This is a genomic window from Cytobacillus kochii (assembly GCF_020171845.1).
Lineage (GTDB): Bacteria > Bacillota > Bacilli > Bacillales > Cytobacillaceae > Cytobacillus > Cytobacillus kochii.
In genome coordinates this window covers 57,024-220,629 of record NZ_JAIVAM010000011.1, presented here as the reverse complement: position 1 = coordinate 220,629, position 163,606 = coordinate 57,024, and the positions used below count along the sequence as shown (strand labels likewise).

Genomic DNA, 163,606 nt, shown 5'->3' with positions numbered 1-163,606 from the left:
CTATAATCATAATCGATACCAAAAACGACTAAACGGCTATAGCCCTATGGAATATAGAGCTATAGCCGCTTAGGTAACTTTTTATTATTTCCACTGTCTACTTGACAGGGGGCTGTTCATGTATAATCGTTCGGATTTCTGTTTGGTTATTCGCCTTTTTTTACAAGTAATTTTTCCCGCGACAGTTTGGCAGCTTGCACCATGACTTTTAGGGCTGCGACGGTTTCGTCAATGCCTCTTGTTTTGAGACCGCAGTCAGGGTTAATCCAGAAAAGTTGTGGGTCTAGTACTTGTAAGGCACGGTCGATGTTTTTCGTTAGTTCGTCGAGTTGTGGCACTCGAGGGCTGTGAATGTCATATACGCCTAGGCCGATACCTTGTTCGTAGGTGCTTTCTTCAAATGAGTGAATCAGCTCGCCATGACTTCTTGATGTTTCAATGGAGATGACATCAGCGTCGAGTGCTTGAATGCTTGAGATAATGTCTTCGAAATCGGAGTAGCACATATGCGTATGAATTTGTGTTTCATTTTTGACAGAAGTGGTGGCTAGTCTAAAAGCATAAACAGCAGCGTTCAGATAATCTTCCCACTTCTCTTGTTTGAGTGGTAATCCTTCACGAATGGCTGGTTCGTCTACTTGAATCATCCGGATACCATTTGCTTCTAGTGCTTCTACTTCTTCTCGAAGGGCAAGGGCAATTTGGTTTGCGACTTCGTAACGAGGGATATCGTCGCGGACAAATGACCAGTTTAAAATCGTAATCGGACCAGTGAGCATACCTTTTACCGGGTGATCTGTTAAGGACTGGGCATAGACTGTTTCTGCAACTGTCATTGGCTGTTCGAATGAGACATCTCCATAAATAATTGGTGGTTTGACACAACGAGAGCCATAAGACTGCACCCAACCGAATTTTGTGAATTGGAATCCGGCTAATTTTTCACCGAAGTATTCGACCATATCTGTGCGTTCGAATTCGCCATGAACAAACACATCAAGGCCTAGCTCTTCTTGAATATCAATCCACTTTTTAATTTCCGTTTTGATATATGTTTGATAGTCAGTAGCAGTTAACTCTCCTTTACGCCATTTTAAACGATTTCTTCTCACTTTCTGTGTTTGTGGGAAGCTTCCAATCGTTGTTGTAGGTAGGAGTGGTAGTTGGAAGGCTGTTTTTTGTGCTGCTTGACGAACAGAATAAGGTGCTTCGCGCTCTGCTAGTGATGATGGTAAGTTTTGAATGGCTGTTTGTACTTGTTGATTGTTTCTAATAGAAGATTGATTTAGCGCCTCGATAGCAGTTCGTCTCTCGTTTACCTCATCTTGGATTTGCTCTTTTCCTTCTCTTATTCCTTTTGTTAGCACTACGATTTCTTGTAATTTTTCATCAGCAAAGGCGAGTGTGGTCTTTAATGTATGATCAAGTGTTTCTTCAATTTTGACTGTAACGGGTACATGCAATAAGCTGGATGAAGGCTGGATGATTAAGCGATCCTTCGGAACAATTGCTGTAATTTCTTCTAGAAGAGAGAGCTTATTATCAAGTTTGGCGCCCCAGATATTACGGCCATCGATGACACCTGCAGCTAATACTTTATCACTTGGGAAGCCGAATTTTTGTAAGGAAGCGAGGTTTTGACCTGCATCATGGACAAAATCAAGGCCGATCGCTTGCACAGGTAAAGAGGTAACAGCTTCATAATGAGTGATGCTTTCAAAATACGTTTGTAAAATGATATTTATCTGTGGTGATGCCTCGTGTAATGTTTGATAAACTGCTTGATAGAGTGAGATGTCTTCTTCTGTGAGGGTAGTGGCTAAAATAGGTTCATCGATTTGCACCCACCAGGCACCTTCTTGCTGTAATTCTTTTAAAATTTGTGCATAAAGAGGAACGAATTGATTGACGATTGATTTGAATTCACTTTCTTTATAGCCTTTTGATAATTTCACAAAAGTAATCGGGCCCAAGATAACCGGTTTTCCGTCGATTTCAAGCTTCTCTTTTCCTTCTTTATAAAAGGCAAGTGGCCGGTTTTCAGCAAGTGTTGGCGTGAGGTTGGTGAGTTCTGGCACGATGTAGTGATAGTTTGTGTTAAACCATTTGGTCATTTCAGCTGCCACGGCATCTTTGTTCCCTCTGGCAATATCAAAATACGTTTCAATATCAACCTTCCCACCTCTGTATGTAAAACGCTCAGGAACAAGTCCAAACATCACAGCTGTATCGAGGACATGATCATACAGTGTGAAATCACCAACCGGGATGAGATCAACGCCAAGTTGTTTTTGTTTCTCGAGAGAGGATAAACGAATGACTTCCATTTGTTGCAGAAAAGTCTCTTTATTCAACTTACCACTCCAAAATTGTTCTAGAGCTTTCTTCCACTCCCGCTTCTCGCCAATTCTTGGATAACCTACATTTGAGCTTTTTACTTCAGTCATTTTAAACACTCCTTTTATGATTGTATTTTCTCAACAAAAAATCTCTCTATCTATTATTAAATGAGAGATTCATACGCAATATTAACTAGAGTTGAGACCATTTGATTTGCTCAACACGTATTCATCACTCCTCTCTATGCATCCGTAGAGTCTAAGTGCAAACAACAGACAGGTCTCCTGACTTCAGATCATCGCTCGTTATCCCTTCCCATTTCTATTATGAAATAGTGGTTAATGATAAGTCGCTCTCCTTCACAGTGGCGGGACCGTGCCGGCATTCCACCGGGCTTCCCTTTTAAGCAATCATGCATCTGTTGCCTTTGTTATTAAGTTTTGAAAATACAAAAGACCTCTCTAATCAAAAATAGAGAGGTCTTTATCCTCTCTTATTTGCCAAAGCTATTACACTTTGCAGGAATTAGCACCTTTTTAACAAATAATTGTTAAAGGTTGCTGGGTTTCATCGGGCCAGTCCCTCCACCTCTCTGAATAAGAGAATTACATATTTATAATATTGTGAATTTTACAGATAGATTAGCATAATAAATGGAAGCTGTCAAAATAAATTCTTCATGAGTGATATATATCATCAGATTCAAGCCACTTACGAAATTTATGTAGATGGTAATAATGCTTGCCATTAAGAATGACTTTTGGTGCGTGAGGATGCTTCTGTAGTAGATCCTTCATGTCTGCTTCACTTAAATAAAAGTAAAGATGAAGGTGGCTTTGCTCCACGAGTAAATGATTCATATTACCTTCATTTTTACTACTAAATTGCTTCAACCCATTGCCTATGAAATAGCCAAGTAATGCTAAACCGACGGCAATCCAAATAAAATTCAACTCGAATTCCAATTTGTAATCCCCCTTAAATACATATATATCTACTTTAACATCTCCTAACGAATAGTAATAATATATTTTTTAGTGCCGAATCCGATCAATGCCCCCATAATTAAACCAATCTACCCTGTCTATCGCACCATCTTTCATAGATTGTATACTTGTCCGAGAACAAAATTGGCCAAGCTGTATATATTGATATTACTTAGTGTTTTTCTCGGGTTTGTGATGGAAAAGGCTATAGTTAGCACAAAGGAGACTATTAATTTTGCTGAAGGAGAGAAGTGAAGTGTTATGAATCTATCTGTTATTATTCCCATTCAGAATGAAGAATCTACGTTGTCAGCCGTTTTAGAAGAGTTAGTGAAGATTGAGCCATATGAAATCATCGCTGTTTTGAATGGTTCAACAGATGGATCGGAGAAAATAGCGGAAGCATTTGAATGTAGAAAGCTTGTTTATAAAGAACCTCTAGGGGTGGATATTGGACGAGCAATTGGTGCAAGGGAGGCAAAAGGAGATACGCTTCTTTTTATTGATGGTGATATTGTCGTTAGAGCACAGGAGCTACAAGCACTGCTTGATGGCATTCGGGATGGGGCTGATATTGCCCTAAATGATTTAAGCTGGACAATGAAGCGCCCCATTAGACCACATCCGACAGCAGTATCAAAGTTCTCTCTTAATCATTTTTTAGGTAAAGGTGAGTTATCCGTTAATTCCTTAGTCGCTGTTCCTCATGTGATGAAAAAATCAGCGCTTGATACAATTGGTTGGGAGAATTTAGCTTGTCCGCCATTAGCTCATAGTATAGCTGTGATGAAAGAATTAAAGATGAGTGCACCAGTCGCCATTGACGTGATTGCTACAAATAAGATTCGACCGAAACATCAACAGAAGATTACGGGCTCCTCTTTTTCATTTTCAACAAGTTTAATTATTGGTGACCATTTACGTGCAGTGGCGCAACTGATTGAAGAGAGAGGATATCGCGGTGGTTTAAACGATGGCAGGCGAAATCGGCAATCTTTTAAGGAATATGTACAAGCCTTTTCGGTAAAGGAAGAGAAACGAGCGAAGTATAGTGCGATTATTCCTGTAGGGAAGGAGCCGGATACGATTGCTGAAGTGATTGCTGAGGTAAAGAAGGCAGGCATTGATGAAATCATTGTTGTGTTAAATGGAGCAGATGAACGAACAAAGGAAAAGGTAGAAAAGTCAGGTGTGAAAGTGATTGCGTTTGACCAGGCACTCGGACATAACATTCCAAGAGCGATTGGTGCGCTTCACAGTACAGGAGATATCTGTTTGTTCTTAGATAGTGATTTTGTTATCAAAGCAGAAAATTTAACCCCTTTTATACATGCTGTAGAAGAAGGGGCAGATATTGCTTTAAATGATTTAGAGATATTGCTCGACCGTGCCCATCCGTTGCATTCTGTGAGTGCTGCTAAGTACCTTCTGAATATGGCGCTGAAAAGAGAGGATCTCACCGTTAATTCTCTCACTGCTATTCCACATGCAATGAGCAGGAAAGTGATTGACGAGATTGGTATCCTCACATTAATGTCTCCACCGTTATTTCAAGCAAAGGCAATTCTAAAAGGATTTAAAGTCGAATCCATTCATTATGTCGATGTCGTCAAGCCAAATAAAATTAGAAAACAGCATCACAGGCAAGCCGATGGTCGGGTCGAATCAACTGACCGGATTCTAGGTGACCACATTGAAGCATTTTCATATTTACTATCGTTCAATCAGAGATGCGGTTATACAGATGGCAATCGAAAATGGGACATGCTCCAAGGTCAAATAGATAGAGTTGCTGTTATTGGTCTCGGCTATGTTGGTCTCCCACTGGCTCTCCACTTAGCAAAAAAGGGCTGTCATGTAACGGGCATCGATCAAGATACTCATAAGATTGAGTTATTACAGCAAGGGAGCAGTTATATTCCTGATGTAAAAGATGAAGAGCTGCAAGCGGTTCTAAATTTCATTCCAAAACATACGGATGCAGCTGTAGCTTTGCTTAAAGCCGCTGAGTATATCATCGTCACAGTTCCAACCCCAATTGACGAACATCATGAACCGGATTTAAGAGCGATGATTGCCGTTACTAACTATCTTTGCCAATATTTACAGACGGGACAAACGATTATTTATGAAAGCTCTACTTATCCGGGAACAGTAGAAGAGGTGATTGAGCCTATATTCAAACGCCAACACTTTAAAGCTGGGAAAGACTACTACTTATGTTATTCACCCGAGAGAATTGATCCAGCAAATAAGCAATATACGTTAGCCTCTATCCCAAAAGTAATTAGTGGTCAAACAGAGAGCTCTCTTGCGAAAATTGATCAGTTTTATGCAAAGTATTTTGCTGAAGTTGTGCCAGTAAGCTCGCCGAAAGTTGCAGAGTTAGCTAAGTTATTTGAAAATACACAGCGATTAGTCAATATTTCACTAGTGAATGAGTTGGACGAGCTATGTGAACGATTAGACATTGATTTTTATGAAGCCCTGCAGGCAGCTGCGACAAAGCCATTTGGATTTACTCCTTATTGGCCTGGTCCTGGAATAGGTGGACATTGTATCCCTGTTGATCCGATATATTTACAATGGAAGCTCAATCAATACGGCTTAAGCAGTCAGCTCGTAGCAGCAGCAAGAGAAATTAATGATACGATGCCTCAAAAAATCGTCAAAAAAGTAGAAGCTGAATTAGCAGGGGAGACCGGGGCAATCCTTGTTGTTGGCCTAGCGTATAAAAGGGATGTGAACGATGTCCGTGAATCCCCAGCTTTAACAATTTTTAACGAACTCTTGCAAAAAGGTTATCAGGTAGACTATCACGATCCTTATGTACCAACAGTTGTTCTTGAAAATAAAAGCTATCAATCTGTTCCGTTAACAAACGAGACATTATCAAAGTATCAATTAACCCTGCTTCTTACGGACCATAGTAATTTGGATTATAAACTTTTATCGAAAGTAGAAAATATCATTGATACGAGGCATGTATTAAAAACAGGGAAATGAACAAGCGATACTATATTCCTTGTAAGGGGGTGATGCCACTTAAGGATGAAAGGAGACGATGCTTTTTGGATGGTTCGTGTTTATCTTTGATTGTTCCTATTAGTCGGGATGCGAGTAATCAGTATGTGAGTAAGTTAATCCAGACCTATCAATCTATCACAAATGTTGAGCTAATCTTTGTTGCCCATAAATTACTAAATGTTGATCCGTTTCGTCTCGTAGTAAATGATGCTTGGCAACATGTCTACGAAGCACATGTCATCGGGGCAAAAAAGGCAACAAGATCATGTATGTTATTTTTAGATCTCAACCAACATATTACAGTACCAACGCTCCAGCAATTTTTACAACCGCTGATGGACAATAGCGCGGACGCTGTTCTCAATAATATGGACTATGAATTTCAAAAAAAACACCGCCACATTCCTTCTACTATTTTCCCGCAAATAACCAATGCTTTTATCCATCGTTCAGATTTAAAAATAGACCAAATCATGTTCGTCCCTTATGGACTCTCAAGAAAAGCAGTAGATACTATTGGTATCGATACGCTTAGCAATCCTGTTGAAGCACATGTGAAATTAGTTCAACAAGGCTATGTATTGTCACATCAGCTTCCTATTCGAAATATCTTTCAGCTGCAAAATCAAGTGTGGGATAGGAAAGATGACAGGAGAAGAATAGACGATTATTTACAAGCTTACACACAAAGATTCCCGCCTAATAGCCGATCAAAGTTTTCTGATGGTGAAAGAAGATTAGATGTACTAGATTCTGTTATCCAGGGCCATCAGCCAACTATTAGAAAAAATGACCATGCCAACAACCCCTTATCCCAGTTATCAGTTATCATCCCAGCTCAAAATGAACAAGCGCGAATTAAGGCAGTAATTGAGGAGTGTATGCGATTAGGTCCGTTAGAAATCATTGTTGTTGTGAATGGGTCAAATGATCAGACAGCGGTTCATGCATATGATGCAGGGGCAACGGTTATTCAGTTTGCTGAAAAACTAGGTTTAGATACTGGTAGGGCGATAGGTGCACACTTTGCCACCGGCGAGATTTTGTTATTTGTTGATGGCGATTTTGTCATCGCGATGGAAGACTTACAGCCATTTGTACAGGCTGTAGAGAGGGGCGTTGATGTTGCAGTAAATGACCTCAATGCTAGCATAAAACAGCACTGGCCGCTTCATTTAGTTACTGCCTGTAAATACGCAATAAATGTAGCTTGTAATCGAGCTGATTTAGGTGTGGGCTCCATTGTTGCTGTCCCCCATGCCTTGAGAAGGAAAAGTATTGAAAAAGTCGGTGTTGGGTCACTAGCTAATCCTGTATTAGCTTACGTAAAGTTAATTGTTAATCATTGTGTTGTCGAAAATGTACACCATGTAGAAGTGGATAAAATCAATCGCTTTCGCCCGCATACTCATTATGCTAATCGAAAAGGATGTCTAGCCCCGACTACTTCAGTCATCGTAGGTGATCATTTGGAGGCGATGATATATTTAGGGAATTTACAAAAAAAAGGAGAGAAAAAGAATGGCTTGTAAAAATGAAAGTTGTTTTGATGTATGTCTAAAATTGGTGGTAAATACGAATAGCAGACGGGCAGAAACGTCCGTTGAGTGCGATGAAACTTGCGGTGGTATCGAGTTCGAATTTGAAAATGGCGTCATTCAAATCACTTTACCACTTGTAGCTTGTGTGGAGACGACATTAAAAGATGATTTAAGTGCGAGTGCAGAGCTAACAAGCTTATCTTTACCAGGCTATCAATAAACACAAGGAGTGAATGGAAATGGCATGTAGTCATAAAAGTTGTTTTGATATTTGTCTGAAAATCATGGTAAATACGAGAACAGGAAGAGCAGAAACGGAAGTGCAATGCGATGAGGTCTGCCCAGGTCTTGAGTTTGAATTCGAAGATGGCATCATAATCATCACGATTCCACTAGTTGCCTGTGTGGAAACAACCTTAAGAGACTCCTTGCGTGCAGATGCACAACTCGTCAGTTTATCTTTGCCAGGTTATTCTTGAACAAATAAGGAGTACGGAACCTGATACCATTTTGGTGTGAGGTTCTTTTTATCATAAAAGATGGATGGTAGATGCGTTTAAGAGTGAGGAGGAATAGAGAGAAACTCTTGTCTAGTCGGTCAAAGTCAACTTAAGAACTGCGGGAAAGAAAACAGTCGCTCTTGGGATGCTAATATATGTTGATAACGGGAAAAAAGAGACACCGTCGAATAGGAGGGGATATCTCACTTTTAAGCCCTGCTCGATTGGAGAGAAATAGAAAAGAGAAAAATCAATTATGTGCACCATCCTCAGAGATGTTGAATTTTTGCTCTTCATTCAGGCTGAAATGGGCTAACGAGAGCCAAGTATGAATAAATTGCGAATCACTCAAACGGAAATGAGTTATCGAGAGGATAGCATACTGGAGTTGCGAGTCACACAAGCGGGAATCTGTAAAGGAGAGGATAGCAAACTGGAGTTGTGAGTCCCTCAAGTGGAACCCTTGTTCACGAGAGGTAAGCAAACTGGAATTGCAAGTCTCTCAAGAGGGAATCTGTAAAAGAGAGGTGAGCAAACTGGAATTGCAAGTCTCTCAAGAGGGAATCTGTAAAGGAGAGGTGAGCAAACTGTGATTGCAAGTCCCTCAAGTGGAGTCCTTGTTAATGAGAGGTGAGTAAACGGGAATTGCGAGTCCCTCAAGAGGGAATCTGTAAAGGAGAGGTGAGCAAACTGTGATTGCAAGTCCCTCAAGTGGAGTCCTTGTTAATGAGAGGTGAGTAAACGGGAATTGCGAGTCCCTCAAGAGGGAAAGAGTTAACGAGAGGTTAGCAAACTGGAATTGCGAGCTCCTCAAGTGGGAATCTGTAAAGGAGAGGTTAGCAAACGGGAATTGCGAGTCCCTCAAGAGGGAAACCTGTAAAGGAGAGGATAGCAAACTGTGATTGCAAGTCCCTCAAGTGGAACCCCTGTTCACGAGAGGTAAGCAAACTGGAATTGCGAGTCTCTCAAGAGGGAATCTGTAAAGGAGAGGTCAGCAAACTGGAGTTGCGAGTCTCTCAAGTGGAACCCTGGTAATGAGAGGTAAGCAAACTGGAATTGCAAGTCTCTCAAGAGGGAATCTGTTAAGGAGAGGTGAGCAAACTGGAATTGCGAGTCCCTCAAGTGGAACCCCTGTTAAGGAGAGGTGAGCAAACTGGAATTGTGAGTCCCTCAAGAGGGAATCTGTTCACGAGAGGTAAGTAAACCGGAATTGCGAGTCCCTCAAGTAGGAATCTGTTCACGAGAGGTTAACAAACTGATTTGCGAGTAACTCAAACAGAAAATTCCCAACGAGAGGTTAACAAACTGGAATTGCGAGTCACTCAAACAAAAACCCCTCAATGAAAGCTGAGCAAACTGGATTTGCACGTCACTTAAAGGAAAACCACCCACGAAAGCCGAACAAACGGAATTTACTATTATTTATAAGAAAATCAAACCAATTGGTCTAGGGATGAGAGACGCAGTGATCAAAATATAGCTACACACTTATTTCCTTTCGATATCTAAGTACTAAATAAAAAAGACAGTGCATAATCGACTGTCTTTACTTCCTCAAACTCACACCAGTAAGGATTTCCTTCCATATTTGTTTATCATAATGATGGTTAATGGGTATTTTAACGAAGCAGATTCCTTCATGTGGCCATTCCGCATCAATGAGTGGTCGTTCTAATGGTATATTTACTTGTTGGATGATAAGGAGGTTGAAGGGGCCGCGGGTAATTTTGGAGAGGGTCGTATGCAATTCAATAATGTCATCGTATTTTGCAATTTCCCATTCATATCGGATGAATAACGTTTTTTTGCTAGTTTGTATTTTTTTGAGAAAGTTTTGAATGCGTTTGTTGAGCTTTTGCTTGAATGCTGGGTACTGATCGGTCCACTGTTGGTTGGCGATCATAGGGAAATCGTGGACAGAATCAATTTGATATAGACGGTCATGAACAAAATGTGCTCTTGCAGGGGTGGTTCCTCCTTCTTCATAAATGACTTGTCCTTCATGGACGAAATGTGCGGTAATATTCTTTTCCTCCATGTGATCTTTTTCCATGTAATTTTTAAACCTGTTTCTAAGTAGCTGATTGACCATGTTAAGATATGGCGACTGTACCCAATCAAAAGGGAATGAATTTTTTCTTAAGTGATGCTCTTTTGTGAAGATGGCAGGACCACACCAACAGCCTAAACTTACAACGAGATCATATACGCCTTTTGTTTCTGATAGCTTCAAGTTATCACTCCTTTACTTATAATTATTTTATTAATAAAGAAGAGGAAGTGATTGGACAAACAGTTAAATGCAGTAGAAAAGGCTCCTCCTTTTTTAAAAAAAGAAGAAGCCCTACTTTTATAATATTTCCGTTAAGATCTCTTTGTTCTCTGTATCCCAAATCATGAGCCCAAGTTCTTCATCTACATTGATGATACGAATGGAGACGGGGACATGGTCGCCTGCTATAGAATTAATTTTCGTACCGCAAAAGTTAAGGATGCTCGTTAACTCTGCCTTTGAAATACCTGGTGCATAGATTTTTAATTCTATATTTGTTAAATTATCATGCTCATAATTAATATCGCCGTTTAATCTCAAATCTAAATTTGTGAAGTAGGTAAGAAGGTCATCTGATAGATAATTGAGACTATCATGAAGACTTTTATCCACTTCATTTAATTCATCTGAAGGATAGACATATTGGTCTTTTTCAACCTCTTCCCAGCTGCCAATACCTTGTTTGCCTTTATCAATATAAGTATGAGCAAGAAATTGGCCAGGTGTAATTTCATTTTGGCCTGCCTCTTCATAGATAGATAAGATAATTGGTACGTTAGGTACATTTTCAATCCCTCTAACGGCAGAAATAACATTTTTGGCGATGTTTTTCGCATATTTTTCGTTGTAACTCTTGTCTTTATAAACATCATTCACTCTTACTTCACCTGTGTGAACTAATCCGGCATCATCCATTACCCGAATATGGTAGTAATCATTGATAGAAATAGCTAATGAAATCCCAACAACTTTACCTTTTTCATTTAAGTAATTTTGTTCGTGAATATGAGAGATAATTTTAGGGGTTTTTTCCTCATCTTCCAGTCGATCTTTTGTTGCTTTCATTTTGGGGTTCAGCCCATTAGGCGTATCATTAGACTCTCTAGCAAGTAATTCATTGAGCAAGTCACTATCTATGTATTGCCCTGATTGATAAAGGTGGTCTTCTGGTGAAAAATATTCAGAAGTGATATCCATCAACCCCAGTTCAATCTCAGTGATATCGTAGTTATTAGACACATTTGCTGTAATTGCACCTCGTGCCTTAGCTGGCTCAAACGGTTGCTTGACTTTGAATATATTATTCTCAATTTGCGTTGGAATGACGATATCTTCGGGTTGATCCGTGGTTTCTTCCTCATCCTTATTCATACATGCTGTTAGTGTAATAAGTAGTAATGGTGTAAGTGTAAGTAGTAGAAGCCTTCTCATGGTTAACTCCTTGTTTGTATGTTTTTGAACCAATCATCTTGCAAATAAAAGGTACCATATAATGACATTATGTACAAATGATATTTTCATAGCTTGCTTGAAAAAGGAGGATTATGAAAGGTGGAATAGAAAGGGTTAGAAAAGAAAGATGGATGTGAATAATAATGAGAGCAACCGAAAGTATTCAACGTGTTTGGGAACAATTTAATACGTTCCCGATGGAAAATCTAACGAAAATATGGCATTACCAAAAGGGGAGTGAGAGAAAGCAAAGAGAGCTATCCTTAATGAAGGAACATAGAGATCAATATGGCCTGGCGGGTAATTGTTTTGATTTAGCCATTTGGTTGTTGGATGCTTTTCGACAAGCAAAGATTCAAGCATTTCCAATCGGTCATCATCTAGGGACAGTAAATGCCCATGTAGCAGTGATTGCACTGGACGATGATGGTGGCCGCTACTTATGTGATTTGGGGGATCAGTGGTTAAATCCGGTGTTAATAGATAAGAAACGAGAAAATTTCACAAGTGAGAAACTTGGCGGTTTTTTCCCAGGTGCTAATATACAAATGATACCGAATGAATATATGGTTGAGGTGCGCTATCATAGACCAAATGGGAAAGAATCAAAACAAATATATGATACACGCCCGATTCATTGTGATGTTTTTCTCCATGCAGCTGAACATTCGCAAAATCTCATTAAGCCCACTCCCTTACTCGAATGTAGAGTTCCCTATCAAACAGAAGTAGCACACTGGGAATTTACAAATTGGATTAGCTTTTTGAGCACGAATCATGGACTAATAAAAGACAGTCCATTAGTTGGTATCGATGAGTGGGTAATGAAAATTCATGAAAAAACGGGTTATAATAAAGAAATTTTGTTGGAGATGTTAAAGCTATATCACGCTTTTCAAAATAAATAATACGACATGAGCCGTGGTTTAAGGTTTCAAAAGTAGATTGGTATTTTTGAATTGAATCATTTTGACTCTGCATTAAATAAATAGGCAACCTAGCTACGTTCTAATATATATCTTAATCAACCAAGCAATAAAAATGATATCATCCTAAAACAAAATGTTTTAAATCAGAACGCTGTTTGTTGGTAAGAAGAGTGGTGAGGAATGTCCCGGTACACCCGTTGTCGTGCTTTGGTTCAAATATACGACTGTAAATAGGTTTTTTATCTTCCCCCTTCTTTCGAGCTATATATAATTAGGTGATTTTGGATTGTAGTAAATTTTATTAGTCCGTATTTTGAAATGGAAGGCGCGGTTTTTCCTCTTCATAGATGGAATAACTCAAACCTCCATTTTCCATACTCGAACATTGCTTATCGCTACAATAAAATAGGTACGTTTGTTGCTCAGTTCTAACGCTGACTTCCATATAATACGGGAAGACGCCACCTTTAAACTTGTTAATATCTGATTCGATGGCAATGATTTTTTCTCTTTCCCTTAAAGCTAAGTAATCCTCACTTTCAACCGTTTTTAGTATCATTTCACTTAAAATGATAGCTTCTTCTCTTGACGCTTCAGACCATTGTTCAAATATGAACCATTTGCAGAAGTAATATATGTTCAGTAGTAGACTAACGGTTAATAAGAAAACGAACAGCTTGTGTTTCAATTTAAACCACCTTCAGATTTTTAGTGTAATTTTACACTAAAAATATCTTATTTACAATCGTTCATTTTTGTTGTCTACGACGGAATTTAAAAATGATCTCTTATAATAAGAGGTTAGAACATATTGTAAAATAGTAAGATTTTAATTCAATTAGATCGGCAACTCTCTGATGAATAGGTAGAAAATCATTAGAAATTGGTATTTTTTATAACTTATAAAATTCTTCTAAAATATATAGTCAAAAGGCAACTTGACAGTATTATTACTATCGTATAATTTACAAAGTGGTTAACCAAATTAGTCGACGAATGAAGCTATTATAATTGAATATTATTAAACTAGTCATCCTAGGTAATAGTTGGTAATATACGAGGAATAACGGAGGCCAACATACGTATAATGAAGAAAAAACTAGCAATTACTTTATCTACCCTTGTTTTTTTAAGTCCAATGACCACATTTGCTGATAAATATACAGTCAAGCAAGGTGATAATTTATGGGACATTTCAGAGGAACAGCGTGTTGATTTTTATGAATTATTAGACGTTAATAGTCAAATTCCTAATAAAGATCTCATTTTCCCTGAGCAAATCATTCAATTACCTAAAACGAGCTCTATTTATTATACTGTTTTACCGGGTGACTCCTTGTGGAGAATTGCCATTAAGTTAAATATTAATTTTGAAAAACTACTAAATGCGAACCCAGAAATTACGAATAAAAACCTCATCTATCCAGGGCAAAAAATTAAAATACCTGAGAGAAGAGACGGAGAACTTTTGGAACAAGATGATTCTAACATTATAAAACCACAAGCCAATACGGACAAAGTATCAAAGCCAAAAGTTGAGGAACAAGATAGATCTAAGCCAAAGAAAGAAAAACCAGAGGCGACTGAACCAGAAGAAGAGAAACCGGAAGTAACTGAGCCAAAGGAAGAAAAACCAGAGGCGACTGAACCGGAAGAAGAGAAACCGGAAGTAACTGAGCCAAAGGAAGAAAAACCAGAGGCGACTGAACCGGAAGAAGAGAAGCCGGAAGTAACTGAGCCAAAGGAAGAAAAACCAGAGGCGACTGAACCAGAAGAAGAGAAGCCGGAAGTAACTGAGCCAAAGGAAGAAAAACCAGAGGCGACTGAACCGGAAGAAGAGAAACCGGAAGTGACTGAGCCAGAGGAAGAAAAACCAGAGGCGACTGAACCGGAAGAAGAGAAGCCCGGAGTAACAGACCCAGAGGAAGAAAATGACGGAAATGCGTCTGCAGGAAATCATGAGCAATACATGAATGAAGTCGTATCATTGGTAAATGTAGAGCGTGCTAATAACGGGTTGCCTGCATTAAAACTTAATGGAGACGTTTCCAAAGTTGCGTATTTGAAGGCGAAGGATATGGCCGATAACAACTACTTTAGTCATACTTCTCCCACATATGGAACACCATTTGAAATGTTAACGGCAAATGGGGTTACCTATCTTACTGCGGGTGAAAATATTGCTAAAGGCTATACATCACCTAAAGCGGTTGTCCAAGGCTGGATGAACTCTGAAGGTCATAGAGCAAATATATTAAACGGTAATTTTACAGAAATCGGCATAGGTTATGAGAGTAATGGTCATAATTGGGTGCAGATGTTTATAGGGAAATAAAGACTAAAAAGGCTGAACCTAACGCGAGGGGTTCAGCCTTCTTATAATCTTTCACGAAATCAGTACTCGTTGTTTAAATTTCTAAATATTTAGTAATATAGTATAATTTGTTAAATGACTAAATGAGAGGGGGATGCGGTTGATAATAACACTTTGTGGTTCAACCAAATTTAAACAACAATTTATACATACAGAAGCGACATTGACTTACCATGGTCATATCGTTTTAAGTCTTGGTTTCTTTGAACATAGTGATGACATTTATTTATCGAATGAGAAGCTAAATATGCTACAAGAGTTACATTTAAGAAAGATTGATTTGAGTGACGCCATTTATGTAATTAATGAGGATGAATACATTGGAGAGAGTACACGAAAGGAAATACAATACGCAAAGAGTAAAGGTAAAGACATTTATTATTATTCATCTAGTAAAAATAAATTAGACATGCTCCTTTAGGAAGGATGTGAGAGTCATTGTTAAGTTATTATAGTAAACTTTCTGCTGAAGTATATGATTTAGATAAAAATATAGGTTCAACATTTGGAGACATTGCCTTTTACCGAGATAGATTAGCTACTTGTAAAGGTAAGATTCTTGAACCTGGAGTGGGTACGGGGAGGACGCTTATTCCCCTTTTAGAAGCGGGTTTTACGGTTGAAGGGTTTGATGTATCAGATGAGATGCTCCGTATATGTCGGCGTCATTGTGCAGAAAGGGGGCTTGAGACCAATGTATTTAGCGGGGAAATGGAGTCGTTTAGTTTACCAACAAAATATGAAGCGATAATTATTCCAACAGGTACTTTTCTGTTGCTGCATGAACGAGAGGACTCTATAAAGGCATTAAAGAATTTCCAACACCATCTCTCGACAGGTGGAAAGTTGATGGTAGATATTTTTTTACAACCGGACGTTACTCTAAATCAAGCATCGACTAAGACATGGAGAACAGAAAATGGCGATGTAATTACGCTGGAGAAAAAGGTGATTGAAGTCGATTATATAAAACAGTACACAGTTTCTCACCATCGTTATGAAAAATGGAGAGATGGGCAGCTGATACAAACAGAATTGGAACATTTTCCTCTCCGTTGGTATGGAGTCGAAGAGTTTAAGACCATTCTTGAGGCAACGGGTTTCCACAGCATCATTATTTCAGCCGATTATGAACAAGGGCTATATCCTACTAATGCTCATCAATCGATTACATTTGAGGCAGTAGCGAAATAGAGCAAGCATGCTAAAAAAAGCCAGTGACCACACCACTGACTTTACTCACTTTATTTCATATATTGAGAAGCATTTTGTAAAAACAAAAACGTATACACAATTGGAGGTTAGGTGGTGGCTAGATGAATAAGGAATTCTATATCATGACTGAAGCCTGTCCTGCGTTAAATTTTTTTATCTATATTCAAAATATATATGGTAATCAGACGAAAAAGAATGAGCGCAGATTTCCTTATATGATTAGAGAGTATGCTTTTAGTCAAAACTTTGAAGATAGCTATAAAGAGAAGTGGGCAGAAACGGTTCAGCTTGTGGCGGAGAATCGATTTAATGGTGAAAAATTATTTTATAATCATAAAAACTTCTTTTTTGAAGGCTTGTTTATGGATTATATAAGCTTTAATGAAGTTTATCAATCTTTTAAAGTATGGTGGCAGAGTCTAACGGGAAAACTGGCCGTCACAAGGACAGTAGATGAAGAGATAAGTAATATCTATCGTGATTTAGCTGAGTCTTCCCCAAGGAAAACCTTGTTTGTGCAGGTTATATATGATGATTGCTTCTTAGGGGACTTGATGTGTCAACCATATTTTTGTATTGTAACGATGGAGCAATGCTTACATGGAAAAGAAAAACTACTACAATTCGTACGAAAAAGTATGAGATAAAGGAAGGTTAAAAAGAATGACTAAAAAGTTATCAACAGAAAACCAAGAAGAGTTATTATCCATTTTAAAATTACGTTTTGAGAAAAACTTGGAAAGACATGAAGGTATTGAATGGGAGAACGTGCAAGAAAAACTAGTAGCACAGCCGGACAAGCTGTGGTCCCTTCATGAAATGGAGAGAACAGAAGGTGAACCTGATGTGGTGGGCTATGATGAATCCACAGGCGAGTACCTCTTTTTCGATTGTTCAAAAGAAAGTCCAAAGGGGCGCCGCAGTGTTTGTTATGACAGAGAGGCACTTGAGGCTAGAAAAAAACATAAGCCAGAAACGAGCGCGATGGATTTAGCAAATGAGATGGGCATTACAATTCTTACTGAAGAACAGTATGAATCATTGCAGCAGCTAGGAAATTTTGACCTTAAAACATCTAGCTGGATACAGACTCCAGAGAATATTAGAAACCTCGGAGGTGCATTATTTTGTGACCGCCGCTATGATCATGTATTTGTCTACCATAACGGCGCCGATTCATACTACGGGGCTAGAGGTTTCCGTGGTGAGTTAAGGGTTTGATGTTGTTAATGATTGATGGTTCGAGAAAAGCTAATATGACTCCAAACCCACGTTTGAAAAATGGCATCTACTCTGTTCTCTAGCTCTTCGGTTGACATCTGTTTATGTAGAGATAGTTCTTTAAGCGTAAAGGTTTCGGTAAGTGGTGAAGACATTCCTTTTACTTGCATGGAGAATGTAACAGTCTGATTCATAGAAAACCTCCTCAAAATGGATTATTATTACCATTATATACAAATAGGTGGTGCTGTACTTGAAAGATCCACAAAGGCTTTTTTCCATTAATGACCCGAGGGATTTTATCACCGTGTTGATGAATGAGTTGAGAATGGATGCGCAAACATTAGAGAAAATATCTGGCATTAATCAGATGGCTATAGAGAAGTATAGAAAAAAAGATAGTACTTGTGATTGGGGAGAGCTTCATGGTGTAGATAGACGTATGGACTTCAATCACCTTTTAGCTTTATTAACTTCTGGCATGTTTGCTTGTGATGTGGATAGTCGTTTGCAAGCGGTCATTGACGTTTTGCAAACAAATTATGGTATTAGTGTCAAAACGATTTCTATTTATACAGGAGTGAGCGAAGAAGCCATCAAGAATTTTCTTGCTGATCGCAACTCGGTGTCTGTTGAAACGAAATATAAACTAGCTGTGCCTGTACTATTATTACATTATATTTGTAAATAATATCTCATTTATTGGAGGTCAATCATGCAGGAGTTACCATCAACATATTATGCTGTGATCTTTACTTCCAAAAGGACAATTGGCGATAACGGGTATGAAAAAATGGCATTGGCCATGGAGGAATTAGCGCAAAAGGAAGAAGGCTTCCTCGGGATCGAAAGTGCCAGAGACTCACAATTAGGAATTACTGTTTCATATTGGGCAACATTTGAGGATATTAAAAGGTGGAAAGACCATGCGGCCCATAAAGTCGCACAGGAAAAAGGAAAATCGGACTGGTATGAGAACTATCAGGTGCGTATTTGCAAGGTGGAAGAGAGTTATGATTTTGAACGATGAAGTCTACTTTAGAAGTAGGCTTTTTTATTTAGAATTGAAACTATTTACCATTTTTATCGTATGTAAACGAAGGGGTGTTTGGTTGGTTAAGTTAAATTTATTATTTGTTTTGATATCGTTCATTTTGTTTGTACGCTTCATGCTGTTTAATGCATTTAACCTGTGGCATTGGGCTGCGATATTTTTATTCCCAACAACCGCGCTTATTATTTATTTAGTAAGTAAACGGATGGCTGGAAAAGAAGATAACTATCAACCTCCTGATAAAGACGGGTGGTCGTTTTATCATCTGCAACGAACATTGATGAATAAAAAGCCACTTTTTAAGGGTGAGGAAAAACGCGGTTTCATTCAGCAATATTTTACGCAGAGATGGCAATATGTTGTGAGTGATATCTTTGATTTACGCTGGTATTTATCTTTGCGCATATATATAGAAGAGGATTCCTTTGATGTACGTTGGAAAAGAAGTAGGGGGTTTTCTCAACAGGAGCAATGGCTGATTTACAAAAATGGTATCGTAATTGGCAAAGCTAACACAGTAATGAATGTGAAAAATATGTCTAAGCTGAAGGAAGTGATTTTTTTTGAAGTAGAAGAGGAAACCTGGACCACAAATGCATTGACGGTTACTTCATCGATCTCGCTAATGAGAGATAACAAGAAAGAAGGCTTACTGCGGCGTAATCATTTGATAAGTAATGTACAATCGATAAATGTAACCGACGATCGATCAGAGTATATCATGTCTCTCATCCTTCACTCTTATTATTTTAAGTAAGATGCTATGACAAATGAGGCAAATTGAAACTAATAGAGAGCCTGAATAAGAAATGAGTCGGGCAAAAGGGGAAATCAGTACTAGTCGAGAGTCTCAGCAGGAAATGAGTCGGGCAAAAGGAGAAATCGGAACTAATCGAGAGTCTCAGCAGGAAATGAGTCGGGCAAAAGAAGAAATCGGGACTAATCGAGAGTCTCAGCAAAAAATGAGTCGGGCAAAAGAGGAAATCAGGACTAATCGAGAGTCTCAGTAGGAAATGAGTCGGGCAAAAGAGGAAATCAGGACTAATCGAGAGTCTCAGCAGGAAATGAGTCGGGCAAAAGAGGAAATCAGGACTAATCGAGAGTCTCAGCAGGAAATGAGTCGGGCAAAAGAAGAAATCGGAACTAATCGAGAGTCTCAGCAGGAAATGAGTCGGGCAAAAGAAGAAATCGGGACTAATTGAGAGTCTCCACAAAATATGAGCAAAACAAAAAGAAAATCAAAGCCAACAGGAAAGAGCAAAGTGAAAGGCATACATCGCAGAAAAATCGCAGCATGATATGAGAGTAAAATGTACATAATCTAGTAATCTTAAATCATTATCAAAGGAAAAGGGGGGCCACATGTGGACAGTCCTAAATTCAAAGAGTTTTTAAGAATAACAGAAGCGCTGAATCAAGTGAATATCATTCCTTTGTTAATGGGTTCGGTGGGGCTTGAGCATTTGACAGGAGTGGATTGGCAAGCAAGAGATTTAGATATTCATGTGCCAGGTGATGAGCGAGGGTGGGCCGTACCTCCGGATCAGAATGTTTTTGAGTGGCCAAAGATTGTTGATGTGATGGTATCGCTGGGATATCAATTAGTCGATTTGCATGAACATGAATTTATGAAAGAGGGTTTGTCGGTTGAGTTTGGAATTATCGATACGTTACCTAACTTTGCTGGAATTCCCTTAGCAGAATTAATGCTACAACAAGTTGAAAATAGTAAGTATTATTTATTAAATCACGAGCAATATTTAAAGGTTTATCAAGCTTCTTCTAAAGATAGTTATCGTGCTGAGCAAAATAATGATAAAGATAGGGAGAAAATAACTTATTTACATAAGGGGGGATATCATGCTAAAGAGTAGCCTTTCTTTTGCGGTGATCTTCTTTTTAACGGGAACGATATGGCAATTAATAAGTAGTCAGCCCATTTCTTGGTTTGAGAATATAATGGTAAGTTTGTTGGTGTTTCTTGGGTATCTATTTTTTGAATGGACCAACATTCCTTTTGATTGGAATAAAAAAAAGCATAAGAACAGAGAAGAATGATATCTAAGACAGATATCATTCTTTTTTGTTTAAATATAAGAATTTTGATAATATACAAAAAACATTTGAAGTTAACGTTAACGTCAATTGTATACTAAGAAAAAGGAGGTGCTGATGACTGAAGACAATACGTGAAGTAGCTGCAAAATTTGATGTTTCTACAAGGACGATTCGTTATTATGAAGAGCTAGGGTTAATTCGCTCGACTCGTTCTGAAGGCAATCATCGTTTGTATACAAAAAAAGAGTGTGCCAAGTTAAAGTTGATTTTTCGTGGAAAGCGGTATGGTTTTTCATTGGAAGAAATTAAAGAAATGGTGCTGCTATTTGATTATGACAGAACCGGTATGGCCCAGTTAGAACGTACGATTACTTATGGTAATCAGCGCATCAAGCAAATTGATCAAGCCATTGAAGAACTGTTGGAAATGAAAGAAGAGTTGCTGTCTTTGAAGAAGAGCTTTAGTGAAAGGCTCGAAAAACTAGTAGAAGAGAGGGATCGTCATGAATAGTTCGCAATTAGTCGCAAGAAATGCCAGGAAGTATCCTCAAGCACAGGCAGTAATCGGTTTTGAAGGAAGTCTTACTTTTCAAGAGTTAAACGATAAAGTAAATGCTCTTTCAAACGGTTTATTGGAAAGAGGAATTGATAAAGGAGACAATGTCTGTTTGTTTATGCCTAATACATTTGAATTTATCATTACCTATTTTGCTGTGCAAAGAGTGGGTGCTGTTGTTATACCGATTAATGCCAAGTTCACATTGGATGAGGTGCAGTACATTGTCGATCATTGTGAAGCGAAAGCTATTTTCGCACATGAGATTATTTTTTCAGCAGTTGAGAGTATTGAAAAAGTACCATTGAAGATTAAAACGGGAGAGCATGCGCAGAATTGGGAAAGCTTTGAGCAGTTATTGGCCCTTTCTCCTGGAAAAGAAGTTGAGTGTAATCTAACGGAAGATGATTACAGTACCATTCTTTATACATCTGGAACGACAGGTGATCCTAAGGGTGTTCTTTTTAGCTACCGCAATATTTTAACAGTGGCGCAAATGATTGCGGTTGAAATGGAAGTAAAACCAGATAGTAAAATGCTTTTAATGATGCCGTTAACGCATTCAGCCCCCCTACATTTATTCCTCATGTCAGCAACGGTTGTCGGAGCAGCAGTTGTCATTACTCCTACCTTTACACCAGACCTACTTTTGAAAGCGGTTGCAACTTATCGAACAACACACTTTTTTGGTGCACCGGTCGCTTATTTACTGACCGCACAACACCCAGAAATAAAAAACTACGACCTATCAACGATGAAATGGTGGGTTTACGGAGGAGCGCCGCTTGCCAAGGAACAAATTGATCTTATTGCTGAAAGATTTCACACGGATCGACTAACAAGCGTGTATGGCTTAACGGAAGCAGGACCAAGTGGCGCCATCATGTTACCTGAAGAGCATGGAGAAAAGACAGGTAGCATTGGTATGCGAGCACCCCTTCATACCGAGTTAAGAATTGTTGATGAACACGGTCAAGTGATCCCGGCAGGTGAAGTTGGAGAAATTGTCTTGCGTGGAGAAGGCAACATGGTGGGTTACTACAAAAATATGGCATTAACAAAAGAAACATTTAACGGTGACTGGTTAAAGACTGGGGATTTAGCAAGACGGGATGAAGAGGGCTATATATGGATAGTCGATCGTAAAAAGGATGTTATTATCTCAGGTGGTGTAAATATTTATCCTAAAGAAATCGAGGACGTTATGATGAAGTATCCCACTATTCAAGAAGTTGCGATTATCGGTCTCCCACACAGAGAATGGGGAGAAACCGTAACAGCTTTCTTCTCAGCAACAGAAGAGGTAAAAAGTGAGGAGCTCAATCGATTCCTCGTTGACCATCTAGCAAAATATAAAATCCCACGTTCCTACCATCAAGTTGACATGTTGTCAAGAAATGCGTCAGGAAAAATATTAAAAAGAGTGTTAAAAGAAGGGGTGGAGCAAGTATGAAAGTATTGAAGGAACCGGAAAAGAAAAGTGACTATGCGACTAATTTTTTCAAAGAAGACGAGACGTTACTTCATATTTTAAGAGAAAAGCTTCCTCCTGCGTTTTTTGATTACGCAGTTGAAAAATTAACAGCGTACGGCGCGCAATGTGCTGGTCCGATTGATGAACGTGCTAAATACACTGATCGAGAAGGACAACCAGTGCTAAAACAGTATGACCGCTATGGTGAAGAAGTTTCTGAAGTGTGGGTGAATAGCGGCTACAAACAAACAGTAAAAGAATCATACGGTACGGGTATGGTGGGCTATGTGCATAAGGAAATCCCTGAGCTTGGTAGAAAAGGCAACTATATTTACAGTTATGCGCAAGGGTATCTCCTTTCACAAACAGAGCCAGGATTTTATTGTCCAGTTACTTTATCAATGGCGACCGCCTATCTATTGGATCATTATGGGAATGAAGAAGTGAAGAAACGCTTTTTACCACATCTGTGTGCAACAAATGCTGATGAGGAATTATACGAGGGAGCGACTTTTTTAACTGAACGGCAAGGAGGGTCAGATGTAGGTGCAAATGTCGTGAGAGCAGTAAAAGAAGAGGGACAATACCGGTTGTTTGGTGAGAAATACTTTGCTTCCAATGCTGGCCAATGTGGTGTAGCAATGGTGTTAGCAAGAAAGGAAGGCGCCAAAGAAGGAACGCGGGGCTTAACATTGTTCGCTGTTCCGTGGAAAAAAGACAATGGCGAGCTAAATCATCTTCGCATTAGAAGATTAAAAGATAAATTGGGTGTGCGTGCTGTCCCATCTGGAGAAGTAGAATTTGATGGTAGTGTTGCCTATGTAGTTGGCGATGAATCAAAAGGTTTTTACTATATGATGGAAGCATTAAACCTTTCTCGGATATGTAATGCTGTCGCATCGATCGGCATCATGAAGCGAGCGTATGAGGAAGCAAAGCAGTATGCCATAGCTAGGGAAGCGTTCGGTCAAAAGTTGATTGATTTGCCAATGATTCAACAAACACTTTCTCAACTTAAGGCAAAGCTTGAGGTAGAGGTCGTCGCAATTTTTGATTTAGTAGAACTATACGACAAGGTTGTAGCGGGTGAGGCAAGCGATTCGGAGGTTATTCTACATCGACTCTATATTGCCCTTTTGAAAAAAGAATCAGCAGAAAATGCGATTCATTTTGCCCATGAAGCAATAGAGATGCATGGAGGAAACGGTTATATAGAGGATTTTATCACCCCAAGGCTTTTACGAGATGCCCAAGTGCTAACGGTATGGGAGGGCACGGCGAACATACTCGGTCAGGAATTAATCCGTCTCGTTAATAAATTTTCTGCAGACGAACTATTTATCAATCAAACGTTTGATCGAATTGCTTTACTAGCTAAAGGTGAACAGACCGCACTCGTTGAAGTAAAGTTTGCTGAAGTGAAACAACAGCTGGAACAATTCGCTAAAGCCGATCCCCTCGTGCAGCAACTTCAAGCGAAACCATTAATGAAAATAATGGCTCATCTTTATGAAAGTGTCATCGCATTAGAATATGCGCAGAAATTTAAGGGTAAATATGAAGCGATCGCCGAACTCTACTTAAAGCAAACTTGGGGGAGTGTTGATGGAGAAGAAACACGGGTTTTGGAGTTAAGTAAGATCGTTATATAATCAGTTGCATCCCTAGAGTGCTAGGGGTGTTTTTTTATATTTGGGTAGGGGGATGAGATCTGAATCAGGTAGGGTTATATATTGAGGGAAAGGATTAAAGGGTTAAATAATTCGCCAGTAAGTTTGCTCAAAAGGGAATGTCCACTCAAATGGGTGGAAGGAGAGCAAGAAGTGTTGTGAAATGGGGAATAAGAACACAAGAGTAATGAAAACCACAAGGATGCGTTTGTAAATCAGAAATAAGAACACAAGAGTAAAGAAAAAGGCGAAGAAGTGTTGTGAAATGGGGAATAAGAACACAAGAGTAATGAAAACCACAAGGATGTGTTTGTAAATCAGAAATAAGAACACAAGAGTAAAGAAAAATGCGAAGAAGTGTTGCCAAATCAGAAATACGAGCACAAGAGTAATGAAAACTACATGGATGTGTTTGTAATTCAGAAATAAGAACACAAGAGTAGAGAAAAATGCGAAGAAGTGTTGTGAAATGGGGAATAAGAACACAAGAGTAATGAAAACCACAAGGATGTGTGTGTAATTCAGAAATAAGAACACAGAGTAGAGAAAAATGCGAAGAAGTGTTGCCAAATCAGAAATACGAGCACAAGAGTAATGCAAACCACAAGGATGTGTTGTCAAATAAAAAATGCGAACATAGCAAGATGGATAACACCAAGCCACCAGTGAAAATTAAAATAATAGCTTGATTTAACAAAAACCCTAATGCAACTCATGCTAATGCCGTAACCCTGACTCAGACTTAAGACTAATTTTTACTTTTTGAAACTAAATGTCTCACAAAATCGTATAGAATAGTAGAGAAGAATCTAAAAAAATCCTGGGGGGGATAAAAGATGTCTACAGGAATGCTATCAATTATTGCAATCGCATCTATCGTTATTTGGCTTGCGGTATCGAATGAAGTTTTAAAAACGGAGAATAGTCGCTCGAAGTTAATTACTTTGATGACTGCCGGCACTTTAACAACAGTGATATTGACGATTTCGCTTTTTCAAAGCGTGTCTTTTAAATGGTAGGTGAAACTTCATGGAATTTGAATTTGTAAAAGTCGAAGTTTTAATACCAGGCGAATATATTGTGAGATTAAGAGATGAATTGAATACAATAGGAACATTAATAGTAGGGAATTATGATCATGTTATATCCTACTCAGCGGTAAAAGGTTACTATAGACCTTTAGAAGACGCAAATCCTTACTTCGGCCAAATTGGCAACATCACGTTTGGGACAGAATGTAAGATGGAATTTCGTTGCCTATATAGCCAGATGGAAGAAGTGAAAACGATCATCAAACGCATCCATCCATATGAAGAGCCAGTGATCTATTTTCATCCGGTGTTCGTTTAATATAAGGTGGAGGCCAATATGGAAGGTTTATGATTTAAACAAAGCTTGATTATAACCAATTCGGGCCGATTGATGATGAATAGGTTCGTGAAGTTTTTACCTTGTGTAATTCCGATCCCAAAAAATGTATCAAAAACCTCTTAGAATGAACCTCACTTATCATTTGAGCCATTTTTCCGTATATAAATATTTATCGTGTAATAAGATGAACCTATAAGCTTACTTTTGAAAAGAGGCGTACATGTGTCAAAAGTTCATCTCTCTCTTATTTTAGGAATACTTTCTATCATCACACCGTATATTGGACTTGTTATAGGTATCTTTGGCAGCATCTATGCATCAAAGTTATTGTGCAATATTAATGGACCTGAAGGAAGAAAGTTAATTTCTGCTGGAAAAGTATGCAGTGGGATTGGTATTTTCCTTCATACTATTCTGCTCATTTTATTAAGTTTTTCTCTTATTATTTTTTTCTTAACCAGTGTGTAAGCAGAAAAAATCTTTGTGGCTCCCCGCCTTTATAAAAGAATTAGACTGTGCTATTATTTAGGAGGTATATCGTCTTAAAGCAAGATGATATATCTATAGTTAAATGATGAAAATAGGCGAGGCGAAAATAAAAATGTCAAATGATAAAGTAAGGATTGAAAACGATTTCTTAGGTTCGAAAGAAGTGCCAATAGATGCATATTATGGTGTTCAAACCTTACGTGCAGTTGAAAACTTTCCAATTACCGGATATCGCATTCATGAAGAGCTGATCATCGCAATTGCTATGGTTAAAAAGGCAGCCGCGTTAGCAAATATGGACACAAAAAGATTATATGAAGGGCTTGGCAATGTTATTGTTCAGGCTGCTGATGAAATTATTGAAGGTAAATGGCATGATCACTTTATTGTTGACCCGATTCAAGGTGGCGCTGGGACATCCATTAATATGAATGCCAATGAAGTGATTGCCAATCGTGCGCTAGAGTTACTAGGGAAGAATAAAGGAGACTATGCACTTCACTTAAGTCCGAATAGTCATGTTAACATGTCACAATCAACAAATGATGCTTTCCCAACAGCGATTCATATTGCTACATTGAATGCATTGGAAAAACTGACACAAACGATGGAGCATATGCTTGCGACATTTAAGGAGAAAGCGAAGCAGTTTGATCATGTGATTAAAATGGGTAGAACACATCTGCAAGATGCGGTTCCGATTCGTCTTGGACAAGAGTTTGAAGCATACAGTCGTGTAGTCACAAGAGATATTAAACGGATCCAGCAATCTCGTCAGCATTTATATGAAATCAATATGGGGGCAACGGCTGTAGGAACGGGACTAAATGCAGACCCTATTTATATTGAAAGTGTTGTTAAACATATGGCTGAGATTACGGGCTTACCACTTGTTGGAGCTGATCATCTTGTCGATGCGACTCAAAATACAGATGCTTATACAGAAGTTTCTGCAGCGTTAAAAGTCTGTATGATGAATATGTCTAAGATTGCTAATGACATTCGTTTAATGGCATCAGGCCCACGCGCTGGTCTAGGCGAAATTTCATTGCCTGCGCGTCAACCAGGTTCTTCTATCATGCCAGGTAAAGTGAATCCAGTTATGCCTGAAATGATTAACCAAGTGGCATTCCAAGTCATCGGTAATGACCATACCATTTGCCTTGCATCTGAGGCAGGACAGCTAGAATTAAACGTAATGGAGCCGGTACTTGTTTTTAACTTATTACAATCAATCAGTATTATGAACAACGCTTTCCGTGCTTTTACAGATTACTGTTTATCAGGCATTGAAGCGAATGAAACGCGTTTGAAAGAATATGTAGAAAACAGTGCAGGAATCATTACAGCAGTGAATCCACATATCGGATACGAAGTCGCAGCACGCATCGCGAGAGAAGCAATCATCAATGGCAAATCCGTTCGTGAACTGTGCTTAAAATACGATGTGCTTACTGAAGAAGAATTGGATCTTATCTTGAACCCATACGAAATGACGAACCCAGGTATCGCGGGTGTGTCTTTGTTAAATAGAGATTAATTTTAATGCTTAGAGTTGATAATGACTCTAAGCATTTTTGTATTTCAGACATTAGCGTGTGATGCCCTAATAATAAACTAAGAAGTATTTTACATTTTTGGAGGTATTAGTATAATATATGTAAAATACTTTTTACATTTTGGAGGAGTAATCATTTTGGACGGAGTCGTTATTGCGTTTTTAACAATACTAGTGTTAAGTATTATACTGATTTTGTTTACATTGAGTACATTGCCCCTAATTGGTGATGAAAGGAAAAACTTTATTAAAATGAAAGCACAATCGTATTCTTTTGCAGCTGTTATCTTATACTTAGTTTTTGAAATGGGGAAGAAGGTTTATTCAGCTTTTTGGGGAAGCAACACTTATGAAGGAATCTCACCATTCTCCTTTCTACTAAGTATTTGCATTATCTACTTGATTACTTTACTTTTTTATAAGAGAAAATACGGTAATTAAGATGAAAAACCGAATTCGTGAGTTAAGGAAGTCAATGAAACTATCGCAGGAGGATGTAGCGAAACATTGCAAAGTAACGAGGCAAACGATTAATGCTATTGAAAATAACAAATATGATCCAACACTGCAGTTGGCGTTTAATTTAGCCAAAGTATTGGATACCACAGTAGATGAATTGTTTGTGAGTGAAGAGTAGAAAATTGGATAACAAAATAATAAAGGGAGTTGAGGATACTGGAAGAAAATCAAAGGTCAAAACTAGAGCTGTATCAGGCGAATTATGCATCACTCGTCACTGCGTTACTTTGTCTCTACTGTGCCTATGTCAGTTGGGGAGAGAATTGGTTTTTAGTATTTTTTTTTAGTGCTGGTATCATTATTTGTGGGACATTTGCTTGCTATGATATTAAAAGAATGATACAGCAGCGGAGGCTTAAGCGTTAGAATTAGGGTTAGGAATTTGCCCAATCCTTATTCTGAATAGATTTAAGGTACTCCGCAAAAAAAGCTGTCGAGAAGTCGACAGCCAACAAATATATATAACCTCTTGTTTACTCCACATACACCGCCGTACCATAAGCCAATATTTCACTGGCGTTTGCCATTATAGCTGACGTTTGTAAACGTACACCGATAATCGCATTTGCCCCTTTTTCTTTGGCATGCTCTACCATCCGACCGATTGCTTTCTGGCGAGATTCCGTCATCATATCTGTATATTCCGAGACTTCTCCACCGACAATCGTACGTAATCCGGCCACGATATCTTTTCCAATATGTTTCGATTGGACTGAATTTCCCCTAACAAAACCCTTTAACTCTTTTATTTCTTTACCTGGTATTGTTTCAGTAGTCACGATAATCATTTAATTCATCCTCCTCTTTTCTACGAACGTTTCTTACGATGATATAGAATATTAGTGGTACCGGTGCTTGAATTAAGGCGATAATACCCCAGAACCAATGATTCATCCCATTTTTCTTTGCATTAGTAAATAAAAAGATACTTTGTGATAATAAAATAATAGCTACTAAGAATAGTAAAAAGAAATCAATATTCGTCATGTCGCACCTTCTCTCTATGTTTTTGGATTTGCAGCAAGGTATAACAGATGACTAGAAGGACTGTAAGACCTTGTAATGTGATAAAGACAACTGGTATTTGGGTTAATGTTGTAAAAAATAAAACGAGAATAAGTGTTGCTATTCCGCTGAATAAGAGTAATTCTCTTCGCCATTTTCTGCTAGCTGCATCCTTTTTAGCGATGACCATTTTTTCAAACCAATCTTCACTAGGAGTAGAGATGGGGTTATTTTCCTCAAACTGTGCAAAAGAACGTGTCATTTCTTTTGAAAAATCTTCTTCATCCTTGTTTGATAGGGTTTTCCATTGTTCCTGGGCCTTTCTCATCTTCACCCATCTCCTTTCGAATGGTTTTAATTCCGCGGTGAACTCTAGATTTTACTGTTCCTTCAGCAATTCCAAGCATTTTGCCAATCTCATCATACGCATAGCCATAATAATGTTTTAAAATAATCGGCACTCTTAATTCATCTTCTAATTCACCGAGAGAAGCTAATAAGAAATCCCAATCTTCATTTTGTGACTGTGCCTGCCATTTTAATTTCCGCATATGCTGTGCTTTAAAAGCATCAGCTCGCTTTTGGCGCCTTTTTTGATCGATATATAATTTTGTGCCAATGGATATGAGCCAAGTGGAGAATTTCGATTTCACCTGAAATTGATTTAATTTTTCAATCGCTTTTGTCATCGTCTCTTGTGCCAAATCCTCAGCTTCTTCTCGATTAAGGGTGAGCTTCATTAAATAATGAACGAGAAGGGGATAACTCTCTTTAAATAAGTGAGCTAACGCCTGGTTATCGCCTTGTTTCGCTGCTTTAATCCATTTTTTCTCTTCCAAACCTTGCCCCCCTTTTCTTTGGATTTACTATTATGACGATTAGTGTTCTCCTTTCGTTCACGAAAAATAAAATTTTTTGAATGGAGATAGAGATTATCTCTTGTTATCGCATAGAAGTTATGTGTGCATGGGTAAAAATGTAAATGATTTTCTACCATTTGCCTTTATAAAAAAGATGTACCAGAATTAGCTACACTTCGATATTTCACTAACTGGGACAGTATAATTCAACAAGAAGGAGATATTTAATACATGACGAATTAAACCTATATAGCTAAATTTGGAGGTAATCTATGAACCCTATTTTAAATCAAGTTGGTACTGTGTTTATTCCCGTAAGCAACATTGAAGAAGCTTGTAAATGGTATTGTGACATATTAGGTTTATCAGCAGATGGTGAAATATTATTTGGTCATTTGTATATAGTACCTATGAACGGAACAGGAATTGTATTAGATAGCAAGATTTATTCAGAGGATAATATTTTCAAAACTCCACCTCTTCATTTGAATACTAATAATATAGAACAAGCATATGAGTATATGAAGGGTAAGAATGTCGAATTGACAACAGAAATTGAGCATAACCAATGGTTTAATTTCAAAGACCCTGATGGGAACCATTTAATGGTTTGCAAATGTTAAAACTGTTGCGGTTAGCATTCGCGGCATAAGGCACATTGAAATGATCAATCTTTTTTATAAAAAATTCATATAAATTTAAAAGTATTACGCCATTTTGATTCAATCTTTTTTCAAAATGGCGTTTTTGTATTTGTTAGTAACGGCGTTTAGGAATAAAATTAGTCAAATAATGGGGGGATGTCTGTGCAAACAAAACAAAGTGAAAAAGTAATCAATTCAATTGAAAAATCATTTAAAAAACAAGTCCAAAAAAACAAAAATTTAAAGAGTGCATTTTTACTTGTTCATTCTGAAAAGAAAGGTATCCATTTAAATATCGCAGAAGGGTCAATGAATCCAAAACAGCCAGCATATATGGCAAGCGTAGGAAAAATATTCACGTCAGTTTTGGTTAGTATTTTATATGAAAACGGTCAATTATCATTCGAAGACGGTATTACCAAATATTTAGATCGAGAATTATGCAAACACCTTCATGTTTATCAAGGTAAAGATTATACGAATGACATTAAAATTAAACATCTACTAAATCAAACGTCTGGTTTGTATGATAATTTCCGTCCATTACTTGAAAGGCTTCTGGATGATCCAAACTTTACCATAACCCCACAAGAGGCAATTACTTGGGCAAAAACACATCAAAAACCTCATTTCCCTCCAGGTAACGGCTTTAAATATACTGATACAAACTATCATCTATTAGGCTTAATCATAGAAAAAATAACAGGAATATCTTTTCATGTAGCTATGAAACAATATATTTATCAGCCCCTCAATATGATGAATTCATCTGTGTTACACTATTCTAATCCATTAGACAAAGATACCCAACATTTAGCAGACTTTTATATTAATAAAAACAACCTAACTAATCACAAAGGATACGCAGGTCTCGACTATGCAGGCGGTGGAGTAGTATCTACTGGAGAAGATATGTTGAAATTTATGAAAGCGTTAGTATCCTATCAATTATTGAAAAAGGAAACGCTTGAGAAAATGATGAATGATAAAGCAAAGTATGGGGTAGGAATTGAGTATGGGTATGGAATTATGCAGTTTAAATCAGTTCCACTACTCATGCCGAAAATATTTAATGTCTGGGGACATGCAGGTGCCACAGGAGCCTATTTATTTTATCACCCTAAGATGGATACCTATTTAATTGGTACTTTTAATGACTTTTCTTATGAAAGAAAAGGTGTCAAATTTATGTTAATGAAAGTAATAAACCAATTGAGTAAAATTAAATGAAAGAAATGCGACTTCTTATATTCAGTTAAAGGGCACGTTTGTGGAGTAACACAGGCAGAAAATGATCAAACTCTTTTATAAAAAACAACCTTAAAATTGGTATAGAAGAATCCATTTTGATTAATCTTTCTTCAAAATGAATTCTTCTTTTTTACCGTAAAATAAGGATTTACGAAGTGTTTTTGCTCAAGCTCTATTTCAAACTACACATACAATATTCCGTTTTGTGTAAAAATAACACATTAAATGAGAGAGATTTGCGAGGATTTTATACATATTTTCATTCATTTTTTATAAAGAACAATTCGTGCTTTATCACTGTTTGTTGGCATGTATATTTCATGGCTAACAAAAGCGCAAACGAAAAGCCAGTTCCCACAAGGGTTCTAGCTTTTTGGAATTCCCGATAAATGAGACGTTATGTTTACTAGAATGTATGGGCGCTGTATATTTCTTTGTCAAGAAGGGTTTGTATTGCAAGGTGTATTCATGAGGTTCGCTTTACTTCTCTTTTTTAACTTCTTCTTCTGAGGCTTTTCCTTTTTTAAATGAACAAAAGTATAATAATGAAGATAATTGAATGTTCGAAAATGAGATACCTTCTAATTTGTTGAACGATTTATAAATCCAATAGTTTTAAGTTAAAGCATTTCTTTGTAATAAGGAATGCTTTTTTATATTTGTCTAAAATTCAAAGATTATAACAACAAATTAATAATGATTAGGAACAAAAAAATATTGTTAAACGATAAATTTTATATTAAAATCAAATAGAAATAAATAAGTGAGGTGCTTTTTATGAAACGTGGTTCAACACTCTTTTTAAAAATAGCCGTTTTCTTTATTGGTACTCCCGTTTTTTCCTTGGGTATAATTGGGTTGATTTGGTTACCTAATAATCCGGCAAATCCAGATTATGCCTATATGTTATATCCCATTGTAATCGGAATGTATTTATCGGCAATTCCCTTTTACATTGCACTTTATAAAGCTTTTAAGCTTTTAAGTTATATTGACAAGAACCAAGCTTTTTCGCAAATTTCCGTAAAAGCTTTGAAGCATATAAAACTCTGTGCAACCATATTCAGTATCTTATATGTGGCAATTTTGCCATTCGTTTTTATGTTAGCTCAAGTAGACGATGCCCCAGGTGGTGCAATAATCGGAATGGTCCCTATCTTTGCTTCGATGGTAATTGCAGTATTCGCTGCAGTTCTGGAAAGGCTTTTACAAGAAGCGATAAATATAAAATCAGAAAATGATTTAACGGTCTGAGGTGAAGGAATTGGCGATTATAATTAATATCGATGTGATGTTGGCGAAAAGGAAAATGAGCGTCACAGAACTTTCGGAGAGGGTTGGAATCACGATGGCTAATCTTTCTATTTTGAAAAATGGAAAGGCAAAAGCGATTCGGTTATCCACTTTAGAATCCATTTGTAAGGCTTTGAAATGTCAGCCAGGCGACATATTGGAGTACAAAAGCGACGAAGAACTCAAGAATAATAAAGTATAGAAAATAGCGTCAGGAAAATGCGATTTTACAACGTTAAGAAATTACAATATTAAAAAGCCCAATTTCTACAGCATTAAAATTTCTGTTATTTCGATTGAGAGGAATCATGAAGAGGCACTCTTATATCGGCATAAAGGGGAATTCAAATGAGCTAACTATAATCCAATGAGCTAATGATGTGTATCATTAGCTCATTTCGTTTGCGTTTCCTTTATATTCGATATTAATAAAATTTCTCCTATCACACTCAATCTTCTTCGTGATATAAACTATCGAGTCGGTTGCCAACTTCCTGCAGATTCGGCGTTGTATAAATCATGGTCTTCTTCGGATCATCATGGCCGGCCAGAAAATAGAAGAGATGATTGAGGTTTGCCTAGCTGCTTTTGACGCTTTCATTTTGGAAGTATTGTGAAGAATCGATTGCATGGTTATCTTATGGATATCACGCCGATGTACATGCCACCCTGATTCCTCAGTTCCATCATCGTGCGAAAATCTCCCAAAAAGATATCTTAAAAAAAAGGCCCTGAGTTTCCCCCAGAGCCTTTAGTTGATTAATATGCTTTTTTCAGAAGGACCTTATTGGCTGTTGTGTAAAGCATGACAACGACTAAGGCACATACGATAAAGGTAGGTAGCATATATGTTCCGTTATATACGAGTGAGTAAAGTGCGACAGGTTGATCTGCCGGAGCATAGGCACCAAATAGGACTATGCCTGATAAATAATGGCATAAGAAGCGTAAGAAACTTCCTAAGAAAACGCCACTAATAACATACATGTTTGCTTTGGCAAATTGGCCGTCTTGATAATTTTGTACAACTTTCTTCATATAGATGCCTGCGAGTCCGACAACAGCAAAGGCTACGAAATAGTCAATAATCCATGAGGCGAAATGAAAAGGAACAGCTCCTGTTAAGATTTGTAGTCCTCCTAATAATAAGCCCGTTAAGACGCCACCTTTAATACCCCAACGAAAGGCCATTAAGAAAACCGGTACCATAGCAAGTGAGATGGATCCACCTTGTGGCCAAAATCTCCCCATCAGTAAGCCCGATAAGAAATCAAGTAATAATGCCAAGGCTGCAAATATAGCAATTTCCACCATAAAAAGTGTTTTATTTTGTTTCATGTTTTTCCTCCTTCTCCGAAAAGAGAAGCGAACGAGTAAACCTGTATTACTTTTTTGTCATGAAAAAAAGCAATACATAGGCGGTGATGGATGCCTAGTATTGCTCATATCCAAAACCACGATCCCTACGCTAGCATTATCTAACAGGTTCTTAGGGTCAGAACGAACTCGCTCACTCTCAGCCATATTAGGCTCCCCTTGTGGAAGTATTAAATTTATCCTCGGTTAGAATATACTATGACTTTCATCATAATTCAAGAATCTTTTTTTTGGTAAGAGAAAAACAGATTATTTGTGAAACTTATTCCCGAGTTAGTCGTAAAAATAAACGAGGAGTGATTTACATGAAGAAGGTTTTTGAAGTGAACCATCAGGGAAATCATATACACTGGATTAATGGTGAAAAGCTATATGTAAATGGCGAATTACAGGATGAAAATTTAGGACTTGCTATAAGAGGAGATTTGGAAGGAAAGTTAGAAGATTCAAGTCGAATTAAAGTAACTATTGGTGGTTTTTTAACTATTAACTGCAAAATATTTCTTGAGAATCGTTTGATTTTCTCTTCTATATAAAGAATAGAAACCTAGGGGGTAGATGGAATGGTCGGGTCAATAGATCCTGATAGGTTTATAGATCATTGGTTAAAAGAAGATTTTAAGGAAATTTATGATGCAACCTCAAAAGTGTTTCAAGGGATGGTATCAAGGGCCGATTTTGTCCAGATGGGTTCATCTTTTAATGCAGGTGTACAAAGTTATCAATTAGTCTCACAGACGAATGTCTTAAATGTCGATCAATTCGTATGGGTGGATCATACAAAAGCAAAAGCGGTCGTCGTTGGATTCGACGAAAAGCATACGATTGCAAGCCTCTACTTAAAACCATATTTTGTCTTTCCTGAAACAGATAAGATCTATACGAAGAATGAATATATTATGCCAGTAATGGATGAATGGTTTGTATTTTGGGGTGGCACAAATGAATTCATTAATTATCATTACGCTTATGAACATCAAAGATATGCCTATGACCTTTTAAAGGTGAAGGATGGCTCTACATATAATGGTAGACCGGAAAAAAATGAAAGTTATTATGCTTTTGGGGCGGAAGTCATTGCTCCGCAAGATGGAACGGTCATTCAGGTAGTCGATGGCCTCGATGACAATATACCTGGGCAGATGGATGAAGAACACCCGCCAGGCAACTATATTGTGATTGAGCATGCACATAAAGAATATAGTATGATTGCTCATTTTAAAAAAGATACGATTATTGTGAAAGAAGGAGAACAAGTTCGCCAAAAACAATTACTTGGCAAATGTGGGAACTCAGGTAACTCTTCTGAAGCGCATATTCATTTTCAAATCAGTAACTCTGGCGATTGGCAGAAGGGAAAATCGATTCGCATTCGTTTTAAAAATCGCCTGGAACCCATTCAAGGAGAGGTTGTCACAAATAACCTTACTAAATATCAGGATCGATTCGAAGAGAGATTTGACAAAGTTGAAAATACCTTGACGTTTGCAGATTACATCTTCGCCGTTCCTCGTGCTATTCTCCAGTTGTTTAAATAACAATCTGGAGAAAAGTAGAACCTGTAACTTGTTTATTCCTCCCATTTAATCAAACGTTTGTTTAAATACTAAGCTTCAGTACCATATTTCAACGTATCGACTAATAATTGCGTATTGCGATTAAGGTTTGTTCCTTTGGTCAGGATATAAGAAAAGGCTCGTTTTGCATAAAGGCCTTCTATCGGTACAATCTTCAATAGACCGTATGTTAATTCCTCTTGTATGGTTGCCTCGGATAGTAAGGCGAGTCCTAGTCCACTTTTTACGCTACTTTTTATTCCTTGGGTAGAGCTGATGATGAAGGTGGATTTGACTCTCATTTGATGAGATTCGATCAGGTGGTCAAATGATTGCCTTGTCCCCGAACCTTCTTCACGGATAATCCATTCCTGATCATGCAAATCATCTATCGAATGAAAATTTCCTTCATAGGCAGGTGAACAGACAATCACTAAACGATCTTCTGCAAAGGGTGTTTGGACCACCTCTCTTGCATAGGTTTGCCCTTCCACTAAACCGATATCTACTTCTAACCGCCTCACACTATTAATCACCTGATCTGTATTACCAATCGTCACATGGAAGGATAATTGCTCATGTGTTGCTTGTAATTGTGCGATAACGCTCGGCAAAATGTATTCACCAATTGTAAAGCTAGCTCCGATTCGTATGAGCCCTGATGCGACTTTTTTTTTCTCATATAATGTTTCTTTAAGCTGCTGATACACATCCCATATTTTTAAGCCTTGATTGTAAAAAAGTTCCCCTTCTGCTGTTAAGTGGACTTTTTTTGTTGTGCGCTGAATGAGTGAGGTCGCAAATTCTTCTTCCAGGTTTTTTATATGGACACTAACGGTTGGTTGAGATAACGCCCTTTGTTTAGCTGTTTTTGTAAAATTTTTCTCGCGTGCGAGGACAAGAAACGTCTCAAGTTCCTCCATATGCATTATAAAACCACCCCATTTATTAATAAAATGAATAAGTATTATTATATATATTTATTTCCAAAATAAAAAGGACAAAACTATACTGTAATAGAGAAAGGGGAGGCAGTAATGGATTTAAAGTCATCTTTGAGAACAGGCTCCTTTTATTTTGGAATAGGAACGACATTGATTATTGCAATTATGGCTGGGCTTCTCGCCAAACTACCTTACCTGACGATTATCGGTCAGCTCGTTTTAGCCATTTTGCTAGGTATAATTTGGTCTCATACGATTGGTTGGAACCGTTCATATAAAGTCGGTGTTGATTTTTCTAGTAAAAAATTATTAAGACTAGGCATTATCTTGTTAGGTTTGCGCCTTAATTTATCCGATTTAGCTCATGCAGGTGTAAGTACTTTTCTTTATGCGGCATTCTTATTATGTGTCACCCTCCTAGCAGTTTATAGCTTCGCTAGGATGCTTCGTGTGGATAAGACATTAAGTTTATTAACGGCATGTGGTACGGCGATTTGTGGTGCGGCTGCGATTGTGGCGATTGCATCTGTTGTCAGAGCGAAGGAAAGTGTGACTGCTGTCAGTGTCGGTGTGATTGCTGTGCTTGGTACGCTATTCACGTTACTTTATACATTTCTTTATCCGATTTTACCAATAACCGATTACCAATATGGTATGTTAACTGGAGGCACCCTGCATGAGATTGCGCACGTTGTTGCTGCTTCTTCTGTTGGTGGTGTGGAGGCAGAGAATATCGCCATTATCGTTAAACTAACAAGAGTCATTTTACTTGTACCAGTGGCTATTCTTATCGGCTATTATATGAAGAAGCGGGAAAGTCAAGAGAGCGCAACAAAGAACAAGTTACCGATTCCTTGGTTTATTTTCGGTTTTCTCGCGATGAGTGCCATCAATACGTTGGGGTGGTTGCCGACTGAACTTGTTCAATGGCTTATTAGTGGATCATATTTATTATTAGCAATGGCAATGGCGGGCTTAGGGTTAAATGTAGAACTCTCCGCTTTTAAGAAAATGGGCCTGCAGATTTTTTATGCGGCATTACTTGGTACGATACTGCTTGTTTTATTAGGATTTATCATTATTTTTATTATGTAAAGGGTCACATGAAGTGTGGCTCTTTTTTTTGTTCCATTGTATGATAATAAGCATATATTTCCATTTATGTGTATGAAGGAGTAAGTATGAAAATCATATACCTCGCTATCGTTTTAAGCGTATTCGTTCTCATCGGTTGTGCAAAGGGAGAGCCGATGGTGTTATTGGACGAGCCAATTAAAGCTATTCATTTTTCACCATCAAAAGGCGTGGGTGAAATAAATGAAACCATCCTTTTTTCTATCAAAGAAGATGCAGACATAAAAACAGTGGAAAAAGTCATTTTAACAGCTGTAAAAGAGCCAACAGTATTAAATGAAAGACTGCCAGATTATGATGTAATGGTTGAGTATAAAAAGGGTTTGCCTACTCATGCCATTCATTTATGGGTAGGAGAACAAGATGATCCTAGTATTCTCATGTATATGGTTAATGATGGGGAGACGTATTTGACCACAGGCGACATGACAAATGTGTTAAGGGAGATGGTTAAGAAATGATTATAAACGAACAAGAACAAAAAATAATAGAATGGACCAGATTAAAGTTCGGCTTAGCTCATTATGATTTATGTCGTAGTAGTTACAGTCGCCGCGTAACACTGTTCAATGAAACAGTTTACCAATTTTGTATGGAGTGGTTTCCTAAAGAGGCAGATATTGTTGAGGAAAATTTAAATCCTGAGGGAACGGCAGTAATTACGATCGATTTGCAAACAAATAAGGTAGAATCCGCGATTTTTGTGGAAGGGGCAACATATGCAGAGCATGGTGTTGTCTTTCAACAGCGGGATGTAGAAAGCATTATCAAATGGATAGAAGCGGAAACGAATTTGATATATGGTAGGCATTTTCAACTGGATTCACATAATGAGGAGGAGTATTCTTTTAAAGGATCTTATAAAGGGATGGACGTTTCCCCGTCTGGTTATATTGAACTGAAAGTAAATAGAGATGGGGATTTGATTTTTTATAGCATTCATGGTTATTTTCCAACAGATGAATGGGTGAAAGAAGAGGAATATACATTGACCGTTGAGCAAGTGGAAAAAAACGCACAGGCGCAAATCAGGTTGATACATAATCCTTCCTTAGAAGAGGAAAAAATCCACGCTATTTATGGCATAGAGGAAATTTATGTAACCAATGATCTTTCTAAAACGATTCCTTATGAAGGTTTTGCGACTTGGATTGGGCAGGTAGAAGTGCAGGAAGTATTGAATTGGACAGAGCCGTTACAAACACCCTTTGCTAGAAAAGAAATGGAATGGATAGAAGATATCTCAGCAAAACAGGCATTCACGAATGAACCTAGTGCTGATACTGAACCGATTAATGAAAGTGAAGTAACTGCTTATATTGACGTCGTTCAAACGTTTTTAAGACAAGTATACCCAGAGTATTCAGGGGAATGGTTATTAACTTCTTTCAATCGCGATATTGGTTATATTCACGCAAATTTAATAGGAAGTAAGAAAAACTCGTTTGTTTTCCAGCGGAAACTGAAAGTCTTTATCGATCCCCGTTCACTCGAGGTGATTAATTATATAGACAACCAGTTATTGATTGATCAATTTAAATCGTATGATGGCCCGGAAGAGGTTGTCCTATCAAAAGAAGAAGCCTATGAAAAAATCAAGGAATTCATTGTGTTAAAACCTTGTTATGTGTATGACTTTGATACACGAAAATATATTTTAAGTGCAATGATTGATAGTTTGTATGGGGTTGATGCCAATACCGGTGAGGTTTTCTTGTTGGCGGATAGGAAGTGATGGAGTGGAGGATTTAGTAACAAGATTGCGAGATCGGGGAGTAAAAGTAACCGAGATACCGAAATGGGGTCCTTATTTACAATATCGCTGTGGGCAGTCATTTGCTAGTCACTTGAATGAGCGTGAAAAAGAAGAGATCTATTTATATGAAAGAGGAAAAATTTGTGGATATTTATGGCATGTTTTTAGTTATGAGACAGTCACTTGTCTTAAAGGAGAACAGGCTAGAGGTAAGTTAGAACAAATGAAAAATATGTCTTGTTATATTTTTTACGAGATGGAGGATAGTGCGTATATCATTGATCGGGTAACATCACTCAAGGCGCTTGATTTCGAGAGAGAAAGTGATATCTATGTGGTAGATGTTGATTTTACTTGGACATATATAAGAACGCATGAAAACCCGTGGTATGGACCCTATTTTTATCATCATAAAGAGGTTGAGAGAAGATGACTTATAAACTGGTCTTCTTTGATGTGGATGGTACGATAACGAGTGAAAAAGATGGGAGTATACCACCAACAACCAAGGTAGTGATTAGAAAACTGATGGAGAAAGGTATACACGTTGTTGCGGCTACTGGTAGGCCATTATCCATGTGTGAAGAGTTGCGGGAAATAGGGATAGAGACATTTATAACTGCTAACGGAGGATATGCCAAGCATCAACAGACGGTCATACATAAGATTCCATTTAATAAAGAGAGATTAATAGACGTGATGAACTTTGCAGAAAAAATGAAACATGGTTTATCTTTTTATACTGAATCCCTTTATATGAATGGTGTCAAAGAAGAAGCTATTCTTACAGCACTTAATGAGACTTTATCTCTTGCTGATTATCCGAGTATAGTGCCTGCTATTCTTGAGGAAGAGGTCTATCTATTATGTTTATTTGCGAATGATAGAGTAGTAGATATTTATCGGCAAACGTTTCCTTATTTAATCTTTAAGAGGTGGCACCCTTATATCTTAAATGTAGTTGAAAAAGAGGTATCTAAGTATGTAGCAATAAAAGAAGTATTAGCCTATTTCAATGTGTACCCTCATGAAGCAATTGCTTTTGGCGATGGTGACAATGACATTGATATGGTGAAACTTGTTGGGCTAGGAATTGCGATGGGTAATGGTAGCCAAGGCGTAAAGACTGCTGCCGATTATGTGACCTCCAGGGCAAGTGAAGGAGGGATAAGTGAGGCGTTAAAGAAGTTCAATATTAAATAAGGAGGTTCGTTATGAAGGAGAATATATATGATCAAGCATCCTTTTTTGAAAAATATAGTCAAATGACACGATCGGTAAAAGGCTTAGAAGGAGCTGGAGAATGGCAAACATTAAAAGGTATGCTGCCAACCTTTCAGGATAAAACCGTCTTAGATTTAGGTTGTGGTTTCGGTTGGCATTGCCGATTCGCGGCAGAGCATGGAGCTAAATCAGTTGTGGGAGTAGACATTTCTGAAAAAATGATCTCGAAAGCAAAAACAATGTCACAAGACTATGAAAATGTTACATATATTCGATCCACGATAGAGGATATGCAAATAAAAGAGAGGCATTATGATTTGATAGTAAGTTCACTTGCCCTACACTATGTACCTAACTTTGAAGAAGTGGCTAATAATGTTCATAAGGGATTGGTAAAAGGAGGACAATTTATTTTTTCTGTAGAACATCCTATTTTTACAGCACAAGGTAGTCAAGATTGGTTCTATGATGCACAGCAAGAGGTTTCTCATTTTCCTGTTGACCATTATTTCTTTGAAGGAGAAAGACAAACAACCTTTTTGGGAGAAAAAGTAACGAAATATCATAAAACTTTGACTACTTATCTTGATGGCTTACTAAAGCAAGGTTTTCAAATCACAAGAGTAGTGGAACCAAAGCCACCAGAACATATGATGCATACAGAGGAAATGAAGAATGAAATGAGAAGACCCATGATGATCATCATTTCGGCGACTAAATACGAGTAGTAAATATCAATGATGGTTGGTTGTTGAAGAAAGGAGTAGATGATTTGGTCGTTTCAAGAAATTATTCTCTTAACCAGTTTTATGAAATTCGGCCATATACGTACAGGAGCTTTATGTATGGGGTTGAAATTATGACGGAGTTCCAACTTTGTCATAGAATAAAGGAACTCATGTCGGGATTTGATAAACCGTGGTTTATTGCGGGTGGTTGGGCGATTGATTTGCATATCGGTCAAAAGACTAGAGAACATAAAGATATTGAAATCGCTGTATTTCGTCAGGATCAACGCATGTAAAAAATCACCTTAAACAATGGAGGCTTCAGAAAGTGGTGAATGGTGAACTAGTTACTTGGGAAGGGGAAAACTTACAGCGACCGATTCATGAAATTCATTGCCAGAATGTGATAGATGGTACTTCTTTAGAAGTATTGTTAAATGAAATCCAACATAACGATTGGATCTTTAGAAGAGATGAGCGTATTCGTTATTCATTTGAAAAAATGAAGTCCGTACACATAGAAGATATTCCATATTTGAGCCCCGAAGTGGTGTTGTTATATAAAGCGAAAGATACGAGAGCGAAAGATCAAGAGGACTTTCTTCGAGTCGTCGATTTCCTATCTTCTGAAGAAAAGAAATGGCTACAAACGGCGATTCAATTACATATGCCACATCATAAGTGGTTAGAATTACTTGTAAGATACTGAAAACACTTACTTAAATGGATCAGGAGGATACCTAGTGATGGATATAATGAATATGACAGTAACCTTAGCATTATTAGGCGGGCTATTGGCATTTTTCTCTCCGTGTACGCTACCGTTATATCCGACTTTTATCTCTTATATTACCGGGGTATCGGTAAATGACCTGAAACAAAAGCGTGGTGCACAGTCGAAGGTAATCCTTCATGCGGTTGCGTTTTGTTTCGGATTAGCATCTTTAAACTATGTATTGGGCTTTTCTGCGAGCTTTCTTGGGGAGTTTTTTAGAGAATATAATGATCTCATTCGCATGTTTGGCGGGATTTTCCTTGTTATGATGGGGATATTTTTAATGGGACTTTTTCAGCCGAAACTTTTTATGAAGGAGATACGCCTCTTCAAATATAAACAAGCAGGAACTTGTTTGAATTCATACTTAGTAGGCGTCATTTTTGCTGCAGCTTGGACCCCATGTATTGGCCCCATCTTAGGTGCTATTATTTACGCTAGTTTGGCTCAACCACCAGAACAAACTTTTATCCATATTACGGCTTATTCGTTAGGATTTTCTATACCGTTTATCTTACTAGGTTTTGCTATTGAGAAGGTGCGATTCTTTCATAAATATTCGAGCCATTTGATGAAAATTGGTGGTTTCATTTTGATTATTATTGGTGTAATGGTCTATTTTGATCAAGTGTATGTCATCAACATTTGGGGAGCGAAGGCGGAATTCTTTTTGAAAGGGTTGTGGGGGGATGGTTACTAGCTAGCACAAAGGGGGGACAGTTAGTTGAATCAGTTTAATATAAAGTGGCAAAATCCAATCATCCGTCTGTATATTTTAGGCATGATACCTTTAATCGTGCTGTCTATCATATTATTTAGTACTTTACCGAGTGAATTGTATTGGATCCCAAACGGTTTATTAATGATTGGTACAGTCGTTATGATTCTTACTAGTGCTATACTTTACAGAAAAAGTAACTAGGAAGAGCTGAGTACAACTCCATAAAAAAGACATGAACAAAAGTTTCTGGGAATTTGCTCATGTCATTTAAATTGGGTTATCTCCTTTTATTTACCAATTAAAGACGGTTTTAAGAGTAAAGAGAATCAATGAGTACAAAAGGGAAGCCAATAAGAAAGTGGGCAGATGGGCATAGTCTTCCTCCGGTAACTCTTTACTGATGACATTAAAGATCATTGCGCCTGAACTGAAAGCGATGATGGAGTGGACGAATAACCCTGAAGTAGGGCCCATTGATCCGGCAAGTGCCCCTATAAGCGTAGCTATCGCAAATAGAAAGCGTCCGTACTGATGGTGAACATCTTCGTTACCTTTTCCAATATGATAGGATATGCCGATAAAGTGAAGACCGATGGCTAATCCATAAAATAAAGCTTCACCAGAGTGAACATCAGATGAGAATACAATATAAGAAACCATAAATGTATAGATAGCGAAAAAAGTTGCTTGCACAAAATAGGCGGCGTTTTGGTTCATTTTTTGCGCTTTTGTAGATTTTGCGAATTTATACACACTATAGTAAACAATTAATCCAATCAACCCCAAGAAGTATAGTTCGGAATCGATCGCTAGTGTGCCACCTAACTTGTCTTGTTCTTCATGCATGGAAGGGAGAATATATACAAATACATAAGCGATCGCGACACCGCCGGATAGCGACAGTATTTTTTGTTCTCTCATTGGTAGCCACTTAACAATCTTTAGTGCAAAAAGTTGAATGAATATAAGAATAACGCCAATGATGATGGATTCAATGGTCATGGTGATTCCCCTCCTATTTCTTTACCCTTCTATATACCCGAAAATCATAAATGAGTCATCCTCCGCCAATTTTTATTTGCCTGGTTATTTAACCTGACGAGACGAGATAAAAGGCCAATAGTAGTAATAAGTAAGCTATGAGAGGGAAAAGAATAATCCATGGTGAGTGGTAGATGAAGCCGCGTGCCTGCCCAATGAGCCCAGGCCTTTCATTGGTAATCAAGAGATAAATCGTCGGCAAATATTGTTTTTCCGTGCCACCGAGAAATAGATAAAGACCCGTGATTGGGCCGAAATACACAACCAGCAATTGTAAAAGTAAAACAAGGAAGCATTAGCGAGTCAGTCAGTCAGAAAACCCGTCATGAAAGCCGAGTAAATAGCATTAGCGAGTCAGTCAGTCAGAAAACCCGTCACGAAAACCGAGCAAAAAGCATTAGCAAGTCATTCAGTCAGAAAATCCGTCACGAAGGCCGAGCAAAAAGCATTAGCAAGTCATTCAACTAGAAAATCCCCCACGAGAGCCGAGCAAAAAGCATTAGCAAGTCATTCAACTAGAAAATCCCCCACGAGAGCCGAGCAAAAAGCATTAGCAAGTCATTCAGTCAGAAAATCCGTCACGAAAGCCGAGTAAATAGCATTAGCGAGTCATTCAACTAGAAAATCCGCCACGAAAGCCGAGCAAAAAGCATTAGCGAGTCATTCAACTAGAAAATCCGCCACGAAAGCCGAGCAAAAAGCATTAGCTAGTCATTCAACTAGAAAATCTGCCGCGAAAGCGGAGCAAAAAGCATTAGCAAGTCATTCAGTCAGAAAATCCGCCACGAAAGCCGAGCAAAAAGCATTAGCGAGTCATTCAACTAGAAAATCCGCCACGAAAGCGGAGCAAAAAGCATTAGCGAGTCATTCAACTAGAAAATCCGCCACGAAAGCGGAGCAAAAAGCATTAGCAAGTCATTCAGTCAGAAAATCCGTCACGAAAGCCGAGTAAATAGCATTAGCGAGTCATTCAACTAGAAAATTCCCCACGAAAGCTGAACAAATAGCATTAGCAAGTCATTCAGTCAGAAATTCCGTCACGAAGGCCGAGCAAAACACATTTGCCTTTCACTTCTCCCATTGACTTTCAAAACCCAGTTGATTAAAATTACCCTTATATATTTTTACTTCAAAAGCAATGAAGAGAAAAAGTAGAATGTGTCGTTTTTTAAGCAGAGAGCTTCGGTAGCTGAGAAGAAGCAAAAAGCAATCATTCGAAAAATGGTCTCTGAGCTGTGTACTGAACATACTTGTTTATTAGTATAAGTAGGCTACGCCGAGTTTTGGCACTCGTTATCAATGTCACAGTATAAAGGCCGATTGGGACTGGCGTACTTGATGAGGCAAGTAGGGTAACCTATTTGTAAAATAAGGTGGTAACGCGTGGTGTAAACCTCGCCCTTAGCTAGCAATAGCTATGGGGCGAGGTTTTTTGTTTGCAGTCGTGTCTCAATCAATCAGGCTAAAATTTAGGGGGAATAGAAGATGAGTATTTTTATTGGTGGGGCGTGGGCTTATGCAAATGGATCTTTGCATCTCGGTCACGTTTCAAGTTTGCTACCTGGAGACATTTTGGCAAGATATTATCGTTTAAAAGGAGAAAAAGTGCTATATGCTTCAGGCAGTGATTGTAATGGTACACCGATTACTGTGAAAGCAAGACAGGCGGGGGTAGAGCCGCAGGCGATAGCAGATCACTATCACCGGGAGTTTGTTGATTGCTTTACACAATTAGGTTTTTCTTATGATATTTATACAAGAACAGATACAGCTCATCACCATCATGTAGTACAAGAAATATTTTTAGCGCTTTTAGAAAAAGGCTTGATCTACAAGCGAAAGGTAGAGCAAACCTATTGTGAGCATTGTCAGCAGTTCTTGCCAGACCGCTATGTGGAAGGATTATGTCCAGTTTGCAATGAACCTGCCAGAGGTGATCAATGTGATCATTGTGCAACCATCTTAGAACCCCTTGAACTTCATGAACGCAGCTGTAAAATTTGTGGTCACACACCGACGACAAGGGAGACAGAACATTTTTATTTTGCACTAAGTGACCTACAAGCTGATTTGGAGAAATATACACAACGGGCTGAAGTGCAACATTTATGGAGAGAGAATGCATTGCATTTAACGAAGAGGTATTTAGGTGAAGGCTTGCACGACAGAGCCATTTCTCGAGATTTACCAATCGGTGTCAGTGTCCCTGTTTCTGGTTATGAAGATAAAAAGGTGTATGTATGGATTGAGGCGGTTTCAGGCTATTATTCGGCAAGTAAAAAGTGGGCCGAAGAAAACAATCAGGATGATCATGATTTTTGGTCAGGTGAAACAACCTCGTATTATGTGCACGGAAAAGATAATATCCCGTTCCACACGGTCATTTGGCCCGCCATTTTACAAGGAATAGGAATTGCGGCATTGCCGACAAGGGTGATTTCCAACGAATATGTTACTTTAGAAAAAAAGAAGTTATCGACGAGTAAAAATTGGGCTGTTTGGGTGCCTGATTTCTTAGAAAGATATGAACCAGATTCGATTCGCTACTTTCTTACGATTAATGCACCGGAAAATCGCGATGCCGATTTTTCTTGGAAAGAGTTTATCTATAGCCATAATAGCGAATTGCTCGGTGCATATGGGAATTTTGTGAATCATACGTTGAAATTTATTGAAAAATCATTTGCCGGTGTCATTACAACGTCGGATATTGATGAGAAGATAAAAGGAGAAATAAACTGCTTATATCAAGAAGTTGGAAACCTCATCGAACAAGGAAGCATGAAGCAAGCCCTAGAAAATATATTCGCCTATGTGCGAAAATCTAATAAATATTTTGATGAGCAAAAGCCATGGCAACAATGGCATGAGGATCAAGGGACTTGTGAAAAAACGTTAGCTAATTGTGTTTATCTTCTTGCCAACCTCGCGCAATTACTTTCTCCTTTTTTACCGTTTTCAAGTGAAAAGGTATTTGAATTACTCAATGTCCAAGAGCGGAGATGGCAAGAGGTTGTTTTGAATGGTGTGACACTCACTGCACCAGTTGAACCATTGTTTGCGCGCATTGATGTAGAGAACATTGAAAAAGAATTAACGAGATTACAAGCACAATCACTTACCGAATAATCGCCGGAAGCAGGACTTTACTTAGCAAACAAAGAACCAATACTTGGGTGGTGAAGTGATGAGGTCTGAACCAGAAATGATGGCGACGATTATAGACTTTGCAAAAAACGAAGAGAGGATTTTTGCTGTCTATATGAACGGTTCCAGAACAAATATAAATGTCCCAAGAGACCAGTTTCAAGATTATGATATTGTTTATGTCGTTGAAGATACCGAGCCTTTTATTAAAAATCAAAATTGGATCGCATCATTCGGCGAGTTGATTATGAAGCAAGAACCAGATAAAAATGATTTTGGTAAAGAAATAGTGCAAGACTTCAAGAGTTATGGTTTTCTGATGCTATTTACAGACGGCAATCGCATCGATCTTCGCTTTCAAACGAAGGAAGTAATGCGAAAAGAATATGGGGAAGATCAACTGACTGTTCCTTTATTAGATAAAGGTGAGTACTTGCCCATTATTCCTCCTCCGACAGATGTCGATTACCACGTGCAAACACCGAGTGAAGGTGAATATGATGCTTATACAAATAACTTCTGGTGGTGTCTACAAAATGTGGCGAAAGGTATTTGGCGAGATGAATGGCCATATGCTCAAGCAATGTTTAACTCTGACATAAGAGACGCATTAAACAAAATGGTCGATTGGTGGATCGGTATTCAATATGATTTTCGTATTTCTACTGGTAAGTTAGGAAAATATTATAAGTGTTATCTCCCTCCTTCCTATTGGGAGATGTACAGAAAAACTTATAGTGATGGAGATGAGGAAAATATGTGGGAAGCAGTTATGACCACATGCGAATTGTTTCGTGCGTTAGCTCAAGAAGTGGCTAATCACCTTCGATTCTCTTATCCTATCAATGATGATCGCCGTATGTTGGCGTATTTGGAGGGGGTTAGGCAATTACCGAAAGCGTGAAGGAGATAGGCTACTTAAAGAATGAGAGGAAAAAGCGGAAAAAGGGATTGAAGACCTTTCGTATAAGGGTAAAGAATTGTACGACTTAAAAGCAAAGGGATGGATTAACACAATGAATATTCTTTCCTATTCTTATAAAAAACGGGGAGCGATTGAATTTACTTTCGATGCTTTTCCCCATTCAAAAGTAGTCTTTCACCCAATTAAAACGTATTATTTCATTCGCACTGTGCGCTGGAATGCGGAGGATCCTGTTGTGACAAGAAGAGATTTAGAGAGAATGGAAATGGTAGCTAACTTAGAGATGGGTACACTTGAACATTATAAAAAAAGAAAAGGTTATAAACCACTAACACTATAAATGTAAGCCAGTAAGGAGGAAGCTGATGCCATCTTATCAACCTAAATGACCTTTAACAGCAGATGAAAGGTCTAGAATACGAGAGGCAAGATTGAAGATCTGCCAAATACATATACTTGGGATAAAAGAAATTAGTCAGCATTTAAATATATCAGATGAAAGGGCACGGAAGATTAAGGGATGGGCAGACTTCCAATTGTGCCCTCAATTGGTTTTGAATTAGCGGATAAACTTGTTCGATATCTGCAAATCTATCGTTTAGAAGATATAAAGAATGAAAACCCGGGACAACTATTTGATCTGCTGGAAAAGGAAATGGGTGTGAGAACGGATGGCTGTGTGGAAGATCAAATTCGCTGTGTCATTCATTTTGCTAACAATAAGAAAATACCTAAAAAATGGTTTGACTTCACGGATGAGAGGAAGGCGTACCGCATAACAAATGGCTTTCCATCAGATCGCCCAGAGAAATCGTGGAGGGACTAGGAGGGGTTCATGAAGTAGCCTTGAAGGCAACAAGTCAAGCAGGTTCAATCATTATAAGCGATTAATGAGATTAAAAGCACCATCGATTTCGGTGGGTGATGTTAGCGGGAGGATAGGTGGATACGATCATCTTAAACCAACCTGAGAAAGGTGATTTAGATGCCGGTTTGTTAATTGAGGAAGCCAGAATTTTCAAGGGTGCCCAGTGGAAATAGTGGACGATCTCTCCTATTTTTATCATAATGTATCCGAAATAATAGAACTTGTTCAAGAAAGTAACCTATTGCAAAGTCCGCTCTCCATCAAAAGTCGTAAGGAAGATACAGCTTTTATCGGTCGTGATGAGTTCTCTTTTGTATAAAAATATAATTAGATAAAGGAGGACTGATGATGCAATGATAGAAGGCTTATATGAAGCTCATTTACCAGTCAAAAATTTAGATGACGCGATTGAATTTTATACGAATCTAGGGTTACAGGTGGCATTAAGGGATGAAGAGACAGTATTTCTCTGGATTGAAAAGGATAAAAGTTGGTTAGGTCTATGGCAAGGAGAAGAGTACAAGTTGCCTTATCATCCTTCTGTTAGACATGTTGCCTTTCGCGTTTCCTATGAAAATTTAAAGCGGTCATTAAACTGGTTAGAAACAAAGGGAATTGAAGCAGTGCCATTTGGCAGCAGAAAGTCGGTGGCTCCATTTATTCGATCACATCAAAGTAATGCTTCAGTTTATTTTAAAGACCCAGACGGCAATAGTTTAGAGTTGATGTGTACGGTGGATACACCAGAGGAGTTGCAGAAAGTTTGCAAAAAGTGGTCTATCACTGAATGGGAAAAATCTTTGAAGGGACTTTAGCTACAAGATTTCTAAAATAAAAGTAATGGAGTAAACGAAAAAATGTTGTTTCATTGATCATTTTTTCGTTTTTTTTTTTTGCCTTGTAAGAGGCGAGCGGTAAGACGGTTATACCTTTATTAAATGTCAAAGAGATGAAGTGATAAGATTAGGCAACTTGTCCACACGAAAATGATCTCCTTTTAATAAACTATCAGGATAAAGATTTAAATTTTTTTGTGGAAAGGAGTGCTACATTTGGCTGATTGTAATAGAAATGCTTTAGGGACATGTTCCGATGCAGGTGGCTATAATACTACTGCAAGTGGTGTGGCTTCGCATGCGGAAGGTAGTACAACAGAAGCTGTTGGCACAGCGTCTCATGCGGAGGGCTATAATAGTATAGCGACTGGTGAGACATCACATGCCGAGGGTTATGCATCAACAGCAACAGGTGCAGCTTCTCACGTGGAAGGCTCAAGTACTAATGCGACGGAGGTCGCCGCACATAGTGAAGGGTTTAATACACTAGCGAGTGGGCAAGCCTCCCATGCGGAGGGGAATTCGACGGAAGCTTTAGGCACAGCATCCCATGTGGAAGGCTTTGGGAATATGGCGATTGCTGATAGTTCACATGCAGAAGGTTATGGAACAACAACAGATGGAATTGGTTCACATGCAGAAGGGGCTCAATCGAATGCAGGTGGAGTCGCTGCGCATGCAGAAGGTTTTAGTACAACTGCAAACGGCGATGGGTCTCATGCGGAGGGGAATTCGACGAATGCATTAGGGACAGCATCCCATGCGGAGGGATTTGAAAGTTTGGCAATCGGTGGTGTATCACACGCTGAGGGACATGGGACTCAAGCAAGTGGATATGCCTCTCATGCCGAGGGAATTAATACTTCAGCAGTTGGAAATGAGGCACATGCGGAAGGAACAAATACATCGGCGATTGGAGATAATAGTCATTCAGAAGGTTATGCCACAACGGCTAGTGGGGAAACCTCTCATGCAGAAGGTTCAGAAACAAATGCAAGCGGAGATGTTTCGCATGCAGAAGGTTCAGAATCTACAGCAAGTGGAGATGCTGCACATGCCGAGGGATTAAGTACAACCGCGAGTGGGGATGCCTCTCATGCGGAAGGGGATGGTACGTTAGCTTCTGGTAGTGCTGCGCATGCCGAGGGTTTATCTACTACTGCTACTGCTACCGCCTCCCATGCCGAAGGTGGTTCAACAAATGCAACAGCTTATGGTGCACATGCAGAGGGCATTCAAACAACTGCATCCAATTCTGGGGCACATGCCGAGGGTTTTCTAAGTGTAGCAAGTAACTTTGGCACTCATGCCGAAGGGTACAATACTCAAGCAATTGGAGCCTACTCTCATGCTGAAGGAGGGAGTACACAGGCACAAGGTGTGTATACTCATGCGGAAGGATATTTAACCGTTGCAAGTGGAGATGCGGCTCATGCGGAAGGTACTTCAACAGTTGCTTCTGGTACTTGGTCCCATGCGGAGGGTGATGGGTCAGCAGCATCTGGTTACAATTCGCATGCGGAAGGGGCACAAACAATTGCCTCAGGCAGTTTTGCACATGCACAGGGCTTTAGGACAGTGGCAGCGGGCACTGCATCCCATGCCGAGGGCTACTTATCTAGTACAGCATCTGACGCACCTTATGCCCATGCCGAAGGGTTAGGAACAACCGCCAGTGGAAATGCGTCCCATGCGGAAGGAACTGAAAATACGGCAAGTGGTTTCTCAGCACACGCAGAAGGGGGATCAGATGGAGCAAACTTACCAGCGCCTAACACTGCAAGTGGTAATAGTTCCCATGTTGAAGGTTTTAACAATGTGGCGAGTGGATTAGCAAGTCATGCGGAAGGCACAGGTACGATCGCTTCAGGTGATTACTCTCATGCGGAGGGACTTGGTACAAGTACAAATGATCAAGCGGGCGCGCATATTATGGGTAGATACGGTGATGCTGAAGAACCTTACTCCTGGTTTATTGGCAACGGTACAGCTGTAGACACAAGAAGCCTCGGTGCTAAATGGTTAGCTAGTAATGGTGAAATGTATATTGATGGAGCGACATACAATACTGGTGGGGCAGATATAGCAGAGATGTTTGAAAGTATAGATGGCTCGGCAATTGATCCAGGATACTTTGTTACATTAGAAGGAGATAAGATGCGAAAGGCAACTGCATCTGATAGTTATATTCTTGGTGTAACAAGTGCTACTCCAAGTTTATTAGGTAATAGTGCAAGCTTGAATTGGCAGGGGAAATATGAATTAGATGAATGGGGACGTAGAATGTACACCCATATTGAAGTACCTTTGCCAGCTTCAAAAAATGGAGAACCTCGCTCATCGGTTACAGAAACCAAACCGATCATTAGTACGAAATGGGATCCATTGCAATCTTATGTTTCAAGGCAAGATAGACAAGAGTGGTCTGCAGTAGGGTTATTGGGGCAATTAAGAGTAAGAGATGATGGTAGTTGTCAAGTGAATGGCTATTGTTTACCAAATGATGAAGGAATAGCAACTACTTCACAGCAAGGGTATCGCGTGATAAAAAGAACGGCTGCTAATCAAGTCATTATTATGATAAAAGGCAATGAAAGTGAAATAATCGAGCTTTCTAACCGATATCAACTAGAACAACAAGAAATGAAACAAATGCTTTCCCAATTGGCAAATACAATCAATAATAACTATAATTAAATTCTAAGAATGTAGGGTTTCTATACAAAGGAATCCTATGTTTACATAATATTCATCAAACTAAAAATCTGAGGGGGATAAGGATTGGAATCTAGAATTACATTTGATACAGAGGCGAAAGCTGGCTATATCTATTTACTGCCTGATTCAGAAACGTATACTATTCAAGCAACAGAAGATGTGGGTGATTCTCCATTACTAGTCGATATTGATGAGCATGATCGAATCGTTGGTATAGAATGTTTTGGAGAGATTGCGCAAAGATTATCCCCGATAGCAGGGTCAGAAAAAATATATCACGAAAATGGAGAAACCCTATCCTTCCGGCTATCTGGACAAGCTGTTAAGAAACATTATCTACTGAAAGGCATCCAATTTTATTTTGCTGATGAGAAGTGTAAATATTTTATCGGCTTCGACATTATTGATTTTCATAAATATAAGAAACAGACTTTAAAAAGCATAGTAAAATAATTTTTAGTTTTTTAGCCTTATCAAGAAATAAATCTCTTCAATTCAGCCATTACTGTTTTTAACGCTTGAAGGGATTGTTCCGTATGATAGTTGATGTCGAGTGAGTGATTTGCGCCATCGATTATTTTTATTTGAATAGAACATTCCTTCATTTCTTCGATTGTTTCATGATGGAAATATGGATCTTGATTACCAATGACGAGTAACACCTCTTGCTTTATAAGTACTGTTGCCTTAGCGATTGATGGGAATTTTAATAACGGTGTTAAAAGAATGATCTGTGCCTCACGGAAAAATTCTTCTTTCGCAAGGTGTAAACTGATCGGTATCGTACCAAGAGATTTGCCCAACAGGATGGTTTTTTGATAGATATGTTTTTGAGATAGATCCGTAATAACTAGGTGAATATCTGCCATCATTAAGGATGAAATGTCTTCTACACTATGTGTTTTTAATAAATTTGCTTCATATTGATAATGGATATGAACAACATCAATGCCCTGTTCAATCATCATCGTAGCGTAGTAAAACAATGGATGATTATAGTTGTATCCTGCTCCTGAAAACATAATACATACGGACGGAGCACCTGAATTTATATGAGTATATCTAACTACTTTTTCCTCTTTTTGTAAGTTTCTTTCTTGAATTTCCATCGATTTCCCCTTGTTATTTTTTATAAGTAGTGTAACATATTTCCTGTACTGTATTTTCTGAATCTTGTATTTTTTTAAGGGGTGATACCTATCGGTTGGAGAAATCCTGCGCTGCTTATATTGGGTATAGGCGTTTCTTATTTAGGAAATTGGATTTATTTGATTGCGTTGAATGTATATATTATTGACTTAACCGGTTCTGCAGCTGCAGTTGCGGGTCTTTATATTATTAGACCTCTAGCAATGCTTATGACCAACCTTTGGTCAGGTAGCGTAATTGATAGAGTAAATAAGAGAAGGTTAATGATTTTTATTGATATTGTACGTGGTCTTTTAGTTGTCTGTTTACCATTTTTACATTCATTGTGGTTGATTTACTTTTTATTGTTACTTATTAATTTGGCTGGTAGTTTTTTTGGACCAAGCTCACAGGTATACATAACCAAATTAATTCCAGAGTCAGAACGTAAGCGAGTTAATGCTCTTATCGGAATGGCAGGTAATGGGGCAATTATGATTGGTCCAGCTATTGCAGGTGTATTAATGACGACAGTTAGTTTGGCGGTCTGCTTCTATATTAATGCGGCTACTTTTATTATTTGTGCTTTCTTTATTTTCTTACTTCCGAATGTGGATGAGCAGAATAATCATGTTAGAGAGCGAATTCGTTTAAAAACATTAGTAGAAGATTGGCGAACAATTATCCGGTTCTCAAAAGGAGCCAAATATTTTATATCTGTCTATTTGTTGTTCCAAACGACGATGCTCATATGTGTCGCCCTGGATTCTCAAGAAGTTACCTTTTTAACGAGAGATCTTGGCCTATCTAATGAAGCGTATGGCTATATTGTGGCCATGACAGGTATCGGTGCTATATTTGGCGGTTTATGTTCGAGTTTATTAGCGAAAAAATTATCATTAAAACTATATATTGGTGCGGGGATGTTATTGACATCAATCGGTTACATAGTCTTCTATGCATCTTCACATTATTTAACTGCAACCATAGCCTTTGTCATATTAGGGTTCTTCTTTACGTTTGCAAATGCAGGTTACGTCACTTTTTTCCAAAAACAAGTACCTGTTGACATTATGGGAAGGTTTGCAAGTGTGGCTGATCTATTGCAAGGAATCGTCCAAATTGGTTTGACATTACTACTGGGTCTCCTAGCTGAGTGGTTTACCTTACAAGAAGTAAGTGTTGCTTTTGCAGTGATTAGTGGAATTGTTTCTATTGCGTTAGTCGCAACTATCTATCGCCCATCAAAAGCAAGTTATTTTGAAGATAAGGCTGTCTCTAGCTAATGATTTGCTCCTAGCTTCTTATTGAAGTATGATGAATGGAAATGAGAGATAAAGGAGATTAGAGATGAAAAGTGTCATGCCATTTCTTATGTTTCAAGATGGTCAAGCAGAGCAAGCGATGAATTATTATACGTCGATTATTGAAGACTCAAGCATTATAAATATTGCCCGCTATGGTGAAAATGAAGCGGGTGATGAAGGGACAGTAATGCATGCCATATTCAAGCTAAAGGACCAAGAAGTGATGTGCATTGATAGTAATATCGCCCATCAGTTCAATTTCACCCCGAGCTTTTCCTTTTATTTGAATTGTGATACTGCGGAAGAACTTCGTGTTGTCTACGAAAAGCTAGTAGACGGTGGTACGGAATTAATGCCTTTAGGTGATTATGGTTTTAGTCAACAATTTGCTTGGATTAATGATCGCTTCGGTGTATCTTGGCAAATCAATCTACCTTAATTAAAAAGATGGCGAGGGTTATGTATTCCCTTCTGCCATCTTTTTTAATGCTAACGCTCTTTTGGTTATGAATCGTTGCATATAAGCTTTTAAAAAGAGGAAGTCTGCTATCTTCCCAATCAATCCTAATGGTGAGATATAAGAAAATGAATCTATCATTTCAGTTCCTTCCTCATGCTCACGGAACTCATGAACATGAATAAATGATTGAAAAGCACCCTTTACCAATACATCTGTAAATTGGTAGGGGCGTTCCATCTCCGTTACTTTTGCTGTTAGTCTTTGCTTTACACCAAAATGTATAGCTTCCCAGGTTACTGTGTCCCCACTCCTGAGTAAACCTGAAGTCACTCCGGCAACAGCTCGCTCCTGTGATTGCTTTGTTGTCTCCGTATGTACTTCCACATTTCTTGCTAAATCAAAACATAAGTGAATATCGGCATGAATCAACAAACGATGTTTAATGACAGGCATGTGTACCCCCCCTTATTTTAGTGATAACAAAAGCATTCGATGAAATCAACCACCATAAACAAGATCATTGCGGTAACAGTTGATTAATTATTTAGATAGTCTAAATAATTAATATTTCAGAAAAATTAGTTTTGTAAAATTTGTGTATATTTTTCTTTAATTTTTATTTAAAAAAAGAGGAATAATCGGAAGAATTAAACTGAAGGTTATTGTAGTAAACAGGAGAAATGATAAGTATTTGAGAGAATTATAAAGGTTTTACTAGATAGGTGCGCTATAGTGAACGCACAGCTTTAAATATCCTCGGTAATTCTTGCTATTTACAATTTCAATGTATTAATAATATAATAGAAAAGTATTTTGTAATATATTGCTTAATCTTTTTTCTAAGAACGGGGGACCCAATTTTTACAGCGGACATGTCCGTTTGGGGTGAATCTATGTATGTTAGAGGGGCTTACTGTTTCCCTTAGTCCTAACCCGAAAGCTAACCTCGTCAGCATTAAAGGAGACAAAAGGAGTTTATATGATTGCGGGAAAATGACTGAAAAGGCTTTTTTTTTTGGTTTATTTTCACCTTAAATTAATTAACCTTGTTTCCCTTGCCTAAGCACTAGATCAAATTTATAGAAGGTGAGGTTTTTTTATGAAAAAAATATTTAAAATGAGTCTAGCTACTCAAATTTTGATTGGTCTTATTTTAGGTATTGTCATTGGTGGTATTTTCTACGGAAATGAAACCGCTCAAAGTTTTTTACAGCCTTTTGGTGATTTATTTATCCGTTTAATTAAGATGATCGTCGTACCGATCGTCCTTTCAACAATCATCGTTGCTATTGCTGGTGTTGGTGACATTAAATCAGTCGGTAAGCTCGGCGGAAAATCACTGTTTTATTTCATTGGAATGACAATGGTAGCGATTGCAGTGGGACTTATTTCTGCTAATATATTCCAACCTGGAGCAGGTTTGGATATGGAGAGCTTAGAACAGAATGATATTTCTGGATATGTTCAAACGAATGAAGAGCAAGAAGGAAAATCAATAGCCGACACGTTATTGCATATTGTACCGACAAATCCGGTTCAAGCAATGGTGGAAGGTGACATGCTTGCAATTATTTTCTTTGCCGTTGTATTTGGACTAGGAGTCGCTGCAATAGGTGAAAAAGGGAAACCAGTATTAAGATTTTTTGAAGGCACAGCTAAGGCGATGTTTTATGTAACAAACTTATTTATGAAGTATGCACCAATAGGGGTGTTTGCGTTAATTGGTGTGACGATTTCAAAATATGGTTTTGCTTCATTGATTCCTTTAGGGAAATTAGCGTTAACTGTGTATGGAACAATGGCATTCTTCGTTATCGTTATTTTAGGAATTATGGCTAAAATTATCGGTGTGAATATCTTTAAATTACTTGGATCCATTAAAGAAGAATTACTTCTAGCTTTCTCAACAGCGAGTTCAGAAACGGTTCTTCCACGAATTATGGACAAGATGGAACAAGCAGGAAGCCCGAAACATATCGCTTCTTTTGTTATTCCAACTGGTTACTCATTTAACCTCGATGGTTCCGTTTTATACCAAGCCATTGCAGCATTATTTATTGCACAAATGTTTGGTATTGAGTTAAGTATTGTTGAACAAATCACATTAATGCTTGTACTAATGATTACTTCTAAAGGTATGGCAGGTGTACCAGGCGTTTCGTTTGTTGTTCTACTAGCTACTTTCAGTACAATTGGACTGCCTGCAGCAGGACTTGCTTTTATCGCAGGTATCGACCGTATCCTAGATATGGGTCGTACAGCAGTAAACGTAGTTGGTAATTCCCTTGCAGCACTTGTTATCGCAAAGTGGGAAGGCCAATTTAACCCGCCAGCTGATAATAAAGTTCAAAAAGCTTCTTAAAAGTTATCATAGATGATAGAATTCGCATGCCACAGAATTTAATTCTGTGGTATTTTTTTGTTTGCGATCAATAGTCTATCTTGGCTGCATAACCTACAATGCGAGGGAAGAGATTAAGAAACTATGTTGGCAAGAATCAAATACGCGCACAAGTTATGAGAAAGAGAAGAAGAGTTGCGCGCAAATGCCGGATACGCGCAAAAGAGTCATAGAGGAGGGGGAGGAAATGCGCGAAGAGTCAAAAACGCGCACAAGTTATGAGAGAGAGAAGAAGAATTGCGCGCAAAAGCCAGATACGCGCAAAAGTGGTATAGAGGAAGCCGAGGAAATGCGCGAAAGAGCCAAAAACGCGATCAAGTTATGAGAAAGAGAAGAAGAATTGCGCGCAAAAGCCAGATACGCGCAAAAGAGTCATAGAGAAGGCAGAGGAAATGCGCGAAAGAGCAAAATATGCGCACAAGTTATGAGAAAGAGAAGAAGAAATGCGCGCAAATGCGGGATACGCGCAAAAGTGGTATAGAGGAAGGCGAGGAAATGCGTGAAAGAGCTAAATACGCGCACAAGATAAGGGAGAGAGAAGAAGAATTGCGCGCAAAAGCCAGATACGCGCAAAAGAGGTATAGAGGAAGCCGAGAAATTACGCACAAGAGTCAAATAGGCTTACAAGTCTGAAAAAAAGCAGGAAACACTTTACTCCACAAGTATCGCTCTCAATGCGGACTTCGCTGCCAAGAGCAGGGACCTGCATATTAAATGGCTAGTTATGGCCTTTTAATAGATGCTGATATATAGGTTGAAATAGCATCTTGTTTAAAAAATGCCCATTCTCAAATGATCATTAAATGTTTGTTAAAATGGCGTTTTGTATAGGGAGGAAGTGGTATAATTTTCTAAAATAAGGAGGAGTCTATAAAGCCGTATTCATTTAATATCATGTCGCAACAGGAAGCTGAGGAAATTGCTTTAACTTGGCAGTATGATGCCCCCTATGATTTTTATAATATGGAGGAAGATGAGGAGGATTTAGCTGCATTTTTAGATGAAAAAGAACGGGGAGAGTTTGTGTTTTCTGTCAGAGATGAAGAAGAGCTTATCGGTTTTTTGATGATTGAGCAAAAAGGTGACACATTGGATATAGGTCTTGGAATGCGACCGGACTTAACTGGTCAAAGAAAAGGTGTAACTTTCTTAAAGGCTGCGATGAGCTTTTTAAGAAAGACTTATGAACCTAAACAGTTGACATTATCTGTAGCTACTTTCAATAAAAGGGCCATTAAACTGTATAAACGAATGGGGTTTCGCACGAGCCACATATATATGCAAGAAACGAACGGAAGTACATATGAGTTTATGAGCATGGTTTTTGATTGTTATAAAAGTGAATAGGGAGAGTGTTTGCCTTTGCAGATTAAACGGCAAGTAGATAAATTATCGGATCATGAAGCAAGATCCTTACTGTTACAAATGTTATTACGTACTGAAATGCTTCATTCGGGAAACTACCCTGAAGAGGATTATATGACTAGCATGAATGACATTTATCAAGCAGTGTTAACCTTTGATAAGGCTATTCCTCCTCTGCAAGGAGGTAATATCCATATTGTTTTCAGCGATTCGAGTGCGGGGAGTTTAAAACAAGCAATAAAGAAATTAAAGATAAATGATATAGTCATTACGATTCCGATTAATTTTTCGATAGGGCCATTATGGCAATTGCATCAATTAGGTGGTCTTGAGAAGCGTAGGGACTGGTTGTTTGAACATATTAATTTAGAAGATGAATGTATCTTTGACTATATTCCACGGATAGAAGAAAGTTGGATGAAGTTACAGGCATTACCCGAACAATGTAAAATTTTTATTTGGGGATGCGAAAATGCGCATGAACAGACAGGAATAGCCTATGCCGTCTACCTATTACGGGAGAAAAACAATCAAATATATATAGGTTTAGATCAGGAGCACCAGCAAAGTTTAACACGTCAAGATATTCTACATACGGGTGAGCTTGCGCCCGAGCAGTGGATGGAATATATAAAAAATCTGGAAAATTATCTCTTCTTATCAATAGATGAACGTCAAAAATGGATAGAACTTTGGGTTACGCTTGCTCAATCGAAGGACGTCTTTTTAAGGACATGGGAAGAAGGAAGGTTGACTCCTGTCAGTGAAAATTATTTAGATGAGATGATTATTGTTAAAGCAAGGGAGCTTCAAAAGGGAAAAGAATTTATGAAGTCTGCCCGCCTAATTGGTGAGGTCATTGGACATTTAGACCAACCCATTGGGGATTTGTTTATTGAGTACCGTTTAAGAACGCTAGCGTTCTTAGGTGTTTTTGAATTGAAGGGTGTGCCGAGGGCAATGAGATTTTATAGTGTACGCCTCAAGTCGAACGGGTAATTAATATGGTGAGACCTCCTCCCCAAAAGGGAGGTTTATTTAATGAAAATTTTAATTTGTTTTTAATGTTCTTTTGGTAAGTTAATAATAACTGTAAAAGGAGGCGTGGTGGATGGCAGAGGAGATTTTGATTGTTGAGGATGAGGAAAAAATTGCGCGCTTATTAGAGCTTGAATTAACGTATGAAGGTTATCAAGTGACAAAGGTGTATGATGGCATGGAGGCGATGAATCATTACCGAGAAAAAGAGTGGGATCTTATCCTCTTAGATGTGATGCTACCAGGTTTAAGTGGGATGGAAATTCTACGTAGAATAAGAGGGAATGATACGGTTACACCGGTTATATTACTAACGGCTAAAGGTGCAGTAGAAGATAAAGTAACTGGACTTGATTTTGGGGCGAATGACTATGTCACCAAGCCTTTTCAAATAGAAGAATTGCTAGCACGAGTGAGAGCAGCTTTGCGATTGAAACAAAAAGGCGGTAAGGAAGAAGGAGGAAAATGGTTAACTTGTAGCGATTTAAAAATGAATGAGCAGACGAGAGAAGTCATGCGAGGGGAACAATCCATTGAGTTGACTGCTAAGGAATTCGATTTATTGCTCTATTTAGCTGAGAATGAACGCCAAGTGCTGACACGAGACCAAATATTGTCTAAAGTGTGGGGGTACGATTACAGCGGTGATACAAATGTGGTTGATGTGTATATTCGTTATTTAAGAAGGAAGTTAGAAGTATCTGATGATGTCAAACCGCTTATTCAAACAGTAAGAGGTGTGGGCTATACCCTCAGGCAACCAACATGAAGATCAAAAATAGAATTCATTTATATACTGCGGTCTTATTTATTGTTTTACTCATTGTAATGAACTTTACAATATACTTTATTTTTCAATCCATTACGCTAGAGGGTGAGAAGGAGCAGGCAAAAGAAGAATTAAATAGGGTTTTAACTGAGTTCCATCAATCCCTAGGCACTCTTCCTCAAGGAAGCTTATTAAGGGCGTATGTACCGGTTGATGGGTTTATAAGAATTATTCATGAAAATGGAGAAGCAACAACAACCACTTCGATGGATAATGAAAAGGTAGATAAGCTGCCTTATCAGTTTGGAGCAAGTGATAAGACAGAAATTATTAAAAACGAACATATAGTTATTAGTTCAACACCAATGATTTTGCCCAGTGGAGAAGTGGCAAACTTACAAATAGGAAAAGATATTGAAGCAAGTTATCGAAACTTAAATATATTAAAGACCGTTCTCTTTATCGTAACACTAGTTGCAACGATACCTGTATTCCTTTCAAGTAGGTTTGTCGGCAACGTGATTATTACGCCGATTCTTTCTTTAACTGCAACAATGAAGGAAATTAGAAATAGTGGCCAATTTAAACAACTGCAGCTCCATCGAAATGCAGACATCGAATTGAGGGAAATGGGTGAAACCTTCAATCATATGATTACGCTGCTTGAGGAGAATGATGAGAAACAAAAGCAATTTATTGCTAATGCTTCTCATGAATTAAAAACACCATTAACAATCATAGAAAGTTATGCTAATTTGCTTAAAAGACGAGGGTACCAAGATAAAGATTTAGTCGATGAATCTGTTGAAGCTATTCACTCAGAGGCAATAAGGATGCGAGAACTAACTGAACAATTGCTTCTTTTGGCGAAGAATAACGAAGAATGGAATGTACAAAAACAAGAGATTTCACTCTCCCCGTTCCTTTTTGAAGTTAGTCGTTCATTTGAGAGAGCGTATCAGCGCCACATTACAATAACTGGCTTAAAAGAAACGACGGTCACTTCTGATGAGCAAAAGCTTAAGCAGCTATTGTTTATCCTATTAGATAACGCTAGGAAATATAGTGAAAATGAGATTGAAATTATTATCGGGAAGGCAAATGAGCAAACATTTATTGAAGTAATTGATACAGGAGTTGGTATTTCTAAAGCTGATCAGGCGAGAGTGTTTGATCGCTTTTACCAAGTAGATCCCGCAAGGAAGCGGGGGAAAAATGGTAGCGGACTCGGTTTATCTTTGGCAAAAGAAATCTCAGAAGCGATTGATGTTGAGTTAACGCTTCAAAGCGAATTAGGAATAGGAACGAAAGTGAAAATACTTTTTGATAAAGGGCAAAGTCAGGAGTGATGAGAAAATGAAGAAAAAGGTAATTAGTAGTTTAGGATTCATTCTGTTGTTTTTCATCATGATCATTATTGTCTGGCTCTTGCTCAAACCGTTTGTGTTGCCATCGGATGAATTAGCTGAGAGCGAGGTAAAGCAGATAGTTGAGGAACGATATGGAGGCGTTATCCAAGAAACAGAGGATAAAGGTAAAGAGTTTATCGTTTCTTTCGATCGCGCAGGGCAAATGTATCAACTACACATTAATCGTGCAAGTGGTGAAATAGAAGAAATGTCAAGAACAGGAGAAGAAAAGCAACGTTTAACGGAGCAAGAAGTCAAGGAATTAGTGCAAACTGCTTCTTTAGGGGAAATTGATTCAGTAAATCTAAAAGAAAAGTCAGGCGAAGAAGTATTTGTCGCTCAAGTAGTTAAAGACGGAGAAGCGCGTGAAATTACCTTACATGCAGTAACTGGGAAAGTCCTTTCAAATGAGCTAGCCAATGAACAGCCTCCGAAAAATACGATTCTGACAGAAGAAGAAGCGATTGAAATCGCTCTCCAAGCTGTTCAAGGCGAAGTAGATGATGTTGACTTGGAAAATGAAGAGGATCATGTCTTCTATCTTATCGAAATTGAAACGGGTGATGAAAAAGAGGCTATAGTTGAAGTGAATGCCATTACAGGTGAATCAACTGTGACTTGGGATTAATGAAAAAGAAGTGAATTCTAATCTTATTTTAATCTTCCTCACAATTTTATCTCATGATAGCTGTTTAATATAACAGTATAGACATAACAAACAGGAGGAAATTAAAATGAAAAAAGTAGGAGTAGGTTTATTAGCAGGAGCTATTATATTAGGAGGCGTTTTTGCTGCAACCACATTTGCCAATGATGATGCCCCAAAAGCAACGGTATCAAATGGTGAAGAAGTGAAACAAAAACAAACAAGCAATACAAATGAAGGAACCCTTTCAATTGAAGAAGCAATCAAGACAGCACAAGAGGAAGGGGAAGGAAAAGTAACTGATGTTGAATTAGAGTGGGAAAGAGGAAATCTCGTATATAATGTAGAGCTACAAGGGAATGGTACTGAAACAGATGTAGAGTTAAATGCAAATACTGGTGAAGTGCTTAAAGTGAAATCAGAGAAAGAAGATGAGCAGGACGAAGAAATTACACTGGATCAAAAGCTTTTCTCTGCAAGTGATGCCATTCAATTAGCTGAAAAAGAAGCAGACGGAGAGTTCAGTGAACTGCAACTTGATCACGATAATGGGACACTTATTTACGATATTGAATTAGAAGGCAAACAAGAAGCAGAAATAAAAATTGATGCTTTAACTGGTAAAGTACTAAAAGTTGAATTAGATGATTAATAAAAATAATAAGAGAGTGCTCATCTTCTGGTGAGCACTTTTTATTATGAACATAAGTGTACATATAATGAGAGTATATCGCCAACAAATGCTATTAATTTTTATCTACTAAAAAGTCTTTACTCTAAAGTGTGAGTTGTTTTCCTTGTTTTTAATCGGTATACTCCCTATTATAGATATTAAAGGTCTATAATATATTTATATAGGAGAGTGAGTAATACAATGTTAGATTGTGTGATTATTGGTGGCGGTCCAGCAGGTATGAATGCGGCACTTGTATTAGGGAGAGCAAGAAAAAATATCGTGCTTTTTGATGAAGATAAACCGAGAAATAGTGTTACACATGAATCACATGGTTTTATTACACGAGATGGAATTGCACCAGCTGAATTTAAACGTTTAGCAAAAGAAGATCTTCAGAAATATCCAAGCATTTCATTAAAGACAGAAAAGGTGACGGGGCTTAAAAAAGAAAACAATATATTCCTCATTAAGACAAGCTCAGGCAATCTGATACAATCGAGAAAAGTGATTTTAGCAACAGGAGTGAAGGATCAGTTACCTCCTATTAAAGGGTTAAAAGAGTTATATGGCAAAAGTGTCTTTCATTGTCCTTTTTGTGATGGTTGGGAGTTAAGGGAGAGAAAACTCGTGGTTGTTTCTGAGATGGAAGGTATTACCCATATGGTTAAATTACTAACGAATTGGAGTGATGATATTATTGTATGCTCTAATGGGAAGAAGATTTTAACAGGAGAAGAAAAGGAATTGTTAGCCTCGAAAGGGATCCGTGTATTGGAGGATGAAATTGCTTATTTACATGGTGAAGAGGGACAATTACAAGAAGTTGTCTTTACAAATGGGGAAAGATTAGAAAGGAATGGTGGATTTGTTGGGATGATGTCAAAGCAAGCTTCTCCTTTAGCTGATATAATAGGTTGTAAAGTGAATGAAAATGGTGGCATTATCACAGACGAATTTGGTAGAACAAATATAGAAGGTGTTTATGCTAGTGGTGACACATCAACAATGCCAATGGCTCAACTTATATTTGCGGCTAGTGACGGAAGTAGGGCGGGCATTGCTGTTGTGAGTGATTTATTAGCCGAAGATTTTTAGAAAAAAGGAGTAGTAAAAATGAAATATTCAAGTGCGACGAATTATGGTTTACACACAATGGCTTTCTTATACTTGGCTCCAAAAGGTGAATCTGTCGGAGTGGACGTGTTAGCAAAAGTGCAAGATCTATCGCCGACTTATTTATCGAAAATATTAACAAAGCTGGTAAAAGCGGGGTTAATTGAATCCACCCCCGGAGCAAAAGGTGGTTACCGTATAGTGAAGCGTAATGGAGATATTTCATTTTTACAAGTGATTCAAGCGATAGAAGGAAGTAATCAACTGTTTCACTGTTCACTTGATCACGACCACCCACATAATGAAGGCTGTTTAATTGAGCAGGCAATGCTTAGAGCAGAAGAGCAAATGGTGAAACAGCTGGAGCAAACCTTCATTAGTGACATTGCTGAACAAATGAAAGCTTCTCAAAAAGCAGTTGATTTAAATTAAGTAAATGAAAATGGAATGAAAAGGCTCGAGACTCTATATGATTATTGGCTTGAGCCTTTTTTTATATTTTAAAACCTATGTAAAAAATGACATTTAGGGTATTCCTACACATTGGATAATAATGTTAAGATATGAGGGATGTAGTTATGTTAAAAAGAGAGGTGACCCTTCCTGAATTTGGTTTTATGGGTTCTTTTTGCGTATGCTTGTGGTTGTTTAAATGGGGCCTATTATATTGGTCAATTTTTATATGGTGAGGATATAAGAGTAAAGGGAAGTGGTAATGCAGGTGCACGTAATGCCGGTAGAGTGATGGGTAGGAGAGCTTTTGTGTATACCGTGATTATTGATGCACTCAAAACGATTTTCCCTTTGTTAGTAGTCATTTATTTGGGGGAAGCTAGTAATCTAGTACTCGCTTGCGTTGTGGTAGCCATCTTATGTGGTCATATCTGGCCAGTGCAATTACATTTCCATGGGGGAAAGGGAATCGTTGTCTATCTAGCTGTCTCATTGGTTTTGTTGCCAATGGGTTTACTGATCGTCGGTGGACTCATTCTCCTGCTATATATCATTACAAAGAAGTTGACTATACCTACACTAACTAGTTTTTTTATCATGCCTATTCTACTTATGATAAAAAGTAGTTGGATGTTAGCGGCGGCATACTTTTTTATGCTATTCATTATTGTAAGGCTGCATAGAAGTGGAGGAGTGGAATGATGACAGCAATTGTTTATAAGCGTGCAGATCAAAGTTCTGAACTGGAGCAGATTCATCAATTAAACTATGAAACATTTGTAGAGGAAATACCGCAACATAGAGTGAATGAACAAAGAAAATTAGTTGATCGCTTTCATGATGCCAATACATATATTATCGCTAAAAAAGAAGATGAAGTCGTGGGTATGATTGCTGTAAAAGGGACGAGACCATTTTCATTAGACGAAAAGCTTGATCAATTAGACGCGTACCTGCCACCGAACGAAACCTTATGTGAGATACGGTTATTATCTATCAAAACACCTTATCGTGGGAGTCGCGTATTTTACGAGTTAAGCAAAGCGTTAGTTGATTTCTGTCTTGAAGAGCATTATACAATGGCAATCATTTCTGGAACATTAAGACAGACAAAGTTATATAGACATCTTGGATTCCGCCCCTTTGGTCCTTTGGTAGGTACAAAGGAAGCGCCATACCAACCAATGTATTTAACAAAAGAAAGTTTCGAGGCAGCATCTAAGCTTTTTCAAAAAATGCTGAAGCGGAACGCGAAAGAGAATGGACATTTTTTCCTCCCCGGTCCAGTTTCGATCGCAGATAAGGTAAAGGAGGCGTGGGGGAGAGAGCCAGTGTCCCACCGTTCTCATGAAGTAAGCTCCATGTTGAGCAAGCTAAAAAAGAAGCTTTGCGCATTAACTAATGCTAATGAAGTCGAAATAGCTGTTGGTACAGGAACAATGGCAAATGATATGGTTGCTGCCCATTTATCAATAGTAAATGAGAAGGGGCTCATTTTAGCAAACGGTGAATTTGGTTACCGGCTCATTGAGCATGGTAAGCGTTTCAAATTACCTTTTGCGACAGTTGAGAAACCATGGAACGCACCTATAGATATAAGCGAAGTAGAGAACATGTTACGGGACAATCGAGATATTGGCTGGATTTGGACTGTACACTGTGAAACATCTACAGGTTATCTTTTTCCATTAGAAGAATTGGAACAGCTTTGTCTGCAGTATAATGTGAAGCTATGTGTAGATGCTTGCAGTTCGCTAGGAATTGTTCCAGTTCATCTAAAGAATGTATATATCACGAGTGCGGTTAGTGGGAAAGGCTTAGGTTCCTATCCTGGTTTAGCGCTGGTTTTTCATCAAACACAAATCAAGCCTCATCATCAATTACCGAAATATCTCGATATTGGTGTGTATCAGGCCAAGGCGAGTATTCCGTTTACACATTCATCAAATGGACTGTATGCACTTTCTATAGCGATAGAGAATCATCATTTTGCAAGTCATGCTTTATATGAATTAGTACGTCAAAAGTTAGTAGAGGCAGGCTTAAGAGTGTTTTATGGGGAAAATTATTCTCCGGGTATTTTGACTGTTCAATTAGAGACAGAAATTAATTCAAGAGATTTTGGCGATCAATTGAAGCTGGTAGGGGTTTATGTCAGTTATGAAAGCAACTATTTGCTTGAGAGAAACTGGTTTCAGATTGCGCTAATGGGGGAACAGAAAAAGGCAGATGTTGAGGATGCGATGATTCGCTTGCTTAAAGTCTATGACAGCTTTCATAGTAGGAAGGTAATGGGATGAAAAACTTTATAAATTGGGTTGGTAAGCATTATCTAGCTGCACTCTTTGTCATGTTATGGGTAAAGGTAGTGGTTGTTACATGGGTAGGCTTCAATTTAACCGTCGAGACATGGCTAGACTTTCTCGTCCTTCTCGTTAATCCAATGGGTATTAGCCTGCTACTTATGGGCCTTGCTTTTATATTCAAAAAAAGATTTTCCATGATAGGCGTGTTAATTGCCTATGTGTTGCTTATTGGTTTATTATATGCGAACTTACTATATTATCGTTTCTATATTGATTTTGTAACAGTATCTGTACTTATGCAGCTAAATAATGTTGGTGGACTTGGACCAAGTACGTTAGAGTTAATTTCGCCTTTAGATTTGCTATTATTCTTAGATATTATCTTTTTTGTTTATGTATGGCGAAAAACAAAACAAACAAAGTGGCAACCAGCTATGCCTCATAAAAAGAAGTATGTTGGCTTGACTATGGTCTTAATCATGATGACCGTTTCCCTCGCATTATTGAGAAATCCTTACGTGCTTCAAGCGAACTATGACAGGGAACAGCTTGTTGAGTCATTAGGGCTATATAATTATCAAGTGTTCAACATTATTAATAGTTTGCAATCACCAATGATGAAAGTATTAGCTAGTGATAAAAGTGTTGAGCCTGTAACTAACTATTTACAGGGGATGCCTGATGCTAAATCGGACTATTTTGGTCTTGCTGAGGGAAAGAATTTAGTATTGATTAGCTTAGAGTCTACGCAGAATTTCGTCATTAACCGTAAAGTCAATGGGGAAGAAATTACCCCATTCCTTAACTCCTTAATAGAAGATAGTTATTATTTTTCAAATATATATGAGCAAGCAGCACAAGGAAAAACGTCAGATGCAGAATTCATGGTTCATACGGGCTTATACCCTTTATCCAGTGGTTCTGTCTTTGTTAGACGACCTGAGAATGAGTTTATTTCTCTACCTAAATTATTGAAAGCACAAAATAATTATAGCGCTGCCACTTTCCATGGTAACAGCATTAATTTTTGGAATCGAAAGCAAATGTATCCGAGCTTAGGTTATAATCAATTTTTTTCTCAAGAGGACTATCATATTACAGAAGAGAATTCCGTAAACTATGGTATTAAAGATATTCCTTTTTTTGAACAATCAATCACACATCTTTCAACGCTGACGGAACCTTATATGGCTAGTTTCCTTACATTAACAAATCATTTTCCTTTTTTATTAGAAAATGAGGACCAACGAATACCTCCTGCTGACACGTCGGTTGACGTTGTTAATCGTTATGTGACAACGGTTAATTATGAAGATGCAGCGATTGAAAGATTCTTTGATTTGTTAAAAAAAGAAGGGATGTATGAAGACACCATTTTCGTTATCTATGGTGATCATTATGGGATTTCTCAAGAATTTGAAGAAGGCGTGCATGAGTTATTAGATCAACCGGAAACGCCGATTAATCATCTTCAATTGCAGCAAATTCCTCTTATTATTCATATACCTGGCCAAGAAGGTGCGATATTTGAAACCATCGGTGGCGAAATTGATATTCATGCGACTATCCTCGAAATAATGGGTATTGATGAGGAGAAAAGAACAAATTTTAGTGAAAACCTCTTTACGAGAGATCCAAATAAACCTGTTGTCTTTCGTGATGGCAGTATGGTAGCTAGTGAATACGCTTATCTTAACAATGCTTGTTACAGCATGAATACTGAATCACTAACTGAAGAAGAAAACTGTGAAACTTATCTAGAAACGGTACGTAAAGAACTTAAGTTATCTGATGAAATTATTTTAGGCGATTTATTTAGGTTTATGGAATAGGAGGGAAAGAATGGAACAACAAAAAACAAATACGAAAGCAGTGGTTTCTCTGACCCTAGGGATTCTCTCATTGCTCGTTCCATTTATCGGCTTCTTATTAGGGATTATTAGTATTGTTTTTGGAAGGTTGTCAGCAAAAGAAATCCTGCAAACTGGAGAAAAAGGGAAATCGCTAGCAACGGCCGGTCTTATATGCGGTATTATAGGTATCATTCTTACGGTCATATGGATATTATTTGCGTTACTTGGTATCTTTGCTTTTTCAACATTTGAAACAGAGATACAGGAAATGCCTTAACAGAAATGCGCTGCTTCTAATGGAAGGAGCGTTTTTCTTATGCCCAAATACAAAAGGAAAAGGATGGTATTTATTATTGTTAATTTATCCCACTTGATTTATAATTGCTTTTAATATAAAAAGCTGGAGTGAACAAGTTAATGGCAGAATTGATCACAGCAAAATTACTTTTGATCGCATGTTTTCTATTAATCGTTACATTAGTAGAGACTTTAGCTTACTCGACTAGGATTGCTGGAACAAGAGTAAGGTTGATTGCTACAGCAATCTCATTGTTTAGTACATTAGTGATTGTCTCGCGATTTTCGACGATGATTCAGCAACCGATGACGGCAAAGTTGATTAATGCAGCACCTGAAGGGAATGTCATGAAGTTCATTGAAGAACAGTATCGCCTGTTAATAGGTGTTACTTCAATAGGTGTATTGCTAGGCATGTTGCTCTTCCCTACATTTATTTTGATATTTTCAAAGGCAATCGTGCAAATGTCAGAACAGCGGGGCTCAATCCCCGCATTAGTAAAGAAAAATATGAACTTACGAGGAATCAAGCGTATGCTTTCATGTATTAGAATCCCTCGTTTCTATTATTTAAAAGGAATTACGTTACAAACCATTCCTAAGCGCTTATTTTGCTTGAATGTAATTGTCACAGCGGTGTTTACGACAGGGGTGCTATCATCTATCTATGCTTCCATTATTGCACCAGAGTATGCGCAAGCAGCGTTAATGTCGTCGGGTATCATAAACGGTGTAGCAACAATTATTCTGACATTATTTATTGACCCAAAAGCTTCAGTATTAGCTGATAGGGTGGTAACTAACCCAAGCAAATATATTTATTTGAAAAGTTATTCATTAACAATGGTCAGTTCTAAGTTTGTTGGCACGTTGGCAGCGCAAATCATATTCCTGCCTGCTGCTTACTATGTAGCTTGGTTTGCACGTTGGATATAACAGATGGGGGGATATATATGTTAAAAAAACCACAAAGATTGCAAAGAGGTGACCGAGTAGCAACGGTGAGTCCTTCATGGGGAGGTGCAGGTGAAGAAGAAATTAGGTGGCGTTATGAACAAGGGGTAAGGCGGCTTGAAGAAGTATTTGGACTAGAAGTCGTCGCAATGCCGCACAGCCTGAAGGGGGCAGATTATTTATATCAACATCCCGAAGCGCGAGCCGAAGACTTAATGGCAGCTTTTTCTGATCATAGTATTAAAGCCATTATTGCCAATATTGGTGGAGAAGACAGTATTCGCTTGCTGCCCTATATTGATTTTGATGTGATAAAAGAAAATCCTAAAATTTTTATGGGCTATTCAGATGTCACGATTACTCATTTATTCTGTCATAAAGCAGGGCTATCGTCGTTCTATGGACCTGCGATTTTAACAGATTTTGCCGAGAATGTTGAGATGGATCCGTACACCGTTGAAAGCATCGAACGTACGCTATTTTCCTCTTCTACAATTGGTGAACTGACGCCTGCTCCACATTGGACGAGTGAGAGGCTCGAGTGGATAGAAGTCAATAAAGAGAAGCGGCGAAAAATGAATAAGAATAACGGCTATGAGGTCCTGCAAGGAAGCGGTAAGGTACAAGGCTCGTTAATCGGTGGCTGTATTGAAGTGCTGGAGTTTGCTAAGCAAACCAGTCTTTGGCCAGAGAAAGAGTATTGGCAAGGTAGTATTTTGTTTTTTGAAACGTCCGAAGATAAGACGGCCCCTGATTATGTGAAGTATTGGCTCAGGAATTATGCAGCGCAAGGGATATTAAAAGCCGTAAATGGAATCGTATTTGCTAAGCCTTATGATGAAGCATTCTATGAAGAATACAAGATGGTGATATTAACCGTTTTACAAGAATACGGTTTAACTGATGTACCGGTCCTTTATAACTTGAATTTCGGACATACGGAACCAAAATTTATTTTGCCTTATGGGGCAACTGCTCAGATTGATGCTGACCTTGGCTCCTTTGCCATCTTAGAAAATGGTGTAGAGTAGTGTTAGTTTATAATTATTGGATGAGTTCAATCATTGGTTTTATATTATTGCAATGTATTGTAGGAATTTGGTTGTTAGCAAAAAGGGCAAATAAGACTATGAGAGGTTTGGTTTTTTCTATCCTTTTTACATTTTGGATGTTAGTGAATGCGGTGTTTTTCTATTTTTTTGCTAGTTTATCAAGGGGGGTTTGGGGCTCACTATTCTTTGTTTTTACTGGTAGTCTGCTTATTCCTTTTTATTTTAAACGGCGAAGTAGGGAGAAAATCTTTGAAAGTAGATGAAAAAATGGGTTTGTTTTTTGAAAACAGTAATGTAAAGCCAATTAAAATTTTTACTATACTACGGTTCGTATTCATTTTCATGCTATTACTCTATTTAATTTTGGGTCTGCAAAACACTGACTTGTTATTACCGGGTAGATTATATCTCATTTTGGCCCTGATGTTTCTAATGGATGCGGTAGAGTCATGGATGCAAAAAAGTAAATATTTATTTCGATATTTGATGTTAAGCCTTCTCTTTTTGTTTTTATTGTTCATCTATTAATAAATGATCTAGAGGATGGTGATAGAGGTGGAGCAGTACAAAGCACAGAAAATGCTTATTCCTTTATTGTTGTTGCTAGTAAATATCGTTCTTACTTCTTTAATTATTCAAGAGCTTTTAGACACAACGGGTAAGGTCTATGGCATCTTTGGATTACTCACCCCCATTTTAGCTATCATTTCTTTCTTTTATATTAGAAACAAAAATAGCATGAGCCCGCTCATTATTTTTTTACAAGGGTTAAATGGGTTTTTTGTTCTTTTTCCTATTATAGTTTTGCTTGTTTCTTTCCTTTGATTGTAAATATGCTATTTGATATATGGTCTCCTTGATATTAGAGACCGGAGCTGTGAGCGTTGTGAAAGGAAGAATTACAAGAGGGCGCAGAAAAGAAAAACCGTCTGCCTCAGAAGTGGAGTTTGCACACAAAACTAATAGGAAAAGAAAGAGAACTGCACGCAAGTTGAGTTTACGAGCAAAAGCCATCCAGAAACACAAAGATAAGTAGAGAAAAAGAGGAAATCGCGACTGATCTGAGCGGAAAATCAAAGATAAGTAGAGAAAAAGAGAAAATCGCGACTAAACAGGGCGGAAAATCAAAGATAAGTAGAGAAAAAGAGAAAATCGCGACTAAACAGGGCGGAAACACAAAGATAAGTAGGTTAAAAAAGGAAATCGCGACTGATCTGAGCCAAAACACAAAGATAAGTAGCATAAAAGAGGAAATCGCGACTAATCAGAGCGGAAACACAAAGATAAGTAGGGTAAAAGAGGAAATCGCGACTGATCTGAGCCAAAACACAAAGATAAGTAGGATAAAAGAGGAAATCACGACTGATCGGAGCAAAAACACAAAGATAAGTAGAGAAAAAGGGGAAATCGCGACTAATCCGAGCGGAAACACAAAGATAAGTAGAGAAAAAGGGGAAATCGCGACTGATCTGAGCCAAAACACAAAGATAAGTAGGTTAAAAGAGGAAATCGGGACTAATCCGAGCGGAAACACAAAGATAAGTAGGATAAAAGAGGAAATCGCGACTAATCAGAGCGGAAACACAAAGATAAGTAGAGAAAAAGAGGGAATCGCGACTAATCTGAACAAAAACACAAAGATAAGTAGCATAAAAGGGAGAATCGCGACTGATCAGGATGTAAAAGGTAAAGAACTGCGTGCAAGACGTGTTTACGCGCAAAATGGTACAAGAAAAACAAGTAAAGTTGTGAGTTAAAATGTATATAGCAGATATTTGTTTTTGTACATTCATCGAGGCTGCCAGGAAAGATTCCAGAGTCGAGAGCATCACAAAAAAGAATCCTCTACTATGGTGCTCAATGGAAATTAATAGTTGATTTTCACAGCAACTCCTCTCTGTATGATTAGACGATATTTTCATAAAATCACAAAAAAGAAGCGTTCTTCATTTGAACGCTTCTTTTTCATTTTACGCCAGTTATTTTGTGAAAAAGTTTTCCGACATGAACAAATAAAGACGAAAAAATCAAAAATCATGAACAGTTTTTGTTCTAGTTTGAATTTTCATTTTTCACTACACTAACAGTAGAAACTTAATTAAAAGAAAATTTCGAATCAACAATGTAAGCGATATCAAATTAATTGTTTTTATATTCTATAAACGGGGTGAGTAACAATGAATGTTAATACGGTGGATAATATAACGGAAGAAGCGCTATTACAGGGAGCCGAGAAGATTGGTATGCTCGCTGAAGAAGAAGCGCATGAGGCTGATAAGAATGCCACGGTTTCAGCAAATGTCGTGAATTTGATAAAAGAAACACAAATCTCAAGGATGATGTTACCGAGGGAATATGTTGGGCCACAAGCGAGTTTATCTACCTTTGCAAAAGTGATTCAAAAGGTGGCAAATTATAATCTTTCTGCTGCTTGGTTAACCTTCCTTTACCCTTTACACAATTCTTTACCATCTTATTTACCGAAAGCAGGAAGAGATGAAGTAGTCGATCAAGGTGGATTGATTGCAGATATCTTTGCAGCATTAGGTACAGCGGAACCTGATGGAGATGGATTAAGAATTAGTGGGAAATGGAATTTTGTCAGTGGCATTCTTCATAGTGATTGGGTTGGCGTAGGGGTGAAAGTTCAATTACCAGGACGTGATAAACCAGTAGTCTGCCTACCCATTTTGAAAACATCTGAGGTTGAAATCGTTAAAAATTGGGATACTTTTGGATTAAGAGGGACGGGAAGTAACCAAATCATTGCAGATAATGTGTACGTACCGAAAGAGCGTATTCTCGATTTAGAAAAAGCGGAATCAACAAGAAGGCCACCAGAAGAAGATTATGATAAAAGTTATCCGTTTTATCATGTGCCATTTTATCCGGCATTTTATATTGGATTCCCAGCGATTGCTATCGGTGGTGCGGAAAGAGTGATTGAAGAGTTTAAAGTGTTAACTGAAAAGCGTGTTCGTTTGATGGATGGGATGAGAGAAAGTGAGTCCCCTCGAAGTCAACGTGTAATAGCAGAAATTTCTACCGATTTGCATGCAGCAAAAGGGTTGATGGCTCAATACATTTATTTATTAGAAAATTACGAAAAGGATGGCGAAATGACACCGCTCGGGGAGTTTTTTGCCATTAGAACTAAAATTATAAAGCTTTGTACAGATATCGCTGTTCGTGCCATGTTAACACTTGGTGGTGCTGCACTGTATAAAGGTGGGACTTTAGAAATGTTTATCCGCGATATTTTATCCGTGGCTACACATAAAACATCACTTTATGAAGATTCTGTTGCTGCTTACGGGCAAGACTTATTTGGATTTGAGAGTGGCGTCAGAGGTTAATGAAAGGAGAGGTAAAGATGGATGATCGTTTATTTAGACATGCAATGAGTAAATTTGCCACCGGCGTAACGGTGATTGCAACCGAAACAAATGGAGATGTTCATGGGATGACGGCTAATGCTTTTATGTCGGTATCACTTGATCCTAAATTAATCGTTATCTCTATTGGGGAGCGAGCGAATATCCTTTCGAAAATTAAAGATAGTGGGATATTCACCGTCAATATTTTGGCTGATGATCAAAAAGAGCTGTCTATGAATTTTGCTGGACAGTTAAAAGAAACAAAGGAAGTGTCATTCGCGAGATTAAATGACATGCCGGTCATTGACGGGGCAGTGGCACAAATGGCATGTGAAGTATCGGCCACACATGTAGAAGGTGACCATACGTTATTTATTGGTCGCGTGAAGGATGTGTATTTAGAAGAAAAAGATCCATTATTATTCTTTAACGGCAAATACCGTTCAATGATAGCAGTAGAAGAGCCAATTTCTTAACAATAAAGGAGGGAAGTCAGATGAAAACCATCGTCTTAAATGAGGAAGAGCTCCATGGCGTATTAGGTAAAAACATAGAATCATGTGTGATGGCGCTCGGATTTTTCGATGGCCTTCACCTTGGTCATCAAGAAGTCATTCGCCAAGCAAAGGTGGAAGCAAATAAACGCAACTTGCCACTAGCAATCATGAGCTTCTTTCCTCACCCGAAAACGGTGTTAATGAAGCGATCTGACTTTCCTTATTTAATGCCATTAGAGGAAAAGAAAAAGAGAATGAGTTCTCTTGGTGTCGATCTTTTCTATGTCGTTCCTTTTAATCATGCATTTGCTAGCCTCTCCCCAGAAGCATTTGTTAAGCAATATTTACTCACACTCGGCGTGAAACATGCAGTTGCTGGTTTCGACTTTCATTATGGTAACAAGGGAGTCGGACATATGGCCAGATTAGCAACTGATTCAGGCTATCAAATAACGACAACATCTGTTTCAAAATTGAGCAGAAATGGGTTGAAAATTAGTTCCTCTTATATCCGCAGCTGTTTACAGCAGGGGGAAGTAGATTTAGCACATGCGCTTCTAGGTAGACCGTATCAAGTGAAGTTGCAAAGGAACGGTAGCACGTACTGGGTTAAACCTTTTTATACTTTACCTGCACTTGGTGAATATGAAGTGAATTGCCAAGGGGATATGCATACAGTCAAAGTCCTTAGCAAAGAAGAAGTAGAATGGCAATCGAACAAGACCTTACCAAAAGAATTAAGCATTCATTGGTTGAAAAAAACAGATGCAAAAGAACAAATCAGTTAAATCAATATATTGATAAATAGGAGAGTGAAGAGCAATGATTCTTCGTTTAGGGCAAATCGAGCTGTTTGTAACAGATTTAAATAAGTCTAAAGATTTTTATGTAGATGTACTAGGGTTTATTGAAGTGGAAAGAACAGAGTCAAGTCTATATTTGCGTGCCATTGATGAATTTGATCGATATTCTTTAATTTTAACGCAAAAGCCAAAAGCAGCTCTTGGTAGTTTTAGTCTACGTGTATCTAGTCCTGAGTATTTAAGAGAGTTAGAGAAGCAACATCAAGAAATGGGAGTTGCCACTCAATATGTCGAGAATAGTATCCACCCAGGAAAAGGGCCGGTACTTAAAGTAGCTGAGCCGAATGGTCATCCGGTTGAATTCTATCATGCAATGGAAGAGATGAATGTAGGGAATAAAAGTGGCGGAGTAGATGCCTTGCCAATGAGATACTCCCATTTACATCGTGGTATACCGCCAGTAGCAATCGATCATATGAACCTGCGTGTAACAAATGTAGATAAAGCGTTAGAATACTGGCAAGCAATAGGCTTTAGCATTTCCGAATATGTTCAAGGAGATGAGGGGAAATTTGCTGCATGGACAAGAGCGAAAACATCTACACATGACGTGGCCCTTGTCCAACATAAAGAAACATCTCTGCATCATATTGCTTATATTGTAGACGGTATTTCTTCCGTTGTGAAAACGGCTGACTTACTTGCAGATGCAGGCTACCGTGCAAATATCGATTATGGACCAGGTCGTCATGGGGTAACAAATGCCTTCTTCTTATATGTAAGAGACCCTGACGGTCATCGTATTGAGATTTATTCTGGTGATTATAAACGTGATACTGATTTACCACCAATCGGCTGGACCAAGGAAGAATATGATACAAAGGGTCGTTTATGGTGGGGACCATCAGTGCCAGATTCTTTCTTTGAAACAACACCAGTGAATGATGAGTGGATGAAAGAGAAAGTGACAAAATAAAGAGAATAGGAGAGGATTTTATATGTCTATTTGGAACGATTTAGCAGATATCGAATTTAAACTTCATTTTGTCGATGCAGATGGGGTGAAAACGAGAGTACTAGAATCGGGAACTGGAGAGCCTCTTTTGCTTTTACATGGTACAGGGGGGCACATCGAGGCTTACGCAAGAAATATCAAAGGATTGGCTGAGCATTTCCGCGTGATATGTATCGATATGTTAGGTCATGGATATACAGAAAAGCCAGACTATCCGTACGGTATTGATAGTTACAGTGACCATTTATTAGCTGTAATCAAAGCGCTTGATTTAGAGAAAGTATATTTATCTGGCGAGTCTCTTGGTGGATGGGTGGCTGCCTGGTTTGCTGCTCACCATCCGACCTATGTGGAATCCATGGTGCTCAATACTCCTGGTAATGTGAATAACAAACCTGAAGTTATGGCAGGACTAAAAGCGTCAACATTAAAAGCTGTACTTGAAGCAAACTATGAAAATGTGAAAACGAGATTAGAGTGGTTAATGTATGATAAATCGCAAGTAACAGATGAGTTAATTGAATCTCGTTACAATATTTATACTCAACCTGCTTATCAGGAAGCTGTCCATCATATTGTCCATTTGCAAAACATCGAAGCAAGAAAACAATTTAGTTGGGACCCATCATGGTGTGGCAAAATCAATGTACCAACATTACTTGCTTGGACTGACCATGATCCAACTTCAACAGTAGAAGAAGCACAACCGATCAAAGAGATGATTCCAGGGAGTGAACTGACAGTAATCAATGAAGCTGGTCACTGGCCACAATGGGAGAAACCGGAAGAATTCAATCAGGTGACCATTGATTTTTTAAAAAAACAAGTGGTATCTAAATAAATATTTATACACCCGTCTCTTAACAAAGTGGCGGGGTCTTTCCATATAGAAGGAGGTTCAATGATGACACTACAGTTAAATGATCAACTAAAAGAAGCTGCTCAAGCGCTTTTAGAAGCGGAGGAAACAAAGAAATCCCTCCAGCCATTAACAGATAACATCCAACAGCTATCAGTTGATGAGGCGTATCAGATTCAGATGGAAAATATTGATGTGAAGTTGGCTCAAGGAGAAAAGATAGTTGGAAAGAAAATCGGTCTAACCTCTCTAGCTATGCAAAAGGCCTTAGGGGTTGATCAGCCAGACTATGGCCATTTATTAAGTAGCATGGATGTCACAATGCAAAAATCGGCCATTCCTATGGATAAATTATTTGAGCCGAAAATTGAGGGAGAAATTGCGTTTGTATTGAAGCATGATTTGCGGGGACCGAACGTAACAGAGGCAGATGTTGTAGCAGCCACTGATTATATTATCCCTGCTTTAGAAATTGTGGATAGTCGAATCGAAAATTGGCGGATTAAACTGGAAGATACTATTGCTGACAATGCCTCAAGTGCCCAATTTGTTTTAGGTGAAGAACGATATGCTGTCGATAGTGTGAAGCTAAAAGAAATGGAAATGAAGTTATACAAAAATAACAAATTGATTAATAAAGGCTATGGTGCGGATGTATTAGGTAATCCGATAACTTGTGTTGCTTGGTTAGCTAATAAGCTGTCTGACTATGGTGTTCACTTGAAGGCAGGAGAAGTCATTTTATCAGGTGCGTTATCTGCAGCGATTCCTGTGGAGAAAGGCGATTCATTTAAAGCAGAATTTAGTGGGCTTGAGAGTGTAGAAGTGAGTTTTCAAAAACATAGCGGAGCGTAGTCCTTCGCTTCTTTTTCTTAAAAATCTTGAGAGTGAGGTCATCTAAATGGCGAAAAATCCTCGTACGAAAGAAGGTAAAATCTCGCGTCGGGCTATTCTAATTATTATTTTATTATTTTTACTGACAGTGATTAGTAATGCAGATAAAGCGATTATTGGATTTGCATCTGTTCCTCTGATGGAAGAATTAGGGTTGAATGCTGAACAGTGGGGTATCATTGGAAGTGCATTTTTCTTTTTATATTCTATTTTTGCTATTATCGGGGGAACGTTAGCTGACAGATTCGGTGCAAAAATTGTTATTGCTGTTATGGCAATTGTTTGGGCGACTGTGCAGTTTTCTACCCTATTTGTATCAAGCTTTACCTTTTTATTGATAACACGCATTATACTAGGCGCAGGGGAGGGACCATCTTATTCACTCGCTATGACTGCTGCAACAAAATATCTACCAAAAGAGAAGCTTGGGATAGGTTTAACACTTGTTTCTGTAGGTGGTCCTTTAGGGGTAGCTATGTCGGCACCTATACTTATTTCATTAATCACTCAATTTGGTTGGCGTTCGGCATTTCTAGCAACTTGTATTGTCGGTTTGATTTGGGTTGTATTTTGGCTAATGATTGCAGAAAATGATCGCAAAGAAGCAATAGCAAAATACAAGGCTAATCGCCAACAAGGCCAACAAACAGCAATAAGTAAATTTGGACCAGTGCTAAGGTCAAAAAACTTTATTCTTATTGCCATTTGTGGTTTTGCAACGTATTGGTCTTTTACCATTGGTTTAAATTGGCTTCCTAATTACTTGGAAAATGTCCGTCAATTGAGTGCAGAAACCTTATCTATAGTAGCAGCACTCCCATGGATAATGATTACCATTTCTCAAATCACCTTCTCTACTGTCTCAGATCGATTATTTAAGAAAACGAAAAGTATCGTGAAGGGTCGAGTGTTTGTACTGGGTCCGGTGATGCTAGCGGGAGCAGTTAGTTACTTTATAGGAACATTACTAAATGCGAATATGTTGGTGATTGCCTTTCTTTCTTTAGGGCTTACTTTCGGTTGTATCACACTTGTGCTTGGTCCGACTATTCTTTCGAGTATGGTCTCAAAAGAGCATATAGGTAAAGTGCAAGGGTGGTTTATGGCGTTTACCTCTTTAGGAGGAATCGTTGGTCCTTATATTACTGGTCTTCTTATTGAAAGATCTGCAACACAAGCAGCGGGCTTTCATATGGCATTTCAATTATGCGGTATAATCCTCCTTATTTGCGGTGGACTTGTCTGGTTATTTGTCCGGCCAAATAAAGATGAGAATATTCAATCAAACGTAGCATAAAGAAAATGAATGCGGTTACAAGTAATTTTTGAAAAAAATAAAAAATCAGAATAATTATATTGACAAACAAAAGGAAAACATCCTACAATTTTAATATGATATTAACGAATACTATTCGACATTATCGAACGTTGGAGGATGTATGACGATACAATCAGTTTTGCGTGCAACAGACATTTTAGAATTATTTCTTAATGGTCAAAAAGAGTTAAGTGTAAAAGAAATAGCGGAAGCCATGGAACTCTCTAAAAGCACGGTACATGGTTTAATAAAAACTTTGGCCTCGAAAGGTTATCTTTATCAAAATGAGGAAAGTGGTAAGTATCGTTTAGGTATGAAGCTTTTTCAACTAGGTCATATCGTTGAGAACCAATTCGATTTTGCTGAAGTTTCGAGGCCAATCATCAATAAGCTTGTTACTACTCTAAAAGAAACGGTGCATTTAGTAACTTTTGAGCAAGGTGAAGCGATTTACATTGAAAAGAAGGAAGGTCCTCATTCTTTGCGAATCTACTCGCAGATTGGTAGGAGGGCACCCTTTCACTGTACGGGAGTAGGGAAAGCGATATTGGCTTTTTTACCAAAAAAAGAACAAGAAGAAATCATCGAACCCCTTACTTTAAAGTCGTTCACTGAGAATACCATTGTCACTAAGCAAGCATTAGTAAAGGAATTAGCTGTAGTGAAAGAGCAGGGATTCGCTGTTGATAACGAGGAGATTGAAATCGGTCTTATATGTACAGCAAGCCCGATCTTTAATTATCAAGGAAGGGTAGTTGGTTCCATTAGTTGTGCGGTACCAACAGTGCGATTAAATGAGGCACATCAACAAGAGGTTACTACTGGAATTAAAACTTCTGCCAATGAAATTTCAACTGCACTTGGATATTAGAAGGAAATTAAGGAGGGAACTGAGGTTTGAGTAAAGTAAAAGTAGCGATTTTAGGATCAGGTAATATTGGAACAGATTTGATGATTAAATTAGGTCGTTCAGACATTTTAGAACTTACAACGGTGATTGGTATTGATGCAAATTCTGATGGCTTAAGACGTGCGAAGGAATTAGGGTATGTCGCCATTGATACTGGGATTGATGGGTTTTTAGAACAGCCGGAACTTGCAGAGATTGTTTTTGATGCGACATCAGCAAAAGCGCATATTCGTCATGCAAAAGCTTTAAAAGCAGCAGGAAAGAAGGTCATTGATATGACACCAGCAGCTGTAGGTAAGTTGATTGTTCCCCCAGTTAATTCAAAGGAACATTTAGATGCTGAGAATATCAATTTAATTACATGTGGCGGTCAGGCAACTATACCAATGGTACATGCGGTGAACCGAGTGAGTCCAGTTGCCTATGCTGAAATCGTTGCGACAATCTCAAGTAAAAGTGCCGGACCTGGTACGAGGGCTAATATCGACGAATTTACTGAAACCACTTCAAGGGCGATTCAAGAAGTGGGCGGCGCGAAAAAAGGGAAAGCTATTATTATATTAAACCCAGCAGAACCGCCAATACTCATGAGAGACACCGTCTACACGTTAGTGGAAGAGGGGACGATGAAGGAAGAAGAGATAAAAGCATCAATTGCTGATATGGAAAAAACCGTGCAGAGCTATGTGCCAGGCTACCGATTACGGACGGAGCCAATGATCGACGGTAATCAAGTAACTATCCTTATAGAAGTGGAAGGAGCCGGCGATTATTTACCTAAATATTCAGGAAATCTAGATATTATGACAGCGGCTGGTGTAAAGGTAGCTGAAGAGTTTGCAAAGAATTTAATTACACAGTAAAAGGAGAGAGATTCATATGACCGAACGTCAAAAGGTATTATTAACGGAAGTGGCATTGCGAGATGGGAGTCATGCCCTTTCACATCAATATACTGTTCAGCAAGTAGAGAGGATTGCCAAAGGCTTGAATGAGGCTAAGGTGCCTTATATTGAAGTAGCTCATGGAGACGGCCTAGCGGGATCTTCTTTGCAATATGGCAGGTCAAAAACAAATGAGTTTGAATTAATAGAAGCAGCTGTTGCTGTAACTGATTTTTCAAAGGTTGCTGTGTTGTTAATTCCTGGTATCGGGACAGTTAAAGAATTGAAACAAGCCCAGCAATTAGGGGCGAAGATGGCGCGTATCGCTACACATGTGACAGAAGCAGATGTGTCTGCCCAACATATTTACGCTGCCAAAGAGCTTGGAATGGAAACGGTTGGATTCTTAATGATGTCTCATATGGCAGAACCGGAGAAAATCGTGGAACAAGCAAAACTAATGGAAAGTTACGGTGCCGATATTGTTTATGTCGTTGATTCTGCTGGAGCTTTATTACCAAATCAAGTAACAACAAGAATCAAAGCAATGAAAGAAACCATTGGTGTGGAAATTGGTTTCCATGCTCATAATAATCTTTCATTAGCAATGGCAAATACGTTAGCTGCCATTGAAGCAGGCGCAACAAGAATCGATGGAAGTGTTCGTTGTCTTGGAGCAGGTGCGGGTAATACGCAAACAGAAGTGTTAGTAGGGGTATTAGATCGAATGGGCATTGAAACAGGTGTGGATTTTTATAAAATGATGGATCTAGCAGAAGAGGTTGTGGCACCGATCTTACCTGTTCCTCAAGAAATTACTAAAAATAGTTTAGTTCTTGGATATGCAGGCGTTTATTCTAGTTTTGCTTTACATGCCCAGCGTGCAGCAGAAAAGTTCAATTTAGATGCGCGAGATATTTTAATTGAACTAGGTAACCGAAAAGTTGTCGGCGGGCAAGAAGATATGATTGTTGATGTGGCGGCAGAGTTAGCAAAAGTAAAAACATTCGTCTAAAGTTCAAAGCAGCCGAACTTCGTTTCAAAACTCGCGAATGATTCAATTTTCTAATAAAATAGACTGGAAGGGGCGAAATTTCCCCTTTTTTATAAAAATAGAAATGTTTGCGCTTTCAATCTTGCGCTTTAGGAGGTTATCTATGCATATTGTTGTTGATGAAGTTTCAATCAATCCTATTACAAAAGGACATGAAAGAGTCGTTTCGACACCATCGGCATCACTAGGTATTTTGCGTCATCAACTCGTTAAGCATATAGGTTTTGAACGCCTAAAAAGTTTCTTATTTTCCTTTGGATGGGAGAATGGTGTAAAGGATGCTAAAAAGGCATTGAAAGAGCATACATCAATTCCTTATTTAATCAAGCACGGTCCCCTGTATCATAAGGAAAATGGGCAAATTACAGGTGTGAAGCATATTTGCCATTTAACAATGTGTGAAGACAATCAGCATGTGAAATCTCTCTATTCAGAGGGGATTTGGTATGGTTCTTATGAGGCTGAAGAACATATAAGACTACATGGCTATAGTGATACACCTCAATGTCATACATTAGTAGGTTATGCTAGCGGCTATATGACTACTATCACAGGTGTGTCGCTGCTAGTAAAAGAAACGTGTTGTGTGGCGAAGGGTGATGCTGAATGCAAATGGACAATCCAATCGCAAGAACAATGGGAGATGGAGGGTGAAGATGCTCATTCACCATATGAAGAAACCCCCATCGTTAAAGAATTAGCTTATACATATGAACAATTATTAGAACAGCGTAACTTTGTAACAAAACTGGCTGAATTTCAAAGTAAATTAACTGAAGAGATTTCCGGGGGCAGTAGTTTAGAAGAAATTACTGAACTTGTCTACGATCATATGCAAATACCAATTGTGATAGAGTCTATTGATTTTTATCAAATGTCTAGTGCAGGCTTATCTCCAGATGAATGCGGTGAACTGACGGATGATATGAAGCAATATTTTTCATTTCCTATGAATGATAAGGAAGAAAAGCACTCTACCTATCCATTGTTTTTTCAAAAGAGAATTGTCCATACTGAAAAGCAAACAAGGCTGATGGCCCCAATTTTAGTGCAAAAGAAAATTCAAGGGTACTGCTCATTTGTTTATGAACCAACGATAGATAACAGTCATGAATCTGACTATTTATTACTGGAACGATTTGCTAATGCTGCTTCCCTTATATTATTAAATGAAAAAACACGCTTTGATTCGTTAGAGAGAATGAAGGGTAGTTTCCTTGAACGTATATTAGAAGGAGAAACGTCTAAAGCAGAGATTATTAAAAGGGGTAAATATACGGGTATTGATTTAACACAGTCCTATTTCTTAGTCATGATTGATTTTAGTATTGGTACAGAATCCTTTGAGGAAGAATTTCAGTTGCAGGAAGATATATATGAATGGATGATTCAATACTTTAGTGAAAAAAAGAAAAGTGTATTAATCAATATGCGTGATCATCATCTAATCATTCTGATCCCAGATGCGGCACTTTCATATGAGCATCATGAAACATTCTTCCGCCCATTAATGAAGACCTTACGTGCGGACTTTCCTAATGGTGAATTTACAATTGGTCTTAGCAATCAAGGAAATGAGATTACAAGTGCCCATCAACACTATGAAGAAGCCCTTGTTTCTTTAAGACTATCTTCAAAGGAAAATATGATGTCCTTTAAACAATTAGGAATCGTTGGTGTTCTGATTAATTCTAAAAATACAGCTGGGGTGAAAACAATTGCCAAACAGGAATTAGGCTCACTATATGATTTATCGGATAGCAAGATGGTGGACTTATTGCAAACCTTATATGTGTTTTTACTAAATGGAGGAAAATTGGAACAAACGACAGCAGATCTGAATTTATCTATGAGCGGTCTTCGCCATCGCATTCGAAAGATTGAACATACATTAGATAAGGATTTGCGTAATCCTCAAGAAACACATCAACTATTCTTAATTATGCAATCTTTAATTGCTTTAGGAGAATTGAAAATGAACTAAATAGATGATTATATTACCCCACCAGAGTTGGTTCTGGTGGTTTTTTAATATAATTGACTACCTTCAATTCCTATTAAATGGATAATAGTGAGGTTCAAACTTTTTAATAAGTCATATCGAAGGCACTCCCTCCACTTTTTTTATTAAACTACTCCTATCTATTAAATCTTTGTTGTAATGAGCAGCTTGAATGCTTCGATAGAATTCTAAGTGAAAGTTGTTATAGAAAGAAACATAAAACGTAGTTGTCCTTCATATCTAATTAACAGGAAGACATAGAAGAATATGGAGGGAAATATGGACGAAAACAACGAAAAACATCAGCGACAAGCAAAGATTCATTTCAATAGTCGAGGAAGTCAAGCGCAAGAAGAAGTGGAAGAGAGGGATATAAATAAATGGAAAGGGGACGAACCTGCAAAGCTTCATTCACAAACTGTTGGCAAAAGAGGACCTATCTTAAAACAGGATAGTGTAGAACATGAAACACTGCAAGAATTTATCCATGAGAAAATCATTGAACGACCTGTTCATGTCAAAGGATTCGGTGCTTTTGGCTATTTTCAAACGGTGCATTCAATGAAAGAACATACACAGCTTAGTTTCCTACAGCGTCCTGGTCAACAAGTACCTGTTATGGTGCGATTTTCATTAGCAGTGAGTACGAAAGGAACGCCTGATACGTCAAGGAATGTAAGAGGGTTTGCAACTAAGTTTTATACAGAAGAGGGGATATTTGATTTAATTTGTAATCATATACCTGTTTTCTCTGTGCGTGATACGATTCGTTTCCCTGAGGCGATTAAAGCGTTTTTACCATCTCCAGTCAATAATCTAATGGATCCCAATCGCTTTTGGAGCTTTGTAGCACGTGCACCAGAGTCGTTAAATTTTGTTGTCCATCTATATTCAGATGCTGGAACAGTGAAAAGTTTGCGTCATATCCCAGGACATAGTGTGAATACATATGTCTGGCGGAATGCGCAGGGAGAAAGGAAATATGTGAAATATCATTGGTATCCGTTTGCAGGTATTGAATATATTACGAGGCAGGAAGCGGGCAAACTAGCCGGTGAGAATCCAGATTATGCTGGGAAAGATCTTTTTGATACCATTGCATCTGGCAAAACAGTAGAGTACGGACTATACGTTCAATTAATGAATCCCATGGATGAGGAAAAATTATCGTATGATCCGCTTGATGATACGAAAGTGTGGGATGAAAGACAGTATCCATTGGTACCAGTTGGTCGAATGGTTTTAAATAGAAACCCCAAAAATTATATGGAAGAAGTAGAGAAGGTCTCTTTTTCACCTGTCAACCTGCTAGAGGGAGCAGAGTTATCCGATGATAAGATGCTTCAAGGTCGAGCGAATATTTATAGCGATTCACAAAGAAGACGAATCGGACCGGGGTTTAGGAAGTTGCCAGTAAATGACCAAGCAGATTGGACACCTGCCAACCAGGTGACAAGTGGAGATGGCCGATTTGTGGAAGGGAAATTACAAAGAAGTGATTTAATAAAGCAAAATGATTATGCGCAGGCTGGAGAATTTTATCACGCTTTAAGTCCACAAGAGAAGGAACATTTAGTCGGTAATATTGCTGCAGATTTAAAAGGGATTGATCAAGATATAAAAGAAGTGGTATTGTCATATTTTCACCAAGCTTCTTCAGAACTTGGGGAAGCGATTGCCAAGCATGTTTAAAATTCTCAGTATAACCTCCGTTTAAAATAATCTGTTACGAGGTAATGAATAGTTAAGAGATGGAGGCGATATAAAATGGCAGAATTAACAGCTGTGAAAGTCGTATTACAGGATGAAATGGAAGAATATTTTACTGACGATAATGATCAGAAGGAAGCAGCGGACGCTTTATTAAGAGTAGATACCGTTTTGTTTTACGGGAAAAATATGGAGCTTCTAAATGATTACGAGCCAGCGAAAGAATGGGACCACTTTTATGATTTTGAATTCAATTCAGCTGATGATATTAAGAAAGAAATTGCTGAGAGGTTAGAAATCAGTCCTGATATAGTGGAAGTCGAATAAACCAGCTATCAGCTGGTTTTTTTATGGAGTGGAAAAGATAGATGCATACCTATTTGGAGTCGATTATTCAAGCAACTCCGTTTGAAGTTGATCAACAGACTGGTATACTTTCTTTATTAAAACAAGCGTTTAGAAAGGGTATGGACCATGCATCTAGGAATTCTTGATCAAATGCCGAGACCACGTCACTTGTCAGTTGAGGAAACGGTAGAAGAAACCATTCATAAAGTACAAATGGCAGAAGAATGGGGATATGAGCGTTATTGGTTTGCTGAGCATCATGGGACAAAAGGGATGACTTCTAGTGCACCTGAAATCCTAATGGCAACGGCAGCGGCAAAAACAAAGACCATTCATGTTGGCAGTGGCGGGATTTTATTGTCTCAGTATAGTCCGTATAAAGTGGCTACACAAATGCTGCAACTTCAATCAATTTTTCCAGGTAGGATTGAGGCAGGTGTAGGACGTTCACCAGGGGGACCGGAACGAATACGTAAGGCCTTAGCTAATGGTGTGAAGAATGAAACGGGGATTTATCCTGAAAAGATAAAACAAATGCTGCATTATTTCGCAGGGGATCAGTCGGTGCAAGCGACACCTAGGCCGAGGGTATCGCCGCGGCTTTATAGTCTGGGACTTGGGGAGAATAGTGCCCAGCTAGCAGCAGAGCTTGGCATTGGTTATGTATTTGGTCACTTTATTCAACCTGGAAGAGGCGTGCAGGCCCACAAACAATATCGGGAGTATTTTCAGCCGGGCTTTTTTGTAAATCCGAAAGCGATTACTGCTGTCTTTGTCATTTGTGGTGCGACAGATGAACATGCAGAGGATATGGCCGTTACACAAGATATATGGTTATTAAGGACGGAAAAAGGAATTGATAGTCGGATTCCGACACTTGAGGAAGCAAAAGCAATGCGGTTAACAACAGAAGATAAAAAAAGAATCGCATTGAATAGAAAAAGGATGATTATCGGTGGGCCAGCAAAAGTAAAAGAAGAGCTCAGAAAGTGGAGCGAACTTTATGAATGTGACCACTGGTTATTATTGAATAACACCTATCATTTTGCTGATCAACGCCAATCTTATGAACGCATAGCAGAAATGTTTTTCTAAAAGATGTTGATAACTCCCAAGTAGTACACGCATCAATAGTATTTAACTAACAAAAAATGTGTTGGCAAGTGTAAAGGTGGAGAAGAAGAGGAAGGGTTTTCCCGCAAATCCGAAATACCAACTCAACTGGGATTAATAGTGACGAGTTGTGCCTGCAAATAGTAAATACGAATACAAGCGGGGTGAAAAGCGAGAAGAAGTGTTGGTAAATGAGAAATGCGAACCCAAGTGGGAAGAAAAGTGCCGAGAAGTGTTGGTAAAGCGGGTATGCGAACCCGAGTGGGAAGAAAAGTGCCGAGAAGTGTTGGTAAAGCGGGTATGCGAACCCAAGTGGGATGAAAAGCGCCGAGAAGTGTTGGTAAAGCGGGTATGCGAACCCAAGTGGGATGAAAAGCGCCGAGAAGTGTTGGCAAAGCGGAAATGCGAACCCAAGTGGGGTGAAAAGCACCGAGAAGTGTCGGTAAATGAGAAATGCGAACACAAGTGGGATGAAGAGCACCGAGAAGTGTTGGTAAATTGGAAATGCGAACCCAAGTGGGGTGAAAAGCACCAGGAAGTGTTGGTAAATGAGAAATGCGAACCCAAGTGGGATGAAAAGTGCCGAGAAGTGTTGGTAAAGCGGATATGCGACCACAAGTTCCACCAAATATACCAAGTGGGCAAAACATTTACAATAGTAAGGGCATCCAGAAAGTCTCATTGCCGACTTTTTAGACGCCCTAAAATATACTAAGGTTCTAAGGATATCAATTTTTCAATTGCGCCCCCGTTACCTTTTCAGAAACTCAGGATCAGCAAAACTTGGATTCGGATATTTATAGAAGCCTTCTCCTGTTTCTCGTCCGAGTTTACCTTTATCAATATATTCCGTTTTTAAAAGGTGAGCTAATTTTTTAAAGGCTTCATTACCGGTTGCATCGGCTTTTGCTTGTGAGATATTGTAAGCTGTGCGGATTCCAACGACATCAAGAATAGCGAACGGACCTAGTGGAGCACCAGTGCCAATCATCCATGTTTTATCAATGGTTTCTGGGTCAGCTACTTCATTCACTAATAACATTTGGCCTGCCTCTAATAATGGAACGAGTAAGGAATTTAAGATATACCCTGGTTGTTCTTTTTGCAATTGAAGAGGGACCATCCCGATTTCTCTTGCAAATTCAACGATTTGGTTAAAAACATTCATGTCTGTACCGGGGTGTTTCATTACTTCAGCCGTATTGTTTTTCCAAATTTCATTTGCAAAATGCAATGCTAGAAATTGTGACGGTCTCCCTGTAAAAGCTACAAATTGGCTAGGAAGTAATGTGGATGAATTCGTTGCAAAGATGGTTTCTTTCGGTGCGACTGCACTTAACTTTGTATAAAAGTCTTCTTTAATGCCTACCACTTCTGGAACAGCCTCAATCACTAAATCAGCTTGCTCGACAGCTTTAGATAAATCAGTATAGAAAGACATCCGTTCGAATGCCGCATCGACTTGTTCATCGGTTGCCTGTAAATCATTTTTATAGCTTTCCTTCAGCTTCAATATTCTACCTTTTGCTGTTTCTAGTGCTTCCCTCAGAAATGTCATACACACTTACTTGAAAACCACTATACGCTGTTTGGTAAGCAATCTGACTGCCAAGTACCCCACTACCTGCAACTGTGATATGTTTGAATCCCATTGTAATCCCCTCTTTATTAGAAATTTCATAGTGCATTTTTATTATGTCATAGTATGGTAGACAATGACTTTCGTCTTACAAAAGGATTGTTAAGTAAAACTGAAACATCTTTATTCGTTATCATGGCTCCTCTTCATTAATGTAGGTAAATGGATGGTTTTGTAAACATTTTTTATTTTATCTTTACAGATAACAAAAAGGGGAGTAATATAACTTCATCAATTAAATATCATCTCAATCGCTGAATCCTTAATTGGAGCGGAGGAACCACTTTTGTAGAGGTAATCTACTTGGGGTGAATCCTTTAAAGAATGTAAAAAGGAAGGGTTATTCTTGACCCTAATCCGACAGCTAACTTCGTAAGCGTTAAGAAAAGATGGTAACTTGTGATCAAATAACATGACCACGGGGGGTCCCTCTGTGGTCTTTTTGCTGTTCCTTTTTTCTCATTGAAGAACTCACAAGTCGATAGTAAGGATGGGATATGGTTTGGGGCACTTTGGGGCAACGATGCTACCAGAATTGAAAGAAATGAATGTGGAATTTTTAGCGGTCGATAAGGATCTACACATGGTGCTGTTTTCTGTCACTAGATGAGCACATGTCATGGCAAATCGGGATGAATAATGTAGATCATACTTTTATTTTGTTTGGAGAAGATGTGCAGGGAAGTATTTTACCGCCTTTCTTCTGAAGGGTATGGGGGCAAAGCGCATCACAATTTTCATGCGAAAGTGTTAGAAAAGATAGGTGTTGAGGAGTGATTGATCCAGAGAAATATGGCGATAAGAGTTGCAGAAAATATTGTCTCAAATTCAATGGTTGATTTTCTTGATTAGCTCGTGATTATACCATCGCTGAAATCCTTGTAGGAAAGAAATTTTGGGGGGTGTAAATTGAAAGATTTACGAATTGCTAAGCGGTTTGATTGTCATATTGTCGGTCTTCAGGCGAGAACAGAACTTTACTGTTTCTCCAAGTGAAAAGGAACCCATTCAGTTGAATGATATGTTAATAGTATTGGGTAAAAAAAGAGATATTATACGCTTTGAAAAAGAAGGAGCATAGAAAGATGAACAACGCAATCGTTCGGTTAAACCCATCTCAGTTGTTATTGTTAGTGTTCTTGTTTTTCATTATATTAGGGACGATTTTTTTAAAACTTCCATTTGCAACGACAACACAGATTACGTGGACAGATGCATTATTTACAGCGACTTCGTCCATGACAGTAACGGGGCTAGCTGTTGTAGATACTGGTACGGTCTATACACTGTTTGGGCAATTAGTCATCCTTGCGTTAATACAAATTGGTGGATTAGGGATTATGTCATTTGCAGTGTTAATTTTTATGCTCCTTGGTAAAAGGATAGGGTTTAGGGAGCGGTTATTAGTTCAACAGTCATTAAATCATACATCTATTGGTGGAATCATTAAATTAGTAAAAAGTTTGTTTGTTTATTCCTTCACGATTGAATTAATTGCTATGTGTTTTTTAGCCATTACTTGGGTTCCTGAATTTGGTTGGGAAAGGGGCATGTACCTCAGCTTCTTTCACTCCATTTCCGCTTTTAATAATGCCGGATTTTCGCTGTTTCCTGATAATTTAATGGGATATGTGGGGGACCCGATTGTTAATCTTGTTATTTCATTCTTGTTCATTATTGGCGGTATTGGTTTTACGGTTTTAGCGGATATTTGGTATAAACGTAAATTTAAGAAACTGAGTTTACATTCAAAACTGATGATTGTAGGAACGGTAGTTATCAATGCTTTTGCGATGTTAGTTATATTTGTGATGGAGTTTCATAATCCACATACATTAGGCGCTATGTCTGAAATGAGTGATAAATTTTGGGCAGCTTACTTTCAAGCGACATCGCCGAGGACGGCAGGGTTCAATACAATCGATATAGGTAATATGCATGAAGCAACCATTACTTTTATGCTCCTTCTCATGTTTGTTGGTGCGGGTAGCGGCTCTACTGGTGGTGGAATTAAGTTAACGACTTTTTTAGTCATCGTATTATCAGTTAGGAGTTTTTTAAAGCAAAAGCAGCAAATTACCATTGCTAATAGAGCAATTAAAGAAACCATCATATTTAGATCATTGGCCATTTCTATGATTAGTTTCTTATTTATCTTCTTAGCTGTATTTATTCTCAATATTACAGAACCAGAGCCGTTTTTAGAATTATTATTTGAAACGGTCTCAGCTTTTGGGACTGTTGGGCTTTCTATGGGGATTACGGCTGATCTATCGAACATCGGTAAGATTATTATAGTATTTATTATGTTTCTCGGAAAAATTGGACCATTAACATTTGCCTTTTCTCTAGCCAAACCAAGACAAGAGAAGATCAGATATCCGAGTGAAGATATCATGACAGGTTAAACATAATTGTGTCAGCTTTTATTCTTCATATAGGTAAGGGCTGACTCGAGAAACTCGATCACTTCTTGATTAATGGGATATAAGTTTAATTCTTCTGACTGCTCTTTTGATCTTCGTGCTTCCCAAAATTGTTCAGATAGTGCTTGATTACCGTTGAACATTTCCATTGAGTAGATTTCCACATCACTCGCAATTAATTGGGCAACGTCAGAAGAAGGCGCTTCTCCGTTTTTTAAACAAAGTTCTATGCGCTTAATAATATTCATCCATTTCTTAATTTGACCATCATCATTCTCTAATTTGGGAAGTGATGTCTCCCATTCTTTTGTTGGCTGTGTATGATCTTCACTCTCTTTTAACGTTAAGGGAAGAAGTTGTTCCCAACCAATCTCTCCTTCTAAATCTACACTGTTCCTTAAAGTTTGTGTATATTTTTGCGCTTGTACGATATCGTCAATTGACGCTTTCAATGTTTGAAGATGGATATCTAGCACTGATGATACAGTCGTTTCGTCAATGAGCTTTTGTATATCTTCTAACGACATATTCGCTTTCTTTAATAGCAATACCTTTTGCAGACGAAGTAAGTCCAGTTGTGTATAGAAACGTTTACCATAATCATCTTTATAAGTAGGGGTGACTAATTGAATTTCATCATAATATCGTAAAGTTCTAACAGAAATGGACCAATCTTTAGCAATTTTACCCGTCGAAAAATAATTCATCTTTTTCTCTCCTTTGAACTTGAAGATGACGTAACGTAACCAGGTACTTTTAATATATCAAATAAATTGGGGGTAAATGGAGTGAATACCTTATTTTCAAAAGAATCACGCTGGTCAATACAAACGTTTTTACTTATTCTGATGTTTGTCTTCATCATAGTGCCGATATTCATTGAAAATTGGGCACAGGACCTATTGCAGTGGTTATTTCAAAATGATTTATATGCGGGGACTTTGACAGGGTTAATCATGGCAATTGCCTTTACAGTGGCTCTTTATTATATTACGATTAAACCATATGGATTGAATTGGCAGTCGCTTGGCTTGAGGTCGTTTGCTAAGAGCTATTGGCTACCGATTATCGGATGGACGATTTTTCTAATAGTGGGCAATGTATTGCTTGTTATTCTCATGGATTTATTCGGTGTTGGCGTAGAAAATAAGAAAACGGCTTCATTAACAGCAGAACTGAATGGATTTACGATTCTCATTGCATTTATATCTGCGGCCATTGTGTCACCCATTTATGAAGAAATTTTGTATCGTGGCTTTATATACAAATGGTTAAGGGCTAAATGTAATATTGGACTGAGTATGCTCATTAGTTCCGCGATTTTTACGGTGGTACATTTACCGACTTATAACACATTACCAGTTAATTTTTTCAGTGGACTTATCTTTGCTTGGACTTATGAGAAAACAGGCTCCATCTATCCTGCGATGATTATCCATAGCGTTTTTAACGGACTGGCGATTCTACTAACTGCCTTTACTTAATTATCTTAATTTTTAGTTTCCAAGGAAGCTATGAAGCGAATAATCATAAATAAAAGAGGGGGTGAATAGAATGAAATGGTTATTTGCTATTTTACTGCTTATGTTATTACTTTTTTATTATTATCGTTTATTTAATGTTTTCTTTAAGATTAAGAAAAATAGGGTATTCCCACTGCCAGATGAAGTATTAGAGGACATACGTATTGAGCCGCAAAGGCCGATAGCAGAACCAAAGGTAGCTAGTCAGAAGGGCAGTATCTTTACTTATATTTTTATCACATGTATGGTGTTTATCGCGATCATGTTTATTGTTTTTTCCGATCAGTTAGTTGTTACGAATTATCTGCTGTTACTTGTACCTCTTTTTCAAATGGAGTTTCTGTTTAACCAATTAGTTTTTCTCCAAAAAGGGATTGTTAAAGGGCTAAAGTATATCCCTTGGCATAAAATTGATTCTTATGAAGTTCAGTCTATTGATATTCATAACCGTCATTTTGGTTTTGATAAAAAAGTAAATGATGGTTTTGAGGTGAAGCTTCATTCAGGTCGTTCGATTCAGGTTAGTTTACTAGTTACTTCAATAGAGGCTTATGAACAGTTGCAAATCCTGTTAGAATCTCATGGTATTAAACAAAAAGCCTAAATAAATGGGAGGGACGAGATGAGTAATCACGAACAATTTTTAACAGAGGCAGTACATCTAGCAGTAGAAAACGTAGTAAATGCAGGAGGACCTTTCGGAGCAGTCATTGTAAAGGACGGAAAGGTGATTGCCAAAGGTGTGAATAGGGTAACAGATCTTCATGACCCAACGGCGCATGCGGAAGTAATGGCCATTAGGGAAGCATGTACAAAGTTACAATCTTTCACATTAACAGGCTGTACTCTTTACACAAGTTGTGAGCCTTGTCCCATGTGTTTAGGTGCGATTTACTGGGCGCGCTTGGAAAATGTGTATTATGCAGCCGATCGAAAAGATGCGGCAAAAGCGCTTTTTGATGATGATTTTATTTACCAAGAGATTGGCATAGACCCGAAAGATAGAGGTCTTCCGTTTATACAATTGACACTAAATCAATCACAGCTCCCTTTTGATGCTTGGAGTAAGCAAGTCAATCGAACTTCATATTGACTTCACGGAAATTCCTTACTTTCTGCATAAGGATATATTATTCTTAAAAGTGATACCTCTACATAAAGGAGAGCAGAATGGGCACAAATAAAAATCAATTCCAACCGATGAAGTTATTATTTTTTATTACGATTATTGTCGTTATCGCAGTTGTTATCATGGTGTTCATAAACAATCAAGGAAATGAAAAGGATGAGTATACATCTTTTGAAAATGCACCCCCTATTGAAGGACAGCCCGTTTTAGGCAAGGTGGAATCACCTGTACAAATCGTAGAATTTGGCGACTTTAAATGTCCAGCGTGTAAACAATGGGGTGAGACCATTTATCCGCAATTAGTGGAAGATTATGTAGACACGAATCAAGTGAATTTCTCTTATATCAATGTGCTCTTCCATGGGGATGAGTCTAAATTAGGTTCAGTTGCAGCCGAAGCTGTTCATCTATTGGAACCTGATGCATACTGGGCATTCCATAAAGGTTTGTTTGCTAAGCAGCCAGAGAGTGGTCAACATGATTCTGTCTGGTTAACAACGGAAGTACTAGAGGAAGTCGTCGCAGAAACGACGTCAATTCCACTAGAAGATCTATTGGCAGAAATGAAAAAAAGCGCAACAATAGAGGCGGTTAATCATGACACATCACTCGTAGGTGAATATGAAGTCCAGCTCACACCGACGATTATGATTAACGATAAAATGGTGACAGATCCATTTGATTATGATTCAATCAAACGTTTGATTGAAGAAGAGTTAGAGGGATAAGAATGAAGAATAATCAAATCATGTTGTATTTTTCTTGGGTGGTCGCACTCATAGCAACATTAGGCAGTCTATACTTTAGCGAAATTAAGCAGTTTATTCCTTGTGAGCTCTGTTGGTATCAACGAATATTCATGTATCCACTCGTTTTAATCTTGGGGATTGGTACGTTCTATCAAGATATTTCTGTGAGAAGATTTGCGCTACCAATGGCATTTATTGGCTGGTGTATTTCCCTCTATCATTATCTTGTACAAAAAGTGCCTGGACTCGCTGAGGTCACCCCATGTTCAAACGGTGTACCATGTAGTGGCCAATACATCAATTGGCTCGGGTTTATCACCATTCCTTTCTTGGCATTAACGGCTTTCACGCTTATTATCTTCTTTTGCCTGATGATGAAAAAAGACAATCAAGCATCATAAACATTCCTCGTACATATGATTGTACGGGGTTTTTGTTTTGTTCGTAATAAAGTAGAAATCGGTTGTGAATTTGTAAATGGAAAAAGGGAAGCTGCTTGAGACATGAGACAAGCGTAAGATCGCATTACATGCCCACTATTCATTTGAAAATAAAATTGCGTGTAAATCGGAAAATCCGACATCGCCATTCATCCGCAAATTCCGTGACCAATTCCGCTTAAATCCGACTTGCCCACTCTTTATCTACTCTCTAGGGATGGACATGAGCGTAAAAAAGAAGGTCTGTGAAGCATTGCATTTTCTTCGATTCATTTTAACTATCACTGAATATCCTATCTGTTAGTACACTTGTGATATATGTTTTTTCATGCTTAATCCACTTGAAAATGGGTAAAATAATGTTAGTGAAAATCTGCCATTTATTAAAGGAGGAAATGAGATGAAAAATCCAATAAAACAAGGGATGATGTTAGGGTTAGGTTTAGCAGCAGCAGGGAAAGACCGTGCGCAAGAAATGATGGATGAGTTAGTGAAAAGAGGAGAGTTAACAAAACAGGAAGCGAAGGATTTTATGCAGGAGGTAAGGACGAAAGGCCAAGAGAAGCAAACACAGATAGACGACAAAGCCCATCAACGAATGACAAGTTTATTGCATGATTTGAATATCGCTACAAAGGATGATGTCTTAAGATTAGAGGAACGGATTCTAGCACTTGAGGCAAAACATCGAGAAGAGGATTAAGGGAGGTTTTTGCCATTTTCAAACCAAAGATGAGTCATATTCATCGCTATCGTGAAATTGCCGTAGCCTTCTCTCATTACGGTTTTGGTTATCTCTTAAAAGAATTAGGCTTGCATGAAGTGTTGTCCCTACCTAAACGTATGTTCATGCGAAAGCAAGAGGAAATTCATGAAAAGACGACAGGTGAACGTATTCGTCTGTTTTTAGAAGAGCTTGGACCGACGTTTATTAAAGTTGGTCAGATTGCGAGTACAAGGTCAGATATTTTTCCAGAATCAATCATTAGGGAATTGGAAAAATTGCAGGAACATGCCCCGTCATTTTCATTTGCAGAGGTAAAAAAAATTGTTGAAACCGAACTAGGGGAAGAACTACATGACCTCTTTACAGAATTTCAAGAGGAGCCATTAGGGTCGGCATCTATCGGTCAAGTCCATTATGGTGTCCTCCATTCTGGTGAAAAAGTAGCTGTTAAGGTACAACGGCCTGATATTGAGAAGACCATGAGAACAGATTTAGAAATTTTGATAGAAATTGCTAAAATTGCAGAAAGAAGGCTACATTGGGCATCGCAATATCAGTTAGTGGAAATGATGAAAGAATTTTCTAAAGCATTGTTAAATGAGTTGAATTATTTACTTGAAGGTCGTAATGCCGATAAAATTGCCAATCAATTTGAAGACAATAATCATTATAAAATCCCAAAAACATACTGGAAATATACGACGAAAAAAGTGTTAACTATGGAATATATTGAAGGTTGCGGCATCATTGAAAATAAAAGTTTGGCGGAACAAGGATTTAATAAACAACTAATCGCCGAAAGAATCGTTGAAGGCATCCTCCAGCAGATATTAGAGGAAGGTGTGTTCCATGCGGATCCTCATCCAGGTAACATTTGTGTATTACCAGGAAATGTGATTGTTTTCATGGATTTTGGTATGGTTGGACGTTTAACTGAGGATATGAAAGAAAATTTAGCATCATTAATTATTGCCATGTTGCGGCAAAGCACCGATGGAGTCATTAAAGCCATCACTAAAATGGGAATTGTCCAAGATGATGTCGATGTTGAACTTTTAAAAATTGATGTTGATTTACTAAGGGAAAGATACTATGATATTCCATTTAGTGAAATATCAATTGGCGAGGCGGTTAATGATTTGTTTTCCGTTGCCAATCAACATCATATACATATCCCAACAAACCTAACATTAGTGGGGAAAACATTGTTGACAATGGAAGGTATTGTTGAAAAACTTGACCCTAATATAAGCATTTTAAAAATTGCTGAGCCTTTTGGTAGACGATTAATTGTTAATAAATATCGACCTGATCATTTGGCGAAAGATTCGCTAGCGCATATCGGGGAGTATTTTGATATTCTAAAGGAAGCACCGTATAATTTGAAAGATTTGATTGCTCTTATCAAAAAGGGGAAAATTCCGCTCGAGCTGAACTTGCCAAACAGTGAAAAATTTCTAACGAGAATTGATCGTATCAGCAACCGGCTAGCATTTAGTATCGTGTTGCTGGCATTTAGCATCATAATGGTGGGCTTAATTATCGGTTCCGCCCTTGGCAGGCAATCATCTCTCCTATGGAATATACCAGCAGTAGAAATCGGCTTCGTCATTGCGATATTAATGTTCTTATTTCTTATATACACCATCATTAGAGCAGGGAGATTCTGACGACTCTCTGCTTTTTGTTTTGGCTACAATTTTTCTGATTTCACTACACAAGCAATTCATGGTGAGAATATAGTGTAGAGAGGTGAACGATTTTGTCAATAAACGTTAATGTTGCTTATGATTAATACAAAAATTCTCATTGGCAGTCCAATTAATCAAGAACCCGATATTTTAAAAGAGTTTCTGCTTTCGTTAGCAAATTTACAAACGGATACGATGGAGATTCATTATTTTTTCATAGATGATAATCAGAATGAAGAATCAAGTAGACTACTACGTCATTTTGCCAGATGGAAGAAAGATGTTGCGATTTTATCCGCAAAAGAAGATAGTATCTATATTCGCACCGACTTTACACATTTCTGGAATGATGCTCTCATCTGGAAGGTTGCTCGCTTCAAAGATATGCTTATTGAGCAGGCAAAATTTGAAGAATTTGATTATTTGTTTTTAGTTGACTCTGATTTGCTTTTACACCCGGATACCCTTCATACACTTATTTCCACGAAAAAAGAAATTGTTTCAGAGGTATTTTGGACAGCTTGGCAAGAGGGGACAATTCCTTATCCGCAAGTGTGGTTAACGGATGAATATACCCACTGGAGACAGGCGGATGAAGCTGTTATAACAGACGAAGAAAAGGCCGTTCAAACCGAGGCCTTTATTCAACAGTTACAAACTCCAGGTGTTTATGAAGTAGGAGGATTAGGTGCGTGCACGCTAATTAGCAGGAAGGCTTTGTTAGCAGGTGTTCATTTTAGTAAAATTAAAAATCTCAGTTTTTGGGGAGAAGATCGACATTTTTGTGTGAGAGCTGTGGCATTAGGACTGGATCTACATGTAGACACACATCTCCCAGCTTATCATATTTATCGATCTTCTGACCTTACAGGCATACCTGCATTTAAAGAAAAATGTCAGTATGCTTATAGCGAACTACCTTTTTATCCAGAAAAAGCAGAAAGCCATCAAATTCGCTTATCGATGATTGTGAAGAATGAAGAAGGGCGTTATTTACAAACGATGTTAAAGAAAGTAAAGTCATTTATCGATGAAGCTGTGATTATAGATGATGCTAGTACTGATCAGACAATATCGATTTTCTTGCAAGAACTAAAAGGTGTGCCAATTAAATTGGTCAAGAATGCAAGCTCCCAATTTGCCAATGAAGTGGAACTAAGAAAACAACAGTGGTTAGAAGCAACGAATGGTTTTTTAGGTTGGGTATTAAATCTTGATGCAGATGAATGGTTTGAGGAGAGTTTTATTGATTATATTGATGACTTTGTTAAACAGGATACTATCGACCTGTACTGTTTTAGACTGTATGATATGTGGGATGAAGACCATTATCGTGAAGATGAATACTGGCAAGCACATTTCTTATACCGTCCATTTCTAGCAAGAGTTGAATCAACCTTTCAGCCTGTCTGGAAAGAAACACCTCAACATTGTGGGAGATTTCCAGAAAACATCTTCCAACTTACCCACAGTTTATCCACAATACGAGTCAAGCATTTAGGCTGGGCAAAAGAAAAAGATCGATTAGAAAAGTATGAGAGATATAAGCTGCTTGACCCGAATAGCCTCTACGGTAATGAGAAACAATATGAATCGATTTTAGATAAGAATCCCCGTTTAAAACAATGGTGAGAAACATAAAGGAAATGGTCAATTAAGAACTGAACTTCGATTCATAGCTAGGAAACTATTTGTATGCTAAACTAAAAATAATTAAAAATTGTTGCAGGGGGACTCAGAAAATGAGTTGAGAAGGTTAAAACCTGACCCTTAGAACCTGTTCGTTAAGACGATCGTAGGGAGCATCTTCCAACTATATGCATACGTATGGTAGGCTCTCCATTTTCGGGGAGCCTTTTGTTTTGTTTTCCTGAACATTTTTAATTACATCTATTGAAAAGAGGGAATAGCGTGAGAGAAGAAGTCGTGTTAGTAACAGGAGCAAGTCGTGGATTAGGAGCTGCAATTGCTCAAAAGTTCGGTAAGGAGGGCTATAAGGTAGTCGTTAATTATTATAACAATAAAGAAAAAGCCGATGCAGTAGTTGAACAAATCGGGCAAGATCGTGCATTGGCTATCCAAGCTGATGTCAGAGATCATCAAGCAGTAAAAGCAATGGTAGCAGACACAATTGCTCATTTTGGTCGCTTGGATATCGTTGTTAATAATGCATTAGTTCAATTTAAATTTGATCCTGTGGCACAGGCGAAAGTAGAGGAATTATCTTGGGCTAGCTACCAAACCCAGTTTGAAGGCGCGATAAAAGCAAGCTTAAATGTTGTTCAATCTGCTCTTCCGGCTTTAAAGGATTCACAGCAAGCCCGTGTGATTGGTATTGGTACAAATCTTTACCAAAACCCAGTCGTTGCCTACCATGAATATACAACAGCCAAAGCGGCATTAATTGGCTTTACACGCAATATGGCCAAAGAGCTCGGACAGTATGATATTAATGTGAATATGGTTTCCGGTGGATTATTAGAAACAACGGATGCAAGTGCTGTTACTACCCCTGAGGTATTTGCGATTGTGGCAGATAACTCTGCTATCCACCGTGTGACAAAACCAGAAGACGTAGCAGAAGCCGTTGTTTTCTTAGCCTCTTCAGGCGCTAGAGCGATTACGGGACAAAATCTAGTCGTTGATCATGGATTGACGATGAACTAAGATAAAAAAGGTCGTCATCTTTGTTTATGGCGGCCTTTTTCAATGAATGGATTTATTTTGTAGGTCGATAGTTAGTAAAGTGCTTATATTAGCAAATGTACGACTAAGTCGAAGCTAGACTCCAATTTATTCGTAGAAAAGAATATTTTTAAAAATTTAACTTAATTTTCTCGCTAGTGTTTTATTCTTCTAGATGTTAAAACGGTTGATTGAACGCTCAATCAGTATTGTTCAATTTTTTTCCTTGTTTATATCGATAGCCAAACATAGACGATGCTTGTAAGTGAAACTTCAGCAGTTGCTTGCTCATCGGATCCGTTGCTTCCTTAGGCATCTTATCGTTAAATCCAACAACTGTCACTGCACCTAGTAATTGATTCTGGTAGTCTAGCAAAGGGACGGAAGCAGAGGAAATTGATGGAATTAAAGGTTCGGTAGCGAAGGAGATTTTCGACTGTTGAATCATTTGCCATTCTGTGTTATCGATTACGTCCCCGTCTCCTAGCCAATCTTTTGTCAGTACTGGGTTTAAGAAACTTAAGAAAATCTTCCCCGCGGCAGATGTTGGTGGTAAGCTTCCGCCTAGTTGTGTACCAATATGAAGTGGTTCATTCGAATGACAAATCTTTGTCGTAATCGGTCCGTTGTTTGTCCATAATGAAAACGAAACGGTGCAGGAAGTAAGCGAAGAAAGTTCCTGCATATACGGAGTGATTGCATCGGCAATATCACGACTACCAAAGGCGGCTGTACCATATTGAATCAATTTGCTGCCAAGGTAATACAGGTTTGTCCCTTTTTCTCGATAGAGCATGTTCAATTGTGTAAGTGTATTTAAATATTTATATAAATTACTTTTCGTAATACCGGTTTCTTCTTGAATGGTTGAGAATTTCATTGGGGTATCTTTTTGATAGATTAATTCGATGATAGAAATGCCTATTTGCAAGGATTGTATCATCGTACTACTTTTTTGTATTTCCATGTATGTAACTCCTCATTATGCTAGTCATGTTGAATCCTAATTTATCAGAAACTACATCAAACAACAACCTTCCTATAGAGGGTTGGTAGGATATCCCTATAAACTCAGTATATATAAGAATAGTTAGTGAGTTGGCGATTATTAACTTGGTCAACGAAGGCGCTCAACTCACGAAAAATAGGGAGCGGTCAAATATATTAATTTAACCTTTTCCATTTTTTTAGCTCTTTCTGAACATAGGATAATGATTGTAGTTTTTCTTTTAGTTCAGCTATAGAGAGACGATACGTATTATTGGAGTGATATTCTTCTACAGAGTTTGTATCAGTTTCTATTCTGGTATCTCGAGGAATGCGATAGAAGCCTTCAAGATCAATGGCTTTCGCTGCTTCTTCTTTTGTTAGTAAAACTTCATAGAGCTTTTCTCCCGGCCGTGTGCCAATTAATTCTAAAGGAAGGTTAACGTGAAAAAGTTCTTTAATCGCTTGTGCTAAATCTGTAATATAGGCAGCAGGCGATTTTTGTACCATAATATCCCCATTACAAGCATTCTCAAAAGCGTACAATACGAGTTCGACAGCCTCATCTAAACTCATCATAAAACGGGTCATTAAAGGATGCGTAACAGTTAGCGGCTTTCCTTCCTTTACTTGTTCTATGAGAAGCGGAATGATGGACCCCCTTGATGCCATGACATTTCCGTATCTTGTGCCACATATAATGGTACCACGAGCGTTAGCTTGTCTCGATTTAGCGATAAATGTCTTTTCCATTAAAGCTTTAGACATACCCATTGCATTAATTGGGTAGGCTGCTTTGTCCGTTGATAGGCAGACAATTTTCTTTACTCCTGCTTGTATGCCTGCACTTAATACATGATCGGTGCCAAGAATATTCGTTTTCACTGCCTCTAGCGGATGTGACTCACATGAGGGTACTTGTTTTAAGGCTGCAGCATGAAAAATGTAATCAACCCCGTCCACAGCTGGTAATAAAGTACTCATATCCCGAACATCGCCGAGGATATAAGAGATTCTTCCATCTGCGTACTGTTTTTGCATGTCGTCTTGTTTTTTTTCATCACGAGAAAAGATACGTATTTCTTTTATTTCACTATGCAAAAAACGTTCTAACACGACATGACCAAACGAGCCGGTTCCACCTGTAATTAATAGCGTTTTATTTTTAAACATAAGTATGGAACGCACCTTTCTGTCATTTACCACAGTGGGTTTACTTTAATCCAAAATAGTATAAATAATATTCGGAGTTTATTCGTGGATAGTTATACCAGTAAGCGATAATCCCTGTTATGTGCACTGAAGGGTTTTGGTCTAAGAGAGCTTGATGAAAATCACAGTCCCCCGCCATATCCGTTCTTTCAGAAAATCTGGCCTCTCCCACACAGCTTCTCTTAATGATCCTAAATTGCCCACACCACTCACGATAATTTTCTTCCGTTGCTTGAAAGAGCTGGCCATCCTTTGTCACCATGCTGTAATAATAAATGTCGTACTCACCATCTATTTTAGCGAGTACTTCGCGAATGGTTGGTAAATAAATATCATCGCTATCAATGATGGCAATATAATCTCCAGTTGCGGCTTCGATACAACGATTATACGAATAGCTAGCGCCACGATTTTCCCCATTTTCTAAGATTTTTAGTTGAGGGTACTGTTGTTGATATTCTTTTAACATCGCTAATGTTTGATCGGTTGAGCCGTCATCACAAACAATGATTTCATCGGCATATTCTTTTGGAATGCTGTCAAGCATCGAGCGAACCCATTGTTCACTGTTATAAACTGGGGATAAAAAGCTGAATTTCATGACTTTTCCTCACTTTATTAAGCATGATTTTAGGGCAGGTGTTATATCGTTTAGTGTATGCGCCTAATCAAAAGTGGTGAATTTAGGACATAAAAAAGAAAATATTTACAATAAATTACTATTAGTGTAATATTACACTTAAGAGGGGTGAGGGAATGTTTATGGTGAGTTTACCGCTATGGTTTTGGCTATTGTATTATCTCTTTTTGTTTATTTCATTTATGATGGCGTTAAGAATGGTATGGAGGAAACAAAGTAGAAAAACAGCATTGTTTGTCATCTTTTTTGTTCTAACAATCCCTTTTATTTCTATATTCAACGCTATTGGTCGCGGTGAAGAAATGAATGAAGGGGAGTTTTTCCTTCATGAGCTTTCTGATGGGGCACTATGGGCGTTGTATAGTGTTTTCGGTTATCTTGTTTTATTGTGGTTTTGGTGGAAGGCTATCATATTGTCTGTAAAAAGAAGGGGATGAACACTGACATGAAGATGTTTTTTCGCGTTTTATTTCCCTCTATATGTATTTTTATATTTACGTGGATATGTTCATTTTTTCCGTTTAGCAAAATCCTATTATTAGGGATTTATGTCCTTTTTCCGCTAGCTTTTATTATCCAAGGTATGATTTGCGCGCGCTTAAAAAAGCAGATGATTATAGGCTTTATCTTTTCATCCGCTGCGATAATAATTCCGGTTTCGTATTGGTTTGAGGTAGGTAGTTTGGTGAATGCAGTTATATTATATACCGTATTAGGGCTCATTTCGTTCTTCTTATATGGACGGAAGGTGAAAAGTGCTTAGTCTATTTAAGCTAAGTCATCTTTGCTCTGATTTTCTCTGGGATCATAACGACTTCGGTAGTTAAATTAACGGGTTTGTAGGTTTCATCTATACAATCTTGCCAATATTGAAGATGTTTTTTATCTACCCAGTGTGTGGATTCAGTCACTTCAATCCCGTCCCTACCTTGAACAGAATACCAGTAAAGATATTCATCTTCGTTTTGTACCTCGCGAAAAATCGTTTCAATATACATTTTTTCTCCTTCAAGTGTGAGGAGTACTTCTTTCATATGATGATTAAGGAATTGTAACCATTCGTCTACAGCTTTTGTTTTTCCTTTTTTAACCTTAAAACGTGTGAGTTCAACGTTCATACAATCTCTCCTTTTATTAGAATGTTTATGTAATATTTTAACATAAAAAGGAATAAAGATAGCTTTAATCGAATAGTATGAGAGGCTTAAAGGAGAAAGTAGGGGTGTTTAAATGGAATGCAGGTTAAGTAACGGTGAAGTGTATGATTATCTGAAAAAGGATGGGGGAGAGAAGGTTCTACTTCTCATTCATGGCAATTATGCCTCAGCGAATCATTGGGACGTATTTTTAGAGAAAATACCTTCAAAGTATACGGTCTATGCTCCGGATTTAAGAGGTTATGGCCGATCTACTTACAATCAGCCAATAGAGGATTTTAAGACATTCGCTTATGATTTGGAATTATTTTGTGATCATTTTTCTTTAAATAAAATAACAATCATCGGTTGGTCAAATGGAGGTGGTATTGCGATGCAATTTGCAGCAATGTATCCAAACCTTGTTGAAAAAATGGTTTTGCTCGCCTCCATGCCAGCCGATGGATATCCAGCCTATGATGAAAACAATCAGCGTTATCAAACAAGAGAAGCAATAGAAAAAGATCCAATGTTAAATAGGTTAGTAGAAGCACAGAAGATGAAAGAGTTTGCTTTTTTTACCGAAGCGATAGAACAGTTGATGTTTGTTAAAGGCAGGCAGGCATTAGGAGAACGGTTTGAAGGATATATAGAAGCAGCAATACAACAAAGGAATATGATGGATGTTGCACATGCAGCTAATGTGTTTAATATAACTGATATTGATAATGATGCAGCTGCGGGAACAGGAGAAATAAACCATATTCAAGCAGAGACTTTTCTTTTGTGGGGTAATAAGGATGTCTTAACTACAAGGGAAATGACGACTACATTACTAGAGAATTTAAAGAGAGCTGGCGTTAATGTCATTTTTAGAGAATTAGATGCAGGTCATGCGTTCGTTTTAGAAGAAGTTGATGAAGTGATAAGGGAATTAGAAAGCTTTTTCCAAAGATAAGTAGGCAAAAGAAAAGAGCCAAAATATATGGCTCTTTTCTTTACATCCTCGTTAATTAGCAACTTTTATCGTTTCATTCTCTTTTACCACAGTAGCTTCAGGCTTATAGGCCCGTTTAATTGGGACGAGCGCTAAGGCAATGGCAGCAATCAACCCTGGAATGGCAAATGCGATAAAGTTCATATGAATAGGAAGAGCGGCCGTCAATAAGAATCCGCCGAGAAGTGGCCCGAGCATGCCTCCAAATCTCCCAATTCCTGAAGCCATTCCTAATGCTGTGGATCGGATATTAGGAGGATAATATTGAGAGACATAGGCTTGTACAAGGTTTTGGGCACCGATTGTACTAGCACCAGCTATAGCAACGAGTAAATAAATGAATAATTCACTGCCACCAAATCCAAGTAATGTTAAGCTCACTGCACCAAGTGCATATAAGGGCACGAGCATTTTCTTTGAACCGTATTTATCACAGAGCCAGCCAATAATGAGTGTCCCAACAATGGCTCCACCTTGTAGCGTAATAAGGAAGGCTAGGCTTGAATTTAAGGCATAACCCGCTTCAATCATTAAGTTCGGTAACCAAGTATTTAGGCCGTAAACCATTAATAAGCACATGAAAAACGCAATCCAGAACATGACGGTACTTAGACCGCGGTTGTTTTTGAATAGTCCGACAACAGGAACTTTGTTTTCCTCTTGGACTTGTAGGAAGAACTCTGTTCTTTCATCCATCTTTTGGGCAGGGTTTACTTTACGTAGCACAGATAATAGCTCTTGTTTCTTATTTTTCTTAATTAAATGGGCTGAAGATTCAGGTAAAAATTTGTATATGAAAGGCAGCAGTAATAATGGTAGACCTGCAAACCAGAAAATCGATTCCCAACCGAGTGTAGGCATAACGAAGATTCCTAGAATCGGTGCAAGCATCCCACCAAAAGAGTATCCACATAATACAATGGAAACAGCCATACTTTTCATTTTCGTTGGCGCGTAATCTGTCAATAAGGCAATAACGTTAGGCATAATTCCACCTAAACCTAAACCGGCAATAAATCGGTAAATAGAGAAGGTTGTAGGTGAAGAGGCAAATCCACAAAGAAACGTAAATAAGCTAAAAAGAATCAGTGAAAGTGCAATCACATTTTTTCTTCCCATTTTATCAGCAAGAATACCAAAAAAGATGGCACCAAACATCATCCCTAATAATCCATAACTACTCATGGCTCCAGCTTGGACCGAACTTAATCCCCATTCTTCAATTAAAACTGGTACGGCGGTACCATAAACAACTAAATCATAGCCATCAAAGAGAATAATAAGGAAGCTCCAGGCAAGTAAGCCGAAATGAAACCGATTAAATTTACTATTATTAATCACTTCCGCTGCGTTTATTTTGTTCATTTGTTTCCCCCATCAATTAGAGATTGCAATCGCTTACACATATATGAAAAGAGAGAAGAAAGGATTAAGCCTTTCTTCTCCAGATGAAACCATTAATGATGACTTTGTGGAGAACGGTTTAAGCTTCAACTAGTTTTGCATTTTTATTATAGCCATGGAATTGATCGACAAATTCAAAGTCACTTGATTGCCTTTTTCCTAGGATAATGTTTCTAAGTAAAATACCTTCGTTTGTTGTATTGTGAATAATTTCACCCCATGTACGTGCAGAACCTTGGACATAGGCTGTTCTCGGTTGTCTTTCTTTTTGGAACGCTGCAAATGCTGCAGGGATATCTTCACCATGTGCACTGAGCATATCTGACATGTATGCAGCATCTTCAAGTGCTTGACAAGCACCTTGAGCAAGATATTGTAGCATTGGGTGAGCGGCATCACCAGTGAGCGTAATGTGACCTTGCGTCCAGTTTCCAATTGGTAAGCGATCGAACATTGGCCAACGTTTTTGACGTGAAATAAATGAAATCGCATTTTGCACTAATTCACATGACCCAGCGAACACAGCGTCCATTTCTTCCGGAGTGCCCCAATCTTCAGTCTTTTCAATTTCGGGACGGTAGTTTTTACTTTTGAATACAACGACTTGGTTATAAAGTTCACCACGACGAACTGGATATTGTACTAAGTGAAGGTCTGGTCCAATCCACATATATACGTCATCCATATCCCCAATAGAGGTCTTCACTTCTTCAATCGGGATTGCCCCACGGTAAGCAACATATCCGGAACAAATAGGTTGGTCATCAGAGAACATTTTACGAACATTAGACCATAGACCATCTGCACCAATTACTGCGATTCCCTTATGAACATCACCGTTTTCTGCTTTAACTGTTACACCTTGATCGTTTTCTTCTGTTGTCGTAATTTTTTGGTTGGTTGCTAGTTCAATATATGGGTTTTCCTGACAAGCTTCAAGAAGCACACGATGTAGATCAGAGCGGTGTAATACAATATAAGGAGCACCGTATCTCTCTCTGTAAACCTCTCCTAAATCAAGTGCTGATAATTCTTTACCAGAGAATGCATCCATAAGTACAAGACGTTTAGGGAATACAGCGATTTCATTGATTTTATCCATTACGCCTAAGCGTTGCAAAACATTTGTCGCATTCGCTGCAAGTTGGATACCAGCTCCAACTTCACCGAATTCAGGTGCTTGTTCAAGCACTTTTACATATTGGTTATTTTCTGCTACGCCTAATGCAGTAGCTAAACCGCCGATTCCTCCACCGATTACAATAAATGGATTCTGTGCTGTGTTTGTCATTATGTTTATCCTCCTTTTGTTTTACAAAAATAAATATTCTGTTTATAAGCGTTTTCATTTACTGTTATATTTCGAATCTTTTAAGAACAACCAAGGAACTGTGCCCGGTTGTTCTTGTGCAATTAACGGAAAGCTTTAAATTCGCCTATGATTTTTTGTTCTCCGTTGTTTTCTTCAAGGTTTTGAGATTTTTCTAAGTCAAATCTCTCCATAATGGGTAGGTCATTTACTGAGAAAAGGTAGCTATCTTCAGCAGGTACATGTTCGTGCCATGCCCAGTTTGGAATACAGAAGTAATCTCCTTTTTTCCAATCGAATCGTTCACCGTTTATTACTGTATAACCAGAACCTTGATGTACTTGGTAAATAGTAGAATGTGTGTGACGATGTGCCTTTGTACGTAAGCCTTTTGGTAATAATTGCATCCAAGCTCCCATTGTTGGATTAGCTGTTTGTCCGTTTGATGGATTGATATATTCAACAGCGTAGCCATCATATGGATCTGGCTCAAATCTAGTTAATCCTTTAATCGCATCTTCTGTACGTTTCCACTTGTAATTTGCGAGTGGTGCCACGCTTGAATAGCGGTCATTAATTGGTCTTACCATTCCGCCACTGTATCTTTGTTCAGAGAAGTTATCTGGGCGAGTTGGCGTTTCAATCTTATTAGGAAATGGTTCAAAGAATGTTCCACCGATTGAATAGATGGTAGGTATATCAAGTGCATCCATCCAAATCATTGGTTTATCGCCTACATGGCCATGTCCATGCCAGAGGTTCTTCGGTGTAATAAGGAAGTCACCTTCTTGCATGAAGATACGTTCACCTTCAACAATTGTGTAAGCTCCTTCTCCATCAGTGATAAAGCGCAGAGCACTTTGAGAGTGACGGTGTGAAGGTGCTATTTCACCAGGAAGCAGCAACTGCACAGCAGCATACAATGTTTGAGTGGTTGAAGCCCATCCCCATGGTTGTCTATAAGTCAACCCGGGGTTTTGAAAGTAAATCGCGCGTCTTTCTCCACCACGGTCAGGTGTGAAGATTTCAGCAGCTTCGGATAATTTTTTCTTTAATAGCTCATCTGACCATAAATATGGCACAGCATGTGGTTTTGGTGTATGGTTCATCAGTGCTGGGATGGCTTCCCATAATGGACCGAGATGATATTCTTGGATTTCTTTCGTAAAGTCCTTTACGTCTTGATCCTCCATATATGCATGTTTTTCAGCCATAATATTTCGCCACCTTAATATTATTTTGCTAGCTTAGACAAGTTACGTTGAATTTGGTTGTAATGACCAGCGGCATGTTCATCGATAAAGTGATCAGCAATAAAGAATACAGATTTATTACCGAATTTAGCAAAGTTACGATGAGGTGATTCCTGAGCCAATGTGTCAGCAGATAAAACAGATAATTTGGTTTGAACATTTTGTTTTATTTGAGCTAATTTTTTCAATTCATCTTCAACTGATTGTTGTTCAGTATTTTCGACTGCTGCAAGGCGGGCAGGGTCCTGTAAGCCACGTCCCCATTGGGAACCAGGGGCTTTTACAACTGTATCTATTTCACCTAGCCAATAAGGTAAGGCCTCGTTTAAATGAGTAATGACCTGCATAATGGACCATTCTTCTTTTGATGGGTTCCAACGTATGGTTTCTTCAGATAATCCTGAAACGGTTTCAATGATTTGATCTAATGATGTTTGAATAGACTCAATAGATTGCTGAATCGTTTTCGTTTCGCTCATAATTATTTTTCCACCTTTGAAACTTTATTTTCGAGAACGCCGACTTTATCTACTTCAATGCGAACGATATCGCCATCTTTCAAGAATACTTGAGGATCACGTGCAAATCCTACGCCTCCTGGGGTCCCTGTTAATACGATATCACCAGGTTCTAAAGTCATTAAGTTAGATAAGAACTCAACAAGCGTTGGAACATCAAAAACAAAGTTGGCTGTATTCGTTTTTTGTCTTTCTTCCCCATTTACAGTTAAAAGAACACCTAAACCAGATGGATCTTGTAATTCATCAGAAGTGATTAACCAAGGACCCATTGGTGCACTACCTTCAACTGTTTTACCTTGCAACCATTGAAGTGTACGACGTTGGATATCGCGGTAAGTGACGTCATTAGCGATTGTATATCCTGCTACATAATTAAGTGCGTCTTCTTTTGCTACGTTTCTAGCTTTTTTACCTACAACAAAAGCAAATTCGGCTTCGTAATCTAATTGTTCAGAAATTGGATAGAATGGAATATCATCTTGTGGTCCAATCACTGTGTTAGCAAATTTAGCAAATACTACTGGGTGAGGCGGTAATTCTCTTCCCATTTCAGCAATATGTTCACGGTAGTTATGACCCACACAAATGATTTTTCCGGGTTTTGTTACAGGTGCTTCGATTTTTACATCTTCAAATGCATGTACAAGTGGATGTTTGAACGATTCACGATTATTTAACGCATAATCAACCATTTCCTTTGCGATGGAAAGGCTTTCATTTCCCCCTTGTAGGAAACCTTCCATTTGTGCTGGAATGTACGCTTCAGCAATTAACTCAGAACGTAGTTTACCTTCTGCTTCAAGAAAAGCTTGGTAAGCAAAGTTTAAGTCTACTACTTCATTTCCTTCTGTAACTGCTCCGATACGTGTGTTGTTATTGTGAGTGAAAGTAACTAATTTCATATTCAAACTCCTTTATGAAAAGTTTTTTTGTCTTGGAATTGCGTGATCAAAGAGTAAAACGCTTTGTGTGGAAGTGTTAGGCATAAAACCTTTTATTAATGTGCGTTTATTAGACTCTTTCTTCATCGGTTATTTAAATTCCATTAATAGTGAACGATGTTATCTATTAATGATAAATTTATAGTATCCTAATTTTCAGATAAACTCAAGTGAATTTGTTGTGGTTTTTTAAACTTTTTGAAAAATAAATCCTTTCGAAAGGATGCAAAACATGGATGAAATCAGAAAACATAGTGTTTTTCTGATATACTAAAAAAAATATAAAATAGGGGTTTTTTACATGAAAAATCAAAAACAAGCTACGATCCAATCGATTCAAGTCGGTATGAGAATTATTGACCTTTTAGTTGCTAGTGGAGAACCATTGAGGTTATCTGATATACAAGAAAAAACAGGAATTACAAAAAGTAATCTATATAAATACTTGAACACTTTTACGGAATTAGACATTCTATACAAGGATAAACATAATGGACAATATCAACTTGGAAGTAAATTAATTGAATATGGGGTGGCAGCTATAGGGCAGGAAGATGTGATTTCACGTGTTCTACCTTATTTAAAGGATTTAAGTCAGCAACTAGACAATACATGCCTATTAACTACGTGGACATATAATGGTCCAATTATCTCGAAAATATGGAACCCGGGACATGCCTATAATATTGGGGCGCAGTTAGGCTCACTTTTACCACCGCTATCATCGACTGGGAAAATATTCGAGAGCTTCCTTGATTCAGCTACAACTAAAGATTGGATTAAGGTTATGGGGAAAGAAGGAAAAGGGAATGTGGTAGAAGAAATCAACCGCGTAAGGCAGGAACGGATTGCCTTTGCTAATGAGCCCTTGATTCCTACTGTATCTTCTGTGTCTATACCAATCTTTAATTATAATCAAGAATTATTAAGTGCGATAACAGTAGTTGGTTTCTCAGAGTCGATTCCAAAAGACCCCTCTGCAGATAAAAGTCAATCTATTATAAAAGTAGGAAAAGAAATCTCTGCACAATTTGGCTATCGAGCAAAGGGCTGAATGATTAAATCCTACTCTATATGAGGCGGTTGCATAAAAGGGAAAGTTGTTTACCACAGCTAAAAGAGATTTAGTTTATGACCACGTAAAGAGCAAAACGAAGCTAAAAAGAAGCAAATCGAATGATGAACCGGGTAAAAGATCGAAACAAAGCATACATAATAGCTGGGTATACATCTAGTAATGGCTCACCTTTCATCCAAATGCGTAAAAGTTGAAGGGGAAATTATTGTATGACCCTTATATCTGATCCACTTGTTTTAATTTAGACTAAAACTACACACCACCCGACCCCTTAATTGAAAATAGTTTGATGTGATTTTATTGAATATTTAAAAGAGAAGGTCTATAATTTTATACAAATAGTAAAGGTGGTGCTCTAATAGTGAACAATAAGGATATGTCCAATCATGTATTTTTTGATATATTAGCAGAGAAAATTAAAAGAGATAGCCATGAAGAGTACAATCGATTTGTTAATTATGTAAACGCATTAGCTGAGGATAAAGGGTGGAAGGAATTACAAGAAGAGGTTGTTCATTTACAAGCTTTTCTTTCGTATTTAGATGATAAGTTGGCTATCATCGATGATTATGAAGATATTATGAATATGAAAGCAACTTTGCTTGATATGATTGTTAACGATTTAAATGATACGTCTGTTTATCTTTTAGTGGAGGCTCTTATGTATAATAAAGAGCTGAATTATTTGCAATCCTTTGTATCCCCAGTTGAATATTGGGTGTCGGTAATAAAGGCAAAAGAAAGACTTTACGCTGCATAAAAGATTTATTATAAAAAGCTGTTGACAGCGCTGGATGATAAGGTTATTCTGATTTATAATTAATGACTCTTAAAATTTAAAAAATTCAATTTATCAAGAGAGGTGGAGGGACTGGCCCTTTGAAGCCTCAGCAACCGACCAAAACTAGGTAACGGTGCTAATTCCAAGATAGATAAGTTGAGGATATGGCGATATATCGTGAGCCCCTCTTCTTTAGCAAGAGGGGCTTTATTTATGCCGATTAGACGACTAAAGGCGGCTTTCGATGGAAGAGTACAATCTCTTTTTATTGAAAGTGGTCTTTTTTCTGCTCTTGGAAAGGGTGTTGAACATAAAAAATGGATGTTCCAAATTCAATCTATGAAAAAACAACCATTGTGCTGGCATACTCAAAAGCTCATCACTGATAGATTGTTTCCGAGTCGAGTTTGTTTATTATAAGTGAAATGTGAGAGGAGAATGAAAAATGAATCATCGCCAGTTTGATACAATAGCGCTTCATGGGGGGCAAGTGCCAGATCCTGTTACAAAGGCGAGAGCTGTTCCAATATACATGACTTCATCCTATGTGTTTGAAGATACCGATCATGCAGCAAGCTTATTTCAGATGCAAGAGCCTGGCTTTATTTATTCAAGGAATGCAAATCCAACCAATGCAGTGTTTGAGGAGAGAATGGCACAGTTAGAGGGTGGCGTAGCCTCATTTGCTGTTTCATCTGGGCAAGCAGCGATTTCCATTGCCCTTTTAACACTTGCAAGAGCAGGCGATGAGATAGTTTCTACACAGGCTCTTTATGGTGGCACATATCATTTATTCGCAGAAACGTTTAGTAAATTCGGCATCAATGTTCATTTTGTTGATGGGACGGACTTTACATCTTTAGAAGGAAAAATTAATAAAAGGACAAAGGCGATTTTTACAGAGACAATTGGCAACCCGAATATGGAGGTAGCACATTTAGAAAAGTTAAGTGAGATAGCGAAACGTCACGGCCTACCATTAGTTGTAGATAATACATTCACTACGCCATTTTTACTAAAACCGCTTGCATTTGGTGCAGATATAGTCGTTCATTCAGCAACTAAATTCATTGGTGGTCATGGGACGGCAATTGGTGGGGTGATTGTAGATGGAGGAAGATTTGAATGGAGTAACGAAAGATTTCCTTCCTTTAATGAGAAAAAGCCTGCTATTGGTAATCGCAGCTATGTTGAAATTTCTAGGGAAAAAGCGTTTATTCTTAAAGCAAGATTTGAACTTGGCCATGACTTAGGGGCAACGCTGTCTGCCTTCAATAGCTGGTTATTTATTCAAGGTTTGGAATCATTAAGTGTCAGAGTAGAAAAGCAAGTCGCTAATGCACAAGTTTTGGCTAAGAGGCTAGGAGAGTTACCTCATATTTCTTGGGTGAACTACCCTGGGTTAGAAAGCCATCCGCAATATCATCTCGGAAAGAAGTATTTTCCGAGTGGGGCAGGTGCAATCTTTACATTTGGCATCAAAGGGGGAATCAGTACAGCTAAAAGGTTTATCAACTCACTAAAGCTCGTATCACATTTAGCAAATGTTGGTGACGCGAAAACGCTCATTATTCATCCAGCGAGTACAACACATGCTCGTCTTTCACCAGGGCAACAAGCGGAGGCGGGTGTGAGTCCCGAAATGATCCGCCTTTCTGTTGGCTTAGAGGATCCTGTAGATGTGATGGCTGATATTACGCAAGCGTTAAAACAATGTACGTAGGTTTATTACGATTTACATTATAAAGGGTGAAAAGAGTGAAGTTAAAGTGCCTAAAAAGAGAACCATTCTTCCTTCCTTTACCTTATACTTTGTTGATCGCATGTCTCAGGCAATTCACCTTATGTTTTTCTTAAAGAAAGAGACATCAACACTGATATCTTACCATTGCGACGCCCCTGTTTCCTTTCCTGAAAAAGGGGATAAAGCCATCGCGTAATTCCCTGATGAACTAGTTGCCTTTGATTATCTAATGAATGAAACTTTTTCATTTTTCCTTCGTATGTATTGGAAAGACGAACGGAAAGAGGAGGAATGGGGTATGGATAGACCAGTACTTAAATTGCCTCGTACCAAATGGGAATGGGGATGCGACATACTTGGTCTTATTGTATTCATTGGGTCGATTATATTCTTAGTTGTTTCTTGGTCAGCTATACCTGAACAAGTACCGGGCCATTACAATGCTTCAGGGGAAGTTGATCGGTGGGGTTCTAAATATGAATTATTTATCTTACCAATAATCGGCGTGTTTTTATGGTTCATGATGGGGATATTTGAAAGGTTTCCTCATATTCATAATTACCCTGCACGTATCAATGAATCAAATGCAGCAGCATTTTACTTAACAAGTAGAAAAATGCTAAATGTCACAAAGAATATTTGCCTCGCATTATTCGGCTTTATACTTATTCAATCCATTAGAGTAGCATTAGGATGGGCGGACTCATTAGGTATTTGGTTTCTGCCCGTGTTTTTACTTGCCACGATAGTTCCAATTATATTTGCTTTGATTAAGTTTAGTCGAATTCAATAATTGCCAACTTATCCTTTTTGGATAGGTTGGCTTTTTTTATGTGATTTGACCAATTAGCACTGAAATAAATTGATAAAAAGATTCCCCTATTAGGTAAGGTCACAGGCGAAATGGACTTACTGTTTGTACTATATATAAAAGGATAAGAAGGTGAAAATAGTGAACAGGTTTAATAAAAAAGGTTTTTGTTTGCCTGGAGGTTATCGATATTGTGGCCCGGGTTGTAGCGGACCAGGCAAGCCCATTAATTATGTGGATTCTTGTTGTCAGAAACATGATGCATGCATTGATCGGTATGGCCATTGTTATCAATGTGATCAAATGTTAATTAATTGTGTCAATCGAAAGAAATATGCATCCAGGCATGAAGGAGCGACAGCTAGAGTAATTGATGCAGCTATGCGTTTTCGTATGCTTTGGGGATAATTTAGGTAGCTAGAGGTGAAGGGAACGACTATTCCTGTCCTCTAGCTTTTTTGATATAGAGGGAATATTTAGTAGGAGAATAGCAAAACTTAGTCACAAGAATGGTTATTTTATAAAAGTAGGTGACAGAATGGTCAATCGAAGTAAAATGACATCTACAGAAATTGGTGCACTGTGGATTACTTATCAAAAGAAGACAATGATATTAAGGGTTTTAGAACATTTTATAGAAGTGTCCGAGGATAAAAAAGCGAAAAAGCTTATGCAAGGTTTATGGTCTGAGTTAGAGCCAAATGTCCACCGAATTGAACAGATATTTAAAGATGAGGGTGCTGTTATACCTCAAGGTTTTACTAATGCCGATGTGAACTTACAAGCGCCAAAACTTTTTGGAGAGGGGTTTGATATTCTTTTATGTATGGTGTTAAAGGAAATCAGCATGGGACTCTACACTCTTCATATAGCAACTTCCTACCGAAATGATATTATTGATTTATATCGTGAGATGACAAATGTAACGCAGAAATATTATCAAAAGTTCTTAAATTATGCGGTGGATGAGGGATATTACCCATTACCTAATTTGATTAATGTCCCTACAACGGTCGACTTTGTCTCAGATATAAATTATACAAAAGGTTATCGCCTGTTTAGTGACAAAAGAGAAATTAATACGATTGAGTTTAGTTATTTAAACCAGTCCATTCAAACGAATACAGTTGGCATGATGCTTATGACAGGATTTGCTCAAACGGCAGTTCATACAGATGTGAAAGACTATTTTATTAAAGGGAAAGAGCTCAGCAAGGATATTTTGGAGGGAACATATGACATCCTAATTAAGGATGATATTAGGGTGCCGACAATTCATGGGTTATCGCTTACTAGGTCTAACATTCCACCATTTTCTGATAAATTAATGATGTATTTAACCTTTTTGTTAAGTAATTTCGGTCTCGGTAGTCAGGGATTTGGTGCAGGCTTTAGCTTAAGAGATGACATTAACATCAAATTAGGTTTATTTGTAAAAGACATCATGTTGTTTATTAGAGAAAATATAAGAATTATGATCGATAATGGATGGTTAGAGGAGCCCCCAAGAATGAGTGTAAATAATTTGAGAGAATAAAAATTGATTGGAAAGTTTGTTTCATAATGAAGCACTTTCCTTTTTTTTTTTCGAAATAAAGATTGCGATTATTCATATATTAGATTAACATCAAATTAGATGATTATCTAATTGTTTGAGGAGGGGACGAGAATGATCTCCATATTAAAAGAAGAGAAAGACTATGCGCGCTTATTCTTTGCGGGTGTTCTCAATGGAATAGGTGATCGATTTAGTCAAGTTGCGTTGTTAGCACTGTTATTGCAAGTAACAGGATCTGGCCTTGCTGTTGGTCTTGCTTTAGCGATAAGGGTCATTCCATTTCTGTTCTTTGGCCCATTAGGAGGGATGATGGCAGACCGTTTTTCGCGGAGAAAAATATTAGTCTGTACAGATTTAGGACGGATCCTGTTTGCTTTGTCGTTTGTGTTTGTAAATGATGTTTCATCTGTCTGGATCGTTTATTTGTCGAGTTTTTTCTTAGCAGCAGGTGAAGCCATTTATGCACCAACAAGGAAATCTGCTATTCCATTGATGGTTAAGGAAAGGAATATGATAAAAGTTAATAGCCTTGAACAAGTAATGGTTGGCGTTGTTCTTATTGGAGGGTCGTTTTCAGGTGGAGTGGTCACTTCTTTATTTGGTGCTAATTTTACCTTTTTTGTCAATGGTGCTTCCTTTTTAATTGCTGCTGTTTTGTTATCTACATTGCGCGTTCTTGATAGAGAAAGAACAGAGGGATCAATGTCCAAGAATAAGGGGGAAGATTCATTCTTCATCGTTAAGGATGTTATTTTTCATTCGAGTTTATTATTAATTATTTTTCTATCAGAACTGTTAATTCCTCTATTTAATGGCATTGATAATGTGTTATTAAGTGTGTATGCTGTTCAAGAATTTCATTTAGGAGATGTTGGTGTCGGCATATTCTATGGTTCATTAGGAATTGGTTTAATGCTAAGCTTTCCTGTAGCGGAGAAATTGAAAAATCATCTAATGAGAATCGCCCTCATTGCACTGATGTTCGAAGGATTTAGCATTATTTTATTAAGCCAGTCACAACAAGTGTGGATGGCCATTGTTTTTTTAATAACGGCCGCGTTTTTCTCTGGATTATGTAACACCTGCTTTGATACGATGCTAATGAGAGAGACACCTAAAGATAAGAGTGGATTAATATTTGGTCTATTTACAACGATTTCTAATACAATGATAGGTATCTCTATGTTTTTAGCTGGGCTTGCCACTGTATGGATGCCTAATCGCTTGCTTGGATTATTAGGTGGAACTGGGTTTGTTATTTCTAGTATATTCTTATTTTCATTTTATTATTTTTTAAAATACAAGAAACAGAAAAAAAGCCCTAGCAAAGCATCATGTTAGGAATAGAGTGTGAAAAAGAGGTGTTTATATTGAACTTTATTGAAGCGATCGTTCCGTTAGCAAAGAAAATAGCTATACAATATCACATATTACCGTCACTAGTGATTGCACAAGCTATACATGAATCTAATCATGGGAAGAGTAAGTTGGCAATAAAAGGTAATAATTTGTTCGGTATAAAGGGTGAGTATAACGGGCAGTCGGTAAAGATGCTGACGAAAGAATTTATTGATGGACAAATGATTACAACGGCAGCTGCATTTAGAAAGTACCCTTCATGGGAGGAGTCAATTGAGGACTTAGCTAAGCTTTATAAGAATGGTGTATCTTGGGATCGAAACAAATACCTTACTATTATAGAAGAAAAAGATTATAAAAAAGCTGCTGAGCAGGTGCAGTTATCAGGTTATGCGACAGATCCTGATTATAGCAAAAAAATCAATCGTATCATTGAGACTTATCAATTACTACAATATGATACCAATCCTAAATATCATTTATCAACAGACAAAAAAGGTTATGTAACGGTTGAAGATGCAAAGAAAGAGATACGAGAAAAGTCCCTGTACAAGGCAGGAAGTTATTATATTTTTAAAAAGGTAGGAGAAATATTCAATCTATCAAAAGTGGAAGGTATGCCAGGATCTTGGGTGAACCTAAATCAATTAGAGGAAGTAGAGTTTAGCTATACAGTCAAATCTGGCGATACGCTTTCAAAAATAGCAGCTGTGCACGATACAAGTGTCAGTAGCTTGCAAAAAATCAATCATATTCATAATCCTCACTTGATTACTGTCGGTCAAATAATCAAGACAGGGGAAAAACATTACTATTACACCGTTCACCAAGGTGATACAGTCACAACTATCATAAAGAGATTTAAACTAACAGCGCAACAGTTACAAGAGTGGAACCGTTTGAAAGATATTAATGTGATTTCAGTTGGGCAAAAGTTACGAGTGAAATGATTGGAGGTGTAATCAAGTAATGATAAGAGCAGTGATGTTTGATTTAGACGGAACCCTTCATAATCGAGAGGCTTCTATTTTGTCATTTATTGAGAATCAGCGAGAGAGACTCTTTCCACGTTTATTATGAAAAAAATAAATCCTGAATTTTGTAAGGACCAAATATTGTAGAATGGATGAGGTCTTTTTATTTTATCCATATTGGTATCGAATAACTTACATATAGAGATCCTTACATGCGTTTTTCTAGTGACGAGAAGGAGAATAGACAAAAAAATTGAATGAGAGTAGTATCAAAATTTATTGTAAAAGAGGGGTACCTAGTGATATATCATCATAACGAAAATAAAATCGAAACGAACCAATTAATGCTTCGCTTGTTTAATGAGGCCGATGTACCAGAAGTTGTTAAACTATGTAACAATTATAATCTTTATAAAAGTACTTTAAATCTTCCCTATCCTTATTTAACTGAACATGCTCTTATTTGGATGGAAAATCATCTTAGTGATTTCAATCATAATAAGCGGTTTGAGTTGGCAATAACTGATAAAATCACTGGCAAGTTATACGGTGCAATTGCGCTCTCGCATCATCAAACGTTCAATCATGGGGAGCTTGCTTATTGGATTGGTGAGGAATATTGGGGGAATGGCTATGCTACAGAGGCTGCTAAAGCATTAATTGAATTTGCCTTTAGCGCAAAAAATTACAATAAAGTGTTTGCACGCTCATTCGACTCGAACCCAGCTTCAATGAGGGTAATTGAAAAGACCGGTATGAAGAAAGAAGGCTTGTTGAAACAACATGTAAGAAAAGATGGAAAATATATAGACCTCGTATGTTATGGCATTCTTAAACAAGAAGCTGATGTTTTGAGTGAAATAGGGACATGTACTCGTTAAGAGTTCATATGAAAGTGAAGTTGAAACAGCTAGGGACAAAGGTGGGGAAGTCCCTTGCTGTTGCTTTATTTAAAACTAATGGAGGACTCTCTAAGATAGGTAAGCTGTTTACAGTAATATACAACATCTTGCCGGTTTGGCAGAGATAGTAATAAGAACACAAGAAGGGGAAGGATTGGCAAATGAAAAAAATTGGATAAAATACATGAAGGAGTTCTCAAGAAAGAAACATAAAGAATATAAAAATAACCCGAAACGAGTTCGGGTCATTCTCATTTATTAGGTTATTTCTCTACAGATACAGAGATATGGCTAAAGGTATTGACATCAAAGAGCCCAAGGTCTGTTAGTTTTAGTGATGGAATAACAGGTAGCGCAAGGAAGCTTAATGTTAAGAATGGATTAAATGTATGGTTAGCTCCGATTTTATCCAATGCCTGATTGATTTCCACTAGCCTCTTATTCACTTTCTCATATGGTTCATGTGACATGAGACCGGCGATTGGCAGGTTTAATTGAGCAAGCACCTTTCCTTTATCGACAACGACAAGTCCACCTTGCATGTCGCGGATTGCATTGGCAGCGACAGCCATATCCTTATCAGTTGTACCCGCAAGAATTAAATTATGAGAATCATGGGCTACCGTTGTTGCGATGGCGCCCGATTGTAGCCCGAGCCCTTTTAAGACACCGAGTCCAATGTTGCCAGTATGATGATGACGCTCCATGACAGCAATTTTCAAATGATCTTTCTCGATAGAAGCGATGAAACGATCGCGTTCGTCTTTCTGAACGGTTTCAATAACATGGTCGGTTACTATGCTGTTCGGAATCACTTCAATAATATGTGCTTTTTCTCCGACAATGTCTAAGTGAAACGATTGTTCATTAATGACAGGAAGGTGGACGGTATTAGTGAGATGGGAACATTCCTTTTGCTCTAATTCTTTAGGGAAATCAGTTAATTCTCCTTCACTAAAAACACATTGCCCATTTTTATACACAGATTGAATCTCAATTTGCTCAAGATCGTCTAATAAAACAAAGTCAGCTTTATATCCTGGAGCGATGGCACCTTGATCCTTAAGCCCAAAGCACTCAGCTGTATTGAGAGACCCCATTTGAATCGCTGTAATCGGATCAATCCCTTTCTTAATCGCTTTCCGAATCATATAGTCGATACTGCCTTCGCTAATAATATCATCAAGATGGCGGTCATCTGTAACAAATAGAAATCTACGTGCATTTTTTTCATTAACAATTGGTAGGATTCGACATAATTCTTTTGCTGCTGTACCTTCGCGAATCATGACGTACATCCCTTTTTGCAATCGTTCTTTTGCTTCTTTTGCATTAGTTGCTTCATGATCAGTTCGGATACCAGCTGTCATGTACACATCTAGTTGTTTTCCTTTTAGCCCCGCCGCATGGCCATCAACTTTTTTTCCTCTTTCATGCGCTTCGTGAATTTTACTCAATAAGTCGTGATCGCCTTTCATCACACCGGGATAATTCATGACTTCGGCTAAACCAATCACCCTCTCATATTCATAAAAAGGAGATAAGTCGTTTGCTGTTAATGTAGCACCGGCATTTTCAAAAGGTGTGGCAGGCACACAAGAGGGTAGCATGAAATAAGCATCAAATGGAATATCATCAGATGCGTGAAGCATAAACTCGATCCCTTTTTCACCAACGACATTAGCAATCTCATGAGGATCACAAATGACAGCAGTAACCCCATGCTGCAGGAGGATTTTTGAAAACTCGACAGGGGTTACCATGGAGGATTCAATATGTACATGTCCATCAATAAAAGAAGGAGCTAAAAAACGGTTATGAGCGTCCACTGTTTCTAGTCCTTTATAGTCACCAATTCCAACAATAAATCCATCTGTGATGGCTACGTCTCCAGAAATAATTTCACTTGAAAACACATCAACAATTTGCGCATTTTTGATGACAAGGTCTGCAGGTGATTTACCTGAAGCTACTTCAATTCGTTTCTTCATCTTTTCCATTAAAGGTCCTCCTCCAAAAGTGTTTCCGTTCAATTTCGATTTTTTAAACTTTATTGTACCATTAAGTAGTTGGTTCATTTATGTCATGTTATTGTTTCTTCCCAACAATAAGTAAGAAGGCTTAAACTGTTTAGGTCATTATACTAGTGTTCTTAAACTAAGAAAAATAAAAGAGAATTTTGACTTCTTCCTAAAAATGATAATCAAGCGTGAAACCAAATAATGTAAATGTACTCTTATATAAGATATGATGTTAGTTACTTTTTAATCAATAAAGGTGGTAGATACTACGATGATTATTTATGAACAACAGTTAAAGGAAATGTTAGAAGAAAATGAGGAAATCATGCATTTATTAAGTTGTTTATCGGATTTGGACTTACCCTTTGATTATTATGTAGCTGCGGGATGTGTGGCAAATACCGTGTGGAATCATTTATCTGGCAATGCAATCGATTATGGTATATCAGATATTGACCTTGTTTACTATGACAAGGGAAACCAATTGAGCGAAAGGGAGTTTCAGCAAATTTTAAGTAGTATGCTCAAGTCGTTTCCATATCAATTAGACATAAAGAATCAAGCGAATGTCCATTTCTGGTATGAAGAAAAATTTGGTTTTGCGATTCCTGCTTATACAAGCGTCAATGAGGCGATCGCGAGCTGGCCAACAACAGCTACTGCCGTAGGGGTGAAAATGGAGAAAAATGAAAAGATGACTGTGTATGCGCCTTATCATTTAGATGACCTGTTTAGCATGAGGATTGTACCGAATAAAGTAATCGTTACGAAGGAGATATATGAGTATAAGACAAGGAAATGGAAAGCGAAATGGCCTAATCTTGTTGTATATGATTGGTGAGGTCGGGGAGAGGGAACCATATCCCGACCTCGATACCTTAATCAAATCTACGTTTCTTATAAATTACGATGGTGAGTATGAAAGAAACGGCTACCCACAAGAATAAAATGAACAAATTCATGAGGATATCAGCTGCCCCCTTACCGTCACTTAAACCAAACCAAATCTGATTTAATTGTTCATTAGGCAACAACTCAATTATATTGATCAAGGTTGCATTTTCAACCATTGGTTTAAACATGGAACTCATGCCGAATATAATTAATACAGGCATACCGATAATACTTGTCTCCATTACTGTCCGTGAAAGCAGTCCAAGAATCGTTCCTGTTGCAAGGTAAAAGACTAAGCCTAGTAAAGTGCTAAGAGAAAATAGTGGAAGGGATGGGACTGTGTACCCTGAGAAAATAATTGATCCGATAATAACAAGAATGGTCATTAGTCCAGACAATGCGCTTTTTCCAATCAATATTTCTAGTGTACTGGCAGGTGATAATAACAAGCCCCTCAACGTATTTTTCTCTTTTTCTTCTGCAACCATCGCAGCTTGGATAAAAGCACCCGCAATAATTAGTGCGAGATTAATTGGATAAGTAGAAAGGACGTCTGTTGCTGCATTCATGCGACCTAACATCGCTGCAAAAACTAGTGGAATGGCTAATGTAAAAAGAATATATGAATTTCTTTGCAAATCTTTCCAATCTTTAATAAATATGGCGTTGACGCGTTTAAATGAAAAGATCATGATAATTTCCTCCCCGTTAATTTTACAAATACATCACCAAGTGTCGGCTCATCTGAATGTATGGTTACGATTTCTCCGTCTTTTATATAGTTATATATTTCTTTTGCACCCGCTTCGTCTTTTTGCACAACCACTTTACGATTGTTTCGCAATAATAGGGAGATGGATGAAGTACTTTGTTGTGTTTTAATATTCTCTGGTGTATCAATTAAGCTGATTTCACCATTATGTAAGAATGCCACTCGATCACAAATTGTCTCAGCTTCTTGCATATCATGAGTAGTTAAAAATATTGTTGTTCCTTCTTCGTTTAGCTTTTTAAGTCCTTGGTGGATATGCATTGTGTTTACAGGATCCAAGGCGGAAGTAGGCTCATCTAAAAAGAGTAAATCCGGTTTATGAAGCATGGCTCTAGCTAATGTCACTCGTTGCTTCATCCCTTTTGACAGTTTTTGCACGATTTTCTTACTTTCTTCTATTAAATTTACCGTTGTGAGCACTTCATTGATTCTTTTTTTATCTACTTCATATAAATCACAATATAATGCGAGATTATCGTATATACTAAGCCTTTCGTATAAGCCACTATTATCAGTTAATATACCAATTCTCTTCATATAAATGGGATCTTTTAGTTTCGCAATTGGTTCTCCGAATACTTTCACTTCTCCGGCTGTTGCATGAAGTTGAGCGGTTAGGATTTTGATTGTTGTTGTTTTACCTGAACCACTCGGTCCTAAGAAACCAATTGTTTCCCCTTTTCTTACTTGAAAACTTACTTTCTTTAAAGCTAGTTGGTTTTGAAAAGACTTTTCAAGGTCTCTTACTTCAATGACATTTTCCATTTAATTGGCCCCTTTTCACGTTTTGCATTTCTTGTCTCCATATTAGCTGTGAAAAGGGATAAATACAGTAATATCAAGGTGAAAAGCGTCTATATTTAGATGAATGGGAGCAATTAAGCGGTGAATGGAGCAAGGAAAGTAGGTGAAAATAGGGTGTCCTTTATTGTTAGAGTCAAGATGAAACAACCTATATGCCCATAATCTCTTTCAACTCATTTAATTTTCCTTTTGATAATGGGATTGAACTCTTTTTCGCATCATCGAGAATAAGGCTATAACTATTTCTTGTCCAAGTAATGACTTCTCTCACCTTCTGCAAATTAACAATATATGAACGATGACAGCGAAAGAATCCAAAAGGATGCAGTCTCTCAAATAATGTATTTAGTGTAAGAGCACAAGGGAAACTTTCACCATTTACATGTAAATGGGAAATGCCATCATTACTCTCAACGTATACAATTTCAGTCGGATCAAAAAGGATGATTTTATCATCCACTTTTGCAGGGATTTTTTCAAGACGCAATGGATTGTTCATGTTTTGAATCTTTTCTGAAGGAGCTGGGCGGACTTCTTCGCTAGGCAACATATCCTGTTGAGGCTGTGCTTCTTCATCTTCGATATCCTGTTGACTACTCTCTTCATCCATAACTTCGATTTTTTTAAGTCCGTGCTCATTTAAACGATACACTGTATCCGTCATTGATAGTGCACTTTCGTAATTGTTAGTAATAATAAGGGCGACTCTTCCTTGTTGTTTATGGTCTTCTAATACTTTCTGTAGTGTGATTTTACTTTCTATATCGATGTTTTGGTCGGGTTCTTCTAATATAAGTAAATCTGGTTGGTGGAGGATTGCCCTTCCTAAGTGCAGCCTTTTCTTTTCAGAAAATGTAAGTTTGCTAATCTTTGTATTTACTTTGTCTATTAAATTTATTTTTTGTATTAAAGCATCTATTTCTATATTGACGTCATGCAGGTTCTTATAAAAAGTTAAAAATTCTCGGGGAGTTAGCCGGTCGTAGAGAGCGTCGTCTAGTAGAGATAGCCCAATTCTATTAGATAAGCTTTTAAAATGCTTATTTAACTCTGTATCTTCAAATAATACTTTTCCATTTGAAATATTGTTCTTTCCAATCATCATCATGATGAGATGTTTGCCAACTTCGTTATTGCATTGGAGTGCGACAATTTCATTTCGATATAAAGTTAAATCGAATTTAGGGAAGATAATTGTATTTCCGATTGTTTTTTCAAGTTGATTCATCTGCAATAGCTTCATGTCGACACCTCAGAGTAGATTAGTATGGTTTACATTGACTATAAGATTTTCGTTTAAAAAAAGGATAAATGATTGTAGAGGAAGAGGACGAATGTCGTAATTGTATATAGTTAAATATACCTTAATTGGATTTTACAGGATTTTATAGCTGATTAAAAGTGGAAATAGTAAAATGATGAGGCTCTATATGAAGAAAAAGAAGGGGACCCGAGTGCCATGCAAGTAGGGTCCCTCTGTATAACTTATTGCCATTTCTTTTTCTGTTGTAGTAATTGCTGGAATTCTTTTTCTAGCTCCTCTGTTGGCTCGATACTTAATCGTGAAAGGACTTCTGTTATTTTTGTTTCGATGAGTAAACGTTCTTCCTCATGATTGTTCCTCTTCACCTCCGGCTCATATGATTCGTAAGCTTCGTGATTGCCTCTGAATACTTCAATTTGTTTATTTTTAATAATCAGTAGCCTGTTTGCTACCTTATTAGTAAGACGGCGATCATGAGAGACGAAGAGAATAGTTCCCTTATATTGCATTAATAGTTCTTCTAATGCTTCTACAGCTTCAATATCGAGAAAATTTGTCGGCTCATCTAGCACTAATGTATTCACTTCACTCACAAGTATTTTGGCTAATGCGACTTTCACTCGTTCTCCGCCGCTAAGAAGTGAGACTTTTTTATATACATCTTCTCGAAAAAAGCGTAGTCTGGCTAGGATTGTACGAATAACCGTTTCTTCCTGAATAGAAGTTTCTTTAACATTTTCAATAATCGTTTTATCCTTTTGCAGAATATCTAAGTTTTGACTAAAGTAGCCAATTTTTAAAGATGGGGAGACAGTCAATTCTTGCCTCTGTAAAATTTTTTTAATCAACGTTGTCTTTCCAGAGCCATTGGGGCCAATAATCGCCCATTTTTCTCCGCCGCGAATTTGAAAGGAGGCGGGTTCAAAAAGCACGTGATCAGCTATTTCTCCTTTAAGGTTTTCCGCTCTAATAATCATTCGGTTCTTCGTATTTTTTTCATTAGGTAAGGTCATTTGTAAAGACTGGAGGTCCTTTATTTTTTCTACCTTTTCAAGCTTTTCCAATCTTGTTTCAATTGATTTAGCCGTTTGTTGGAGCTTTTTTTGTTTTTTAGCAAAGTAAGGCTTTGATCCTGTAATCCGTGCTTCGGAAGAACTTAAATTTTTTGGCTTTTTCGTTGCTCTCTCTGCCTTCTTAGCCTTCAAGGTGAGGGCATTTTCTAATTGTGCTTTTTTCTGTTCATACTGTTCGTAAGCTTGCTGTTTCTCTGCTAATGCTAATTCTTTCTGCTGTTTATATTGCGAGTAATTACCAGAATATATCTTTACTTTCTCCTCATCAATTTCCCAAATTTTTGTACACACACGATCAAGAAAAGTTCTGTCATGCGAGACTAGAATGAGAGCACCTTGCCAATGCTTAAGAATCTTTTCTAACCATTCAATATGGGAGGTGTCCAGATGGGTCGTTGGTTCATCTGCAAGTAATATTTCCGGGTTTTTAGCTAGTGCTTCTTTAATATATTGTTGCGTTGTTTCTCCACCACTTTTGTATTGATCATCATGTTTTAATTGCGGTAATAACTCCATCGTGCCATTGCGGATGATTTGTCCCTCTTCGGCAGCTGTTTTTCCTACAAGTGTATCTAAAATTGTCGTCTTTCCTGTCCCGTTCCGGCCAACTAAACCAATACGGTCGTTTTGTTGTACAGTTAGTCTTTCAGCAGTAGCTAATAGCCGGTCACCTATAGTGATTTTCAAATCAGTGGCTTCTAATAATAGCATATTGATCATCTCCTTTCGTTTTGGGAGACAAATTCTCGAAAAAAAATGCCTCCTATTTCTTCAGAATAGGAGGCATAAAGGTACACTAAAAAAGTTGGGAGAAATCCCACGGGTAACCTTATGAAGTGCAATCCTATTCTGAAAACATCGTTTGAAAGCATAGCAAAATAAAGCGTTCCTTTACTCATTACCTTCAATTGTTTGTTTTCGATAAATAGGATTCTTACTTCATTGACTTAGAGTCACCCTTTCGCATTTAATAATATTATCATACTTAAATGGATAGAAATTGTCAAAGTTATGTGTTTTAATGTTTGTTGAAAAGGGAATAAGAGAAGTTAGCGTTTTATAAAACCATTCATGTCTTAATTTTAAAATAGTTATTTTTGCTCATTCATTTTCGGTTTCATCATGTATATTTTTAATGAAAAATATAGCAAAAGAACCGGGTATAATATACTATAATACTAACAACTATTTTGATGTGGGGTGACCGGCAATGGAAAAGGTCTTACAGGATAAAGAAAAAATGAACCTTTTATTAAAAGGTGTCCAGACTTCAATTAGACAGCTAATTCCCATAAATCATGAATTAGTGGGTAGGACTGAGCTAGAAGGATCATTCCTTGTTCGATATGGGGTATTCATCGGTTTCTCAGGGGACATAGCTGGTAAATTGTTCATTGGTGGTGATCGTTCACTTTTTTCATTCTTGGGGAAATCAATGTTCGGGATGGACTTAGAAGGTGAAATGTTAACATCTTTTAGTGGGGAACTAGGGAATATGATTGCTGGCGGTTCAGTATCAGCCATCGAAGGGAAGGGAATGGAAGTAGATATTACCTCCCCGACAATATTGGATGGTCATAGTTTTATATCAGGGTATACAAAAGGGTATATTCTTACTTATAATTTGCCAGAGAATATAGAACTTCATGTCCATGTTTTGATTGACTAACTATTGTTGATACGATAAATATTCATATTCATCCAATGGAATAGCTTTAATGACTTCCTGCTCGTCATTTCTATAAACCTCGAATTGTTGATATTTTTCAACAATGACATCATCTTTGTAAACTGTGTCCACTAGTTGAAGCTCTAAAGTAGGAGCTAAACCTTCAAGGTCAGTTTCATCAACGGTTTGACTTACTTCTTCGCTGTCATTATTCTCATTAATTACTGGAATATAGGGATATTTACTTTCTCTTTCGTTCTCATGGTGGAGGATTGAATTAGGGGATTCGGCTAATGAAACAAAGCAAATAATGATGGCTACTCCAACTAGATAAACAACTTTATTCATCATTTCTCCTCCTTAAATAGTCTCCTATTTTAGTTTATGCATGTCCTATTAGTGATAGAACGTTAATAAAGTCATCGCCTATCAATAGAGGGGATACAAAAAAGGGCTATTCATGAGCAGAACATCCCTTTTTTATTATTAGTTATGAAATTAAATTTATTTTTGCACTTATGGTTGTTGAGGTGAAAACTTCACACAAACTGGTTCAGGTACAGGAACATTTTGTTGCAATAGTTGAAGTGACCCTGATTCAGCCTCTCGTTTAAATAAAGTTAAATTATTTGACCGTTCATTGGCTGCGATTAAGTATTCTTCAGTTGGGTCTAGTACAAAGTCACGTGGCCAATCTCCATATGTCGATGTATGAGCAACAAAGGTTAAATGCAATCGGTCTTCGGCGACTGCATATATCGCAATTGAATTATGACCTCTATTGCCAGCGTATAAAAATTTGCCGTCTTGAGAAAGATGGATGGCGCTACCTTGATTGTTTTCTGAAAAATCCTCTGGTATCGTCTTATAATAAGAAGTTTCCTTCAATTCTCCTTTCTCAGCGTCATATTGAAGTGCAATAATTTCTGAGCTTAGTTCAGTCATGCAGTAGGCCCATTTCCCATTGGGGTGAAAGGTGATGTGTCTTGGTCCAGAGCCTGGCTGTGTTGCTAAAGTAAAATGTTTGGTAAGTTTATCCCCATCTCTACGAAATAGAATGATTTCATCTGCCCCTAAATCGACAGCAACAACATACTTCTCATCCGGTGTGAGTCCAGCGAAATGGGTATGTGGTTTTTCTTGGCGCTCATGTGGTCCCGAACCATGAATCTCTTTTGAAGTTAGCAGGTTTTTAATTTCGCCATTTTGTAGTAGTGAATAATAGTCAACCGTTCCTTTATGGTAATTCGCACTTAATAAATATTGACTCTTTTGATCTAGACTTACATGACAAGGTGAGGCACCTGGAGAAAGATGTTTGTTTAATAAAGTGAGCCCGTTCTGTCTGCTGCCTAACTCATAAGCGGCGACACCGCCTAAATTTCCTTCTTTTATCACAGCGTATAAATGTGATTGACTCGAGCTGATTGTTAAATAAGTTGGGTTTTCAAGTTTAGCAGCAAGGTCTATATTTTTAATTTGATCATCCTCTAACTGGAATGAGTAAATTCCTTGGCTATCCTTTTTTGTATAGGTACCAACATAGCCCTTGTAAGTAGTTGATGTCATAAGTATTCCTCCATCATTTTATGTATAGCTTTACTGTATCACATTTAAACAGGGGAATGAAAAATAGTCCTATTGAAAAAATGTTGTCAGAGTAAGAAAGAATGGGGTTAAATCTATGGTAAGCGGAGAGGAGAAAGGATGGTAACAACTTTATTTAAACTAACTTGATTTTAAGATTTGTATGTTTTTTGAATTTTTAACAAATACATTTGCTTTTACTTGTTAAAGAATGTTATCCTTTTACATTATATTGACAGGAGGCCGCGAAAGAATTATGTCACTTGAAAGTGTTAAAGCTCACTTGGGGAAATATGGTCGAGATAAAGATATATTGGAGTTTGATACGACAAGTGCAACTGTTGATCAAGCTGCCGAAGCAATTGGTGTTATTCCAGCTAAAATTGCCAAAACACTCTCTTTTCGAGGTGAGGGAGAAAAAGCCCTACTAGTTGTTGCTGCAGGTGATGCCAGAATAGATAATAAAAAATTCCGCCATACATTTGGCATAAAAGCGAGAATGCTCTCTGCTGAAGAAGTACTTGATCATACAGGGCATGTGGTTGGTGGGGTCTGTCCATTTGGATTAACAAAAGAAATGAATATCTTTCTTGATACTTCCCTACAGCGTTTTGAAATGGTATATCCAGCATGTGGTAGCAAAAACTCAGCAATTGAACTAACTTGTGAAGAATTATATCAATATGCAGGGGCAAAACAATGGGTGGATGTAACTAAAGATTGGAATGGCGAGGCTAGGGAACAAACTGCGGCTACAACGGAAAACTGATTGGATATAATGAAATGAAAGAAGGAGAGGTACTTGCCTGGAAAGGTTGGTACCTTTTTATGTGGAGAAGAATCCGAATGATGTGGAGCTTCCTCTACTTGGGAATCTTAACAATACACACTATTATTAAAGGAGAAATAGCTTAATTCTTTTTGTTAGTGAAAAAGACCTGAATATGCTTAGTGTTCTTATGTTACTATAGTACTATTAGTGTTGTGTGAAAGGGTTTAGTCATGAATGAAACGTATCTTATTTTCTAGATTAATAGTAAGATAAAGGTGTATATATGCAAAAGGGGTTGCATTTATGGGAGTTGTCGTCACTGGAATGGGATTGATTGGCCCTAACATTACATCAATCAAAGATTTTTCAAATATATTAAAAGATAAAAAGACAATATTAAATAGAGAAGAATTTAACGGTGTGCACATTTTTACTGGAAGAGTAAATGAGAATGATATTAGCCACTCTTATTTAAAAGCGAGTAAATTACCGAAGTCAGCGCAAATGCTCCTTCATGCAACAGATCGGGCAATAGAAATGGCACAGATTCAACCGAGAGATTATGCAACTGCTATCATTGTTGGCTCTTCTGGTGGCGTAATAACGGAGGTTTTTAACCATTCAACTAAGTTAAACAAAGGAAAAAGGATGAGTCCCTATGCTATAGGGAATATGAATGGCCATACTTTGGCGAATTGTTTAAGTACTTCATTGCAAATTGAAGGACCAGCCTTTTCTTTAGCAAATAGTTGTACTTCAAGTTTAGACGCCATTCATATGGCTAAAATTCTTCTGCAAGCAAATGAGGTAGATATGTGTATTGTCGGTGGGGTAGACTCTACCATTAATGATTTGGTATTGGCGGGATTTTTGCCACTGAGAATCTTGCAAACGGGAGAGACATTCATGGGTCCCTTTTCAGCAGGTGAGGGTTTTGCTATGTCTGAAGGTGCAGGGGTATTAGTATTGGAGTCAGAGGAAGTAGCGGTTAAACGAAAAAAAGAGATAATAGGGTATTTAACGGAATCTAGCATGTTCCAATCTGCTTACTCATCTTACATTGCCGATCCAGGAGGTCGGGCAATGGTTAAGGCTGTAGAAAGAACTATTAAGAAGGGGATGCCGACTTATATTAATAGTCAGGCTTTAGGGTCCCAAGCAAACGATGATATTGAGGCAATGGTTTATGGAGAGTTTTTTGTAGATAAGGGTGTGCCCATTACTTCTATTAAAGGAAATGTTGGTCACGCGATGGGAGCATCGGGCATGTTTCAAGTAATGGCCGGTTTAATTAGTATACAGGAACAGTTCATTCCGCCAACCATCAGAGTAGATGTCGGTAAGTACGAGCAGCTTCTGATCGTTGATGAAGTGATTCATGGCCCAGTGGAACAAGTACTTGTTACTTCACAAGGCTATGGTGGAAACAATCATGCTGCCCTTTTCTCTAAGGAAAGGATGACATAAGATGGAGTTTGTTTTATTATTAACTGTTTCTTTCATCCCCTTGTTTATTTCTGTATCAATATTATTCTATTCTAAAACCTCCTTAACAAAAGCTTTGTCCATTTTCCTCTTAATGTTGTCATTTTGGCAAATGGATATTGCCTTTCTTTATGCTGACCAGATGCTTTCTTTACAAACAATTGATTTGTTATTCCGTATTTTACGGATGGGTCCGATTTTTATAATGCCAACGATTTATTATTTCTCATACTATTTAGTAAAAGAAAACCCTCTTTTACATCGATTTGGGATATTGTTTAATAAACCGGGAATGTGGTTATTTACGATCATTAGTATCATTACGTATTTGATAAACTTTACTTCACTTGGAGTCGAGTCTTACAGATTTGTTGAAACGGTGAACGTTTCACCTTCCCATTGGATTCCTATCTACGGTCCATTGAATTTTACGTTTATCATTAATGTTTTACTTGTTTTTATTAATTGGTTTTTCTTGTTTATCGTCACCTTACATTTAAAAGGTGTTTATTATCGAAGCTTTTACTTACAATTAGTAATAGCAGCAATGATTATTTTTCTTAATGGTGTTATAAGTGGTTTTTCTTTTGCTCCGCTTTATTTTTCTAGTTTTAACTCAATCATTGCAGCCTTAATCTTATTTCTAGGTTTTTTTCAAATGCAATCGCAAAGAATCCGTAATATCAATATTGAGTTAATTAAACAGAGTGAACTATTAGAAGAAATTATGGATATTAATCCTAATTATCTGCTTGTTACAGGTAGTGATCAGCGAATTGTGAAGGTGAATCGCTCCTTTTGTCAATTATTTGATGAGAAAGAACGTACTTTATTAGGTAAAAAAACTTCTACACTTATTCACTTTTTGCCAATGGTTGCATACGGGTTTGAACAACCTTACCGCTATACAGATTATAAAGGAAAAAATTATTATATTCAGTGGGGCATGAAGCAACTATATCAAAATTCTGGTCAATCGTTCACTATCTATTTTGGTAATGATGTAACAGAGCAGAAGAAGAATGAGCAATTGCTTCTTTCATCAGAGAAAATGAAAGTAATTGGTGAAATGGCTGCGAGTGTAGCGCATGAAATAAGAAATCCACTAACTACGATTCGTGGTTTCATACAATTGTTAAGAGAAAGAAACCCCGACTCGGCTTACGAGAGAATTCTTATCGAAGAAATTGATCGGATTAATCAAGTATTAAAAGAATTATTAATTCTCGGGAAGCCAGAGGCTAAATCTGATGAACTGGCTTCTGTTATGCCATTTGATGCAGTTGATGAAGTGAATAATATTAACCTCCTCTTCAATGCTATGGCAACCGAACAAGGGAAGAAAATTCAACTTACTAACAAATTAAAGCAAAAGATTAATATAAATATGGATAAATCCCACTTCAAGCAAGTTATGATTAATATTATTAAAAACAGCTTGGAAGCCATTCATGAAGGTGGTAAGGTTAAAATTGTTTTAGATGAGTATGAAGAGTATATCCGTATCCGTGTCATGGATAATGGAGAGGGAATTTCTAAAGAAAGATTAGCAAGGATTGGCGAACCGTATTTCACAAGTAAAGAAAAAGGAAATGGCATTGGCTTAACGATTTGTTTTAAATTAATGAACGAAAATCAAGGGAAAATGTTTGTGAAAAGTAAAGAAAGATATGGAACAGTTGTAACAATGCTTTATAAAGCAGACTAAAAAATCCGAGGGCAAATGGAGGTGGTTGAATATCCTTTGTCTTCGGGTAGAAGCTTTGTTGACATTGACATTTTATTAAATCCATTTTAAAATGAATGATATTCAGTCATGTTTAAGGAGTTTGATAAATGGACAAAAAAGAACGTATTGTGCATGCCGCAATAGAAGTTTTTCAAGAAAAGGGCATTGAAAAAACAAAAATTGCCGATATTGTGAAACTAGCAGGTATTGCTCAAGGGACTTATTATTTGTATTTCCCATCGAAACTTTCTGTTATGCCGGCTATTGCAGAAGTAATGGTAGAAAAATTAATTGCCAGAGTACATCATGAAGTAAATAGTGAGGCGATATTTGTTGATCGATTAAAGCAATTGGTTGATAGTATCTTTTTATATACGAGTGAGTATCGAGAAGTGCTTGCCTTAGTATATGCTGGCCTTGCTTCTAGCGAACATATTCGTCAATGGGAAGCTGTGTACCAACCATTTTACGAATGGATTAGTCATTTTTTGCAGACGGCTAAAGAAGAAGGAGTCGTACGTTCCAATCTGAACATAGAAAGTACAGCAAAGATTGTGATTGGATTAGTGGAATCTACAGCGGAGCAAATTTACTTGTATGATCACACAGATGAAGACAAAGCAAAGCAACAAAAAGAAGAAGTGCTAACCTTTCTAAAATACGGTTTAGGTTATCAACCTTCTGCTAATTAGCATTTTTGTTGTATAAATAAATCTCACCATTGGTGGGTTTTTGATAAAAAATGACTGAAATTCAGTCAGTTGGAGTGAAAAAGATGAATCGATCTTGGTTTTATGTTATATTAACGTGTTTATTTGAACTTGTTTGGGTTTTTGGCTTTAATACAGCGTATCTTTGGTGGCATTGGCTACTTGTAGTTGCAGTGATTTTATTAGATTTTCACTGTTTATCCAAAGCATGTGAGAATCTACCAACTGGCACCGTTTATGCTATCTTTGCCGGGGTAGGTACTGTAGGGACGTCTTTAATGGATGTCTTTCTCTTCAATGGAGAAATGGGGTTAGCGAAAGTAGTATTTATTATATTCATTTTAGTCGGTGTTATCGGTTTGAAGTTAGCTGATAATCAAATAGAAGAACATAGTAGGGAGGATCAAGTAGCATGATGGGCTGGATTCTTGTGATTTTAGCAGCAATAAGTGAAATTACTGGTGTTATTGGGTTGAAAAAATATAGTGAACAAAAAACCATTCGGAATGCTGTCATTTATATGGGGGGATTTGGGATATCCTTTGCGCTACTGTATGCCTCCTTTCAATATTTACAAGTGAGTATTGCTTATACGGTATGGATTGGGATTGGTACAGCAGGGGCTGTTTTACTTAGTATGTTCCTTTTCGGAGAACCAAAAAGTAATAAACGGATCATCAGCGTGTTGTTTATCATTGTCGGCGTCATTGGTTTGAAGGCGACTTCATAATATTCTTTGCAAAGAGGAGGAAGCACCATTCTCAAGTGAAGAAATGAAGTCAATTGGGTGCGCAAATAAAAATGCGCACCCAAGTTAATAAAGAGTGATTGCCCTTTGTTCTGTGCTAGTGAAACTCTGTAATCAACGTTTCCCCCCTTTTTACGTTGTGATGTTCATTTCGTACATACTCCATTTTCTTCTCTATTATACTAATATAACAATTATTCCTTTTTAAATTATTCCATGTATAGTGCAGGCAGAGTGAAAGCATTAGCCTAAAGCACATAGATTATTTTTAATTCCATTGTACGTCTATAAACGTTTAATCTTTCCGGTTAACCGCTGATCGATCATATAAAGCAACTCGAAAGCCGATGATAATGGATAATAAGATGACAATAAACGGCGCATAAAAAATAATAAATGTACTCATCTAAATGATCTCCTTTCTTATACATGACTATCATTTCGCCCTTGTACATACTCCTTGTTAAATAAGAAAAGTCGCAATAAAAGATAGAGCGATGGTAGGAGCAAACCTAAACCGGCTATAAAGGCAATGATTAAAGCGATGGCCATTGCTTCATTTGTGAAACTATCAAATATTGATAAATGGGGATACAGTAAATACGGATAATGTGAAATGCCATAAGCAAAGAAGGCAAGGTAATATTGTCCGCATAATAAAGTGAATGCGAGTCCATAGTTCATTCTCTTATATATAAGGATAAACGTCCCGATGAAAAATAGTACAGACAATGCAAACATCCACCATAAATCAACAAGTCGTTCAAAATGCTCTGGGTTGTGGAACTTTAATTCAACGATAATCCCAATTGCTGTAATGAGTGAAGGGATAGCCCATATTAGTGCATATTTCCTTAATAAAGTAGTTGCCTCTTCGTCCTTGGCATAATGGGCATACCATGTTAAGAAAACAGCTGAGATATAAAGAACTGCCGTTATACTCAGTACAACAATACTCCATGTGAGTGGGCTTGTGAAAAGGGAGGCTATATCAAGCACAGGTCCACTTTGTTCGATTGAAATAAATCCGCCTTCTGAGATTGTAAAAACAATTGAAAGAGAAGCTGGGATAAATAAGCCAGATAATCCATAAACGTATGTATACCTCTTGGGCATACGATTTCCGTATGTTGAAAAAGCATAATAAGATCCACGAATGGCTAATAAAATAATGGCTAAGCTAATCGGCACTAACAGAGTGGTCCCATAATAATAAGCGGATTGTGGAAAAAACCCAACGATACCGACAAAGAAAAAGACGAGAAATACATTGGTGACTTCCCATACTGGGGATAAGTAACGTTGAATGATTTTATTTAAAATATGTTGATTGCCTCTATATAAGCTGTAGGCATTAAAAAATCCTGCGCCAAAATCAATAGATGCAACGATAACGTAACCAAACAAAAACAGCCAAAGTACAAAAATACCAATTATCTCAAGACTCAAAAGTGTCACCGCCTTTTTCTATTTTTCGATCAGCTAATTCTTGTTCAACCGTGTTTCTCTTGAACATACTAGTGAGTACGTAAATACTTCCTGCACCGAGCAAGAGGTATAAACAGGCAAACAGAACAAGCATCCAGCCTACATATTCATTACTAGTTGCCGCTTCAGCTGTCCGCATCAATCCATGTAGAATCCAAGGCTGTCTACCTACTTCGGTGAACCACCACCCTACCTCAATGGCGATCATTGAAAGTGGACCGGAAAGCACCATAATCCATAAAAACCATTTTGCATGGATAAATGACCAGTTTCTAATAAGCCCAATAATATAAAGTAAAGCAATTAAAATAAGGAGCATACCTAAAGTCACCATAATATCGAATAAATAATGAATATATAAAGGTGGCGTAACATCTTCATCAAACTGGTCCAAACCGATGACTTCGGCAAATGGATTGCTGTGGGCAAGCATACTTAAAGCGTAAGGTATCCGAATGGCATATTTAATCTCTTCATCATCTAATACACCATAGAGAATAAGAGGCGCATTTTCTTCTGTTTCAAAATGCCACTCGGCAGCAGCAAGCTTCTCTGGTTGATATTCGGCTAAATATTTTCCAGCGAAGTCACCTAACAGGGCGGTGGAGATGGAGAAGACGAGTGCAAGTTTTAAAGTTAGATAAAGCGCTTTTTTATGATAGAGATGTGTTGAACCTCTAAGCATGCGATAAGCAGCAATACTAGCAAGTATAAAAGCTGAAGTCATATAGGCCGTGCTTAAAACATGTGCTACCTTTGTTGGCATAGCTGGACTAAACATAGCTATCAATGGAGAAATATTAACAATCTGTCCATCGACAATATCAAATCCTTGAGGTGAATTCATGAAAGCATTGACCACAGTAATAAAAACAGCCGAAAATGAAGCACCTAATGCAACAGGGATTAACAATAGTAAATGTTTTTTTTGATTTTCAAATCGATCCCATGTATATAAGTAAATGCCAAGAAAGATTGCCTCAAAGAAGAAAGCAAATACTTCCATAAATAATGGCAGAGCAATAATATGTCCTACTAGTTCCATAAAGTGTGGCCAAAGAAGAGAAAGCTGCAAGCCGATTGCCGTTCCTGTCACAACTCCAACAGCTACGGTAATGACGAATCCTCTTGCCCATCGACGAGCAAGTAATATGTAATGGTCATCTTGCTTTTTAATTCCGATCCATTGGGCAATCATAATCATTAGTGGGATTCCTACACCAATGGTTGCATAAATGATATGGAAAGTTAATGTTAACTCTGTCAAAGCACGGCTATATAAAACGCCTTGTTCGCTAGCCAATAGAAACCCTTCTTTCGTTATTATCTTTTATCATTAGTGGAACAAGCGTCCGAGGATGGATAAACCGAGAATAAAAGCGATTGAAAAGGCTAATAAAATGAGCTTCTTCTCCTGTTTTTTATACATTTTGTCTCCTCCTTTATTTCAAACTAAGTTTGCCCATAATATGGGATATTATTAAGAATCAGACAGAAACTTGTTACAAAGGCTGAGAATAATTGAGTTATAATAGAAGTAACTGTTTTTTAAAGGGGAAATTTTCGTTAGAAAGGGATGATAAGGAATATATTCTAGCTATGTATCAATTTGAAAAAGTAAAGAGGAGATTATGATGGAAACAAAAAGTAAAAAGAAAAGTAAACAAAGTATACTAAGAATGGTGATTAGATGTCTGATTGTTATTATAGGTGGTTTTATCGCTGCTTATGGACTGGAGGCAGTCTTGATTCCTAATAATGTATCAGATGGAGGCGTTACGGGCATTAGCATTGTAGGTTCGCAACTATTTGATGTCCCATTAGGTGTTTTAATCGCAATTCTTAATATACCTTTTGTTTGGTTAGGTTATAAACAAATTGGTAAAACATTTGCCATCTATTCAATTATTGGTATTGCTTCATTAGCTGCAGGTACAAGCCTCATGCATCACATACCAGTCATTATCCAAGGTGATACACTCCTTGTCACAGTTGTAGGTGGAATTATTCTTGGTTTTGGTATGGGGTTAGCATTACGTAATGGTGGGGCACTTGATGGAATCGACATGCTTGCTGTGCTACTTTCACGAAAGCTCCCATTCGGAACAAGTGATTTAATTCTATTCTTAAATTTATTTGTCTTTATTATTGTTTCTACTGTGTTCGGCCTCCAAGGGGCGTTCTTATCTGCGATTGCTTATTTTATTGCAAGTAAAGTGATACATATCGTTGAGGAAGGTTTAAGTGGATCGAAAACATTTAAAATCATTACAACTGAACCAGTGGCTATGGTTGAAACCATTCGCGACCGTCTTGGGCGTAGTGCTACGTATAAAGAAGCTTATGGCGGTTATTCACATGAAAAGTTCATCGAAATCACTTGTGTCATTAACCGTTTAGAAGAAAGCAAAATGAAAGAAATCATTTCTGAAATTGATGACGGCGCATTTGTCACCGTTTATGATGTAGCAGAAGTGAAAGGTGGAAGCTTTAGGAAAACGAACATTCACTAATTCAGTTTATTACTCATCCTTTCCCAAACTTGACTGTTTGGGGGGATGAGTTTTTTCGTTTTATAAATAAAATAAAAGAGATTTTTAGTGAAAAAGAATCCTACTTAAATGAGAATTCTTAATTATTTTCTATGTAGAGTATTGCGATTCATATCGTATTTAATTATTACTTAAGAGAAGGATATTTGATTATAACCATTAAAATTAACGGAAAATTATAAAAATACAACGCAGTTTATGCAGGGAATGAATGGGTAAAGGGGAAATAGTAGATAGGTAAATAAAGGGATTAAGGGGGGCTCATAGTGACAGAGAAGTTTGAGGTCACAATTAATGATGAAACAACAAGTGTGAGTAATCAAAAGACGGTCATGCAGCTATTAAATACAAAGAATATTGAGATACCATCACTTTGTTATCATCCTAGTTTAGGAGCTATTGAAACTTGTGACACTTGTATTGTAAAAGTGAATGGAGAATATGTCCGTTCGTGCTCAACAACCATTCGGCCAAATGATAAGGTTGAAACAGTAGGTGAAGATATCCATGAAGCGCAGATGATCGCTATGGATCGCATATTAGGTAATCATGAATTATATTGCACAGTTTGTGACTTTAATAACGGCAATTGCGAAATACATAATACCGTCAAAGAAATGAAGATTTCCCATCAAGAGACTGATCATACATCAAAAAATGCAGAAGTACAAAGAAATGAGTTTTATCGCTATGATCCTGATCAATGTATCCTTTGTGGAAGATGTGTCGAGGCGTGTCAGAACTTACAAGTTAATGAAACGTTAACAATTGATTGGGATTTAAAGCGACCACGAGTAATTTGGGACAAGGATTCTCCGATTGAAGACTCGTCATGTGTAAACTGTGGTCATTGTTCAACTGTTTGCCCTTGTAATGCCATGATGGAAGTTGGGATGGAAGGAGAAGCCGGATTCTTAACCGGTGTTAAACAACAATCTCTTCGTCCGATGATTGAACTAACGAAGAATATTGAAACAGGTTATGAGTCTCTTTTAACCATTTCGGATATAGAAGCAACTATGCGAGAAGAAAGAATTAAAAAGACGAAAACCGTTTGTACATATTGTGGCGTAGGCTGTTCGTTTGATGTGTGGACAAAAGGAAGGCAAATATTAAAAGTGGAGCCGCAGGAAGAGGCACCAGCAAATGGTGTATCAACTTGTGTGAAAGGCAAATTTGGCTGGGATTTTGTGAATAGTGAAGAGCGTTTGACTAAGCCATTGATAAGAGATGAAGAAGGTTTCAAAGAAGTGGAGTGGGAGGAAGCGCTTACTTTTATTCGCTCAAAAATGACTGAGATAAAAACGAATCATGGACCGGATTCATTAGCTTTTGTTGCATCTTCTAAATGTACAAATGAAGAGTCCTATTTAATGCAAAAATTAGCGAGAGCTGTCATCGGGACAAATAATGTTGATAATTGTTCCCGTTATTGCCAATCTCCAGCAACAAAGGGACTATGGAGAACAGTAGGTTACGGAGGCGATTCTGGCAGCATTAGTGATATTGCTCAAGCAGAGTTAATCATTTCTATCGGCTCCAATACAGCAGAATCCCATCCTGTTTTGGCGACAAGAGTGAAACGAGCGCAGAAATTAAATGGTCAAAAAGTGATTGTGGCAGATTTACGGAAGCATGAATTAGCTGAACGAGCAGACCTTTTCGTTCAACCTGCACCGGGCAGCGATCTTGTTTGGCTTTCAGCAGTAACAAAATATATTGTCGATCAAGGCTGGCATGATGAAGCGTTTTTAGCTGCGCATGTCAATGATGTAGAAGTTTTCTTCGAAAGTTTAACGCCCTATACATTATCATACGCTTCTGAAGTGACGCACTTATCAGAAGAAGAGCTGATCTCAATCGCTGAAAGAATTCATGAAGCAAAAACAACATCTATCCTTTGGGCGATGGGTGTGACACAGCATGGTGGAGGCAGTGACACAAGTACAGCTATCTCTAATTTGCTCCTTGTAACAGGAAACTATATGAAACCAGGTGCAGGTGCTTATCCACTTAGAGGTCATAATAATGTGCAAGGAACAAGTGATTTTGGCAGTATGCCAGATCGTTTCCCTGGTTATCAATATGTAACCGATGAAAGTGTCAGACAACGTTTTGAGGAGCAGTGGGGTGTGGACCTCCCTAGTGAGCCTGGTTTAAATAATCAAGAAATGGTAGAAGCCATTCATGAAGGGAAATTAAAGGCTTTATATATAAAAGGTGAAGATATGGGGATTGTTGATACGAATATCAATCATGTACAAGCAGCTTTTGAAAAACTAGACCTGTTTATTGTGCAAGATATCTTTTTCTCGAAAACATGCCAATATGCGGATGTTGTATTACCAGCCAGTCCTAGTTTGGAGAAAGAAGGAACGTTTACCAATACCGAAAGAAGAATTCAACGGTTATATAGAGTAATGGAACCCCTTGGTGATTCTAAGCCTGATTGGGAAATTATTATGGCTATTGCTAATCAACTAGGAGGAGATTGGAACTATCAACATCCAAGTGAGATTATGGATGAAGCCGCATCTCTTACCCCGTTAATGGCTGGAGTCAATTATGATCGGTTAGAAGGCTATAAAAGTCTACAATGGCCAGTAGCAGCAGATGGCAAGGATACTCCACTCTTATTCACAGATGGATTTTCACTTCCGGGTGGAAAAGCTATTCTTCATCCAGTGAAATGGACACAACCGCTCACTTTCAATGAAGAATATGATATCCATGTCAACAACGGTCGACTGCTAGAGCATTTTCATGAAGGGAATATGACTTACAAGTCTAAAGCGATTTCCGGTAAAACACCTAATGTCTTTCTGGAGGTGTCAGGCGAATTGGCAGCGGAAAGAGGGATTAGAGATGGTACGAAAGTGAGGTTAACTTCTCCCTATGGCAGTGTAAGGGTAAGCTGTCTCGTCACTGATCGAGTAAAAGGTAAGCAAGTCTATTTACCAATGAATACATCTGGAGAGGGCGCTATTAACTATTTAACTAGTTCGCATACAGATAAGGATACAGATACGCCTGCATATAAAGAGATTTCAGCAAAGCTTGAGGTGATAGAAGAAGATGGAGAGTCACCATTACCACGAAAGAATCATCGCTTCGGCACACCTCAACCGCAAGTAGGTGTGAATGTGGAAGGGAAATGGCAGAGGAGCGACTATATTTTCCCTGGAGATCTTGTGAGAGAGAGGAGGAGGAAACATGGCTAAAGCAACAACAGTTATTCGAAAAATTGAAGTGTCGCCTGAAGAGCAGAGAAAGAGGGAATTAAAGGAACTAGAAGATAGTATTGTGAATAACCGCCGAGCAATTATTGATTCTATACACTTAATACAAAGAATCCACGAAAAAGGCATCCTTCATATCGTTGAAAGTATGCTGGGACAAAGTGACAAAATTCTTGACCGTGTCCTGTTATCAATGGAGCATCCTGAAGTTACAGGATCAATTAAAAATTCGTTCCTTCTCCTTGAAGTCTTGGGAAAAATGGATTTAAAGGAATGGGAACCGATGATTGATAAAATAAATACTGCACTCACCCGCATGGTAGAGGTTCAACAATCAGATAAGGAAAAAAAGGAAGTGACCATGCTATCTATGCTAAGGGATTCAGAGGTAAGGGAAGGAATGAGTATTCTACTTGCTTTTGTAAAAGGACTTGGTTCAAGTGAGGGTAAGGAAAAGGAAGAGATAGTAAAACAAAATCCGGACACCAGAAAGTTTAATAAGAATTGGCTCTTTTTTATAGGTGGAGCAGCAGTTATGTCTATCCCGTTATTTTTAAAGAGAAAATAAGAATGAATTTCCGGCCAATGTGCCGGAAATTTTTTTTGGGAGGGGAGAAAAGAGGGACGGTGCCTCTGATAAGAATAAAATGCGCATATAAGCGGCTATGGAAGTAGCGAGAAGTGTGGGCAAAAGACCTCACTCATAAAAAAAGGTCCCCATAGTACGTATATGGGGATTTATTGTCGTTCTTTATTCGGCTTGCAACCATTCTTGAGACCACTTCTCTATTTCGCGTAAAACGGGCTCTAGGGCCATTCCTTTGTCTGTAAGCGAATACTCTATTCTTACGGGCGTTTCCGGATACACCTCGCGTTTAACAATACCTTGTTGTTCAAGGTCCTTTAATCTTTCGGACAAGACTCTACCGCTAATGCTCATTGAAGATTCTAATGTACAAAAGCGTTTAGGTCCTGCTAATAGTTGATAGATTACTAGACCAGTCCAACGTTGGCTCATGATACTCATGGCTTTTTCGAATCGAGGACATATCAGTGCTTGATTCAAAATGGTCACCCCTATTCGATGATTTCCTTATATCTTAACAATACATGATTATTGTACTTGACACAAGTAGTTAACAAAAATATAATTACTTACATAAAGTAACTAACATAACTAAAAGACAATTAAAGGGGTTAATGCAAATGAATACGTTTCATGCAGAGCCAAATATCTACGCACAGAAAATAGATCTTAAAGTAACAAATTTACAAACATCACTAAGATTCTATCAAGATATATTAGGTTTCCAAGTATTGCATCAAAGCAAGCATGAAGTGTCATTATCAGCTGATGGGAATCAAACTTCAGTGCAATTACATGCGCCAGAAGGTTTGCAGAAAAAAGAGCTGAGAAGAACGGGGCTCTATCATTTTGCCATCCTGCTTCCAACGAGAAATGACTTAGCTAAGATCATTCGCCACTTTATTAAAGTGAATTATCCTTTACAAGGAGCGTCTGATCATGATGTGAGTGAAGCCCTTTATTTAGCAGACCCAGACGGAAATGGGATTGAAATTTATGCTGATCGCCCAAAAACGTCTTGGGATTGGAGGGGCGAAGAAGTTGTCATGGGCACCAATGCCTTAGATGTTCAAAGTATTATGAGTGAATGGGACGGTAATGAGTGGAATGGTATGCCGAATGAAACAATTATGGGACATATTCATTTACATGTAAATAATATAGAAGAAGCAAAAACTTTTTATTGTGAGGGTCTAGGCTTTGAAGTAGTTACTCATTATGGTAATCAAGCATTGTTTATTTCTACTGGGAAGTACCATCACCATATTGGCTTAAATATTTGGAACGGAACCATGGCTGTAGCACCTTCAGCTAATAGTGTTGGGATGGCTTTCTATACGCTCGTTTTTCCGAAAAATAAGCTTGAACAGGCTGTTGAAAGACTGCAAGCGATGAATATAGAGGTCGAAAGGCAAGCGGACAGTTATATGGTGAGTGACCCCGCTGGAAACAATATTAAGTTAGTCGTTGAATAGAAAGGTGAGCCTTATGGATGTTAACTACGATGTATGTATTGTTGGTGCCGGACCTGGCGGCGCATTATTGGGATATTTATTAGCGAAAAATGGCATCAATGTCATCGTGCTAGAACGTAATGAAAATATGGATAAAGAATTCAGAGGAGAACATTTAAATCACTTAGGTGAAAATGTACTTAAAAAATATCAATTGTTTGATCAGGTCAAACAATTAGGTATATTGTCGATGGAAGGAATAGAGTACTGGCAGAACGGGAGAATTCTTAGAACTGTCTCACCTGCTCCAGATGAAAGACATGTTGGCATCCATGTACCGCAAAAGCATTTATTATCAGTTCTATTAAAAGAGTCTTTACAGTTCTCCGCCTATCGCCTATTAACAGGTACAAGGGCTACTGAATTGATGCTCTCAGATGGGAAAGTAAAAGGGGTAAAAGCGAAAAGGAAAAATGGAGAAGAAATAATGATTCACTCCTCCATTGTTATTGGTTCAGATGGTAGGCATTCAACGATTAGAAAGCTAGCTAAAATTCCATTTGAAAAAATTGAACACGATTACGATTTACTTTGGGCAAAATTCCCTGCACCACAAAATTGGCAACCTGTTATACGACAAGGCTTAGTAAACGATCACCAACTAGCGCTATTTACACAAACGAATTCTTATATTCAAGTGGGATGGAATATAGATAAAGGTGCTTTTGCAGAGATTAGGAAACAACCAGTGGAAACATATATAGAAAAGTTAATTCAGGCATTTCCAGATTTACAACAATCTGTGTTAAAGTATATTCAATCGTGGCAGGATTTTATTTTACTAAATGTACAAAGTTGTCGTTGCCAAACTTGGGTTAAGGATGGCTTAGTACTAATGGGAGACGCAGCTCATACGATGAGTCCAACAGGTGCATTTGGCTTAAATAGTGCCTTGATTGATGCAGAAACATTATATCCAACGATAGTTAAAGCTTTAGCTGCAAACGATACAAGTGCAGCATGCCTAAATGAGTTTGAAAGATATAGAAGAACGGATATTGAATCTTTACAATTAGAGCAACAAAAGATGGAGGCTTCATACAGAGAGCAGTTTGTCTCTGCCTGAGTCTTTAGGGGGAGAAATAAATGAATCAAATAAACATAGAAACAAAAGCAATTGAAATATTAGAAAAAAAGATTCAGAGAATTGATCGAGGGGATCGTTCTGTTTATTTAGTAGGGCCGATTCGCTTACCTGTAAACCTAGATGGAGAAACTGTGCATTTCAAATGGTATTGCTGGTTAGATAGTGCTGAAGTGATGGATGATACGAGCAAGATTGTCGCTCATTTATCTTCTGCTAACCTTGCCGATTCACAGCAATCGAGTGTCCTTGTTTACGGTGACTTTGAGGAAAGTGAAGATGCTTTGGTGCGTTTTCACTCCATTTGTCATACCGGGGATATTTTTGGCAGCAAGCGTTGTGATTGCGGATACCAACTTAAGCAATCTATGAAAATGATGGTGGCAAATGGTTCGGGCGCATTGTTTTACTTAGCTAATCATGAGGGAAGAGGCATTGGGTTATTTAGTAAAGCGATGGCTTATGTACTGCAGGAAAATGGTTATGATACCGTTGAGGCAAATGAAGAGCTTGGCTTTGTGGATGACTCTCGAAAATATGATGAAGCAATCACTGTATTACAACAATTGAGGAAAAAACCTATTACATTAATCACGAATAATCCCAAGAAACTAGATGCTTTAACAGATGCAGGAGCCTTATTAGTAGGTCGTACACCTCTATGGGGTGATATCTCTGATTTTAATGAAAAATATTTGCAAACAAAGGTGTTAAAATCCGGGCATCTTCAAGCTGAAGGGGTGTCGAGAGATGAGTAATGATCAATTTTACATGGAGTTAGCACTGCAAAATGCCAAAGCGATGAAGGGACAAACAGATCCCAATCCGCTTGTAGGTGCCGTTATTGTAAATAATCAGCGGATTGTGGGTATCGGCGCCCATATGAAAGCAGGTGAACCACATGCAGAAATTCATGCGCTCAATATGGCAGGTGATCAAGCGAAAGGGGCGACGATTTATGTTACCTTGGAACCTTGTTCCCATCATGGACGAACGGGTCCCTGTGCGGAGGCCCTTGTTCAAGCGGGGATAAAAAAATGCGTAATCGCTTCATTAGACCCCAATCCTATTGTTAGCGGGAATGGAGTAAGGATATTAGAAAAAGCAGGTATCGAAGTAATTATTGGTGTTTGTGAACAAGCAGCAATAGAGATGAATGAGGTATTTAATCATTATATAACTGCTGATCGTCCTTTCATTACACTGAAATCAGGTATTTCATTGGATGGTAAAATAGCTACACATACAGCTAGCAGTAAGTGGATTACTTCAGAAGAAGCAAGATTAGATGTACATCAGTTAAGAAGTAACCATCAAGCGATTTTAGTTGGAATTGGAACAGTGCTTCATGATGACCCAGCTCTAACGTCTAGAATACAAAATGGTAGAAATCCCATTAGACTTGTGTTAGATTCAACTTTACGTATCCCTATGGAAAGTCAGCTTGTTAATGATGGGTTAGCACCAACATGGATTTTTACTGGTTCCTACTATGATCAAGAGAAGAAAGCGCAGCTAGAAGAGAAGGGCATTCGTCTCTTTCATACATCAACAGAAAAAGTAACTATCGCTGAAGTAATGACTATGTTAAAAGAAGAGCAAATTTCTTCTGTTCTGATTGAAGGCGGTGGCAATGTCAGTGCGTCCTTTTTAGAGGACGGTTATATTGATAAAGTAGTTATTTACTTAGGGCCTAAGTTAGTTGGTGGAAAAGAAGCACCCACCTTTTTAGAAGGTACAGGGGTTGCTCTTATGAGTGAAGCGGTAGAATTAGAGCATGTAACGGTGACTCCGATTGGCAAAGACTTTAAGTTTGTTGGATATCCTACTAACAAATAAAGGAATGAAATGATGAGGTTTGGTTTTGATATTGATGATACTTTAATCGATTTAAGAGGACATGCATTAAGTATTTATAATCGGAAATTAAAGAAGGAGATTGAAGCATCTGCACTTCAACAATTAAACACACTTGAAATCCATTCTTTATATGATTTGACAGATGATGAAGGTTTCAAAATGTGGAATCAACATCAAGAGGAAATCTTTTTTACGAATTGCAAAGCTTTTCCTGGCGCACTTGAGCTTTTACAGAAGCTGGCGGCAATGGGGCATGAGATCTTTTATATTACAGCAAGAGATGCGGACTATTGCCAGCAAACGAAAGCTTGGATGAAGCAATTCGGTTTTCCAATTGAAGAAGGTCATTTTTTCTGTGGAATGAAGGATCACGAAAAAGTGAATATCATTCAAGATCTTCAGCTAGATTATTATGTCGACGATAAACCACAAATATTGCACACACTCAAAGAGACAAAGGTCACATGTTTTTTAAAGGATCAATCATATAATCAAGAGGCTTGTGATTGGGAAAGAATAAAAGACTGGCAAGTGTATTTAAGAAATATCGACCAATAAAAAAACTGACTCAGATTGTCGTATACGTACGACAATATAGAGTCAGTTTTTTTAGCATTTCGTGGAAATAGTAAAAGTGAAGGAATCTAATGAAACGAAATACAATTATTGCTTGATGTCTACACTTCCCAAAGGTTGATAGAAGTGCTCCGTATCGTTAAAATATCATGACTCGATTCCGATAGACGCTGGATTTTTTTAAATTGGTTAAGAAGTGAATTGTTTGCTGGAAAAAGAGGAGGGAGAGTTTTGAGTAATTGAAAAAGGTATTCACTGTTTGGAACAGCCGCCTGCTCCCCATTGAGGGACTAGTTTTTTACGTAAAGTAAAACCAGTCACAAAAGGCTGTAACACAAGATGTGTACAACTCTTTGTGAATAAATTTACTTATATGGTGGTGAAATAACTTTACTTCACTTTATCTACTAAAGGTTGTTCAGATGATTGAGTCATGGCCATGAACCCATTAACAATTAATATGTAAATAGGATAGAGAATGACACAAATAAGAATGATGATACTGGTGACTGGATTAGGTGATTCGATGGTCATTGAAAACGGTAAGAATATTGCAGTAATAAGCATCATGATGGAAAAGAAAGGAATCCAAGTAATGCTAGTAAAATACCTTATTTTTTTATGGTGTAGCCATTTTGTAGTTAAATGAAAAATATAGGCAGTACCTAAGAGAAGGATGATCAGAATAAGTGTATTACTAATAATGATAACCATACTGACATTTATGCCTGTCCAGCGACTGATTCTATTAACATTGCTTGAAAGCTGTACGGGGAAATAAGCGATGAGTGCATAAAATAGGCTCAGCAGATTCATTTTTTTAAATGTAGTCATGGGGGTTCTTCCTTTCTCAATTTTACAATTACACTCGACAAAACCAATATAGTTCGGCCAAAATAAGGATAAAGCGTAATGATAAGAAGGTGTATAGAATATGAAAAATAATCAAATACAACAGTTATTAGCAAATGATTCACTTATTAAAAAGCTAGTTAAATATGAACCAGTACTATGGTTGAATCAACAATATGATTCTACGATTCGTGGTCCTTTATCTAGTGTACATGTTGAAGATGCTATAAGACGTTTAGAAAGATTTGCTCCATATATTGCTAAAGCTTTTCCTGAAACAAGCAAGCAGAAGGGAATCATTGAATCTCCTTTACTCACATTGTTCAATATGAAGGAAAAACATGTAAATGTCAAAGGAGACTTACTGCTAAAGGCAGATAATGAACTTCCTATATCGGGATCTATTAAAGCTAGAGGTGGGATATATGAAGTATTAAAGCATGCAGAACACCTTGCTTTATCTGAAGGGATTCTTAACCTTACTGATGATTATAGCAAATTATTTAATCAGCAGGCATTTTTTTCACAGTATAGTATGGCTGTTGGTTCTACAGGTAATCTTGGTTTAAGCATCGGTATAATGGGTGCAAAACTTGGATTTCGCGTATATGTACATATGTCGAGTGAGGCAAAGAAGTGGAAGAAGGAATTATTGAAGCAAAAAGGTGTACAGGTCATCGAGCATACTTCAGATTTTAGCGCGGCGGTAGCTGAAGGTAGAAGACAAGCAGAGAGCGATCCGACCATGTATTTTATAGACGATGAGCATTCTGAACACCTTTTTCTTGGATATGCAGTTGCTGCCTTTCGTCTAAAGAAACAGCTAGAAGAAAAGCAAATCAGCATCAATCATGAGCATCCATTATTTGTCTACTTACCTTGTGGGGTAGGAGGGGGACCAGGGGGCATTACCTTTGGATTAAAACAAGTTTTTGGTGAGCATGTACATTGTTTCTTTGCTGAACCGACACACGCACCGGCCATGTTATTAGGTTTGCGAACAGGCCTCCATGAAAAGATTTCGGTACAGGATATTGGAATAGAGCTAAAGACAGAGGCGGATGGACTCGCTGTTGGACGCCCCTCTCAATTAGTTGGTCATATGCTAGAAAAAGCGATAAGCGGTGTTTATACTGTTTCGGACCGTGAGTTGTATGAAATGATGCATTTTCTCAAGAGTGAGGAGGGTATTTTCTTGGAGCCTTCAGCTTTAGCTGGGTTCTTAGGTCCGAAAAAAATCCTTCAATCAATGTACTCTGAGCAGGTTGGTATCACTAATATGAGTAAGGCTACTCATCTCGTATGGGGAACAGGCGGCAGCATGGTCCCTGATGAAATACAGCTACAATATTTACATTTGGCAAAAAAGGCGGGGGAATAAAGACATGAATTTCACAAAAAAGCTATTTTATAATGATGCTTATATACAAACATTTACAACAAATATCTCGAAGGTAGGTAAAGATACAGAAGGCAGCTACGTCGTATTAGAAGAAACTGCGTTTTACCCGACCGGTGGTGGACAACCTGCTGATAAGGGATGGCTAAATGGTGTAGAGGTAATGAATGTTGAAGAAAAGGAGGGTGAGATTAGGCATTATTTGGCGCAGTTGTTAGACGAAGGGGAGAAAGTCGATGGTAAAATTAACTGGGACCGTCGCTTTGATCATATGCAGCAGCATGCGGGTCAGCATATTCTTTCAGCTGCCTTTGCTGAAACGTTTCACTATCAAACGATTAGCTTTCATTTAGGGAAAGAAATTGTTTCAATAGATTTAGACATTGAAGACGTAACGGATGAAGAACTCGAAAGGGTGGAAAATGTAGCGAACCAAATCATCCTTGAAAATAGAGAAATAGAGACAGTATGGGTAGAGAAAGAGGATCTTTACAAGTATCCACTTCGCAAAGAAACAACGGTCTCTCATCATATTCGTTTAGTGATTATTCCATCATTTGACTATAATGGATGTGGTGGTACACACCCTTCTTCAACTGGTGAAGTAAGTGCGATTAAAATTCTCGGAACAGAGAGACATAAAAAGAAAACGCGAATTTACTTTGTTTGTGGTGCAAGGGTATTGCAGCAATTGCATCAAAAAAATAAAGTTTTAAATGAAGCAAGCAAGTTATTAAGTGCACCTGAGGAAGAAGTAGCGCAAACAATTAAGAAGCTTTTAGTGGATATGAAAAGCTTGCAAAAGCAATTAGAAGTAAATAGAGAACAACTTTTGCAATTTGAAGCACGTCAATTAATGACTACAGCAAAGACAAACGATAACTGCTTGGTTGTCGGTAAGGTTTTTCTTAATCGTTCAATCAGTGAATTGCAATGGATGGCCAAATGGATGACAGCAGAGAAAGATAATAATCTTATTGTGTTTATTAATGAAACGGAAACGAAGCTACAATGTATATGTGCGAGTGGAACACAAGTAGACTTTAGCATGAAGGAAATTTGTAGCAAGTTACTCCAAGAGATAAAAGGTAAGGGTGGAGGCAACCAAACTTTCGCTCAAGGTGGCGGAGAGCGCAGTGTAGAGGGAAAAGTCCTGCTAGACAAGGCACTTTCATATGTTATATAATCTAACATAAATAAGACAAAATTAAAAAAATATTAAGAAAAATATTGAAAATTGATTGTCAAAGCTAGGACGAATGGTTTACAATTCTAAGTAAGGGTCTTATGCATTACAATGAATGTTTATGTTTTTACATAAGCACCTCTTGTAATATCCATACTGGCTAGGAGGAAGAAAAATGTTTCCGCCAAATACCCTCTATATTATTGGAGAGAGTAAAACCTCTTCTAACAATGCGATTATGCAACAATACAATGGTTTTTTCATTGCCTTTGTGGTTGAGAAAGATTCTGGGAAGATTATCGACGCTGAATGCTCTTCAACCATAGGTTTAACATCAGCTTTCATCCAATCTATTTTCGTTGGGCAAAGTTTGTTGGAGTCTGATTTCTTATTAAATGAAATCGAAACGAGATATTTTGGATCATCGCAGAAAGCCATAATGGTAGCGTATCGCAATGCACTTATTAAATATAACCAATTAAAAATGAAATAGCTGCTTTTTCTGTTTATCGCAGATAAAATCCAGCGACTAAAGGTTTATTTCACTATGCCTTGGTCGTTGGATTTTTTTTGATTTCTAATGATGAAGGTATGATATTTTTTTGAAAAATATTTTCAATTTTCTGAGAATCATAAGGTGGAGGGGACAAAATGAAATTATATGTGTCAGTCGATATGGAAGGAATTACAGGTCTTGCTGATCATACTCAAGTAGATTCAGCTAAAAACAACTATGAACGTGGTCGGAGAATTATGACTGATGAAGCGAACTATGTAATCACAGAGGCCTTCAATCAAGGTTGTGAAGAGGTGCTTGTGAATGATAGTCATTCGAAAATGAATAATTTGATGATTGAATATCTCCATCCAGATACAAGTTTAATTACAGGGGATGTAAAGCCCTTTTCAATGGTAGAAGGTATAGATGAATCTTATGCTGGAGCAATTTTTGTCGGATATCATGCCCGCGCTTCCATGAAGGGCGTGATGTCGCATTCTATGTTTTTTAATGTGAGAAATATGTTTATTAACGATGTTGTTGTTGGTGAGTTGGGGTTCAATGCATATGTAGCTGGATACTATGGTGTCCCTGTCATCATGGTTGCTGGTGATGACCAAGCAGCGAAAGAAGCAGAAAGCCTAATACCTCATATAACGACAGCGGTAGTGAAAGAAACGATTACCCGTTCAGCAGTGAAGTCACTTACGCCAGCAAAAGCAGAGATTTTATTGAAAGAAAAGACAGTGCAAGCAATAGAGAATAAAGAAAGAGTTAGGCCGCTTGTGCCTCCAGATAAGCCGCTTCTTAAAATTGAGTTTGCCAATTATGGTCAAGCAGAGTGGGCGGCATTAATGCCTGGAACACGTTTGGAAGAAGGAACAACAACGGTGCAATTTCAAGCGAAAGACATCTTAGAAGCTTATCGTGCCATGCTTGTCATGACTGAATTAGCTTCGAGAACATCATATTGCTAAGGAGGTGTGTCTATGCTTAAGTACATTGGAAAACGACTCGGGGCGATGGTCATCACCTTATGGGTAATCATCACACTTACATTCTTTCTTATGCATGCTATACCAGGTTCGCCATTTAATAATGAACGTGCAACAAGTGAAGCGGTTCAAAGGAACTTAGAAGCATTCTATCATTTAGATGAACCACTATATGTCCAGTATTTTTCTTATATCCAATCTGTCGTTACCTTTGATTTTGGACCGTCGATTAAAAAGCCGGCGCAATCGGTTAATGATATGCTCGGTCGGGGCTTTCCTGTTTCTTTTGAATTAGGGATGGTCACCCTCATAGTGGCTGTTATATCGGGGATTACCCTCGGCGTGATCGCCGCTCTTAGACATAATGGCTTTATAGATTATTTAGCTATGACTGTAGCGGTGTTAGGTATTTCCATTCCGAATTTTGTCATGGCAACCATGCTAATTCAGCAACTTGCAGTTAACCTTCCGATTTTTCCTGTAGCAACATGGTCGAGTCCAATGCATATGGTGCTACCGACTTTAGCGCTTGCGACTGGGCCGATGGCAATTATTGCTAGGCTTACAAGATCCAGCATGCTAGAAGTGTTAACACAGGACTATATTCGCACAGCGAAAGCGAAAGGTTTGAAGCCTGTGACAATTGTTTTTAGACATGCATTGCGCAATGCGCTTTTACCGGTAGTAACCGTGCTAGGTACATTAGCTGCCAGTATTCTTACAGGTACATTTGTGATTGAGAAAATATTTGCTATCCCGGGCATGGGGAAGTATTTCGTTGAGAGTATTAATACGCGTGACTATCCAGTCATTATGGGGACTACGGTGTTTTACAGCTCGATATTAATCGTTATGTTATTCCTTGTCGACATTGCTTACGGCATATTAGACCCTAGAATTAAGCTTCATAAAAAGGAGGGGAACTGATGGAGACACAAAAGCACACGAACGATACATATACAGATATTCCAGATGATTGGTTTTCCCCGAAAGAAAAAGATGAAAGAAAAGCGGAAGCGGTTGTCAGACCGAGTCTTTCTTATTGGCAAGATGCATGGAAAAGGTTATTGAAGAATAAATTGGCTATGTCAGGGCTCGTTTTTCTTGTTCTTTTAACCATTATGTCTTTTGTGGGGCCGTTGATTTCCCCTCATAATGGATCCGAACAAATGCTGGCGAATCAAAACTTGGCGCCATCTTCAGAATTTTGGTTTGGCACAGATGAACTAGGTAGAGATGTCTTTACTCGAGTGTGGGAAGGGGCCCAGGTTTCCTTATTTGTGGGTCTTGCTGCAGCACTTATTGACTTTGCCATTGGTGTTGCTTATGGAGGCATCGCCGGTTATAAGGGTGGACGCACAGACAATGTAATGATGCGGATTGTAGAGGTATTATACGGTCTTCCTTATCTTTTAGTCGTGATTTTAATTAGTGTGGTCATGGGACCAGGGTTATTCACCATTATTTTTGCCCTGTCGATCACAGGCTGGGTAGGAATGGCCAGGATTGTCCGGGGGCAAGTTCTTCAGGTGAAAAACTATGAATTTGTAATGGCATCGAAAACCTTTGGTACGAAAACGGGGAGAATCATTCGTAAAAACTTACTTCCGAATACGATGGGACCGATAATCGTTCAGATGACTTTAACAGTACCATCAGCCATTTTTGCTGAAGCCTTTCTTAGCTTCTTAGGGTTAGGGATTCAACCCCCACTAGCTAGTTGGGGATCGATGGCTAATGATGCACTCACTTCTATATTAACTGGAGATTGGTGGAGACTATTCTTCCCAGCGTTATTTATTAGTTTAACGATGTTTTCATTTAATGTGTTAGGTGACGGTTTACAAGACGCATTGGATCCTAAGTTAAGGAGGTAACAATCATGGAGAAAATACTTGAAGTGGAAGATCTGCATGTAACGTTTAAGACGTATGGCGGAGAAGTAAAAGCAGTAAGAGGTGTTACCTTCGACTTAAATAAGGGAGAAACATTAGCCATTGTTGGCGAGTCAGGTTGTGGGAAAAGTGTAACCTCACAAAGTATTATGAGGCTCATCCCCTCACCACCAGGAAAGATTGCGTCTGGTGCGATTCGATTTAAAAATAAAGACCTCGTGAATATTTCTGAAAAAGAAATGAGAACTGTACGCGGGAAGGATATTTCAATGATTTTCCAAGACCCAATGACCGCATTAAACCCGACATTGACTGTAGGAAAGCAACTAATAGAAGGCATTATACAACATGATGGTTCAACAAAAGAAAAGGCAAGAAAACGGGCACTTGATATGTTAAATCTTGTCGGTATTCCTGATGCAGATATGCGTATGAAAAACTACCCTCATGAATTTAGTGGGGGGATGAGACAAAGGTTGATGATTGCCATCGCCCTGGTGTGTGAGCCGGAAATTCTTATTGCTGATGAACCAACAACAGCTTTGGATGTAACAATCCAAGCGCAAATACTTGATTTATTTAAAGAAATACAAAAGAAGACTGATGTATCTATTATTTTGATCACACATGATTTAGGTGTTGTCGCCCAAGTAGCTGACCGCATTGCCGTTATGTACGCTGGTAAAATCGTTGAGGAAGGCACGAGGAGAGAAATTTTTTATCAACCCCAGCATCCTTATACGAAAGGCTTGTTGCAATCTGTACCGAGACTCGATCTAATTGGTGGGGAACTGGTTCCTATTTTAGGTTCACCCCCAGATTTATTTTCACCACCAATTGGTTGTCCATTTACAGCAAGATGTGATTTTGCTATGGAAGTATGTGATAAGATCATTCCACGTGAAAAGAAACTTTCCAATACACATAAAGTGGATTGTTGGTTGCAAGATGAAAGGGCGCAAAAATTAAAAATAATGGTCAAGTAAGCAGTCTTAATATTTATCAGCTGAAATAGCTGAAAATATAAAATATTTATAAAGATGAAGGGGGAAATATGATGAAGAAGCTATTCTCACTTGTATTATTACTAGTTTTCGCTCTTGTTCTATCTGCTTGTACAGCGAATGAGGAGGCAGGGAAGGAAACAGATGGTGAAACTGGAGGAGGAGAAGAGGCGGCAGAAAAAGTATTGTATATGAATAATGCCCAAGAACCGACTTCTTTTGACCCGCCAATCGGTTTTGATAGTGTCTCTTGGTCGGCATTGAATAACTTGATGGAAGGCTTAACAAGATTAGGAGAAGATCACCAACCAGCTCCAGCAATTGCTGAGAAATGGGATGTTTCTGAGGATGGTAAAGTTTATACATTCCATTTAAGAGACGATGCGAAATGGTCTAATGGCGATGATGTAACAGCGGGCGATTTCGTTTATGCGTGGAAAAGGCTACTAAACCCAGATACTGGTTCGGCTGCCGCGTTTTTAGGTTATTTCATTGAAGGTGGAGAAGCTTTTAATAACGGAGATGGTTCTGCAGATGATGTTCAAGTAAAGGCTGTCGATGAAAAAACATTCGAAGTAACATTAACAAGTCCACAAGCTTACTTCTTGAGCGTTATCACGAATCCGGCGTTCTTCCCGATTAATGAAAAAGTGGCTGAAGAAAACCCAGAATGGTTCGCAGAAGCTGATTCATATGTTTCAAATGGACCTTTCAAATTAACAGAATGGCAACATGATAGCCATTTTGTAATGGAGAAAAATGAGAACTATTGGGATGCAACTAATGTGAAGTTAGACAAAGTTCACTGGGCTATGGTGGATGATGAAACAACAGAATATCAAATGTATAAAACTGGTGAACTTGATACATCAGCTGTTCCAGCGGAGTTGAGCGAAGAATTATTTGCTGATGGTTCTGCACAAATGGTCGAACAGGCTGGAGATTATTTCTACCGTTTTAATGTAACGATGGAACCATTCCAAAATGTGAATATTCGTAAGGCGTTTGTCATGGCAATCAATCAACAAGAGATTGTTGATTACGTCACAAAAAATGGTGAAGAGCCAGCGTATGGATTTGTTTCCCCAGGGTTTAAAGATCCATCAGGTAAGGATTTCCGTGAAGCTGGTGGTAATCTGGTAGAAACTAATCTTGAGGAAGCGAAGGCGCTTTTAGCAAAAGGAATGGAAGAAGAAGGATATGATACCCTTCCTGAAGTCACGTTAACTTATAGCACAAGTGAGAATCACAAAAAAATGGCAGAAGCGATCCAACAAATGCTTAAAGAAAACTTAGATGTTAGTGTGAAATTGGCGAATATGGAATGGAATGTCTTTTCAGAAGAACAAACAGCCCTTAAGTTCCAATTCTCTAGAAGTTCTTTCTTAGCTGACTATGCTGATCCAATTAACTTCCTAGAAAATTTCCAAACAGGACATTCAATGAACCGTACAGGTTGGTCTAATGAAGAATATGACAAATTGATTAAAGATGCTAAGAACGAAGCAAATGAAGAAAAACGTTTTGAAATGATGTATGAAGCCGAGAAAATCCTTTTTGAAGAAATGCCGATTATGCCGATTCACTTCTACAATCAAGTGTATTTACAGAAGGAAAATATAACTGGTATTGTTCGCCATCCAGTTGGCTATATCGAACTGAAGTGGGCGGATAAAAAATAATTTTATTAAGATATAAGGTTTGAAAGGTGAGGTGAGCCCTTTCGGGGGTTCACTCTTCACTTATAGTAAGAAATGATAGGTGAAACAGCTCTTATACTTCGACAATATTTCCTGAGAAATAAATAGATTGATGTCTAGATTTGCCTAATCACGCTTAAAAGATTGCTTGTGATGATATGTAGTGTTGAAATAACCGAATACACATACGCATATATTGAAGTAATGACAATGAAAAGGATGTGGGGAAATGATCATTAAACCGGCTAGATTACGCATGGGGGATACAGTCGGGGTAATCGCACCTGCAAGCCCACCAAATCAAGAAAACTTAAAACGTTCATTTGCTTATTTGGAGAAAGAATTAGGATTGAAAATAAAGCTCGGCCAGTCTCTCTTTGAACAATACGGTTATTTAGCTGGGCCGAATGAGAATAGATTAGAAGATTTACATATGATGTTTGCTGATAAGGAAGTCAAAGCCATTATCTGTGCAGGAGGTGGATATGGAACAGCTAAAATTGCTGATGATATTGATTATAAAATGATCGCTGAAAATCCAAAGGTTTTTTGGGGCTATAGTGATATTACTTTTCTACATACAGCTATTCGACAAAAGACGGGTTTAGTTACTTTTCATGGGCCGATGCTAGCTTCAGATATCGGCTCAGTGCAAGAGGATCAAACGTTATCGAAGGCTTTTATGAAGCAAATAATGGAACCAGAAGGTAGGGTATATCCTAAGACATTAGGGAATCTTGAGACAGTTGTTTCAGGAGTAGCAGAAGGTGACATTGTCGGAGGTAATCTGTGTTTGCTTACTAGCACAATAGGAACTGCATTTGAGATTGATACGAAGGATAAAATTATCTTAATTGAAGATATTCATGAGGAGCCGAGATCGATTGACCGCATGTTGAATCAACTATATATGGCTGGGAAGCTCCAACAAGCAGCCGGGTTCGTCATTGGGAATTTTAAGAATTGTACGCCTGAAAGAGAACAATCATTATCACTAGATGAAGTGTTAGATTACTATTTTAAACGTATCGGAAAGCCAACTGTGAAGGGCTTTATGATTGGTCATTGTACACCGCATTTTTCTTTACCGCTTGGTGTGCCTGCAAAACTTAATGCCGAGACACAAGATTTAACGATTGAACATGGAGTTTTATAAAGGTGGATGTCAAAATATGAAAATCAAAAGAATTGAGACACATCGCGTAGCTATACCACTCATAAAGCCATTTAAAACCGCGCTGCGCACAGTAAATACAGCGGATAGTGTCATTATCAAAATAATATGTGATAACGGAATTGTTGGTTGGGGAGAAGCGCCGCCGACAGCTGTTATTACAGGTGATACGATGGGAAGTATTGAAGCGGCGATTAACGAAGTGATGGCACCGAATCTAATGCATACGGATTTTTCCCAATATGAACAAATGCTTTCAATAGTTCAAACGGCAATAGTTGGGAATGCAAGTGCGAAGGCGGCAATCGATATGGCTATCTATGATTGCTTATCACAATTATGTAAGCTACCACTCTATCAATTTTTAGGTGGATATTCGCATGAAATAGAAACCGATTATACAGTAAGTGTAAATGGTCCCGAAGAAATGGGGGAAGATGCGGTAAACTATGTGCAACAAGGATTTGATGTATTAAAAATCAAGGTAGGGAAAGATAGTATTGCAACTGATATCGAGCGTATTAAAGAGGTACGCCGTAGAATTGGTAATAAAATTAAGTTAAGACTAGATGCTAATCAAGGATGGGGCAAGAAGGAAGCCATTTTTGCGATACGAAAACTGGAAGATTTAGATTTAGGCATTGAGTTAGTTGAGCAGCCAGTGAAAGCTTGGGACATCGCCGGCCTAAAACAAGTAACGGATCATGTTGATACATTAATCATGGCCGATGAAAGTATTTTTACACCAAGGCAGGCGTTGGAAGTTGTTAAAAACCGCAGTGCAGATTTAATTAATATTAAGCTGATGAAGGCTGGTGGGATTTATCAGGCGCAGATGATCAATCAATTGGCGGAAGCAAGCGGAATAGAATGTATGGTTGGTAGCATGATCGAAACGAAAGTAGGTATTACTGCTGCCGCTCATTTTGCTGCAAGTAAAAGAAATATTACGCGATTTGACTTTGATGCTCCTTTAATGATGGCGAAAGATATCGTTGATGGTGGTATTCAATATAGGAGCAAAAAGATCACATTTCCGAACGAATCGGGGTTAGGCATAATAGATGTAGATATTAAAGGAGGGGTTTCTCTTGGTAAATAAATGGATTACGAATGTCCCTGTTGCTACGTTATGGACGTCTGCCCAATCTCCTAGAGCAATAGATGAGCAAGGCATCAAGCAAAATCCTGACCTTAATGCTTGGATTGCATCACTAGATTACGAGAAAGCTTTAGAACTATGTAATGCCAATCTCGTACAATCACAACTTTTATATGGTGAAGAAGTCGTCGTGATAGAAGAGACAAATGAATGGTTTCATGTGGTTGTACCTACTCAGCCTTCTTCCAAAAATAGTGTTGGTTACCCTGGTTGGGTACCGAAATGTCAAATGACGGCTTGTGAAAGCTGGGATGTCATGCAAGGACCGATTGCTGTGATCACTGCGAAAAAAGCCAATTTAACTAAATCAAAGGAAGTACTTACTCTAAGTTACTTAACGGTATTACCATTAATTTCAGAAAAAGGTGAGTTGGTTAGCGTACAAACACCTGACGGCAAAGGGGTTTTACAGCGGAGTGACGTTGAGATTTTTTCATCTAGATCCGATTGGTCGGTGAAAGATGGTGAGAAAGTGGTTGAAGCAGCTGAACAATTTCTTGATTTACCATATTTTTGGGGTGGGACGAGTAGCTACGGTTATGATTGCTCTGGATTAAGTTATGCTGCTTGTAAAGCGAATGGTGTCATCATACCAAGAGATGCACATGATCAGTCTGTTGAAGGGGAAGAAGTTTCACTTGATTCCCTACAACGAGGGGATCTTTTATTCTTTGCTTATGAAGAAGGTAAAGGTGCCCTGCATCATGTCGGTATTTATTATGGGGATGGTAAATTACTGCATTCACCGAAGACGGGAAAGAATGTAGAGATAATCCCACTCGCTGGGACGGTATACGAGAAAGAACTAATGGCAGCAAGGCGTTTCTGGAAAAAAGGGGAAGATTCACATGCAAGCTGAAACGATTTTATCAGTCCAACAATTAAAGAAGCATTTTCATTTAGGGAAAGATCGCGTTTTAAAAGCGGTTGATGGGGTTTCTTTTGACATTAAAAAAGGGGAAACTTTTGGGATTGTTGGCGAGTCAGGTTGCGGTAAATCGACTGCAGGCAGAACAATCATTGGTTTATATGATCGTACGGCTGGAGATGTTTTATATGATGGTAAAAATATTCATAAAATGAATGAAAAAGAAAAATTTCAATTCCATCGCAAAATGCAAATGATTTTCCAAGATCCCTATGCGTCATTAAATCCTCGCTCAACTGTACAAGAGATTATTTCTGAGCCGATGGAAGTCCAAGGACTCTATCAAAATAAAAAAGAACGACTAGAACGGGTATATCAATTATTGGAGGATGTCGGGTTAAATCGGGATCATGCAAACCGCTACCCTCATGAATTTAGCGGGGGACAAAGGCAAAGGATTGGTATTGCTAGAGCACTCTCGTTGGATCCAGAATTTATTATTGCTGATGAACCTATCTCAGCATTGGATGTATCTGTTCAAGCGCAAGTTGTGAATCTATTAAAAGATTTACAAAAGAAAAAAGGGTTAACCTACCTGTTTATCGCCCATGATTTGTCCATGGTTAAG

General features: G+C 38.0%; 174 protein-coding genes, 2 pseudogenes, 7 riboswitches and 1 other annotated feature (1 of these 184 running past the window's edge). Of the genes and pseudogenes, 137 read left to right on the top strand and 39 right to left on the bottom strand.

The features are described from left to right. A partial coding sequence (locus tag LCM23_RS26235; protein ID WP_404826626.1) for an IS3 family transposase occupies positions 1 to 73 on the top strand: 73 nt, incomplete at its 5' end. Between the two features lie 73 nt (positions 74 to 146). Here LCM23_RS26235 and metE read toward each other — a convergent pair. Together metE and LCM23_RS18945 are read right to left on the bottom strand one after the other, a co-directional pair. Further along, on the bottom strand, positions 147 to 2,447 hold the full coding sequence (gene metE / locus LCM23_RS18950; protein ID WP_224938318.1) for a 5-methyltetrahydropteroyltriglutamate--homocysteine S-methyltransferase: 2,301 nt from the start codon (positions 2,445 to 2,447) through the stop codon (positions 147 to 149). Between the two features lie 150 nt (positions 2,448 to 2,597). Next, positions 2,598 to 2,777, bottom strand: a riboswitch (cobalamin riboswitch). Positions 2,778 to 2,830: 53 nt separating this feature from the next. Next, positions 2,831 to 2,943, bottom strand: a riboswitch (SAM riboswitch). Between the two features lie 74 nt (positions 2,944 to 3,017). Next, a complete protein-coding gene (locus tag LCM23_RS18945) occupies positions 3,018 to 3,305 on the bottom strand; it encodes a DNA-binding protein (RefSeq protein WP_224938317.1) in 288 nt (95 codons plus the stop codon). A 282-nt stretch (positions 3,306 to 3,587) separates the two neighbouring features. On the opposite strand from LCM23_RS18945, the pseudogene LCM23_RS18940 reads away from it, so the two are divergent. From LCM23_RS18940 to LCM23_RS18920, 5 genes and pseudogenes are all read left to right on the top strand, one after another. Then, positions 3,588 to 5,099, top strand: a pseudogene (locus LCM23_RS18940) (glycosyltransferase family 2 protein); the annotation flags it as partial. Next, positions 5,091 to 6,332, top strand: a complete 1,242-nt coding sequence (locus LCM23_RS18935; protein WP_224938330.1) for a nucleotide sugar dehydrogenase — start codon at positions 5,091 to 5,093, stop codon at positions 6,330 to 6,332. The pseudogene LCM23_RS18940 and the gene LCM23_RS18935, both read left to right, overlap by 9 nt. A 65-nt stretch (positions 6,333 to 6,397) precedes the next feature. Beyond that, positions 6,398 to 7,885 (top strand): glycosyltransferase family 2 protein, encoded by a 1,488-nt coding sequence (locus LCM23_RS18930; RefSeq protein ID WP_224938316.1) that lies wholly within the window; start codon positions 6,398 to 6,400, stop codon positions 7,883 to 7,885. Next, positions 7,875 to 8,114 (top strand): hypothetical protein, encoded by a 240-nt coding sequence (locus LCM23_RS18925; RefSeq protein WP_224938315.1) that lies wholly within the window; start codon positions 7,875 to 7,877, stop codon positions 8,112 to 8,114. The genes LCM23_RS18930 and LCM23_RS18925 overlap by 11 nt, the downstream gene beginning before the upstream one ends. 19 nt (positions 8,115 to 8,133) lie before the next feature. Further along, positions 8,134 to 8,373, top strand: a complete 240-nt coding sequence (locus tag LCM23_RS18920) for a hypothetical protein (protein WP_224938314.1) — start codon at positions 8,134 to 8,136, stop codon at positions 8,371 to 8,373. A 1,567-nt stretch (positions 8,374 to 9,940) separates the two neighbouring features. Here LCM23_RS18920 and LCM23_RS18915 read toward each other — a convergent pair. Then, positions 9,941 to 10,627, bottom strand: a complete 687-nt coding sequence (locus tag LCM23_RS18915) for a DUF1796 family putative cysteine peptidase (protein ID WP_224938313.1) — start codon at positions 10,625 to 10,627, stop codon at positions 9,941 to 9,943. Between the two features lie 117 nt (positions 10,628 to 10,744). After that, positions 10,745 to 11,878: a CamS family sex pheromone protein gene (locus LCM23_RS18910; protein WP_224938312.1), complete on the bottom strand. Its 1,134-nt coding sequence runs from the start codon at positions 11,876 to 11,878 to the stop codon at positions 10,745 to 10,747. 164 nt (positions 11,879 to 12,042) lie between these two features. Here LCM23_RS18910 and LCM23_RS18905 point away from each other — a divergent pair, with 164 nt between their 5' ends. Continuing rightward, positions 12,043 to 12,807, top strand: a complete 765-nt coding sequence (locus LCM23_RS18905; RefSeq protein ID WP_224938311.1) for a hypothetical protein — start codon at positions 12,043 to 12,045, stop codon at positions 12,805 to 12,807. A gap of 322 nt (positions 12,808 to 13,129) precedes the next feature. Here the strand turns inward: LCM23_RS18905 and LCM23_RS18900 are convergent, their stop codons facing one another. Continuing rightward, positions 13,130 to 13,516 carry a hypothetical protein gene (locus tag LCM23_RS18900; protein WP_224938310.1) on the bottom strand — a complete coding sequence of 129 codons (387 nt, stop codon included), beginning with the start codon at positions 13,514 to 13,516 and terminating at the stop codon, positions 13,130 to 13,132. Between the two features lie 399 nt (positions 13,517 to 13,915). Here LCM23_RS18900 and LCM23_RS18895 point away from each other — a divergent pair, with 399 nt between their 5' ends. From LCM23_RS18895 to LCM23_RS18875, 5 genes are all read left to right on the top strand, one after another. Beyond that, positions 13,916 to 15,163, top strand: a complete 1,248-nt coding sequence (locus LCM23_RS18895) for a LysM peptidoglycan-binding domain-containing protein (RefSeq protein ID WP_224938309.1) — start codon at positions 13,916 to 13,918, stop codon at positions 15,161 to 15,163. A 139-nt stretch (positions 15,164 to 15,302) separates the two neighbouring features. Continuing rightward, complete coding sequence (locus LCM23_RS18890; protein ID WP_224938308.1) at positions 15,303 to 15,623, top strand: hypothetical protein; 321 nt, start codon at positions 15,303 to 15,305, stop codon at positions 15,621 to 15,623. Between the two features lie 17 nt (positions 15,624 to 15,640). Beyond that, positions 15,641 to 16,396 carry a class I SAM-dependent methyltransferase gene (locus LCM23_RS18885; protein ID WP_224938307.1) on the top strand — a complete coding sequence of 252 codons (756 nt, stop codon included), beginning with the start codon at positions 15,641 to 15,643 and terminating at the stop codon, positions 16,394 to 16,396. Positions 16,397 to 16,518: 122 nt separating this feature from the next. Beyond that, positions 16,519 to 17,064, top strand: a complete 546-nt coding sequence (locus LCM23_RS18880; RefSeq protein ID WP_224938306.1) for a hypothetical protein — start codon at positions 16,519 to 16,521, stop codon at positions 17,062 to 17,064. Positions 17,065 to 17,080: 16 nt separating this feature from the next. Then, entirely contained in the window at positions 17,081 to 17,638 is a 558-nt protein-coding gene (locus LCM23_RS18875) for a DUF4256 domain-containing protein (RefSeq protein WP_224938305.1), read from the top strand. A gap of 5 nt (positions 17,639 to 17,643) precedes the next feature. Here LCM23_RS18875 and LCM23_RS18870 read toward each other — a convergent pair whose 3' ends face one another. Beyond that, positions 17,644 to 17,832, bottom strand: a complete 189-nt coding sequence (locus LCM23_RS18870) for a hypothetical protein (RefSeq protein ID WP_224938304.1) — start codon at positions 17,830 to 17,832, stop codon at positions 17,644 to 17,646. Positions 17,833 to 17,891: 59 nt separating this feature from the next. Between LCM23_RS18870 and LCM23_RS18865 the strand changes: the two genes are divergently transcribed. The 16 genes from LCM23_RS18865 to LCM23_RS18790 all read left to right on the top strand — a co-directional run bounded on the left by LCM23_RS18865 (position 17,892) and on the right by LCM23_RS18790 (position 28,505). Then, positions 17,892 to 18,329: an HTH domain-containing protein gene (locus LCM23_RS18865; protein ID WP_224938303.1), complete on the top strand. Its 438-nt coding sequence runs from the start codon at positions 17,892 to 17,894 to the stop codon at positions 18,327 to 18,329. 24 nt (positions 18,330 to 18,353) lie between these two features. Beyond that, positions 18,354 to 18,668, top strand: coding sequence for an antibiotic biosynthesis monooxygenase family protein (locus LCM23_RS18860; protein ID WP_224938302.1), 315 nt, complete (start codon positions 18,354 to 18,356; stop codon positions 18,666 to 18,668). Next, the gene (locus tag LCM23_RS18855) at positions 18,652 to 19,449 is read left to right on the top strand and encodes a hypothetical protein (protein WP_224938301.1); all 798 of its coding nucleotides are present in this window, start codon (positions 18,652 to 18,654) and stop codon (positions 19,447 to 19,449) included. Before LCM23_RS18860 ends, LCM23_RS18855 begins: the two co-directional genes overlap by 17 nt. A gap of 52 nt (positions 19,450 to 19,501) precedes the next feature. Continuing rightward, positions 19,502 to 19,702 (top strand): hypothetical protein, encoded by a 201-nt coding sequence (locus tag LCM23_RS18850; protein ID WP_224938300.1) that lies wholly within the window; start codon positions 19,502 to 19,504, stop codon positions 19,700 to 19,702. Positions 19,703 to 19,705: 3 nt separating this feature from the next. Continuing rightward, positions 19,706 to 19,894 (top strand): hypothetical protein, encoded by a 189-nt coding sequence (locus LCM23_RS18845; protein WP_224938299.1) that lies wholly within the window; start codon positions 19,706 to 19,708, stop codon positions 19,892 to 19,894. Positions 19,895 to 20,056: 162 nt separating this feature from the next. Beyond that, on the top strand, positions 20,057 to 20,566 hold the full coding sequence (locus tag LCM23_RS18840) for a phosphoribosylanthranilate isomerase (RefSeq protein WP_224938298.1): 510 nt from the start codon (positions 20,057 to 20,059) through the stop codon (positions 20,564 to 20,566). Further along, positions 20,553 to 20,750, top strand: coding sequence for a hypothetical protein (locus tag LCM23_RS18835; protein ID WP_224938297.1), 198 nt, complete (start codon positions 20,553 to 20,555; stop codon positions 20,748 to 20,750). The genes LCM23_RS18840 and LCM23_RS18835 overlap by 14 nt, the downstream gene beginning before the upstream one ends. 118 nt (positions 20,751 to 20,868) lie before the next feature. Then, entirely contained in the window at positions 20,869 to 21,261 is a 393-nt protein-coding gene (locus LCM23_RS18830) for a MerR family transcriptional regulator (RefSeq protein ID WP_224938329.1), read from the top strand. Next, positions 21,254 to 22,759, top strand: a complete 1,506-nt coding sequence (locus LCM23_RS18825) for a class I adenylate-forming enzyme family protein (RefSeq protein ID WP_224938296.1) — start codon at positions 21,254 to 21,256, stop codon at positions 22,757 to 22,759. The genes LCM23_RS18830 and LCM23_RS18825 overlap by 8 nt, the downstream gene beginning before the upstream one ends. After that, positions 22,756 to 24,432: an acyl-CoA dehydrogenase family protein gene (locus LCM23_RS18820; protein WP_224938295.1), complete on the top strand. Its 1,677-nt coding sequence runs from the start codon at positions 22,756 to 22,758 to the stop codon at positions 24,430 to 24,432. The genes LCM23_RS18825 and LCM23_RS18820 overlap by 4 nt, the downstream gene beginning before the upstream one ends. Positions 24,433 to 25,286: 854 nt before the next feature. Beyond that, positions 25,287 to 25,469 (top strand): hypothetical protein, encoded by a 183-nt coding sequence (locus LCM23_RS18815; protein WP_095371010.1) that lies wholly within the window; start codon positions 25,287 to 25,289, stop codon positions 25,467 to 25,469. Positions 25,470 to 25,479: 10 nt separating this feature from the next. Further along, positions 25,480 to 25,800 carry a cytochrome C biogenesis protein gene (locus LCM23_RS18810; RefSeq protein WP_224938294.1) on the top strand — a complete coding sequence of 107 codons (321 nt, stop codon included), beginning with the start codon at positions 25,480 to 25,482 and terminating at the stop codon, positions 25,798 to 25,800. Between the two features lie 243 nt (positions 25,801 to 26,043). After that, positions 26,044 to 26,289 (top strand): DUF4190 domain-containing protein, encoded by a 246-nt coding sequence (locus tag LCM23_RS18805; protein ID WP_224938293.1) that lies wholly within the window; start codon positions 26,044 to 26,046, stop codon positions 26,287 to 26,289. A 133-nt stretch (positions 26,290 to 26,422) separates the two neighbouring features. Continuing rightward, positions 26,423 to 27,850, top strand: coding sequence for an aspartate ammonia-lyase (aspA, locus tag LCM23_RS18800; protein ID WP_224938292.1), 1,428 nt, complete (start codon positions 26,423 to 26,425; stop codon positions 27,848 to 27,850). A gap of 156 nt (positions 27,851 to 28,006) precedes the next feature. After that, on the top strand, positions 28,007 to 28,309 hold the full coding sequence (locus tag LCM23_RS18795) for a hypothetical protein (protein WP_224938291.1): 303 nt from the start codon (positions 28,007 to 28,009) through the stop codon (positions 28,307 to 28,309). Position 28,310: 1 nt separating this feature from the next. Beyond that, entirely contained in the window at positions 28,311 to 28,505 is a 195-nt protein-coding gene (locus LCM23_RS18790; protein ID WP_224938290.1) for a helix-turn-helix transcriptional regulator, read from the top strand. A gap of 355 nt (positions 28,506 to 28,860) precedes the next feature. Here LCM23_RS18790 and LCM23_RS18785 read toward each other — a convergent pair whose 3' ends face one another. The 4 genes from LCM23_RS18785 to sigY are packed head-to-tail and all read right to left on the bottom strand — an operon-like array spanning position 28,861 to position 30,231. Continuing rightward, entirely contained in the window at positions 28,861 to 29,175 is a 315-nt protein-coding gene (locus tag LCM23_RS18785) for a YbjQ family protein (RefSeq protein WP_224938289.1), read from the bottom strand. After that, a complete protein-coding gene (locus LCM23_RS18780) occupies positions 29,156 to 29,374 on the bottom strand; it encodes a sigmaY antisigma factor component (RefSeq protein WP_224938288.1) in 219 nt (72 codons plus the stop codon). The genes LCM23_RS18785 and LCM23_RS18780 overlap by 20 nt, the downstream gene beginning before the upstream one ends. Continuing rightward, entirely contained in the window at positions 29,361 to 29,720 is a 360-nt protein-coding gene (locus tag LCM23_RS18775) for a YxlC family protein (RefSeq protein WP_224938287.1), read from the bottom strand. The genes LCM23_RS18780 and LCM23_RS18775 overlap by 14 nt, the downstream gene beginning before the upstream one ends. Then, the gene (gene sigY, locus LCM23_RS18770; protein ID WP_224938286.1) at positions 29,674 to 30,231 is read right to left on the bottom strand and encodes an RNA polymerase sigma factor SigY; all 558 of its coding nucleotides are present in this window, start codon (positions 30,229 to 30,231) and stop codon (positions 29,674 to 29,676) included. The genes LCM23_RS18775 and sigY overlap by 47 nt, the downstream gene beginning before the upstream one ends. A gap of 293 nt (positions 30,232 to 30,524) precedes the next feature. On the opposite strand from sigY, the gene LCM23_RS18765 reads away from it, so the two are divergent. The 4 genes from LCM23_RS18765 to LCM23_RS18750 all read left to right on the top strand — a co-directional run bounded on the left by LCM23_RS18765 (position 30,525) and on the right by LCM23_RS18750 (position 33,642). Then, complete coding sequence (locus LCM23_RS18765) at positions 30,525 to 30,875, top strand: VOC family protein (protein WP_224938285.1); 351 nt, start codon at positions 30,525 to 30,527, stop codon at positions 30,873 to 30,875. A gap of 183 nt (positions 30,876 to 31,058) precedes the next feature. Next, entirely contained in the window at positions 31,059 to 32,126 is a 1,068-nt protein-coding gene (locus tag LCM23_RS18760; RefSeq protein ID WP_224938284.1) for a serine hydrolase domain-containing protein, read from the top strand. A gap of 798 nt (positions 32,127 to 32,924) precedes the next feature. Then, positions 32,925 to 33,401: a DUF2975 domain-containing protein gene (locus LCM23_RS18755; protein WP_224938283.1), complete on the top strand. Its 477-nt coding sequence runs from the start codon at positions 32,925 to 32,927 to the stop codon at positions 33,399 to 33,401. A 10-nt stretch (positions 33,402 to 33,411) separates the two neighbouring features. After that, on the top strand, positions 33,412 to 33,642 hold the full coding sequence (locus tag LCM23_RS18750; RefSeq protein WP_224938282.1) for a helix-turn-helix domain-containing protein: 231 nt from the start codon (positions 33,412 to 33,414) through the stop codon (positions 33,640 to 33,642). 557 nt (positions 33,643 to 34,199) lie between these two features. Here the strand turns inward: LCM23_RS18750 and thiT are convergent. Beyond that, positions 34,200 to 34,778, bottom strand: a complete 579-nt coding sequence (gene thiT / locus LCM23_RS18745) for an energy-coupled thiamine transporter ThiT (RefSeq protein WP_224938281.1) — start codon at positions 34,776 to 34,778, stop codon at positions 34,200 to 34,202. Positions 34,779 to 34,882: 104 nt separating this feature from the next. Continuing rightward, positions 34,883 to 34,987: riboswitch (TPP riboswitch) on the bottom strand. 135 nt (positions 34,988 to 35,122) lie between these two features. Here thiT and LCM23_RS18740 point away from each other — a divergent pair. Further along, the gene (locus LCM23_RS18740; RefSeq protein ID WP_224938280.1) at positions 35,123 to 35,353 is read left to right on the top strand and encodes a hypothetical protein; all 231 of its coding nucleotides are present in this window, start codon (positions 35,123 to 35,125) and stop codon (positions 35,351 to 35,353) included. A gap of 27 nt (positions 35,354 to 35,380) precedes the next feature. Further along, positions 35,381 to 36,355 (top strand): peptidoglycan DD-metalloendopeptidase family protein, encoded by a 975-nt coding sequence (locus LCM23_RS18735; RefSeq protein WP_224938279.1) that lies wholly within the window; start codon positions 35,381 to 35,383, stop codon positions 36,353 to 36,355. Between the two features lie 68 nt (positions 36,356 to 36,423). Here the strand turns inward: LCM23_RS18735 and LCM23_RS18730 are convergent, their stop codons facing one another. Beyond that, entirely contained in the window at positions 36,424 to 37,302 is an 879-nt protein-coding gene (locus tag LCM23_RS18730) for a LysR family transcriptional regulator (RefSeq protein ID WP_224938278.1), read from the bottom strand. Positions 37,303 to 37,410: 108 nt separating this feature from the next. On the opposite strand from LCM23_RS18730, the gene LCM23_RS18725 reads away from it, so the two are divergent. From LCM23_RS18725 to LCM23_RS18680, 10 genes are all read left to right on the top strand, one after another. Continuing rightward, positions 37,411 to 38,412, top strand: coding sequence for a YeiH family protein (locus tag LCM23_RS18725; RefSeq protein ID WP_224938277.1), 1,002 nt, complete (start codon positions 37,411 to 37,413; stop codon positions 38,410 to 38,412). An 86-nt stretch (positions 38,413 to 38,498) separates the two neighbouring features. After that, positions 38,499 to 38,912 carry a hypothetical protein gene (locus LCM23_RS18720; RefSeq protein WP_224938276.1) on the top strand — a complete coding sequence of 138 codons (414 nt, stop codon included), beginning with the start codon at positions 38,499 to 38,501 and terminating at the stop codon, positions 38,910 to 38,912. Then, complete coding sequence (locus LCM23_RS18715) at positions 38,909 to 40,186, top strand: hypothetical protein (protein WP_224938275.1); 1,278 nt, start codon at positions 38,909 to 38,911, stop codon at positions 40,184 to 40,186. The genes LCM23_RS18720 and LCM23_RS18715 overlap by 4 nt, the downstream gene beginning before the upstream one ends. A gap of 4 nt (positions 40,187 to 40,190) precedes the next feature. Further along, a complete protein-coding gene (locus tag LCM23_RS18710; protein WP_224938274.1) occupies positions 40,191 to 40,640 on the top strand; it encodes a DUF4275 family protein in 450 nt (149 codons plus the stop codon). Beyond that, complete coding sequence (locus LCM23_RS18705; RefSeq protein ID WP_224938273.1) at positions 40,637 to 41,410, top strand: Cof-type HAD-IIB family hydrolase; 774 nt, start codon at positions 40,637 to 40,639, stop codon at positions 41,408 to 41,410. Before LCM23_RS18710 ends, LCM23_RS18705 begins: the two co-directional genes overlap by 4 nt. Before the next feature lie 11 nt (positions 41,411 to 41,421). Then, positions 41,422 to 42,159: a class I SAM-dependent methyltransferase gene (locus LCM23_RS18700; RefSeq protein WP_224938272.1), complete on the top strand. Its 738-nt coding sequence runs from the start codon at positions 41,422 to 41,424 to the stop codon at positions 42,157 to 42,159. Positions 42,160 to 42,290: 131 nt separating this feature from the next. Further along, entirely contained in the window at positions 42,291 to 42,455 is a 165-nt protein-coding gene (locus tag LCM23_RS18695) for a nucleotidyltransferase domain-containing protein (protein WP_224938271.1), read from the top strand. Between the two features lie 32 nt (positions 42,456 to 42,487). Beyond that, positions 42,488 to 42,868 (top strand): hypothetical protein, encoded by a 381-nt coding sequence (locus tag LCM23_RS18690; RefSeq protein WP_224938270.1) that lies wholly within the window; start codon positions 42,488 to 42,490, stop codon positions 42,866 to 42,868. Between the two features lie 37 nt (positions 42,869 to 42,905). Beyond that, complete coding sequence (locus LCM23_RS18685; protein WP_224938328.1) at positions 42,906 to 43,634, top strand: cytochrome c biogenesis CcdA family protein; 729 nt, start codon at positions 42,906 to 42,908, stop codon at positions 43,632 to 43,634. Between the two features lie 24 nt (positions 43,635 to 43,658). Next, complete coding sequence (locus LCM23_RS18680) at positions 43,659 to 43,856, top strand: hypothetical protein (RefSeq protein ID WP_224938269.1); 198 nt, start codon at positions 43,659 to 43,661, stop codon at positions 43,854 to 43,856. Positions 43,857 to 43,946: 90 nt separating this feature from the next. On the opposite strand, the gene LCM23_RS18675 is transcribed toward LCM23_RS18680, so the two are convergent. Next, positions 43,947 to 44,657: a hypothetical protein gene (locus LCM23_RS18675; RefSeq protein ID WP_224938268.1), complete on the bottom strand. Its 711-nt coding sequence runs from the start codon at positions 44,655 to 44,657 to the stop codon at positions 43,947 to 43,949. A 285-nt stretch (positions 44,658 to 44,942) separates the two neighbouring features. On the opposite strand from LCM23_RS18675, the gene LCM23_RS18670 reads away from it, so the two are divergent. From LCM23_RS18670 to LCM23_RS18635, 8 genes are all read left to right on the top strand, one after another. Continuing rightward, a complete protein-coding gene (locus LCM23_RS18670) occupies positions 44,943 to 45,164 on the top strand; it encodes a hypothetical protein (RefSeq protein WP_224938267.1) in 222 nt (73 codons plus the stop codon). A gap of 661 nt (positions 45,165 to 45,825) precedes the next feature. Further along, positions 45,826 to 46,102, top strand: a binding site (T-box leader). A 79-nt stretch (positions 46,103 to 46,181) separates the two neighbouring features. Further along, positions 46,182 to 47,825, top strand: coding sequence for a methionine--tRNA ligase (metG, locus tag LCM23_RS18665; RefSeq protein WP_224938266.1), 1,644 nt, complete (start codon positions 46,182 to 46,184; stop codon positions 47,823 to 47,825). 58 nt (positions 47,826 to 47,883) lie between these two features. Next, positions 47,884 to 48,747 (top strand): aminoglycoside 6-adenylyltransferase, encoded by an 864-nt coding sequence (locus tag LCM23_RS18660; protein ID WP_224938265.1) that lies wholly within the window; start codon positions 47,884 to 47,886, stop codon positions 48,745 to 48,747. A 112-nt stretch (positions 48,748 to 48,859) separates the two neighbouring features. Beyond that, entirely contained in the window at positions 48,860 to 49,108 is a 249-nt protein-coding gene (locus LCM23_RS18655; RefSeq protein WP_224938327.1) for a hypothetical protein, read from the top strand. Positions 49,109 to 49,288: 180 nt separating this feature from the next. Beyond that, positions 49,289 to 49,594 (top strand): helix-hairpin-helix domain-containing protein, encoded by a 306-nt coding sequence (locus tag LCM23_RS18650; protein ID WP_224938264.1) that lies wholly within the window; start codon positions 49,289 to 49,291, stop codon positions 49,592 to 49,594. 395 nt (positions 49,595 to 49,989) lie between these two features. Then, positions 49,990 to 50,451: a VOC family protein gene (locus LCM23_RS18645; RefSeq protein WP_224938263.1), complete on the top strand. Its 462-nt coding sequence runs from the start codon at positions 49,990 to 49,992 to the stop codon at positions 50,449 to 50,451. A 237-nt stretch (positions 50,452 to 50,688) separates the two neighbouring features. Further along, positions 50,689 to 53,169, top strand: a complete 2,481-nt coding sequence (locus LCM23_RS18640) for a peptidase G2 autoproteolytic cleavage domain-containing protein (protein WP_224938262.1) — start codon at positions 50,689 to 50,691, stop codon at positions 53,167 to 53,169. A gap of 84 nt (positions 53,170 to 53,253) precedes the next feature. Beyond that, positions 53,254 to 53,643, top strand: a complete 390-nt coding sequence (locus LCM23_RS18635; RefSeq protein WP_224938261.1) for a DUF2283 domain-containing protein — start codon at positions 53,254 to 53,256, stop codon at positions 53,641 to 53,643. Between the two features lie 20 nt (positions 53,644 to 53,663). Here LCM23_RS18635 and LCM23_RS18630 read toward each other — a convergent pair whose 3' ends face one another. Further along, positions 53,664 to 54,299, bottom strand: a complete 636-nt coding sequence (locus LCM23_RS18630) for an alpha/beta family hydrolase (RefSeq protein WP_224938260.1) — start codon at positions 54,297 to 54,299, stop codon at positions 53,664 to 53,666. A gap of 81 nt (positions 54,300 to 54,380) precedes the next feature. Here LCM23_RS18630 and LCM23_RS18625 point away from each other — a divergent pair, with 81 nt between their 5' ends. Both LCM23_RS18625 and LCM23_RS18620 read left to right on the top strand, forming a co-directional pair. Then, on the top strand, positions 54,381 to 55,604 hold the full coding sequence (locus tag LCM23_RS18625; RefSeq protein WP_318247542.1) for an MFS transporter: 1,224 nt from the start codon (positions 54,381 to 54,383) through the stop codon (positions 55,602 to 55,604). Positions 55,605 to 55,668: 64 nt separating this feature from the next. Continuing rightward, positions 55,669 to 56,064 carry a VOC family protein gene (locus tag LCM23_RS18620; RefSeq protein ID WP_224938259.1) on the top strand — a complete coding sequence of 132 codons (396 nt, stop codon included), beginning with the start codon at positions 55,669 to 55,671 and terminating at the stop codon, positions 56,062 to 56,064. Between the two features lie 18 nt (positions 56,065 to 56,082). Here LCM23_RS18620 and LCM23_RS18615 read toward each other — a convergent pair whose 3' ends face one another. Then, on the bottom strand, positions 56,083 to 56,538 hold the full coding sequence (locus tag LCM23_RS18615; protein WP_224938258.1) for an SRPBCC family protein: 456 nt from the start codon (positions 56,536 to 56,538) through the stop codon (positions 56,083 to 56,085). A 361-nt stretch (positions 56,539 to 56,899) separates the two neighbouring features. Next, positions 56,900 to 57,055, top strand: a riboswitch (cyclic di-AMP (ydaO/yuaA leader). 129 nt (positions 57,056 to 57,184) lie between these two features. Here LCM23_RS18615 and LCM23_RS18610 point away from each other — a divergent pair. From LCM23_RS18610 to LCM23_RS18455, 33 genes are all read left to right on the top strand, one after another. Beyond that, entirely contained in the window at positions 57,185 to 58,447 is a 1,263-nt protein-coding gene (locus LCM23_RS18610; protein ID WP_224938257.1) for a cation:dicarboxylate symporter family transporter, read from the top strand. A 226-nt stretch (positions 58,448 to 58,673) separates the two neighbouring features. Further along, positions 58,674 to 58,811, top strand: a complete 138-nt coding sequence (locus tag LCM23_RS18605) for a hypothetical protein (protein ID WP_224938256.1) — start codon at positions 58,674 to 58,676, stop codon at positions 58,809 to 58,811. A gap of 86 nt (positions 58,812 to 58,897) precedes the next feature. Further along, positions 58,898 to 59,119, top strand: a complete 222-nt coding sequence (locus tag LCM23_RS18600) for a hypothetical protein (RefSeq protein ID WP_224938255.1) — start codon at positions 58,898 to 58,900, stop codon at positions 59,117 to 59,119. Between the two features lie 237 nt (positions 59,120 to 59,356). After that, positions 59,357 to 59,833, top strand: a complete 477-nt coding sequence (locus LCM23_RS18595; protein WP_224938325.1) for a GNAT family N-acetyltransferase — start codon at positions 59,357 to 59,359, stop codon at positions 59,831 to 59,833. Between the two features lie 15 nt (positions 59,834 to 59,848). After that, the gene (locus LCM23_RS18590) at positions 59,849 to 60,850 is read left to right on the top strand and encodes a DUF1835 domain-containing protein (protein WP_224938254.1); all 1,002 of its coding nucleotides are present in this window, start codon (positions 59,849 to 59,851) and stop codon (positions 60,848 to 60,850) included. Positions 60,851 to 60,962: 112 nt separating this feature from the next. Beyond that, entirely contained in the window at positions 60,963 to 61,658 is a 696-nt protein-coding gene (locus LCM23_RS18585) for a response regulator transcription factor (RefSeq protein WP_095370967.1), read from the top strand. Then, a complete protein-coding gene (locus LCM23_RS18580; protein WP_224938253.1) occupies positions 61,655 to 63,007 on the top strand; it encodes a sensor histidine kinase in 1,353 nt (450 codons plus the stop codon). Before LCM23_RS18585 ends, LCM23_RS18580 begins: the two co-directional genes overlap by 4 nt. A gap of 7 nt (positions 63,008 to 63,014) precedes the next feature. Then, complete coding sequence (locus tag LCM23_RS18575; protein WP_224938252.1) at positions 63,015 to 63,695, top strand: PepSY domain-containing protein; 681 nt, start codon at positions 63,015 to 63,017, stop codon at positions 63,693 to 63,695. A 106-nt stretch (positions 63,696 to 63,801) separates the two neighbouring features. Beyond that, on the top strand, positions 63,802 to 64,365 hold the full coding sequence (locus tag LCM23_RS18570; protein WP_224938251.1) for a PepSY domain-containing protein: 564 nt from the start codon (positions 63,802 to 63,804) through the stop codon (positions 64,363 to 64,365). Between the two features lie 222 nt (positions 64,366 to 64,587). Continuing rightward, positions 64,588 to 65,484, top strand: coding sequence for an NAD(P)/FAD-dependent oxidoreductase (locus LCM23_RS18565; RefSeq protein ID WP_224938324.1), 897 nt, complete (start codon positions 64,588 to 64,590; stop codon positions 65,482 to 65,484). Between the two features lie 18 nt (positions 65,485 to 65,502). Next, positions 65,503 to 65,934 carry an RrF2 family transcriptional regulator gene (locus LCM23_RS18560; protein ID WP_224938250.1) on the top strand — a complete coding sequence of 144 codons (432 nt, stop codon included), beginning with the start codon at positions 65,503 to 65,505 and terminating at the stop codon, positions 65,932 to 65,934. A 177-nt stretch (positions 65,935 to 66,111) separates the two neighbouring features. Then, complete coding sequence (locus tag LCM23_RS18555; RefSeq protein WP_224938249.1) at positions 66,112 to 66,657, top strand: glycerol-3-phosphate acyltransferase; 546 nt, start codon at positions 66,112 to 66,114, stop codon at positions 66,655 to 66,657. Next, the gene (locus tag LCM23_RS18550; protein ID WP_224938248.1) at positions 66,657 to 68,255 is read left to right on the top strand and encodes an aminotransferase class V-fold PLP-dependent enzyme; all 1,599 of its coding nucleotides are present in this window, start codon (positions 66,657 to 66,659) and stop codon (positions 68,253 to 68,255) included. The genes LCM23_RS18555 and LCM23_RS18550 overlap by 1 nt, the downstream gene beginning before the upstream one ends. After that, on the top strand, positions 68,252 to 70,093 hold the full coding sequence (locus LCM23_RS18545; protein WP_224938247.1) for an LTA synthase family protein: 1,842 nt from the start codon (positions 68,252 to 68,254) through the stop codon (positions 70,091 to 70,093). Before LCM23_RS18550 ends, LCM23_RS18545 begins: the two co-directional genes overlap by 4 nt. Before the next feature lie 10 nt (positions 70,094 to 70,103). Further along, entirely contained in the window at positions 70,104 to 70,391 is a 288-nt protein-coding gene (locus LCM23_RS18540) for a DUF4190 domain-containing protein (RefSeq protein WP_224938246.1), read from the top strand. Between the two features lie 140 nt (positions 70,392 to 70,531). Beyond that, the gene (locus tag LCM23_RS18535; protein WP_224938245.1) at positions 70,532 to 71,347 is read left to right on the top strand and encodes a lipid II flippase Amj family protein; all 816 of its coding nucleotides are present in this window, start codon (positions 70,532 to 70,534) and stop codon (positions 71,345 to 71,347) included. 17 nt (positions 71,348 to 71,364) lie between these two features. Then, positions 71,365 to 72,396, top strand: a complete 1,032-nt coding sequence (locus LCM23_RS18530) for a S66 family peptidase (RefSeq protein ID WP_224938244.1) — start codon at positions 71,365 to 71,367, stop codon at positions 72,394 to 72,396. A gap of 576 nt (positions 72,397 to 72,972) precedes the next feature. Beyond that, positions 72,973 to 73,242, top strand: coding sequence for a hypothetical protein (locus LCM23_RS18525; RefSeq protein WP_224938243.1), 270 nt, complete (start codon positions 72,973 to 72,975; stop codon positions 73,240 to 73,242). A 1,352-nt stretch (positions 73,243 to 74,594) separates the two neighbouring features. Continuing rightward, positions 74,595 to 75,773: an acyl-CoA dehydrogenase family protein gene (locus LCM23_RS18520; protein ID WP_224938242.1), complete on the top strand. Its 1,179-nt coding sequence runs from the start codon at positions 74,595 to 74,597 to the stop codon at positions 75,771 to 75,773. 17 nt (positions 75,774 to 75,790) lie between these two features. Next, complete coding sequence (locus LCM23_RS18515) at positions 75,791 to 76,270, top strand: flavin reductase family protein (protein WP_224938241.1); 480 nt, start codon at positions 75,791 to 75,793, stop codon at positions 76,268 to 76,270. Positions 76,271 to 76,290: 20 nt separating this feature from the next. Beyond that, positions 76,291 to 77,079, top strand: a complete 789-nt coding sequence (locus LCM23_RS18510) for an FAD synthetase family protein (RefSeq protein WP_224938240.1) — start codon at positions 76,291 to 76,293, stop codon at positions 77,077 to 77,079. A gap of 34 nt (positions 77,080 to 77,113) precedes the next feature. Then, positions 77,114 to 78,070: a 3,4-dihydroxyphenylacetate 2,3-dioxygenase gene (gene hpaD, locus LCM23_RS18505; RefSeq protein WP_224938239.1), complete on the top strand. Its 957-nt coding sequence runs from the start codon at positions 77,114 to 77,116 to the stop codon at positions 78,068 to 78,070. Between the two features lie 22 nt (positions 78,071 to 78,092). Then, on the top strand, positions 78,093 to 78,950 hold the full coding sequence (locus tag LCM23_RS18500) for an alpha/beta fold hydrolase (protein WP_224938238.1): 858 nt from the start codon (positions 78,093 to 78,095) through the stop codon (positions 78,948 to 78,950). A 63-nt stretch (positions 78,951 to 79,013) separates the two neighbouring features. Beyond that, the gene (locus LCM23_RS18495) at positions 79,014 to 79,823 is read left to right on the top strand and encodes a 2-keto-4-pentenoate hydratase (protein ID WP_224938237.1); all 810 of its coding nucleotides are present in this window, start codon (positions 79,014 to 79,016) and stop codon (positions 79,821 to 79,823) included. 46 nt (positions 79,824 to 79,869) lie between these two features. Then, positions 79,870 to 81,159 carry an MFS transporter gene (locus LCM23_RS18490; protein WP_224938236.1) on the top strand — a complete coding sequence of 430 codons (1,290 nt, stop codon included), beginning with the start codon at positions 79,870 to 79,872 and terminating at the stop codon, positions 81,157 to 81,159. 142 nt (positions 81,160 to 81,301) lie between these two features. Beyond that, positions 81,302 to 82,051 carry an IclR family transcriptional regulator gene (locus LCM23_RS18485; RefSeq protein ID WP_224938235.1) on the top strand — a complete coding sequence of 250 codons (750 nt, stop codon included), beginning with the start codon at positions 81,302 to 81,304 and terminating at the stop codon, positions 82,049 to 82,051. A 26-nt stretch (positions 82,052 to 82,077) separates the two neighbouring features. Continuing rightward, on the top strand, positions 82,078 to 82,953 hold the full coding sequence (locus LCM23_RS18480; RefSeq protein ID WP_224938234.1) for an acetaldehyde dehydrogenase (acetylating): 876 nt from the start codon (positions 82,078 to 82,080) through the stop codon (positions 82,951 to 82,953). Positions 82,954 to 82,969: 16 nt separating this feature from the next. Then, positions 82,970 to 83,989, top strand: a complete 1,020-nt coding sequence (gene dmpG / locus LCM23_RS18475) for a 4-hydroxy-2-oxovalerate aldolase (protein ID WP_224938233.1) — start codon at positions 82,970 to 82,972, stop codon at positions 83,987 to 83,989. A gap of 142 nt (positions 83,990 to 84,131) precedes the next feature. After that, on the top strand, positions 84,132 to 86,012 hold the full coding sequence (locus LCM23_RS18470) for a helix-turn-helix domain-containing protein (RefSeq protein WP_224938232.1): 1,881 nt from the start codon (positions 84,132 to 84,134) through the stop codon (positions 86,010 to 86,012). Between the two features lie 297 nt (positions 86,013 to 86,309). Continuing rightward, on the top strand, positions 86,310 to 87,722 hold the full coding sequence (locus tag LCM23_RS18465; RefSeq protein WP_224938231.1) for a catalase: 1,413 nt from the start codon (positions 86,310 to 86,312) through the stop codon (positions 87,720 to 87,722). A gap of 75 nt (positions 87,723 to 87,797) precedes the next feature. Next, complete coding sequence (locus LCM23_RS18460; RefSeq protein ID WP_095370940.1) at positions 87,798 to 88,067, top strand: hypothetical protein; 270 nt, start codon at positions 87,798 to 87,800, stop codon at positions 88,065 to 88,067. 41 nt (positions 88,068 to 88,108) lie between these two features. Continuing rightward, entirely contained in the window at positions 88,109 to 88,234 is a 126-nt protein-coding gene (locus tag LCM23_RS25965) for a hypothetical protein (RefSeq protein WP_263624337.1), read from the top strand. Beyond that, positions 88,215 to 89,183: an LLM class flavin-dependent oxidoreductase gene (locus LCM23_RS18455; protein ID WP_224938230.1), complete on the top strand. Its 969-nt coding sequence runs from the start codon at positions 88,215 to 88,217 to the stop codon at positions 89,181 to 89,183. The genes LCM23_RS25965 and LCM23_RS18455 overlap by 20 nt, the downstream gene beginning before the upstream one ends. Positions 89,184 to 89,305: 122 nt before the next feature. Here the strand turns inward: LCM23_RS18455 and LCM23_RS18450 are convergent, their stop codons facing one another. Together LCM23_RS18450 and LCM23_RS18445 are read right to left on the bottom strand one after the other, a co-directional pair. Then, entirely contained in the window at positions 89,306 to 89,851 is a 546-nt protein-coding gene (locus tag LCM23_RS18450) for a hypothetical protein (protein ID WP_224938229.1), read from the bottom strand. A gap of 101 nt (positions 89,852 to 89,952) precedes the next feature. Further along, positions 89,953 to 90,853 (bottom strand): annotated as a pseudogene (locus tag LCM23_RS18445) (3-hydroxyacyl-CoA dehydrogenase). 229 nt (positions 90,854 to 91,082) lie between these two features. Then, positions 91,083 to 91,234: riboswitch (cyclic di-AMP (ydaO/yuaA leader) on the top strand. Between the two features lie 691 nt (positions 91,235 to 91,925). Between LCM23_RS18445 and LCM23_RS18440 the strand changes: the two are divergent. After that, positions 91,926 to 93,248 (top strand): TrkH family potassium uptake protein, encoded by a 1,323-nt coding sequence (locus tag LCM23_RS18440; protein WP_224938228.1) that lies wholly within the window; start codon positions 91,926 to 91,928, stop codon positions 93,246 to 93,248. 11 nt (positions 93,249 to 93,259) lie between these two features. Here the strand turns inward: LCM23_RS18440 and LCM23_RS18435 are convergent, their stop codons facing one another. Beyond that, the gene (locus LCM23_RS18435; RefSeq protein WP_224938227.1) at positions 93,260 to 93,973 is read right to left on the bottom strand and encodes a MerR family transcriptional regulator; all 714 of its coding nucleotides are present in this window, start codon (positions 93,971 to 93,973) and stop codon (positions 93,260 to 93,262) included. Between the two features lie 81 nt (positions 93,974 to 94,054). Between LCM23_RS18435 and LCM23_RS18430 the strand changes: the two genes are divergently transcribed. The 9 genes from LCM23_RS18430 to LCM23_RS18390 all read left to right on the top strand — a co-directional run bounded on the left by LCM23_RS18430 (position 94,055) and on the right by LCM23_RS18390 (position 102,192). Next, on the top strand, positions 94,055 to 94,750 hold the full coding sequence (locus LCM23_RS18430; RefSeq protein ID WP_224938226.1) for a CPBP family intramembrane glutamic endopeptidase: 696 nt from the start codon (positions 94,055 to 94,057) through the stop codon (positions 94,748 to 94,750). Positions 94,751 to 94,820: 70 nt separating this feature from the next. Next, a complete protein-coding gene (locus tag LCM23_RS18425; protein WP_224938225.1) occupies positions 94,821 to 95,393 on the top strand; it encodes a hypothetical protein in 573 nt (190 codons plus the stop codon). A gap of 18 nt (positions 95,394 to 95,411) precedes the next feature. Further along, the gene (locus LCM23_RS18420; protein WP_224938224.1) at positions 95,412 to 95,882 is read left to right on the top strand and encodes a nucleoside deaminase; all 471 of its coding nucleotides are present in this window, start codon (positions 95,412 to 95,414) and stop codon (positions 95,880 to 95,882) included. Between the two features lie 77 nt (positions 95,883 to 95,959). After that, on the top strand, positions 95,960 to 96,646 hold the full coding sequence (locus LCM23_RS18415; RefSeq protein ID WP_224938223.1) for a DsbA family protein: 687 nt from the start codon (positions 95,960 to 95,962) through the stop codon (positions 96,644 to 96,646). Between the two features lie 2 nt (positions 96,647 to 96,648). After that, a complete protein-coding gene (locus LCM23_RS18410) occupies positions 96,649 to 97,068 on the top strand; it encodes a disulfide oxidoreductase (protein ID WP_224938222.1) in 420 nt (139 codons plus the stop codon). A 439-nt stretch (positions 97,069 to 97,507) separates the two neighbouring features. Next, a complete protein-coding gene (locus tag LCM23_RS18405) occupies positions 97,508 to 97,810 on the top strand; it encodes a phasin family protein (protein ID WP_224938221.1) in 303 nt (100 codons plus the stop codon). Between the two features lie 29 nt (positions 97,811 to 97,839). After that, positions 97,840 to 99,504 carry an ABC1 kinase family protein gene (locus LCM23_RS18400; RefSeq protein WP_224938220.1) on the top strand — a complete coding sequence of 555 codons (1,665 nt, stop codon included), beginning with the start codon at positions 97,840 to 97,842 and terminating at the stop codon, positions 99,502 to 99,504. A 117-nt stretch (positions 99,505 to 99,621) separates the two neighbouring features. Continuing rightward, positions 99,622 to 101,157, top strand: a complete 1,536-nt coding sequence (locus tag LCM23_RS18395) for a glycosyltransferase (protein WP_224938219.1) — start codon at positions 99,622 to 99,624, stop codon at positions 101,155 to 101,157. 85 nt (positions 101,158 to 101,242) lie between these two features. Further along, positions 101,243 to 101,344: riboswitch (TPP riboswitch) on the top strand. 92 nt (positions 101,345 to 101,436) lie between these two features. After that, positions 101,437 to 102,192 (top strand): 3-oxoacyl-ACP reductase, encoded by a 756-nt coding sequence (locus tag LCM23_RS18390; protein ID WP_224938218.1) that lies wholly within the window; start codon positions 101,437 to 101,439, stop codon positions 102,190 to 102,192. Between the two features lie 217 nt (positions 102,193 to 102,409). Here LCM23_RS18390 and LCM23_RS18385 read toward each other — a convergent pair whose 3' ends face one another. The 3 genes from LCM23_RS18385 to LCM23_RS18375 form a co-directional block, all read right to left on the bottom strand. After that, a complete protein-coding gene (locus tag LCM23_RS18385) occupies positions 102,410 to 103,177 on the bottom strand; it encodes an IclR family transcriptional regulator (protein ID WP_224938217.1) in 768 nt (255 codons plus the stop codon). A 197-nt stretch (positions 103,178 to 103,374) separates the two neighbouring features. Then, on the bottom strand, positions 103,375 to 104,370 hold the full coding sequence (locus tag LCM23_RS18380) for a polysaccharide biosynthesis protein (RefSeq protein ID WP_224938216.1): 996 nt from the start codon (positions 104,368 to 104,370) through the stop codon (positions 103,375 to 103,377). 40 nt (positions 104,371 to 104,410) lie between these two features. Continuing rightward, on the bottom strand, positions 104,411 to 105,010 hold the full coding sequence (locus tag LCM23_RS18375) for a glycosyltransferase family 2 protein (protein WP_224938215.1): 600 nt from the start codon (positions 105,008 to 105,010) through the stop codon (positions 104,411 to 104,413). A 155-nt stretch (positions 105,011 to 105,165) separates the two neighbouring features. Between LCM23_RS18375 and LCM23_RS18370 the strand changes: the two genes are divergently transcribed. After that, entirely contained in the window at positions 105,166 to 105,486 is a 321-nt protein-coding gene (locus LCM23_RS18370; RefSeq protein ID WP_224938214.1) for a hypothetical protein, read from the top strand. 336 nt (positions 105,487 to 105,822) lie between these two features. Here LCM23_RS18370 and LCM23_RS18365 read toward each other — a convergent pair whose 3' ends face one another. Further along, complete coding sequence (locus LCM23_RS18365; RefSeq protein WP_224938213.1) at positions 105,823 to 106,167, bottom strand: DUF6176 family protein; 345 nt, start codon at positions 106,165 to 106,167, stop codon at positions 105,823 to 105,825. Between the two features lie 112 nt (positions 106,168 to 106,279). Here LCM23_RS18365 and phaZ point away from each other — a divergent pair, with 112 nt between their 5' ends. Further along, on the top strand, positions 106,280 to 107,143 hold the full coding sequence (gene phaZ / locus LCM23_RS18360; RefSeq protein WP_224938212.1) for an intracellular short-chain-length polyhydroxyalkanoate depolymerase: 864 nt from the start codon (positions 106,280 to 106,282) through the stop codon (positions 107,141 to 107,143). Between the two features lie 51 nt (positions 107,144 to 107,194). On the opposite strand, the gene LCM23_RS18355 is transcribed toward phaZ, so the two are convergent. The 5 genes from LCM23_RS18355 to LCM23_RS18335 all read right to left on the bottom strand — a co-directional run bounded on the left by LCM23_RS18355 (position 107,195) and on the right by LCM23_RS18335 (position 112,571). Then, positions 107,195 to 108,547, bottom strand: coding sequence for an MFS transporter (locus tag LCM23_RS18355; RefSeq protein ID WP_224938211.1), 1,353 nt, complete (start codon positions 108,545 to 108,547; stop codon positions 107,195 to 107,197). A gap of 118 nt (positions 108,548 to 108,665) precedes the next feature. Next, entirely contained in the window at positions 108,666 to 109,877 is a 1,212-nt protein-coding gene (locus tag LCM23_RS18350; RefSeq protein WP_224938210.1) for an FAD-dependent monooxygenase, read from the bottom strand. Positions 109,878 to 109,999: 122 nt separating this feature from the next. After that, positions 110,000 to 111,109 (bottom strand): cupin domain-containing protein, encoded by a 1,110-nt coding sequence (locus tag LCM23_RS18345; RefSeq protein WP_224938209.1) that lies wholly within the window; start codon positions 111,107 to 111,109, stop codon positions 110,000 to 110,002. A gap of 20 nt (positions 111,110 to 111,129) precedes the next feature. Then, positions 111,130 to 111,627 carry a DinB family protein gene (locus LCM23_RS18340; RefSeq protein ID WP_224938208.1) on the bottom strand — a complete coding sequence of 166 codons (498 nt, stop codon included), beginning with the start codon at positions 111,625 to 111,627 and terminating at the stop codon, positions 111,130 to 111,132. 2 nt (positions 111,628 to 111,629) lie between these two features. Continuing rightward, a complete protein-coding gene (locus tag LCM23_RS18335; protein ID WP_224938207.1) occupies positions 111,630 to 112,571 on the bottom strand; it encodes a fumarylacetoacetate hydrolase family protein in 942 nt (313 codons plus the stop codon). Positions 112,572 to 112,911: 340 nt separating this feature from the next. Between LCM23_RS18335 and LCM23_RS18330 the strand changes: the two genes are divergently transcribed. From LCM23_RS18330 to LCM23_RS18280, 10 genes are all read left to right on the top strand, one after another. Next, a complete protein-coding gene (locus tag LCM23_RS18330) occupies positions 112,912 to 113,664 on the top strand; it encodes an IclR family transcriptional regulator (protein ID WP_224938206.1) in 753 nt (250 codons plus the stop codon). Positions 113,665 to 114,049: 385 nt separating this feature from the next. After that, positions 114,050 to 114,448: a hypothetical protein gene (locus tag LCM23_RS18325; protein ID WP_224938205.1), complete on the top strand. Its 399-nt coding sequence runs from the start codon at positions 114,050 to 114,052 to the stop codon at positions 114,446 to 114,448. Between the two features lie 87 nt (positions 114,449 to 114,535). Continuing rightward, a riboswitch (SAM riboswitch) is annotated at positions 114,536 to 114,627 on the top strand. A 55-nt stretch (positions 114,628 to 114,682) separates the two neighbouring features. Next, entirely contained in the window at positions 114,683 to 114,889 is a 207-nt protein-coding gene (locus LCM23_RS18320; RefSeq protein ID WP_224938204.1) for a hypothetical protein, read from the top strand. 25 nt (positions 114,890 to 114,914) lie between these two features. Beyond that, positions 114,915 to 116,192: an O-acetylhomoserine aminocarboxypropyltransferase/cysteine synthase family protein gene (locus LCM23_RS18315; protein ID WP_224938203.1), complete on the top strand. Its 1,278-nt coding sequence runs from the start codon at positions 114,915 to 114,917 to the stop codon at positions 116,190 to 116,192. Positions 116,193 to 116,511: 319 nt separating this feature from the next. Then, positions 116,512 to 117,006 (top strand): DUF1648 domain-containing protein, encoded by a 495-nt coding sequence (locus LCM23_RS18310; RefSeq protein WP_224938202.1) that lies wholly within the window; start codon positions 116,512 to 116,514, stop codon positions 117,004 to 117,006. 159 nt (positions 117,007 to 117,165) lie between these two features. After that, the gene (locus tag LCM23_RS18305) at positions 117,166 to 117,432 is read left to right on the top strand and encodes a Parvovirus coat protein VP1-like protein (protein WP_224938201.1); all 267 of its coding nucleotides are present in this window, start codon (positions 117,166 to 117,168) and stop codon (positions 117,430 to 117,432) included. A 130-nt stretch (positions 117,433 to 117,562) separates the two neighbouring features. Further along, entirely contained in the window at positions 117,563 to 118,561 is a 999-nt protein-coding gene (locus LCM23_RS18300) for a DUF3231 family protein (RefSeq protein WP_224938200.1), read from the top strand. 132 nt (positions 118,562 to 118,693) lie between these two features. Further along, positions 118,694 to 119,923 (top strand): MFS transporter, encoded by a 1,230-nt coding sequence (locus LCM23_RS18295; RefSeq protein ID WP_224938199.1) that lies wholly within the window; start codon positions 118,694 to 118,696, stop codon positions 119,921 to 119,923. 29 nt (positions 119,924 to 119,952) lie between these two features. Further along, entirely contained in the window at positions 119,953 to 120,891 is a 939-nt protein-coding gene (locus LCM23_RS18290) for a glucosaminidase domain-containing protein (protein WP_224938198.1), read from the top strand. Between the two features lie 323 nt (positions 120,892 to 121,214). Beyond that, positions 121,215 to 121,796 carry a GNAT family N-acetyltransferase gene (locus LCM23_RS18280; RefSeq protein ID WP_404826625.1) on the top strand — a complete coding sequence of 194 codons (582 nt, stop codon included), beginning with the start codon at positions 121,215 to 121,217 and terminating at the stop codon, positions 121,794 to 121,796. A 284-nt stretch (positions 121,797 to 122,080) separates the two neighbouring features. Here LCM23_RS18280 and ade read toward each other — a convergent pair whose 3' ends face one another. Further along, the gene (gene ade / locus LCM23_RS18275; RefSeq protein ID WP_224938197.1) at positions 122,081 to 123,895 is read right to left on the bottom strand and encodes an adenine deaminase; all 1,815 of its coding nucleotides are present in this window, start codon (positions 123,893 to 123,895) and stop codon (positions 122,081 to 122,083) included. A gap of 214 nt (positions 123,896 to 124,109) precedes the next feature. Between ade and LCM23_RS18270 the strand changes: the two genes are divergently transcribed. Continuing rightward, on the top strand, positions 124,110 to 124,679 hold the full coding sequence (locus tag LCM23_RS18270; RefSeq protein WP_224938196.1) for a nucleotidyltransferase family protein: 570 nt from the start codon (positions 124,110 to 124,112) through the stop codon (positions 124,677 to 124,679). Positions 124,680 to 124,716: 37 nt separating this feature from the next. Here LCM23_RS18270 and LCM23_RS18265 read toward each other — a convergent pair whose 3' ends face one another. From LCM23_RS18265 to LCM23_RS18250, 4 genes are all read right to left on the bottom strand, one after another. Next, the gene (locus LCM23_RS18265) at positions 124,717 to 125,424 is read right to left on the bottom strand and encodes an ABC transporter permease (RefSeq protein ID WP_224938195.1); all 708 of its coding nucleotides are present in this window, start codon (positions 125,422 to 125,424) and stop codon (positions 124,717 to 124,719) included. After that, positions 125,421 to 126,269, bottom strand: a complete 849-nt coding sequence (locus LCM23_RS18260) for an ABC transporter ATP-binding protein (protein WP_224938194.1) — start codon at positions 126,267 to 126,269, stop codon at positions 125,421 to 125,423. Before LCM23_RS18260 ends, LCM23_RS18265 begins: the two co-directional genes overlap by 4 nt. Before the next feature lie 187 nt (positions 126,270 to 126,456). Beyond that, positions 126,457 to 127,551, bottom strand: a complete 1,095-nt coding sequence (locus LCM23_RS18255) for a LytTR family transcriptional regulator DNA-binding domain-containing protein (protein WP_224938193.1) — start codon at positions 127,549 to 127,551, stop codon at positions 126,457 to 126,459. Between the two features lie 242 nt (positions 127,552 to 127,793). Then, positions 127,794 to 129,356 carry a Vga family ABC-F type ribosomal protection protein gene (locus LCM23_RS18250; RefSeq protein WP_224938192.1) on the bottom strand — a complete coding sequence of 521 codons (1,563 nt, stop codon included), beginning with the start codon at positions 129,354 to 129,356 and terminating at the stop codon, positions 127,794 to 127,796. A gap of 499 nt (positions 129,357 to 129,855) precedes the next feature. On the opposite strand from LCM23_RS18250, the gene LCM23_RS18245 reads away from it, so the two are divergent. After that, complete coding sequence (locus LCM23_RS18245; protein ID WP_224938191.1) at positions 129,856 to 130,314, top strand: chemotaxis protein CheX; 459 nt, start codon at positions 129,856 to 129,858, stop codon at positions 130,312 to 130,314. Here LCM23_RS18245 and LCM23_RS18240 read toward each other — a convergent pair whose 3' ends face one another. Both LCM23_RS18240 and LCM23_RS18235 read right to left on the bottom strand, forming a co-directional pair. Next, the gene (locus LCM23_RS18240) at positions 130,315 to 130,662 is read right to left on the bottom strand and encodes a hypothetical protein (RefSeq protein WP_224938190.1); all 348 of its coding nucleotides are present in this window, start codon (positions 130,660 to 130,662) and stop codon (positions 130,315 to 130,317) included. Between the two features lie 168 nt (positions 130,663 to 130,830). Continuing rightward, positions 130,831 to 131,883: a lactonase family protein gene (locus tag LCM23_RS18235; protein WP_224938189.1), complete on the bottom strand. Its 1,053-nt coding sequence runs from the start codon at positions 131,881 to 131,883 to the stop codon at positions 130,831 to 130,833. 274 nt (positions 131,884 to 132,157) lie between these two features. Between LCM23_RS18235 and LCM23_RS18230 the strand changes: the two genes are divergently transcribed. From LCM23_RS18230 to LCM23_RS18205, 6 genes are all read left to right on the top strand, one after another. Next, positions 132,158 to 132,670 carry a YbaK/EbsC family protein gene (locus LCM23_RS18230; RefSeq protein WP_224938188.1) on the top strand — a complete coding sequence of 171 codons (513 nt, stop codon included), beginning with the start codon at positions 132,158 to 132,160 and terminating at the stop codon, positions 132,668 to 132,670. Between the two features lie 306 nt (positions 132,671 to 132,976). After that, complete coding sequence (locus tag LCM23_RS18225) at positions 132,977 to 134,140, top strand: beta-ketoacyl synthase N-terminal-like domain-containing protein (protein WP_224938187.1); 1,164 nt, start codon at positions 132,977 to 132,979, stop codon at positions 134,138 to 134,140. 1 nt (position 134,141) lies between these two features. Continuing rightward, complete coding sequence (locus LCM23_RS18220; protein ID WP_224938186.1) at positions 134,142 to 135,866, top strand: ATP-binding protein; 1,725 nt, start codon at positions 134,142 to 134,144, stop codon at positions 135,864 to 135,866. Between the two features lie 128 nt (positions 135,867 to 135,994). Continuing rightward, a complete protein-coding gene (locus LCM23_RS18215) occupies positions 135,995 to 136,579 on the top strand; it encodes a TetR family transcriptional regulator (protein WP_224938185.1) in 585 nt (194 codons plus the stop codon). 83 nt (positions 136,580 to 136,662) lie between these two features. Next, positions 136,663 to 137,013: a DMT family transporter gene (locus LCM23_RS18210; protein ID WP_095370890.1), complete on the top strand. Its 351-nt coding sequence runs from the start codon at positions 136,663 to 136,665 to the stop codon at positions 137,011 to 137,013. Beyond that, positions 137,013 to 137,327, top strand: coding sequence for a DMT family transporter (locus LCM23_RS18205; RefSeq protein ID WP_224938322.1), 315 nt, complete (start codon positions 137,013 to 137,015; stop codon positions 137,325 to 137,327). Before LCM23_RS18210 ends, LCM23_RS18205 begins: the two co-directional genes overlap by 1 nt. Before the next feature lie 313 nt (positions 137,328 to 137,640). Here LCM23_RS18205 and cydS read toward each other — a convergent pair whose 3' ends face one another. The 3 genes from cydS to LCM23_RS18195 are packed head-to-tail and all read right to left on the bottom strand — an operon-like array spanning position 137,641 to position 140,136. Further along, a complete protein-coding gene (cydS, locus tag LCM23_RS26230; RefSeq protein WP_373370948.1) occupies positions 137,641 to 137,751 on the bottom strand; it encodes a cytochrome bd oxidase small subunit CydS in 111 nt (36 codons plus the stop codon). Between the two features lie 17 nt (positions 137,752 to 137,768). Continuing rightward, a complete protein-coding gene (locus LCM23_RS18200) occupies positions 137,769 to 138,794 on the bottom strand; it encodes a cytochrome d ubiquinol oxidase subunit II (RefSeq protein WP_224938184.1) in 1,026 nt (341 codons plus the stop codon). Further along, complete coding sequence (locus LCM23_RS18195; RefSeq protein ID WP_224938183.1) at positions 138,784 to 140,136, bottom strand: cytochrome ubiquinol oxidase subunit I; 1,353 nt, start codon at positions 140,134 to 140,136, stop codon at positions 138,784 to 138,786. Before LCM23_RS18195 ends, LCM23_RS18200 begins: the two co-directional genes overlap by 11 nt. A gap of 331 nt (positions 140,137 to 140,467) precedes the next feature. Here LCM23_RS18195 and LCM23_RS18190 point away from each other — a divergent pair, with 331 nt between their 5' ends. From LCM23_RS18190 to LCM23_RS18180, 3 genes are all read left to right on the top strand, one after another. After that, the gene (locus LCM23_RS18190; protein ID WP_095370887.1) at positions 140,468 to 141,346 is read left to right on the top strand and encodes a YitT family protein; all 879 of its coding nucleotides are present in this window, start codon (positions 140,468 to 140,470) and stop codon (positions 141,344 to 141,346) included. Between the two features lie 305 nt (positions 141,347 to 141,651). Further along, complete coding sequence (gene fdhF, locus LCM23_RS18185) at positions 141,652 to 144,606, top strand: formate dehydrogenase subunit alpha (RefSeq protein WP_224938182.1); 2,955 nt, start codon at positions 141,652 to 141,654, stop codon at positions 144,604 to 144,606. Beyond that, positions 144,599 to 145,192, top strand: coding sequence for a DUF1641 domain-containing protein (locus tag LCM23_RS18180; RefSeq protein ID WP_224938181.1), 594 nt, complete (start codon positions 144,599 to 144,601; stop codon positions 145,190 to 145,192). Before fdhF ends, LCM23_RS18180 begins: the two co-directional genes overlap by 8 nt. A gap of 183 nt (positions 145,193 to 145,375) precedes the next feature. Here LCM23_RS18180 and LCM23_RS18175 read toward each other — a convergent pair whose 3' ends face one another. Continuing rightward, positions 145,376 to 145,690: a winged helix-turn-helix transcriptional regulator gene (locus tag LCM23_RS18175; RefSeq protein WP_095370884.1), complete on the bottom strand. Its 315-nt coding sequence runs from the start codon at positions 145,688 to 145,690 to the stop codon at positions 145,376 to 145,378. Between the two features lie 140 nt (positions 145,691 to 145,830). Here LCM23_RS18175 and LCM23_RS18170 point away from each other — a divergent pair, with 140 nt between their 5' ends. The 5 genes from LCM23_RS18170 to LCM23_RS18150 are packed head-to-tail and all read left to right on the top strand — an operon-like array spanning position 145,831 to position 150,226. Continuing rightward, complete coding sequence (locus LCM23_RS18170; RefSeq protein ID WP_224938180.1) at positions 145,831 to 146,685, top strand: VOC family protein; 855 nt, start codon at positions 145,831 to 145,833, stop codon at positions 146,683 to 146,685. A gap of 13 nt (positions 146,686 to 146,698) precedes the next feature. Further along, the gene (locus LCM23_RS18165) at positions 146,699 to 147,790 is read left to right on the top strand and encodes an FAD-dependent monooxygenase (RefSeq protein WP_224938179.1); all 1,092 of its coding nucleotides are present in this window, start codon (positions 146,699 to 146,701) and stop codon (positions 147,788 to 147,790) included. Between the two features lie 20 nt (positions 147,791 to 147,810). Continuing rightward, entirely contained in the window at positions 147,811 to 148,566 is a 756-nt protein-coding gene (locus LCM23_RS18160; protein WP_224938178.1) for a GTP cyclohydrolase II, read from the top strand. Then, on the top strand, positions 148,559 to 149,647 hold the full coding sequence (gene ribD, locus LCM23_RS18155; protein WP_224938177.1) for a bifunctional diaminohydroxyphosphoribosylaminopyrimidine deaminase/5-amino-6-(5-phosphoribosylamino)uracil reductase RibD: 1,089 nt from the start codon (positions 148,559 to 148,561) through the stop codon (positions 149,645 to 149,647). Before LCM23_RS18160 ends, ribD begins: the two co-directional genes overlap by 8 nt. 12 nt (positions 149,648 to 149,659) lie before the next feature. Then, positions 149,660 to 150,226 carry a 5' nucleotidase, NT5C type gene (locus LCM23_RS18150; protein ID WP_224938176.1) on the top strand — a complete coding sequence of 189 codons (567 nt, stop codon included), beginning with the start codon at positions 149,660 to 149,662 and terminating at the stop codon, positions 150,224 to 150,226. A 408-nt stretch (positions 150,227 to 150,634) separates the two neighbouring features. Here LCM23_RS18150 and LCM23_RS18145 read toward each other — a convergent pair whose 3' ends face one another. Continuing rightward, a complete protein-coding gene (locus LCM23_RS18145) occupies positions 150,635 to 151,078 on the bottom strand; it encodes a hypothetical protein (protein ID WP_224938175.1) in 444 nt (147 codons plus the stop codon). Positions 151,079 to 151,178: 100 nt separating this feature from the next. Here LCM23_RS18145 and LCM23_RS18140 point away from each other — a divergent pair, with 100 nt between their 5' ends. From LCM23_RS18140 to LCM23_RS18085, 12 genes are all read left to right on the top strand, one after another. Beyond that, a complete protein-coding gene (locus LCM23_RS18140; RefSeq protein WP_224938174.1) occupies positions 151,179 to 152,477 on the top strand; it encodes a D-serine ammonia-lyase in 1,299 nt (432 codons plus the stop codon). Positions 152,478 to 152,481: 4 nt separating this feature from the next. Beyond that, positions 152,482 to 153,681: an alanyl-tRNA editing protein gene (locus tag LCM23_RS18135; protein ID WP_224938173.1), complete on the top strand. Its 1,200-nt coding sequence runs from the start codon at positions 152,482 to 152,484 to the stop codon at positions 153,679 to 153,681. A 175-nt stretch (positions 153,682 to 153,856) separates the two neighbouring features. Beyond that, entirely contained in the window at positions 153,857 to 154,174 is a 318-nt protein-coding gene (locus LCM23_RS18130) for a DUF3870 domain-containing protein (RefSeq protein WP_224938172.1), read from the top strand. Positions 154,175 to 154,332: 158 nt separating this feature from the next. Next, positions 154,333 to 155,157 (top strand): M55 family metallopeptidase, encoded by an 825-nt coding sequence (locus LCM23_RS18125; protein WP_224938171.1) that lies wholly within the window; start codon positions 154,333 to 154,335, stop codon positions 155,155 to 155,157. A 12-nt stretch (positions 155,158 to 155,169) separates the two neighbouring features. Beyond that, entirely contained in the window at positions 155,170 to 156,102 is a 933-nt protein-coding gene (locus LCM23_RS18120; protein WP_095370874.1) for an ABC transporter permease, read from the top strand. Continuing rightward, entirely contained in the window at positions 156,102 to 157,052 is a 951-nt protein-coding gene (locus tag LCM23_RS18115) for an ABC transporter permease (RefSeq protein WP_224938170.1), read from the top strand. Before LCM23_RS18120 ends, LCM23_RS18115 begins: the two co-directional genes overlap by 1 nt. 5 nt (positions 157,053 to 157,057) lie before the next feature. Next, positions 157,058 to 158,056 carry an ABC transporter ATP-binding protein gene (locus tag LCM23_RS18110; protein ID WP_224938169.1) on the top strand — a complete coding sequence of 333 codons (999 nt, stop codon included), beginning with the start codon at positions 157,058 to 157,060 and terminating at the stop codon, positions 158,054 to 158,056. Between the two features lie 71 nt (positions 158,057 to 158,127). After that, positions 158,128 to 159,756, top strand: coding sequence for a peptide ABC transporter substrate-binding protein (locus tag LCM23_RS18105; RefSeq protein WP_224938168.1), 1,629 nt, complete (start codon positions 158,128 to 158,130; stop codon positions 159,754 to 159,756). Positions 159,757 to 160,003: 247 nt separating this feature from the next. Continuing rightward, positions 160,004 to 160,930 (top strand): S66 peptidase family protein, encoded by a 927-nt coding sequence (locus LCM23_RS18100; protein ID WP_224938167.1) that lies wholly within the window; start codon positions 160,004 to 160,006, stop codon positions 160,928 to 160,930. Between the two features lie 16 nt (positions 160,931 to 160,946). After that, positions 160,947 to 162,050 carry a dipeptide epimerase gene (locus LCM23_RS18095; RefSeq protein ID WP_224938166.1) on the top strand — a complete coding sequence of 368 codons (1,104 nt, stop codon included), beginning with the start codon at positions 160,947 to 160,949 and terminating at the stop codon, positions 162,048 to 162,050. Beyond that, entirely contained in the window at positions 162,040 to 162,969 is a 930-nt protein-coding gene (locus LCM23_RS18090) for a C40 family peptidase (protein ID WP_224938165.1), read from the top strand. The genes LCM23_RS18095 and LCM23_RS18090 overlap by 11 nt, the downstream gene beginning before the upstream one ends. Next, a protein-coding gene (locus LCM23_RS18085; protein ID WP_224938164.1) for an ABC transporter ATP-binding protein crosses the window boundary here: on the top strand, positions 162,959 to 163,606 show its 5' portion. The gene runs 369 nt beyond the window's last position; the window shows 648 of its 1,017 coding nt (coding positions 1-648); the start codon lies at positions 162,959 to 162,961; the stop codon falls past the right edge of the window. Before LCM23_RS18090 ends, LCM23_RS18085 begins: the two co-directional genes overlap by 11 nt.

Bases quoted from the DNA above. Each gene is read 5' to 3' on its own strand.
- LCM23_RS18310 (WP_224938202.1), top strand. From the start codon at position 116,512: ATGGATAGACCAGTACTTAAATTGCCTCGTACCAAATGGGAATGGGGA.
- LCM23_RS18875 (WP_224938305.1), top strand. From the start codon at position 17,081: ATGACTAAAAAGTTATCAACAGAAAACCAAGAAGAGTTATTATCCATT.
- LCM23_RS18835 (WP_224938297.1), top strand. From the start codon at position 20,553: ATGCTAAAGAGTAGCCTTTCTTTTGCGGTGATCTTCTTTTTAACGGGA.
- LCM23_RS18240 (WP_224938190.1), bottom strand. From the start codon at position 130,662: ATGAATAAAGTTGTTTATCTAGTTGGAGTAGCCATCATTATTTGCTTT.
- LCM23_RS18095 (WP_224938166.1), top strand. From the start codon at position 160,947: ATGAAAATCAAAAGAATTGAGACACATCGCGTAGCTATACCACTCATA.
- LCM23_RS18905 (WP_224938311.1), top strand. From the start codon at position 12,043: ATGAGAGCAACCGAAAGTATTCAACGTGTTTGGGAACAATTTAATACG.
- LCM23_RS18220 (WP_224938186.1), top strand. From the start codon at position 134,142: ATGGAGTTTGTTTTATTATTAACTGTTTCTTTCATCCCCTTGTTTATT.
- LCM23_RS18845 (WP_224938299.1), top strand. From the start codon at position 19,706: ATGAGTCGGGCAAAAGAGGAAATCAGGACTAATCGAGAGTCTCAGCAG.
- LCM23_RS18515 (WP_224938241.1), top strand. From the start codon at position 75,791: ATGGATGATCGTTTATTTAGACATGCAATGAGTAAATTTGCCACCGGC.
- LCM23_RS18785 (WP_224938289.1), bottom strand. From the start codon at position 29,175: ATGATTATCGTGACTACTGAAACAATACCAGGTAAAGAAATAAAAGAG.
- LCM23_RS18575 (WP_224938252.1), top strand. From the start codon at position 63,015: ATGAAGAAAAAGGTAATTAGTAGTTTAGGATTCATTCTGTTGTTTTTC.
- LCM23_RS18120 (WP_095370874.1), top strand. From the start codon at position 155,170: ATGCTTAAGTACATTGGAAAACGACTCGGGGCGATGGTCATCACCTTA.
- LCM23_RS18855 (WP_224938301.1), top strand. From the start codon at position 18,652: ATGATTTTGAACGATGAAGTCTACTTTAGAAGTAGGCTTTTTTATTTA.
- LCM23_RS18340 (WP_224938208.1), bottom strand. From the start codon at position 111,627: ATGAGCGAAACGAAAACGATTCAGCAATCTATTGAGTCTATTCAAACA.
- LCM23_RS18350 (WP_224938210.1), bottom strand. From the start codon at position 109,877: ATGACAAACACAGCACAGAATCCATTTATTGTAATCGGTGGAGGAATC.
- LCM23_RS18755 (WP_224938283.1), top strand. From the start codon at position 32,925: ATGAAACGTGGTTCAACACTCTTTTTAAAAATAGCCGTTTTCTTTATT.
- LCM23_RS18535 (WP_224938245.1), top strand. From the start codon at position 70,532: ATGGCAGAATTGATCACAGCAAAATTACTTTTGATCGCATGTTTTCTA.
- LCM23_RS18160 (WP_224938178.1), top strand. From the start codon at position 147,811: ATGAATCAAATAAACATAGAAACAAAAGCAATTGAAATATTAGAAAAA.
- LCM23_RS18500 (WP_224938238.1), top strand. From the start codon at position 78,093: ATGTCTATTTGGAACGATTTAGCAGATATCGAATTTAAACTTCATTTT.
- LCM23_RS18605 (WP_224938256.1), top strand. From the start codon at position 58,674: ATGCGCGAAGAGTCAAAAACGCGCACAAGTTATGAGAGAGAGAAGAAG.
- LCM23_RS18170 (WP_224938180.1), top strand. From the start codon at position 145,831: ATGAATACGTTTCATGCAGAGCCAAATATCTACGCACAGAAAATAGAT.
- LCM23_RS18235 (WP_224938189.1), bottom strand. From the start codon at position 131,883: ATGACATCAACTACTTACAAGGGCTATGTTGGTACCTATACAAAAAAG.
- LCM23_RS18655 (WP_224938327.1), top strand. From the start codon at position 48,860: ATGAATATTCTTTCCTATTCTTATAAAAAACGGGGAGCGATTGAATTT.
- LCM23_RS18440 (WP_224938228.1), top strand. From the start codon at position 91,926: ATGAACAACGCAATCGTTCGGTTAAACCCATCTCAGTTGTTATTGTTA.
- LCM23_RS18820 (WP_224938295.1), top strand. From the start codon at position 22,756: ATGAAAGTATTGAAGGAACCGGAAAAGAAAAGTGACTATGCGACTAAT.
- LCM23_RS18375 (WP_224938215.1), bottom strand. From the start codon at position 105,010: ATGAAATTCAGCTTTTTATCCCCAGTTTATAACAGTGAACAATGGGTT.
- LCM23_RS18880 (WP_224938306.1), top strand. From the start codon at position 16,519: ATGAATAAGGAATTCTATATCATGACTGAAGCCTGTCCTGCGTTAAAT.
- LCM23_RS18560 (WP_224938250.1), top strand. From the start codon at position 65,503: ATGAAATATTCAAGTGCGACGAATTATGGTTTACACACAATGGCTTTC.
- LCM23_RS18370 (WP_224938214.1), top strand. From the start codon at position 105,166: ATGTTTATGGTGAGTTTACCGCTATGGTTTTGGCTATTGTATTATCTC.
- LCM23_RS18205 (WP_224938322.1), top strand. From the start codon at position 137,013: ATGGGCTGGATTCTTGTGATTTTAGCAGCAATAAGTGAAATTACTGGT.
- LCM23_RS18105 (WP_224938168.1), top strand. From the start codon at position 158,128: ATGAAGAAGCTATTCTCACTTGTATTATTACTAGTTTTCGCTCTTGTT.
- LCM23_RS18850 (WP_224938300.1), top strand. From the start codon at position 19,502: ATGAGTCGGGCAAAAGGGGAAATCAGTACTAGTCGAGAGTCTCAGCAG.
- LCM23_RS18705 (WP_224938273.1), top strand. From the start codon at position 40,637: ATGACTTATAAACTGGTCTTCTTTGATGTGGATGGTACGATAACGAGT.
- LCM23_RS18920 (WP_224938314.1), top strand. From the start codon at position 8,134: ATGGCATGTAGTCATAAAAGTTGTTTTGATATTTGTCTGAAAATCATG.
- LCM23_RS18215 (WP_224938185.1), top strand. From the start codon at position 135,995: ATGGACAAAAAAGAACGTATTGTGCATGCCGCAATAGAAGTTTTTCAA.
- LCM23_RS18410 (WP_224938222.1), top strand. From the start codon at position 96,649: ATGAAGAATAATCAAATCATGTTGTATTTTTCTTGGGTGGTCGCACTC.
- dmpG (WP_224938233.1), top strand. From the start codon at position 82,970: ATGACCGAACGTCAAAAGGTATTATTAACGGAAGTGGCATTGCGAGAT.
- metE (WP_224938318.1), bottom strand. From the start codon at position 2,447: ATGACTGAAGTAAAAAGCTCAAATGTAGGTTATCCAAGAATTGGCGAG.
- LCM23_RS18540 (WP_224938246.1), top strand. From the start codon at position 70,104: ATGGAACAACAAAAAACAAATACGAAAGCAGTGGTTTCTCTGACCCTA.
- LCM23_RS18345 (WP_224938209.1), bottom strand. From the start codon at position 111,109: ATGGCTGAAAAACATGCATATATGGAGGATCAAGACGTAAAGGACTTT.
- LCM23_RS18210 (WP_095370890.1), top strand. From the start codon at position 136,663: ATGAATCGATCTTGGTTTTATGTTATATTAACGTGTTTATTTGAACTT.
- LCM23_RS18675 (WP_224938268.1), bottom strand. From the start codon at position 44,657: ATGACCATTGAATCCATCATCATTGGCGTTATTCTTATATTCATTCAA.
- LCM23_RS18815 (WP_095371010.1), top strand. From the start codon at position 25,287: ATGTCTACAGGAATGCTATCAATTATTGCAATCGCATCTATCGTTATT.
- LCM23_RS18495 (WP_224938237.1), top strand. From the start codon at position 79,014: ATGACACTACAGTTAAATGATCAACTAAAAGAAGCTGCTCAAGCGCTT.
- LCM23_RS18695 (WP_224938271.1), top strand. From the start codon at position 42,291: ATGACGGAGTTCCAACTTTGTCATAGAATAAAGGAACTCATGTCGGGA.
- LCM23_RS18330 (WP_224938206.1), top strand. From the start codon at position 112,912: ATGAAAAATCAAAAACAAGCTACGATCCAATCGATTCAAGTCGGTATG.
- LCM23_RS18315 (WP_224938203.1), top strand. From the start codon at position 114,915: ATGAATCATCGCCAGTTTGATACAATAGCGCTTCATGGGGGGCAAGTG.
- LCM23_RS18470 (WP_224938232.1), top strand. From the start codon at position 84,132: ATGCATATTGTTGTTGATGAAGTTTCAATCAATCCTATTACAAAAGGA.
- LCM23_RS18895 (WP_224938309.1), top strand. From the start codon at position 13,916: ATGAAGAAAAAACTAGCAATTACTTTATCTACCCTTGTTTTTTTAAGT.
- LCM23_RS18385 (WP_224938217.1), bottom strand. From the start codon at position 103,177: ATGGAAATACAAAAAAGTAGTACGATGATACAATCCTTGCAAATAGGC.
- LCM23_RS18825 (WP_224938296.1), top strand. From the start codon at position 21,254: ATGAATAGTTCGCAATTAGTCGCAAGAAATGCCAGGAAGTATCCTCAA.
- LCM23_RS18530 (WP_224938244.1), top strand. From the start codon at position 71,365: ATGTTAAAAAAACCACAAAGATTGCAAAGAGGTGACCGAGTAGCAACG.
- LCM23_RS18615 (WP_224938258.1), bottom strand. From the start codon at position 56,538: ATGCCTGTCATTAAACATCGTTTGTTGATTCATGCCGATATTCACTTA.
- LCM23_RS18435 (WP_224938227.1), bottom strand. From the start codon at position 93,973: ATGAATTATTTTTCGACGGGTAAAATTGCTAAAGATTGGTCCATTTCT.
- LCM23_RS18580 (WP_224938253.1), top strand. From the start codon at position 61,655: ATGAAGATCAAAAATAGAATTCATTTATATACTGCGGTCTTATTTATT.
- hpaD (WP_224938239.1), top strand. From the start codon at position 77,114: ATGATTCTTCGTTTAGGGCAAATCGAGCTGTTTGTAACAGATTTAAAT.
- LCM23_RS18465 (WP_224938231.1), top strand. From the start codon at position 86,310: ATGGACGAAAACAACGAAAAACATCAGCGACAAGCAAAGATTCATTTC.
- LCM23_RS18610 (WP_224938257.1), top strand. From the start codon at position 57,185: ATGAAAAAAATATTTAAAATGAGTCTAGCTACTCAAATTTTGATTGGT.
- LCM23_RS18740 (WP_224938280.1), top strand. From the start codon at position 35,123: ATGAAGAAGGTTTTTGAAGTGAACCATCAGGGAAATCATATACACTGG.
- LCM23_RS25965 (WP_263624337.1), top strand. From the start codon at position 88,109: ATGCATACCTATTTGGAGTCGATTATTCAAGCAACTCCGTTTGAAGTT.
- LCM23_RS18490 (WP_224938236.1), top strand. From the start codon at position 79,870: ATGGCGAAAAATCCTCGTACGAAAGAAGGTAAAATCTCGCGTCGGGCT.
- LCM23_RS18100 (WP_224938167.1), top strand. From the start codon at position 160,004: ATGATCATTAAACCGGCTAGATTACGCATGGGGGATACAGTCGGGGTA.
- LCM23_RS18600 (WP_224938255.1), top strand. From the start codon at position 58,898: ATGCGCACAAGTTATGAGAAAGAGAAGAAGAAATGCGCGCAAATGCGG.
- LCM23_RS18420 (WP_224938224.1), top strand. From the start codon at position 95,412: ATGAGTAATCACGAACAATTTTTAACAGAGGCAGTACATCTAGCAGTA.
- LCM23_RS18790 (WP_224938290.1), top strand. From the start codon at position 28,311: ATGAAAAACCGAATTCGTGAGTTAAGGAAGTCAATGAAACTATCGCAG.
- LCM23_RS18545 (WP_224938247.1), top strand. From the start codon at position 68,252: ATGAAAAACTTTATAAATTGGGTTGGTAAGCATTATCTAGCTGCACTC.
- LCM23_RS18225 (WP_224938187.1), top strand. From the start codon at position 132,977: ATGGGAGTTGTCGTCACTGGAATGGGATTGATTGGCCCTAACATTACA.
- LCM23_RS18110 (WP_224938169.1), top strand. From the start codon at position 157,058: ATGGAGAAAATACTTGAAGTGGAAGATCTGCATGTAACGTTTAAGACG.
- LCM23_RS18810 (WP_224938294.1), top strand. From the start codon at position 25,480: ATGGAATTTGAATTTGTAAAAGTCGAAGTTTTAATACCAGGCGAATAT.
- LCM23_RS18585 (WP_095370967.1), top strand. From the start codon at position 60,963: ATGGCAGAGGAGATTTTGATTGTTGAGGATGAGGAAAAAATTGCGCGC.
- LCM23_RS18400 (WP_224938220.1), top strand. From the start codon at position 97,840: ATGAGTCATATTCATCGCTATCGTGAAATTGCCGTAGCCTTCTCTCAT.
- LCM23_RS18630 (WP_224938260.1), bottom strand. From the start codon at position 54,299: ATGGAAATTCAAGAAAGAAACTTACAAAAAGAGGAAAAAGTAGTTAGA.
- LCM23_RS18550 (WP_224938248.1), top strand. From the start codon at position 66,657: ATGACAGCAATTGTTTATAAGCGTGCAGATCAAAGTTCTGAACTGGAG.
- cydS (WP_373370948.1), bottom strand. From the start codon at position 137,751: ATGAGTACATTTATTATTTTTTATGCGCCGTTTATTGTCATCTTATTA.
- LCM23_RS18485 (WP_224938235.1), top strand. From the start codon at position 81,302: ATGACGATACAATCAGTTTTGCGTGCAACAGACATTTTAGAATTATTT.
- LCM23_RS18935 (WP_224938330.1), top strand. From the start codon at position 5,091: ATGCTCCAAGGTCAAATAGATAGAGTTGCTGTTATTGGTCTCGGCTAT.
- LCM23_RS18115 (WP_224938170.1), top strand. From the start codon at position 156,102: ATGGAGACACAAAAGCACACGAACGATACATATACAGATATTCCAGAT.
- LCM23_RS18730 (WP_224938278.1), bottom strand. From the start codon at position 37,302: ATGCATATGGAGGAACTTGAGACGTTTCTTGTCCTCGCACGCGAGAAA.
- LCM23_RS18860 (WP_224938302.1), top strand. From the start codon at position 18,354: ATGCAGGAGTTACCATCAACATATTATGCTGTGATCTTTACTTCCAAA.
- LCM23_RS18270 (WP_224938196.1), top strand. From the start codon at position 124,110: ATGATTATTTATGAACAACAGTTAAAGGAAATGTTAGAAGAAAATGAG.
- LCM23_RS18620 (WP_224938259.1), top strand. From the start codon at position 55,669: ATGAAAAGTGTCATGCCATTTCTTATGTTTCAAGATGGTCAAGCAGAG.
- LCM23_RS18765 (WP_224938285.1), top strand. From the start codon at position 30,525: ATGAACCCTATTTTAAATCAAGTTGGTACTGTGTTTATTCCCGTAAGC.
- LCM23_RS18125 (WP_224938171.1), top strand. From the start codon at position 154,333: ATGAAATTATATGTGTCAGTCGATATGGAAGGAATTACAGGTCTTGCT.
- ade (WP_224938197.1), bottom strand. From the start codon at position 123,895: ATGAACCAACTACTTAATGGTACAATAAAGTTTAAAAAATCGAAATTG.
- LCM23_RS18570 (WP_224938251.1), top strand. From the start codon at position 63,802: ATGAAAAAAGTAGGAGTAGGTTTATTAGCAGGAGCTATTATATTAGGA.
- LCM23_RS18135 (WP_224938173.1), top strand. From the start codon at position 152,482: ATGAATTTCACAAAAAAGCTATTTTATAATGATGCTTATATACAAACA.
- LCM23_RS18405 (WP_224938221.1), top strand. From the start codon at position 97,508: ATGAAAAATCCAATAAAACAAGGGATGATGTTAGGGTTAGGTTTAGCA.
- thiT (WP_224938281.1), bottom strand. From the start codon at position 34,778: ATGAAACAAAATAAAACACTTTTTATGGTGGAAATTGCTATATTTGCA.
- LCM23_RS18320 (WP_224938204.1), top strand. From the start codon at position 114,683: ATGCCGATTAGACGACTAAAGGCGGCTTTCGATGGAAGAGTACAATCT.
- LCM23_RS18365 (WP_224938213.1), bottom strand. From the start codon at position 106,167: ATGAACGTTGAACTCACACGTTTTAAGGTTAAAAAAGGAAAAACAAAA.
- LCM23_RS18460 (WP_095370940.1), top strand. From the start codon at position 87,798: ATGGCAGAATTAACAGCTGTGAAAGTCGTATTACAGGATGAAATGGAA.
- LCM23_RS18520 (WP_224938242.1), top strand. From the start codon at position 74,595: ATGAATGTTAATACGGTGGATAATATAACGGAAGAAGCGCTATTACAG.
- LCM23_RS18775 (WP_224938287.1), bottom strand. From the start codon at position 29,720: ATGAGAAAGGCCCAGGAACAATGGAAAACCCTATCAAACAAGGATGAA.
- LCM23_RS18265 (WP_224938195.1), bottom strand. From the start codon at position 125,424: ATGATCTTTTCATTTAAACGCGTCAACGCCATATTTATTAAAGATTGG.
- LCM23_RS18735 (WP_224938279.1), top strand. From the start codon at position 35,381: ATGGTCGGGTCAATAGATCCTGATAGGTTTATAGATCATTGGTTAAAA.
- LCM23_RS18685 (WP_224938328.1), top strand. From the start codon at position 42,906: ATGGATATAATGAATATGACAGTAACCTTAGCATTATTAGGCGGGCTA.
- LCM23_RS18725 (WP_224938277.1), top strand. From the start codon at position 37,411: ATGGATTTAAAGTCATCTTTGAGAACAGGCTCCTTTTATTTTGGAATA.
- LCM23_RS18510 (WP_224938240.1), top strand. From the start codon at position 76,291: ATGAAAACCATCGTCTTAAATGAGGAAGAGCTCCATGGCGTATTAGGT.
- LCM23_RS18395 (WP_224938219.1), top strand. From the start codon at position 99,622: ATGATTAATACAAAAATTCTCATTGGCAGTCCAATTAATCAAGAACCC.
- LCM23_RS18245 (WP_224938191.1), top strand. From the start codon at position 129,856: ATGGAAAAGGTCTTACAGGATAAAGAAAAAATGAACCTTTTATTAAAA.
- LCM23_RS18660 (WP_224938265.1), top strand. From the start codon at position 47,884: ATGAGGTCTGAACCAGAAATGATGGCGACGATTATAGACTTTGCAAAA.
- LCM23_RS18255 (WP_224938193.1), bottom strand. From the start codon at position 127,551: ATGAAGCTATTGCAGATGAATCAACTTGAAAAAACAATCGGAAATACA.
- LCM23_RS18295 (WP_224938199.1), top strand. From the start codon at position 118,694: ATGATCTCCATATTAAAAGAAGAGAAAGACTATGCGCGCTTATTCTTT.
- LCM23_RS18910 (WP_224938312.1), bottom strand. From the start codon at position 11,878: ATGAGAAGGCTTCTACTACTTACACTTACACCATTACTACTTATTACA.
- LCM23_RS18700 (WP_224938272.1), top strand. From the start codon at position 41,422: ATGAAGGAGAATATATATGATCAAGCATCCTTTTTTGAAAAATATAGT.
- LCM23_RS18425 (WP_224938225.1), top strand. From the start codon at position 94,821: ATGAAATGGTTATTTGCTATTTTACTGCTTATGTTATTACTTTTTTAT.
- LCM23_RS18150 (WP_224938176.1), top strand. From the start codon at position 149,660: ATGAGGTTTGGTTTTGATATTGATGATACTTTAATCGATTTAAGAGGA.
- LCM23_RS18450 (WP_224938229.1), bottom strand. From the start codon at position 89,851: ATGTTTTGCCCACTTGGTATATTTGGTGGAACTTGTGGTCGCATATCC.
- phaZ (WP_224938212.1), top strand. From the start codon at position 106,280: ATGGAATGCAGGTTAAGTAACGGTGAAGTGTATGATTATCTGAAAAAG.
- LCM23_RS18165 (WP_224938179.1), top strand. From the start codon at position 146,699: ATGGATGTTAACTACGATGTATGTATTGTTGGTGCCGGACCTGGCGGC.
- LCM23_RS18335 (WP_224938207.1), bottom strand. From the start codon at position 112,571: ATGAAATTAGTTACTTTCACTCACAATAACAACACACGTATCGGAGCA.
- LCM23_RS18565 (WP_224938324.1), top strand. From the start codon at position 64,588: ATGTTAGATTGTGTGATTATTGGTGGCGGTCCAGCAGGTATGAATGCG.
- LCM23_RS18180 (WP_224938181.1), top strand. From the start codon at position 144,599: ATGGCTAAAGCAACAACAGTTATTCGAAAAATTGAAGTGTCGCCTGAA.
- LCM23_RS18380 (WP_224938216.1), bottom strand. From the start codon at position 104,370: ATGTTTAAAAATAAAACGCTATTAATTACAGGTGGAACCGGCTCGTTT.
- LCM23_RS18715 (WP_224938275.1), top strand. From the start codon at position 38,909: ATGATTATAAACGAACAAGAACAAAAAATAATAGAATGGACCAGATTA.
- LCM23_RS18415 (WP_224938223.1), top strand. From the start codon at position 95,960: ATGGGCACAAATAAAAATCAATTCCAACCGATGAAGTTATTATTTTTT.
- LCM23_RS18720 (WP_224938276.1), top strand. From the start codon at position 38,499: ATGAAAATCATATACCTCGCTATCGTTTTAAGCGTATTCGTTCTCATC.
- LCM23_RS18190 (WP_095370887.1), top strand. From the start codon at position 140,468: ATGGAAACAAAAAGTAAAAAGAAAAGTAAACAAAGTATACTAAGAATG.
- LCM23_RS18645 (WP_224938263.1), top strand. From the start codon at position 49,990: ATGATAGAAGGCTTATATGAAGCTCATTTACCAGTCAAAAATTTAGAT.
- LCM23_RS18140 (WP_224938174.1), top strand. From the start codon at position 151,179: ATGAAAAATAATCAAATACAACAGTTATTAGCAAATGATTCACTTATT.
- aspA (WP_224938292.1), top strand. From the start codon at position 26,423: ATGTCAAATGATAAAGTAAGGATTGAAAACGATTTCTTAGGTTCGAAA.
- LCM23_RS18870 (WP_224938304.1), bottom strand. From the start codon at position 17,832: ATGAATCAGACTGTTACATTCTCCATGCAAGTAAAAGGAATGTCTTCA.
- LCM23_RS18780 (WP_224938288.1), bottom strand. From the start codon at position 29,374: ATGACGAATATTGATTTCTTTTTACTATTCTTAGTAGCTATTATTTTA.
- LCM23_RS18925 (WP_224938315.1), top strand. From the start codon at position 7,875: ATGGCTTGTAAAAATGAAAGTTGTTTTGATGTATGTCTAAAATTGGTG.
- LCM23_RS18250 (WP_224938192.1), bottom strand. From the start codon at position 129,356: ATGCTATTATTAGAAGCCACTGATTTGAAAATCACTATAGGTGACCGG.
- metG (WP_224938266.1), top strand. From the start codon at position 46,182: ATGAGTATTTTTATTGGTGGGGCGTGGGCTTATGCAAATGGATCTTTG.
- LCM23_RS18455 (WP_224938230.1), top strand. From the start codon at position 88,215: ATGCATCTAGGAATTCTTGATCAAATGCCGAGACCACGTCACTTGTCA.
- LCM23_RS18145 (WP_224938175.1), bottom strand. From the start codon at position 151,078: ATGACTACATTTAAAAAAATGAATCTGCTGAGCCTATTTTATGCACTC.
- LCM23_RS18260 (WP_224938194.1), bottom strand. From the start codon at position 126,269: ATGGAAAATGTCATTGAAGTAAGAGACCTTGAAAAGTCTTTTCAAAAC.
- LCM23_RS18300 (WP_224938200.1), top strand. From the start codon at position 117,563: ATGGTCAATCGAAGTAAAATGACATCTACAGAAATTGGTGCACTGTGG.
- LCM23_RS18130 (WP_224938172.1), top strand. From the start codon at position 153,857: ATGTTTCCGCCAAATACCCTCTATATTATTGGAGAGAGTAAAACCTCT.
- LCM23_RS18230 (WP_224938188.1), top strand. From the start codon at position 132,158: ATGTCACTTGAAAGTGTTAAAGCTCACTTGGGGAAATATGGTCGAGAT.
- ribD (WP_224938177.1), top strand. From the start codon at position 148,559: ATGAGTAATGATCAATTTTACATGGAGTTAGCACTGCAAAATGCCAAA.
- LCM23_RS18355 (WP_224938211.1), bottom strand. From the start codon at position 108,547: ATGAACAAAATAAACGCAGCGGAAGTGATTAATAATAGTAAATTTAAT.
- LCM23_RS18650 (WP_224938264.1), top strand. From the start codon at position 49,289: ATGGGCAGACTTCCAATTGTGCCCTCAATTGGTTTTGAATTAGCGGAT.